This is a genomic window from Bradyrhizobium sp. SZCCHNS3016 (assembly GCF_032484535.1).
GTDB lineage: Bacteria > Pseudomonadota > Alphaproteobacteria > Rhizobiales > Xanthobacteraceae > Bradyrhizobium.
On sequence record NZ_JAUETE010000004.1, the window covers coordinates 168,666 to 399,351 of the forward strand.

General features: G+C 65.0%; 200 protein-coding genes, 3 tRNA genes and 3 pseudogenes (1 of these 206 running past the window's edge). 112 read left to right on the plus strand and 94 right to left on the minus strand.

Features of this window, described 5'->3' with window-relative positions; translation table 11 throughout:
* The 9 genes from QW881_RS10690 to QW881_RS10730 form a co-directional block, all read left to right on the plus strand.
* On the plus strand, positions 1–1,640 hold the 3' portion of the coding sequence (locus QW881_RS10690) for a putative bifunctional diguanylate cyclase/phosphodiesterase (RefSeq protein WP_315756828.1). The gene continues 139 nt to the left of window position 1, outside the view; 1,640 of the gene's 1,779 nt are visible here — the last part of the coding sequence; its start codon lies beyond the left edge, outside the window; the stop codon is at positions 1,638–1,640.
* A gap of 131 nt (positions 1,641–1,771) precedes the next feature.
* A complete protein-coding gene (locus QW881_RS10695) occupies positions 1,772–2,965 on the plus strand; it encodes a substrate-binding domain-containing protein (protein WP_315756827.1) in 1,194 nt (397 codons plus the stop codon).
* Positions 2,966–3,031: 66 nt separating this feature from the next.
* Positions 3,032–3,796, plus strand: a complete 765-nt coding sequence (locus tag QW881_RS10700) for an ABC transporter ATP-binding protein (protein WP_315756826.1) — start codon at positions 3,032–3,034, stop codon at positions 3,794–3,796.
* Positions 3,793–4,515 carry an ABC transporter ATP-binding protein gene (locus QW881_RS10705; protein ID WP_315756825.1) on the plus strand — a complete coding sequence of 241 codons (723 nt, stop codon included), beginning with the start codon at positions 3,793–3,795 and terminating at the stop codon, positions 4,513–4,515. Before QW881_RS10700 ends, QW881_RS10705 begins: the two co-directional genes overlap by 4 nt.
* Entirely contained in the window at positions 4,512–5,522 is a 1,011-nt protein-coding gene (locus QW881_RS10710) for a branched-chain amino acid ABC transporter permease (RefSeq protein WP_315756824.1), read from the plus strand. Before QW881_RS10705 ends, QW881_RS10710 begins: the two co-directional genes overlap by 4 nt.
* Positions 5,519–6,589 carry a branched-chain amino acid ABC transporter permease gene (locus tag QW881_RS10715; protein ID WP_315756823.1) on the plus strand — a complete coding sequence of 357 codons (1,071 nt, stop codon included), beginning with the start codon at positions 5,519–5,521 and terminating at the stop codon, positions 6,587–6,589. The genes QW881_RS10710 and QW881_RS10715 overlap by 4 nt, the downstream gene beginning before the upstream one ends.
* Before the next feature lie 203 nt (positions 6,590–6,792).
* Positions 6,793–9,894 carry an EAL domain-containing protein gene (locus QW881_RS10720; RefSeq protein ID WP_315756822.1) on the plus strand — a complete coding sequence of 1,034 codons (3,102 nt, stop codon included), beginning with the start codon at positions 6,793–6,795 and terminating at the stop codon, positions 9,892–9,894.
* Positions 9,895–10,040: 146 nt separating this feature from the next.
* The gene (locus QW881_RS10725; RefSeq protein WP_315756821.1) at positions 10,041–10,445 is read left to right on the plus strand and encodes a YccF domain-containing protein; all 405 of its coding nucleotides are present in this window, start codon (positions 10,041–10,043) and stop codon (positions 10,443–10,445) included.
* Between the two features lie 308 nt (positions 10,446–10,753).
* Positions 10,754–10,830, plus strand: a tRNA-Arg gene (locus QW881_RS10730).
* A gap of 609 nt (positions 10,831–11,439) precedes the next feature.
* On the opposite strand, the gene QW881_RS10735 is transcribed toward QW881_RS10730, so the two are convergent.
* The 5 genes from QW881_RS10735 to QW881_RS10755 form a co-directional block, all read right to left on the minus strand.
* Positions 11,440–12,471, minus strand: a complete 1,032-nt coding sequence (locus QW881_RS10735) for a hypothetical protein (RefSeq protein ID WP_315756820.1) — start codon at positions 12,469–12,471, stop codon at positions 11,440–11,442.
* 474 nt (positions 12,472–12,945) lie between these two features.
* Positions 12,946–13,386, minus strand: a complete 441-nt coding sequence (locus QW881_RS10740; protein WP_315756819.1) for a hypothetical protein — start codon at positions 13,384–13,386, stop codon at positions 12,946–12,948.
* A gap of 163 nt (positions 13,387–13,549) precedes the next feature.
* On the minus strand, positions 13,550–14,707 hold the full coding sequence (locus QW881_RS10745) for an MFS transporter (RefSeq protein ID WP_315756818.1): 1,158 nt from the start codon (positions 14,705–14,707) through the stop codon (positions 13,550–13,552).
* Between the two features lie 59 nt (positions 14,708–14,766).
* Positions 14,767–15,729 (minus strand): fumarylacetoacetate hydrolase family protein, encoded by a 963-nt coding sequence (locus tag QW881_RS10750; protein ID WP_316158636.1) that lies wholly within the window; start codon positions 15,727–15,729, stop codon positions 14,767–14,769.
* Positions 15,693–16,634, minus strand: coding sequence for a VOC family protein (locus QW881_RS10755; protein WP_315756816.1), 942 nt, complete (start codon positions 16,632–16,634; stop codon positions 15,693–15,695). The genes QW881_RS10750 and QW881_RS10755 overlap by 37 nt, the downstream gene beginning before the upstream one ends.
* 336 nt (positions 16,635–16,970) lie before the next feature.
* Between QW881_RS10755 and QW881_RS10760 the strand changes: the two genes are divergently transcribed.
* From QW881_RS10760 to QW881_RS10780, 4 genes are all read left to right on the plus strand, one after another.
* Positions 16,971–17,693 carry a GntR family transcriptional regulator gene (locus QW881_RS10760; RefSeq protein WP_315756815.1) on the plus strand — a complete coding sequence of 241 codons (723 nt, stop codon included), beginning with the start codon at positions 16,971–16,973 and terminating at the stop codon, positions 17,691–17,693.
* Between the two features lie 195 nt (positions 17,694–17,888).
* Positions 17,889–20,807 (plus strand): molybdopterin-dependent oxidoreductase, encoded by a 2,919-nt coding sequence (locus QW881_RS10770; RefSeq protein WP_410052044.1) that lies wholly within the window; start codon positions 17,889–17,891, stop codon positions 20,805–20,807.
* A 1-nt stretch (position 20,808) separates the two neighbouring features.
* Positions 20,809–21,657 carry a 4Fe-4S dicluster domain-containing protein gene (locus QW881_RS10775; RefSeq protein ID WP_315756812.1) on the plus strand — a complete coding sequence of 283 codons (849 nt, stop codon included), beginning with the start codon at positions 20,809–20,811 and terminating at the stop codon, positions 21,655–21,657.
* A 37-nt stretch (positions 21,658–21,694) separates the two neighbouring features.
* The gene (locus QW881_RS10780) at positions 21,695–22,627 is read left to right on the plus strand and encodes a 3-keto-5-aminohexanoate cleavage protein (protein ID WP_315756811.1); all 933 of its coding nucleotides are present in this window, start codon (positions 21,695–21,697) and stop codon (positions 22,625–22,627) included.
* Positions 22,628–23,126: 499 nt separating this feature from the next.
* Here QW881_RS10780 and QW881_RS10785 read toward each other — a convergent pair whose 3' ends face one another.
* From QW881_RS10785 to QW881_RS10890, 21 genes are all read right to left on the minus strand, one after another.
* Entirely contained in the window at positions 23,127–23,429 is a 303-nt protein-coding gene (locus QW881_RS10785) for a conjugal transfer protein TraD (RefSeq protein WP_315756810.1), read from the minus strand.
* A gap of 1 nt (position 23,430) precedes the next feature.
* Positions 23,431–24,639 (minus strand): IS66 family transposase zinc-finger binding domain-containing protein, encoded by a 1,209-nt coding sequence (locus tag QW881_RS32580; RefSeq protein WP_409998992.1) that lies wholly within the window; start codon positions 24,637–24,639, stop codon positions 23,431–23,433.
* Between the two features lie 58 nt (positions 24,640–24,697).
* The gene (gene tnpB, locus QW881_RS10800; protein WP_409998996.1) at positions 24,698–24,919 is read right to left on the minus strand and encodes an IS66 family insertion sequence element accessory protein TnpB; all 222 of its coding nucleotides are present in this window, start codon (positions 24,917–24,919) and stop codon (positions 24,698–24,700) included.
* A 208-nt stretch (positions 24,920–25,127) separates the two neighbouring features.
* Positions 25,128–25,907 (minus strand): GntR family transcriptional regulator, encoded by a 780-nt coding sequence (locus QW881_RS10805; protein ID WP_315756809.1) that lies wholly within the window; start codon positions 25,905–25,907, stop codon positions 25,128–25,130.
* Between the two features lie 12 nt (positions 25,908–25,919).
* The gene (locus QW881_RS10810) at positions 25,920–27,197 is read right to left on the minus strand and encodes an MFS transporter (protein ID WP_315756944.1); all 1,278 of its coding nucleotides are present in this window, start codon (positions 27,195–27,197) and stop codon (positions 25,920–25,922) included.
* Positions 27,198–27,479: 282 nt separating this feature from the next.
* Entirely contained in the window at positions 27,480–28,838 is a 1,359-nt protein-coding gene (locus QW881_RS10815) for a sigma-54 dependent transcriptional regulator (RefSeq protein WP_315756808.1), read from the minus strand.
* An 18-nt stretch (positions 28,839–28,856) separates the two neighbouring features.
* Entirely contained in the window at positions 28,857–30,698 is a 1,842-nt protein-coding gene (locus QW881_RS10820) for an ATP-binding protein (protein WP_315756807.1), read from the minus strand.
* 180 nt (positions 30,699–30,878) lie between these two features.
* Positions 30,879–31,592: a GntR family transcriptional regulator gene (locus tag QW881_RS10825; RefSeq protein ID WP_315735411.1), complete on the minus strand. Its 714-nt coding sequence runs from the start codon at positions 31,590–31,592 to the stop codon at positions 30,879–30,881.
* Positions 31,593–31,851: 259 nt separating this feature from the next.
* Positions 31,852–34,758: a helix-turn-helix transcriptional regulator gene (locus QW881_RS10830; RefSeq protein WP_315756806.1), complete on the minus strand. Its 2,907-nt coding sequence runs from the start codon at positions 34,756–34,758 to the stop codon at positions 31,852–31,854.
* Between the two features lie 819 nt (positions 34,759–35,577).
* A complete protein-coding gene (locus QW881_RS10835; protein ID WP_316158637.1) occupies positions 35,578–41,052 on the minus strand; it encodes a hypothetical protein in 5,475 nt (1,824 codons plus the stop codon).
* A 281-nt stretch (positions 41,053–41,333) separates the two neighbouring features.
* A complete protein-coding gene (locus QW881_RS10840; RefSeq protein ID WP_315756804.1) occupies positions 41,334–42,383 on the minus strand; it encodes an EscU/YscU/HrcU family type III secretion system export apparatus switch protein in 1,050 nt (349 codons plus the stop codon).
* The gene (gene sctT, locus QW881_RS10845) at positions 42,380–43,198 is read right to left on the minus strand and encodes a type III secretion system export apparatus subunit SctT (RefSeq protein ID WP_315756803.1); all 819 of its coding nucleotides are present in this window, start codon (positions 43,196–43,198) and stop codon (positions 42,380–42,382) included. The genes QW881_RS10840 and sctT overlap by 4 nt, the downstream gene beginning before the upstream one ends.
* Positions 43,199–43,249: 51 nt before the next feature.
* The gene (locus tag QW881_RS10850) at positions 43,250–43,519 is read right to left on the minus strand and encodes an EscS/YscS/HrcS family type III secretion system export apparatus protein (RefSeq protein ID WP_315756802.1); all 270 of its coding nucleotides are present in this window, start codon (positions 43,517–43,519) and stop codon (positions 43,250–43,252) included.
* A gap of 24 nt (positions 43,520–43,543) precedes the next feature.
* Positions 43,544–44,191, minus strand: coding sequence for a type III secretion system export apparatus subunit SctR (sctR, locus tag QW881_RS10855; protein WP_315756801.1), 648 nt, complete (start codon positions 44,189–44,191; stop codon positions 43,544–43,546).
* A gap of 9 nt (positions 44,192–44,200) precedes the next feature.
* Positions 44,201–45,268 (minus strand): type III secretion system cytoplasmic ring protein SctQ, encoded by a 1,068-nt coding sequence (gene sctQ, locus QW881_RS10860; RefSeq protein WP_315756800.1) that lies wholly within the window; start codon positions 45,266–45,268, stop codon positions 44,201–44,203.
* A complete protein-coding gene (locus QW881_RS10865) occupies positions 45,265–45,717 on the minus strand; it encodes a hypothetical protein (RefSeq protein ID WP_315756799.1) in 453 nt (150 codons plus the stop codon). The genes sctQ and QW881_RS10865 overlap by 4 nt, the downstream gene beginning before the upstream one ends.
* A gap of 32 nt (positions 45,718–45,749) precedes the next feature.
* Positions 45,750–47,093, minus strand: a complete 1,344-nt coding sequence (locus QW881_RS10870; protein ID WP_409998995.1) for a FliI/YscN family ATPase — start codon at positions 47,091–47,093, stop codon at positions 45,750–45,752.
* Complete coding sequence (sctL, locus tag QW881_RS10875; protein ID WP_315756797.1) at positions 47,093–47,710, minus strand: type III secretion system stator protein SctL; 618 nt, start codon at positions 47,708–47,710, stop codon at positions 47,093–47,095. The genes QW881_RS10870 and sctL overlap by 1 nt, the downstream gene beginning before the upstream one ends.
* Entirely contained in the window at positions 47,707–48,300 is a 594-nt protein-coding gene (locus QW881_RS10880; RefSeq protein WP_315756943.1) for a SctK family type III secretion system sorting platform protein, read from the minus strand. The genes sctL and QW881_RS10880 overlap by 4 nt, the downstream gene beginning before the upstream one ends.
* A 132-nt stretch (positions 48,301–48,432) precedes the next feature.
* Complete coding sequence (gene sctJ / locus QW881_RS10885) at positions 48,433–49,290, minus strand: type III secretion system inner membrane ring lipoprotein SctJ (protein WP_315756796.1); 858 nt, start codon at positions 49,288–49,290, stop codon at positions 48,433–48,435.
* 2 nt (positions 49,291–49,292) lie between these two features.
* Entirely contained in the window at positions 49,293–49,730 is a 438-nt protein-coding gene (locus QW881_RS10890) for a hypothetical protein (protein ID WP_315756795.1), read from the minus strand.
* Positions 49,731–50,081: 351 nt separating this feature from the next.
* Here QW881_RS10890 and QW881_RS10895 point away from each other — a divergent pair, with 351 nt between their 5' ends.
* From QW881_RS10895 to QW881_RS10930, 8 genes are all read left to right on the plus strand, one after another.
* Complete coding sequence (locus QW881_RS10895; RefSeq protein WP_315756794.1) at positions 50,082–50,669, plus strand: nodulation protein NolW; 588 nt, start codon at positions 50,082–50,084, stop codon at positions 50,667–50,669.
* A 61-nt stretch (positions 50,670–50,730) separates the two neighbouring features.
* Positions 50,731–50,943 carry a hypothetical protein gene (locus tag QW881_RS10900; protein ID WP_315715064.1) on the plus strand — a complete coding sequence of 71 codons (213 nt, stop codon included), beginning with the start codon at positions 50,731–50,733 and terminating at the stop codon, positions 50,941–50,943.
* Between the two features lie 326 nt (positions 50,944–51,269).
* A complete protein-coding gene (locus QW881_RS10905; protein ID WP_316158640.1) occupies positions 51,270–51,722 on the plus strand; it encodes a hypothetical protein in 453 nt (150 codons plus the stop codon).
* 514 nt (positions 51,723–52,236) lie between these two features.
* Complete coding sequence (locus tag QW881_RS10910; RefSeq protein ID WP_315756792.1) at positions 52,237–53,226, plus strand: FHA domain-containing protein; 990 nt, start codon at positions 52,237–52,239, stop codon at positions 53,224–53,226.
* Between the two features lie 69 nt (positions 53,227–53,295).
* Positions 53,296–55,296, plus strand: a complete 2,001-nt coding sequence (locus QW881_RS10915; RefSeq protein ID WP_315756791.1) for a flagellar biosynthesis protein FlhA — start codon at positions 53,296–53,298, stop codon at positions 55,294–55,296.
* 76 nt (positions 55,297–55,372) lie between these two features.
* On the plus strand, positions 55,373–56,059 hold the full coding sequence (locus tag QW881_RS10920) for a tetratricopeptide repeat protein (RefSeq protein WP_315756790.1): 687 nt from the start codon (positions 55,373–55,375) through the stop codon (positions 56,057–56,059).
* A 107-nt stretch (positions 56,060–56,166) separates the two neighbouring features.
* On the plus strand, positions 56,167–57,408 hold the full coding sequence (locus QW881_RS10925; RefSeq protein ID WP_315756789.1) for a type II and III secretion system protein family protein: 1,242 nt from the start codon (positions 56,167–56,169) through the stop codon (positions 57,406–57,408).
* A 23-nt stretch (positions 57,409–57,431) separates the two neighbouring features.
* Positions 57,432–58,052, plus strand: a complete 621-nt coding sequence (locus tag QW881_RS10930) for a CpaD family pilus assembly lipoprotein (RefSeq protein WP_315756788.1) — start codon at positions 57,432–57,434, stop codon at positions 58,050–58,052.
* 288 nt (positions 58,053–58,340) lie between these two features.
* Here the strand turns inward: QW881_RS10930 and QW881_RS10935 are convergent.
* Positions 58,341–59,206: pseudogene (locus tag QW881_RS10935) on the minus strand (tyrosine-type recombinase/integrase); the annotation flags it as partial.
* Between the two features lie 25 nt (positions 59,207–59,231).
* On the opposite strand from QW881_RS10935, the gene QW881_RS10940 reads away from it, so the two are divergent.
* Positions 59,232–59,384 carry a hypothetical protein gene (locus QW881_RS10940; RefSeq protein ID WP_315756952.1) on the plus strand — a complete coding sequence of 51 codons (153 nt, stop codon included), beginning with the start codon at positions 59,232–59,234 and terminating at the stop codon, positions 59,382–59,384.
* A 13-nt stretch (positions 59,385–59,397) separates the two neighbouring features.
* On the opposite strand, the gene QW881_RS10945 is transcribed toward QW881_RS10940, so the two are convergent.
* The 4 genes from QW881_RS10945 to QW881_RS10960 form a co-directional block, all read right to left on the minus strand.
* Positions 59,398–60,594: an acyl-CoA dehydrogenase family protein gene (locus QW881_RS10945; protein WP_315756787.1), complete on the minus strand. Its 1,197-nt coding sequence runs from the start codon at positions 60,592–60,594 to the stop codon at positions 59,398–59,400.
* Between the two features lie 105 nt (positions 60,595–60,699).
* Positions 60,700–61,713: a formamidase gene (locus tag QW881_RS10950; RefSeq protein WP_315756786.1), complete on the minus strand. Its 1,014-nt coding sequence runs from the start codon at positions 61,711–61,713 to the stop codon at positions 60,700–60,702.
* 133 nt (positions 61,714–61,846) lie between these two features.
* Positions 61,847–62,410 (minus strand): TetR/AcrR family transcriptional regulator, encoded by a 564-nt coding sequence (locus tag QW881_RS10955; RefSeq protein ID WP_315756785.1) that lies wholly within the window; start codon positions 62,408–62,410, stop codon positions 61,847–61,849.
* A gap of 13 nt (positions 62,411–62,423) precedes the next feature.
* The gene (locus QW881_RS10960; protein ID WP_315756784.1) at positions 62,424–62,885 is read right to left on the minus strand and encodes a nuclear transport factor 2 family protein; all 462 of its coding nucleotides are present in this window, start codon (positions 62,883–62,885) and stop codon (positions 62,424–62,426) included.
* A 275-nt stretch (positions 62,886–63,160) separates the two neighbouring features.
* Between QW881_RS10960 and QW881_RS10965 the strand changes: the two genes are divergently transcribed.
* Together QW881_RS10965 and QW881_RS10970 are read left to right on the plus strand one after the other, a co-directional pair.
* On the plus strand, positions 63,161–64,750 hold the full coding sequence (locus QW881_RS10965; protein WP_315756783.1) for an ATP-binding protein: 1,590 nt from the start codon (positions 63,161–63,163) through the stop codon (positions 64,748–64,750).
* 90 nt (positions 64,751–64,840) lie between these two features.
* Positions 64,841–65,401: a hypothetical protein gene (locus QW881_RS10970; protein WP_315756782.1), complete on the plus strand. Its 561-nt coding sequence runs from the start codon at positions 64,841–64,843 to the stop codon at positions 65,399–65,401.
* Positions 65,402–65,428: 27 nt separating this feature from the next.
* Here QW881_RS10970 and QW881_RS10975 read toward each other — a convergent pair whose 3' ends face one another.
* Positions 65,429–66,790 (minus strand): UDP-N-acetylglucosamine-peptide N-acetylglucosaminyltransferase, encoded by a 1,362-nt coding sequence (locus QW881_RS10975; RefSeq protein ID WP_315756781.1) that lies wholly within the window; start codon positions 66,788–66,790, stop codon positions 65,429–65,431.
* A gap of 153 nt (positions 66,791–66,943) precedes the next feature.
* A complete protein-coding gene (locus tag QW881_RS10980; protein ID WP_315756780.1) occupies positions 66,944–67,213 on the minus strand; it encodes a hypothetical protein in 270 nt (89 codons plus the stop codon).
* Between the two features lie 331 nt (positions 67,214–67,544).
* Between QW881_RS10980 and QW881_RS10985 the strand changes: the two genes are divergently transcribed.
* A complete protein-coding gene (locus tag QW881_RS10985) occupies positions 67,545–68,366 on the plus strand; it encodes a porin family protein (protein ID WP_315756779.1) in 822 nt (273 codons plus the stop codon).
* Positions 68,367–68,447: 81 nt separating this feature from the next.
* Here QW881_RS10985 and QW881_RS10990 read toward each other — a convergent pair whose 3' ends face one another.
* The 9 genes from QW881_RS10990 to QW881_RS11030 all read right to left on the minus strand — a co-directional run bounded on the left by QW881_RS10990 (position 68,448) and on the right by QW881_RS11030 (position 78,977).
* Positions 68,448–69,572, minus strand: coding sequence for an ABC transporter permease (locus tag QW881_RS10990; protein WP_315756778.1), 1,125 nt, complete (start codon positions 69,570–69,572; stop codon positions 68,448–68,450).
* Positions 69,573–69,575: 3 nt separating this feature from the next.
* Positions 69,576–72,335 (minus strand): ribosome-associated ATPase/putative transporter RbbA, encoded by a 2,760-nt coding sequence (rbbA, locus tag QW881_RS10995; protein WP_316158642.1) that lies wholly within the window; start codon positions 72,333–72,335, stop codon positions 69,576–69,578.
* Complete coding sequence (locus tag QW881_RS11000; protein ID WP_316158643.1) at positions 72,332–73,432, minus strand: HlyD family secretion protein; 1,101 nt, start codon at positions 73,430–73,432, stop codon at positions 72,332–72,334. The genes rbbA and QW881_RS11000 overlap by 4 nt, the downstream gene beginning before the upstream one ends.
* 156 nt (positions 73,433–73,588) lie before the next feature.
* Positions 73,589–75,532 carry a tetratricopeptide repeat protein gene (locus QW881_RS11005; RefSeq protein ID WP_316158644.1) on the minus strand — a complete coding sequence of 648 codons (1,944 nt, stop codon included), beginning with the start codon at positions 75,530–75,532 and terminating at the stop codon, positions 73,589–73,591.
* A gap of 69 nt (positions 75,533–75,601) precedes the next feature.
* Positions 75,602–76,345, minus strand: coding sequence for a di-trans,poly-cis-decaprenylcistransferase (locus QW881_RS11010; RefSeq protein ID WP_316158646.1), 744 nt, complete (start codon positions 76,343–76,345; stop codon positions 75,602–75,604).
* Between the two features lie 36 nt (positions 76,346–76,381).
* Positions 76,382–76,762 (minus strand): transcriptional regulator, encoded by a 381-nt coding sequence (locus tag QW881_RS11015; protein ID WP_315756774.1) that lies wholly within the window; start codon positions 76,760–76,762, stop codon positions 76,382–76,384.
* On the minus strand, positions 76,749–77,366 hold the full coding sequence (locus QW881_RS11020; RefSeq protein WP_315735485.1) for a hypothetical protein: 618 nt from the start codon (positions 77,364–77,366) through the stop codon (positions 76,749–76,751). The genes QW881_RS11015 and QW881_RS11020 overlap by 14 nt, the downstream gene beginning before the upstream one ends.
* 141 nt (positions 77,367–77,507) lie before the next feature.
* A complete protein-coding gene (locus QW881_RS11025; protein WP_315756773.1) occupies positions 77,508–77,801 on the minus strand; it encodes a DUF3551 domain-containing protein in 294 nt (97 codons plus the stop codon).
* A gap of 201 nt (positions 77,802–78,002) precedes the next feature.
* Positions 78,003–78,977, minus strand: coding sequence for a tripartite tricarboxylate transporter substrate binding protein (locus QW881_RS11030; RefSeq protein ID WP_315756772.1), 975 nt, complete (start codon positions 78,975–78,977; stop codon positions 78,003–78,005).
* 111 nt (positions 78,978–79,088) lie between these two features.
* Here QW881_RS11030 and QW881_RS11035 point away from each other — a divergent pair, with 111 nt between their 5' ends.
* Positions 79,089–79,499 (plus strand): VOC family protein, encoded by a 411-nt coding sequence (locus QW881_RS11035; protein ID WP_315756771.1) that lies wholly within the window; start codon positions 79,089–79,091, stop codon positions 79,497–79,499.
* Positions 79,500–79,517: 18 nt separating this feature from the next.
* On the opposite strand, the gene QW881_RS11040 is transcribed toward QW881_RS11035, so the two are convergent.
* The gene (locus QW881_RS11040) at positions 79,518–80,846 is read right to left on the minus strand and encodes a DUF2330 domain-containing protein (protein WP_315756770.1); all 1,329 of its coding nucleotides are present in this window, start codon (positions 80,844–80,846) and stop codon (positions 79,518–79,520) included.
* Positions 80,843–81,667, minus strand: coding sequence for an RnfABCDGE type electron transport complex subunit D (locus QW881_RS11045; RefSeq protein ID WP_315756769.1), 825 nt, complete (start codon positions 81,665–81,667; stop codon positions 80,843–80,845). Before QW881_RS11045 ends, QW881_RS11040 begins: the two co-directional genes overlap by 4 nt.
* A 155-nt stretch (positions 81,668–81,822) precedes the next feature.
* On the opposite strand from QW881_RS11045, the gene QW881_RS11050 reads away from it, so the two are divergent.
* Positions 81,823–83,397, plus strand: a complete 1,575-nt coding sequence (locus QW881_RS11050; protein WP_315756768.1) for an AMP-binding protein — start codon at positions 81,823–81,825, stop codon at positions 83,395–83,397.
* A 22-nt stretch (positions 83,398–83,419) separates the two neighbouring features.
* On the opposite strand, the gene QW881_RS11055 is transcribed toward QW881_RS11050, so the two are convergent.
* The 3 genes from QW881_RS11055 to QW881_RS11065 form a co-directional block, all read right to left on the minus strand.
* Complete coding sequence (locus QW881_RS11055) at positions 83,420–84,529, minus strand: HD-GYP domain-containing protein (RefSeq protein ID WP_316158647.1); 1,110 nt, start codon at positions 84,527–84,529, stop codon at positions 83,420–83,422.
* A gap of 218 nt (positions 84,530–84,747) precedes the next feature.
* Positions 84,748–87,030, minus strand: a complete 2,283-nt coding sequence (locus QW881_RS11060; RefSeq protein ID WP_315758092.1) for a xanthine dehydrogenase family protein molybdopterin-binding subunit — start codon at positions 87,028–87,030, stop codon at positions 84,748–84,750.
* Positions 87,027–87,515, minus strand: a complete 489-nt coding sequence (locus QW881_RS11065; RefSeq protein WP_315758093.1) for a (2Fe-2S)-binding protein — start codon at positions 87,513–87,515, stop codon at positions 87,027–87,029. The genes QW881_RS11060 and QW881_RS11065 overlap by 4 nt, the downstream gene beginning before the upstream one ends.
* A gap of 299 nt (positions 87,516–87,814) precedes the next feature.
* On the opposite strand from QW881_RS11065, the gene QW881_RS11070 reads away from it, so the two are divergent.
* Positions 87,815–88,129 (plus strand): hypothetical protein, encoded by a 315-nt coding sequence (locus QW881_RS11070; protein WP_409997690.1) that lies wholly within the window; start codon positions 87,815–87,817, stop codon positions 88,127–88,129.
* Positions 88,130–88,161: 32 nt separating this feature from the next.
* Positions 88,162–88,833, plus strand: coding sequence for a dienelactone hydrolase family protein (locus QW881_RS11075; RefSeq protein WP_315758095.1), 672 nt, complete (start codon positions 88,162–88,164; stop codon positions 88,831–88,833).
* Between the two features lie 107 nt (positions 88,834–88,940).
* On the opposite strand, the gene QW881_RS11080 is transcribed toward QW881_RS11075, so the two are convergent.
* The 3 genes from QW881_RS11080 to QW881_RS11090 form a co-directional block, all read right to left on the minus strand.
* A complete protein-coding gene (locus tag QW881_RS11080; protein WP_315735510.1) occupies positions 88,941–89,657 on the minus strand; it encodes a polysaccharide biosynthesis/export family protein in 717 nt (238 codons plus the stop codon).
* A 182-nt stretch (positions 89,658–89,839) separates the two neighbouring features.
* Entirely contained in the window at positions 89,840–90,496 is a 657-nt protein-coding gene (msrA, locus tag QW881_RS11085; protein WP_315758096.1) for a peptide-methionine (S)-S-oxide reductase MsrA, read from the minus strand.
* A gap of 191 nt (positions 90,497–90,687) precedes the next feature.
* Positions 90,688–91,005 carry a hypothetical protein gene (locus QW881_RS11090; protein WP_315715027.1) on the minus strand — a complete coding sequence of 106 codons (318 nt, stop codon included), beginning with the start codon at positions 91,003–91,005 and terminating at the stop codon, positions 90,688–90,690.
* A 358-nt stretch (positions 91,006–91,363) separates the two neighbouring features.
* Here QW881_RS11090 and rpsT point away from each other — a divergent pair, with 358 nt between their 5' ends.
* Positions 91,364–91,630: a 30S ribosomal protein S20 gene (gene rpsT, locus QW881_RS11095; protein WP_315715026.1), complete on the plus strand. Its 267-nt coding sequence runs from the start codon at positions 91,364–91,366 to the stop codon at positions 91,628–91,630.
* Positions 91,631–92,169: 539 nt separating this feature from the next.
* Here rpsT and QW881_RS11100 read toward each other — a convergent pair.
* Positions 92,170–92,490: a hypothetical protein gene (locus QW881_RS11100; RefSeq protein WP_315758097.1), complete on the minus strand. Its 321-nt coding sequence runs from the start codon at positions 92,488–92,490 to the stop codon at positions 92,170–92,172.
* A 489-nt stretch (positions 92,491–92,979) separates the two neighbouring features.
* Between QW881_RS11100 and dnaA the strand changes: the two genes are divergently transcribed.
* From dnaA to QW881_RS11140, 8 genes and pseudogenes are all read left to right on the plus strand, one after another.
* Positions 92,980–94,419 carry a chromosomal replication initiator protein DnaA gene (gene dnaA / locus QW881_RS11105; protein WP_315735520.1) on the plus strand — a complete coding sequence of 480 codons (1,440 nt, stop codon included), beginning with the start codon at positions 92,980–92,982 and terminating at the stop codon, positions 94,417–94,419.
* Between the two features lie 324 nt (positions 94,420–94,743).
* The gene (gene dnaN / locus QW881_RS11110; RefSeq protein WP_315735522.1) at positions 94,744–95,862 is read left to right on the plus strand and encodes a DNA polymerase III subunit beta; all 1,119 of its coding nucleotides are present in this window, start codon (positions 94,744–94,746) and stop codon (positions 95,860–95,862) included.
* 69 nt (positions 95,863–95,931) lie between these two features.
* Positions 95,932–96,218 (plus strand): annotated as a pseudogene (locus QW881_RS11115) (GIY-YIG nuclease family protein).
* A gap of 62 nt (positions 96,219–96,280) precedes the next feature.
* Complete coding sequence (gene recF / locus QW881_RS11120) at positions 96,281–97,417, plus strand: DNA replication/repair protein RecF (protein WP_315758098.1); 1,137 nt, start codon at positions 96,281–96,283, stop codon at positions 97,415–97,417.
* 541 nt (positions 97,418–97,958) lie between these two features.
* Positions 97,959–100,394 carry a DNA topoisomerase (ATP-hydrolyzing) subunit B gene (gene gyrB / locus QW881_RS11125; RefSeq protein WP_315758099.1) on the plus strand — a complete coding sequence of 812 codons (2,436 nt, stop codon included), beginning with the start codon at positions 97,959–97,961 and terminating at the stop codon, positions 100,392–100,394.
* 173 nt (positions 100,395–100,567) lie between these two features.
* A complete protein-coding gene (gene murA, locus QW881_RS11130; protein WP_315715017.1) occupies positions 100,568–101,863 on the plus strand; it encodes a UDP-N-acetylglucosamine 1-carboxyvinyltransferase in 1,296 nt (431 codons plus the stop codon).
* A 179-nt stretch (positions 101,864–102,042) separates the two neighbouring features.
* Positions 102,043–102,522, plus strand: coding sequence for a DUF2867 domain-containing protein (locus QW881_RS11135; protein ID WP_315758100.1), 480 nt, complete (start codon positions 102,043–102,045; stop codon positions 102,520–102,522).
* An 803-nt stretch (positions 102,523–103,325) separates the two neighbouring features.
* Complete coding sequence (locus QW881_RS11140) at positions 103,326–104,711, plus strand: MATE family efflux transporter (protein ID WP_315758101.1); 1,386 nt, start codon at positions 103,326–103,328, stop codon at positions 104,709–104,711.
* Positions 104,712–104,716: 5 nt separating this feature from the next.
* Here the strand turns inward: QW881_RS11140 and QW881_RS11145 are convergent, their stop codons facing one another.
* Positions 104,717–105,859: an FUSC family protein gene (locus QW881_RS11145; protein WP_315758102.1), complete on the minus strand. Its 1,143-nt coding sequence runs from the start codon at positions 105,857–105,859 to the stop codon at positions 104,717–104,719.
* A gap of 121 nt (positions 105,860–105,980) precedes the next feature.
* On the opposite strand from QW881_RS11145, the gene QW881_RS11150 reads away from it, so the two are divergent.
* A complete protein-coding gene (locus QW881_RS11150) occupies positions 105,981–107,351 on the plus strand; it encodes an MmgE/PrpD family protein (RefSeq protein ID WP_315758103.1) in 1,371 nt (456 codons plus the stop codon).
* 8 nt (positions 107,352–107,359) lie between these two features.
* On the opposite strand, the gene QW881_RS11155 is transcribed toward QW881_RS11150, so the two are convergent.
* Both QW881_RS11155 and QW881_RS11160 read right to left on the minus strand, forming a co-directional pair.
* Positions 107,360–108,757, minus strand: coding sequence for a serine hydrolase (locus QW881_RS11155; RefSeq protein WP_315758104.1), 1,398 nt, complete (start codon positions 108,755–108,757; stop codon positions 107,360–107,362).
* Positions 108,758–108,898: 141 nt separating this feature from the next.
* Positions 108,899–109,975, minus strand: coding sequence for a helix-turn-helix domain-containing protein (locus QW881_RS11160; protein ID WP_315758105.1), 1,077 nt, complete (start codon positions 109,973–109,975; stop codon positions 108,899–108,901).
* Positions 109,976–110,115: 140 nt separating this feature from the next.
* On the opposite strand from QW881_RS11160, the gene QW881_RS11165 reads away from it, so the two are divergent.
* The 3 genes from QW881_RS11165 to QW881_RS11175 all read left to right on the plus strand — a co-directional run bounded on the left by QW881_RS11165 (position 110,116) and on the right by QW881_RS11175 (position 113,681).
* Entirely contained in the window at positions 110,116–111,033 is a 918-nt protein-coding gene (locus QW881_RS11165) for a pirin family protein (RefSeq protein ID WP_315758106.1), read from the plus strand.
* Between the two features lie 42 nt (positions 111,034–111,075).
* Positions 111,076–111,990 (plus strand): phosphoribosylaminoimidazolesuccinocarboxamide synthase, encoded by a 915-nt coding sequence (locus QW881_RS11170; protein ID WP_315758107.1) that lies wholly within the window; start codon positions 111,076–111,078, stop codon positions 111,988–111,990.
* Positions 111,991–113,018: 1,028 nt separating this feature from the next.
* Complete coding sequence (locus tag QW881_RS11175; protein ID WP_315758108.1) at positions 113,019–113,681, plus strand: alpha/beta hydrolase; 663 nt, start codon at positions 113,019–113,021, stop codon at positions 113,679–113,681.
* 31 nt (positions 113,682–113,712) lie between these two features.
* On the opposite strand, the gene QW881_RS11180 is transcribed toward QW881_RS11175, so the two are convergent.
* Both QW881_RS11180 and QW881_RS11185 read right to left on the minus strand, forming a co-directional pair.
* Complete coding sequence (locus QW881_RS11180; protein WP_315758109.1) at positions 113,713–114,390, minus strand: nitroreductase; 678 nt, start codon at positions 114,388–114,390, stop codon at positions 113,713–113,715.
* 207 nt (positions 114,391–114,597) lie between these two features.
* Complete coding sequence (locus QW881_RS11185; RefSeq protein WP_315758110.1) at positions 114,598–115,263, minus strand: HAD hydrolase-like protein; 666 nt, start codon at positions 115,261–115,263, stop codon at positions 114,598–114,600.
* Positions 115,264–115,340: 77 nt separating this feature from the next.
* Between QW881_RS11185 and QW881_RS11190 the strand changes: the two are divergent.
* A pseudogene (locus QW881_RS11190) lies at positions 115,341–115,669 on the plus strand (uroporphyrinogen decarboxylase); the annotation flags it as partial.
* Positions 115,670–115,694: 25 nt separating this feature from the next.
* Here QW881_RS11190 and QW881_RS11195 read toward each other — a convergent pair.
* Positions 115,695–116,324: a glutathione S-transferase gene (locus QW881_RS11195; protein WP_315758111.1), complete on the minus strand. Its 630-nt coding sequence runs from the start codon at positions 116,322–116,324 to the stop codon at positions 115,695–115,697.
* A gap of 47 nt (positions 116,325–116,371) precedes the next feature.
* Positions 116,372–117,061: a phytanoyl-CoA dioxygenase family protein gene (locus tag QW881_RS11200; RefSeq protein WP_315758112.1), complete on the minus strand. Its 690-nt coding sequence runs from the start codon at positions 117,059–117,061 to the stop codon at positions 116,372–116,374.
* 319 nt (positions 117,062–117,380) lie between these two features.
* Between QW881_RS11200 and QW881_RS11205 the strand changes: the two genes are divergently transcribed.
* Positions 117,381–117,983 carry a hypothetical protein gene (locus QW881_RS11205; RefSeq protein ID WP_315758113.1) on the plus strand — a complete coding sequence of 201 codons (603 nt, stop codon included), beginning with the start codon at positions 117,381–117,383 and terminating at the stop codon, positions 117,981–117,983.
* 2 nt (positions 117,984–117,985) lie between these two features.
* Here the strand turns inward: QW881_RS11205 and QW881_RS11210 are convergent, their stop codons facing one another.
* Positions 117,986–119,479, minus strand: coding sequence for an NAD-dependent succinate-semialdehyde dehydrogenase (locus QW881_RS11210; RefSeq protein WP_315758114.1), 1,494 nt, complete (start codon positions 119,477–119,479; stop codon positions 117,986–117,988).
* Positions 119,480–119,632: 153 nt separating this feature from the next.
* Positions 119,633–119,953: a hypothetical protein gene (locus tag QW881_RS11215; RefSeq protein ID WP_315758115.1), complete on the minus strand. Its 321-nt coding sequence runs from the start codon at positions 119,951–119,953 to the stop codon at positions 119,633–119,635.
* A 343-nt stretch (positions 119,954–120,296) separates the two neighbouring features.
* Between QW881_RS11215 and QW881_RS11220 the strand changes: the two genes are divergently transcribed.
* Positions 120,297–121,490 carry a serine hydrolase domain-containing protein gene (locus QW881_RS11220; protein WP_315758116.1) on the plus strand — a complete coding sequence of 398 codons (1,194 nt, stop codon included), beginning with the start codon at positions 120,297–120,299 and terminating at the stop codon, positions 121,488–121,490.
* Between the two features lie 186 nt (positions 121,491–121,676).
* On the opposite strand, the gene QW881_RS11225 is transcribed toward QW881_RS11220, so the two are convergent.
* Complete coding sequence (locus QW881_RS11225; protein ID WP_315735562.1) at positions 121,677–122,678, minus strand: adenosine kinase; 1,002 nt, start codon at positions 122,676–122,678, stop codon at positions 121,677–121,679.
* A 70-nt stretch (positions 122,679–122,748) separates the two neighbouring features.
* On the opposite strand from QW881_RS11225, the gene murJ reads away from it, so the two are divergent.
* The 16 genes from murJ (at position 122,749) to QW881_RS11305 (ending at position 138,216) form a co-directional block, all read left to right on the plus strand.
* Positions 122,749–124,308 carry a murein biosynthesis integral membrane protein MurJ gene (gene murJ / locus QW881_RS11230; RefSeq protein WP_315758117.1) on the plus strand — a complete coding sequence of 520 codons (1,560 nt, stop codon included), beginning with the start codon at positions 122,749–122,751 and terminating at the stop codon, positions 124,306–124,308.
* Positions 124,309–124,357: 49 nt separating this feature from the next.
* Positions 124,358–125,410, plus strand: a complete 1,053-nt coding sequence (gene trpS, locus QW881_RS11235; RefSeq protein WP_015663202.1) for a tryptophan--tRNA ligase — start codon at positions 124,358–124,360, stop codon at positions 125,408–125,410.
* 127 nt (positions 125,411–125,537) lie between these two features.
* Positions 125,538–126,032, plus strand: coding sequence for a universal stress protein (locus QW881_RS11240; RefSeq protein ID WP_315716941.1), 495 nt, complete (start codon positions 125,538–125,540; stop codon positions 126,030–126,032).
* Between the two features lie 108 nt (positions 126,033–126,140).
* A complete protein-coding gene (locus tag QW881_RS11245) occupies positions 126,141–126,710 on the plus strand; it encodes a NifU family protein (RefSeq protein ID WP_315716940.1) in 570 nt (189 codons plus the stop codon).
* Between the two features lie 438 nt (positions 126,711–127,148).
* A complete protein-coding gene (gene tsaB / locus QW881_RS11250) occupies positions 127,149–127,850 on the plus strand; it encodes a tRNA (adenosine(37)-N6)-threonylcarbamoyltransferase complex dimerization subunit type 1 TsaB (RefSeq protein ID WP_315758118.1) in 702 nt (233 codons plus the stop codon).
* The gene (gene rimI, locus QW881_RS11255) at positions 127,847–128,329 is read left to right on the plus strand and encodes a ribosomal protein S18-alanine N-acetyltransferase (RefSeq protein ID WP_315758119.1); all 483 of its coding nucleotides are present in this window, start codon (positions 127,847–127,849) and stop codon (positions 128,327–128,329) included. Before tsaB ends, rimI begins: the two co-directional genes overlap by 4 nt.
* A 43-nt stretch (positions 128,330–128,372) precedes the next feature.
* On the plus strand, positions 128,373–128,825 hold the full coding sequence (locus tag QW881_RS11260) for a Fur family transcriptional regulator (RefSeq protein WP_315716937.1): 453 nt from the start codon (positions 128,373–128,375) through the stop codon (positions 128,823–128,825).
* Positions 128,818–129,537: an HAD family hydrolase gene (locus QW881_RS11265; RefSeq protein WP_315758120.1), complete on the plus strand. Its 720-nt coding sequence runs from the start codon at positions 128,818–128,820 to the stop codon at positions 129,535–129,537. Before QW881_RS11260 ends, QW881_RS11265 begins: the two co-directional genes overlap by 8 nt.
* A gap of 55 nt (positions 129,538–129,592) precedes the next feature.
* Positions 129,593–130,990 carry a tRNA (N6-isopentenyl adenosine(37)-C2)-methylthiotransferase MiaB gene (gene miaB / locus QW881_RS11270; protein WP_315758121.1) on the plus strand — a complete coding sequence of 466 codons (1,398 nt, stop codon included), beginning with the start codon at positions 129,593–129,595 and terminating at the stop codon, positions 130,988–130,990.
* A 64-nt stretch (positions 130,991–131,054) separates the two neighbouring features.
* A complete protein-coding gene (locus QW881_RS11275; protein ID WP_315735578.1) occupies positions 131,055–132,032 on the plus strand; it encodes a PhoH family protein in 978 nt (325 codons plus the stop codon).
* Positions 132,033–132,094: 62 nt separating this feature from the next.
* Complete coding sequence (gene ybeY / locus QW881_RS11280; RefSeq protein WP_315758122.1) at positions 132,095–132,604, plus strand: rRNA maturation RNase YbeY; 510 nt, start codon at positions 132,095–132,097, stop codon at positions 132,602–132,604.
* A gap of 2 nt (positions 132,605–132,606) precedes the next feature.
* Positions 132,607–133,776, plus strand: a complete 1,170-nt coding sequence (locus tag QW881_RS11285) for a hemolysin family protein (RefSeq protein WP_315735582.1) — start codon at positions 132,607–132,609, stop codon at positions 133,774–133,776.
* Positions 133,773–135,383, plus strand: a complete 1,611-nt coding sequence (lnt, locus tag QW881_RS11290; RefSeq protein WP_315758123.1) for an apolipoprotein N-acyltransferase — start codon at positions 133,773–133,775, stop codon at positions 135,381–135,383. The genes QW881_RS11285 and lnt overlap by 4 nt, the downstream gene beginning before the upstream one ends.
* A 231-nt stretch (positions 135,384–135,614) precedes the next feature.
* Positions 135,615–136,031, plus strand: a complete 417-nt coding sequence (locus QW881_RS11295) for a helix-turn-helix domain-containing protein (RefSeq protein ID WP_006615449.1) — start codon at positions 135,615–135,617, stop codon at positions 136,029–136,031.
* 323 nt (positions 136,032–136,354) lie between these two features.
* Positions 136,355–137,485 (plus strand): M20 family metallopeptidase, encoded by a 1,131-nt coding sequence (locus QW881_RS11300; RefSeq protein WP_315758124.1) that lies wholly within the window; start codon positions 136,355–136,357, stop codon positions 137,483–137,485.
* Positions 137,482–138,216, plus strand: a complete 735-nt coding sequence (locus tag QW881_RS11305) for a tRNA (guanine(46)-N(7))-methyltransferase TrmB (protein WP_315758125.1) — start codon at positions 137,482–137,484, stop codon at positions 138,214–138,216. Before QW881_RS11300 ends, QW881_RS11305 begins: the two co-directional genes overlap by 4 nt.
* A 21-nt stretch (positions 138,217–138,237) precedes the next feature.
* Here QW881_RS11305 and QW881_RS11310 read toward each other — a convergent pair whose 3' ends face one another.
* Complete coding sequence (locus QW881_RS11310) at positions 138,238–139,314, minus strand: DUF2336 domain-containing protein (RefSeq protein WP_315758126.1); 1,077 nt, start codon at positions 139,312–139,314, stop codon at positions 138,238–138,240.
* A 423-nt stretch (positions 139,315–139,737) separates the two neighbouring features.
* Between QW881_RS11310 and rimP the strand changes: the two genes are divergently transcribed.
* The 11 genes from rimP to QW881_RS11365 all read left to right on the plus strand — a co-directional run bounded on the left by rimP (position 139,738) and on the right by QW881_RS11365 (position 152,712).
* A complete protein-coding gene (rimP, locus tag QW881_RS11315) occupies positions 139,738–140,499 on the plus strand; it encodes a ribosome maturation factor RimP (RefSeq protein WP_315758127.1) in 762 nt (253 codons plus the stop codon).
* A gap of 14 nt (positions 140,500–140,513) precedes the next feature.
* Positions 140,514–142,136 (plus strand): transcription termination factor NusA, encoded by a 1,623-nt coding sequence (gene nusA / locus QW881_RS11320; RefSeq protein ID WP_315758128.1) that lies wholly within the window; start codon positions 140,514–140,516, stop codon positions 142,134–142,136.
* Positions 142,137–142,216: 80 nt separating this feature from the next.
* A complete protein-coding gene (locus tag QW881_RS11325) occupies positions 142,217–142,930 on the plus strand; it encodes an RNA-binding protein (protein ID WP_315735596.1) in 714 nt (237 codons plus the stop codon).
* 94 nt (positions 142,931–143,024) lie between these two features.
* Complete coding sequence (gene infB, locus QW881_RS11330) at positions 143,025–145,784, plus strand: translation initiation factor IF-2 (RefSeq protein ID WP_315735598.1); 2,760 nt, start codon at positions 143,025–143,027, stop codon at positions 145,782–145,784.
* 162 nt (positions 145,785–145,946) lie between these two features.
* Positions 145,947–146,363 carry a 30S ribosome-binding factor RbfA gene (gene rbfA, locus QW881_RS11335; RefSeq protein WP_315735600.1) on the plus strand — a complete coding sequence of 139 codons (417 nt, stop codon included), beginning with the start codon at positions 145,947–145,949 and terminating at the stop codon, positions 146,361–146,363.
* The gene (gene truB / locus QW881_RS11340; protein WP_315758129.1) at positions 146,363–147,469 is read left to right on the plus strand and encodes a tRNA pseudouridine(55) synthase TruB; all 1,107 of its coding nucleotides are present in this window, start codon (positions 146,363–146,365) and stop codon (positions 147,467–147,469) included. The genes rbfA and truB overlap by 1 nt, the downstream gene beginning before the upstream one ends.
* Positions 147,470–147,471: 2 nt before the next feature.
* Positions 147,472–147,741 (plus strand): 30S ribosomal protein S15, encoded by a 270-nt coding sequence (rpsO, locus tag QW881_RS11345; protein ID WP_009025947.1) that lies wholly within the window; start codon positions 147,472–147,474, stop codon positions 147,739–147,741.
* Positions 147,742–148,103: 362 nt separating this feature from the next.
* The gene (gene pnp, locus QW881_RS11350) at positions 148,104–150,260 is read left to right on the plus strand and encodes a polyribonucleotide nucleotidyltransferase (RefSeq protein ID WP_315758130.1); all 2,157 of its coding nucleotides are present in this window, start codon (positions 148,104–148,106) and stop codon (positions 150,258–150,260) included.
* A gap of 141 nt (positions 150,261–150,401) precedes the next feature.
* Positions 150,402–150,872 (plus strand): GNAT family N-acetyltransferase, encoded by a 471-nt coding sequence (locus QW881_RS11355; RefSeq protein ID WP_315758131.1) that lies wholly within the window; start codon positions 150,402–150,404, stop codon positions 150,870–150,872.
* Between the two features lie 114 nt (positions 150,873–150,986).
* Positions 150,987–151,823 (plus strand): hypothetical protein, encoded by an 837-nt coding sequence (locus tag QW881_RS11360; RefSeq protein ID WP_315758132.1) that lies wholly within the window; start codon positions 150,987–150,989, stop codon positions 151,821–151,823.
* 256 nt (positions 151,824–152,079) lie between these two features.
* Positions 152,080–152,712 (plus strand): hypothetical protein, encoded by a 633-nt coding sequence (locus tag QW881_RS11365; protein ID WP_315758133.1) that lies wholly within the window; start codon positions 152,080–152,082, stop codon positions 152,710–152,712.
* Positions 152,713–152,730: 18 nt separating this feature from the next.
* Here the strand turns inward: QW881_RS11365 and QW881_RS11370 are convergent, their stop codons facing one another.
* From QW881_RS11370 to fabA, 4 genes are all read right to left on the minus strand, one after another.
* A complete protein-coding gene (locus QW881_RS11370; RefSeq protein WP_315758134.1) occupies positions 152,731–154,716 on the minus strand; it encodes an autotransporter domain-containing protein in 1,986 nt (661 codons plus the stop codon).
* Positions 154,717–154,941: 225 nt separating this feature from the next.
* Complete coding sequence (fabI, locus tag QW881_RS11375) at positions 154,942–155,742, minus strand: enoyl-ACP reductase FabI (protein WP_315735608.1); 801 nt, start codon at positions 155,740–155,742, stop codon at positions 154,942–154,944.
* 147 nt (positions 155,743–155,889) lie between these two features.
* A complete protein-coding gene (gene fabB / locus QW881_RS11380; RefSeq protein ID WP_315716915.1) occupies positions 155,890–157,113 on the minus strand; it encodes a beta-ketoacyl-ACP synthase I in 1,224 nt (407 codons plus the stop codon).
* A gap of 76 nt (positions 157,114–157,189) precedes the next feature.
* A complete protein-coding gene (gene fabA / locus QW881_RS11385) occupies positions 157,190–157,711 on the minus strand; it encodes a 3-hydroxyacyl-[acyl-carrier-protein] dehydratase FabA (RefSeq protein WP_315735612.1) in 522 nt (173 codons plus the stop codon).
* Positions 157,712–158,166: 455 nt separating this feature from the next.
* On the opposite strand from fabA, the gene irrA reads away from it, so the two are divergent.
* Complete coding sequence (gene irrA, locus QW881_RS11390; protein WP_315758200.1) at positions 158,167–158,637, plus strand: iron response transcriptional regulator IrrA; 471 nt, start codon at positions 158,167–158,169, stop codon at positions 158,635–158,637.
* Positions 158,638–158,766: 129 nt separating this feature from the next.
* On the opposite strand, the gene QW881_RS11395 is transcribed toward irrA, so the two are convergent.
* Positions 158,767–159,252: an SH3 domain-containing protein gene (locus QW881_RS11395; protein WP_409997689.1), complete on the minus strand. Its 486-nt coding sequence runs from the start codon at positions 159,250–159,252 to the stop codon at positions 158,767–158,769.
* A gap of 413 nt (positions 159,253–159,665) precedes the next feature.
* Between QW881_RS11395 and QW881_RS11400 the strand changes: the two genes are divergently transcribed.
* Positions 159,666–160,667 (plus strand): D-glycerate dehydrogenase, encoded by a 1,002-nt coding sequence (locus QW881_RS11400; RefSeq protein ID WP_315735614.1) that lies wholly within the window; start codon positions 159,666–159,668, stop codon positions 160,665–160,667.
* A gap of 104 nt (positions 160,668–160,771) precedes the next feature.
* On the opposite strand, the gene QW881_RS11405 is transcribed toward QW881_RS11400, so the two are convergent.
* The gene (locus QW881_RS11405) at positions 160,772–161,716 is read right to left on the minus strand and encodes a LysR family transcriptional regulator (RefSeq protein ID WP_315758135.1); all 945 of its coding nucleotides are present in this window, start codon (positions 161,714–161,716) and stop codon (positions 160,772–160,774) included.
* Between the two features lie 122 nt (positions 161,717–161,838).
* Between QW881_RS11405 and QW881_RS11410 the strand changes: the two genes are divergently transcribed.
* Positions 161,839–162,843 carry an aldo/keto reductase gene (locus QW881_RS11410; RefSeq protein WP_315758136.1) on the plus strand — a complete coding sequence of 335 codons (1,005 nt, stop codon included), beginning with the start codon at positions 161,839–161,841 and terminating at the stop codon, positions 162,841–162,843.
* 222 nt (positions 162,844–163,065) lie between these two features.
* Here the strand turns inward: QW881_RS11410 and QW881_RS11415 are convergent, their stop codons facing one another.
* Positions 163,066–163,869 carry a molybdopterin-synthase adenylyltransferase MoeB gene (locus QW881_RS11415; RefSeq protein ID WP_315758137.1) on the minus strand — a complete coding sequence of 268 codons (804 nt, stop codon included), beginning with the start codon at positions 163,867–163,869 and terminating at the stop codon, positions 163,066–163,068.
* A gap of 140 nt (positions 163,870–164,009) precedes the next feature.
* Between QW881_RS11415 and QW881_RS11420 the strand changes: the two genes are divergently transcribed.
* Positions 164,010–165,368: a peptidoglycan-binding protein gene (locus QW881_RS11420; RefSeq protein WP_315758138.1), complete on the plus strand. Its 1,359-nt coding sequence runs from the start codon at positions 164,010–164,012 to the stop codon at positions 165,366–165,368.
* 449 nt (positions 165,369–165,817) lie between these two features.
* Positions 165,818–166,621, plus strand: coding sequence for a ParA family protein (locus QW881_RS11425; RefSeq protein ID WP_315758139.1), 804 nt, complete (start codon positions 165,818–165,820; stop codon positions 166,619–166,621).
* A gap of 68 nt (positions 166,622–166,689) precedes the next feature.
* Here the strand turns inward: QW881_RS11425 and QW881_RS11430 are convergent, their stop codons facing one another.
* Positions 166,690–167,175, minus strand: coding sequence for a cyclic nucleotide-binding domain-containing protein (locus QW881_RS11430; RefSeq protein WP_315758140.1), 486 nt, complete (start codon positions 167,173–167,175; stop codon positions 166,690–166,692).
* A 71-nt stretch (positions 167,176–167,246) separates the two neighbouring features.
* Positions 167,247–168,128 (minus strand): bifunctional DNA-formamidopyrimidine glycosylase/DNA-(apurinic or apyrimidinic site) lyase, encoded by an 882-nt coding sequence (gene mutM, locus QW881_RS11435; RefSeq protein WP_315758141.1) that lies wholly within the window; start codon positions 168,126–168,128, stop codon positions 167,247–167,249.
* Positions 168,129–168,233: 105 nt separating this feature from the next.
* Here mutM and ubiE point away from each other — a divergent pair, with 105 nt between their 5' ends.
* From ubiE to QW881_RS11495, 12 genes are all read left to right on the plus strand, one after another.
* Positions 168,234–168,995 (plus strand): bifunctional demethylmenaquinone methyltransferase/2-methoxy-6-polyprenyl-1,4-benzoquinol methylase UbiE, encoded by a 762-nt coding sequence (gene ubiE / locus QW881_RS11440; RefSeq protein ID WP_315758142.1) that lies wholly within the window; start codon positions 168,234–168,236, stop codon positions 168,993–168,995.
* The gene (gene ubiB, locus QW881_RS11445) at positions 168,992–170,566 is read left to right on the plus strand and encodes a 2-polyprenylphenol 6-hydroxylase (RefSeq protein ID WP_315758143.1); all 1,575 of its coding nucleotides are present in this window, start codon (positions 168,992–168,994) and stop codon (positions 170,564–170,566) included. The genes ubiE and ubiB overlap by 4 nt, the downstream gene beginning before the upstream one ends.
* A 212-nt stretch (positions 170,567–170,778) precedes the next feature.
* Positions 170,779–172,206: a bifunctional phosphopantothenoylcysteine decarboxylase/phosphopantothenate--cysteine ligase CoaBC gene (coaBC, locus tag QW881_RS11450; protein WP_315758144.1), complete on the plus strand. Its 1,428-nt coding sequence runs from the start codon at positions 170,779–170,781 to the stop codon at positions 172,204–172,206.
* Complete coding sequence (dut, locus tag QW881_RS11455) at positions 172,203–172,661, plus strand: dUTP diphosphatase (protein WP_315758145.1); 459 nt, start codon at positions 172,203–172,205, stop codon at positions 172,659–172,661. Before coaBC ends, dut begins: the two co-directional genes overlap by 4 nt.
* Before the next feature lie 189 nt (positions 172,662–172,850).
* Positions 172,851–175,358, plus strand: a complete 2,508-nt coding sequence (locus QW881_RS11460; RefSeq protein ID WP_315758146.1) for a sensor histidine kinase — start codon at positions 172,851–172,853, stop codon at positions 175,356–175,358.
* Entirely contained in the window at positions 175,355–176,884 is a 1,530-nt protein-coding gene (tsaE, locus tag QW881_RS11465) for a tRNA (adenosine(37)-N6)-threonylcarbamoyltransferase complex ATPase subunit type 1 TsaE (RefSeq protein WP_315758147.1), read from the plus strand. Before QW881_RS11460 ends, tsaE begins: the two co-directional genes overlap by 4 nt.
* A 343-nt stretch (positions 176,885–177,227) precedes the next feature.
* Positions 177,228–177,533 carry a PilZ domain-containing protein gene (locus QW881_RS11470; RefSeq protein WP_008963143.1) on the plus strand — a complete coding sequence of 102 codons (306 nt, stop codon included), beginning with the start codon at positions 177,228–177,230 and terminating at the stop codon, positions 177,531–177,533.
* Positions 177,534–177,689: 156 nt separating this feature from the next.
* The gene (locus QW881_RS11475) at positions 177,690–178,412 is read left to right on the plus strand and encodes a nucleotidyltransferase family protein (protein WP_315758148.1); all 723 of its coding nucleotides are present in this window, start codon (positions 177,690–177,692) and stop codon (positions 178,410–178,412) included.
* Between the two features lie 1,085 nt (positions 178,413–179,497).
* Complete coding sequence (gene addB / locus QW881_RS11480; protein ID WP_315758149.1) at positions 179,498–182,644, plus strand: double-strand break repair protein AddB; 3,147 nt, start codon at positions 179,498–179,500, stop codon at positions 182,642–182,644.
* Entirely contained in the window at positions 182,638–186,111 is a 3,474-nt protein-coding gene (addA, locus tag QW881_RS11485) for a double-strand break repair helicase AddA (RefSeq protein ID WP_315758150.1), read from the plus strand. Before addB ends, addA begins: the two co-directional genes overlap by 7 nt.
* A gap of 98 nt (positions 186,112–186,209) precedes the next feature.
* On the plus strand, positions 186,210–186,530 hold the full coding sequence (gene trxA / locus QW881_RS11490; RefSeq protein ID WP_015663255.1) for a thioredoxin: 321 nt from the start codon (positions 186,210–186,212) through the stop codon (positions 186,528–186,530).
* A 142-nt stretch (positions 186,531–186,672) separates the two neighbouring features.
* Positions 186,673–187,686, plus strand: a complete 1,014-nt coding sequence (locus QW881_RS11495) for an ATP-dependent DNA ligase (RefSeq protein ID WP_315758202.1) — start codon at positions 186,673–186,675, stop codon at positions 187,684–187,686.
* 2 nt (positions 187,687–187,688) lie between these two features.
* Here QW881_RS11495 and QW881_RS11500 read toward each other — a convergent pair whose 3' ends face one another.
* The 12 genes from QW881_RS11500 to aroA all read right to left on the minus strand — a co-directional run bounded on the left by QW881_RS11500 (position 187,689) and on the right by aroA (position 199,688).
* Positions 187,689–188,429, minus strand: a complete 741-nt coding sequence (locus QW881_RS11500; protein ID WP_315758151.1) for a metallophosphoesterase family protein — start codon at positions 188,427–188,429, stop codon at positions 187,689–187,691.
* 12 nt (positions 188,430–188,441) lie between these two features.
* Positions 188,442–189,782, minus strand: a complete 1,341-nt coding sequence (locus QW881_RS11505; RefSeq protein ID WP_315758152.1) for a folylpolyglutamate synthase/dihydrofolate synthase family protein — start codon at positions 189,780–189,782, stop codon at positions 188,442–188,444.
* A complete protein-coding gene (gene accD / locus QW881_RS11510) occupies positions 189,779–190,717 on the minus strand; it encodes an acetyl-CoA carboxylase, carboxyltransferase subunit beta (RefSeq protein WP_315741229.1) in 939 nt (312 codons plus the stop codon). The genes QW881_RS11505 and accD overlap by 4 nt, the downstream gene beginning before the upstream one ends.
* A gap of 94 nt (positions 190,718–190,811) precedes the next feature.
* The gene (trpA, locus tag QW881_RS11515; protein ID WP_315758153.1) at positions 190,812–191,648 is read right to left on the minus strand and encodes a tryptophan synthase subunit alpha; all 837 of its coding nucleotides are present in this window, start codon (positions 191,646–191,648) and stop codon (positions 190,812–190,814) included.
* A complete protein-coding gene (gene trpB, locus QW881_RS11520) occupies positions 191,645–192,868 on the minus strand; it encodes a tryptophan synthase subunit beta (RefSeq protein WP_315758154.1) in 1,224 nt (407 codons plus the stop codon). The genes trpA and trpB overlap by 4 nt, the downstream gene beginning before the upstream one ends.
* Positions 192,865–193,524 carry a phosphoribosylanthranilate isomerase gene (locus QW881_RS11525; protein WP_315758155.1) on the minus strand — a complete coding sequence of 220 codons (660 nt, stop codon included), beginning with the start codon at positions 193,522–193,524 and terminating at the stop codon, positions 192,865–192,867. Before QW881_RS11525 ends, trpB begins: the two co-directional genes overlap by 4 nt.
* A gap of 77 nt (positions 193,525–193,601) precedes the next feature.
* Positions 193,602–193,994 carry a lipopolysaccharide assembly protein LapA domain-containing protein gene (locus QW881_RS11530; RefSeq protein WP_315741233.1) on the minus strand — a complete coding sequence of 131 codons (393 nt, stop codon included), beginning with the start codon at positions 193,992–193,994 and terminating at the stop codon, positions 193,602–193,604.
* Positions 193,995–194,071: 77 nt separating this feature from the next.
* The gene (locus QW881_RS11535) at positions 194,072–194,389 is read right to left on the minus strand and encodes an integration host factor subunit beta (RefSeq protein ID WP_315716888.1); all 318 of its coding nucleotides are present in this window, start codon (positions 194,387–194,389) and stop codon (positions 194,072–194,074) included.
* A gap of 169 nt (positions 194,390–194,558) precedes the next feature.
* A complete protein-coding gene (gene sppA, locus QW881_RS11540; RefSeq protein ID WP_316158656.1) occupies positions 194,559–195,539 on the minus strand; it encodes a signal peptide peptidase SppA in 981 nt (326 codons plus the stop codon).
* 218 nt (positions 195,540–195,757) lie between these two features.
* Entirely contained in the window at positions 195,758–197,467 is a 1,710-nt protein-coding gene (gene rpsA, locus QW881_RS11545) for a 30S ribosomal protein S1 (RefSeq protein ID WP_315758157.1), read from the minus strand.
* 248 nt (positions 197,468–197,715) lie between these two features.
* Positions 197,716–198,354, minus strand: a complete 639-nt coding sequence (cmk, locus tag QW881_RS11550) for a (d)CMP kinase (protein WP_315758158.1) — start codon at positions 198,352–198,354, stop codon at positions 197,716–197,718.
* Entirely contained in the window at positions 198,351–199,688 is a 1,338-nt protein-coding gene (gene aroA / locus QW881_RS11555) for a 3-phosphoshikimate 1-carboxyvinyltransferase (RefSeq protein WP_315758159.1), read from the minus strand. The genes cmk and aroA overlap by 4 nt, the downstream gene beginning before the upstream one ends.
* A 151-nt stretch (positions 199,689–199,839) precedes the next feature.
* Here aroA and QW881_RS11560 point away from each other — a divergent pair, with 151 nt between their 5' ends.
* The 3 genes from QW881_RS11560 to QW881_RS32585 all read left to right on the plus strand — a co-directional run bounded on the left by QW881_RS11560 (position 199,840) and on the right by QW881_RS32585 (position 200,928).
* Positions 199,840–200,244, plus strand: coding sequence for a TIGR02300 family protein (locus QW881_RS11560; RefSeq protein WP_315741238.1), 405 nt, complete (start codon positions 199,840–199,842; stop codon positions 200,242–200,244).
* A gap of 81 nt (positions 200,245–200,325) precedes the next feature.
* Positions 200,326–200,401 (plus strand) — tRNA-Ala (locus QW881_RS11565).
* Positions 200,362–200,928, plus strand: coding sequence for a GIY-YIG nuclease family protein (locus QW881_RS32585; protein ID WP_409999026.1), 567 nt, complete (start codon positions 200,362–200,364; stop codon positions 200,926–200,928). Before QW881_RS11565 ends, QW881_RS32585 begins: the two co-directional genes overlap by 40 nt.
* Here the strand turns inward: QW881_RS32585 and QW881_RS11570 are convergent.
* Complete coding sequence (locus tag QW881_RS11570; RefSeq protein WP_315758160.1) at positions 200,906–201,367, minus strand: MarR family transcriptional regulator; 462 nt, start codon at positions 201,365–201,367, stop codon at positions 200,906–200,908. The genes QW881_RS32585 and QW881_RS11570 overlap by 23 nt on opposite strands.
* Positions 201,368–201,537: 170 nt before the next feature.
* Here QW881_RS11570 and QW881_RS11575 point away from each other — a divergent pair, with 170 nt between their 5' ends.
* The 10 genes from QW881_RS11575 to QW881_RS32590 all read left to right on the plus strand — a co-directional run bounded on the left by QW881_RS11575 (position 201,538) and on the right by QW881_RS32590 (position 210,542).
* Positions 201,538–201,963, plus strand: coding sequence for an organic hydroperoxide resistance protein (locus QW881_RS11575; RefSeq protein WP_315741241.1), 426 nt, complete (start codon positions 201,538–201,540; stop codon positions 201,961–201,963).
* A gap of 151 nt (positions 201,964–202,114) precedes the next feature.
* Positions 202,115–203,317, plus strand: a complete 1,203-nt coding sequence (locus QW881_RS11580) for a CaiB/BaiF CoA-transferase family protein (protein WP_316158657.1) — start codon at positions 202,115–202,117, stop codon at positions 203,315–203,317.
* Positions 203,318–203,527: 210 nt separating this feature from the next.
* A complete protein-coding gene (ugpB, locus tag QW881_RS11585) occupies positions 203,528–204,847 on the plus strand; it encodes a sn-glycerol-3-phosphate ABC transporter substrate-binding protein UgpB (RefSeq protein ID WP_315758162.1) in 1,320 nt (439 codons plus the stop codon).
* 49 nt (positions 204,848–204,896) lie between these two features.
* A complete protein-coding gene (ugpA, locus tag QW881_RS11590; protein WP_315741244.1) occupies positions 204,897–205,778 on the plus strand; it encodes a sn-glycerol-3-phosphate ABC transporter permease UgpA in 882 nt (293 codons plus the stop codon).
* Positions 205,778–206,626, plus strand: coding sequence for a sn-glycerol-3-phosphate ABC transporter permease UgpE (gene ugpE / locus QW881_RS11595; protein WP_315758163.1), 849 nt, complete (start codon positions 205,778–205,780; stop codon positions 206,624–206,626). Before ugpA ends, ugpE begins: the two co-directional genes overlap by 1 nt.
* Before the next feature lie 110 nt (positions 206,627–206,736).
* Entirely contained in the window at positions 206,737–207,816 is a 1,080-nt protein-coding gene (locus tag QW881_RS11600; RefSeq protein ID WP_315758164.1) for a sn-glycerol-3-phosphate import ATP-binding protein UgpC, read from the plus strand.
* Between the two features lie 134 nt (positions 207,817–207,950).
* Positions 207,951–208,376, plus strand: a complete 426-nt coding sequence (locus QW881_RS11605) for an Hsp20 family protein (RefSeq protein WP_006613108.1) — start codon at positions 207,951–207,953, stop codon at positions 208,374–208,376.
* A 58-nt stretch (positions 208,377–208,434) separates the two neighbouring features.
* The gene (locus QW881_RS11610; protein WP_009026315.1) at positions 208,435–208,698 is read left to right on the plus strand and encodes a DUF1150 family protein; all 264 of its coding nucleotides are present in this window, start codon (positions 208,435–208,437) and stop codon (positions 208,696–208,698) included.
* A 173-nt stretch (positions 208,699–208,871) separates the two neighbouring features.
* Positions 208,872–209,357, plus strand: coding sequence for a GNAT family N-acetyltransferase (locus QW881_RS11615; RefSeq protein WP_409999024.1), 486 nt, complete (start codon positions 208,872–208,874; stop codon positions 209,355–209,357).
* A gap of 186 nt (positions 209,358–209,543) precedes the next feature.
* On the plus strand, positions 209,544–210,542 hold the full coding sequence (locus QW881_RS32590) for a sulfotransferase domain-containing protein (protein WP_315813588.1): 999 nt from the start codon (positions 209,544–209,546) through the stop codon (positions 210,540–210,542).
* Here QW881_RS32590 and ptsN read toward each other — a convergent pair.
* The 7 genes from ptsN to QW881_RS11655 form a co-directional block, all read right to left on the minus strand.
* Positions 210,503–210,964 carry a PTS IIA-like nitrogen regulatory protein PtsN gene (gene ptsN / locus QW881_RS11625; RefSeq protein WP_315716874.1) on the minus strand — a complete coding sequence of 154 codons (462 nt, stop codon included), beginning with the start codon at positions 210,962–210,964 and terminating at the stop codon, positions 210,503–210,505. The genes QW881_RS32590 and ptsN overlap by 40 nt on opposite strands.
* Before the next feature lie 328 nt (positions 210,965–211,292).
* Complete coding sequence (gene hpf / locus QW881_RS11630) at positions 211,293–211,895, minus strand: ribosome hibernation-promoting factor, HPF/YfiA family (RefSeq protein ID WP_315741249.1); 603 nt, start codon at positions 211,893–211,895, stop codon at positions 211,293–211,295.
* Positions 211,896–211,967: 72 nt separating this feature from the next.
* Positions 211,968–213,605, minus strand: a complete 1,638-nt coding sequence (rpoN, locus tag QW881_RS11635) for an RNA polymerase factor sigma-54 (protein ID WP_315758168.1) — start codon at positions 213,603–213,605, stop codon at positions 211,968–211,970.
* 212 nt (positions 213,606–213,817) lie between these two features.
* Positions 213,818–214,831: an LPS export ABC transporter ATP-binding protein gene (gene lptB, locus QW881_RS11640; protein ID WP_315758169.1), complete on the minus strand. Its 1,014-nt coding sequence runs from the start codon at positions 214,829–214,831 to the stop codon at positions 213,818–213,820.
* A 352-nt stretch (positions 214,832–215,183) separates the two neighbouring features.
* Positions 215,184–215,870 (minus strand): LptA/OstA family protein, encoded by a 687-nt coding sequence (locus tag QW881_RS11645; RefSeq protein WP_316158662.1) that lies wholly within the window; start codon positions 215,868–215,870, stop codon positions 215,184–215,186.
* A 4-nt stretch (positions 215,871–215,874) separates the two neighbouring features.
* Positions 215,875–216,576 carry an LPS export ABC transporter periplasmic protein LptC gene (gene lptC / locus QW881_RS11650; protein WP_315716868.1) on the minus strand — a complete coding sequence of 234 codons (702 nt, stop codon included), beginning with the start codon at positions 216,574–216,576 and terminating at the stop codon, positions 215,875–215,877.
* A 161-nt stretch (positions 216,577–216,737) separates the two neighbouring features.
* Positions 216,738–217,352, minus strand: a complete 615-nt coding sequence (locus QW881_RS11655) for a ribonuclease D (RefSeq protein WP_315758171.1) — start codon at positions 217,350–217,352, stop codon at positions 216,738–216,740.
* 466 nt (positions 217,353–217,818) lie between these two features.
* On the opposite strand from QW881_RS11655, the gene QW881_RS11660 reads away from it, so the two are divergent.
* The 6 genes from QW881_RS11660 to QW881_RS11685 all read left to right on the plus strand — a co-directional run bounded on the left by QW881_RS11660 (position 217,819) and on the right by QW881_RS11685 (position 223,599).
* Positions 217,819–218,790 carry a TRAP transporter substrate-binding protein gene (locus tag QW881_RS11660; protein ID WP_315758172.1) on the plus strand — a complete coding sequence of 324 codons (972 nt, stop codon included), beginning with the start codon at positions 217,819–217,821 and terminating at the stop codon, positions 218,788–218,790.
* Positions 218,791–218,865: 75 nt separating this feature from the next.
* Positions 218,866–219,411: a TRAP transporter small permease gene (locus QW881_RS11665; RefSeq protein WP_315758173.1), complete on the plus strand. Its 546-nt coding sequence runs from the start codon at positions 218,866–218,868 to the stop codon at positions 219,409–219,411.
* Entirely contained in the window at positions 219,402–220,694 is a 1,293-nt protein-coding gene (locus tag QW881_RS11670; protein ID WP_315758174.1) for a TRAP transporter large permease, read from the plus strand. The genes QW881_RS11665 and QW881_RS11670 overlap by 10 nt, the downstream gene beginning before the upstream one ends.
* An 89-nt stretch (positions 220,695–220,783) precedes the next feature.
* Entirely contained in the window at positions 220,784–221,104 is a 321-nt protein-coding gene (locus tag QW881_RS11675; RefSeq protein WP_316158664.1) for a hypothetical protein, read from the plus strand.
* 37 nt (positions 221,105–221,141) lie between these two features.
* Entirely contained in the window at positions 221,142–221,528 is a 387-nt protein-coding gene (locus QW881_RS11680; RefSeq protein ID WP_316158665.1) for a hypothetical protein, read from the plus strand.
* Between the two features lie 532 nt (positions 221,529–222,060).
* Entirely contained in the window at positions 222,061–223,599 is a 1,539-nt protein-coding gene (locus QW881_RS11685) for an RNA-directed DNA polymerase (protein ID WP_316158666.1), read from the plus strand.
* A gap of 968 nt (positions 223,600–224,567) precedes the next feature.
* Here QW881_RS11685 and QW881_RS11690 read toward each other — a convergent pair.
* A tRNA-Leu gene (locus tag QW881_RS11690) sits at positions 224,568–224,654 on the minus strand.
* A 222-nt stretch (positions 224,655–224,876) separates the two neighbouring features.
* Between QW881_RS11690 and QW881_RS11695 the strand changes: the two genes are divergently transcribed.
* The gene (locus QW881_RS11695; RefSeq protein ID WP_316158667.1) at positions 224,877–225,845 is read left to right on the plus strand and encodes a complex I NDUFA9 subunit family protein; all 969 of its coding nucleotides are present in this window, start codon (positions 224,877–224,879) and stop codon (positions 225,843–225,845) included.
* A 109-nt stretch (positions 225,846–225,954) separates the two neighbouring features.
* Here QW881_RS11695 and QW881_RS11700 read toward each other — a convergent pair whose 3' ends face one another.
* Positions 225,955–226,761 carry an undecaprenyl-diphosphate phosphatase gene (locus QW881_RS11700; protein ID WP_315758182.1) on the minus strand — a complete coding sequence of 269 codons (807 nt, stop codon included), beginning with the start codon at positions 226,759–226,761 and terminating at the stop codon, positions 225,955–225,957.
* A gap of 357 nt (positions 226,762–227,118) precedes the next feature.
* On the opposite strand from QW881_RS11700, the gene QW881_RS11705 reads away from it, so the two are divergent.
* Both QW881_RS11705 and queG read left to right on the plus strand, forming a co-directional pair.
* On the plus strand, positions 227,119–227,811 hold the full coding sequence (locus QW881_RS11705; RefSeq protein WP_315758183.1) for a glutathione S-transferase family protein: 693 nt from the start codon (positions 227,119–227,121) through the stop codon (positions 227,809–227,811).
* On the plus strand, positions 227,760–228,944 hold the full coding sequence (queG, locus tag QW881_RS11710; protein WP_316158676.1) for a tRNA epoxyqueuosine(34) reductase QueG: 1,185 nt from the start codon (positions 227,760–227,762) through the stop codon (positions 228,942–228,944). The genes QW881_RS11705 and queG overlap by 52 nt, the downstream gene beginning before the upstream one ends.
* Before the next feature lie 11 nt (positions 228,945–228,955).
* Here the strand turns inward: queG and QW881_RS11715 are convergent, their stop codons facing one another.
* Entirely contained in the window at positions 228,956–229,741 is a 786-nt protein-coding gene (locus QW881_RS11715; RefSeq protein ID WP_315758184.1) for an alpha/beta hydrolase, read from the minus strand.
* A 327-nt stretch (positions 229,742–230,068) separates the two neighbouring features.
* On the opposite strand from QW881_RS11715, the gene infC reads away from it, so the two are divergent.
* Positions 230,069–230,608 carry a translation initiation factor IF-3 gene (gene infC / locus QW881_RS11720; protein WP_315740503.1) on the plus strand — a complete coding sequence of 180 codons (540 nt, stop codon included), beginning with the start codon at positions 230,069–230,071 and terminating at the stop codon, positions 230,606–230,608.
* Positions 230,609–230,686: the final 78 nt, after the last annotated feature.

The window sequence follows — 230,686 nt, forward strand, 5'->3', positions numbered from 1 at the left end:
TTCTGCTGGTCAACGATACGGCCGCCGTTCAGCTCGGCGCCGCCGCCAACAGCATCGACGGCCTCTCGGCGCCGCATCTCCATAACCGGCGCACCGCCTGCCGCGAGATCCTCGGCCGGGGGCGAACGGTGATCGGCGAGGAAAAAGTGGCAGGCGAGCGCGGCGCGCAGACCCTGCTGACTGCGCATCGGCCGGTCCGCATCGGTGACCAGGTAGTCCTCATCTCCAGCTCGGCCGACATCAGCGAGCAGAAGGAGTTCGAGGACCAGCTATTTCGCGCAGCCTATTACGACGAGCTGACCGGCCTGCCGATGCGCCGCGTGGTCGAGCATCGCGCCGACCATCTGGTCCGGCGCGGCCGGGTCGACGGACGCTTCGCGCTCGCCTTCCTCGACCTCGATAATTTCAAGTACATCAACGACTATTACGGCCACGCCACCGGTGATGCGCTGCTGGTCGAGCTCGCCAAGCGCATCAGCCGCGACCTGCGCGAATCGGACCTGCTGTCGCGTATCAGCGGCGACGAGTTCCTGCTGCTGCTGCATCCGATCGAGCGCGCCGAGGAGGTCGCCGAATTCCTCCAGGACATGGTGAACCGCCTGAACGCGCCCTTCTTCATCGACGGCGCCGAGGTATTCGCCTCGGCGTCCGTTGGCGTCAGCCTGTTTCCCGAGCACGGCGCGAGCTACGACGTGCTGCGCCAGAACGCCGATCTCGCGATGTATCGCGTCAAGAACGGCGGCAAGGGCGCACTGGCCTTCTTCTCGAGCGCAATGGAGCACGAGGCGCTGGCGCGCATGAAGGTCGAGCAGTCGCTGCGGCTCGCGATCCTCGAAAAGCGCTTCTGCTGCGCGTTTCAGGCCAAGGTCGACATCCGCACCGAGGAGATCAAGGGCATCGAGGCGCTGGTGCGCCTGCGCGACAATGAAGGCGTGATCCAGGCTCCCGGCTCCTTCATCAATCTCGCCGTCGAGCTCGGCCTGATCGACGAGCTCGCCCATCTCGTGCTGGCCGAGATCGTCAAGTCGATCGATCTGATCAACGACGCGTTTGGACCCGAGGCGACGATCAGCATCAACGTCGCGGCAAAACAGGCGTCGAATCCGGAATTCATGCAGCCCTTCGCCCAGGCAATTGCAGCAACCGGCTTTCCCAAGCGGTTCATGATCGAGGTCACCGAGGATGCGTTCGTGACTCGCAGCCATTTCCAGGACGAGATCGTGCCGCTGCTGCGCGGGATCGGCGTCGGCATCTCGATCGACGATTTCGGCATCGGCTATTCGTCGCTGTCGGCGCTCGCCGACATCACGGCGGACGAGATCAAGATCGACCGTTCCTTCATCACCGACATTCATAAGCGGCCGCGCAGCCAGGGCATCCTGCGTGCGATCGAATCCCTGAGCGAGGCTCTGGGCATGACGGTGATCGCCGAGGGCATCGAGTCGTTCGAGGAGCTCGCCTATCTGCAGGCCGCGACCAAGATCCGCTATGCGCAGGGCTACTACTTCTCGCGTCCGATCTTCCTCGAGGAGCTGAAGCCGGCGGCCCCGCTTGCAAGCGAAGCGCGCATCAGTCTCGCCAGTCGCCCTGTGCAGGAAAATCGCCAGGCCTATGCGCGCAGCAGCCGCTATCGGCGCTGAGTTTTAGGAGGAAAAGCCCTCGGCCCGAGGAATGAGCCGTCACGGGGTGCCGCCGAAAGCGCCTTGACCCAGGCCGAGCCTGCACACTATCAGTTGCAGACAACAGCCGCCGGTAGCTGGGAGGAAGGCTCGTGAAGACGTCATATATACTCAAAGCCATTGTTTCATCACTGACTGCGGCCCTGCTGGCCACCGCCGCCCAGGCCGACGACCTGAAAATCGCTCTCATCTATGGCAAGACCGGCCCGCTCGAGGCCTATGCCAAGCAGACCGAGGCCGGTCTTCGCCTCGGCTTCGAATATGCCACCAAGGGCACCAACATGATCGACGGTCGCAAGATCGTCATCATCACCAAGGACGACCAGGGCAAGCCCGACCTGTCGAAGGCCGCGCTGTCCGAAGCCTATCAGGACGACGGCGCCGACATCGCGATCGGGACGACCTCCTCGGCAGCGGCGCTCGCCGACCTGCCGGTCGCCGAGGAGAACAAGAAGATCCTGATCGTCGAGCCGGCGGTCGCCGACCAGATCACCGGCGAGAAGTGGAACCGCTACATCTTCCGCACCGGCCGCAACTCCTCGCAGGACGCAATCTCCAACGCGGTCGCAATCGGCAAGCCGGGCGTCACCGTCGCCACCTTGGCGCAGGACTATGCCTTCGGACGCGACGGCGTCGCCGCCTTCAAGGAGGCGCTGGCCAAGACCGGCGCGACGCTGGGCGCCGAGGAATATGTGCCGACCAACACCACCGACTTCACCGCCGTCGGCCAGCGCCTGTTCGATGCGCTCAAGGACAAGCCGGGCAAGAAGATCATCTGGGTGATCTGGGCCGGCGCCGGCGATCCGCTCACCAAGCTGCAGGACATGGATCCCAAGCGCTACGGCATCGAGCTGTCGACCGGCGGCAACATCCTGCCGGCGCTTGCCGCCTACAAGCGGCTGCCCGGCATGGAGGGCGCCACCTACTATTATTATGACATTCCCAAGAACCCCGTGAACGACTGGCTGGTGGTCGAGCACCAGAAGCGCTTCAACGCCCCGCCGGACTTCTTCACCGCGGGCGGCTTCTCCGCGGCGATGGCGGTCGTCGCCGCCGTAACCAAGGCCAAGTCGACCGACACCGAGAAGCTGATCGCGGCGATGGAGGGCATGGAGTTCGATACGCCGAAGGGCAAGATGATCTTCCGGAAAGAGGATCACCAGGCGCTGCAAAGCATGTATCACTTCCGCGTCAAGGTCGATCCGAACCTTGCCTGGGCCGTCAACGAGCCGGTGCGCGAGATCAAGATCGACGAGATGACCGTCCCGATCCGCAACAAGCGCTAGACGCTGACATCCGTGCCCGGCCCTCGCGCCGGGCACGTTGGCGTTGGTATTGAGACAGCTGGCGACATGGCCCTTACCCTCGAAACCCGCGACCTCACCATCCGTTTCGGCGGCCATGTTGCGGTCAACAGCGTCAGCTGCAGCTTCCGGCCGGGCGAGCTGACCGCGATCGTCGGGCCCAATGGCGCCGGCAAGACGACCTATTTCAACCTGATCTCCGGGCAGCTGCGTGCGTCCTCCGGCTCCATCCTGTTCGATGGCAAAGACATCACCACTCTCTCAGCGCCGCTGCGCACCCGCGCCGGCTTGGGACGTGCGTTCCAGCTCACCAACCTGTTCCCCAATCTCAGCGTCGAGGAGAACGTGCGGCTCGCCGTGCAGGCGCAGAGCGGCGTGCACTATGACCTGCTCCGCCCCTGGATGGCGCGGCGCGACCTGATTGCGCGCGCGGACGCGATCCTCGACCAGGTCGCGCTCGGCGGCCGCCGCAACGTCACCGCGACGACGCTGTCGCATGGCGACCAGCGCAAGCTCGAGGTCGCGCTGATGATGGCGCTGGAGCCGAAGGTTTTCATGTTCGACGAGCCGACCGCCGGCATGAGCATCGACGAGGTGCCGGTCGTGCTCGACCTGATCGGCAGGCTCAAGCAGGACAAGAGCAGGATCATCCTGCTGGTCGAGCACAAGATGGACGTCGTGCGCTCGCTCGCCGACCGCATCATCGTGCTGCACAACGGCCAGCTGGTCGCCGACGGCGAGCCGGCGGAGGTCATCGCCTCGCCCATCGTGCAGGAAGCCTATCTCGGCGTCGCGCCGCGGAGCGCGGCATGAGCACGCTACTGAAGCTTGCGGGCGTCGAGACCTATATCGGGCGCTATCACATCCTGCAGGGCGTCGACTTCGAGGTGCCCGAGGGCCAGACCACGATGCTGCTTGGCCGCAACGGCGCCGGCAAGACCACGACCTTGCGCACCATCATGGGGCTGTGGCAGGCGAAGACCGGCACCATCACGCTCGCGGGCGAAGCGATCGAAAGGCTCGCGACGCCCGACATCGCACAGCGCGGCGTCGGCTACGTGCCCGAGAGCATGGCGGTGTTCTCCGACCTGACGGTCAAGGAGAACCTGGTGCTGGCGGCGCGCAACGGTCCGCTCGACGATGCCCAGCTGGCCTGGATCTTCGGCTTCTTTCCAGCCCTGAAGAAGTTCTGGTTGTCCCGCGCCGGCAGCCTGTCCGGCGGCCAGAAGCAGATGCTGTCGATCGCGCGCGCGATCGTCGAGCCGCGCAAGCTGCTGCTGATCGACGAGCCGACCAAGGGCCTGGCGCCGGCGATCGTGGTGTCGCTGATCGAATGCCTCAAGGAGATCAAGCGCCGTGGCGCCACGATCCTGCTGGTCGAGCAGAATTTTCACGCCGCGCGCGAGCTCGGCGACCAGGTGCTGGTGATGGACAACGGCACCATCGTCCATCGCGGCGAGATGGCCGCGCTCGCGGCCGACGTGCCGCTGCAGGAGCGCCTGCTCGGCCTCAGCCTGGAGGCGCATCAATGAGCGAGATCGCGGCAACCGATGCGCTGCCCAGGCCGAAGCGCGACATCGCGCCGCTGCTGCTGCCGGTCGTGCTGGCGCTCCTGATGATCCCGCTGGTCGGGTCGGCGAGCTCCTGGGTCACCCTGACGGTCGCGAGCCTCGCGATGGGCATGATGATCTTCATCATGGCCTCGGGCCTGACGCTCGTATTCGGCCTGATGGACGTGCTCAATTTCGGCCACGGTGCCTTTATCGCCGTCGGCGCCTACGTTGCGACCCTGGTGCTGCTGCCGCTGGCGGGCTGGGCCCAGTCCGAATCGCTGCTGACCAATCTCGCGGTGCTCGTTCCGGCTGCGCTGCTGTCGATGGGCGTCACCGGCGCACTCGGCCTCGTCGTCGAGCGCGTGCTGGTGCTGCCGGTCTACGGCCAGCACCTCAAGCAGATCCTGATGACCACCGGCGGGCTCATCGTCGCCGAGCAGACGCTGTATGCGCTGTTCGGTCCGCAGATCATTCCGCTGCCGCTACCCAACGCATTCCGTGGATCCTTCATCATCGGCGACGTCGCGATCTCGAAATACCGGCTACTCGCCATGCTGGTCGGCTTCGCGATCTTCGTCGCCATCGAGCTGGTGCTGAACCGCACCAAAATCGGCCTCCTGATCCGCGCCGGGGTCGAGAACCGTGAGATGGTCGAGGCGCTCGGCTATCGCATTCGCCGCCTGTTCCTCGGCGTGTTCATGACCGGCTCGGCGCTCGCCGGCCTCGGCGGCGTGATGTGGGGTCTCTATCGCGAGCAGGTGCACGCCTCGCTCGGCGACGAGCTCACCGTGCTCGTCTTCATCGTCGTGATCATCGGCGGGCTCGGTTCGATCACCGGCTGCTTCATCGGCGCGATCCTGGTTGCGATGGTCGCCAACTATGGCGGCTTCCTGGTGCCCAAGCTCGCCCTCGTCTCCAACATCCTGCTGATGGTCGCCGTGCTGATGTGGCGGCCGCGCGGTCTCTATGCGGTGACCAGCCGATGATGATCCTGTCCGGCGACCCACCGCGCAGCCGCGCACTGTCCATTCTGCTCGTCGTCATCATCGTGGCGCTGTTGGCGACGCCCTTCATCTTCCCCGGCGCCAAGGCGCTCAACGTCGCCGCCAAGATCTGCATCTTCGCCGCGCTGGTCGCGTCCTACGATCTGTTGCTCGGCTATACCGGCTCGGTGTCGTTCGCACATACGATGTTTTACGGCATCGGCTCCTATGCGATCGCGATCGCGCTCTATGGCCTCGGCCCCAATTGGACCTCGGTCGCAATTGCCGTCGCCGCCGGGCTGCCGCTCGCGTTGCTGCTGGCGCTCGCGATCGGCCTGTTCTCGCTGCGGGTGGAGGCGATTTTCTTTGCGATGATCACGCTCGCGGTCGCCTCCGCCTTCCTGGTGCTGGCGTCGCAATTGTCGTGGCTGACGGGCGGCGAGGACGGCCGCAGCTTCCAGCTGCCGGAGCTGCTGCGCCCGGGCACGGTGTTCATCGGCAAGGAGTGGTTCGGGTTCCCGATCAACGGCCGCATCCTGACCTACTACCTGGTGCTGTCAGCCTGCGCGCTGATGATCCTGGCGCTGCTGCGCGTCGTCAACTCGCCGTTCGGCCGCGTGCTGCAGGCGATCCGCGAGAACCGCTTCCGCGCCGAGGCGCTCGGCTATCGCACCGTCTTCCATCTCACCTATGCCAACTGCATCGCGGCCATGATCGCGGCCTGCGCCGGCATGCTGAACGCGCTCTGGCTGCGCTATGCCGGCCCCGACACGTCGCTCAGCTTCTCGATCATGCTCGACATCCTCCTGATGGTCGTGATCGGCGGCATGGGCACGATCTACGGCGCCATCATTGGGGCTGCGATCTTCATCCTGGCGCAGAATTATCTGCAGGCCCTGATGGGGATCGCTTCGACCGCGGCGGCGGACGCCGGACTGCCGCTTCTGCCCGGCCTGCTGCACCCCGACCGCTGGCTGCTGTGGCTCGGCCTCCTGTTCATCGCCAGCGTCTATTTCTTTCCGACCGGCGTTGTCGGGCGCCTTCGCAACAAGCCGAGCGCGGCGCGCTGAGCTGCAAGTACCCTTAAAATTCCGCGCTGCGGCGCCGCCGCAGCTTCGGCCGCACGGTATTCGCATGCGGAAATTATCGTTTGCCGCGAAGTTTCGACGCGCGCTTAAGCGACGGCTAACCGCATTTCCTAACCAGTCCGGCACCAGTGCTTTGTTATCAAGCTTGCTTGCAACAAGTCATTTCCTCCCGGGTCGATCAAGGCATGCAGGGCGCAGCAGACACGTCAGGGACCGGCGGTAGCGAGCCGGAACGGATTGGCACGTCCCTCTGGCGCGGTCCGGTGCCATGGCTGATCGCGTGCGGCGCGCTTCTGATCGCAGCGATCGTCATCGGGACGATCGTCATGGCCAGCGGCTTTCGGACACGTGCGATCGCCAACAACGAGCGCGAGCTCGAAAATACCGTGCTGCTGTTGAGCCGGCATTTCGCGCAGCAGTTCGAAGATGCCGAGACCGCGGTGTCGCATGCGATCCGCCGCATGCAGCTCGCGTCGATTGGTTCGCCGGAGGCATTCCGGACCGAGATGGCAAAACCCGAGATCAGCGAGATGCTGCGCTCTCAGGTCAGTGGCCTGTCCTATATGGGAGACCTCACGATCATCGACGTCGACGGCAATTTCGTGAACTGGTCGTCCAACGACCCGCTGCCGGCCATCAACGTCGCGGACCGCTCCTACTTCAAGGACCTGCAATCGGCATCGCGGCCGGACAGCTTCGTGATCCTGCCGGTCATGAGCCGCGTCACCGGCGGCTGGGCGACCATCGTCGCGCATCGCCTGAACGGCCCGAACGGGGAATTCCTCGGCCTCCTGACCCGCCGGGTGGATCCGCACACCTACGAGACGTTCCTGGAATCGATGGCTCTCGGGAAGGGCTCGTCGATCATGCTGGTCCATTCCGACGGCGCCGTGCTGGCGCGCTACCCGCACGCCGAATCCCTGATGGGCGCCAGGATCGGGAACGACGAGCTGCTGAAGGGGGTCGCCGAGAGTGACCTGCGCACGACCCTGCTCACGAGCTCCGTCGACAACCTGGAGAAGATCGCGTCGGCCTCCAGGATCGGGCGCTTCCCGCTCGTCATCTCGGCCAATAGGCTAGTCGACGATGCGCTCGCGGACTGGCGATCGCAGATGGTGCTGCTCGTGGGTGCGGCGATGCTTGCGATCGCGGTCATCGCCCTGACGTTCAGCCTGATGATCCGGCAGATCGTGCGACAGGGGCGTGCGGCAACGCGTCAACTGGAGACCGAGAAGCAACGGGTCGAGACTGCGCTGGACAACATGACGCAGGGGCTGATCTCGTTCGACGCGAACGCATGCGTCGTGATGTTCAATCAGCGCTTCATCGACCTGCTCGGTTTGTCCAGAGACGTGATCAGGCCCGGCGCCCACCTCAGCGAGGTCATCGCGCACTGCAAGGCGCGCGGATCCTTCAACGGCGACGTGACCGACTTCTGCGCCGACATCATCGACAGAGCCGCGGCAGGCGGCACGTCGCAGATGATCGCGGAGGGCGGCGCCGGACGCTTCTTCAACATCATCGACAAGCCGCTCGCGTCGGGCGGATGGGTCACGACGGTCGAGGACATCAGCGAGCATCGCAGGATCGAGCAGGAGCGCGACCGCAACTACGCATTCCTGCGCGAGATCATCGACCACATCCCGTCACACATCATGGTCAAGGACGTCCGCGACCGCCGCTACGTGCTGGTCAACCAGTCGACCGAGCAGCGCTTCGGCGTGCCGCGCGACGAGATCGTCGGCAAAACGGCGTTCGACCTGCTGCCGCGACCGGTCGCGGAAAAGGTGACGGCGGACGACGACCGGGCTCTGGAGCAGTCGGACGGGCTGTTTCTCGCCGAACATCCCTGGCAGAGTCCGGGGCTGGGCTTGCGCTACATCACATCGCGGCGCATCGCCGTCGCGGATGATGCGCAGCGGCCGCGCTATCTGATCAACGTGATCGAGGACACCACGGAGCGGCGGCTGGCCGACGAGAAGATCGCCCATCTCGCACATTTCGATGCGTTGACCGAGCTGCCGAACCGCGTGCTGTTCCAGGAGCGCATCGACGAGGAACTGGAACGCGTGCGCCACGGCACCTTCTTCGCGCTGCTCTACATCGATGTCGACGAGTTCAAGGGCATCAACGATTCGCTCGGCCATCATGTCGGCGACGAACTGTTGAAGACGATCGCGCGCCGCATCGAAAGCTGTCTCGCGCCGGAGGATATGGTGGCCCGGCTCGGCGGCGATGAATTCGCGGTGCTGCTGACCACCGTTGCGGACCGGGACGAGGTCATCGTGGCCGTGAAGGAGATCCTCGACGCGATCCGCGAGCCCTATAAATGCCTGGGCCACCAATTGTCGACCGACGCCAGCATCGGCATCGCGCTGGCGCCCCAGGACGGCGTCGAGCGCGACCAGCTGACCAAGAATGCCGACCTCGCAATGTATGCCGCCAAGGCCGGCGGCCGCCGCACTTTCCGTTTCTTCGAGCCGGCGATGGATGAAAACGCGCGCGCGCGGCTGCAGTTGCAGCAGGACCTGCGCCGGGCGATCACGGAAGGCCAGTTCGAGCTGCACTACCAGCCGCTGCTCGGCTTCAGCGAGAACGTCATGACCGGCTGCGAGGCGCTGTTGCGCTGGCGTCATCCGGAGCGAGGGATGGTGCCGCCGCTCGACTTCATTCCGCTCGCCGAGGACACCGGGCTCATCAACGAGATCGGCGACTGGGTGTTACGCACCGCCTGCGCCGAGGCCGCGCATTGGCCCGCCGACATCCGCATCGCCGTGAACGTCTCGCCCGTGCAGCTCAAATCGCCGACCCTGGCGCTGCGGATCGCAGGCGCGCTGTCGGCGGCCGGCCTTGCGCCCGAACGGCTCGAGGTCGAGATCACTGAGGCGGTGCTGATCAGCGACGACGACGCCGCGCTCGGCATCCTGCACCAGTTGCACGACATGGGCGTGCGCATCGCGCTCGACGATTTCGGCACCGGCTATTCGTCGCTGAGCTATCTGAAGCGGTTCCCGTTCGACAAGATCAAGATCGACCGCTGCTTCGTCAGCGACATCGGCGCCGGCAGCTCGTCGGCGATCGTCCAGGCGGTGGTGAGCATCGCCGCCGCCAGCAACATGACGACCACGGCCGAAGGCGTCGAGACCGGGGCGCAGCAGACGGCGCTGCGCCAACTCGGCTGCACCGAGATGCAGGGCTATCTGTTCAGCGCACCGAAGCCGGCGGCCGAGCTGCGCAAGCTGTTTGCCCTGGAGGCGGCGGCAGGGGGCCTGCAGGTCGCCGGCTGAGCCGGCTCCGCCGGCACTGTCCACGCCCGGCCGTCCCGGCCGAGGCTGCGGCGCGAGGCCACGCAGATTTCGACGACCGGCCCGCTACCGGCCTTGGCGCGGCGTTCCTATATCCGGAGCTGCAACAACGGAGTTGGCAGGTCGTCATGCAGCCGGTTTCCATGCTTCTGAACATCCTCTGGATCCTGTGCGGCGGCGCCTACATGGCGTTCGGCTGGCTGGTCGCCGCGGTCGTGATGGCAATCACGATCGTCGGCCTGCCCTGGTCCCGCGCCGCCTTCAACATCGCCGCCTATACGCTGCTGCCGTTCGGCTCGCGCGCGGTCCGCCGCGACGAGCTCACCGGCATGGAGGACGTCGGAACCGGCGTTCTCGGTCTGCTCGGCAACATCATCTGGTTCGTGCTGGCCGGCTGGTGGCTGGCACTCGGCCACCTCCTGACCGCAATCGTGCTCGCGGTGAGCATCATCGGCCTGCCCTTCGCCTGGGCTCATCTGAAGCTCGCCGGGCTCGCCTTGTGGCCGATCGGCAAGACCATCGTGCCGGCGTAAGGCGGTCGGCGGGAGCGGGCCGGCCGCGCACCCCCGCCGAACTGCCCGCGTACCTCGCGGCGCGAGCGGCCGTCCGCCCGGTCCGGGAGCATCCAAGGCCGTTGCCGTCGCCGGGGCAATCGGCTAAACGATTTGCCGTACGCACCCGTAGCTCAGCTGGATAGAGCGTTGCCCTCCGAAGGCAGATGTCAGGCTGTTTTCCGGGAGCGTGAGACTGAAAAGAGACTTTGATCTCAGTGACTTAAGAAATCCGCGCGGATCGCTTCACAGCCGCGAAGTTTCCGCGTAAGCACTGCGTAAGCAGGCAGGCACCCGTAGCTCAGCTGGATAGAGCGTCGCCCTCCGAAGGCGAAGGCCACACGTTCGAATCGTGTCGGGTGCGCCACCCCTTAAGAGTTCTTTCGTACGCCGCAGAAAGCCGACGGCGATTTCACCACCAGCGATGGGTGCTGGTAACGGTGTGCGCCCATCTTCGGACATGATCTGCTTGAATGGCGAACCTGGTCCTCGAACGGCCATGGATCAACATCGGACATCAGTCTGCGGGTGCGGAAGTTCTGGTTAGGCTCGATAATCGGACAGACCTACGAAGCGCCTCCCGCGCCCTGGCGGCCGCATGTTCGCCAAGGCAAGCGCTTGCTGGCACCGACCGTTCGGCGACGGCTAGGCCCTGAATTCCCGTGTAGAGGCGCTCCTTGTTCATCATGATGAACATGCGGGGCGAGCCCCTCGTTCTCCTTCCTAACAAGTCACCCGGTGCACCGCCGTCCCCAACGACATTGCGCAGGTTGGGGTCGCGTGAATTCCGAGCTCCCCTTTGATCCGTGTGCGTTTCACTTCATTGCGCTGCTCGATGCTGCCCGCAGCATCGAGCAGAACTTTGGACACCTGAAAGAGCGAGATCCCCCGAGCATGGCCGAAAATGGATCTGGACAAGCCTTGACCCGATACGGGAGTTCGTGCTCGTCGGCGATCTCAGTCATGGAGGGTTCAGTTAGAACTTGACCGTGATGCCTGAGTACAGGGACGATTCCGTGCAGCTACGGTTTGTTGCCGGCGCGGTGCAGGCAGGGGCCACATTGTGATCGAGGCCATATTTGTTCTGCCAAAAACGATATGCGACCCAAACGTCGGCGAAGTGAGAATACTTCGCTCCCCAGATCGCCTTGCTCGCGTCGAACGTCAGGCGAATCGGCTCGCTATTGAGCTCGACAGCGGTCGGCGGCTGAATCGCCAGAGGCACCTGTGCCGTCGTGGTACCCGTGCCTCTCGCTCCATACCAACCAGCCCGACCGCTAATGGCGAAGTACTGCAGGTTCTCCGGAAGAAAGCCGAGATCCATGTAGTAATTCACTTCGACTGCCCAGGTCGGCCGGAATTCCAGATTTCCATCCGGAATCCCGGGGGCCACCGGCGCTACGAACGCTGAGGTTAGAAACGCATTGTGGTTCCACTCTTTGTAGACCAGTGGAGCGATGTCGATGAAGCCCTTGTAGGGCAGGTCGAATGCGAACTGCAGACCGGCCACGAGGGCTCTCTTGCTGGGTGCCAGGAATTCGTTCTTTGTCTGGCCTTCAGCTCCGACCTCAAACGATATGTTGCGGAGAGGACCGACGGTAAACGCCTTCGTGTTGAAGATCTGGTTAAAGCCGAAGGTGCTTCGGATGAGGCCAAAAAATTCCGTCGCCCCGGCACACCCTGACGGCTGAAAAACAGGACATGGAGAAGCCGGATCAGCACGGTCCGACTTGGTCAGCACGAGGTTGGCCAGATTTGTTCCGTATGCCCAAACGTCGAAGTGAGTGAATGCATAGGTTTGCTTCGCGGTCTTGTTCGCAAGCCCAGGCTCGGCCGCCGTGAATTCGTACGCGTACGTCAAACGATTGTCGTTCACGAAGAAGAACGGCATCTCTGCGGCTGGCGCCACTGCTGGCGCTTTAACCGGCAGGTCGGCCGCAAGCGCTATAGTCGCTGCGAACATTTCTGAAAGCGACAGCAGCGCTGTGGCAAATGATTTCACAGACATTGAGTTTCCCCCTTCACGATGATTGAGCCGTCGAAATCGAGCGGCGCACGGCAGACACATTGGAGATCGAATTTGGCACGGTGCCGTGCACCCCCGCGTCGACCGCTCACGTAGTTCGCTCCTCTCTCGATCAAGCGCCGAGTGAGACGGCTGGATTTGAGCGCGATGAGTTCACGCCGGAGAGAGCTTTGGATGTGGTTCGGTTGACCCATTTTGGGTTTGGATCAGGGAAATCTCGCCGGAAGTGTCAAAAAAGCGACACTGGCAATCGGCGACCTCGAGAAAGCTGGCGCGACAATGACGTTGTCGTATGAAACGCAGCAGAAAGATGCGCCAACACGACCAGCGCGCTGCGTTGGTCGCGGCGCGGCTATGCGTACGATTGGGAAATCTTACAGAGTTTGGGCCTCGCCCGCCTCTCCCGGCGGATCTCACACGACAAACCCTGGTCTCTTGCTCCGCCAGGGGAATGCATCATATGATTGCATGCCCGAGCATCTGACACCAAACGCGAACGTCTTTGACGAACACGCCCTTTGGCGTTGTGATTACGTAGTCCAGCTCCACCAGCCGCATGACCTTCCGGCGCACGCTTTCCTTTGGAATGCCCAAGAGCGCGGCGACCTCGACCATCCCGATAGGAATTATCTGGACTGTGCAATTCGATATTCTGATTCCGAGATATCCGATCGCAAAGAAGATGAGCAATTCCTCGGGCCTCAGTCCCTTCCGCTTGCGGGGCGACGAAAACAGGCGCAGCAGTCGAGCAATCCTCTCTCGATTCTGCAGTATCTGGCCGTATTCATCGTTGGCGTCGGGTGGCGGAAGCAGCGGCCCGGCCGGATTGACGCCTCGCGATACGGCCTGGTGCTTCTCTCTGCTCATGACATTGGACGAACGCGTATTCCGAGCCATGCAGCGCATTCGTTCGATACCCGACCGTGTGGAACAGCGACGTTTGTCGTCTCCAGCGGCTCCAGGCGCTAACGAGCTGGAGACCGCGCGTTCACTCGCATCGCCTCTTCGCGCTGCGGGTCTGGCCATCCGCTGCTCCACGAGGAAATCGTATTCCTAAGCCTCAACTTGCGGGGCTCGGCTGCCCGACCGTTCGCAAGGCATGCGCCGATTGGCGGGATGATGCGTAAAGACCAAGAGCGAGCAGATCGAGCACCAGTGCCGCTATTCCGAGCGCTGGATAGCCCACGGTTTGCACAAGGACGCCTCCGAGCAGCGGCGCAATTGCCGACCCCGACATGATCATAGCCGGCGTCGCGGCGACCGCGCGCCCCGTTGGCTCGATCCGTGCCAAGTGACCGAAGATAAAGGTGTGGGTGAACAACATCGCGAAGGGAAATGCCACCGCGGCGGCATATGGCAGGAAACCTGTCGAGCAAGAGATGGTGATGGCGATGAGGCCTTGCGCCAGCGCGCCACCGATACCAACCGCAATCGGCGAGATCTTCTTTTCCAAGAACGCTGCGAGCAGGGTTGGCGTAATCGCGATCAAGCCCATGACGACGAGGACGCCCTGGATCTGTTCGGGCGCCAGGCCCCGGTCAGCCCCCATCCGCTCGAGAAACGAAAAGATCATCGCTTGCACGAGCGCCATCAACATGATGCCGGTGATGGCGAACCACACCGGCTTGGTGAACCCGGCGCTATCTTCGACCACGTCCTCGTTGGCCGAGACGGAGGGAAACAGCAGGGCTGCCGACACGCAGGCGACCCCCATGACCGCTGCGAAGATCTTGAAGATGGTCGGCGAACCGAATTTGGCGATTAGCGTTGGCGCACCTCCCAGAAAGAGCACGGCGAAAATTCCGAGCATCACACCGCCCATGGCAAAGATGCGGTGTGGGTTGCTGGTGCGGCCCATGGTACCGTGGGTGAATGAGAGCGCCAGACCGGTGGCGAACCCCGCAACAAAATGGCCGGCCGCCAGCGGAGCAAAATCGTTGGATCCGATCATGGCGTAGAACGAAAGCGCGCTGATGCCGAAGCCAAGTGCGGGCATCCAGCGGCCGGGCAGGCGATGAAAGAACGGCGACAGCGCCACGCTGGAAGTCACCACGCCGGCCAGGAACAAGGTCGCAAGCCCGCCCGCTTGCGCCGGCTCAAAAGCAAACCCCGAGATTAGGATGCCGACCCAGATCGGCAGCGCCGGCTGATCGATCATCCCCGCCATGTGTCCCGTCACCAGGGAAATCTTGGCGCCCCTCGAATTGACCTTTGACATGTTATCCCCCCTGTTTTGTTTCTGATTTTATTGATGCCTGTGCCGCGTCTCCGTCTAGCTCAACCCCCTGGCTCGGCTCTAGCCGCGGGGTCACCATCTGGCACCACGCGATTTTCGATGTTGCCCAACCCGTCGATCTCGACGCGCACAACGTCGCCTGGGTTGAGGAAACTCGGCGGTTTCAGCGCAATACCCACCCCAGAGCAGGTGCCGGTCGCAAGAATGTCTCCCGGCTCCAGCGTCATCACAGTGGTGAGATGCTCGATCTGCTGAAAGATGTTGTAGATCATTCCGCCGGTCAGCGTGTCCTGGCGCAGTTCGCCGTTGACGAACAGCCGCATCCGCAAGGCGTGGGGATCTGGCACATCGTCAGCTGTCGTCAGCCACGGCCCGATCGGCCCATGCGTGTCGAAGGACTTGCCAAGGGTCCAGGTCGGCGAGCGTTGCTGCCAGTCCCGAACGGTAACGTCGTTAGTGACGAGATAGCCGGCGATCACCGACCGTGCATCGGCCGCCTTGACGTGACGGCAACGCTTGCCGATCACAACACCAAGTTCGGCCTCGTAGTCGAGTCGCTCCGACACGTTCGGTCGAACGACGTTGTCGTAGGGGCCGACGATGCAGGACACTTGCTTGTTGAACCACACTTGCGTTTGTGGAATCGGAATGCCGGCCTTACGGGCCTCCTCAGCATGGTCATGATAGTTCATGCCGATGGCTAGATATTTTGACGGATTGGGGATCGGCGCGAGCAGCCTTACCGAGCCGAGCGGGAGTACTGCGCCCGCGACCGGCTGCACCTCCGCAATCTTGTCCATCGCAGGTGCGCCAAGCCGCAGGATCTCCACGAGCAACTTCGGCAATTCTGGCGCCGCGGCCGAGAGGTCGACAACCGTGTCGCCCAGGATCTTGCCGAGCCTCGCTCGTCCATCGTACTCGAAATTCGCAATCTTCACTACTGCACCCGTCTTGTTGGCTTCGCGTTTCAGGACATAAAGTCGGGGCCCATCGGCGGAGCCCACACCGACAACTGCCGGTTCGGATCGGACGGATCAAAGCGGCTGTGGGACGACTTGTAGTCGTCGTTGATGATGTCGCCGTCCGCGTAGTGTTCGACCTTGGCGCCGAAGGGGTCGCGCCAATAGTCGAACAGGTTGGATCCGTCGACGTGCCGGCCTATGCCCCAGCTGTGTCGATACTTTCCCGCCCGACGCATGTGGTCGTGGCCGAGCATCAGATCGTCCCAGTCGAGCACCTCGAAAGAGATGTGGTCGAAGCCAGGCTTTGGCAGCTGCACCATGGCCACGGTGTGATGGTTGGTAAATTGCTGACCGAGGCCGCAGCGCATGAATGCGGCCATTCGGTTGGACTCATCTCCAATGTAGTAGGTGTCAGCCACCTTCATGCCGAGCAGGCGCGAATAGAAGTCGATTGACGCGCCAAGATCAGCGACGTGAAGCGCGACGTGCCCGAGTCGCATTACATGCGCAGGACCGGCCGCTGGCCGTACGGTCTCATTGAGACGCAGGTGCTGGCCGCCAAGGTTCAGCGCCTGAACCCTGCGGGTCGCTACGGGCGCAACCTCTTCGATGCCATGCACCACCTCGACGCGGAAGCCGGACGGATCGATAAGAACGACGCGCTTGCCGCCGCCAGGCTCGTTGATGAGCTCGATCGGAGCCCCGGTTTCAGCGGACAATCTACCGAGATCGGCGGCTGAGTTTGCAGCAAGCGCGAAGCCGATGCTGCGCGCCTCGGGGCCGCGCTCGGCGATATAGATGTGATGGCCCGGTCCGTAACCACGCATATAGAGCGCGTCGTCGGTGCGCGATGAAGGTAAGAGGCCGTAGTCGCTAAAGAAGGCCGCGGCAGCCTCGAGATCAGGGACTTGGTAACGTGCGTAAAGAATACCCTGCACGGAAATCACGCTGTTTCTCCCTCGGTGGATGGCACCAGCTTCGACATTTAATCGATAAAAACGACCTTGTCACTACAACGGCGATAAAAAAGTTCCATCAGGAGAGCCGTGGTTGGTGCGGCGCAGCGAGAATGGACCACCCTTGCTGGGCTATATCATTCCGAAGTAAGGGCTATTTGTTGTTTCTCCGCATTCCCTAGGCGTGTTACCGAGAATTCCTCGGCGCCCGGCCTATTTGACCGTTCAAGCCAATAGGGCTAGTAAATCGATAAAATCTGGATTGTGCCACACAACGAGAGAAGACACCCCATGGGACGGCCATCGTCACGCCAGTTGGACGGAAGCGTGCAAGCAACTCTGACCACATCGGTGTTCGAGCGACTGCGCTCCGACATCCTTGAGGGCACGATATCGCCGGGTGAAAAATTGCGAATTGAAGCTCTGCGCGAGCGTTACAAGGTGGGCGCCAGCCCGTTGCGTGAGGCGCTGAACCGCCTCATGGCGCTGCACCTCGTCGAGCAGGTCGAACAGCGCGGCTTCCGTGTTACGGTTATTACTCCGGACCAGCTGACAGAACTCGCGCGCACACGCTGCTGGATTACCGAGATTGCCGTCCGCGAAGCGATCGCCCATGGCGACACCGGCTGGGAGGAGGAAATTGTCCTTGCTCACCACCGGCTTCGCCGCTGCCATGAGGAGGTCAGCGGCCCCACGAAGGAATGGAAGACGCTGCACCGGCGCTTTCACTTCGCGCTGATTGCTGCCTGCCCCTCGCATTGGATTCGCGACTTACACGAAACCCTGTTCGATCTGTCCGACCGGGCGCGACACCTCTCCGTGCGCCCGAGCGACATTCCGCGCGACGTCGCGGCGGAACATCTGGCAATTATGGACGCCGTGGTCTCGCGTGACACGATAAGGGCGGTCGAGCTGCTCAATGCCCATTTTACGCGAACCGCCGAAATCGCGATCGCCGTCATGTCGACCGAGAGCCACAAGACCGAGATGACCAATCTGATCGATCTCGGTGCGGCGAAAGCGCGGTCCAGCGGTGGTGGCAGAAGCTAAGAACAGGGTTGCCACCCCAACAATATCGATATAGATGATAATTTAAGAACTAAATCGATAAAGTTCGGGCGCGCGACGAAGAGAACGATCGCGTGGCGACGGAGGCACGCCGATGAGTCACTCCTGCCAAACGCCAGGCGCCGCTGGAGGCAGCCTGTGAAACCCTTGATCCTACGCGCAATCCTGTTCGGTCTCGTGCCGCTGCTGCGCAGGGCGGCAAAGAAGCCCGCCTTCGCCCGGGAAATGGCGCGCCACTCCTGCGTAGTCCAGGTCAAGCTGATGGATGACTCCATCGGCCGCTATTACACATTCTCTACGGGCCGGCTGAGCTCGCGCGCGGGCATTCACGCGGCCCCGGACGTCGTCATCGCCTTCAAGGATATCGAGACCGCGCTCGCCTTTCTCAAGCCCGAGCCGGACATGGCGGAGGTCGTTCACTGCGCCAAGAACTTCAAGGTGGTGATGACCGGACCGAGCGAACTGCAGGTGTGGTTCACCCAGCTCGTCAACCTCATGAATGCGCAGAGCCTGCAGTTCGGCACGCCACAAAGGGACGGCACTGTGCGGATGACGACGCTGACCAATGGCGGTCCGCTGTTTGTCTATGTCCGCGGCGGCCGCATCGTCCGCACCACTCCGATCGATTTCGACAATGGCGATCCGCCGAGCTGGACGATCAAGGCGCGCGGCAGAAGCTTCACTCCGCTGCGGCGCGCCACGGTGGCGCCGCATGCGCTGAGCATGAAGTCAATCGTCTACTCGGACAAGCGCCTGCTCTACCCGATGAAGCGTGTCGATTTCGACCCCGACGGCGCGCGCAATCCTCAGAACCGCGGCACCTCCGGTTACGAGCGCATCAGTTGGGACGAGGCCCTTGAGATCGTCGCAAAAGAGATTGTCAGACAGAAGCGCGTCCACGGTCCGGGCTCGATCGTGATCCCGATGTCGTCGCACCACCAATGGGGCAATGTCGGCTACTACCTCAGCGCGCTGATGCGCTTCGGCAACATGATCGGCTTCACGCGAATGGCCGCCAACCCGGACAGTTGGGAGGGCTGGTATTGGGGCGCTCAGCACCACTACGGCAATTCGATGCGCGTCGGTGTCGCTGGCAATTACGGTACAGTTGAGGACTGCCTCAAGGAAGCCGAACTGATTGTCTTCTGGTCCAGCGACCCGGAGAGCACCAACTGCGCCTATATGGGTTTCGAGGGCACCCAGCGCCGCCTGTGGGCGAAAAAGCTCGGCATCGAGTTCGTCCATATCGATCCGCATTTCAATGCCACTGCCCAGCTGCTCGGCGGTAAGTGGTTTCCGATTCGCCCGGCTACCGACGCGGCGCTCGCGCTCGCCATCATGTACGTCTGGATCAAGGAAGATCTCTACGACAAGGACTACGTCGCACGCTGCACCACTGGCTTCGACGAATGGCGCGACTACCTGCTAGGCACGAGCGACGGCGTCGCTAAGACGCCCGAATGGCAGGAGTCCGAGACAGGGATTCCAGCGAAGGATGTCCGCGCGCTGGCGCGCAAGTGGGCGTGCAAGAAGACCTATCTATCGCCCGGCACCTCGGGCAGCGGCTTCGGTGGTGCCTGCCGCGGCGCCACCGGCGCGCAATGGGCGCGTGCGATGATCATGATGATGGCGATGCGGGGCTGGGGCAAGCCGGGCATCAACATGGGAAACCTCGGAGCCGGCACGCCGGTTGATCTCAGCTTCTATTTCCCGGGCTACGCCGACGGCGGCATTTCCGGCGAGCTTCAGTGGAACGCCAACGCTGTCAACAACTACCAACGCATGCCGCACGTGCTGACTATGAACCCGGTCCGTCAGCTGGTGCCGCGCCAGCAATTTCCTGACGCGATCATCGAGGGCCATGCGTCTGGTTATCTGTGGGACGGCTCCGCGAACGAGAGCCAGTTCGCGGAATTCACCTACCCGATGCCCGGCTACTCGCGCATGCATATGATCTATCGTTACGGAGGATCCTACTTCAGCACCATGTCCAATTCGGGCCGGATGGCTGAGGCGTATCGTCACGACAGCGTCGAGTTCGTGGTCAATCAGTCGATCTTCGATGAAGGTGAGGTCCAGTTCGCCGACATCATTCTGCCGGCTTGCACCTCGTTCGAGCGCTTCGACATCGGCGAATGGGGTTCCGCGGGTGGCTATCTGCCGCACGGCTTCAACGCCCTCAATCATCGGGTCATCGCGCTCCAGCACAAATGCATCGAGCCGCGAGGCGAATCGAAATCGGACTACCGTATCTTCACAGAGATACTTAACCGCCTCGGTCTCGGCTCCATGTTCACGGAAGGTTGCAGCGAGCTCGATTGGTGCAAGCGCGTCTTCAAGTCCTCGGATGTGGCGCGGCACATCTCTTGGAGAGACTTCGTCAAGAAGGGCTACTTCGTCGTTCCGCCAGAGAAAGAGGCGTTGCGCGAGCCGGTCAACATGCGCTGGTTCGCAGAAGGCCGTTACAAGGACATTCCCGAGGCGATGCCGTTGCCCTCTCAGTGGGCGGAAGAATTTGGCAAAGGTCTGCCGACGCCGAGCGGCAAGATCGAGTTCGTTCCGGAGATTCTCAAGCGCACTGATCCGAACAATCCGGAGCGGCCAATTGTCAACAAGTACATCCCGGCCTGGGAAGGTCCACGCACTGCCGAGCGCATCGCGAGATTCCCGCTGCAGATGATCGCGACCCACTCGCGTTACAGTTTTCACACCAACGTGGACGGTAAGGGAAGTTTCACCAACGACCTCGCAGACCATCGCGCCGAGATTGATGGACAGTACTATTGGCTTCTTCGCATGAGTCCTGAGGATGCCGCCGAGCGCAACATCGCGCATCGCGACCTCGTCAAGGTCTTCAACGACCGTGGCGCCGTGATCTGCGCCGCTGATGTCGCGCCGATGATGGCGACAGGCGTGGTGAAATCCTTCGAGTCGAGCGCCGAATACCGGCCGCGCGTCATCAACGGCGAGACCATCGATTTCGGCGGCTGCATGAACGTGCTGACGCCAAGCCGTTCGCAAATGCGGGGCACCAGCAGCATGGCGCCGAATTCCTGCCTGGTCGAGGTCGAAAGATGGACCGGAGGTTACGCCTGACATGAGCAAGTGGCATCTCATCATCGACGTCGCCCTGTGCGAAAACTGCGGCAACTGTCAGCTCGCCGCCAAGGACGAGTATGTCGGCAACGACTTTCCCGGCTACAGCGCCCCGCACCCCGCGCGCGGCCTGGGCGTAGTGCGCGTTGAACGCACCGTGCGCGGATCGGGCGCCCAGGTCGACGCCGCCTACCTGCCACGAATGTGCAACCACTGCGCCGACGCTCCCTGCATCAAGGCCGCGCCCGACGCGATCCGGCGACGCGACGACGGGATCGTCGTGATCGATCCGGTGAAGGCGAAGGGCCGTCGCGACATCGTCGCCGCCTGCCCCTACGGAGCGGTGATCTGGAACGCCGAGCTGCAGTTGCCGCAGAACTGGATCTTCGACGCCCATCTGCTCGATCAGGGCTGGAAGGAGCCGCGCTGTCAGCAGGCCTGTCCGACCGGCGCGATCACCGCACTTAAGATCGACGACGCCGAGATCGCGGCCCGCACGCGGACCGAGCAACTCGATGTACTCCAGCCTGAGCTCGGGGCCGGTCCGCGCGTGCACTATCGCAACCTGTACCGCGTGACCAAGCACTTCATCACCGGCAGCGTGTTCGCAAAGACCGGCGACCTCGCCGACTGTGTCGAGGGCGCAACCGTCACGCTGGAGAGGGGCGGCACGGCGGTCGAAACGACGACCACCGACGCGTTCGGCGATTTCAAGTTCGATCGGCTGGAACCCGGCTCTGGCCCCTACCGCGTGTGGATCGAGCACACTGAATCCGGATCGGCGGCGGTTGACGCCGTACTAGCCGACAGCTCGGTCGCACTGGGCGCCATCGTGCTCACGGCAGGCTGATCCCGACATCGATCAAACTCCAGGAAAGGACCCCAGCATGGCGCGCAACAGCGTGATCATTACATGTGCGATCACGGGATCGCTGCATACCCCCTCGATGTCGCCGTACCTGCCGATCACGCCCGACGAGATCGTCAAGGAATCGGTCGCGGCGGCGGAGGCCGGCGCCTCGATCATCCACCTGCACGCGCGCGATTCGAAGGACGGCCGGCCGACCGCCGATCCCGACGTGTTCATGCAGTTCCTGCCCCGCATCAAGCAGCAGACCGGCGCAGTGCTCAACATTACGACCGGCGGCGGCCCGGGAATGAGCCTCGACGAGCGGCTCGCCGCGGCGGAGCGGGCAAGCCCGGAGATGACCTCACTCAACATGGGCTCGATCAACAACGGGCTGTTCGCCGGCGCGCGGCGCATCGAGAACTATCGCTTCGACTGGGAGAAGCCTTTCCTGGAAGGAGGCAAGCGCTCGTATTTCGAGAACTCATTCCACAACATTGAGACCATCATGAAGCGGCTCGGCCAGGGGCATGGCGCGCGGTTCGAGTTCGAATGCTACGACATCGGCCATATTTACAATCTGGCATACATGCTCGACCAGAAGCTTTATGACGGACCGCTGTTCCTGCAGTTCATTCTCGGGATCCTGGGCGGGGTCGGCGCCGAGATCGACAACCTGCTCCTGATGTTGCGGACCGCGCAGCGGCTGTTTGGCGCCGACCTCGAATGGTCGGTGCTGGCAGCGGGCCGCCACCAGATGCCGATGTGCGTGCACAACGCGCTGATGGGCGGCAACGTTCGGGTCGGGCTCGAGGACAGCCTCAATATCGGCCGCGGCGAGCTCGCCAAATCCAATGCAGACCAGGTCGCGAAGATCCGGCGGCTGCTCGAAGAACTGGGCTACGACATTGCGACGCCGGACGAGGCACGCCGACGCCTCGCCCTAAAGGGGGCGCACCAAGTTCGATTTTGACGGAATAGTCTATCCGAGCAGGCATTCCATGACGAGCCATTTCGCGAACTGCCTCTGTCTAAGTTGCCCACGCTCGGCTCTATCCGCTGTGAGCAATGGGGGGCGCCGGCACTCGAATTGGATGAGCCATTCCCCCCTTCAAGAAATTCGCAAGCAGGCGGCAATAAGCGGCGCTAACAACACGTTGGACAACCCGAAACACGTTGGACAACCCGAGCAGCACCATCACTAGTTCAACCGCCGATCCTTCCTGCGGGCCAATCTCATGGGCCTTCGAGCCTCGATGGAGGGAGCTGATTCCAACCATTGGAAAACTTCTGTCGGACGGGTTTGGCTTCGAAAACCCGCGCTCCTTTCAAGCAGGATCCAGCTTGGCATCTCTCTTAAATTGCGCACCGGCGTCGTCGTTAAATCTACAGACGAAATGTGCAAGCCTCGGGGTTCTCAAGCAACCAATCCTTGCAACCTCGGCCTCCCGAGCCCGTCGCGTGCCCCGGCGTCACTGCGCACAAATGGCTAACATGCATCGTCGCGCACCAACAAAGCGCCGGACCCATGCGATCGGTCTGACTGTGGGTCCCCGAATCCTGCCTCGAACGCTTGCTTCCCCCTTTGCCGACCATAGCGCCCGCGCCTGTTCGCCTTGATCGCTCTTGAGCTTGCCGGCCAGCCAGAGCAACGCGCCAAGGATGATGGCGCGGTCGTCTCCAATTAGATCCACGAGACCGGCTTTCACGACGAGGCCGCCCAGCTCGATCAGATGTCGCGTTCGCTTGCGGCGCTCGACCTGCCATTTGCGCATGTCATGCCGCGCCCTTGCGGCCTGATGCCGATTGCGCGCCGCTCGGTTGTGCAGGAGAGCTGTCCGTATTGCGGTCAGTTGCTGGCGCAGTTCGCCGCGCCCGGTTTTGAAAGAACGCGGCCCCGCGCTTGGCCCATGCTTCCCTCTTTCCGGCCTCTTTCGTCTCGGCCAGCACAATCAGCGCGCCGGCCAATTCTCCAGCGCTGAGCATGTCAGCGCCGGTGGCGATTACCAATTCGCCGAGCTGGCGCACTTTGCGGGTTTTCAGTCCGCGCGCCTTGTCTTCGAGTACTTTCAGTTTCGCGTCAAAGTCCCGTGGCTTGCACATCATATCCTCCCAAGCTGTCGATGAAGCGATGATAGCTGAGCAGCATGCACAATGCTGTAAGGCTGCCGGGACAGCCTGAGACGGGATAGTCCCGCCCGAGAATTTTTCGAGGGAGGGCGCGCTTATACGTCGTTCCGACGTGCGCTTTGCTGTGCCAGTGATCTGATCGCGATGGCGATCTATCATCTTCACGTCAAGGTCATCGGCCGGAAGGCCGGGAGCAGCGCGGTGCAGCCCGTATTTGGCGAACAGGATGTGCGCCAACAGGCGCGGTCCCGCGCGTCCGCGCGAGATCGGATGGAACGGCGCCGGCGGCTGCGTGATCGCCTCGCAGGCGCGGCAGGAGAACTTCTCCCGGACATGCTGGATCACCTTCCACTGCCGTGGCACGAGCTCCAGCGTCTCGGTCACGTCCTCGCCGATCTTGCGCAACTTGTCTCCGCCGCAGCACTGGCAATTGGCCGGTGCAGGATGCACGATGCGCTCGCGCGGCAAGTGGTCGGGCAGCGGCCGCCGTGCCGGGCGACGCCGCTCGAACGGACGTACATCGACCTTCTCGGCCTTGGCCCGCTCGGCTGCCATCTGCGCAGCCGCCTCGGCCTCGGCTGCATCCTCTTCGAGATCGGCGAGTTCGAGCTCGAGCTGCTCGAGCACCGACGCCCGCTCCGACGATGGCCCATACTGCTCGTGCTTGAGCTTGGCGATCGTGAACTTCATCTGCTCGATCAGCAGCGCCCGGGCACGGATCTCGGCTTCGAGATTGCGCGCCTTGGCTTCCGCCGCGAGCTGAGCTGCCGTCGCCTCGGTGAGCGCCGCCTGGCCGGCCAGAACCAGCGCCTTCAGCGTCGCGACATCATCGGGGAGCGAATCGGCTGTGATCATCACAGGAGACGGAATCACAGCTCCGTCCTGCGTGCATCACCCCCGTCACGTTCAGTCCTCAACCAACAGCTTCCGGCCGCCACGTCCGCTGCGGATGCCGCCAGTCGACGCCTTCGAGCAGGTCGCCGAGCTGTGCCGGCGTGATCGTCACCGCTCCGTCCACCGGCTGTGGCCAGATGAATCGGCCGCGCTCCAGCCGCTTGGCGAACAGGCACATGCCTTGGCCGTCGTGCCACAGCACCTTGATCAGGCTGCCGCTGCGGCCGCGGAACACGAACAGATGCTCCGACGCAAGGCGGCCGTCGCCGGGGGCTTACCTTGCTCGAGGAAAACGGCGGCCGCTGCTCGCCGACCGTGAACGGTTCGAGCGCAACTATCAGGAGTGGCTCCTTGCGGTCGGCCAAACGACCCACCAGCGCGATCGATGGCAACGATCGACCGTCGAACTTCGCGGGCGCCGTGAGTGCGAGACCGCCAGGTGGGATGGTTCAGCCTGCAGCGGCAGCAATGGCCCAGCGCGATCTGGCCTCCCGTATCAATTCTGGCAGATTTGCAATCGTTCGGTGCATGTGGGCTTCCAGGCGTGCGCACGCGCGCGCGGCGTTCTGGCTGCGGACGCCGTCCGCGATATCAAGACAGTCACGGAGCTCGGAGTCCGGATCGGCGTCTTGGGAGATGACGAGGCATCGAATATACCGGCTGCGGTCGTTGAAGTTTTTTATCATTCGCAGCATCTCCTCGTTCCTCGATATCTGCGCGATCTGCTCGAACACACCCTCGATGGCGGCAGCATAATGCTTGGCGCAATTCCTTGCCGAATTCGCGGGCGGAAGCGCCGCCATTCTCATCGCGCTTCGGCCAAAGCGTACGGCCGACGATGGCTCCAAAGCCTTCCTGAGATTGTACGCGAGCACCAGCCGAGCAAACTCATAGAGGTCCTGCAGCTCCGCTGCATCCGGAACCCTCGAGAAGAAGCCTCGCTTCGGAACGATATCAATCAGCCCCTCGCCATGAAGACGCTCGAGAGCTTGTCTCACCGGTGTCGCGCTCGCCCTGACATAGTCAGCAAGCTCGTCGATGCGCAGGTGCTCGCCTGGCAAAATGATCTTCGACTCCGACGTCAACTCGTAATGTGTGACCAATTCCTTGATTCGGGCGTAGGCAACATCGACTCGATTGAATTCGCTGTCCATATCGATACCTGCTGCGCGAGGATTGCTGATCCGGCGGGCTTGAGCCGAAGGCTGCGCGGCGCGTCGCGCGCTCATGCGACGCGTCGCTCATCGCGCTTTCTGCTCACGATCGATCGCCGAGTGCCGCCGGGTGTCGCGCATGGCGAGATAGACGACAAGAGAGGTCGCAATGCAGCCGGTGAGGTAGAAATAGAACCAGCTTTCGTGACCGATCGACTTGAACCAAAGCGCGATCGACTCTGCCGTGCCGCCGAAGATCGAAACGGTCAATGCATATGGCAGCGCTACGCCCGTTGCTCGAATTGCAGTTGGGAACAGTTCGGCCTTGACCACCGCATTGATCGAGGTATAGCCGGATACGATCAACCACGCCGCCGCGATCAGGAGGAACGCGGTGAACGGATCGTGGACTCTCTGCAGCGTGTTCAGAAGCGGAATCGTGAACAGAGTTCCGCCCAGTCCGAACCCGATCAACAGCCATTTGCGTCCGATGCGATCGGAAAGGGCGCCATAGAGCGGCTGCAGCACCATTGCGAAGATCAGGCTACAGGCCGTGACCATGGTCGTTTGATCATCGGTCAGCTTGACGGAGAGCTTCAGGTATTTCTGCATGTAGGTGGTATAGGTGTAGAAGGCCGCAGTCCCCCCCATTGTTAGTCCAACAACAAGCAAGACTTCACGTCGGAACTGACCCAGCGCGCGCAGCGAACTCCCCTGTCTTGCCGACTTCGCGCGGGTGAATACATCCGTTTCGTGCAGGTTGCGGCGCATAACGGCGGCCACGACGGCCAGCAGTGCGCCGATGACGAACGGAATACGCCAGCCCCATCCACGAAGCTGCTCCTCCGTCAGAAGCACCTTCTGCAGGACCAGCAGAACGACGATCGCGCAGAGCTGGCCGCCAATCAACGTCACATATTGGAAGCTTGAATAGAATCCGCGGTTCTTTTCGTCCGCGACCTCGCTCAGGTAAGTTGCGCTGGCGCCATATTCACCGCCTAGGCTGATTCCCTGAACGATCCGCGCGAAACCAAGCAGGACCGGGGCTGCAAAGCCGATTGACGCATAGGTGGGCGTCACGGCGATGATCAGCGAGCCGAAGCACATCATCAAGACCGACAAGGTCAAGGTATTGCGGCGGCCATGATGATCTGCAAAATGGCCGAATAGCCAGCCTCCGAGTGGGCGGACAAGAAAGCCGGCGGCAAACAGCAGCGCAGCATTCAACTGCTGCACGACCTCGTCGCCCTCAGGAAAGAACGATTTGGCGAAATACAACGCAAACGCGGCATAGGCGTAGAAGTCATACCATTCCACCAGATTTCCGATCGAGCCGACGAAGATCGCGCGCAAGCGGCTACCCATCCCAAGGCCGTCACGGCGTGCTTCATCGGCGGCCGCAACGAGGGTGGGGCTGATAGCTCGCTCAAACTTCATGGCGTCCTCCGAGTGCACGTTTTCTTAGGCTCTAAGGCCAATCGTGCTCATGTCTGAGCAACCCGCGTGCCAGCCGTCGGCGGCCGCCGATCGCGCCGCCAAACAAAGCCATTTCAGATGGTTGCATGCGCCTCGCGTGAAACGGGCTCGCCGCACTAAGCGGAATTCCGCCGATTCGCGTCGGAGCGTGAGCGGGAATCCGCCTCGTGCCTAGCAGGAGGTTCGGCTGGGTCGCAGCAAGCCGTACCTTGCCATTTTTTCGTTGAGCGTCCGCCGTGGCACGCCGAGACTTTCCATAGCCGCCACAACCGACCAGTTGTGCTCCAGCAAAGACGCCTCGATCAGCATGCGCTCATAAGCTGCGACACGCTCAGAGAGCGAGCGCCTTGCGCCCGCTCCCTGGGCTCGCCGCAGAATTTCCGCGACGCGGCGACCCGTTGCGGCCAAGCCGAGCGCGTAGCGTTCCGCCACGTTCTTCAGTTCTCGAACATTGCCAGGCCAGTCATGGGTCAGCAATGCATCGAAATCCTCGGCTCCGAGTGGCGTCAGGTCACGGCCGCTGCGCCGGGCAGCTTCCCCGGCAAAATGCTGGAATAGCAGCAGCACGTCGTTGCCCCGTTCGCGCAACGGCGGGAGACGGATCTCAGCCGCTGCCAGGCGGAAGTAGAGATCGGCCCGAAAGCGACCGCTGCGGCTGTCCGCGGCGAGATCGGCTTTGGCGGCCGCGATCACACGGACGTCGACCGGGATCAGCCGGTTCGATCCCACCCGCTCGACCACGCGCTCCTGCAGAACGCGTAGGATCTTGACCTGGAACGCGTGTGGCATGCTTTCAATTTCATCGAGCAGGAGAGTTCCGCCGCTGGCATGTTCGAACTTCCCGATGCGAGCCCCGCGTGCACCAGTGAACGCGCCCGCCTCGTGACCCAGCAGCTCGCTCTCGAACAGCTCGGCGGGTACAGCCGCGCAATTTACCGCAACGAATGGAGCTCGTGCCCGCGGACCGAGGTCATGCAGTGCGCGAGCGACGACCTCCTTTCCCGTGCCGCTCTCGCCGAAGAGAATCACATCCCGGTCGTGCTCGGCGAGCTCGCCAACGGACTTTCGCAGCCCCGCCATCGCGGGCGATGTCCCCAGGAGACGTCGCTCCAGCTCACCTTCGGCGCCGAGCCGGCTGGTGAGTTGCCTGAGTTGACGCTTCAATCCTGATTGTTCTGCCGCCCGCGCCAGCACGGCAGACATATGGTCTGGGTTGGCAGGCTTCTGCAAAAAATCGTAGACGCCCTCGCGCATGGCCGCAACCGCGAGTGCAACGTCGCCGTGAGCAGTGAGCAGGACGACCGGAATGTCGGGATCGATTCGCTGCACGTCGCGCATGAGTTCGATGCCGGATCGATGCGGCATCCGGAAGTCGGTCAGTACCACGTCAGGCAGCTCGGCCTGAAGCATCGACAGCGCCTCGTCAGCATTTCGGGCTGTGCGCGCTTCGAAGCCGCCCAGCTCCAGCCATTGTCTGATCGAGCTGCGAACGATCTCCTCGTCGTCAACGACAAGAATCGATTTGCTCATCCACACACCCCGATAAGTCTAGGCCGGCTCGGGCGGCGTCGGCAAGGTCACCCGAAACCGGCTTCCGATTTGCAGTTCACTCTCAACCGAAATCGTGCCTCCGAGCTCCCTCACGATCCCATAGCTGATTGAAAGGCCGAGGCCGAGCCCTTCGCCGATTTCCTTGGTGGTGAAAAACGGATCGAACAGCGATTTCATGTGATCCGCGGAGATTCCGCTCCCGGTGTCTGCGACCTCGATCGTAACCGTGCTCTCCGCACGCCGGATGCTAACGCTGAGAACTCGGCGCGGGCGGTCGCGCATCGACTGGACCGCGTTGGAGAGCAGGTTGACGAAGACCTGCTCGAGACGGATCGGATTCGCCTCAACGTGAGCCGGCTCCGCGGGCAAGTCCAAGACAACCTCGATACCTTCATTTCTGATCCGGTACTGCAGGAGCCGCATCGCATTGCCGAGTGTCACACCGACATCGACTCTGCTGGTTGCACCGGTCTCCTTGCGGGCGAACATGCGCAAGTGACCGATCAATGCCATCATTCGCTCGGCTATGGATGACATCAGGTCGAGGTTCAAGGCCGTTCGTTCGATCTCGTTGCGTTGCAACAAGACTCGGCTGCTAGCGATGTAAGTGGTGAGCGCCGCGAGTGGCTGGTTGATTTCATGCGCCACCCCTGCCAGGGCTTGTCCAAGACTGGCAAGCTTCGCACTCTGCACCAGGCTCTCGTGGGTTTGTCGCAATTCCTGCTCGGTGCGCGTTCGTTCCAGGACTTCACTTGTCAGTTGACGATTGGCTTCGCGCAGCTCCATCGTGCGCTTCGCAACACTTCGTTCCAGCAGCTCGTTAGCTTCGCCCTTGGCTTTCATCGATTGCCGCCATTGATGAGCGACAAGCCCAAGCAGCTGTACCGTGAGAACGGCAAAACCGGCCGTGACCGCGATGGTCACTGCATGCCGACGAGCCTCCCCGATGTCCGAAAAAATGAGCAGCTGCCATCCATGCGCCGGCAGAGGCCGCGCACGCAGCGCATATTCGTGGACGCCATCGTCGTCGCCCAGTTCGACCGATACCTCGCCCGATTCGGCCGACGAACCGAGGATCGGAGCATTCTCGATCGTGTCGCCGAACTGCCGGGACGCGTTCAGACGCGCGACCGCGGTCGAGGGTAGCCTTCGCAACGGATGATATTTCCACTGCGCGCGGCTGGCTAGGATGAGCACGCCTCCTTCATCTTCCATGGCCACCAGATCACCGGCCCTGACCCAATCGGCTTCCAGCGGCGTCAAATCGATCTTCACGACGGCGACCCCGATCGTAAGCTCGCCTTCGGTGATCCGTTGCGACAAGAAGTAACCAGGCAAGCCGGTCGTCACCCCAACGGCATAGAGCTGCCCTTCCCCGTCACGGATTGCGCTCTGGAAATAGGGGCGAAAGTCGTACGCATGCCCGACGAAGCTCTTTGCTCCATCATAATTGCTTGCTGCCAGCGTCACCCCGGCCGTGTCCAGCACGTAGAGCTCGGCCGATCCCGCGGCCTGATTTAGCGACTTAAGATAACGGTTGGCAGCTTCGACAACTGCCCCATCGCCCGGTGTCCGGAACAGCCGGCGCACCGGATCGGCGAGTGAAAGAACCGTGGGCAGATATCGGAAGCGGGCAACGGTTGCATCGAACGTACTGGCGATCAACGTAAGCCGATCGTCGGAGTCGCGGCTCATCTGCGCGAGGCCAGCGCTCAGGGCCAATCGGTAGGACAGCAGCGCGACTCCCACGATCGCCAGGACAGCAATTGCGGCGATAGCCGGCCAAGCCCTTGAGAGCCCACCCGGAAAGCCTAGTCGGCTTGAAAACCACGCCGACATCGCCACCCTCTCGCTCACGCCAGGGCTCAAATGATGGACCTGATTTTGGCTTCGGTCGCCCCGCGAATTCTCCCCGCGCATGCCGGATCCAGAGCTTCACTCGCAACCGGGGTCTTGGACCCTCTCACAGGTCGAAGGTCGATGTACCCATGGGCATTACAATCAAACGTCAAACGAGATCTATATGGCCGCGGCCATCGTCCAGCGTGACCTAGCGTCCCTGATGAGCTCGGGCAGATCGACGATCATCCGACACATGTGCGTTTCCAATTTGGCGCTTGCACCTTTCGGATCTTGATCGCGGAGCAATTCGATCAGCTCGAGACATTCTCGTACCTGCGCGCCGTGATCCGGGCTTTGCAAGATCGAGAGGCATCGGACATACCGGCTGCGATCATTGAAGTTCCGCATCATTCTCAGCATCTGCCCGTTTCGCGACAGTTGCGTGATCTGCTCGAAGACGCTCTCGATGGTCATCGCATGATGCTTGACGCACTTCGTTGCCGAGTGGCCCACTGCAACGGCTTCCACTTTCATCAAACCCCGGCCGAGACGCGCAACCGAGGACGGATCGAGTGGCCTCGTAATATTGTGCTCAAGAACCAGCCGGGCAAATTCATAGAGATCCTGCAGCTCGGACGCGTTCGGAACCTTGGAGAAGAAGCCTCGCTTCGCGATGCTGTCGATCAGCCCCTCGCCTTGTAGGCGCTCCAGCGCTTGGCGCACAGGCGTGGCGCTCGCATTGACGCGATCCGCCAGATCGTCAATATGCAGATGCTCTCCCGGAAGCACCCGGACCTTGCCGTCAGGTACCAGATCATAATGGATGACGAGGTCCTTGAGCTTAGTGTAAGCGGTGTCTACCTTGCTGATATCCCCGTCTGTATCACGCATGCCACGTCCCCTTGAACCACCCTAGGCGGACGCAACTTGCCGGCCGCAGACGTAGCTCCCGAGAGGCGTATAACTTGTTCCCGGAATGCTCCGACAGCGCCGACGAGCACGCACGAAGGGATTCGACGACGCCCGACGTCGACTCCTTGCCCTGCTACTCGTTGTCCGCCCATGACTTTCATTTTTTTATACACCGTAAGCTTACGCACTCATTGCAGCCGTCACCATCATAAAAACTATGCAATCGATGTGTACTGCTTCACTGGAGCATGCTGAGACGGTGTCTCATCGCGTAAGCGGTTGCTGCGGCGCGCGAGCTCACGCCGATCTTCATATATATGTTCGCAATGTGCCGATTGACGGTCGGCACACTGAGGCGTAGTTCCGCAGCAATGGCCTTGGAGCGGCTGCCGGCAGCGAGCTTGCTGAGGATCTCCATTTCTCGTGGTGAAAGATCATCAGGACCTCGCGCGTATAAGTTGCGCGACTCCGCCTCGACTCCCTCTATCCGTGCTCGATCAACGCGCTCCTGCCAGCTTCGCATGCCGAGTGCTACGAACTGCTCGCGTCCCCGCTGCAGCAGCGCACGCGATGACGGCTTGTCCCCTGAGGTTCCCGCAACGGTCGCCTCATCAAGATCGACGAGCGCTCGGAGGCAGACTTGGCCTGCCCGTTCAAGATCGCCGCGGGCCTTTGCGAAGTGTGTGCGTGCCGCAACCGTGTGATCCTGAAGGGCCGCGAGGCGTCCGAGGATGAATTCACGGCATTCACCGGCTGCACCGATCGTGCTCCCGTGTTTTGGAGCGCGGACCAACGCTTCGAACCGGCGCGCACGCTTGACGTCCTCACGTTGCCAAGCGGCACAGACTCCGAGCCCAAGGGCATCATCCGACAGCTGTCTGTCGGAATTCGTGTTCTCCAAGGATCGGAGCAGCGCCTCAATGCGAACGTTATATTCGTTTTCGCCAGGCAAGAATGCTTCAGTCAGAGCGGCGAAGCCAAGCGCGATTTGTCCAAGGCGCACCGGATGATCCTTGACGATCTGCAGCGCACGCGATGCGACTCGGCCAATCGCCGGCCAGTCGCCACCATACAAATAGGCACGCCATGCGACCGCGGAAAGCTCCAGGGCAAGATGCAAGCGGTGCCACGGTCCCAATCGGACAGCCAGCGCACGCGCGTCGCGCAGCGCCGCGTCTGAGCTTGCCAAATGACCCAGGCTCGCCTCGGCAATCGCGAGAGAGGTTAAAGCCTCGATCCGACCAGGAAGCGACCCGAAACACTTGGCATCCCGCAACAGGTCGTGCGCAGTTTCGACCCCCAGGGCGAGTTGCCCATGCCGATAGATCCAATCATGGGTCACGACCTCTCGAGCCCGGATGATGGCCGCCGGATTCTGCCATTCGGCGGCCCAACGTTGCACCTGCTCTGTCTGTTCGATGGATCGCGGAGCATACAGGTCGAGCGCCGAGGCACGATCCTCTTCGTCTCCAAGCTGACGAACGAGATCGAGCGCACGCGGATCCGGCGCGTGGTAGATCGCCTCAAATGTCCCGTCATTCCATCGGCACCGCCAGTCCTGTCGGAGCACCTCCAATCGGGCCCAGTGCAAATCTCGGCGATCATCGCAGGCTTCCAGTCCGCGCTCCACCAGAGGCTGCCACATCTCAGCGGGAGCGCCGGCGTCCCGCAGCCTGCGGACAATCGCCACCAGGAAACTCATGGTCCATGATGGCCGCCGCTCCCAGCATCGGCTGAACAGAAAGCGCGTCGTCGCATCGGCGGCTTCGACGTCGAGTGATGCAGCCTGCGCAAGCGCGAGATCACGGAGCATCTCGTCCGAGACAGCATCGCCTGCGAGATCGCAAGCGATCCGAAGGAATACAGCTTCGTGCTCGCTGATATAGTTCGCTCGCGCGCGCTCGGCTGCGTTCAGTGCGAAGACCTCGCCGATTTCAGCACCCGGGATGCGCTGCGAAGCGTGATACTGATGCGCAATCTCTCCAGGATCGGCATCGAGCTCAGCGAGACGCGTCGCCGCGCGTCGATGCAAAATCGCTCTCCGATCGGGGTTCAGCTCGTCGTACAAGGCGCGCCGCAACAACGCATGCGCAAAGACGTAGCCATCACCGCGAACGACGAGTACCCCAGCCCTCATCGCCTCGTCGATATGGTCCAGAATCGTCTCTTCGGAATCCGATATCAGAAGCTGCAATCGGCCGAGATCGAACCCTTCGGGAAATATCGCAGCGATCCGCAGCATTCCCAAGGTCGGCCCCGAGAGCCGCGCGAACCGTCGCGACAGCAACGGACGCAGTCCGGCCGGGATGCCGATACCGTTGTTCACGAGATCGGCGGGCCATCGGCCCTGGCGCCCAGCAAGCTTTCCCTCTTCGACAAGGTGGTTGAAGAGCTGGCGCACATAGAACGGATTGCCGCCAGTCTCACGGTGAATTGCCGTGGCAAGCGATGCAGGCAGCCGCTCGTCTGCCAATGACTCCAGCATGCGCATCGTGTCCGCCGGCTCGAGCGAGCGAACCGCGATCCGATGAAGCTCGCTCTCGCGCATCAGCGCATTGAGTTCCAGAGGCTCGCCGCCGGTCTCGTCGGGACGGAGAGTGATGACGGTCAGCAGCGGGAGAGATCGCGTCGAGCGTAAGCAATGCAGCAACATCGACCAGGATTCGCGATCGGCCCAGTGCAGGTCCTCGAGCACGAGCAGTAGTGGAGACTCGACTGCAACCGCATGAAGCAGATGAACCGCGGATTCGAACAGTCGAAACCGCTCGTCCGGTCCGGAGAGTCCTTTGAGAGTAGGAAGATCCGCAGCGGCCGCGAACGCCGGCACTACGCGAGACAGCGGCCGAATCATGTCATTGCGAGCATGGTTGAGGAGTGTCGGCTGCTCGCGAGCCCATTGGGAGAACGTGTCGGCAAACAATCCATATGGCAGAGGTTCGGCCATCTCGTAGGCGGCCCCCCTCGCCACACAGAAGCCGCGCTGCTTCGCAGTTTGGGCCAGTGCCTCGACCAGACGGCTCTTGCCAATTCCAGCCTCTCCTACCAGGACCGCACCAACAGCGCGTCCATTCTTGTCCGGGAGAAGCCCGCGAAGCCGGTTCGACTCCTGGTCCCTTCCTATAAGCGGAACACCGCTATCCCTCATGCGCTAACCAATAGCCAACCTACACGATACTCTTTCATGGCTGCGGCAAGACGCACTGCCGCCTGTGCGATTCAACCGCCCACGAAACTTAAGATTGCGTTGAGAAAATATCAGCTCGGCACGATAATACCAAGGGGCAAATCAATGTTGCGCTGCGCATATTGGGCTCATCTCGCGAAGACTGTCGGGCAATGGCGACCAGCGAGAGTCGAAGGACCGAGATCGATGACGATCTCCATGTCAACTTCAGCCAATGATTGCCTGCTCCGAAGGTCCACAACCATTACGATTTTCAACAAATCGACTCAACTGAGGTTCGAACCATCATTGAGTCGCTTTCTTGACGATGCCTGCTTCGCGTCTCGCGCTTGTGGCGAGATTTAGCGCCCTCGCCTGCAGATGCGATCATGGATGTTGTTGTCAAAGTGAAGTTCCGAAAGGTTGCCGGGAGGATACGACTGCCACGCTTGGTGAGAGTCGGCTAAAGCAATCTTACGCGGGCGTCGCTCCGCTGCGCGGCACACGTTGACGTACTGCGGTCGCCGACAAGGTGTGGTCGATCGAAACCTGCCATCCGCCCGGGGGCTGGGCGCTCCGGGCGGACTGCGCATCTCTCCCATTACAGAACCATATACGCGAATCGCCGCGCTTCGAGCGCGCCAGACGAATTGCTCGTGCGTCTGCACCGACGTCGGGGTCGCCGGCTTGAGGTCACTTAGGCCGAGGGTGCTCGACGTATGTCAATGTTGCCGAGGGCGCGTTGTCGCCACGACGTCCCGCCACTCGGCGCGCCTGCAGAGAGGAGACGCATGGGATTCGTCACCTCTGTAACCAACTTAGTCCTTCCAGCCCTTTATCCTTGACGAAGGTCACAACGACATCACTGACGTGCCCGAAAGCGGGCCAAGCGCGATTGAGCCCCTTCAGCGAGAACGAAACAGACGTTACTACTTGATAGTTCGCCGGAGCCCTGCGGCGCAGCATCGCGTAGATCGATAAGCCGGATCCAACCGCGACGCCGACCGCGCCTGGGACAGCCCCGATATTACCGTGAATATCGTAGACGAGCTCAGCAACATTGCCAGCAATCAAACCGGCACTTCCGGTTATCTGCATGCGGCGAGACAGTCGAGTCGTGTCCCAGGAAGATGCTGGAGGGATATGTACGATTTCGGGAGCCGTCTCTCTGCTCTTGGTTCCGCTGGCCGCCCCATTAAGGGATTTCAACTGCTGCGCAGAACGGCCGGTTCGCCAGGCAATTCCTGTCCAAGATAGGCCTCGCGAGTTGTCAAACGCCCCGGGAATCCTCAACCCCGCGCCGGTCCAAACTGCATGCGAATCGGGATTGCTTGTATACGTGCTTGGAATCCGATCCCGGTGCGCCTTGATGATCGCCCGCGCGGAGGAGCCATTTCTCGCTGCAAAGGCATCCAGGTCCTCGCCTGATTTGATCCGAGCGGTGATCTGTCTCCCCTTAGACGTGAATCGCCCGGGAATTGCCAATTTCTCGCGACGCCCGACATCCTCGAGCACCTTCCTGACGGATTTATTTTCCTTTCTGGCGATCTGGCGGAAAGTGAGCTGCTCATCGTTGCTCTTGATGGAGATCGACTTATCTGGATTAATTAGTCTAAGCGGATGCGAGGGATCTCTCGCATTGGCGCGTCCGATCACCTCGTCCGGTACGTTATTCCTGTCCGCGATTTCGCTCAGACTGGTGTCGGTTGACCGGACAGTATCGGTAGCGCCACGCGATCTAAGCGCGCCATAGCCACTGAAATAACTCCGCGCTCCCAAGACGATTTGCGCGGAGCCGATGACAGCTGCTCCACCATATTGGAAGCTCAGCAGGTGGCCGCTCGTCACACTGACGATGTCGTTTGCCATGCCGTTGGCGATGAAGCTCACACCTGTTGCGGTTCGCAAATACGGGGCTGCTTTTTCGGGTATTCTCAACTTGGCAGCCAATTTCGGCTTGAGCTGAACGATGTTCAGCGGTCCACGAACTGTGGCGTTCCAGGCCGCCAGCATGCCTAGAGATCCGAACCGCGCGGCTGCTGCAAGGGCAACCGCATCGGAGGCCACTCCTGCAGCAACGGGCAGAGCCTGTCGGAGGCCTGACCTGCGCGGTGCCACTTGTCGATCGCCCACTCCCGTGTAGGGCTGATCCGTGACCACGACACGAAAATCCTTTTTCGGCAGATCGTAGCGTCGGCTGTATGTCTTGGCTGATTGCGGCGGACTTCCGCCCCAGTCAACAAAGCGGTCTGTTGCTCCGATCACTCCTCGCCGTTTGATGTTTGCGTCGTTCATGGCGAACGGTCGGCTTGGCTTGTTTCCTCGTGTCTCCACAACGTAGATATACCTGTCGGCGCTACTGCCGTATTTGGAGGGTTGGAGAGCGACCCGGTCCTGAAATCGTTCGAATGCCTTCGGGCTGAGCACAAGAGTCAAGCCGCTCGAGGCCGGCGGGGGCGAGGCCGGAGAGGCCGCACCACCGCCGCTCGCGGGCGGCTTGCCGCCGCCACCACCCGCGGGCTGGGCTGCCGTCGAGGCGGCTAGGGCCCAATTTGCAGCCGAGTCTTCGCTGACAGGTCTTTCGTGCAACGCCAAAGCGGTCTGCCGGAACGATGCGAGTGCCGCTGGATCGCCTGCGAAAACCGCTTTGTGGAAGTCGGTCTCCCCCATCCGGTCGCGAATGGCTTCCGCGATCTTTGCCTCTGTCCGATACGGCGATATGCCGCGGCGCGGTACGACCTGCGAGGCCAGGAACTCGGTCACGCCCTCGTTCAGATTCGAATGTGGCCGGCTTGAATCAATGACCAACGTGCTTGCGAGCTTCTTGAACGATTCCGAGGTCAATGCATGCACCGCCTCGTGCGCGACCACGTCGGGGCTCAATCTATCGGTCCGCACATAGACGCGATGCCCCTGATCCGATGTGATGCTGAAGGCATCGACGGACGCCGGATCATGCTGGCCGCCGGCTTTTTGATATGCACGGGCGAAATGGGCAGGATCCATGGCCTGCAGCCGGACGCCATTCGGCGATGTCCCGCTCGTCCGACCTTGATAGGCGTCAAACACCTTCCTTCCCGCGTCGAACGCAGCGGGCTGTCCGGCAAGGCCCGCTTCGGCCACAGTGCGGGATCCGCTCTGCAGGTAGTGATGAGAAGCCACACCGGAAACTGTATTGAGTCCGATTGACAGATAGTCTTGTGCGGTCGGCGCCTTGCCGGAAAGGAGGCTGGGGCCCGCAGTCAGCATGGTGTTCGCGCCCAGCTGGGAGGCTGTCTGATAGAGCGGGTTCGACACGAGTCCATTCGGCCGTGCCGCGCTTGCGGTCCGCACGGCCACCTTGCCGTCCACGAACTTCGTCAGACCTCCAGTCACGCCAGCCACCGCGAGATTCTTGAAGTATCCGGAGAACGCCTCCTTCATCTGCGCCTGGGCTTCGTCCTGCGTGAGCCGCCCCTCGGAGAGCTGGTACTGGGACTCGACATAAGTCCCCGCGACGTTACCAAGGCCCATTACACCCTGATTGGCGACCATCACCGTTGATCCGGTTGCCAGCTTCGAGACGACCGAGCTTGCAGCCTGGTCGAGGCCGCGCGTAAGGAAGGCCTCCGTGGCTCCGCCCGTCAGCGCTCCCCCTGCTGCGCCCAGGGATTGCACGCCCGATACGGTCGCATCAATGCCCGCCTGCTTCACTTCATCCCAGCTGCCGCCACCTTTGAAGAAGTTGTTGGTCAGCGCCGCATCGAGTGAGATGTGAGAATTGCTGTGAATGTCGCCGCCGCCGAACACAGTTGCTGCATTCTGGGCCGTGTCGATGGCTTCGGCCGTTCCCGTTCCCACCAATGTGCCCGCCGCGAGGGCGGCCAATACCGGCGCGCCGGCTCCAGCCGTGGCCATGGTAACCGCGGTCGCAGCCGCGGCGATCGCGACGTCGCGCACGACTTCCTGTGCACTCGACCAATTGGCGTCGGTCTTGCGCTCGTTCTCGAACATCCGGTCATTCTGGGTGGCCAGATTACCCATGATGTTCAGATACTCGCCGTTGACCTCCTGGGCAGTCATCGCTCCCTGATTTTTCTGCAGGGCCGTGAGCGCCTCTTTCTTGTCCTGCAGATCCGACTCGAGCTCAGACCGGTTGGCACCGAACAGCCCCCCGACCCAATCGCCGCCCTTCTGCAGAAGGCTGCGGTTGCCGAGCGCTTTGTCTTCCCTGTCGATGGCATCCTGCAGCTCATGTAGCCCTTGACCGATATCCACTCGCGCGTTCGCGTCTTTGAGGCTCGCAAGCTGCTCAGCGACCGCGCCATCGCTCAAGGCACCCGGATGCTGCGCAAAGAATGTATTGTACGCATGCGAGAGCGCGCTCTGGTCAGCGGCCGTTTGCGGATCAAGTAGATTTTGCGGCACCGTCAGCCGAAACTGGGAATCCAGCAGCTGATATTGAGCCAGCTTCTGTTGAAGTTGTGCATATTGAAGCGATTGCTGAGCCGTCGTCAGGCCGCTGCCTGCTTTAGTGAAACCCACAGCCTGTACATTGCCAGCTTGTACCGAATCAGTGTTGGCGGACTGCCGCGCGGTTGCGACCGCCGCCTCGCTCTGTGTGACACGATAATCCTGAACCAGCCTGTTGGTCGTTGCAGCCAGCTCTTTCGTGATCAGGCCGGCCGATGCCGCATCAGTTCTTGCCTGCGCTATCTGCTGCAACACCGGCGAGTTTGAGGGCAAGGGAACATGGCTATAGGTCTGCTCCAGATTAGCCAATGTCATATTGCGCTGGTCGGCGTAGGCAAGCCCGGTTGCCGACTTGAAGCCCGCCGTCGCAATGTCGGACATTGTCGAGAGCTCGCGCAACTGATGCTGCGCTTGGTTCAGCTTGAGCTCCGTGGCGGCCGTCGGATTCTTGATATAGGCGGCCTGCGCATCCGAGACGGCCTGGTGGCCCTTGATCAGGGCGAGGTCGGTCCCGACTTTGTTCTGATAGGCGCTTGCCTGATCGTAGTCGATCTTCGCCGTGGTAGCGGTCTGCCGGGCTTGCGGGGACAATTTGGCAAGATCGGAGTCCTGCGCTGCCTCAAGATCGGTCTGCGCTGCCGCCGCAAATGCCACTCGGTGCTGAGCTGCGGCCCAGCCTGCATTCTGGTAGTCAGCGTTCCCGTTCGCGAGCTTGAGATCGAACGATGCCTGCTGCGGATCGCTGCCGCGCGTTGCACGTACGGTGTACCCCAATGGATGCAGAGCGTCGTTCACCCGATCCTGGGCATCCTTCGCAACCGTCCCGTATTTCTCGGAATTCGAAGCATAATACTGGAGCTGGGCCTTGCCCTGCGCGACCATGCCGACATCGGCGTTGAGCTTGCTCCGCGCGACGGTGAAGTCGTCATAGGCGCGCAGCTGCGATGGCGTCAAATTCGCCTGGGTCGGATTGTCGTTCTGGTCGATCGTGACACCGGCTTTCTTCAGCGCTCTGGAAGCGCTCTCGAGCTCTTTCTTGTCCGCCGCGGCCTGCTGCCCGTAGACGACGCTTTTCCCTGCCGCAAGGTCGGCGCTCGCGGCATCAAGCTTGCGCTGGTCCGTCGCCAGCTTGTGTTGCTGCGCATCCTGCTGCTGATTCAGCAACGACAGACGGTGCAATGTTCCGGCGCTGATCCCCCGGTCCATCTCGGTGTCCAGACGGCCGAGCTGCGATTTGGTCTGTTCGAGAGCAGCCGTATCGGCGGTGACCTTGGCCTTTCCCGCGGAAACCTGGGCCGAGGCCGCGTCGACGAGCGGGACAACTTTCCGCGCGACCGGATCTTTCACGGTGACCGGCGGCGGTGCCGGCTTGTAGTTCGCTGCGGCGGCGTCGATGCGTTGTGCGGCACTCAGATTGCTCTTGGCCGAACTCAACACCGCGTGGTCGGCGGTGACTTGCTGCTGAGCGGCCGCAACCTGCTTCTTCAGATCGCTGATATGGGCTTGATGCGCAGCCACCGCGGCGCCCGCGCCGCGACCGTACCCGATCGGAGCCTTCGTTCCCTGTGCATCATTCAGTTCGGTCTGCAGTTTATGCAGCTTTCCAGCATCGCCGTCGAGAGTGGTCTGCGCTTTTGTCTGAACAGATTTTGCCTGCGAAACGGCGTCCGGGACCGGCGCCGCCGGCGCCGGGGCGGGAACTCCCGGACATGTTGCCGCCGCTTTCGGCGGAGCAGGCGGGCCAAGCAACACAGGCGTCGGCTGCAGAACCGGACCTATGAAAGGCCGAGGGGGCTGAAAGAGCGCCGAATTGCGATCGAGCATGCCCGACGACGATGCCGCGGACTTCGGCCGCGGAGGTGGCGGGGGAGGAGGCGGGGGTGGGGGTGGCGGCGGAGGAGGAGGACTGGCGACAACCGAGCCACCTGCGTCATCTATCCGCATTCGTGCGTCTCCCCGTTAGCGGCGGCGGCTCTGCTCTGGCAGACGCAGTTCGTCAGCCATGCAGCCCGCTCGGCGATCATGTCCGAACGACAGTTTAGGACATCAGCCGGCGGCCGATCCGAAATATATTGTGAAAATACTGTGGGGCAGCACGGCTACACTCAGGACATGCCGCACGCGCGCAAGGCCGACACCACCGGCTGGAAAAACTCCTCGGTGATGTAATGGTCCTGAGCGATACGGCGATCGAGTTCCTCTGCGAGGTCTGGATTGCGGAAACGAGGAATGCCAAGCTCAGCCGCAGCTTCGGTGAGATTGTGCGCACGGACGGAACGTCCTTTGCACACGAGCCTTGGGACCTGCGTCTCGCCCGGAACATAACGCAGCCCGACCATCACATCGTCGCCCTCGATGACCACTGTTGCGCTTTCGATTCCTCCCCGCCCTCCACCGCGCGCCAGCGATTGCCGCTGACGGCGTTGCGCAGAGCGCACCTCCGGCAGGCCTTCCTGGTCTCTCCGCTCGCGCTTCGCCTCGCTTCGTGTCATCCGCATCTCGCGCATGAACAGTCCGCGCTGCACCAGAACGTCGATAAGGCCGCCCACCATCAGCATGACTATTGCCGCGACGAGGAGCGGTGCCATGACCGCCCCGGTCACTGGCACAAGGCACGAAAGACCGCATCCTGGCGTGTGAACCAGGGAGTTGAGCGACATCTCGAGGACGAAAACCGAGATCGTGACGAGGAGGGTCGTCTTGACCACACTCTTCACCAGCTCGATCAGGCTCTTGAGCGCGAAAATTCGCTTCAAACCCTTTGCGGGATGCAAGCGCTCTGCGCGGGGCTTGATAGGGTCAAGGCTGAAGACGATCCCCTTGGTGACGGCGACGTTGACGACGAGGGACATTAGGACGACGATGGCCGCCCCCCTTGCAAGGTATGGCACGGCGGCTTCGTACATCATCGTTCCGATCGTGCCCGCAGCTTCCCGAAACGGCTGCCCGCCCGCATCGCCCACGAGCATCATGGCTCCCCGTAGCCGCGCGAAAAGCTCCGGCAAGATCAGCCAGAGATAGAGCAGCATGGACGACAGGCATGCACCGGCGACCATATCGGTGCTGCGAAAGACCTGTCCCTTTTCGCGCGCCTTACGTAACTTCCGCTCGCTCGGAGGCAGCGTCCGCTCCTCAGTGCCGCCATCCTCACTCATCGCAGGAACTGCCCTAGTTGGTCCAAGATTCCGGTCAACTCTCCAAGCTGAGTACCGAAGTGATCGAGCAGAAAGGCCGCATAGAGCGGCAGAACCAGGAAATAGACCAAGTTGCGCGCCGCCATCGAAAGATCGAACACATTCAACTGCGGTGCGAAACGGGCAATCACCATCAGCGCGAACATCGCAACGAACATGGCCGCCAGCACTGGAAATGCCAGGATCAATGCCAACTGCAGCACGCGGACGAGCATTTCCAGCGCCAATAGGCCGCTCTCCGCGCGCAGCAACGGCGCGAGCTCAATGACCGGCCAGAGCCTGTAGCTGCCATAAAGGGCTTCGACGACGCTATGAAAGCCGTCGGCTGCGACGAACAGAACCACCGCAGCGAGCATAAAAAGCGTACCAGACGCGGTGGACTCGGTCATGGCGTTGGGATCCTGAAGCTGGGCATCGGGCGCCTGACGTTCGTAGTCGAGCAGGTCGCCCGCGACCTCGGCGGCCCAGAACGGGATCCCAAGCAGCAGACCAAGGAGCCCTCCGATGATCGCTTCCTTGAACCCGACCGCGACCAATCGCAATGTTTGCGTGCCGATCGGAGGAAGCACCTCAACAAGTCCGGTCATGACCGGTAGCGAGATCGCGACCACGAAGGCACCACGAATCAAGCCGGTCAGCCCGAGGCGAACAAACACGGGAAAGGTCATGACGAAGGCGCCGGGACGCGCGATGGCGAGCGCCAACGAAAGAAGATGACGGAAGACGAGATTGGCCCCCGCCTCGATGCTGTCCAACGGCATGAGGTCAAGCCCCATCGCCACTCCGCGTCGCCCATGTCCCTCCGAGCACGATGAAGGGAAGGCCCGTCAACGCGTCAGTGCAGGAAAATCCGCAAGGATCTGATCGGCATATTGGATCAGCGGTGCCGCCAACACTGCGCCGAACACCGCCAGCGTGGTCACGACGGCAATCAGTTTGATCGTCTGCGGCAGCACCTGATCCTGAATCTGGGTTGCGGCCTGCAGAATTGAGACGAAGAGGCCAACAACCATCGCCACACCCAGGGGAGGCATGGCAAATATGAGAACGACCGTCAGACCCCTGACCAGATGATCGACGATTGTCGCTTGGCCCATTGCTTCCCCTCCCCATCTCGCAGGCTATCCGTAACTCAACACCAGGCCATGCATCAGCTTGGACCAGCCCTCGACCATCACGAACAAGAACAACTTGAATGGGACGGAGATCGTCGATGGCGGCACCATCGACATGCCAAGGGACATCAAAACCGCGGACACCACGAGATCAATCGCGATGAAGGGCAGATAGAGCAGGAAGCCGATCTCGAAGGCGCGCTTGAGCTCCGAGCTCATGAAGGAGGGAACGAGAATAACGAGATCTTCGCTCGACAGCTTGGCCCTGCTGCTATCGGGCCATAAGCTGCCGGTGGCAGCGACGAAAAACTCTCGCTCCGCGACCGTCGTGAACCGGCTCAGATGTTCGCGAATTGGCTGGCCTGCCCGCTCAGCAGCATCTTTCCAGTCGGTAAAGGTTTGAAACTCGCTGGGACGATCATTGACGCGCTCATACACAGTCTGCACTAGCGGCGCGCTGACATAGGCCGTCAGGACCAGCGCAATGGCATAGAGCACGAGGTTTGGAGGCGTCTGCTGCACTCCCAGCGCGTTCCGGATCAGGAACAGGACCACGGCGATCTTGACGAACGATGTCATCGTCACGACGACAAAGATGACAAGGCCAAGTCCGGCGATGACCGCGAGAACAGCGAACAAATTGAACTGGGTCACGGCTTCAGCTCATTCGTGATTGAACAATCTGTTGATCCGCACGCCGATTGCCTCGCCGATCCTGACGATCTCGCCCTGCCCGATCCGCCGATTCCCCGCGTGAATCTCAATTGCATGTCGCGGATCCCGACCGAGATTGAAGACATAGCCGGGCGCGATCATGCGCAACTCGCCGAGAGGTATCTCGAGCTGGCCGATCTCAAATAGGAGCTTGATCTGGAGGTCGTCCAGGCTCACATCGTCTGCGCCCGTATCGACGCTTTCATGTGCCGTCATGTCTACAGCCGTCCAATGATGATGAAGATCGCCTCTGATCTGGTGCAACGTGTCCACCACTGTCGCGTCGCTTCCCTCGAAGCGGCATGAGGTGAGACGACGCTCGCCGAAGACGGCGGCGGCGCGTCCATCCGGCATCGCGTGTTCGATGATCACGACGTCTCCCGGCCGTAAGCTCGCAAGCAAGCGGGCGCTGACGCGCGTAGCACCAAGCCGGAAGGCCGCGCAGATCGGAAGTCCAGCGGCAGCAGCCGGACCCAATGCTTGAACTTGATTTGCCAAACGGGATTCGTATGGCTCTGGCAAATACAGGCAAGCACTGAACGATCGTTCGCCAAACCTGCCGCGACACAGGATTCCGATCGAGTCCGGAACGCTGCCATCGAAGGAAGCATGCGTGAGGATGACGGGGAGGCCGAGCGTCTCCTCGATTGCATGAAGTATGGCGGCGCAGGCGAACTCGATCAGAAGCAGCAGATCGGGCTCGGCGAGCGTAGTTCGAGGCGGACCATCAATCGCCTGCAGCGTTGCATCGATCACCTCGACAGGCAGACTTACGGCGCATGGATCACCGCCGATCGTAAAATGCAGACGACACGCCGGCCGGCTCGAAACGCCCGAGGAGGCGCCCGAGAAGGAAATCCGCAGCGGCAGACCCGCCAACTCGCAGGTGAGTTCAGCCAGTCGCCGACACCAACGACGGGCACGTAGAACATCAGCAATGGATAGCACGTCCGGATGAAATTCGGTGATCTCACCGTCAGGCGCTCCGCGCCTGCGAGCGGGGAATGGCGCGTTCATGCTTGCCGCCCCGCCGCCCTGCCGTCCGAATTAGCCATCTCCTCTAGCAACGTCTCACGGCCCTCGAGACGGCGACGTGATTGCTGCGATAACTCATCCCACTTGCGACGCCTCCGATGAGCCTTCACGAATTCGAGGCGTAGACCCTGAACTTCGTTACGCGCATGGTCGAGCGTACGGATGCTCGCGAGGCGCTGCTCGGCAAGCGCCATTGCCAGCGACTCGAGGCGCCTGAGTTGCGCGTCAAGTTGGGTGATCTCCCGCGCGGAAATTGGACGCCCTACCATCTGCTGGTAGATCTGACGTTCGCGTGCGCCACGCGCCGCTGCTTGCAACGCAACCGCATGGTTGATCTGCGTCAGTTCTGCAGCCGCTTCGACCTGTGCCTCCACGCCGCGCTGAAGCGCGGAATTCGCCCGCCGCTCCCTCTCTCCGAGAACGATCCGCATCCTGCATATGCGCGTGAGCAGTGGATCGTACCTCATGACGCGAGCTGCTCGAGTTGATGGATCGTGCGATCCCACGGAACGACCTCGCCGAGGCCCTGCCGCAGAAAGAACTTGATAGCATCCTGCTTGGCGATCGCCTCATCGGCGATCGGATCGGATCCGGCCTTGTACTCCCCAACCTGCAGCAGGAACTCAAGCTCTGCATAGCGAGCTATGAGTTCACGCACCCTCCTGGCTGCAGAGCGATGACGGCTCGTCACGACCTGATCCATGACGCGGCTGAGGCTGGACACGATGTCAATCGCAGGGAAATGCGCCGACTGTGCGAGCTTAGGTGACAGCGCGATGTGCCCGTCCAGAATGCTGCGCGTCTCCTCCGCGATCGGATCCGCGGTACCATCCCCCTCAACCAGCACGGTGTAAAATGCAGTGATTGAGCCGGCGACTCCGGGACCGGACCGCTCGAGCAACTCGGGCAATGCCGCAAACACCGACGGCGGAAAGCCCCGGCGCGTCGGCGGCTCGCCCGCGGCCAGTCCGATCTCACGCAATGCCCTCGCAAAGCGAGTGACACTGTCCTGCACCAGAAGCACGCGTGCGTTGCAATCCCGGAAGTACTCCGCGATCGTCACGGCGACATAGGCAGCCGTGACGCGCTCCGTCGGCGGCCGGTCGGAGGTTGCGACAATCACGACTGATCGCGCCCGAGCCGCTCCGGCCAGGCAGCGCTCGACCATTTCTCGAACTTCGCGCCCACGCTCGCCAATCAGTGCGACAACGCAGACGTCGACGTCCGCGTTCTGGACGATCTGGGCGACAAGCGACGATTTGCCCGCGCCGGGTTCGCCATAGATGCCGATCCGCTGCCCCTCGCCGCAGCTGAGCAGACCATCGATCGCCCGGATGCCAAGTGACAAAGGGCCGTCAACGAGCCGCCGTGCCAAGGGCGCCGGCGCAGCTCCGCGGACTCGTCGAATCTGGTCGAACTCGGGCCATCCTCGTTCCTGAACGTCGAGAGGGCGCCCGAGCCCGTCGACGACGCGGCCGAGCAGCGCTGGCCCAACCATGATGCCGAGGGCCTGCCTTGTCGAGACGACTTCCGTTCTTGTTGAGAGACCCGCCACGTCTCCGAGAGGCGTCAGCAACGCGACACCGCCTTCGATGCCCACGATCTCGGCCCGCAGATCAGCCGAGGCATGGGCAGAACGGAGCAAACAGATATCGCCAACACGCGCATCGGGAACGATCGCCCTGATGAGGGTCCCCGACACCTGAATCACGCGCCCGCGGATCGGGCGCAGTTGCGAACGGCCTGCAGCTTCACGCAACTGCGGAAGGATTTGCGCGAGTCGGTGCGTGGCAGAGCCTGCCGGCATCATGGCTCCACCCCCTCGAAACCGGCACGCAGCGCCAAGGCGAGCTGCTCCAGTTGAGCGTCAACGGAAACATCGATCTGCCCGAACTCGCTCCAAAGCATACAGCGCCCCGGCGCAAACTGCGGGTCCGACGCGACGGTGAGCTGGTCGGCACCATCCTCCAGCAGCGTGGCCACTCGTCCACGGATGGACTCCATCTCCTGCGGCGCAGTCATCAGCACGAGGGCCGTACCGGAACGCATCTCTTCGAGGGCTCTGGTGATGGCGCGCGCGGCGAGATCGTCCGGCTCAAAATTTCCGAGGATCTCCCTGATGATCTCGACGACGAGCGTGAGAAGTTCGTCTTGCAGATCGGCGACGAAATCATCAACCGTGACCTTCGTTTCCGCAATCAGGCGGGCCGCCTCCTCAACTCCCGCGAGACGACCATCCTCGAAGCCTCTCATGCGCTGCTCTTCGAACGCGAGCCGGGCCTGCGCGGCGATCTGCTCGCATTGCCGCCGGGCGTCGGCAAGAGAGGCAGCCGCGGAAAACCAGGTCTCCGCCTCTTCGGCTCGAACCACGGGTCCGAGCGGATGGAACGTGCCGGCAGGCTTGTCACTCTCGGGGGCTTTCACGGCACCATCCCATCGGCTAGAACGCGATCGACAATCTCCGGACCAAGCTGTTGGTGTCGCCGCGAGACCGAGGAGCCCAGCGGCGAGTTAATCGGAAATCGAAGAAGGATGCGGCTGCGCAAGGTGGCGGGAAGTCGCCAGATTGCGGCATTGAGACATTGCATCCCATCACCTCGGATGACGTCCGCAAGCGCAGATGGATTCGGGGGGCGATCGGGTTTGGGCGACAGATCGATATTGGCGAGCGCGACCTTGTGGAGTCGGGAATCGAATTCTCCGAGATGCTCCCGGAGCGTAGTCTTGAGGACCGTGGAACGAATTGCGTTGGCATGCCAAACACCGCCGGCCAGCTCACCGACGCGGCATAGCTGCTCGCAGTCGAGAAGCGCAATGCGACTGCGCGTGTCAGCGACGTCGGCTGCCGTACAGCAATCAAGCTCATAATGCACAACGATCCGCTCTGAGATATCTCGGTGGAGTCGGTCGCAGGCGAGTATCCGTGCGGCAAGCCCGGGCGAAACGCCCGGTACGCATGCGAGAAATCGTTCAACGTGGATGTAGCGTGCCGGTAATCGACAAAACGTGTCCATATCGATCACCGGCCGATGCCCCACCGGCGCGCCGGGTTCGCAGCTACCGCCGACCTTCGGAGCACGCAAACCAAGGGATGCTCCAGGTTGCACAAGCCTACTCATATGCCGGCCAAGCCCACTTCAATCGCACTAGGATACGACACGCAGCGGATCACGCGCCGGCCTTCGCGCCTCTCGACGCGGCGCGTTGCGTTGCGCATATCCCACGCGTGCCCGGCGCCAGAGCTGGAAGATTCCGATCGATCCCAGCAGCCCCACCCCTACCGCGGCTGACACCTGCAGAATGAGCGGACCGTCACGCAGGGCAGATCCGTCGTGAGATAGAACGGATGCCGTCGTCTCGATCGACGTGGAAGGGCTGACTTCGACGGGATCCGAACTGCCACGCACGAAAACCACGGCCACCCTGTCGTACGTCAGTCCTTCGACACTGTTGGCAATGAGGGTCTTGATCTGCGGTAGGAGCACGGCGATTTCGGCGCGCGCGTCATGCTTGATGAACACCGATGCCGCCGACGACGAAACCTGATCGTGACGCAACGGGTCTATCTTAGGCAGCACCACGTGGACTCGGGCAGAGATGACTCCGTCGATCTCCATCATCGTCCTTGCCAACTCTTGATTGAGCGCGTGAATCAACCTGACTCGCTCCTCTGTGGGTGACGACACCAGACCATTGCTTGAGAATATGCTGCCCATGTCTTCGAACTTCGCATGCGGCAACCCGGACGCATTCAGCAGCGTCACAGCGTCGGCAAATCGCTCCTGCTCGACCCTGACAGTATTGCTACCGTCCTTTGCCTGGAGTCGGTCGGCGGCGATGCCGTGGTGCAGCAGAAGGGCCATCATCAGATTAGCCTCCTTCTCGCTCAAGCGGCTATAGAGCTCACCCTTGCAACCGCTCAGCATGAACGCCAAGCCCAGCACCAGCGCCAAATTCAATCCGCGCCCTCGAGCGGCCAGCCATTGTTTGCCGCAACCGGCCATTCTCATTGTCCCTTCAAGAACGTGTTGAAGATTCGGGTCGACTCGGTCGAGATCTTCGACATCAGCGTCGCCTCAATGGCAAACGAGAATGCGTGCTCCAGCATCTGCAGGGCCTGACGGCCCGCGTCTGGCTTGTCCGCTCCCAGGGCCGTTCCGCCAATGTTGGAAGATGCTGGACCGGATGCTGCCGGCTCCGGCATGAGATTGAGCTCGGGCGCGGCATTGCGCTGGACCCGCTCGTACGAACTCTCCATCCACTCCATCACCTTGCCGCCGAGTTGGTCGACGGCGTGCTCAGGCTCCATAGGCAGTTTAGTGACCGATCTATGCAGAGCGTCCTGAAACGACTGCTGGGCGGCCGCTCCGGGCTCAACGGCTCCGAAACTGACACCAACTGTTCCGGAAGCTGTGACGCCACCCAACGGCGCAACCGTCGTCATGTCACCGCTCCATGCCGTCTCAGGACTCCTCGTGCTCTCGCCATTGCTCACTCCAAACAAATAATGACTCACAAGGACAGCCGGACCATGGCCTGCACAACAGATCAGACAGAGCTTTGCACGGAGCCCAGCGGGGCAGAGCATAATATTTTCCTAATATATTCTCCGACGCACCCGCGACCGCTGTGATTGAATGAGACGAGCTGATAGCAACAAGTACATGTGAGTCTGCTCGTGGGTACGCGCGATCAACTACACGATTGCCACGATTGTTCCGCGACAAGGTCGCACGAAGGCCACGTTTTCCCATGCGACCATTTGGCATCTCTGGTTCTGGCCCCATTGCGCAGCGTGGCTGCGATCGCGACCGTCTGCCTGACGCTCTCGGCGGCTGCAATCCACACCACGTGCGCAGACGCGGGTGAACCCGCTTGGCCGACCGAGTCCTACAGGTACACCATCGTCGACCAAGACCTTGGCAACGTTCTTCAGGAATTCGGACGGAATACCGGCCTGCGGTTAGAGGTGAGCCCGGAAGTACGGGGACGTGTGCGCGGGCCTCTGCCTGAACTCAAGGCCAGAGACTTCATCGAGCATCTGTCCCGGAACTACGGACTCGACTGGTATTTCGACGGCTTCCGGATTTATGTCACTAGCAACAAGGAAGCTTCGAGCAGGCTCGTTCAACTCGGTGCCGTGCCGCTCCAGCGTCTCGAAGCCGCACTTCGCGATCTCGCGCTCTCCGACGCGCGATTCTCACTCAGATCCATCAAGCAGGCCGACATGGCCCTGGTCTCGGGTCCCCCGCAATACATCCAAACGGTGGAGCGTACGCTCGCAGCACTGAAGCCTCGAGCTGACCAGCCATCGTCCGTCACCGTCTATCGCGGGGAGCACGTCCAAGTGGTCAAGCTCAACGCCCCAGGCGACGTGCCATGACGCAAATCAACGGGTTCGCAAGTCCTGCCAGATCGACCGGACGGATCAAAGGAGTGTCAGAATGGCCGTAGAAGCATCGAGCATGACGACCGCGACGGCAAGCGCCCCGAGCAGCAGCGAGGCAGTCTCGGCTGAGGATCAAGCAAAGTTCGAGGAGGCGTTTCTCAGCGCAATGCCGCAGGCGGCCGCGTTCATGCTTATGACTGTTGCTCAGGACGGCATTCAGGAGATGGCATCCGTCGGCGACGAGAATAGTGCAACCCCGGATCCGTGACGGAGCATGCCGACCGACACCTCGTTATGCCCTTTGCTCAGAACAAGACAGATAAGACATCGGATCGCAAACAAGGAGAGAGTTGCATGTCTAGGGTCAGCTCCCACGCATCATCCTCACGTGAAGCTCACACCGGTCACATGATGGGTCCGCACGGACACGCGTCGTCCTGGCCCGGCTTTGCAGGATTTCAGCCCACGCCCGGCGGGTCGTCAGCTCATCCGGCTCATCGCTGTGATGCGGGGGATTGGTGGCAGTCGTCGATGCCGCCCGCTTCGCAGCAGCAAGATCCGCGGACGTCTTCCATAGCATCGGACGTTCTTGGATTGGTCGCGGACGCAAAGACACCTGCAGACAAGGCGGCTCTGATCTCGGCGGCCGTCAGCATCCTGAGGGGCGGACCGGGCCAGTGCGACGCGCGGAACAACGGCCGCGTTGCCAAGATCCTTGGTGACCTGACCCATCAGATCACGAATTCCACTGGGCCCAGCGATCCCGCCAAAGGTCAGCTGCTCGACGGGATCGCGAAGATCCTGAAGCAACTCGTGTCCGGCCCATCCCATCAACCCGGCGCGAACAGCTCGATACTCAAGACGCTGAATCAGCTCGTCAGCCAAGTCTCAGAGGCAAAGGGCCTTGACCAAGCGACGAAGAACAACATCCTCGACAAGCTTTCCTCGATCATTCTGCAACTGGCGGATTCAAGCCCGGGATCGCCATGCGACCGCGCCGCGGGACACCTCTCGGCCGACAGCCATATCACTGACAGAGCTGAGTAAAGCAACGAGGCCTCATTCTCGCAACGCGACGAGGGCGATGAGCCCAGGACGTTGAAGGAAGCCGCGTGAGGCGCACCTCGCAAGGTGCGCCTCGGGACGGGATCCAAGCCGCCGCTTCAGCCGAGAGGTGATCAGCGCGGACGACGCGAACGATCACTTCCCGGCTGGAGGGCATTCCCCGACAGCCCAATCCTCAACGCAACACAAACATAGAGAGATAAAGCGATGTCCCATTCAACAGGCTCCGTTTCTTCGACGACGTCATCGAACTCGAGCATCGATAGCGCGATCGCGAAGATGAAGAGTGCCTTCGACGAAGCGATCAAGACGAATGCCGAGATCACGACCAAGAAGACGCACTGGGGATCGATCGAGACGGTCGCGCAGCAGCGCCCGAACGTCGGCTGATCCAGCGATCGCCCTCGGACAGCTACCAACCGCTTACGGCACGGGGCGTTCGTACCGAACGCTCCGCTGCCAACATGGCTGCTAGGTCCTGATGGAGAGGCAGAGAATGCCGGCATCACCGTCCCCATTCGAACTCACGATCCGATCGGGCCTTCATGCCGGCGTCCGGCAAGAACTCGACGCCGGGACCTATCTGGTGGGTCACTCGATGGACGCCGATGTCGTTCTCATGGATGACTGTCTGGCTCCTTTGCACGCGCGGTTCGCGCTAGAGGCGGACTGTTGCGAAATCGAAGGCACCGCGGATAATGTTCTGCTGAACGGCACCCTGCTCGGTGCCGGAGAAGCACGGATCAGTCGTTATCCGGCCGATGTTGTTCTGAATGGAATTCAGCTCCGCTGCACCCGCAAGCGCAGAACGACCCGCTATACCTTCTTGAGGTATGGACTCGGCACCGCCGCGATCCTGGTCTGTCTAGCCCTGCTTCTGCAGGGATTTCCCGCTGGTGCGGACAAGGTGCCCGGCGATGGCGGCTATGCCACAGCTGAGCGGCTGAGATCCCCCCGCTGCGACTCCGACTGTTCGACGAAATATCCGAGCAGGCACGCGCCCAATTCGCCCGCCCCCACCCTTACCCCCGCACTACTGCCCGGCCAAGACAGAACGGGACGGGCCGGCGCGGAGCCCGGCGCGCCGGTGGCGGATTTGAAGGGCGCGGCGGACGCGCTGCGCCAGCAATTGCTGACTGCAGGCCTCACAACCGTCGAGATTGTCAGCGACTCAAACGCCATCGCGGCGAGAGGAAACATTGAACCCGCGGCGTTAGGCAAGTGGCGCGACATTGAGCGATGGTTCGACGGCACGTTCGGCATTGCCATCGTGTTGACGAGCCAGGTTGAGGCGAAATCTGTAAAGCGTGGCGCCCCTTTGACCGTTCAGGCGATTTGGGCCGGAAATGGGCCGTATGTCATTGATGGACGCGGTCAGAAACTGTTCGCAGGCGCCATTATCAGCGAAGGGTGGATCGTCGAGCGAATCGAACAAGACCGGGTCGTATTGCGTCGCGGCGCAGACCTGCTCGCCGTGAGCTTGTAAGACCATGCCGCTCTGCGTTTCGATCAATGTGACGAAGGTTTCGATCCCGCTTGGATGGAACCGCAGACTATGACGGCCATTGTCGAGAGCTTGACCCGCTGGTCGAACGACAAGCGCGAGCTTCTCGTCGTCATCCTGATCGTCACCACGATCATGGCGATGATCCTGCCGATTCCGACTGTGCTCGTCGACGTCATGGTGTCCGTCAACATCGGCGCGTCGATTCTGCTGCTGATGGTGGCGTTCTACTTGAACGCTGCGGTCGAGTTCTCCGCACTTCCGGCAATCATTCTCATATCCACGGTGTTCCGGCTCTCGATTTCCATCACCATTACGCGCCTAGTGCTCAGCCAGGCCGATGCCGGATCCATCGTTCAGACCTTTGGCGAGTTCGTCGTTTCCAGCAACGTCGTGGTTGGGCTCGTGGTGTTCCTGATCATCACGATCGTCCAGTTCGTCGTTATCACCAAAGGATCTGAACGGGTCGCCGAAGTTGCTGCCCGATTCACGCTCGATGCGCTGCCGGGTAAGCAGATGAGCATCGATGCCGACCTTCGCAACGGCGACATCAACCAGGCCGAGGCCCGGCGCCGCCGACGCCGGCTGGAGCGCGAGAGCCAGCTCTACGGCGCGATGGACGGCGCCATGAAGTTCGTCAAAGGTGATGCGATCGCCGGTCTCATCATCATCGCTGTCAACCTCGTTGGCGGCATCGTTGTCGGCACCGTGCAGCATAGGCTGCGTATCAGCGAAGCGATCCAGCTCTACTCGTTGTTGACGATCGGCGACGGCCTGGTCTCCCAAGTCCCGGCGCTGTTTGTGTCGATGGCGGCGGGAACGGTCGTGACCCGGGTTGCGACAGAAGCGCCGAGCAATCTTGGTTCCGAGATCATGGAGCAGATCACGTCGCAGCCGCAATCCCTGCAACTGGCCGGTCTCATGATGCTCGGGCTGGCGTTCGTACCGGGTTTTCCGGCGCCGATTTTCCTTTTTATGGCCGCCGTGTTCGGCGGCTCCGGCGTTGCGATGCTCTTGGCTCGGCGGCGCGCACAACGAACCTCCGGCACGGCGCAACCGTCCGACCCGTCAGAGCCCGCGAGAAGTTCGCGGATCGCTATCCCGGCGGCCAAGTCTGCACCGATCATGATCCTCGCGGAAGCCGCCTTGTGCGATGAACTGCGGAGAGCCGGTATTCATGATCGGATCAGGCGGACACGACAGGACGTGGCGGACTGGCTCGGATGCGCCTGTCCAGGGGCGGCAGTCGACGAAAGCAGCGCCCTGGCGCCCGGTCATTTCAGGATCGAGCTGCATGGCGTGCCTCTTCTGCTCTCGTCCGGTGAACTGGATCAGCCGGCAACCCGAACGGCGGGGGGACCGGCCATCTCCGCAGTCGATGCCGAGCTGCGACGCGTTCTTGTCCGCTATGCACCGGAGTTCCTCGGCATACAGGAAACCAAACGCCTGCTCAACCAGTTGGAGGCTGACTACGCCGACTTGGTGCGCGAGGCCTTGCGTGTGGTCCCTACACAGCGCATCACCGATGTCCTTCGCCGGCTGCTCGACGAGCGGGTCTCCATCCGCAATCTGCGGCTGATTCTTGAGACGCTGGCCGAGTGGGGAATGCGGGAGCAGAGCAGCGTCATGCTGGTCGAGCACGTGCGGCTGGCGCTGCGCCGGCAGATCTGCTTCGAAAGCTCAGGCTTTGATCGGACCTTGCGCTGCTTCGTGCTTGATCGACGGACAGAGGAAGCGATCCGAACGGCGGTGCACGCCCTCGATGAAAACGCTCAGACGTCTCTCGATCCTGCCGTCAGCACGCGCCTGCTTGATGCGTTGACCCGGCAGCTTGCCGACGTCGATCATCTTGCTGCATCGCCGAGTATTGTACTGGCCTCCGCCGACCTGCGCCGGGTGGTCTGGACGCTGCTTGCGCCGTCCGGTCTCAATGTGGTCGTGCTCTCCTATCAGGAAATCTCAAAGGACTTTCGGGTCGAGCCGATCGCCGTCCTTGGATTGGATGAATCACGCGAGCAGGCTGAACCTTCCCCGATCCCGGCGATGCAATGAACCAGTCAACCCGCGACGACACCTGCGAGGTTTCGAGACCTGAACTATAAGACAGTGCAATATCCGTAGGAAGTACATGCGTAGCTCTGAAGGCCGGGAAACCGCGTTCAACAACCATCTGAAACCAAGTGCCGGTGTTTGCAGGCGAATGGCGCTGGCTGGCAGCATCGCCGGTCTGCTCTGCGCCTGTTCGTCGCTGAGCCCAGACATTGGCGGACCGGTGCCGACGCCCACGACCGCACGCGCCTCGGTCGAGGGTCGCAATCTCCCGGCCTCCACGGCAGCCGCTCCCGCCAACCAAGTCGCCGGGATGGAAGACAAGGACAATCGAATCAGAAAAGCGCGAAGCGAGCTCGCCAGACATCAAGCCGAGCCCGCCCTGGCAATCTTTACCAGCGTGCTCACCTCGGACCCCGAGAACATTCCGGCGCTCAACGGTCTCGGAGTGGCTCTCGACATGCTCGGCCGCCATGACGAAGCTCAGACAGCCTATCGTCAGGTGCTCGCAATCGCTCCCGCCGACATGATCGCAAGCAACAACCTGGGCCTGTCGCTTACCTTGACGGGCCGGTACGCCGACGCGATGACGGTTCTGCGGCCGATCGCGCTCGGTGAGAGCGCCTCGCCTCGTGCACGCCAGAACCTCGTGATCGCTATGGCGCTGAGCGGAGATCGCGATGGCGCCGCCAAGCTTGCGCGGGTCGACCTTCGGGAAGAGGACGTGAAGCTCAATCTCGAGATGCTCTCGGCGATGCGGCGCTGACGATGGGACCGTTTCGAATTTCGCCATCCGCCTGTCTGACCTCGATCGTGGTGATCCTTACGATGCTGGTTCATTGCGCGCCGGCATCATCCAACGCGCGGCAACAGGTGCGGATCTACGCGTCTCAGGGCGAGATGCTGACCTTGCCTCGTCCGGCTTCCAAGGTCTTCGTCGCCGAGCCGGCTGTTGCTGACGTCCAGGTCGCGGCCGCCAACCGCGTCTTCGTTTTCGGCAAAAAGCCCGGCCGTACGACGCTCTTCGCGCTCGACGATTCCGGCGCGACCGTCGCGACGTTCCGGATTGCGATTGCCTATGACGAGAGTGATCTACGGCAGCTGCTGCGAGCTCAATTCGCAGACCTCGACGTCAGGCTGTCGCGGACGCCGCGCGGCGCGGTGCTGAGCGGGCTGGTGCCCAACGCTGACATGGCCGAGAAGGTCCGCTCCACCTGCGCGCAGTTCCTCGGCGAGGACGAGGTGCTGATCAATCAGTTGAAGATCGGCGGGAGCACGCAGGTGAACCTGCGGGTCCGTATTGCCGAAGTCTCACGCAACGCGGTGAGGCAACTCGGCGTCAACTGGGAGGCAGCAGGCTCGGCCGGTGGCTTCAGCTTTGGGCTCTCGTCGGCGGCCTCAGGCAGGATCAATACGCCAGCGAACGGCAGCTACAGCGTGACTGCCATCGTGGATGCGCTCGCTCAGGAGGGACTGGTTTCAATCCTGGCAGAACCCACGCTCACCGCTGTTTCGGGTCAGAAGGCGAACTTCCTGGCAGGCGGCGAATTTCCGATCCCCGTCGCCCAAGGGCTGGACCGCATCTCGATCGACTTTCGTCGCTACGGCGTGGGACTGGAGTTCACACCGACGGTGCTCTCCGATCGTCTGGTCAACCTGCAGGTCAAGCCCGAGGTCAGCGAGCTCTCGAACGAAGGCGCCCTGATCATGAACGGCGCCCGCGTCCCGAGCCTTATTACCCGGCGGGCGGAGACCACAGTCGAGCTCGGCAGCGGGGAGAGCTTCGTAATCGCCGGACTGCTGCAGAACAAGTTCAACACCGGCCTGGACATGTTGCCGGGGCTGGGCGACCTGCCGGTACTGGGGGCTCTGTTCAGGTCGACACAGTTCCGGAAGAACGAATCCGAACTGATCATCATCGTCACGCCGACGATTGTTCGGCCGATCAGCGAGTCGGCGCGCATACCTGTCCCGACCGACTTCGTCGGGCCACCTTCCGAGCTGGAGCGCATCATATTCGGCCGTCTCGGAACGACCCGCCCCGGGGCAGGCCCGATTGAGGTGCCGGTGCCGGGCCGGAGATTGCGTGGCGATGCCGGCTTCCTGATCGAATGACGGTCCTCCAAGGAGCGATAAACATGGCACCGATCAGAAGCGGCCTCGCCATCGCCCTCGCGGTGCTGGCTGCAGGCTGCGCTGTGGACCGGACGGCACCGCCACCGCAGCTCGCAGGTGAGACCGTTCATTACGTCTACGATGTACCTGCAGGACGCTGTTCTGCGGCGAGTTCCGGCGTCGAACACTTCGTGGCCGCGACGGCGAATGGCCGCCCTGAAAGCGTCCGTGCCTGGATCGAAGGACCGCCGGGGCCATGCACGGCGGCGATCGAGCATTCCATCATCCGAGCCGGCGTGGATCGCTCCCGCGTCAGGCACGACGTTGCCTCGGCAATGCACCACGCGACGCGTGTACACATCGATCGCCTGCTCATCAGCTCCGTTCGCTGCCATCTGTCGGATAGCTTCAATCGCGGCATCTTCGCCGACAATGCTGCCGATCCGGCCCTCGGCTGCAGCACGGCTGCGGCCTTTGGCGGCATGGTTGCGGATCCGGAGGATCTTCAAGCCGGAAAGGGACGCAGCCGCGCGGAAGGGGAACCGGCCGCCCGCGCGATCGCGAATTTGCGCGGGGAGCAACCAACCCGTGCCGAACCAACCGGCGAGGACCACCCGCAGACCACGGCTCATCCCGCGCAATGATTGTTCAAGCCGGAGAGCTCAGCCGTCGCCATTCCGACCTGGAGAGACTTCAGCTCGCACGTTGCTTAAGGATAAAGCGGAGGAGATGGTGCCGTTGATCCGCAGATTTCTTGATCGCAAGCCCTCGGAGAACTCAAATATTTTCCTGCGAAAGAGGTCGGGGGCGAAGTATCCAGAGGAGGTACGCCTCCGACGTCCACTTGAAGACGCGGTCGGGTTCGAGACAGCGGATCTCGACGTCGCAGCGTCACGGCGCGCTGGCTCAGCTACCAAGTTGTACGTGTTGGACTACGCGGCTAAGTCACTCTCTCCCTCGGCCTCTTCGAGTTCACTGCACGAAGAAGCCCTCTGTAGGAAGCGGACGAGAGCGGCTTTTCGAGAACTTCGGTCCAAAGCATGCGCCGTTTGGTTAAACTCCGTTCCGTCAAGGACGCCTTGAATGTAGCCAGAGATTGTGTCTGCCGCCATGATGAGCGCCGTATCAAGCGTATGGATGTACTTGCTGGTCACCGAACCTTTGGCATGCCCCACGAGCGCAGCAATGGTTACCTCGGTAAAGCCGAGGTCGTTGGCGATACTCGCGAAGCTATGACGTAGAACGTGCGGGGTGATGTCCCATAGCGGGGAGTGTTCAAAGATGTGCTTCCATTGATTTGGAAAGCTGCTGCCGAACGCATTGTCATCGCCTTGCCCCGGGAACACGTATGTGCATGAAGTATCTTTGCGCTGGCGCTCGAGATATTCGACCTCGAGATATTCGACAACGGGTAGGCCGATGGGCCGGATAGATGCTCCTTCCTTGCTGTCCTCCAGCCGCAAGCAACTCGACTCGGTGTCAACTTCCGTCCATTTCAGATTGATCATCTCGCTGCGTCGACAGCCGGTCAGCGCAATTTGCCGAACGATGTCCAAGAACGTTACGTATTTCTCCCCGGCGGCTTCTCGTAGCATCCGACCCAACGTTCGGTGTTCCGCCTCCAAAGGCGTCTCTTTCGCACATTGTCTTTCGGTTTTCGAATTCCATGCGCCGGATTGATAGCGATAATACCCAATTCTACGGCGTAGGTGAGAATGCCTCCAAGAAGGCCAACAGTTCGAGTTGCTGTTCCGGCGCCGCCTCTTACGACGGCCCTTCCTCTCAGCTTCTCGGCCTCCGATCCGTGGACGTTCGGAAAACGGGTGGTCGACCCATTGCAGGTGATCGCTCGGTTCGCCTTCGACGAGATCGAAATCCAACTGTTGCGTGACGACCGAGGCCGCCGCGTGACCATGGGCGAGGCTGCGTGCGACAGGGATCCCGGCTGGCAGGCGCCCTTGCGTCTGCGGGCCTGACGCGCAGCGCGCCTCAGCCACGCACCACGCCGGCCCGCGCCTTCAGAAACTCGCGCGCGACGATCAGCTTCTGCACTTCGGTCGCGCCTTCGTAGATGCGCAGCGCGCGGATCTCGCGGTAGAGGCTCTCCACGATCTCGCCCTTGCGGACGCCGCGGCCGCCGAACATCTGCAAGGCGCGGTCGATGACGCGCTGGGCGGTCTCGGTGGCGGCGAGCTTGGCCATCGCCGCCTCGCGCGTGGTCGGCAGCTTCTGCACGTCGCGGCGCCAGGCCGCGCGGTAGGTCAGGAGCGCGGCGGCATCGGTCTCGGTCGCCATCTCGCCGAATGCGGCCTGCGTCATCTGCAGGTCGGCCAGCGCGCCGCCGAAGATCTGCCGGCTCGAGGCATGCGCCTGCGCCTCGTCGAGCGCGCGACGGCCGAAGCCGAGGGCCGCAGCCGCCACCGAGGCACGGAAGATGTCGAGCGTCTGCATTGCCAGCTTGAAACCGCCGCCGGGCGCACCGAGGCGCCGGCTGGCCGGGATGCGGCAATTCTGCAGGCGGAGCGTCGCCAGGGGATGCGGTGCGATCACCTCGATGCGCTCGGCGACGGAGAAACCGGGATCATCGGGAAACACGACGAAGGCGGAGATGCCCCGCGCGCCGGGCGCCTCGCCGGTGCGGGCGAACAGCGTGTAGACGTCGGCGATGCCGCCATTGGAGATCCAGGTTTTCTCGCCATCGAGCACGTAAGTATCGCCGTCCAGCCGCGCCGCGCAGGACATCGCGGCGACGTCGGAGCCCGCCTCCTTCTCGGACAGCGCGAAGGCCGCGAGCCACTCGCCGGAGCGCACCTTGGGCAGCACGCTGGCACGCAGCTCCCGCGAGCCGCCGAGCGCGATCGCGCCGGAGCCGAGGCCCTGCATGGCGAAAGCGAAATCGGCGAGGCCGTCGGCATAAGCGAGCGTTTCGCGCGACAGGCAGATCGCGCGCGAGTCGATCGCGGTGGCGTCCGCATCGGGTGCCACCACGGCGCTGTCGAGCAACCCCGACGAACCAAGCGCACGCACGATCTTGCGGCAGGCGGCGTCGACGTCACTGTGATCGACATCGTCGAGGCTGCCCGAGCCGACGAAGCGGTCGAGCGCCTCGCACAGCCGATGATGCCGCGGCTCGAAGAACGGCCAGTCGAGCCAATCGCGCGGGATCACCTTGGCCGATGCACTCATGATGGACCTGTCCGCCAGATTATTTTAAGTATAAAATAATTGGCGATCGATCGGCTTGTCAAGGTTCCGGCAGCGTCATCCGCGACCCGCCGCGTCCGGTGCGCTTCACTCCGCCGCCTTGCCAAGCCTGCCGAACGCACGCGTCGGCGCCGGAAAGCCGCAGGACGTGCCGTCGGTGACCTTGACCTGATCCTCCCACGGCAGCCGGTAGGTGCCGCCGACCATGTCGTGCATGAAGGTGTAGGGACAATCCATCGCGCCGCCTTTCACCGCGACATAGCCGCGGTGCCAGAGCTGATAGATGTTGTTCTCGACGCCCCAGTTGATGCGGGCCTCGCGCACGAGATCGGGGCGCACCTCGGCGGTGATGATCTCGTCGGGCCGCCCCGTCGTGCCGTGCGCGAGAATGCTGCCGTCGAAATCGACGATCATGCCCTCGCCCATGGAATCGAACGAGCCATCGGAGCCGCACATGCAGACATTGGCGGTGACCATCAGGTTCTGGAACGCGTTGGCCTGGTTGGTGAAGCGCCAGCTGTCGCGGATCGGCGCGGTGTAGCCGGCCGTGCGGATCATGATCTCGGCGCCCTTGTAGGCGCATTCCCGCGCCATCTCCGGGAACATGCCGTCATGGCAGATGATGAGTGCGATCTTGGCGCCACGCGGTCCCTCGATCACGGGGATGCCGAGATCGCCGGGCTCCCACGGCTCGACCGGAATCCACGGATGGAGCTTGCGGTAATACAGCTTGATGTCGCCGTGGTCGTCGATGATCAGGCCGGAATTGTAGGGGTTGCCGTCGGGGTTGTGCTCCATGATCGAGAAGCAGCCCCAGATCCTGTTGTCGATGCAGGCCTGCCTGAAGGCTGCGACCTCCGGCCCGTCGCGCCGGCACATGATCTCCGGATTGGTGTCCATCGACAGGCCGTGCAGCGAGTACTCGGGGAAGACGACGAGATCCATGGTGCCGAGATTGCGCCGGGCCTTGCCGACCATCCAGACGATCTTTTCGGTCTGCCGCGCGAGGTCCTCTTTGGTCGCGACCACGGGAAGCTGAAGCTGCACCAGCCCGATGACCACGCCGTTGTCGGATTTGTTGAGACCGCCTAACCCATTCATGCCGGACCTCCCTGGATGTCGCCGCTGCGCGAGACGTTGCCCAAGACAACCACGATTTCACGAGAGCCGCGCGCCGATATTTCAGCCCGCCATTTGCCGCTTGCGGAGGCAGACGCCGCCGGCGTTTCGGGAGTCAGATGACAGATGATCGTTGCAGGCGCGCTTGGAACCGCGTCAGCGCGCGGCCGAAAACGGCCGCATCACCGGTCGCGCGCGCCAGCACCAGTGCGCCCTGGATGCCGAGCACCACCTCCTCGGCGCTATCGGCGGCCTGCGCCGCCGGCCAGCCGCCGCGGACCAGCGCCTCGCGCAAGGCCTCGATCCAGCGCGTGAAGTAGCTGGCGATGGCAGCCGCGAAACGATCCCGCGTCTCGTCGAGCGCAAACGCCCCGACGAGGCAGACGCGGCGGCCGGAGCGGAAGTAGCCGTCCACGCCGCGCCACATCCGCGCGATCGACTGCTCCGGCGGATCATCGCGCAGCGGCGCATAGATCTCGCGCTCGAACCAGGCGTCGACATGCGCCAGCACCGCGCGCCCCATCTCGTCCTTCCCGCCTGGAAAGAAGTGATAGAGGCTGCCTTTGCCCAGTCCCGTCGTCTCGGTGATCCGGCTGAGCGAGGTGCCCTCGAAGCCGAACTCGCGGAACACCTCGGCGATCAGCGGGATGACGTCAGCGCGCTCGTTGAGCGTCCGCATGGCTCTGCCTGCTTCAAAGTCCCAATTCGGTCAGGCCGGGATGATCGTCCGGCCGGCGCCCGAGAGGCCAGTGGAATTTGCGATCGTCCGCCTTGATCGGCAGGTCATTGATGCAGGCGTAGCGGCGCTGCATCAGCCCCTGCGCATCGAACTCCCAGTTCTCGTTGCCATAGGAGCGAAACCAGTTGCCGCTGTCGTCGTGCCACTCATAGGCGAAGCGCACCGCGATCCGGTCGTCGCTGTGGGCCCAGATCTCCTTGATCAGGCGGTAGTCGAGCTCCTTGGCCCATTTGCGGGTGAGGAAGGCGACGATCTCGGCACGGCCGGTGATGAACTCGGCGCGATTCCGCCACCGGCTGTCGGGCGTGTAGACCAGCGACACGCGCTCGGGGTCGCGGCTGTTCCAGCCATCCTCGGCCATGCGCACCTTCTGGGTCGCGGTCTGCAGCGTAAACGGCGGGGCGAGAGTGCTCACGGGACATCTCCTTGTGTACCATCTCGCATACTATGTACTGATTGGTACAGATCGTCAAGCCGCTTATGTCGAGCGGAGCTCCCGGCACAAGCTCGGCCGCATGCAATCCGGTGGACGTGCGAAGGCCTATGCCGGCGGTGCCCCTCTACCGAATGCGCGCGCCGCGACAGTCAGAACCCTTGTGTGCTCAGCGGAAATTCGATGTTCTGCTAAGGGAACCGACCGCGCCGCGGGGGCGACACGGTCCGCCGGCTACACTTTTGAGGATATCGGACATGTCGATGCTCACGCCGCATGGCGAGTGCCTGCTGTGGACACCTGAGCTGATCTGGGTGAACACGGTGTCCGACATCCTCATCTCCTTCGCCTTCTTCACCATCGCGTTCGTGCTCGCCTTCATCGTCTATCGCCGCCGCGACTTTCAGTTCAGCTACATCTTCTGGGCCTTCGCGCTGTGGGTGTCCGTGTGCGGGATGACCCGCCTCATCGAGGTGCTCACGATCTGGGTTCCGGCCTACAGCCTGGAGGCGGCCACCAAGGGCTTCCTGGCCTTCATGTCGGTCGGCATCGCCTCGGCGCTGCTGCTGATGCTGCCGCGGGTGCTGACGATGCCGTCCCGCGCCGAGCTGCGGAACGCCTATGCGCAGCTCGAGGAGGAGACGCGGCAGCGGCGCACCGCCGAAGCCATGGTCAAGCGCTTCCAGGAGATCGAGGCCACCGAGGCGCAGGTGCGGCAGGCACAGAAGATGGAAGCGATCGGTCAGCTCACCGGCGGCGTCGCCCACGACTTCAACAACATCCTGACCGTGATCACCGGCACCATCGAGATCCTGGCCGACGCGGTGAAGGACCGTCCGCAGCTGGTGCAGATCACCAGCCTGATCAACTCGGCGGCGGCGCGCGGCGCCGATCTGACGAAGCACCTCCTGGCCTTCGCCCGGCGCCAGCCGCTGCAGCCGCGCAGCGTCGACATCAACGGCATGGTGGTCGACACCGCCCGCCTGCTGCGCCGGACGCTCGGCGAGCAGATCGAGATCGAATCCATGCTGGCCCACGATTCGGCGCCGGCCATGATCGACCCCAGCCAGCTGTCGACCGCGATCCTGAACCTCGCGCTCAACGCGCGCGATGCCATGCCGGACGGCGGCAAGCTGACCCTGGAAACCAAGAACGTCCTGCTCGACGCCGCCTATGCGCGCATGAACCCGGAGGTGATCCCCGGCAATTACGTGATGATCGCGGTCAGCGACACCGGGGAAGGTATTCCCGCCAACCTGCTCGACAAGGTGTTCGAGCCGTTCTTCACCACCAAGGACGTCGGCAAGGGCGTCGGCCTCGGGCTGAGCATGGTCTACGGCTTCGTCAAGCAGTCCAACGGACACATCAAGATCTACAGCGAGCCGGGGCACGGCACCTCGGTCAAGCTGTACCTGCCGCAAGCCAATACCGATGCGGACGCGGCACTATCGACCATCAGCGCCGAGGGCATGGAGCGCGGCGACGAGACGATCCTGATCGTCGAGGACGATTCGCTGGTGCGCGAATATGTCATCGCCCAGATCAAGCGGCTCGGTTACACCACGCTCGCGGCCAGCAAGGCCGACGAGGCGCTCGCCCTGATCGATAGTCCGGTCCGCATCGACCTTTTGTTCACCGACATCATCATGCCCGGCGGCATGAACGGCCGCCAGCTCGCGATCGAGGCGCTGAAGCGGCGTCCCAGCCTCAAGGTGCTGTACACGTCCGGCTATACGGAGAACGCGATCGTCCACCACGGCCGCCTCGATGCCGGCCTGCTGCTGCTCACCAAGCCGTATCAGAGCGCCGATCTCGCACGCATGCTGCGGACCGCACTGAACTCTTGACCGCGCGATGCGCGACGCATGATCCGGCTTGCAGGCACGCGCGTTTCCGGGCCGGTGATGCGCACCTTCTTGCGGAGCTGAGGGACTTGAATGGCTGAGATGTTTTCACGCGGGCTGGCCGCCGTGCAGGCCTATGCGTCGGCCGATGACCCGCAGTCCGACATCGCCGCCAAGGTCGCGCTGGTCATCGTCTCCAACCAGCCGTTCTATCCGCTCTATCTCCATGCCATCGTGGGCACGGCGGCGTGGCCGGCCTGGCTGACGCTGCTCACGGCGCCATTGTTCGCCAGCGCGCCTATGCTCGCGCGGCGCAATCCGTTCGCCGGCCGCGCCCTGATGGTCCTGACCGGCACGGTCAACACCGTGTTCTCCGTCAAGCTGTTCGGCGCGCAGAGCGGCGTCGAGCTGTTCTTGCTGCCTTGCGCCCTGCTCGGCGCGGTGCTGTTCCGGCCAGCGGAGCGCCTGATGTCGTTGCCTTTGTTGGGACTGCCATTCGTGTCCTATCTGCTGATCGATCCCCGCCTTGGCGAGCCGCTGATGAAGGTCGCCGACTCCAATTTCGCGTCGCTCGTCGCGATCAATGCGACTAGCGTCGGCGCGCTGACGGCCCTGATCGGGATCCTCGCTGCCGCACGCATGGCGGCGCAGTAAGGCGCAGCAAGCCCGCCTGGTCCCTGCTCAAGACTTCGACGCCCAGATCGGCCCCGGCGCGCCGCCGCTGCGGCGGCGGTGCCACATCTGGTCGTAGAGATCCTGCAGCGACCGGGCATAGGCGGCAGCGTCGAACAGCGGCGCGGCCAGCCGGTTGCGCCAGAGCCTGGCCTTGGCCGCCTGCAGCAGATCCGGCTCGGCGGCGAGCGTCAGCGCCACCGCCAGATAGTCGGCCTCGTCCGATGCAATGAGCTCGGGACATCCGACCGCATGTAACAGGCTGCCGGCGACCCGCGAGGCAAACGTGTCCCCGGCGCAGCTCACAATCGGCACGCCAGCCCACAACGCGTCGCTCGCCGTGGTGTGGGCGCCATAGGGCGCGGTGTCGAGCACGAGATCGGCGAGCTGGAGCCGGCGCAGATGCTCGCCTTGCGTCGTTTCCGGCGCGAACACCAGGCGACCGGGCGCCACGCCGCGCCGCAGCGCCTCGCCGCGCAGATTGCCCTCGGCCCGATCGGACGCCAGCAGCCACAGCACGCTGTCCGGCGTCGCGTCGAGCAGGCGGCACCACAGGTCGAACACCGCGGGCGTGAACTTGTAGGCCTGGTTGAAGCAGCAGAACACGATGCCGGCGTCCGGCAGGCCGACCTCCGCACGGGTCGGCGCCGGGCCCAGCGCCGCCCGGCCGTGCGGCTGGTACGAATGCGGCATGTAGGCAAAACTCTCCGAATAATCGGCCGCAAACGCCAGCGGCGTCATGAACGGATCGGTGATGATGTAGTCGCAGATGTCGCCGCCCAGCGTCCCGGGATAACCGAGGAAGTTCACCTGGACCGGCGCCGGATGCAGCATCAGGATTCCGGTCCGGGCACCGCGCGTATAGCCCTTGAGGTCGACCAGAATATCGATCTGCGCGGCATGCACCGCGGCTGCGGCGGCGCTGTCGCTCAGCGCGGTCACGTCATGGAAGCCGTCGAAGACAGCGTGCAGCCGGCCCCGCATGGCGCCGCGATCGTCGGCGCCGAATGAGAAGGCGTGCAGCTCGCAGCGATCGCGGTCATGCGCCTCGAGCGCTTCGATCAGCAGATGCGCCGTGGCGTGGTCGTGGAAGTCGTTTGAAAGGTATCCGACACGAAGCTTGTCGCGGAATGTCAGATCGAAGCGAAAATCCAGCCGCGCCCGCTCGGCGCTGCTGGCAGCGATCCGGTCGCGGGTCCACAACTCGGAGCAAAGGCGATGCTCGCCGGCGCTCATGCCGGGCACCGAGAGCAGCAGGAATGGCGGAATCTGCCCCGATCGCGCCTGCGCCAGCGACAGCCGGGCATCGGTCGACGACCGGGCGAAATCGTCCCAGGCACACATGCCGCGGTCGCGCCCGAGCGATCTCATTCAGGTCCATCCTTGGCGGAGGCTGAAATCAGACCCAGCAAGTCCTGCGCCAGACCCCGGCCTGCAGATGAAATGGAGACGCGCTGTGACAACTCCCTCGCTGTAGCTCGGGCGCCGATCGCGCCGCGGGAATGACGCGCTGTGTCCGAAGAACTACGCGGCCGCCATCTGCCGGTGCGACGGCCGGTAGGAGGCCCCGTGATGGCTCATATTGTAGTTGATGTTCGCCGGCGGTTGCGACGGCGCCTGGCGAGCGACGAAATAATCCTCGAGCTCGGCGACCGCACGGCTTTCCCATTCGGCCGCCTGCGCCAGCAGCGAGTCACGCTGATGTGGGCGAAATGCCGCAGTCTGGCGGTACAAGGAGGCGATGGTCCGATAGCGCCGCACGTTCTCAAGAACCGCTTCCCCATTCATCATCATGATGCTCTCCCCTCTCCGTCCCCCAGGACGCGCCGAAGGTGCACGCGCCCGATTTGCGAAATCGTTAGCGGGCAGGACCGCGTGCTCGGATGGTTGGCGAATCCTTGACTAACGCGGTGCGGCCGATTGTCTGCTTCGTCGAAACAGCTCGGTATCAGTTGACCGCCTCGTCGGATTTACAATGACTTAAGGTTAAGACCACACGCGCGGAAAGTGACGTCGTCACAGACACTTACTGTCACGAGTGTTGTAGTTGGACTACAGCCTAGTCGGCCGAATTGTGAGAAAAGCTTGTCTCAATGTTGCTGAAATTCATTGAGGATTGTGACCGATGAAAACCCTTGCCTCAGCCGTCTCTTTGCTCCTCGCCAGCTCGCTCGGCGCATTCGCCGCGGATCTGCCGGCCCGCTACACCAAGGCTCCTCCCCCGGCCGTGATCTACAATTGGACCGGCTTCTACTTCGGCGGCAGCGTCGGCTACGGCTGGGGCCGGTCGAACTTGAACACGACGCTGGACCAGACCAGCAGCTGGGCGGTCGAAGGCGCCGCCTTCCAGAATCAGTTCGTCAACATCAGCAACAACCGGCTCAATCCAGCCGGCGTGCTCGGCGGTCTGCAGGCCGGCTACAACTGGCAGAGCGGCGCCGGCGTCTTCGGCATCGAGGCCGACATCAACGGATCGGACCTCAACAAACGGACGGTCTACACGGCGGCCAACCCGCCCACGACCCGCACCTTCAACGAGAGCATCCGGAACGACTGGTTCATGACCCTGCGCGGCCGCGCCGGCTACGCGGTCGATACAACGCTGTTCTACGTCACCGGCGGTCTCGCCGTCGGCAACGTCAAGGGCAGCTGGGATCTGACCTCGGCGAACGGCTACACCAAGACCGCCTCGGCCAACGAGACGCGGGTCGGCTGGACGGTCGGCGCCGGTGTCGAGCATGCGTTTGCGCCGAACTGGACGGTCAAGGCTGAATATCTCTACACCGACCTCGGCAGCATCAACTACACCTCGGCCTACGTCCCGGGCAGCACCTTCGCCCCGCCCGGCTCGAACTACGTCGAGCGCCTGTCCCAGGACTTCTCATTCCATACGGTCCGGGTCGGCGTGAACTACAAGTTTGGTGGCCCGATGGCCGCGCGCTACTGATCGCCGTCATCCATAGCGACGCCATTCAAGGAAAAGCCTCGGCCGCAGTGCCGAGGCTTTTTTGTTGGAGTCTAGGGTGGGTCAGGCCGCCGCGATCGCCGCCCGGAAGCGCCGTAAGGTCAGCGCCAGGACCACGGCGCCGATGGCGGCGACCGCAGCGAATTGCGGCCACACCACATCGATGCCGGCGCCGCGATAGAGGATCGACTGGGCGAACGACACGAAATGCGTCGACGGCGACGCCTTCATGATCGTGGCGAGCCACACCGGCTGGCTTTCCACTGGCGTCATCCCGCCCGACAACAGGTTCATCGGCACGGCGACGAGGATATAGAGCAGGCCCAGCTGGGGCATCGATCGCGCGATGGTGCCGAGAAACAACCCGACGGCGGTCGCGAAGAACAGATAGAGCACGGTGCCCACCATGAACAGCGGGATCGAGCCCATGATGGGCACGTGCAGATACCACCGCACGACGGCATAGAGCGCGATGGCGACGGCGACCGCGATCACCAGCGCGTTGGCCCAGATCTTCGACATCGCGATCTCGAATGGCGACAGCGGCATGACCAGCAAATGATCCATGGTGCCATGCTCGCGCTCGCGCACCAGCGCCGCGCCGGCCAGGATGATCGCAAGCATGGTGACGCTGTTGATGATGCCCATCACGCCTTCGAACCAGGCGGTCGTGACATTGGGATTGAACGCGATCCGCGTCACCAGATTGACCGGGGAGGGCGAGGATGTCTCGGAGCGGGCCACGAACCAGGCGACCTCGGTGTTGATGATCTGCAGCGCATAGCCGGATCCGATTCCCGCCTGGATCATCGCGGTCGCATCGACGTTCACCTGCACCGACGGCCTCCGCCCGGCCAGGACGTCGCGCTGGAAGTTCGGCGGGATGTCGAGCACGAACGTGAAGCGGCCGCTGTTCATGAGCCGCTCCACCTCGCCCTGGCTGATGTAGACAGGCGGCTGGAAGTAAGGCAGCTGGAATACGCTGGCGATCCGACGCGACAGCTCGGAGCTGTCCTCATCGACGACGGCGATCGAGGCGCGATGCAGCTCCTGCGAGCTGCTCTGCGCCTGGCTGATCACCGCCACCGTGAACGAATAGATCACGAGCCCGATCAGCACGACGTCGCCGAACAGGCTGCGCAGCTCCTTGGTTCCGAGCCAGAACACGTTGGAGAGCGAGCGCATCATGGCTCACGCCTCCTGCTTCGGCAGCATCGCCAGGCTGAACCCGGTCAGGACGGGAATGAAGATCAAAAGGATCAGGATGTCGGCGCCGACATCGGCAAAGCCCAGCCCCTTGGTGAAGGTGCCGACCGCGATCGGGCGGTAGTACGTCATCGGGAAGACCATGCCGATCAGCTTGGCCACACCGGACAGCGACGACACCGGGACCAGCATGCCCGAGAACTGGGTGGCGGGCAGCACGGTGAGGATGGCGGTCCCGAACAGCGCCGCGATCTGGGTGCGGCAGAAGGTCGAGATCAGCATGCCGAAGCCGGTGGTGGTGACGACATAGACGAACGTACCGACCATCAGCGGCAGAAGGGCACCCTTGAGGGGCACGCGGAACAGGACCGTCGCCATCACATACATCAGCACGAAGTTCACCAGCGCGACGGCGATGTAAGGCAGCTGCTTGCCGAGCAGGAATTCGAGCCGCGTCACCGGCGTGACATAGAGATTGGTGATCGACCCCAGCTCCTTTTCGCGCACGACCGCGAGCGCCATCAGGATGGCCGGAAACAGCGCGAGCAGCAGCGCGATCGTGCTTGGGGCCATCGCGTAGATGCTGTCGAAGGATTGGTTGTACTTGAACCTGATCTCGACATTGACCGACGAGGCCGGCAACGGCTGCGTCGTCTTGACGGCGGGATCGGAGAGATAGAGCTGATGCGTGCCCTCGAGATATCCGCGAATGGTTTCGGCGCGGAACGGCATCGCGCCGTCGATCCAGGCCGACACGAAGGCCGGCCGGCCGCGCTTGATATCGACACCGAAGTTCGGCGGGATTTCGATCGAGGCCTTGATGTCGCCGCTCTTCATCCGCCGTTCGAGCTCGGCATAGTCCGCGAGCGGTGGCCTTTCGACGAAATAGCGCGAGCCTCTGAGCTCCGACAGATAGGCACGGCTCTCCGGCGATTGATCGCGATCGAGCGCGGCGAAGGTCAGGTTGTTGACGTCCGTGGAGATGCCGAAGCCGATCACGATCATCAGGAACGCCGTTCCGAACAGCGCGAACATCAGCCGGATCGGGTCCCGGATCAGCTCGAGACCTTCGCGGATCGTATAGGCGAGCAGCCGCCGCAGACTGAAGGCGGCCTGCCCCCGGTCGTCCTGCGGCCGATCGACGGGACGCGGATCGGGCTTCGCCTGGGTCAGCGTGACCGGCGGATCGGCGACGCCGGCATCCTGCTCGAGGAAGGCGATGAACGCCTGCTCCAGCGTCTGCGCGCCCTTGGCCCGGATCAGCCCGTCCGGCGTATCGGTCGCCAGCACCCGCCCCTCATGCATCAGCGACAGCCGGTCGCACCGCGCCGCCTCGTTCATGAAATGCGTGGAGACGAAGATCGTCATCTCATCCTGACGCGAAAGTTCGATCAGCAGGCGCCAGAACTGATTGCGCGCGACCGGATCGACGCCCGACGTCGGCTCGTCCAGGATCAGCAGATCGGGTCCATGGACGATCGCCACCGCGAGCGACAGGCGCTGGCGGATGCCGAGCGGAAGATCGGCCGCGAGGCTGTCGATATGGTCGGTGAGGTCGCAGCGCTCGACCAGTTCGGCAATCCGCTTCCCGGCAGCGGCCAGCGGCAGATGGAACAGCCGCGCATGCAGCACCAGGTTCTGCCGCACCGTGAGCTCGCCATAGAGCGAGAAGGCCTGTGACATGTAGCCGACGCGGCTGCGCGATTCATGATTGCCGGCCTCCATGGAGCGGCCGAAGATCAGCGCCTCGCCTTCGGTGGGCGGCAGCAGCCCCGTCAGCATCTTCATCGTCGTGGTCTTGCCGCAGCCGTTCGAGCCGACGAAGCCGAAGATCTCGCCCTTGCGGATCTGGAAATTCACGCGGTCGACCGCGGTGAAATCGCCGAAGCGGCAGGTCAGGTCGCGCGCGACGATCACGGTCTCTTGGCTGCCGTCGAGCTCGGACTTCGCCGGCATCTCGGCCCGGTCGCGCGCCGCGCGGTCGGGCAGCAGCGCGACGAACGCGTCCTCGATCGACGCCGCCTTGGTCTGCGCCTTGAGCTCCGCCGGCGTGCCGGTCGCGAGGATGCGCCCGTCGTTCATCGCGATCAGCCAGTCGAAACGCTCGGCCTCCTCCATATAGGCGGTCGCGACGATGACGCTCATGTCCGCCGCGCTGCGCGCGCGCAAGCGGTCGATCAGGTCCCAGAATTGCCGGCGCGACAGCGGATCGACGCCGGTGGTTGGCTCGTCAAGGATGAGAAGATCGGGATCATGGATCAGCGAGCAGCACAGGCCGAGCTTCTGCTTCATGCCGCCGGACAGCTTTTTCGCCGGCCGGTCGGCGAAATCGGACAGCGCCGTCGCTTCCATCAGCTCGGCGATGCGCCACTCGCGCTCGGACCTCGACTGGCCGAACAGCCGGGCAAAGAACGCGATGTTCTCGCGCACGCTGAGATCGGGATAGAGATTCTTGCCGAGACCCTGCGGCATGTAGGCGATCCGTGGACACATCTGCGTGCGGGCGCGCCGGTCCGCCATGTCGGCCCCGAGCACGCGCGCCTGCCCGCCCTGGATCGCGCGCGCGCCGGCCAAGATCGACAGCAGCGACGACTTGCCGACGCCATCGGGACCGATGAGCCCGACAACGCGGCCGGTGGGAATATCGATCGAGACATCGTCGAGCGCGACGACGTCTCGATAGCGCTGCGAGACGTTCCTGACGATCGCGACCGGAGGCGCATCGCCGATCGTGTCCGCCGTCATGGCGACACTTGCAGACGCGCCGGCCATGCGACGTCCGGATTCCACCGGACATACGCCACGCCCGGCAACCCGCTCCTCACGGCATCGGCATGCGCGGCCAATCTGTCCTGATCGACGCGCACACGGATGCGAAACATCAGCTTGTCGCGCTCGCTCCGGGTCTCGACCGTCTTCGGCGTGAACTGCGCCTGGCTCGCCACGAACGACACTTTCGCCGGGATCGGACGATCCGGATAGGCGTCGAGCACGATGCGCGCCTCGGTGCCGATCTTGACCTTGCCGACCTCCTCGGTCGGCAGGAACACGTCCATGTAGACATAACCGATGTCGAGCATGGTGAAGATCTTGCCTCCGACGGCGAGGACTTCGCCGACATTGGCGAGACGATATTGAATGCGGCCGGGCTTCGGCGCGATCAGGGAGTTGTCGGCGATCTGGACGGTGTAGAGCGCGACGTCGTGACGAACCGCTTCGAGCCCGCGTTCGGCTTCGAAAATTCGCGCCTGCGCGCCGGCGAGGCCGGCGGTGGCATTGTCGAGCGCCTGCTGACGCTGATCGGCCAGCTCGCGTGTGGTCCAGCCGTTCTGCAGCAGGCTGCGCGTGCGCTCCATCTCCTGCTCGGCGAGCGTCTTGTGCGCCTGCAATTGCGCAAGATTGGCGCGGGCCTGATCGACGACGTGCTGCGCCTGCTCGGCCTGGGCCTGCGCCTTCGACAGCGACTGCTGCAGCTCCTTCGTGTCCATCCGCGCCACGATCTGCCCGGCCTCGACGCGATCACCGATGTCGGCGCGCAGCTCGGCGACGCGCCCGGCAAATTTGGTCGCGATGTCGATCTGGTCAGCCTCGATGCGACCGTTGCTGACGCTGATGCCGAGCGGCAGCGGCGGATGCAGCCGCTGCCACCAGACATAACCGCCACCGCCGGCGACTCCGCCGGCGAGCACGAGCAGCAGAAGCGGCCACAACGCCCACCTGCGCCGCGGCTGATGGGACACGGGAACAGGCACCGCCGACGCGGGAACGACAGCGCCGGGCTCAGCACGCACGTCCTGAACGGGCCGGATGTCGCTGACGAGCTCGGATTCCTGCTGATTCATTCCAAAAACGCCTTCGTCGCTGAAGCAGGCGTTCCGTTTGCCATACGCACGCAGAAATCCGTTGACGCAGCTCAATCGCCATCAGGCGGCAGGCGCCGGCGGCTCAGCCAGCCAATCACGTTTCAGTTATGGCGTTGGTTGATGCTCAAGCGTTCATCAGGGGCTGAACGTCGCGAGCTGTGCGGCGAGCGCCTCGCGAACACGCGGGACGACGTCGGCATAGTCACGTCGTGCGTCCTGGCGGAACAGCCGCATGCTCGGATACCACGGACTGTCGTCACGGCCGAGCAGCCAGCGATAGTCCGGCGTGAAGGGCAGCATGATCCAGGTCGGCTTGCCCAGCGCGCCGGCCAGATGCGCCACGCTGGTATCGACGGTGATGACGAGGTCGAGATTATCGATCAGCGCCGCGGTATCGACGAAGTCACCGATGTCGGCGGTGAGATCGAGAATGTCGTCGCGCGCGGCGAGCGCGGCCTTGTCGGACGACCGAGGCTCCTTCTGCAGACTGACGAACCGCGCGCCAATCTCGAACAGCGGCGCGAGCGTCGGCAACGGCATCGAACGGTTGTGATCGTTGAGATGCGCGGGGTTGCCCGACCAGACCAGGCCCACCCGCAAGCGGTCATGCGGACCGAGTCGCTGTTCCCAGATCGCCCGGCGCGCCTCGGGAGGGCGCGGCAGATAGCACGGCGCGGCAGGGATCGTATCGAGCCGAGTGTCAAACGCGAGCGGCAGGCTCGACAGCGGACAGTGATAGTCAATGGCAGGCAGCGCATCGATGCCGCGGGCAAGACACTGCGCCACGCCGTCCAGGCCGGACAGAAGCGGCTGCAGCGGCGCGTCGACCTCGAGCACGACGCGCGCGCCCTGCTCGGCCACCAGGGTGGCGTAGCGCGAAAACTGGATCGTGTCGCCGAGCCCCTCGTCGCTGTGGAGCAGGATCGTCTTGCCGGCGAGGGGCGCGTCCGCAAGCCACAGCGGCGCCTCGAAGCTGCGCTCGACGAAGCCGACGGCGCGACATTTTCGTCCCCATTCCCGCGCCGCCCAGCCACGGGCGAAGTCGCCGGTCAACAGCCGGAACAGCGCCGCGTTCCAATGCGCATCGGCCAGATCAGGCCGCAGCGCGACGGCGCGATCGAAGCTTTCGAACGCCTCTGCGAAGCGATGCAGCTCGGCCAGCGACGTGCCGCGATGATTGTGGAAATCCGCGGTCTGCGGCCGGAGCGCGATCGCCTTGTCGAACATGGCGACGGCGTCATCATGACGGCCGAGGTTCTGCAGGATGCATCCATAGCCATTGGCGAAGTCGGGATTGTCAGGCGCCAGCACCTGCGCGCGATGGCCGAGAGTCTCGGCTTCCTGGTAGCGGCGCAGCCGCCGCAGCGCGATGCCCTTCAGGTACAGCACGCCCGCCTGATCCGGCATCACCGCCAGCGACTGCCCGAAGCGCGAGATGGCCTGCTCGTAGTGGCCAGCATCGAAATGAAGCGCTCCGGCCTTGTTGGCCGCCTCGACATGATCTGGCTTGAGCTGTGCCACCTGATCGAAGGCCAGCGCCGCCTCGTCACGCCGGCCCTGGGCTTCGAGCACCTCGCCGAGACGAAACCACGTCGCGGCACGATCGGGCGCGAGCTGCAGCAGCCGATCGCAGGCCAGCGCCGCCTCGGCGTGCCGCTCCCTCAGTTGCAGCAGTTCGCCAAGCGCATCCCAGCTCTCCACCGCATCCGGCTGCAGCTGCAGCGCGCGATCATAGGCCTTGATCGCTTCATCGACGCGGCCGGAGTCCCGCAGCGCCTGCGCCAAGCCGACGAAGGACTCCGCTGCGGAAACGTCCTGCCGAACGGCGCGGGCAAACCACTCGATCGCATCATCGGCGCGCTTGAGCGCCAGGCAGACCTGTCCCATCGCACGCAGCGCATCGAGCGAGGCCGCGTCCAGCGTCAGCGCGCGGCGGCACGCATCCTCGGCCTGTGCGAGCTGGCCGGCGCGCAGCAGCCGCAGGGCGGCGGCGCACAGCGCATCAGGTGTATCGCTGTGGCCCATCGATCCGGATCTGACCGGAGGCTTGCCGGCAGGCCGGCGCTGCTTGTGCTTCATCAGGGGATCTCTGCGCTCGTGCTGCAAGCGGTAGATGATTCCCCGATGTGCGGAAAGATTGCGTCGGCGTCAGGAGACCGGTGCCGGCGCCAGCGGCACCGCCTCGAGGCCGCCGAAGCGACGCTCGCGGCCGCGGAACGAGGCGAGCGCCTGCGCCAGATCTGCGGCATCGAAATCGGGCCACATCCGCTGGGTGAAATGCAGCTCGGCATAGGCGCCTTCCCAGAGCAGGAAATCGGACAGGCGCTGCTCGCCCGAGGTGCGGATGATCAGGTCGACGTCGCGCAAGCCGGCTTCGCCCGTCACGAGGTCGGAGAACGCCGCACGCGTCAGGCCGTCGATCTCGCGGGCCTTCGCTGCGGCCTCGAGGATCGCGTCGCGCGCCGAGTAGTCGACGGCGATGCGCAGGTGCAGGGTGCTGCCATTGCGGGTTGCCGCTTCGGCCCGGCCGATGGCGTCGGCGATGCCGCCGGGCAGCCGGTCGCGGCGGCCGATCACGGTGAGGCGGACGCCGTTGCGCACCAGCGACTCCACCTCGCTGGCGAGATAGACCCGCAACAGCGCCATCAAGGCGGCGACCTCGGCCCGCGGGCGTCGCCAATTGTCGCTGGAGAACGCATACAGCGTCAGCGTCCCGATGCCCTGGTCGGGCGCGGCTTCGACGACGCGACGGATCGCCTCGACGCCCGCCTCGTGCCCGCGCAGCCGCGACAGGCCCTTGCGCGTCGCCCAGCGGCCGTTGCCGTCCATGATGATGCCGACATGCAGGCCATCCGACACAGCAGGCGATTTCGGTTGCAGACTACTTTGCATTGCAAAGCTCCAGGTCAAAAAAATGCGATGCGCGATTCAGACGCGGCCGGGGATCAGGCCGACCGACGATGGCGTATGCTCCTTGCCGGCAGCGGTCGCGGCGTCGCGGACGAGGCGCTCGAGCACGGCGAGATAATCGAGGAAGCGACGGCGTCCCGCCTTGGTCAGCCGACAAGTGGTGTGAGGGCGATTGCCCTCATAGCCCTTGGTGACCTCGACGAGGCCCGCCTCCTGCAGCACCTGCAGGTGCCGCGACAGATTGCCGTCGGTCAGTCCGCAGAGTTGCTTGAGGTCGGCAAAAGCGAGACCCTTGGGGTGCGCCATCAGCGAGGTGAGCAGGCCGAGCCGGGCCTTCTCGTGGATGACGCGATCGAGGCCGTCATAGGAGAACGGCGCGCTGCCGTCAGTCTTCGACATCGGACTCTCCGGTCGCAAAATACAGAATGCCCGCCATCAGCCCCTGTCCGATCGCGAACGGAAGCCCCATCGTCCATGGCGACAGCGCATGCGTGGCGCTACCCACCAGCAGCACCGCGAAGCCGGCCAGGAAATAGAACGCCCCGGCCAGCGCCACCGTGCGCGGCAGCGAGCGCACCGACGCAAACACGCCGAGCGACATCAGGATCTGCCACAGGCCCGGCAGCATCCACAGCGCCTCCGGCGCGAACTTCCACAAGAGCACCGCGAGCAGCACGCCAGCGATGCCGGCCGGCAGGAACTGCTCGACCGCCTGGTGGATCATCGCGTCGGCAAGGCCGGAATGATGCCGGCGCGACCGCGCCCGCATCTCGAACCAGATCATCGTCAGCGAGACACAGGCTGCCGCCGCCCATCCGAGCAGGAACGTCCACGCGTCCGCCGTCGGATCGCGCAGAAACAGCTGCTGAAGCAGTGCCGTGACCAGCGCAACGGCCGAGGTCGCGGCCATCGTCGCCGGCCCGTAGCCGCGAAATGCCGTGCCCGCCGCAAGCTGGCTGCGGATCGCAATGATGTCCGCCAGCGCCTTGTCGAGGTCGCGCATGTCTCACCTGAAGCCGGGACCGGCTCGTTCAACTTTGCAATACAAAGTATATACGAACGCAAAGTCGATGCAAGCCCGCGCGAACCCGGAGCGCGCCTGCGTCAGCCGATCGGCCGCGCGTGCCGAGTTCGGTCGAGGGTGTCAGTAATACGAATAGCGGTGCACGCGGCGCGGCGGCGGCATGTCGACATAGACCGAGGGGCCGCGGCGGGCAGGATCGAACGCGACGCGCGGATTGATGCCACAGCCTGCATTGCGCCCGGAGGCGCTCGCCCGGCACTGCTCGAAGGTGTGATAGGAGCAGTCGCCGGGGTAACCAACGCCTCGGCCCTGCACGCACCAGGGATAGTCGTAGCCGCCTGCGGAGGCCGGCGCGGCGCCGCCACCAAGTGCAATGCCGACGAGGCCGGCTGCCATCATCATCACCTTGCGCATGATCTGTTCCTCTTCTGGCCGGACGGTTGCACCACACCGGCATGGTCAAAAAACGACAAATCGGCGGAACGGATCACCAACCAAGGCAGTGACGTGTCGCATGCGCGGCACGCCGCCTTCAGCCCTCTACTCCCGTCTGGCGGGCCGGCGCCTCATCGAGAACATGTTGCGGCGGCCGACCAGCGATTGCGTCGCTTCGTCCTATTCGACCTTCAGGCCGGCGAACTCGACGACCTTCTTCCACTTCTCGGTCTCGGCGACGATCTGGGCGCCGAACTGCTCCGGCGACTGGATCAGCGGCTCGCCGCCGAGGTCGACCAGACGCGCCTTGATCTCTGGCTCGGCCAGGATGACGTTGACCTGCTTGTTGAGCTTCTCGATGATCTCCTTGGGCGTGTTCTTCGGCGCGCCGATGCCGAACAGCGCGCTCGCCTCGTAGCCGGGCACGGTCTCGGCGACGGCCTGGACGTCCGGCAATTGCGGCGAACGCTGCTGGGTGGTGACGCCGAGCGCCCGCAACGAGCCGGAGCGGATGTGCTGGATGATGGAGGGCATGTTGTCGAAGATGACCTGCACCTGGCCGCCGAGCATGTCGGTGATTGCGGGCGCCGCGCCGCGATAGGGCACGTGCTGCATCTTGGTGCCGGTCATCGCCATGAACATCTCGCCCGACAGATGCACCGAGGTGCCGTTGCCGGACGAGGCCATGTTCACCTTGCCGGGGTTCTCCTTCAGGTAAGCGATGAACTCGGCGACGTTCTTGGCCCCGATGTCCTTGTTGACGGTCATCACGTTGGGGACGCGGTTGAGCGAGGCCACCGGCGCGATATCGCGAACGAAATTGAACTTCAGGTTGGTGTAGAGGCTCGCATTGATGTAGTTGGCCGGATTGACCAGCAGCACGGTGTAGCCGTCGGCCGCCGCGTTCACGACGGCATCGGTGCCGATATTATTGCCGGCGCCCGGCTTGTTCTCGACGATGAACTGCTGACCGAGCGTCTCGGACAGCCGCTGGCCGATCAGCCGCGCCAGGATGTCGGTCGCGCCACCCGGAGGATAACCCACCACGAAGCGGACCGGACGGGTGGGATAGTCGGCCGCGGACGCTTTGCCAACGGCAGCGATGGACGGGACGGCGGAGGCGATCAGACCAAGCGCGGTACGACGTGAAATCATGCGTTTCCTCAGGCATCATCGTTGAGCGGCGGCTAACGAGCCGCCGGGATCGAATGTAACAGAGTGCCGCGATGGCGGCGAGATCGATATCCAATCAGGAGGGAAGAGCCCATGCCGATCAAGGTCGATGCGCTCGATCATCTGGTCATCAATGTCGCCGACGTCGACCGCACGACGGCGTGGTACCAACAGGTGCTGGGCATGACGGTCCAGGTGTTCGATCCCGGACAAGGCAAGGCGAGGCGCACGTCGTTGCTGTTCGGGAACCAGAAGATCAACGTGCGACCGAAGGACGCGGACAAGGTCGACTGGTTCACGGCCCACCATGTGGCGGCCGGCAGCGACGACCTCTGTTTCCTCACCACCAGCACCCCAGACGAGGTGGTGGCGCATCTCACGGCGCTCGGCATCGTCGTCGAGCAGGGTCCGGTCGCCAAGCAGGGCGCACGCGGCACCCTGCGCTCGGTATATTGCCGCGACCCCGACGGCAGCCTGATCGAGATCTCCTCGTATCAGGATTGAGCCGAGGTCGCGCCGAGGTCATTTCGTCACGGTCTCGCCGCTCTTGTCCATTTTCGCGACGATCTCGCTGCGCGACCACCCGGTCAGTTGCGCGAGATCCGTGGCCTGCTTGGCGAAACGTGCGGCGAGACTGTCCCGGTAGGTCTTCGCCGCGGCACAGGACGCTTCACCCCGCCAGGGGTGGTGCTGGACATAGCGGCCCTGGAAATTGCTGCGGTCCTTGGTCTCGGCGAAGACGATGTCCTCGGGGAAGGATGTCGCATCGTAGCGCACGTGCAGCCGGGTCACGAAGGCATTGGCTCCGGCCGCGCCCCGGCGGAGGCTGAAGGCGGTGTCATCGTCGCTGCCGATCCAGCGCGCGCCGAGCTCGACCAGCTCCTTGTTGCTCATCGGATCGGCGGCGCAGGGATCGCACCACGCCATGTCCCAGGCATATTCGACGAACACTGCCTGCATGTTCTCGCGCGCGACGGCCCGCTCAAACAGCGTCTTGTAGAACGGCCCGAACTCGTCCTTCACATAGAGCGGGACATCGATATCGGATGGGATCTTCACCGTGCGATAATTGGCCGCCTCGATGCGGCCACTCCTGGTGAGCGCATAGATGATCAGGTCCTGCGGTCCCCTGGCGTTGACCGTGCCGAGCCGCAGCGGCACCATGAACTTGGGACTCTGGTACCGCACCTGCAACGGCCGCAGGGTGCCGTTGCCGATGTTCTTCATCCGCTCGACATTGACCTTGGCCACGAAGAACCGCATGCCCTGCCTGATATAGCTGCCGAGCACCGCGTCCGCGCCCTGCGGAATGCGATAATTGTTGTCGGTCAGCCAGCGCGTCAGCCCGTCGCTCTCCTGCGCCGACAGGATCAGCACGTCGTATTCGGCGACGTCGTAGCTTGCCTCGACGGTGACGCCATAGTTCCGCCGGGCCATCTCGTGGACAGCGCCTGTCATCATCGGCGCCGCCGCCATCGCCCGCGCCGCAACGACGACCGGCGCACATGGATCGGCGTCATGATATTCGACCAGCCGCGGCGCGGTGTATTTGTCGAGATGGTCGATGGTCTTCGGCTCGACCACGCCGATCTGCTTGCGCTCGATGAAGGTCGGCACGGGAACGACGACCGCGAACTCCTTCACGTCGCCCTCGAAGTCGCTGGCCATCGTGATCGCCGTCTGCTCGGCGTCGCGGGCCAGCACGACCTTCGATGACTGGTTGAACAGCTTCGCGTCGGCCTGGGCGACATAGAAGCCGCAAAAGGCATTCGCGGGCGCCATCGCTGCGTTCGCCAGGATCGCGGTGGCCGCGACGCCGGTGCGGAAGAGCTTGCTGTAACGCAGGATCATGTCGAACCTCCTTCGGGAACGGACGAACGCCAGGAAAAGCGGGTCTCAGGGACGAGTCGGTCGAGCAGCAGCGTGAGCGGCGACAGCGCGATCAGCGACACGTAGAGCGCCGGCCGCATCTGCAGGACGAAGGTGAGGTAGTACGCCGCGACCGCAACGCTCAGCGCGAACAGCAGCCGGCCGACGCGCGAGTCCGGCGAGGTGCGCGGGTCGGAGATCATGAAGAAAGTGAAGATCAGCAGCGAGCCGCTCTGCAGCTGATGCACGGGGATCGCCAGGGGATCGCCGAGCCAGGCAGCGCGCAGCAGCAGGAGCGCGGCGTGACTTGCGAAGAAATACACCGCGATATCCACCCGGCGGGATGCACTGAGCACCAGGATCGCGAAGAGGCCGGCGAGGCTTGCGAACCAGATCTCCGTGCCCCATTGGCCGGGCGAGATCCACACGTCCTTGGAGGTGAACAGCAGCACCACGATGGCAAGCCCTGCCGGGTTGAAGACATGCTTGCCGTCGATGCGCAGCACGAATTTCGAGCCGATCGCGATCATTGCCGCCGCCGCATGCAGCCACAGCGCATCGGCGCGCAACAGCAGGCTGAGCGACAGGCCGGTGATCAATGGTGACTTGAGATCGAGCGGCGCGCCGGAGATGCGGCAGCAGGCCGCCTGCGTGAGCAGCGCCGCCGCGACCGCGATCACGCTCGCTGCGGGACGCGCGCCGAAATCGATCACGGCGAAATTGATCGCGAGCAGCGTCGCCAATGCCGCGATCTGGAAATAGCGGGCATCGGGCAGCCGCCATGGTCGTGGCTCGGCCTGCATGCAAACCTCCGGGCGTGTCTTGCCGCGCCATTGGTCGGCCGCAGACGGAGACGGGTTCAATCCCGATTTGATCGCGACGACGCGAGGTGGCAAAAGATGACGACAAGAACGAAGCGGCCGGAGACGGGCCGCACGCAATAACGACGGGAGCGAAGATGAACGGAACGACGATGGCAGCGGGCACCGTGACGCCGTTCGACGGCATGGACGTGCCCTGGCTGTTGAAGCTGCGCAGCGAGACCCGGCGCGATCATCCGTTCCTGATCTCCGCGCCGTTCGATGCACCGGCACGCCGCTGGACCTATGGCGAGTTTCACGAACGTGTCGGCGCCTTGGCGGCCGGTCTGGTCAAGCGCGGCGCCAAGCCTGGCGATGCCATGCTGATCCATCTCGACAATTGCATCGAGGCAATGCTTGCCTGGTTTGCCTGCGTCGAGCTGGGCGCGCTCGCCGTCACCACCAACACGCGCTCGGCGGCCGCCGAGATGAGTTATTTCGCCGGGCATTGCCGTGCGGTGGCGGCGATCACCCAGCCGGCCTATGCCGAGATGATCGCGGCGCACTGCCGCGATCTCAAGTGGATGGCCGTGATCTCGCACGATCCGGGTCAGGCGGAGGCGTCGGACGTCGGGCGAGGCGAGCGCTTCGAATCCCTGTTTGCCGACAGCGCCGACCGACCGCGCCGTCCGGCCGATCCGCTGGCGCCATGCAGCGTGCAATATACCTCGGGCACGACGTCTCGGCCGAAGGCGGTGCTGTGGACGCATGCCAACGCGCTATGGGGCGCCAAGGTCAACGCCGCTCATGAAGACCTGCATCAGGGCGACGTGCACCAGACCTATTTGCCGCTGTTCCACACCAACGCGCTGGCCTACTCGATGCTGGCAACGCTCTGGGTCGGCGCGACCTGCGTGATTCAGCCGCGCTTCTCGGCGAGCCGCTTCTGGAGCGTGGCGCTCGAGCATGGCTGCACCTGGACCTCGACCATCCCGTTCTGCATGAAGGCGCTGCTCGACCAGGAGGTGCCGAAGCATCACAAATTCCGGCTATGGGGCACGGCGGTGTCCGAGCCGCCCGCCTTCGCCAAGTTCGGCATCAAGATCATCGGCTGGTGGGGCATGACCGAGACCATCACCCACGGCATCGTCGGCGAGGTCGACCAGCCGAACGCGCCGATGTCGATCGGCCGCGCCGCGCCGGAATACACCATCCGCATCACCGACGATGACGGCCGGCCGACCGAGGTCGGCGCCACCGGCAATCTCGCCATCAAGGGCGTTCCCGGCCTGTCGCTGTTCGCTGAATATCTCTACAACGCCGAAGCGACGCGCACGAGCTTCGATGCCGACGGCTTCTTCCTGACCGGCGATCGCGTCACGCGCCTGCCCGACGGCTTCATCAAGTTCGGCGACCGCACCAAGGACATGCTCAAGGTCGGCGGCGAGAACGTCGCGGCGTCCGAGATCGAGCAGGTGATCATCACGGTACCCGGCGTGCGCGAGACCGCCGTCGTCGCCAAGAAGCATCCGATGCTGGACGAGGTGCCGGTTGCGTTCGTCATCCCGCAGGCCGGGGTCGCGCGCGAGGAGCTGCCCGAGAAGGTGCTGGCCGCCTGCCGCGCCGGCCTCGCCGACTTCAAGGTGCCGCGCGAGGTGAAGCTGGTCGACGAGATGCCACGCTCGACCCTGGAGAAAGTCGCAAAGGCCGAGCTGCGCAAGTTGCTGGATTGAACCGGGCTTACGACACGCGGTCCTAATGCGCGCCCATCGCGACCGGGCGAAACGCCTGCAGCAGCTGCTGGTCGAGCTTCGGGCCCATGTTTTCCATGATCTGAAACGCGCGCGCATGCGTGAAGGCCGGTCGATAGGCGCGGTGCTCGATCAGCGCGGCATAGATGTCGACGATCGTGGTGAGGCGCACGATGTCGCTGATCTGCTCGTTGTGCAGCGCGTCGGGATAGCCGGAACCGTCGAGGAACTCGTGGTGATGCAGGATCACGTCGAGCATCTCCGGCGGGAAGCCGCCCTGCCGCCACAGCGCCTCGTAGCCGCGGCGCGGATGCTGGCGCAGCAGCGCGATCTCCTCCGCCGTCAGCTTGCCCTGCTTGTCGAGGACGGCGACCGGAATGAACGCCTTGCCGACGTCGTGCAGCAGCGCCGCGCGGACCAGCCGGCGCTGGTCGTCGTCGCGCATGCCCAGATGAATCGAGAAGCCGACCGCGAGGCCGGTCACGAACAGGCAATGCCGATAGGTGTCGTTGTGATGGCAGCCGACCACGGTCATCCACTCGCGCAGCGAGGAGTGCTTGATCGCCTTCAGGATCTTGTTCTCGGCCGCGACGATGTCCTCCATCGTCAACTGGGCGCCGGCGGGCAGCTTCTCGAAGATCTTGACCATGACGGCCTGCGCCGCCTCGACGCCGCGATTGAGCAGCTTGCCGCGATCGGTCTCGTCATAGCCGTCGTCGGCGGGAAGCGCCGAGCGGATGCGCTGCAGCACGTCGGCGGGGCTGAACGGACGCGCGATGGTGTCGGTGGCGCCCAGCGCCCATGCCTGCATGGTGGCGTGGTGCAGCGCCTCGGCGAGCACGAACAGGCGGGGCACCTCGCTATAGGCGCGCGACGAGAGCTTCTTGCGCACCCGCTGCACGCTCTCCGGCGAGCGCAGGTTGATGTCGACGATGACGCCGGAGAAGCGGTTGCCGGGGTTCTCGGGGATCTCGGTGGTCGGCATCATGTCGACATCGCCGACCGAGCGCAGGATGCGCGCCAGCTCGCTGCTCTGGTCACCGCGATCCGACGCGAGCAGGAGATGGCGCCTGGTCGCGGTCTGGGTCACGGTCTGCTTGGCTGTCGCGCTCATACGTGCTCGCCCCCTGCGGTTTGCTGCCCATGCAAGTTACCGGCATACGGGTTCGTCGCGGCTTAAGCCGATCATTCAAGCTGTATCGTTTCAGGTGAGCGAGACGTTAAGGGAATCGTTCAAATCGTGCGGCGCGGGGATGTGACTGCAGCGCAAAAAGCAACCGCCGGAGACGGGCTCCGGCGGTTCCCAGATACAGCGATGGTCTCGCGGCGACGCTACGCCTTCATCGCCGCCTTGACCGCTGCGGCGGTGATCGGCAGCGAGCGCAGCCGCGCGCCGCAGGCGTTGTAGATGGCGTTGCCGAGCGCCGGCGCGACCACCGTCACCGCGGGCTCGCCGACGCCGGTCGCCTTCTCGCCATTGGCGATGACGGCGATCGCGACCTCCGGCACCTGACTCATCCTCAGCGGCTTGTAGCTGTCGAAGTTGGTCTGCTCGATGCCGCCATCCTTCAAGGTCGCCTTCTCGTACATCGCCAGCGACAGGCCCCACAGCGCCGCGCCCTCGACCTGGGCGCGGATGTTGTCGGGATGCACCTGCGTGCCGACGTCGGTTGCCACCGTGAGCTTCTTCACCGTGACCTCGCCCGATGGTGCGACCGCGACATGGGCGACGCACGCCGTCCAGCTCGCGGTCGCCCGCTCCTGCGACGACACGCAGGACACGCCCATGCCCTCGCCCTTCGGCAGCTTCCTGGCGCCATAGCCGGACAGGCCCATCGCGGCCAGCAGCGTGTTGCGCAGCCGCTGCGCGCCGCCGTCGTTCTTGCCCTTGCCGTCGAGCAGCGCGATGCGGAACTGCGCCGGGTCCTGCCCCGAGGCCACCGCGATCTCGTCGATCATGCTCTCGACCGCCCAGAACGTCCAACCCGGCGCCACCGAACGGAGTTGTCCCGATGGCGTCGCATTATGCGCGAGCTCGTTCTTGATCGCGCGCACGTGATGGTTGGGCACCGTGTAGAAGAAGTCGGCACCGTTGACCGTGAAGGAGTCGAGCGGCCCTTTCTTGTCGACCGAGGGCGACAGGAAGTCGGGGATGCCCCAGCGCGCCGTCGGCCACGCCGAGACGACGTCATGGCTCAGGGCGATGAGCTTACCATTGCTGTCGAGGCCCGCCTTGACCTTCTGGTAGGTGAGCGGCCGCGAGTAGTCCATCGTCATGTCGTTCTCGCGGGAGTAGATCACCTTGACCGGCTTGCCGACCGCCTTGGCCGCCTGCACCGCCGGCACCATCATGTCGGCATCGAGCCTGCGGCCGAAGCCGCCGCCGAGCCAGGCCTGGTGCATCACGACGTATTTCGGATCGATCCCGGCCGCAGCCGCCGCGATCGCGCCGGAACGGGTCGCGAACTGATTGCCGGTGTAGATGTGCAGGATGTCACCCTTGAACTCGGCGGTCGCGTTCATCGGCTCCAGCGGCGCATGGATGTTGATGCTGGTGGTGTACTCCGCCTCCAGCACCTTGGCCGCGCCCGACATCGCTGCAACTGGATCACCGTCCTTGACGAAGAACTGCCCGGCATCGTCCTGCGCCTGCAGCCGCATCGCCTCGGTGATGATGGTGTCGGTGCTGACATTGGCATACGGGCCCTTGTCGTAGCTGATCTTGAGCGCGTCCGCCGCCTTTCTGGCGTTAGCATAGGTGTTGGCGACCGCGACCACCCAGCCCGAGGTCGAGCCGGTCTTGTCGTCGAGCGTCACTGCCTTGATGAAGCCCGGCACCTTCTTGGCCTCGGAGTCGTCGACCGCCGTGACCGTCGCGCCGAAGCGCACCGGCGGCGTGACGACCTTGCCGTAGACCATGCCCGGCAGCATCGTATCGATGCCATATTTCGCCGTGCCGTTGGTCTTGGAGGGGATGTCGAGCTGTGGCACCGAGACGCCGATCATCGTGTACTGGTCGGGCGTCTTGAGCGTCAGCGCCTTCAACTCGTCGGCTGAGAAGCTCTTGGTGATCTTGCCGCTCTTGACGATCTCGGCATAGGTCATCTGCTTCTTCGATTTCGGATGCATGACAACGCTGTCGCGCACCACGAGCTCCTTTGCCGGCACGCCCATCGCGGTCGCGGCCGCTTCGGTGAGCGCGATGCGGCCGGCCGCGCCGGCGCGGCTCATGGCGTCGAAGTTCATCATCGTGCTCCAGCTGCCGCCGGTGATCTGGGCGCCGAGCACGGGATCGTTGTACTTCGGATCGTTGGAGGCGAGTTGGACCCGCATGTCCTTCCAGGCGGCGCCGAGCTCCTCGCAGACGATCTGCGCCATGGTAGACGCAATGTGCTGGCCCATGTCGGCCTTGCCGCAGGTCACGGTCACGATGCCATCCGGCGCAATCGCGTACCACACGCTGGGCTCGAAGTTCGCAGGTGCCGCTGCTGCGAGTGCGCTGTCGGCGAGGCCGGCATAGCCGAGCACGAGGCCGGAGGCGGCGGTACCGACCAGGAAGGAGCGGCGGCTGAGATCGGGGGCCATCGACGGCGCTGCTTTCACGTGCTGGTTCATGTCGCCCTCCGGTCGCTCGTGTTGGACGCGGTGCGCATCTCGGACGCGGCGCGCAGGATCGCCTTCTGGATCCGCGAATAGGTCATGCAGCGGCAGAGATTGCCGTCCATATGCGCGACGATCTCCTCCTTGGTCGGGCTCGTGGTCTTGGCGAGCAGCGAGGCCGCCTGCATGATCTGGCCGGACTGGCAGTAGCCGCATTGCGGCACCTGCTCGGCGATCCACGCCTTCTGCAACGGATGATCGCCCTTCTGCGACAGCCCCTCGATGGTGGTGACCTTCTTGTTCGCGACGTCGCCGACCATGGTCTGGCACGAGCGCACCGCCTCGCCGTTGACATGAACGGTGCAGGCTCCGCACAGCCCGGCGCCGCAGCCGAACTTGGTGCCGGTCATCTGCAACTGCTCGCGGATGACCCATAGCAGCGGCGTGTCATGCGCCGCGTCGACGGACATGGTCCGCCCGTTGATGGTGAGATTGGGCATTTGGTTTCTTCCCCGCCCGGCGTGCGACTTCGCTTAGGGCGAAGTTCGGTTTTATCGATTCACTGGGACCCACCGGATAGATGCCAGCCATCATAAGAATGATCGCGTTGCCACGACGACGCAACGGGATTTGAGCGCCGGCTTGCGAATTGAATTGGCATTTTACGTTGTGCAGCGCGAACGATGCTGGGCTGATGGCGCCGGGCACGCTAGGAAGAGGTGCAGCCAACGCCGACAGCGAAAGGAGATTTCAGCCCATGAGACCATCCGCACGTATGACGCTGTGCCTGGCTGCGGCCATGCTGCCGAGCCTGTCGGCCGTTCCCCCTGCCGCGGCAGGGCAGACGCTGGGCGTCGCCGACGCGCCTTTCACGGCGACGTCATCCAACGTCACGCCGCTTGCCTTCGGCATGGATGTCGGTGAGACATCGCGCGTGCTGGAGCAGCCGTTGATCTATCTGAACGGCACGCCCGGCAACGAGACCTTTCTGGCACTGCGTAATCTCGGCGGCAGCGGACTGGTCTCGCACCATCACCGCCTCTACCTGAAGTTCCGCAGGGGACGGCTGACCGGCTGGAAAGAGGACTACGGCACCAACTGGATGTGGCGCTGACACGCGCCTGACGACCGCAAAGAGGACAGAACGTGGGACAAGACATCAAGCTGACGGCATCTGATGGCTTCCAGTTCGGCGCCTACCGCGCCGATCCGACCGGAACTGCAAAGGGCGCGCTGGTCGTCATCCAGGAGATATTCGGTGTCAACCATCACATCCGCAACGTCTGCGACCGCCTCGCCGCCGAGGGTTACGTTGCGATCGCGCCGGCGATCTTCGACCGCGTCGAGCCCGGCTTCACCTCAGGCTATTCGCCCGACGAGATCGCGGTCGCGCGCAAGTTCGTCGCCAATCCGGATTGGGCGGCCTTTTTGCGCGACACCCAGGCCGCAATCGACGTCGTGAAGAATGTCGGGCCGGTCGGCATCATCGGCTTCTGCCTCGGCGGCAGCATCGCCTATGCGGCTGCGACCAAGCTGTCGGGCCTCCGCGCCGCTGTCGGCTATTATGGCGGCGCTGTCGCGCGGTTCGCCGACGACAAGCCGACGGTGCCGACTCAGCTGCATTTCGGTGAGAAGGACGCGGGCATTCCCTTGAGCGACGTCGAGACCATCAAGGCCAAGCGGCCGGACGTCGAGATCTTCATCTACCCCGGCGCCCAGCACGGCTTCGGTTGCGACGAGCGCGCCAGCTACGACCAGCCGAGCGCTGACCTCGCCTGGACGCGCAGCCTGGCGTTCTTTGCCCAGCATCTGCGCTGATCACCGCACCACCGTCATTGCGAGGAGCGAAGCGACGAAAGAAGAGGGGGGGGGCGCATCGTTCTGCGCCACGCGTCATCGCGAGCGTGCAGCGATTCCTATGGAGGTCAGAACCAGCGCTCGCCGACCTGGATGGTGTCGCCCGGCTTGAGCGAGGTGCCGAGCGGCACCTCGTAGCGCGCGGCGCCGGAAGCATCGGTGTGGGTCAGGGTGACGACGTCGCGCCGCGCCCGCGGCGAGAAGCCGCCGGCAATCGCGATCGCGCTCTCGACCGTCATGTTGGGAACGTAAGGATACTGGCCGGGCGCCTGCACCTCGCCGAGGATGAAGAACGGGCGATAGGCTTCGATCTCGACCGCCACCGAGGGCTCGCGGATGTAGCCGTTGCGCAGCTTGGCGGTGATCTCGGCGGCAAGGCCGGCGGTGGTGCGGCCGCGCGCCGGTACGCTGCCGATCAGCGGCATCGTGATCGATCCGGACGCATCAATCGCATAGGTGTTGGTCAGACCCTCCTGGCCGTAGACGACGACGCGCAGCTTGTCGCCGGCATCGAGATGATAGGCGGAGTCGCGGCGCGTCGGCGCATAGCCGGCGGGAACGACATAGGCGTCTGCGCGGGTGGCGGCAGCGAACGAGTTGCGCAACGTAGGGATCGCTCCACCCTGCCCGGTGGCGGCAACCGGGCCAGTGGAAGGCGTTCCATAGGCCATCGCGTCGAGATCGCTCTGCGGCTGGACGGCAGCGACGGGGGAGATCGTCTGCATGCAGCCCGACAACAGGATCGCGGACAGGACGGTAATGACCGGAACAAACAACGCGCGCACTCGAACAATCCTTGAATGAGGATGTGCGCTAGTCATGCGCGGTTAAGGTTAACAAACCGTTGGCGCGTGTAGTCCCCCCGTCGCAAACGGGCCGCGGTGAAAGCGGCCCGGAAAAAAATCCCCCTCCCACGGCGTGGGAGAGGGATCCGATGGTCACGGTGATCGGGCGCGCTCGGCCCGGCCTATGCGCTCACGCCGACACCGATCGGGCACGCGACGCCAGTGCCGCCGAGGCCGCAATATCCGGCCGGATTCTTGGCCAGGTACTGCTGGTGATAATCCTCGGCGAAATAGAACGGCCCCGCCGGGACGATCTCGGTCGTAATCGCTCCGAGCCCCTTGGCGCGCAGCGCCGACTCGTAGGCCGCCTTCGACGCCTCGGCCGCCTCGCGCTGCGCATCGCTGAACGTGTAGATCGCTGAGCGATATTGCGTGCCGACGTCGTTGCCCTGACGCATGCCCTGGGTCGGGTCGTGGCTCTCCCAGAACGTCTTCAAGAGGCGCTCGTAGGACATGATCTTGGGATCGAACACCACCAGCACGACCTCCGTGTGCGCCGTCTGCCCCGAGCACACCTCCTCGTAGGTCGGATTCGGCGTATGGCCTCCGGCATAGCCGACGGCGGTGACGTGGATGCCGTCACCGAGCTGCCAGAACTTGCGCTCCGCGCCCCAGAAGCAGCCGAGCCCGAACACGGCCTGCTCGAGGCTGTCCGGATAGGGCGGCAACAGGCGGCGACCGTTGACGAAATGCGTCGCGGCGGTCGGGATCGGCAGGGCGCGGCCGGGCAGCGCCTCGGCGGCAGACGGCATGGCAGGGGCTTTGCGCATGAAGAACATGGGATGTCTCCGCTCATGGCCAGCGCCCGCGGGACGGCCCACGGCGCGATGACCTCTTGTCAGGGGAATATATAGGGCTCTACGGGACGAGCAGTAGCGCCGTTACGCCGCACGCCGCGCCAGCGGTTCCCGCGTCACGCTCCGAGCGGAATCCAGTACTGTTGCCGGCGCGGCGAGACGAACCGCCGCGCTCAGTCGCGTCCATAGCCGATCAGCGGCTTGCGCGGCCGGAACAGCAGCATCAGCAGGATTCCGAGCAGGCCAAGCACCGCAAACACCGGCTGGTCCAAAAACACCTTGACGATCCACTCCCACAAGAACGGGGCCTTGGCCTCGATCCAGGCCTTGAAGGCGGCTTGGCTCGCCTGGTGGACGTCGTTCCAGAGCTGGCCGAACCGGGTGAACTGCAGGGTCTGGTCGGCCACCCAGCGCGCGCCGTCATAGACCAGGAAGATGAAGCTTCCGGCCAGCAGCAACAGCCCCACCAGACGGAAAAAACCGCGGATCATGCCTCACCTGCCCTCTCTCGCACGCCCTCTCGGACAGCAAGGCCATAGCGGGGGCCCCGCAGAAATTCAACCTCGTCAGGGGCTTAGAACCGGGTTTTGGCCGATTCCAGCCGCGGCGGGGCGCTCCGAGACCGTTGACGCTCGCCAGGGCTGCCCCTATAAGGTCGCCAATGGCGGTGGGCGCAATCCCGCCGCCGCTGTTCTTTGAGCAGCGCCGATCCGCCGAGCAACTGCTCCGGTCATGGCATTCTCAGAGAGGCGTCCGAACAACCCACCGCGTCGATGGGGCCGCGTCAAGCGGGCCGCGCGCGTACCCGCAAGAGCGGCGACTGCTCGCCGCCGAAGGATATTTGAGAGCATGGCCAACACGACTTCCGCGAAGAAAGCGACGCGCAAGATTGCCCGCCGCACCATCATCAACAAGTCGCGCCGCACCCAGATGCGCGGCGCGGTTCGCTCCGTCGAGGACGCGATCAAGAAGGGCGATCGCGACGCCGCGCTGAAGGCGATGGCCAATGCCGAGCCGCAGCTGATGCGCGCCGCGCAGCGCAACATCATTCACAAGAACAACGCGAGCCGCAAAGTGTCGCGTCTCACGCATCAGATCGCCAAGCTCGCGAAGTGACGCGATCGCGCGGCTGACGAACTATCAAGATGCAAACAGCCCGGCTCGCGCCGGGCTTTTCTTTTGTGCCATCTTCAATTGCGCGTTCCGCTGTCGCGCATCCCTCCATCGCTCGCCGCGCCTTCTCCATTTGATGGTCACATCTTGATGGTGATATCGCATCGCGAATACGATCTTCGCGCGTGGTGGAACCCGCGCGATGTCGTGCGCGCCTGACACAGGTTCCGTCGGAACTACGTGAAGTTCCGTATTTTTACGCAGTGACAATATTGTCTCATCTGAAACGGCTGCGAATCTGCGCGCCGCGCTTGCGCATCGCTGTCAAGAGCGCGCGATGCGCCGCTCACTTTGCGCACCGCGCATCGCGGGAGTTACCCGCTTCGAGCAATCGCGAAAAACATCGTTTCGAAAATGACTTAAGTGCATAGCGCGACCAAGTGATTGGAAAAGCGGGTGAGGCCGGTCGAAACATAAAAAAATTATGAAGAAATTTTGGGCAGACGATGTTGTTTGTCACATCCGAGATTCCTCGCGATGATTCAAAACGTTGCTTTCTTAACGCGCAACACCGCGTCGCAACCGCCGCGAAGACTCGTAACGCGTGCTCCGATCTTATGGATTGCGAGTCCCGACGCATCGTGTATTTCTTTAATCACTCGCGGCGCCCACGATCTTGAGACCAGCGCGGTTTTAGAAACGGGGCGGACGTGCAAATCGGCGGCGGTGTGCGCGTTGGCGACGCTTTCCAAAGCGATGGCCGGATCTGTACCCATAGCAATATGGGGAACGACTGAACTTTGTCGAAATTTCTCGGGCGCAGCATCATCGTTGCGCCGCTTTGAACAAGAGAGATACGACATCGGTCGACCCGGCTGAAGCTCGTGGCGGCTTCGCTCACCGAGTGGACAAGTTGGACGGGATGTACGGCGGTGCGGCTGAATCTTGGGGTTCAGGCGCGGCGGCATTGGGATGACAACTTGCCGTGAGCAATCACGGCAGGGCGGGGAGGTTGCATGTTTTACGGACACATTGCGGGCACACACCATAGGCTGGTTCCGGATAACGCACCCTTGGCGGTCAACACTGAAGTGATCGACATCTCCAGCCCGGCCATTGCCAGCACGGCAATCGGCCCTCCCGCGTCCATCGCGCATCTGAGTATGCGCTGACCTCGCGGAGAAGCTTCTTCCACCAGCATTGATGGCCCGACGGCGTCCGCGCCGAACGGCGAGCCATGTCTGGAGTTGAGCCTCCGCTCGAGGTCTCGCTGCGGCACACGTGTCCTTTCACGGGACGTCTGCCCGGCGATCACACGACACCACCACTCAATTCGAAAAGTTGCGACTGCCATGACAAATTCGGAACAGGATCGCTGGTCTCGCGTGAAGGGTCGGCTGCGCTCGACCGTCGGCGAGGACGTCTATACGAGCTGGTTTGCCCGCATGGACCTCGAGGCCGTTCAGAACGAAAGCGTCCATCTGTCGGTGCCGACGCGTTTCCTGAAAAGCTGGATCCAGGCGCATTACGCCGAGCGCGTGCTGTCGTGCTGGCAGGCCGAGATGCCGGAGGTGCACCGCATCGATCTGTCCGTTCGCACCGCAATGCGCTGCGCGACGCCGGTCAAGGAAGCCCCCGTCGCCGTCGAAGCCCGCCGGGCCGAGCGCAACGACAACCGGCCGGCGACGAGCGCCGACACGCGAACTGCGTCGGCTGCGGCTTCGCTCGCCACGAGCCATGACGCGCTCGGCGGCTCGCCGCTCGATCCGCGGCTGACCTTCGCGAGCTTCGTCGTCGGCCGCGCCAACACGCTGGCCCATGCCGCAGCGCGCCAGGTCGCCGACGGCCGCCGCGGCGATCCCGTGATGTTCAACCCACTCTACATTCATGCCGGCGTCGGGCTGGGCAAGACGCATCTGCTGCAGGCCGTCACCTGGGCCGGCAATGCCGGCGGCGAGCGCAAGGTGCTGTACCTGACCGCCGAGAAATTCATGTACGGCTTCGTCGCGGCGCTGAAATCGCAGACCGCGCTGGCCTTCAAGGAAGCGCTGCGCGGCATCGACGTGCTCGTGATCGACGACCTGCAGTTTCTGCAGGGCAAATCGACCCAGGCCGAGTTCTGCCACACGCTGAACGCGCTGATCGATGCGGGACGTCAGGTGGTGATCGCCGCCGACCGGCCGCCGTCCGACCTCGAAAGCCTCGATGATCGCGTCCGCTCGCGGCTTGCCGGCGGCCTCGTCGTGGAGATGGGCTCGCTCGGCGAGGATCTGCGCCTCGGCATTCTCAAGTCGCGCGTCGCCGCGGCCCGCGCGCATCATGCGAGCTTCGACGTGCCGGAGCCGGTGCTCGACTATCTCGCCCGCTCGATCACCCATAACGGCCGCGATCTCGAAGGCGCGATCAACCGCCTGCTGGCGCATTCCAAGCTCAACAACCAGCCGGTCACGCTCGACATGGCCGAGCGCGAGGTGCGCGACCTGGTGCGGCCGCAGGAACCGAAGCGCATCAAGATCGAAGACATCCAGCGCGTCGTGGCGCGGCAATACAACGTCAGCCGCTCCGACCTGTTGTCGTCGCGCCGCACCGCCAACGTGGTGCGTCCGCGCCAGGTCGCGATGTACCTTGCCAAGACGCTGACCCTGCGCTCGCTGCCCGAGATCGGCCGCCGCTTCGGCGGACGCGATCACACCACCGTGCTGCATGCGGTGCGCAAGATCGAAGCGCTGGTCGGCAAGGACATCGCGCTGAACGACGAGGTCGAGTCGCTCAAGCGCCAGTTGCAGGACTAGACGGCACGCACGGCCAGGGGAGCGGACAGAAGGTTCGCCCCCAGCCGGGCCGTTGTCCCCGGCCTTTCGACGCTGTCCTCGGACGTCATGCTCGGACGTCGTTCTCGGACCCGGCCTGCGGATCGCGGAAGCACCTGCCGAAACGTGGGAAATCGGCCCGCCATCCCTTGCGCTCGGGCCTCATCCGCGCCACTTTACGCCTCCCCCTCACGCTCCTGGACGCTGGCCAAGCGCCGTTCGGGCGCGAGGTGCCATCGGCCGCGGCGCTGCTCAGCCCGCCGGCATTCCAGGACAAGCTTAGTTGGAACGGGCGGGTATAGTGCAATGAAGGTGACCGTCGAACGCGCACAGCTCCTGAAGTCGCTGGGCCACGTCCATCGTGTGGTCGAGCGGCGCAACACCATCCCGATCCTGGGTAACGTGCTGGTCCGCGCCGAGAATGCCCGGCTGTCGCTGCGCGCGACCGATCTCGATCTCGAAGTGACGGAAACCCTGGCCGCCGAGACTGCCACCGCGGGCTCAACCACCGTTCCGGCGCACATGTTCTACGACATCGTCCGCAAGCTGCCGGACGGCTCGCAGATCGTGCTGGAGAGCGACGGCGAGCGCGCAGTGCTCGCGATCCGCGCCGGCCGCTCCAAGTTCACCTTGCAGACCCTGCCGGAGAGCGACTTCCCGGATCTCGCCGCAGGCGACATGACGCATGCGTTCGGGGTTCCCGCCAAGGACGTCAAGAGCCTGATCGACCGCACGCAGTTCGCGATCTCCACCGAGGAGACGCGCTATTACCTGAACGGCATCTATCTGCACGCCGGCGGCACCGCCAAGCAGCCGACCCTGCGCGCGGTTGCAACCGACGGCCACCGCCTCGCCCAGGTCGACCTGCCCCAGCCTGCCGGCGCCGCCGAGATGCCGGGCGTGATCGTGCCGCGCAAGACCGTGGGCGAGGTGCAGCGGCTGATCGAGGACAATGACAGCGAGATCAGGATCGAGCTGTCGCAGGGCAAGATCCGGTTCACGCTGGGACAGGTGGTGCTGACCTCGAAGCTGATCGACGGCACCTTCCCGGATTACGGCCGCGTCATTCCGCAGAACAACGACAAGGAGCTGGTCGTCGACAAGGCCGATTTCGCCGCCGCCGTCGACCGCGTCTCCACCATTTCCTCCGAGCGCGGCCGCGCCGTGAAGCTCGCGCTCTCCCCCGGCAAGCTGGTGCTCTCCGTCACCAACCCGGATTCCGGCAGCGCGACCGAAGAGCTCGAGGTCGAGTACGCCTCGGACGCGCTCGATATCGGCTTCAACTCGCGCTATCTGCTCGACATCGCCGCGCAGATCGAGGGCGAGGTCGCCGTGCTCCGCCTCGCCGATCCGGGCTCGCCGACCCTGATCCAGGACCGCGACAACCGCAACGCGCTGTATGTGCTGATGCCGATGCGGGTGTGAGGCGAGACTGCTGCGAGATCGAGTTTAACCCGTCATGGCCGGGCTTGACCCGGCCATCCATCCTTACAAATGGCCTACTGGGTTTACATTCTCGCGAGCAAGCCGGGCGGCACGCTGTATGTCGGCGTAACCAATGATCTCGTCCGGCGCGTCTATGAGCACCGCGAAGGTCTCGCCGAGAGCTTTACGCGCCGCTATGGCATCAAGCGCCTCGTCTACTTCGAGACGCATGAAACAATCGCGGCGGCGCTGCAGCGTGAGAAGAATATCGAGCACTGGTCGCGTGAATGGAAGATCGACCTGATCGTCGCGAGCAATCCTGACTGCGCGATCTATATGATGAAATAGTCCGCTGACGCGGACGATGGATTGCCGGGTCAAGCCCGGCAATGACGAATCAAGGTCCCAGCTCCTCCCGATGACCCCCTCCCGCATCAACCGCCTCGCGCTGACGCATTTCCGCAGCTATCGCGCTGCCAGCGTCAGCGTGCAGGCGGACATGGTCGCGCTGGTCGGGGCCAACGGCGCCGGCAAGACCAATTGCCTGGAGGCGATCTCGTTCTTCGCGCCGGGCCGCGGCCTGCGCCGTGCCACCCTGGAGGACGTCGCCGACAACCAGGGCGACGGGTCCTGGGCGGTCTCGGCGGAGGTCGAGGGCGCGCTGGGGCTGACGACCTTCGGCACCGGCATCGAGCCGCCGCGCAGTGATGCGAGCACCACGCGCCGCTGCCGCATCGACCGCGAGCCGGTCGGCTCGGCGGCCGCCTTCGGCGATCACATCCGCATGGTGTGGCTGACGCCGGCGATGGACGGCCTGTTCATGGGCGCGGCATCGGAGCGACGGCGCTTCTTCGACCGCCTGGTGCTGGCGATCGACAGCGCGCATTCGAGCCGGGTGTCGGCGCTGGAGCGCTCGTTGCGCTCGCGCAACCGGCTGCTCGAGGTCCGCAATTTCGACGACCATTGGTGTGACGCCATCGAGCGCGAGACTGCGGAGCTCGCGGTCGCCGTCGCTGCCAGCCGCGGCCAGACCGCGGTGAAGCTCGCTGCGATGCTGCGTCAGCGCGGTGCTGCCTCCGCGTTCCCGTCCGCCGAGATTGCGCTCGACGGCTGGATGGAGAATGCGCTGCTGACCGAACCCGCGCTCGCGGTGGAGGACCGCTATCGCGCTGTCCTGCGCGACAATCGCGCGCGCGATGCCGCCGCCGGCCGCACGCTCGACGGTCCGCATCTGACCGATCTCCATGTCGTCTATGCGCCGAAGAACATGCCGGCGCGCGACGCGTCGACCGGCGAGCAGAAGGCGCTGCTGATCGGTCTCATCCTTGCGCATGCGACGCTCGTGGCCGAGACCACCGGCATCGTGCCGATGCTGCTGCTCGACGAGATCGTCGCCCATCTCGATCCCGGCCGCCGCACCGCCTTGTTCGCCGAGCTGGGCACGCTCGGTGCCCAGGTATGGCTGACCGGCGCCGATCCCGCGGCGTTCGCCGAACTACGCGAGCTCGGCGAGATCTTCGACGTCGAGGCGGGGCGGATCAGCGCGCGGCGGTAACTCGCTCCGCCGCTGAACCTGTCAGTTCGCCGGTTGAAGGAGCTGTCGTTGGACGGCAGGCACCTGCCGGCGCCCAAGCGCTCGGCGACGAGCCCCACATCCCTGCCGAGACCCAGAGCGAAGCCCGTGCCCGGCAAGGTCGGCGACTGAAGATCGCCCGGCGGCCCGCCGTGAGCGACACGCTGGAGCTCGCCGCCGGAGATGCCTGGGCCTGATGGTTGGCCCTGGTGGCACCGCCCTGCCGCTACCGCTCTACTGAGGAGGCGCCTGCCGCGTCACGCGTGACTCGTTCCCTGAATCGCACACGAAAGCGCCCCGCCGCGCGCCTCAAAACCAGCCGCGAGAAGGGCCTGAATCCGGCTTTCGGAGGGGACGAAAACGACCTTCGCCAGGCCTTGAAAAACCGTTAAAAAGCGCTATCTCTTCAATGTCTTACGAAGTACCACTTTGCGCTAGGCGCGTGGCTTCTTTCGTGAGAGAAAGAGCGCTCTCGGCATGCGATCTGCGATGCCGATTCGACCACCCCTTCCGAAGGCCCCACATGACCGAACCCGCCCGGCAAACTATCGCCGACAACGAGCCTGCAACCGCGAACGAATACGGCGCAGAATCGATCCGGGTGTTGAAGGGCCTGGATGCCGTGCGCAAGCGCCCGGGCATGTATATCGGCGATACCGACGACGGCTCCGGCCTCCATCACATGGTCTACGAGGTCGTCGACAACGCGATCGACGAGGCGCTGGCCGGTCACGCCACTGCGGTCGAGGTGGTGCTCAATCCGGACAATTCGGTCACCGTGCGCGACGACGGCCGCGGCATTCCGGTCGACATCCACAAGGGCGAAGGCGTGTCCGCCGCCGAGGTCATCATGACCCAGCTACATGCCGGCGGAAAGTTCGATCAGAACTCCTACAAGGTGTCCGGCGGTCTGCATGGCGTCGGCGTCTCCGTGGTCAACGCGCTGTCGAGCAAGCTGCAGCTTCGGGTCTGGCGCGACGACAAGGAGCATCTCATCGAGTTCGCCCATGGCGACGCGATTGCGCCGCTGAAGGTGGTCGGCGAGGCCAAGGGCAAGCGCGGCACCGAGGTGACGTTCCTCGCCTCGACGGAGACGTTCAAGAACGTCGAATACGACTACGCCACGCTCGAGCATCGCCTGCGCGAGCTCGCCTTCCTCAATTCCGGCGTCAACATCGTGCTCTCCGACATGCGCCACGCGGTCGAGAAGCGCGAAGAGATGCGCTACGACGGCGGCGTCGAGGAGTTCGTCAAATATCTCGACCGCAACAAGAAAGCGATCGTCCCGGCACCGATCATGGTGCGCTCGGAGGTCAACGGCATCACCGTGGAAGCGGCGCTGTGGTGGAACGACAGCTATCATGAGAACGTGCTGTGCTTCACCAACAACATTCCGCAGCGTGACGGCGGCACGCATCTCGCCGGTTTCCGCGGCGCGCTGACGCGCCAGGTCAACGGCTACGCCGAGGCCAATGCGAAGAAGGAAAAGATCGCGCTGACCGGCGACGACTGTCGCGAGGGTCTCACCGCCGTTCTTTCCGTGAAGGTGCCGGATCCGAAATTCTCGTCGCAGACCAAGGACAAGCTGGTGTCCTCGGAGGTGCGGCCCGTGGTCGAGAACGTGTTGAACGAGGCGCTCGCCGCCTGGTTCGAGGAGCATCCGGGCGAGGCCAAGACGATCGTCGGCAAGGTGATCCAGGCCGCGGCGGCACGCGAAGCCGCGCGCAAGGCGCGCGAGCTGACCCGCAAGAGCCCGCTCAGCGTCTCCTCGCTGCCCGGCAAGCTCGCCGACTGCCAGGAGAAGGATCCGGCCAAGTCGGAGCTGTTCATCGTCGAGGGCGACTCGGCCGGCGGCAGCGCCAAGCAGGGCCGCAACCGCGAGTTCCAGGCGGTGCTGCCGCTGCGCGGCAAGATCCTCAATGTCGAGCGCGTGCGCCCGGACAAGATGCTGTCGAGCGAGCAGATCGGCACCCTGATCACCGCGCTCGGCACCGGCATCAGCGACGAGTTCTCGATCGACAAGCTGCGCTATCACAAGATCATCGTGATGACGGACGCCGACGTCGACGGCGCCCACATCCGCACGCTGCTGCTGACCTTCTTCTACCGGCAGATGCGCGAGATCATCGATCGCGGCCACCTCTACATCGCCCAGCCGCCGCTCTACAAAGTGACGCGCGGCAAGTCCGAGCAGTACCTGAAGGACGAGCGCGCGCTCGAGGACTACCTGATCGGCACCGGCCTCGACGATTGCGTGTTCAAGACGGCGGAAGGCGAGGAGCGCAAGGGCCGCGACCTCCTGGCGCTGGTCGAGGAAGCGCGTCTCGTCCGCAACATCCTACGCAACCTGCACACGCGCTACGACCGCAAGGTCGTCGAGCAGGCCGCGATCGCCGGCGTCCTGCGCCCCGACATCACCCGCGATATCCCGACGGCGGACGCCGCGGCCGCCTACATCGCAAAACGGCTCGACGTGCTGGCCGACGAGGTCGAGCGCGGCTGGATCGGCCACTTCGTCGAGGGCCAGGGCTTCACCTTCGAGCGCACCGTGCGGGGTGTCAAGGACGTCGCAGTCATCGACGACGCATTGCTCGCGTCCGTCGATGCCCGCAAGCTGGACGAATATGCGGCCCGCCTGCAGGAGGCCTATGCGAAGCCCGGCGCCTTGCGCCGTGGCGACGTCCAGACCGTGATCCATGGCCCGGTCGATTTGTTCGAGGCGGTCACCGATGCCGGCCGCAAGGGCATCAACATGCAGCGTTACAAAGGCCTCGGCGAGATGAACCCGCAACAGCTCTGGGAGACCACGCTCGACACCGACGCGCGCACCCTGCTGCAGGTGAAGGTCAAGGAGGTCGACGAGGCCGACGACATCTTCACCAAGTTGATGGGCGACGTGGTCGAGCCGCGCCGCGAGTTCATCCAGGACAACTCGCTTTCGGCGAACGTGGACGTGTAGTCGCGACGTCCAGCCCGAGGATACCTCGCACTGGCGCGATAGACGACTAGGCGTACCCTGAGTCTGCGGAGCAGTGGCCTGCCCGTCCCTTCCGTGTTAATTCCGTTGAAGATCGATGTTCCGCTTTCGCCGGTCCCCGAGCGAATCACCATCTCAGAACGGACTTTTCGCGCATGGCGCCCATTCAATACATCGTCGAGGGGGGTCACCGGCTCAAGGGCGCGATCGAGCCGTCCGGCAACAAGAACGCCGCGCTGCCTATCATCGCCGCCGCGCTGCTGACCGAGCATCCGGTCACGCTCGACAACGTGCCGCGCATTCGCGACACCGAGACGCTGGTCGAGCTGGTGCGCTCGGTCGGCGCCTCCGCCGAATGGCGCGGCCGGAACAGGCTCACGATCCATGCCAAGGAGATCCGCGCCGCGGACCTCGATCCGGACCTCTGCGCGCGCATCCGCGCGTCGATCCTGCTGGCAGGGCCCCTGCTCGCCCGCTGCGGCGAAGTGGCGCTGCCGCCGCCAGGCGGCGACGTCATCGGCCGCCGCCGGCTCGACACCCATTTCCTCGCCTTCGAGCAGCTCGGCGCCACCGTCACCGCGACCGACAAGATCGAGCTGCGCGCCTCCGGTCTCAAGGGCGCCGACGTCTTCCTCGACGAGCCCAGCGTCACCGCGACCGAGAACGCGCTGGTGGCGGCGGTGGCCGCCCACGGCACGACTTACTTGCGCAACGCCGCCTCCGAGCCGCACGTGCAGGACCTTGCGCATTTCCTGGTGGCGCTCGGGGCCAACATCGAGGGCATCGGCACCAACACGATGGTGATTCATGGCGCCAGCACGCTGGGCCAGGCGAGCTACTCGATCCAGCCCGATCACATCGAGGTCGGCTCGCTGATCGGCCTTGCCGCCGTAACGCGCTCTCCCTTACGCATCGTGCGCGCCGGCACCGAGCATCTACGCTCGATCCGCATGGGTTTCGAGCGGCTCGGCATCGTCTGCGAGGTTGCCGGCGACGATCTCATCGTGCCCTCGGAGCAGACGCTGCGGATCAAGGACGATTTCGGCGGCCACGTGCCGAAGCTGGAGGACCAGCCCTGGCCGGCCTTTCCCGCCGACCTGATGTCGATCGCACTCGTCACCGCCACGCAATGCGAGGGCGTGATCCTGATGTTCGAGAAGATGTTCGAGTCGCGGATGTTCTTCGTCGACAAGCTGATCTCGATGGGCGCGCGCATCGTGCTGTGCGACCCGCACCGCGCCATCGTCGCCGGCCCGAGCCGCCTGCGCGGCGCCCGCGTCGTCTCCCCCGACATCCGCGCCGGCATGGCCATGCTGCTGGCCGCGCTGTGCGCCGAGGGGACCTCGTATATCGACAATGCCGACCAGATCGAGCGCGGCTACGAGCGCATCGACGAGCGGCTGAATGCGCTGGGCGCCAAGATCACGCGCGTGCCGGAACGCGGGCGGTAGCGCTATTCACGCAGCATTTCTCCGACGTCGTTGCGAGCGAAGCACGAAGCGAAGCAATGACGAATGACCGGCCGTAGCGCTATGCCATTCGCGCGCTGGCTTCGCGAACATGAGCGTGCGATGATGCTCCGCATCGCGCACAGCGCGGTCACAACCGTGACATGTGAGGCTCACTGCACATGGCCATCAGCGAGATCACTCCCAACATCGACCGTACCAGATGGCTCGCGGGCGCGGAGTTCGCCGATGCCTTTCGCATCACGATTGACGAGCCGGACATCGATGCCCGCACGGCGGCCGAGCGCATGCTCGGCCACGCGCCTTGGTGGATGGCGGCGCTCCTGAAGCTTCGCAACCTGCTGGTCAGGCCCTTCGGTCTGAAGACCTCGGGCGCGGACCCAGACAACCCACGTCCTCTGATCGGGATGTTTCCGGTCGTCGACGAAACGCCGGCACGGCTCGTGCTCGGCTTCGACGACAAGCATCTGGACTTTCGCGTCCTGGTCGACGTCTCCTCTCATCGCGCCACGTCGCAGGTGACAGCGACCACTTTGGTGCAGACCCACAACGTTCTCGGCCGCGTCTATCTCACCGTCATCAAGCCGTTTCACCGCCTCGTCGTGAAAGCGATGCTCCGGCAGGTCGCGGCGCCCGCCTGATCTCGCGCAAGCGTTTCACTCACTTCCCGCCGCCATTGCGAGGACACAGCGAAGCAATCCGGAGCTCCGCGGAGGCAATCTGACTGGCCTCGCTGCGCTCGCAATGACGGTGAACACATCGAACTGCGGAGCTATCAGCCAAGCCGCGATTTCACTATTCACGCCTTTCCGAATTTTACGCTTGCTTTTATTCCGAAAGTCAGAAATACTGCGGCCATCCCGTCCTCATGAGAGGGGCGCTTCGCGATCGTCACGGACGTTGAGGGTGGGATGCGATGGATGCGGCGGCTCACAGCGCGCACTTGAGGTTTCCTCGAGGCTGGCGCGTGGACGAAGGAGCGGCCGTGTACGGCGAAATCGTATGGTCCTGGCCTCCCGACGCTGAGGTCAAGCCGGCGGGCGATCCGCGAGGTGACGGGGGCAAACAAGCTCGGTCCCCGGGGAGAGTACGTATAAGCCGTTCCAACCATGGCGCAGGGAAGGCCGGATGTGCGGCCCACCTGTGGTGACTGCCGCCTGCTTATCTTTTGCAGGCGGGCCATGGGTGTGGTCAAGCACCCGGCCTTCCCTGCCCCTCTTCCTGTTCGAGGGGAGCAAATCGAGCATCACCCGGGCGCGCCGTGCCGCGGGAACGTGTGTGGCCGTCCGATCCGATCTGGTTCGGCACGAGAGCAGTCCGCGATGGCCGACGTCGCGAACCCAAGCTCCAACGATGATGCTGCCGCGACGCTCGCATCTCGCACGGCCCATGACGACGACGGCGTGATGTGCACGACACTGCGGGGACTGCTATAGCCTCGATCATGACCTTCACAGCCGGAACCGACCACGCGCCGCCGCCGGCGGCGCCGACACCTTCTCTCGCGCTCGAACTCTGGGAGACGGTCCGCCTCGCCGCGCCGATGGCGCTGACGCAGCTGTCGCAGATCGCGATGATGTCGACCGACCTCGCCTTCATCGGCCGTCTCGGCGGCGATGCCGTTGCAGCGGCCGCGTTAGCGGGCACCGTCTACTTCGTCGGCTCGACCTTCGGCATGGGTCTGATGTCCGCGGTGGCGCCGCTCGCCGCGCAGGCATTCGGCGCGGCCGATGCCGGGCTGGTCCGGCGCGCGCTGCGCGTCGGGCTGTGGGCCGGGCTGTTCATCGCGTTGCCGATCATGCTGATCGCGCTGAACGGCGAGGTCATCCTGCTCGCACTCGGACAGGCGCCGGGCGTGGCGCATCTCGCGCAGGACTATCTGGCCGGCCTCGCCTGGGGCATTGCGCCGATGCTGTGGTTCCTGGCGCTGCGCAGCTTCATGGGCGCCGTCAACCGCCCCGAGCCGGTGCTTTGGATCACCTTGGCCGCGATCCCGCTCAACGCGCTGCTGGTCTATCCGCTGCTCTACGGCCACTGGGGTTTTCCGCAGCTCGGCCTGACCGGCGTCGGCCTCGCCACCTCGACCGTCAACCTGGGAACGTTTCTTGCCGGTCTGTGGTTCGCCGCGTTGCGCCCGCCGTTCCGCGACTATCATGTCCTGGCCCGGCTCGGGCGCATCGACTGGCGGCTGATGCGGCAGCTCCTGATCATCGGCGCTCCGATCTCTCTGTCGTTCCTGCTCGAATATGGCTTGTTCTCGGCGGCGGCGATCCTGATGGGACTGATCAGCACGGCCGCTCTCGCCGCGCATCAGATTGCGCTGCAGATCACGGCGATCCTGTTCATGGTGCCGTTCGGCATCAGCATGGCTGCGACCGTACGCGTCGGCCATGCGGCCGGCCGCAACGATGCGCACGGTGTGCGCCGCGCCGGCCTGATGGCGATGCTGCTCGGCCTCGTCCTTGCCATGCTGTTCACGCTCGGCATCATCCTTGCGCGGTTCGAGATCGTGCAGCTGTTTCTTGGCGCCGGCCTCGCCGATGCCGCGGCGACTGTGGCACTTGCTGCCACGCTGCTCCTGGTCGGCACGACCTTCTTCATCACCGATGCGCTGCAAACCATCGCGGTCGGCGCGCTGCGCGGCATCAAGGACACGCGCGTGCCGCTGCTGCTCGCCGTGCTCGGCTATTGGCTGATCGGCTTTCCCGCATCCTACGTGCTTGGCCTGCACACCAGGCTCGGCGCGATCGGAATCTGGATCGGGCTGTCGATCGGCACCGCCATCTATGCGGCCCTGCTGGTGCTGCGCTTCCTGCGGTTGTCGCGATGAGGAGATCAGGCCCCCGCTGTATCCGGCGTCTCGTCGCGCTCCGGTCGATGCGGCTTCCCGGTCGACGCTCCCGCCCATTCAGCAACGACGCGCTCGAGGTCGATCAGGTTCTGGCGCATCTGCTCCAGCGAGAAGCCGAGCGCGAAGAAGCGCTCGGCGGCGTCACCCGGCAGGCCCCGCGTGAGACCGTCGCTGCGGACGGCGGCGACCTCTTCCGCATAGGCCTTCACCGCGACGTGGATCGGCCAGATCGCCGGCGGACCGGAGCCGTTGCGGATGGCCGCGGCACAGCCGCGCAGATAGCTCGCGATGGCATCGCTGACGCGCGACACCGGTCCGGACAAGCGCGCCTGCAGCTCCGACGGCAGCGGCACCACGCTGGCACGGCCGATCATCACGACGTCGTGGCGCAGGCGCAGGATGGTGCGCAGCAGCGGACCCGTATCGGCGCCGGAGGAGAGCCACGCCGAGCGCTCCCGCTCGGCCTCGGCGCCGGTCGCGTTCAACTCGGTCAGGGCGGTGCCGATGCCGTCCTGAATCCGATGCAGCGCGTCGTTGTCGCGGCCGCGCGACAGGCCGGCCAGCAGCTCGGTGAAGGCAGCTGCAATCAGTTCGAGCAGACGCCCCGCCGCGGCACGCATCTGCACATGCGCGCGCGACGGCAACACGATGAACGATACGGCGAGGCCGGTCAGCGCGCCGACCGCGACCTCGAACACGCGGTCGATCGCGGAGCCGAGCGGATCGAGATGGCCCATCGTCGGCACCAGCAGCACGATGACCGCCGTCACGGTGGCGGCGTTGAGGCTGGGATTGATCGCGGCGACGAAAGCGAGCGGCGTCACCGCCAGGATCAGCATGCCGAGCAGTTGCAACTCGCCCGAATGCGGGATGAAGACCGTGATGGCGCCGCCATAGATGGCACCGCCGATGGTACCGAACATGTAGTCGCGCGTTGCCTTCAGCGAGCGCCCCACGCTGCCTTGCGTCACGATCAACGACGTCAGCACCGCCCACAGCGGCAGCTTCAATTGAAAAGCCGTGGCGATGGCGAAGGCAAGCGTCGCCGCCACCGTGCCGCGGACCGCCAGCGACATCGGCGCCTTGCGGGCGCGCAACCGGCCAAACAGCCGCTTCAAGGACGTCATCAGTCGCTCACCTCGAACAGCACCAGCGCGATCCCGGCATGGCAGCTCCCCACCCGGCCGAACCGGCTTGAAAGGCGGAATCGGCTTGCCTACGGTCATTGCAACAAAGCGAGGAAACACGATGGCCCAGGAAACCGCAACGCTCGCCGCCTATGTCGCTGACCTGAAATACGACGATATCCCGCCCGAGGTGCTCGACCGCGCCAAGGTGCTGACGCTCGACTTTCTCGGCAGCGCCATCCGCGCCCGGCGCGAGGCGGAATCGACGCCGTCGGTGGTGAAGATGCTGGCGGCGCTGAAGCTGGATGCGGCCGGCGAGGCGACCGTGTTCGGCGATTCCAGGACCTGGACTCCGGCCGTGGCGGCGCTGCTGAACGGCACGATGGGCCATTCGCTCGACTTCGACGATACCCATGCCGATTCCTCGCTGCATCCGAGCGCGCCCGTGGTGCCGGCCGCTTTCGCCGTTGGCGAAATGGTCGGCGCGTCCGGGCGCGAGGTGCTGACCGCGATCGTCGCCGGCTATGAAGTGTGCTGCCGGCTCGGCAACGCGCTCGATCCGACCTCGCATTATGCGCGCGGCTTCCACCCGACGGCGACCGCCGGCACCTATGGCGCGGCCGCCGCTGCCGGCAAGCTGTTCGGCCTGTCGGAGCAGCAGTTGATCTACGCCTTCGGCGTCTCCGGCAGCCAGGCCGCGGGCTCGCTGCAGTTTCTCGTCAACGGCGCCTGGAACAAGCGCTATCAGGTCGGCGCGTCGGCGATGAACGGCGTGATCGCGGCGACGCTCGCCAAGAACGACTTCGTCGGCGCGATCGAATCCGTCGAGGGCAAGCACGGCCTCCTCGTCGGCTATACTGACACGCCGCATCACGAGAAGGCCGTGGCGGGACTCGGCACCACCTATGAGACGATGAAGATCGGCGTGAAGCCGTATCCGAGCTGCCGCTATACCCATGCAGCGATCGACGCCATCATCGCGCTGCGCCGCGAGCACAATCTGACTCCGGACCAGGTCAAGCGCGTCGAGGTCGGCCTGCATCGCAACGGCATCACCTTGACCGGTGACGCCGCGACCAAGCGGCATCCGACCTCGATCGTCGGCGGCCAGTTCTCGATGTTCTTCACCGGCGCGCTGGCGCTCGACCAGGGCCGCTTCGGCTGGGACGACTACGTCAGGCTGGGTGACACCGCGATCAATGCGCTCGCCGACAAGTTCGACGTCGTGCAGGACGACAGGCTGGAGGTCGGCCGCAGCCATCCGTTCGGCGCGCGCGTCACCATCACCACGGAAGACGGCATGCACGAGCGGCTGCACGACGATCCCTCGGGCGAGCCGACCTCGTTCCCCTCCGCGCAAGCGATGAGCGACAAGTTTCTGACGCTCGCCCGGCCGGTGCTGAGCAACCGCGCGCAGAGCTTCGCCGATGCGATCCTGTCGCTGGAGCGATTCGATCGCGTCGCGCAGGCCACCGCGCTGGGGAGAGCGTAGCGCATGCGTCATTCCCCATGGGTCGCCGCGATCACGTCGCTCACGAGCTGCGCCACGCCGTCGGCCTCCGGCGGCCAGTTCACGGTGCGCCCGAAGCGCGCAATGACGAGACGCTCGGAGGGGATGACGATGACATATTGGCCAAGCGTGCCCTTGGCGAAGACCGCGTCGCGCGGCCAGCCGTGGGAGATGCGGTAGTTGGCGCCAAAGCTGTCGCCGCGATTGGTCCAGAAGCCGGCGCCGATGCCGACGAAGGCGTTCGGTGTGGGCGTGCCGACATAGTCGACCCAGCCCGCAGGCAGGATACGGCGGCCGGCGACGACGCCGTCGTCGAGATAGAGCTGGCCGAGCCGCGCCCAGTCGCGCGCCGACGCCAGCATCTGGCTCGATCCGTCCGGCGTGCCGGCGGCGTCGAATTCGAGCGTGACGCTGGTCATGCCGAGCGGATCGAGCAGCTCGCGATGCGCAAAGCGCAGCACGTCCGCGGCGCTGCCGCCGGCGGCATCGCGGATGAGATGGGAAAGGATGATGGTGTTGCCATCGTGATAGTTCCAGGCCGCGCCCGGCGTGGTTTCGAGCTGGATGGACTCGGCGAAGGCGGCGCGATCCGCTTCGACGAACTTCATCCGGTTGACCGGCTCGAGCGTCGACACCAACGAGGCCTGCAGCGAGCTGCCGAGCGCGAGCCCGGCGGTGTGGCGCAGCAGCTGATCGACGGTGATGGCATGGCGCGGATCGCTCTCGTTCTGCCAGGCCGCGACCGGGGCGGGCGCATGCAGCGCGAGCTTGCCCTGGCGGACGAGAATGCCGATCAAGGTCGCGGTCATCGACTTGGTCGCGGAGAAGCCGAGCAGCGGCGTATCGACCGCAAAGCCCGGCGCGTAGCGTTCGGCGGTGACCTTGCCGTCCTTCATCACCACGACGGCATGGGTGCGCCGGAACGGCGGCACCTCCGGCTCGGCAAAGGCGCGATCGAGCGCCGCAGTCAGCGCTGGTGTCGCCGGCGCCACGCCGTGCGGCGGAGCGGTGCCGGGCAGCAAGGCCGGCTGGGACAGCCGGATGGTCGGCCAGTCCGGGCTCTCGCCATGATCCATATGGCAGCCGAGCCCGTCGCGAAACACCGCATGGCTGCGGCCGAACCCGAGCAGCGTCACGGTGACGTCCTTGGCGGCGCGATCGACGCGGACATCCATCGCCCAGCTCAGCAGGCCGGCGCCGGGCATCGCGGCCCGCGTCTCGGAGAGCGTGCGGTCCGGGTCGAGACCGGAGACGAAGGTCTCCGAGCACAGCACGCTGGCAATGAAGCCGGTCGCGATTTTCGGCACGTCGCGGGCCCGGGCGCTGCCGACAGCCAGGGCGGTCAGCGCGGTGGTGGCAACGAAAGCGAGCAGCAGGCGGCGAGTCATGAGGAGCTCCGGCAGTTGGATCTGCCGGACCAGACCGCGGCTGCGGCCCAGGCGCTCGCCGATTTCGGAAATCATCCCAGCCGAGAATCGCCGGGATCTCGCCGATTTTGGAATTCCTCTGCAGTTTCAAGGCCGAACAGATCACGCCGCCGACAGCCTCATGCGCCGGTATTCGGTCGGCGTCACCCCGGTCACCGCCTTGAAGGCGCGGTTGAAGGGCCCAAGCGACTGGAACCCGGCGTCCATCGCGATGGTGATCACGGGCACCTCGGCCTGGGCGGGATCGGCCAGCGCGGCCTTGGCCTCCTCGATGCGGTGGGCGTTCAGGAAGGTATTGAAATTGCGGTAGCCGAGCTCGCCATTGATCAGCCGCCGCAGCCGGTATTCAGGAATGGAGAGCTTCGTCGCCAGCATGCCGATCGTGACGTTCTCCCGGCGGTAGATCCGCTCGTCCGCCATCAGCCGCATCAGTGCGTCGACCAGCTTGCGGTTGGCCGCCGTCTCCGCCCCTGGGACGACCACGGTGGCCGCTGCCACGTTCGGCGTCTCGACCTGCGGGATCTCCGGCGCGAAGACGTCGCCTGCCGCGACCTGGAGCAGCATCAGCGCGACGGCGCCGACCACGATCAAGAACATCGCCGCATTGATGACGTTGGCGAGCTCCGACGGGCCGCTGCCGGCGGACGCGATCTGCAGCAGCGCGTTGACGCCGCCATAGGCCATCGCCGCGATGACGACGAAGGCACGGATGCGCCGCCGCCCCTCGACGAGGTCCGCCGCCCAGGAGCGGATGGTCTGCGCCAAGGTCAGGCCAAGGAAGCCGAGAGCCAGCAAATTATTGGCGACGATCACGAGCCGTGCATGTCCGGCAGGCCCCAGCACGAGACAGCTCAGCAGGCTGAAGCCGAACACCGCGAGCCAGATCAGGCCGTGCAGCCAACGCAACATAAAGCCGTCGTCGAACAGCGCGCGGCAGAACAGCCAGAGCACGACGATATCGGCGGTCGCCAGCGCAATCAGCGGCGCGGAAGCGAGCGATGGCGCAGCCGTGCCGCCGATGTTGAAGGTCGCGGCATGCGCGGCCGAGCCCAGCGCCAGCGCGATCGCGAGCCGGCCGCGCCATTGCCTGCCGAGATCGCGTCCCAGCGAGACGGCGAGCACGGCCAGCAGCGCGATGGCGGCGGCGCGAAGCGCGAGATCGAGGCTTTCGAGCGGCATCGTCACAAGTCCATTGTCAGCGGCGGAACTCTAGGCCGCAGCTTCGCTCCGTTCAAATCAAGCAAACGCGGCGACCTCCTGCCCTGCCGTCGCCTCAGCAAAGCTGCTAAGCTCGCGCGACCGCATTGCAGGAGCGCCCCATGAGCTGGCAGCCATCAATCGATCCCGAGTTCGGCGATCCCACCTCGTGCGATGCGCTGGAGCACGTCATCGTGCCGCGCACCCGCGATCTCGGCGACGGTTTTGCCGTACGTCGCGCGCTGCCGCATGGCCAGCGGCAGATGGTCGGGCCGTTCATCTTCTTCGATCATTTCGGCCCGGTGCAGTTCATGTCCGGCAAGGGCATGGACGTGCGGCCGCATCCGCATATCGGCCTTGCCACCGTCACCTATCTGTTCGACGGCGCCATCATGCATCGCGACAGCGAGGGCAACGTCCGCGAGATCCAGCCCGGCGCGATGAACCTGATGACGGCGGGCCGCGGCATCGCCCATTCCGAGCGCACGCCCGACCTGCAGCGGCAGAACGGGCAGAAGATGCTGGGCCTGCAGAGCTGGATCGCGCTGCCGGTCGAATCCGAAGAGATCGCGCCGAGCTTCCAGCATTATGCGGCCGACGCGCTGCCGACGGTCAGCGACACCGGCTTCTCCGCGCGCATCATCGCCGGCCGCGCGTTCGGCGCGGCCTCGCCGGTGACGATGGTCTCGCCCTGGTTCTATGTCGAGGTCACCGCGCAGGCCGGCACGGTCGTGCCGCTCGATCCCGACCACGAGGAGCGCGCGATCTATATCGTCGACGGCGAGGTCGAGATCGCGCGCGAACGCCACGAAGGACCGCGGCTGCTGATCTTCCGCCCCGGCGACGCCATCAGCGTGCGCACGGTCAGGCCGACCCGGATGATGTTCCTCGGCGGCGACGCGCTGGAAGGACCGCGCCACGTGTGGTGGAATTTCGTCTCCTCCAGCAAGGAGCGGATCGAGCAGGCCAAGCAGGACTGGAAAACCGGCCGCTTCGCCGCCGTTCCCCAGGAGCACGAGTTCATTCCGCTGCCGGAATAGGCTATTGGGAGTACAGCACTCCCGTTTCGAAAGCCCCGCACGATGACCACGCTTCTCGCCAGCAATCTGCCGCTCCCGAAAATCGGCCGCGGCAAGGTCCGCGACATCTATGCCGTCGGTGACGACCGCGTGCTGCTGCTGACCACCGACCGCATCTCCGCCTTCGACGTGGTGATGAACGAGACCATCCCGATGAAGGGCGCGGTGCTGACGCAGATCTCGGCCTACTGGTTCAATGCGCTCGAAGGCGTCGTGCATCACCACATGATCTCGGCCGACACCGACGAGATCATCGTCGAGGTGCCGACGCTGCAGCCGCATCGCGACGAGATCCTCGGGCGGGCGATGCTGTGCAAGCGCACCACCGTGTTTCCGATCGAATGCGTGATCCGCGGCTATCTCTCCGGCTCGGCCTGGAAGGAATATGCCGCCAGCGGCACGCTCGCCGGCGAGCCGTTGCCTGCGGGCCTGCTCGAAAGCCAGAAGCTGGAGCCCGCGATCTTCAGCCCGGCGACCAAGGCCGAAACCGGCCATGACGAGAACATCACGATCGCGCGGATGCGCGAGGTGGTCGGCGACGAGACGGCCTACACGCTGGAGAGCATGACGCGCGCGGTCTATACGCTCGGCGAGGCGCTCGCCCGCGAACAGGGCATCATCATCGCCGACACAAAATTCGAGTTCGGCCGCGACAAGGACGGTCACATCATCCTGATCGACGAGGTGATGACGCCGGACTCGTCGCGCTTCTGGGCGGTCGATGCCTATCAGCCGGGCCGGCCGCAGCCGAGCTTCGACAAGCAGCCGCTGCGCGACTATCTCGACGCCGAGCGCAAGGCCGGCCGCTGGAACGGCGAGGCCCCGCCGCCGCCTTTGCCGCAGAGCGTGGTGGACGCCACCAGCCAGCGCTATCTCGAAGCGTTCCGGCGGGTGACGGGGAGTGAGCTGAAGATCTGAGGATCGCAGGCTCACGCGTCGACGTTCGCACTTGGGGTTGAGCTATCTCGTAGGAGCTCATAACTAACAGAGTGCTTCGGGGACCCCCACCCCCGACCCCTCCCCGCAAGGGGGAGGGGCCGATCCGCGGCCGCGTTCTTCGCTGACACGAAACTTCTCCGCTCTTCTGCGAGTGAATTTGGCGAGAGGCTCGCTCTCCTTCTCCCCTCCCCCTTGCGGGGAGGGGTCGGGGGTGGGGGACCACTCGACGAGACCATCATGATGCGCACAGACGCATCAACACATCCCGCGGCGCCATCGCGCCCGAGTTGATCGCATCAAGACCCTCGAAATTGCCGAGGGCGCAGAGAAGGCCGGGAGCTGGCTGCCCCCATGGCCCGCCTGCTCAAAAAAATGCAGGCGGCAGGTACCACAGGTTCAGCCGAGACATCCCGGCCCTCCCTGCGCGATGGGTTTAACGGCTGCTCCGCGCTCTCCCCGGGGACCGGCTTGTTTGCCCCCGTCGTCCGCGACGACGCACGAACGTCATCGCTGACTTGGCGCCAGCATCGGGACGCCAGGACCACGCGGCTTGACCGTCCGCGAGCTGTCATTCGTCCGCGCCAAAGCGCCTGACAGACCCACGGCCACCGCTCCCCGCCTCTACGTATCGTGACGACGCGTACGCCCCTCTGCATGAGGACGGGATGCGCGAATAAGAGCATGATTTCGGAAAAATAGCAAGTACAAATTCGGGGGCGAGCCAGCCCGTCGGACCGTTGAGGAGTTGTCTCAGCGGTCGAAAGCGAGACAGCGTCTTTGACTTCCACTTTACGGATGAAGATGTCACGCGGAACATGCCGCTCAGCCAAGCTCGGAGTTTCGCATCGTCGCCAGGAGTAGTCCCGGCCATCCGCGTCTTCGCGCCAGGTAGGTAGATGGGCGTGGATGCCCGGGTCAAGCCCGGGCATGACGACGGGAGAAACAGCTCCGAAAGACCGCGAGCACCGCCTGCGACGCTCGCAAGCGGACCATGCTACGGTGAGCGCATGACCCTACCTACGACCATCGCCATCGTCCTGCTGCCCGGCATGGACGGAACAGGAGAGCTGCTGAAGCCGCTTGCCGAGCGCCTCTCAGCGCACCGCTTCACGCAGACCATCGCCTACCCTCTCGATCGCTGCCTCCACTACGACGAGCTCACGGCTTTCGTGAGCAGACGATTACCGAAGGATCGTTTCGTGATCCTCGGCGAATCCTTTTCCGGCCCGATCGCGATCGAGATCGCGGCGACGCACCCGCGCGTTGCGGGACTCATTCTGGCGTCCAGCTTCGCACGCCATCCGCTGCCGACCTGGTTGTCCCGGTTCACGTCGCTGCTCGATCCGAGATGGCTCCCGTCAAAGCTCGTGGCCGCCGCGATCATGGGACCGGCGGCGATGACGTCGCTCGGGCTGCACCTGAGAGAGGTCTTGAGATCACTGCCGCCGGCAATTCTTCAAGCACGTGCCAAGGACGCCCTTCGAGTCGACAAGCGAGACAGGCTGGCCGAGACCACGTGTCCGGCGCTTTGTGTGCATGGCAGCTCGGATTGGCTCGTCGGCCGGAGGCAAATCGCTGAGATCCTTCGGCACGACCCGACTGTGAGCGATGCGAGCTGGACGCACCGCACATGCTGCTGGCAACCCATGCCGAGGCCGCGGCGGCGGTGATCGACGATTTCTGCCGGCGCTTGGAGTGCAACTAGTCCTCGAACCCGACGAACACCGTCGCCTCCTTCACCGACTTCCGTTCCGACACCACGGCATTGGCCGGGAAATCATGATCCGGCCAGCCGAGCGCGATGCTCTTCATGATGACCTGATCGTCGGCGATGCCGGCGTGCTCGCGGACCACGGGCGATTGCATGATGCCCTGGCTGTTGATGACGGCGCCGAGGCCGCGCGACCAGGCGGCGTTGACCAGCGCATTGGTGACGGCGCCGCAGTCGAACGGCGTGTCGTCGCTGCCGTCGAGCACGCGGTCATAGGTGACGATGATGCAGACCGGCGCATCGAACTGGCGGAAGCCGCGCAGCACCCAGTCCTGGCGCTTCTCCTTGTCGTCCCGCGCGATCCCCATCGCGGAGAACAATTGCTTGGCGACGCCGATCTGGCGCTCGCGGTGCGCACCATCGAACGGCTGACCGATGCGAAACTCGCGCGACTGCGGCACGCCGGCCACCATCCGCTCGGTGTTGCCGGCCCGGATGCGATCGAGCGGCTCGCCGGTGATGACGTAGAAATTCCACGGCTGGGTGTTCATCGACGACGGCGCGCGCATCGCCAGAGCAATGATTTCCTCGATCAGCGCCCGCGGCACCGGATCCGGCTTGTAGCCGCGGATGCTACGGCGGCCGAGGATGACGTCGTCGAACTGCATGTGCGTGGTAGTCCTATGATGACTGCTGTGCTGCCAGGAATACTCTCGGCTTTCCGGTTCCAGTGCAAGATTGACCAATCGGGCCGTCGAGGCCACTGCAAGTTCCGCAGACTCGACCCGGTCCCCAACTCATCCTCCTGCGTGTCGGGATTGCGGGTTCAAGGCCTGCGGCCTTGCCCCGGAATGACGGGAGGCTTGGCCGCAGAACTATCCCTTCAGTATCGCCAGAACCACGCGCGCGAGATCGGCCGGACATTCCACGAGGCGGTCGGCGCCGGCCGTCTCGAGCTCGTCGCGGCTGCCATAGCCCCAGAGCACACCCAGGCTGCGCATCCTGACAGCGTGGGCGCCAGCAATGTCATGGCGGCGGTCGCCGACCATGATCCCGTGGGACGGCGCGATATTCCGCTCAGTGAGAATATGCGCGAGCAGCTCCGGCTTGTGGTCCAGCAGGCCTGACGGCACCGAGCCGTGGATGGCGTCGAATAGCGACGCAAGATCGAGATGCTCGAGGATGCGGCGCGCGAACACCTCCCGTTTGGATGTCGCGAGATAGAGCCGCAAACCCGCACCATGCATCTCGTGCAGCGCGTCGCGAATGCCGGGAAAGAGTTCGCTGCCGAACAGTCCGCTCTCGCCGTAATGCCGGCGATAGGCGGCCACCGCTTCGTCGACCCGATCGTCGTCATAGGCCAGCAGCAGCGTCCGCAACATGTCCTGCAGCGGCGGCCCAATGACACTGCGGATATCGAGCGTCTCGTCCGGCGCATGCCCGAGCGCGCGCAACGCCGCCAGGGTGCTCGCGGCGATGCCGGGCTGGGAGTCGATGAGGGTGCCGTCGAGGTCGAGCAGGACAGAGTGAACCGAAGACATGTCCAATCATAGCGGCGGCCGCGAGAAGCGTAAACGACCGCTCCGCCCCGCGCTAACGCAGGCATCGGCTCCGCCGCATTCCGCTCAGCGTGACGCTGTCCGACAGCACGCACGGCGAGATGACCACCTTCGAGCTGATCACCTGCCGCGTGCGCGATGCCGACGGCGCGGAGGGCGTGGGCTACACCGATACGGCCGGCCGCCATGCGGCGCCGTCGCCGATATCCTCGGACGGGAGATTCCCGAACTGATCACGCGTCACGAGGCCGACGACACCGAGGCGATCTGGCAGCGGGTGTGGTGGGGCCTGCACTATGGCGGACGCGGCGGACCGACCGTGCTGGCGCTGTCGGCGCTCGACATCGCGCGGTGGGACCTCAAGGCCCGGCGCGCGAACCTGCCGCTGCGGTCTCGCGCGCCGCACGGCCGGCCTAAGCCTTTGCGCTCGGACGGCTCGACACCTCGCCGTACCATCGCTTGAGATGGCGGAGATGATCCGGCGGGTCGAGCTTGGCGCGGGCCGCGAAATCCACCGTCACCATGGCGCTGATGTCGGCAATGGTGAAGTCGGGCCCGCAGACGAAGGCGGTATCGGCCAGCCGCGCGTCGAGCCAGGCGAAGTAGTGCGCGACGCGCAGACGCCCCCGCTCGGCGAGCGCCGGGATCTGCTCGAGCGGCAGCGGGCCGGGCAGTGCGCGGCTCTCCAGCCCCGGCGCACTGTTTCGGAACGCTTCCTGAATGGCATAGATGCCGTCCCACTCGATCCGCCGGACCCAGCATTCGATCACGGCGCGCTCCTCCGCATTGCGTCCCATCAGAGCCGGCTCGGGATGCAGCTCCTCGACGTAGCGGCAGATCGCGATGATGTCGGTGATCGCAGCGCCGCTGTCGAGCTCCAAGACCGGAACCGTGCATTGCGGGTTCAGCGCGCGAAATTCCGGCCGAAACTGCTCCCCGGCGCGCAGGTCGAGCTGGACGGTGGGAATCGTGAGGCCCTTCTCCGCGAGGAAGATGCGCACGCGGCGCGGGCTTGGCGCGGTCGCGGAATCGTACAGCCTCATGAGCGTCCTCTCTGCGTGATTTGGCTGGAAGCAGCGGGATGGTGCCGCTACTCGGCGCCGAAGATCTCGTCCTGATCCATGCGCACCGCACGCAAGGCGCGGGTCCGGCGCCACTCGTCCTGCTGCACCCATGTGGCGTAGGTGATCAGCAGCGAGCGGCGGCGCGCGCCGCTGCGGTTGCGCGTCGCACCGTGCAGCATGTTGACGTCGAACAGCAGGACGTCGCCGGCCTCGCCCGCCGTGACGAACGCCGAGGACGCGGCCTGCGCATCGTCCGTGTCGGGGCGATGCGAGCCTGGCGCCACTTGCGTGGCGCCATTGTCGGGGCCGAAGGAATCGAGAAAGGCCAGCGCGGAGACGGAATCGGTGCGCCGGCGCTCGACGCTGTCGCGATGCAGCGGCTGCGCGCCGCCATCGGCACACGGCTCGCGCCCTTCGACCTGGCCGAGGAAGAACGGCGCCTTCAGGACATGATGCACGGCGGCAAGCATCACCGGCAGGCGGCAGACCTGTTGCACCGTCGCATCGAGATCGACCATGGCGTGCCGCCAGTCGCGGCCGCGCGGCACCGGCCATTGCTCCGAGGGCAGCGTGCCGGACTCGAACGCATCGCGCAGTGGCGCGATCCAGTCCGCCGGGATCGCACCGCGCAGCAGCAGATAGCCATCCTCCTCCAGCCGATGCGCATCGGCTTCAGAAAGCCGGCCGACGCCGGTGCGCGCGGGTGCCGCGGTCATGGTTGAGCTCGCAATCTCGAGGTCAGTGGCAACATTCGGTATCGTCGATGATCAGACGGCTCTCGGCAAGCGGCTGTCCTGGATGGGCACGGCGCGTGGCGGCGCGCGCTTGCGTTCATCCGGATACGGACGTGACATGACGGCGCGACGGCTGAGCCTGAAGGAGATCCCGCACTGAGGCGATAGGTCGCGCGCGGCGCATCGGCCCGGCAAGGCGCCCTTAATCACCCGTTAACCTCATGGACCTACGTCTTCTTGCAACAGACGGCAACGATCAGAAACATAGAGAAGAGAGCGTTCAGACTTTTCGGAAGAGCACATGGCGATCGTCCAAAGCACCAGCCAGATCTCTCCCGCGATGGAGCGGGTCTATCACCAGAGCAACCTGCTCGGCGAATGGAAAGGCAGCTGGACGGCCAGTGGCCAGGCGGTGAGCTTCAAGGTCGTCAACATTCGCGGCGCCGCGGCGACGGTGGAATACACCCACAATGGACGGACCGAGCGCGGCATCGGCCAGGTCAACGGCTCGACCATCGACTTCGGGTCCGTCACGCTCGGCACCAAGAACGGCAAGAACGCGGTGCTGCTGTTCTCGGCCGGCGGCGGCAAGGCCACGGCGATGCTGGAAAAGCAGGCGCCTCCCGCCGAACAGAGCAACCTGACCGGGAGCTGGGCCGGCTATTCCGGCGAGAACGGCATGAGCGCGAACTTTCGCGTGCTGTCCGTCAACGGCAAGGAGGCGCAGGTCAGCGTCACCGCCAACGGCGTGACGCGCCAGGGCACCGGCATCGTCTACAAGAACGTCATCATGTTCGGCCAGACGCAGATCTCGACCGACGACGGCAAGACCGGCAAGGTCATCTACCAGGTCGGCAACAAGTCCTACATGGTGCCGGTGGACAAGCTGCCCAAGACGGCCTGACCTTACACCCCCGCCATCATCACATATTTGATCTCGAGATATTCCTCGATGCCGTGGTGCGAGCCCTCGCGTCCGAGGCCGCTCTCCTTGACGCCGCCGAACGGCGCCACCTCTGTCGTGATCAGGCCGGTGTTGACGCCGACCATGCCGGACTCCAGCGCCTCCGCGACCCGCCAGACCCGGCCGAGATCGCGGGCGTAGAAGTACGACGCCAAACCAAATGGCGAGGCGTTGCACATCGCGATGACGTCGGCCTCGTCCTTGAACCGGATCACCGGCGCGAGCGGGCCGAACGTCTCCTCCTGCGCGACCAGGGCATCGGCCTTCACGTCCGAGAGCACGGTCGGCTCGAAGAAGGTGCGGCCGAGCGCATGGCGTTTGCCGCCAGTGACGATCCTGGCACCGCCCTTGACCGCATCGGCGATGTGGCGCTCGACCTTCTCGACCGCTTCCTCGTTGATCAGCGGGCCCTGCGTCACGCCGGCCTCGGTGCCGTCGCCGATCTTCATCGCCGCGACCTTGGCGGCGAGCCTCTCGACGAACTGGTCGTAGATGCCGTCCTGCGCATAGAGGCGGTTGGCGCAGACGCAGGTCTGGCCCATGTTGCGATATTTCGAGACGATGGCGCCTTCGACCGCCGCATCGACGTCGGCATCGTCGAACACCACGAACGGCGCGTTGCCGCCGAGCTCGAGACCGAGCTTCTTCACCGTTCCGGCCGACTGGCGATAGAGGATCTTGCCGACCTCCGTCGAGCCGGTGAAGCCTATGAAGCGCACCGACGGATGTTCGCACAGCACCTTGCCGATGTCGGGCGCATCGCCGGTGATGATGTTGAGCGCGCCCGCGGGAATCCCGGCGCGTTCGGCCAGCACGGCGAGCGCCAGCGCCGATAGCGGCGTCTCGTTGGCTGGCTTCAGCACCACGGTGCAGCCGGCGGCGAGCGCGGGCGACACCTTGCGGGTGATCATCGAGTTCGGGAAATTCCACGGCGTGATGGCGCCGCAGACGCCGATCGGCTGCTTCAGCGCCAGCAGGCGCGCATCCGGCTTCTGGGTCGGGATGGTCTCGCCATAGACGCGGCGCGCCTCCTCGGCGAAGAACTCGATATAGGCGGCGCCGATATCGACCTCACCGAGCGCCTCCGTCAGCGGCTTGCCCTGCTCGGAGGTGAGGATCAGCGCGAGGTCCTCGCGGTTGGCCGTGATCAGCTCGAACCATTTGCGCAAGGTATTGGAGCGCTGCTTGGCGGTCAGCCTGGCCCAAGCCGGGAACGCGCGCGCGGCAGCTTCGACGGCCCGCGTCGTCTCTTCAGCACCGAGCTGCGCCACCTTGGCGAGCTCGGCGCCGGTGGCTGGGTTGACGACGGGGAACACCGGCAAGCCGACCCAGGCACCATCGATGTAGCACTGCTCGCGCAGCAGCGACGGATCCTTCAGGCGGTCACGCAGGCTCGAAGCGGCAGTGGAGGCGCGGGCAGCGGCGGGCGGTGTCATCGGGTTCCTCCTCGAAAGCGAGCAATCTTTCCCCCGAATATAGCCACGCGCCAGCCGAGGCGCACGGCTCGTCCGCCTCCTCAACGGTACATTCGATCCGGCGATCCGTGCCTGTACGGCACCAAATGCTGAATGATGAGGAGTCGACCAGGATCAGGCCGCGCCGCTCAAATAAGTCTCGCGGCGGCCGATCATGCGCTCCGCCGCCGCCTTGGCGTCGGCCTTGGTCGAGGTCGCGCAGGTGCGGTATTCGAGATCGGGCAACGAGGCGGGATCGCGGCGCCCGAACCACGATTTGTGGCCGACGGGCAAGAGCGCCAGCGCCTGCGCCACATTGTCGACCGCGCCGAACGAATACAGCGCACCGGTCGCAGCGATGCGCACCTCGTAGATGCCGGGCGTGATCGGTGCCTCGATATTGTCACCGCGCCCCGGGCGGGGATACCGCTTCCACTCGCTCCACGTCGAAATCATATCGCCCCCAACGGCGGACATTGCCGCCAAAAACACGTCATCGGCTCGAAAAAGCCGGTCCTTCAACCCTTTAATGCAAAAATGGTTGCAACTCACAACAGTCGCAAGCCCATGGTGGGAACATGGCCCCCATGTGTCGGCCTCGCGGCTGGGTGGAACTAATCATGATTCTGGCGAAAAATTGAAGCGCTCTGGCCTTGCCGCGGCGCCGTTGTCCCCGCCTGCTTCGTCCGCGCCGCATCATCACGAGATCGCGACCGGCCGTTCGACCGACGGTCCTTGCTGGCCGGGCCGGCCCGAGGAACAATCGCCTACCGTCATCAAGAACGGAACGGAGGAGACCATGCAGAACAAGACCGACATCGACGGCGTGCTGCGGCAGAAGGCGGAGGCGGGAGAGATTCCCGGCGTCGTCGCCGTCGCCGCTGACAGCAACGGCATCATCTATGAAGGCGCCTTCGGCAAGCGCGACCTCGGCCGCGACGATCCGATGACCGCCGACAGCGTGTTCTGGATCGCCTCGATGACCAAGGCCATCACCTGCGCGGCCGGGATGCAGCTGGTCGAGCAGGGCCGGTTGTCGCTGGATGCCCCGATCGGCGCGGTGCTGCCCGACCTCGCCGCGCCCAAGGTGCTCGACGGTTTCGACGCCAATGGCGAGCCGATCCTGCGGCCGGCGAAGACCGCGATCACGCTGCGCCATCTGATGACCCACACCGCCGGCTTCTGCTACGACATGTGGAACGGCGACATGGCCACCTATGTGCAGAAGGCCGGCACGCCCGGCATCATCACCTGCAAGAACGACGCACTCAAATTGCCGCTCGCCTCCGATCCCGGCACGCGCTGGGAATACGGCATCAACATCGATTTCGTCGGCAAGGCGATCGAGGCGGTCAGCGGCTCGAGCCTCGACGCCTATCTGCGCGACCATCTGTTCGCGCCGCTCGGCATGGACGATACCGGCTTCAAGCTCGGTCCATCGCAGCGCGCCCGCCTGGTCGGCATGCATGCCCGCGGCGAGGACGGCAAGCTGGCGCCGATCCCGTTCGAGCTCGAGCAGGAGCCGGAATTCCACATGGGCGGCGGCGGGCTCTACGGCACCGCCGGCGACTACATCCGCTTCACCCGGATGATCCTCAACAACGGCCGCGGCAACGGCAACCAGGTGCTCAAGCCTGAGACGGTCGCGGCGATGCGCGACAACCATATCGGCGAGCTGGAGATGACGAAGATGGCCGCGGCGGTGCCCGGTGTGACCAACGACGTCGATCTCTATCCCGACATCGTCAAGAAATGGGGCTTGAGCTTCATGATCACGACGGCGCAGACGCCGGAAGGCCGCAGTGCCGGCAGCCTCGCCTGGGCCGGCCTCGCCAACACCTACTACTGGATCGATCCGGCGCGCGACGTCACCGGCGTGATCCTGATGCAGCTCCTGCCGTTCGCAGACCGGCTGTGCCTGGAGACGTTTGCAGGCTTCGAGCGCGGGGTCTATGCCGGACTCGATGCCGCGGGCGGACAGAAGGCGGCGTGAGCAGACTGCCAACTGACCGGAGTGAGCTCGTAATTAGCTAGTTGGCGTCATGCCCGGGCTTGGCCCGGGCATCCACTTCTTCGGTCCCGCAGCTCAATAAGACGTGGATGGCCGGGTCAAGCCCGGCCATGACAGTGGAGAGAGTTGTGTCTCCGGTGAAAAAGAACGCGTGACCACAGCTTCGACCTACACCTTCAGTCCGTTCTGGGCCGCCAATTCCTTCAGCGACACCTGCGGCCTTGCGCCGATATGCTGGATCACCTCGGCCGCGGCGAGGCCGCCGAGGCGGCCGGCCATCTCGTAGCCGGTCTTGCGCACCAGCCCGAACAGGAAGCCGGCGGCGAACAGATCGCCCGCGCCGGTGGTATCGACCAGGCTCTCGATCGGATGCGCCGGCACCGAGATCACGCCGTCGTTCGACACCACGACGCAGCCCTTTTCGCTGCGGGTGACAATGCCGAGCGTGGCGTCCTCACGCAGTTGCTTCAGGGCGCCGTCGAAATCCGAGGTCTGGTACAGCGAATGCAGCTCGGCCTCGTTGGCGAAGACGAGATCGACGGTGCCGCCGCGCATCAGGTCGAGAAACTCCTCGCGGTAGCGATCGACGCAGAACGAATCCGACAAGGTCAGCGCGACCTCGCGTCCGGCGTCATGCGCGATCGCCGCCGCCTTCACGAACGCATCCTTGGCGTCCTTCGGGTCCCACAGATAACCTTCGAGATAGATGAAGCGCGCCGCAGCAATCTGCGCGGGATCTATGTCCGCGGCGGTGAGATTTTGCGCGGCGCCCAGATAGGTGTTCATGGTGCGCTCGCCGTCGGGGGTCACCAGGATGTAGCAGCAGCCGGTCGCCGGGCCGTCGGCAGCGGGCGCGGTATCGAAGGTCACGCCGGCGGCGCGGATATCATGCCTGTACATCCGGCCGATCTGGTCGTCCTTGACCTTGCCCACGTAAGCGGCACGCGCGCCCAGGCTGGCGAGGCCAGCGATGGTGTTGGCCCCCGAACCGCCGGACATCTCGGTGGCCGGGCCCATATCGGCATAGATCGCGGCCGCGCGGGCCTCGTCGATCAGCGCCATGCTGCCCTTGGTCATGCCGTGCCGGGCGAGAAAGGCTTCATCGGCATGCACCAGCACGTCGAAGATCGCGTTGCCGATCCCGAGAACATCGTATTTCGCGTCAGTCATCCACTGGCCCCGTTTACGGCGTTTTGCAAACGCTGCGGCCTATCACAAGCAGCGCTGCTATAGAAGCCTGATGATCCGCTCATTCGTGACTGTGTTGTCAGGAACACTGGCCTCGCGCCTGCTCGGCTTCATCCGGGATGCGCTGATGGCCGCGCTGCTCGGCGCCGGTCCGGTCGCGGACGCATTTCTCGCGGCGTTTCAGCTCGTCAACGTCATCAGGCGATTGCTGACGGAGGGCGCGCTCAATGCAGCTTTGGTGCCGGCATGGCTGCGAATATACCAGCACGGTGGCACAATGCAGGCGGCAGCCTTTGCCGGGCGCGTGCTCGGCACGGTCAGCGCCGGCCTGCTCGCGGCAACGCTCGTGCTGGCGCTGCTGATGCCGTTCGCGATGACGGTGCTCGCACCAGGCTTCGCCGGTGAAGAGACGCTCACCCTGGCCGTCAATGATGCCAGGCTGATGCTGCCCTATCTCGCCTTCGCCGGTCCCGCGACCGTGCTGCTCGCACTCTCCAGTGCACGAGGCCGCTTCGCGCTGGCCGCGTTTGCGCCGCTGCTCTTCAACGCCGCGCTGATCGTCGTGACCATCGTGCTGCTGATGCAACATCCGGGTCCCGCGAACGCCGCGCTGCTGCTCGCCGCCACGATCGGCGTCGCCGGGCTGCTGCAGCTCGCCGTCCTCGCGCGGCGAGGCCGCGATGGCCCCCTCGCCTCGCCGGTGCGCGTCACCTTCCATGCGGAAATGCGCGGCTTCTTCGCCAAAGCGCTGCCCGGCATGGTCGCCAGCGCCGGCCCGCAACTGATCGCGGTCGGCGGCGCGATCATCGCCTCCGCCTCGCCTTCCGCGGTCTCGTGGCTGTATTTCGCCAACCGCCTCATCGAGCTACCACTCGGGCTCGTCGGCGTTGCCATGGGCACGGTGCTGGTGCCGGAGCTGACGCGCGCGCTGCACGAAGGCAACAAGCAGGCGCTGGCGGGGGTGCAATCGCGCGGCCTCGAGCTCACGATCGGGCTCGCGCTGCCTGCGACGCTCGGACTGATGATCCTGAACGAGCCGATCATTCGTTTGCTGTTCGAACATGGCGCGTTCAGCTCGGACGATGCCGCCGCGACGGCGCAGGTGCTGACATGGCTCGCGGCGGCATTGCCGGCGCAAGTACTGACCAAGGCGCTGCAGCCTGCCTTCTTCGCGCGCGAGGACACGCAGACGCCGCTGCGCGCGACGCTGATCGGATGCGGTGTCGCGATCGCGCTCGCGTTCCTGCTCGCACAATTGTTTGCGGCAAGTGGCATCGCGGCAGGGCTCGCGCTCGGTGCCTGGGCCAATGCGGCGGTCCTGATCCGGCGTGGCGCCACGAGCTTCGGCTTCGCGCTTCCTCCCGCCTCGCGGCGCCGGCTGCCGCGCATCGCCCTGGCCGCCGCGATCATGGGCACCGTCCTCTGGACCGTCGCCGGACGCTTCGCCGGCACGTGGAGCAGCAGCCATCTCGGCGCGGCCGTGCTGCTCGCCGCCCTGATCAGCGGCGCCATCATCCTCTACGGAGTGCTTCTATTGTCCCTGGGCGCCGTAGGCTGGCGCGAAACCGTCCGGGCGATCCGGCAAAAGCCCGCCGGCGACTTGCACCTTTGAGGCGCACGTGCCAAACGACCCCCCAAAATCATCATCCGGAACAGTGACCATGGCTTTCGTGGAACGGGTTTTCTCGGGCGTCCAGCCGACCGGCAACCTGCATCTCGGCAACTACCTCGGCGCGATCGTCAACTTCGTGAAGATGCAGGAGACGCACAACTGCATCTATTGCGTCGTCGACATGCACGCGATCACCATGCCGATCGATGTCTGGGGCGGCCCGGCCGAGCTCGCGCGCAACACCCGCGAGGTCACGGCCGCCTTCATCGCCGCCGGCATCGATCCGAAGAAGCACATCGTGTTCAACCAGAGCCAGGTCTCCGGGCATGCCGAGCTCGCCTGGATCTTCAACTGCGTCGCGCGCATCGGCTGGCTGAACCGCATGACGCAGTTCAAGGAGAAGGCCGGCAAGGATCGCGAGAACGCATCGGTCGGCCTTTACGACTATCCGGTGCTGATGGCCGCCGACATCCTGCTCTACCGCGCCACCCATGTTCCGGTCGGCGAGGACCAGAAGCAGCATCTCGAGCTCTCGCGCGACATCGCGCAGAAGTTCAACAATGACTACGGCGACTCGATCCGCAGCCACGGCTTCGGCGACGGCCTGTTCTTCCCGCTTCCGGAACCCTTCATCACCGGTCCCGCGACGCGCGTGATGTCGCTGCGCGATGGGACCAAGAAGATGTCGAAGTCCGATGCCTCGGACTATTCGCGCATCAACCTGACCGACGATGCCGATACGATCGCGCAGAAGGTCCGCAAGGCCAAGACCGATCCGGAGCCGCTGCCGACCGAGGAAAAGGGGCTGGACGCACGTCCCGAGGCCGACAACCTCGTCGGCATCTACGCCGCGCTATCGGACCGCAGCAAGGCCGACGTGCTCAGGGATTTCGGCGGCGGCCAGTTCTCCAGCTTCAAGAACGCGCTGGTCGAGCTGTGCGTCACCAAGCTGGGGCCAATCGCCGCCGAGATGAAGCGCCTGACCGCCGATCCCGGCTACGTCGAGTCCGTCCTGGTCGACGGCGCCGACCGCGCCCAGGCCATCGCCGCGGAGACCATGAAGACGGCCAAGGACATCGTCGGCTTCATCCGCAAGCCCTGAGCAGCACTGCTGCGGCTCGTGCGCCGCCTCTTGCCTTGCCACATCGACGTGTGGCCCCTCTCCCCAACGGAGGCGGGCTGTGGCAGCATCGCAGCCGGATCGACTTGCAGCAGCAGGCGGGAACGCGATGGCGGCGCAGCGGCAGAGCTACCAGACCGGCCATGCGCCGAAATGCCTGGTCGTGGTCGACGACAGCGAGGAGTGGGACCGCGCGGTCCGCTATGCCGGCCGCTGGGCGGTCCGTTCCGGCGGCCGCATCGTCATGCTGCACGTCATCGAGACGGAGGACCAGAACCAGCAATGGCTGGGGGTCGCCGATCTGATGCGGGCCGAGGCGCAGGAGCAGGCGCATGCCGAGCTCGACCAGGCCGCGGCGCTGCTGTCGGCGATCGGCGTGACCGCGCCGGAACGGGTGATCCGCGAGGGTGAGCCGACGGCGCAGATCCTGGAGACGATCGAGCACGACAGCGACATCGCGCTGCTGGTGCTCGCCGCCCATTCCGGCCCCGAGGGCCCCGGCCCGCTGGTCACCCATGTCACCAAGACCAGCGGCGCCTTCCCGATCCCGCTGGTGATCGTGCCGGGCGATCTCGGTGACGCCGATCTCGACGCTCTTTCATAGGCTTAGATCGGAAACGCCGGCCATGCCCCCTTGATCGTGCGCGCGTTCGCGCCATCTGCTATGAGGACACCACAGGCCGGCCTTGAACCGGCGCTGCCGGAGAAAACCATGTTCATCCAGACCGAAGCCACCCCCAATCCCGCCACCTTGAAGTTCATCCCGGGCCGCGTCGTGCTGCCCGCGGGCACGATGGAGTTCGGCAGCCGCGACGCCGCCGCGCGCTCCCCGCTGGCCGAGCGCCTGTTCGCCGTTGACGGCGTCAGCGGCGTGTTCTACGGCGCCGATTTCATCACCGTCACCAAGAGCGACGGTGAGTGGCAGCACCTCAAGCCGGCGATCCTCGGCGCGATCATGGAGCACTACATGTCGGGAGCGCCGCTGCTCGCCGATGGCAGCGCCGCCAATGACGAATCCGCCGACGAGGACGACGAGTTCTACGACGAGGCCGACACCGAGACGGTCGGCATGATCAAGGACCTGATCGAGAGCCGCGTGCGTCCGGCGGTGGCCAATGACGGCGGCGACATCACCTTCCGCGGCTTCAAGGACGGCATCGTCTATCTCAACATGAAGGGTGCCTGCTCGGGCTGCCCGTCATCGACCGCGACCCTGCAGCACGGCATCCAGAACCTGCTGAAGCACTTCGTGCCCGAGGTGGTCGAAGTCCGGCCGATGTAGGAAGGCAATGGCGAATGGGGTTGGCGAATAGATCCGCGCGCTAATCAGCATTTGCCTCTGCTCACGCTGCGCCGCCGACGGTGGCGGCCACGGCCGCCGCCCGCCGAATGCTCCACGATACCTCGCTGGTTACCGCGCCCTGCGCGCCATGCCGTCGGTGCCGATCCTGAGCACGGGCTTGCGAGCGATTGATCGCCTCGACCTGGACCGTCGGGCATGGCCTTTGCGACCGGATGGCGCGGCGGCCTGAACGTCGAACGGGACGATCATTCCAATAGCCCGGAAAGATTTGCCTAAATGAGCGCCAATTCAGTAGTTTGCGTTCTCGGTCGTGCGTCTTGATGCGTTTTTCCCGATCAGGATGTAAGAAAGCGGCGGCCGACTTTATCAAAGCCCCAAAAAGGTATTCGGCGCTCCCTTCAATGCGAATCTGACCGGATGTTGATCCTCGCCATCGATACTGCCCTCGACCATTGCGCGGCTGCCGTTCTGGACACTGATTCGGCCGCGATGCGCGCCGAGGAAACGCTGCCGATGAAGCGCGGCCACGCCGAGGCGCTGATGCCGCTGATCGCACGCGTGATGCGCCAGTCGGGCGTCGGCTTCCACGAGCTCGACCGCATCGCGGTAACGACGGGTCCTGGTAGTTTCACCGGGCTGCGCGTCGGCCTCTCCGCCGCGCGCGGCATTGCATTGGCGGCGCACAAGCCGGTCGTCGGCGTCACCACGCTCTCGGCCTACGCCGCACCCATCGTCAGCGAAGACCGCACCAACCCGGTGATCTCGGCGATCGATGCCCGGCACGACCATGTCTACTACCAAGTCGTGAGCGGCAGCGGCGAAGAGCTGGTCGCGCCTCAGGTCGCTGCGGTCGACGACGTCTTGGCGGTCGCGCGGCTCGGCGCCCCGCACCTCGTCGGCAACGCCGCAGCGCTGCTGGCCGAACGGTGGCCTCCGGAAGCCGCCGCGCCAGTTGCGGTCGACTCGCAGGACGGACCCGACATCGGCTGGGTCGCCTGGCTCGGCGCGGCCGCGGACCCGGCGCACGCGCCGGCGCGGCCGTTCTATCTGCGCGCGCCCGACGTCAAGCCGCCTGCCGGCGCGGCGCGCGCGCCGGCGCAGACGGCCGTCTCGTCATGAACATGTTCTTCCGCTGGCTCGGCAGCCCCAAACCGTTGATCGAAGCGGCCGCGCCGCGCGACGCCGCGAGGCTCGCCCAGATCCACGCCGCCTCGTTTCACCGCGGCTGGGGCGAAGGCGAGTTCGAGGCCATGCTGGCCGAGCGCAACACCCTGATCCATCGGCTGCGGCTCGGGCGGAAACTCGTCGGCCTCATCGTCTCGCGAATCGGCGCGGACGAAGCGGAAATATTGTCGGTTGCACTTGACCCAAATCAGCGCGGCCGCGGATTTTCTCGTGATCTGCTGCTGCAGCATCTCGGGCACCTCGCGGGGCGCGGGGTCCGGACGGTCTTTCTCGAAGTGGAGGAAAACAACCAGCCGGCCCGCCGACTCTATGAACGCGCCGGATTTGCGACCGTGGGCCGTCGGGAACGCTATTACCTTCAGCCCGGCGGGGAACAGTTGAATGCGCTTCTGATGCGCCGGGACTTGTCGTAACCTGCGCTTGGTGGCAGAAAGCGCATCCTTGAGGCGAGACACGATGACCTCCTTGAAAACCACGCCAGCGCTCAATTCCACCGGAATCGAGGCCCGCTGTGCCGCCACCGGCATGCGCATGACCGAGCAGCGCCGCGTCATTGCCCGCGTGCTCGCGGAAGCCTGCGACCATCCCGACGTCGAGGAGTTGTACCGGCGCTGCGTCGCCGTCGACGACAAGATCTCGATCTCCACGGTCTATCGCACCGTGAAGCTGTTCGAGGATGCCGGCATCATCGAGCGCCACGATTTCCGCGAGGGCCGCGCCCGCTACGAGCAGATGCGCGACAGCCATCATGATCATCTGATCAATCTGCGCGACGGCAAGGTGATCGAGTTCACCTCCGAGGAAATCGAGAAGCTGCAGGCCGAGATCGCCCGCAAGCTCGGCTACAAGCTGGTCGACCACCGGCTGGAGCTGTATTGCGTGCCCCTCGACGAAGAGACGAATGGCTGACGCAGCGCCGGCTTCCAGCTTCGATCTCGTCATTTTCGATTGCGATGGCGTGCTGGTCGACAGCGAGGTGATCTCCTGTCAGACCCACGCCGACGTGCTCAGCCTGTGCGGCTATCCGATCACGACCGAGCAGGTGTTCGCGCGGTTCCTGGGCCGCTCCCTGAAACAGGCGAAACTCGAGGTCGAGGCCGAGCTCGGCCACAGCCTGCCCGACGATTTCAACCCGAAACTGCAGGACCGCCTGTTCCGCGCCTTCGAGCAGGACCTCGCGGCGATCGACGGGATCACGGAGGCGCTCGACACCATCGACGTGCCGGTCTGCGTCGCCTCCTCCGGATCGCACCAACGCATGCGCGTCAGCCTTGGCGCCACCCGGCTCTACGATCGCCTCGCCCCGCACATCTTCTCGTCCTCCCAGGTCGAGAACGGCAAGCCCGCGCCCGATCTGTTCCTGTTCGCCGCAGCGCAGATGAGGGCGCGTCCCACGGCCTGCGTGGTGGTCGAGGACAGTCTGGCCGGTATCCGGGGCGGTGTCGCCGCCGGCATGACGGTGCTCGGGTTCCATGGCGGCAGCCACTGCCGGCCTGGGCACGCCGGCAATCTGCGCGCGGCCGGCGCAACCCTGGTTTTCGACGACATGCGGCAGCTGCCGGCGATTCTGGGCCGGCTGTCCGAGAAAAAGCCCGCGGTCGCTGGATTTTCGGCCCCCTAGCCTATATTTGAGCGCGGCGCCGCATTGGCGCGCCTCCGACTGCATGCAAGGGTTCATGACGCCGCCGCGCAAGCTGCACATCAAGTCCTATGGCTGCCAGATGAATGTCTACGATGCCCAGCGCATGGTGGACACGCTGGGCTCCGAGGGCTTCGTCGAGACCGCCGAGGCCGGCGACGCCGATCTCGTGATCCTCAACACCTGCCACATCCGCGAGAAGGCCTCCGAGAAGGTCTATTCGGAGCTCGGGCGGCTGCGGGTCGCGAAGGAGGACGCCGCAAGGGCCGGCCGGACGATGCAGATCGCCGTGGCTGGCTGCGTGGCTCAAGCGGAAGGCGAGGAGATCATCGCCCGCGCCCCCACCGTCGACGTCGTGGTCGGCCCACAGAGCTACCACCATCTGCCGCAGCTCCTGGCCCAGGCCCGCCGCGGCGAGCGCGCAATCGAGACCGAATTCCCGGCCCAGGACAAGTTCGGCTTCCTGGCGAAGCCCAGCCGCGAGGCGATCCGCGCCCGCGGCGTCTCGGCCTTCGTCACCGTGCAGGAGGGCTGCGACAAGTTCTGCACCTTCTGCGTGGTGCCGTATACACGCGGCAGCGAGATGTCGCGCGCAGTGGCGCGCATTGTCGACGACGTGACGCAGCTCGCCGAGAACGGCGTTCGCGAGATCACCCTGATCGGCCAGAACGTCAACGCCTATCACGGCGAAGGCCCTGAGGGTCGGCCCTGGACGCTGGGGCGGCTGCTCTACAGGATCGCCGAGATTCCGGGCGTGGCGCGGCTTCGCTACTCGACCAGCCATCCCAACGACGTCGACGACAGCCTGATCGCGGCGCATCGCGATCTCGGAGCGGTGATGCCGTTCGTGCATCTTCCGGTTCAGTCGGGATCCGACCGAATCCTGAATGCCATGAACCGCAAACACACTGCGTCCGATTACCGCGATGTCGTCGACCGTTTTCGCGCCGCCCGTCACGACATTGCATTCTCTTCGGATTTCATCGTCGGGTTCCCGGGCGAGACCGAGGAAGATTTTCGCGCCACCCTCGCGCTCATCGATCAAATCGGATACGCTGCAGCCTATTCATTCAAGTATTCGCCGCGTCCGGGAACCCCGGCAGCGGACATCCAGGAGATGGTGTCAGCGACCGAGATGGACGAGCGATTGGAGCGCCTCCAGAGCTTGATCGACAGCCAGCAAGCAGCCTTCAACAAGGCCGCGATCGGCCAGGTCGTCGACGTGCTGTTCGAGCGCGCGGCGCGCAAGCCCGGACAGCTGGTCGGACGGACCGCGTATCTGCAGCCGGCCCACGTCATGGCCTCTGACGACATCATCGGTCAGGTTCTGCCGGTGCGGATCGACAGCCTCGAACGCTACAGCCTGCTCGGCGAGCTTGTCACGGCCGCGCCGGCAGCGATCTCCCCCACGCCCCTTGTATCCATCGGAGGCTGAGCACTTGCCCAAGAGCGCATCGGATTCGTCTTCCCTCGCTCCCAGCCGCAAGTTCGACCGCGACATGTCCATGCCTCCCGAGACCCAGGTCGTCATCGATTTCGACGACAACCGCGCCGCTTCCGCCCTGGTCGGCCCCTACGGCCAGAATCTGGCCCTGGTCGAGCGAAGGCTCGGCGTCGTCGTCGATTCCCGCGGCAACCACATCACCATCGGCGGCAGCCGCGACGGCTGCGATGCCGCGCGGCGCGTGCTCGAATCGCTCTATGCGCAGGCCGTCAAGGGCCAGGATCTGGCGCAGGGCGATGTCGAGGGCGCGATCCGCGCCGTGGTGGCGCAAGGCTCGCTGTTCGAGTTCGACGCCAAGAACGCCAAGAACGCGTTCGAGAGCATCAACCTGCGCAAGCGCCCGGTGCGCGCCCGCACCGCCGCGCAGGATTCCTACATCCGCGCGCTGAAGCGCCACGAGCTCGTGTTCGGCATCGGCCCGGCCGGCACCGGCAAGACCTGGCTTGCGGTCGCGCATGCGGCGCAGCTGTTCGAGCGTAAGGAAGTCGACCGCATCATCCTCTCGCGCCCGGCGGTCGAAGCTGGCGAGCGGCTCGGCTTCCTGCCTGGTGACCTCCGCGAGAAGGTCGATCCCTATCTGCGTCCGATCTACGACGCGCTGTACGATCTGATGGATGCGCGCATCGTCGAACGCGCGCTGCAGGCCGGCGAGATCGAGATCGCGCCACTCGCCTTCATGCGCGGGCGCACCTTGACCAATGCCGCGATCATTCTCGATGAGGCGCAGAACACGACGTCGATGCAGATGAAGATGTTCCTCACGCGTCTGGGCGAGAACAGCCGCATGATCATCACCGGCGATCCGTCCCAGATCGATCTGCCCAACGGCCAGACGTCGGGCCTTGCCGAGGCCGCGCGGCTGCTCGACGGAGTCGAAGGGATCGCACAGGTCAGGTTCACCGGCGAGGACGTCATTCGCCACGAATTGGTGGCGCGTATCGTCGCCGCCTATGAGAGTCCAAAGGCGCGCTGACCCCCGGAGCAAGCTCGCCGATCGGCGCATGATCCGAGCGCCATCCGCACAGAACGACCAGGATGCCACAAAGTCCCATTCCAACCACCGAGGTGATCCTCGCAGCCGACTGCTGGCAGGACCAGCCCGACGCCGAGGAGGTCATACATCGCGCCATCGTCGCCGCCGCTGAGACGGTCGACGCGGACGTCGGAGACGCCGAGATCGCGGTGATGCTGACGGACGATGACGGCATCCGCACCCTGAACAGCAATTGGCGCGGCATCGACAAGCCGACCAACGTGCTGTCGTTTCCGGCGCTGCAGCCGACCGGGCCGCGCGGCGAGGACGACGCACCGCGCATGCTCGGCGACATCGCCATCGCCTACGAGACGATGCGGCGCGAGGCCGACGAGGAGCAGAAGCCGTTCGCGCACCATTTGAGCCATCTGACCGTACACGGATTCCTGCATCTCATCGGCTACGATCACGAGACCGATGACGAGGCCGAGGAGATGGAAGCGCTCGAGCGCGAGATCCTCGCCCATCTCGGCATCCCCGATCCCTATGCCGACCGGGAGCGGACGAATTGATCATGGCCGACTCCGAACCCATTCACGACAATCCGCGCAACACGCGCAATCTTCCGGCCGTGGTGCCGGCATCCGAGCTCGGCCGCTCGCCGAGCGAGAATTGGCTCCTGCGCGCGCTGCGCAATCTGTTCGGATGGAAGGGCGGCGGATCGGTGCGCGACGATCTGCAGGTCGTGCTCGACGCCTCGACACCCGACGACATCGGCTTCTCCGCGGTCGAGCGCACGCTCCTGCGCAACATCCTCGATCTGCACGAGCGGCGGATCGCCGACGTCATGGTGCATCGCGCCGACATCGTCGCGGTCAGGCGCGACATCACGCTCGGCGAGCTGATGAGCCTGTTCGAGAGTGCCTCGCATTCACGGCTCGTGGTCTACAACGACACGCTCGACGATCCCGAGGGCATGGTGCACATCCGCGACCTGCTCGCCTTCACCACTGCGCAGGCACGCGTCTCGGACGAGGTGAAGGCGCGGCGCAAGAAGCCGCTGCCGGCCGGTCTCGACCTGAAGGCCGTCGACCTGTCGATGCCGCTGTTCGAGGCCAACATCATCCGCAAGCTGCTCTATGTGCCGCCGTCGATGCGCGCGATCGACCTGCTGGCGCAGATGCAGGCCTCGCGCATCCATCTGGCGCTGGTCGTCGACGAATATGGCGGCACCGACGGGCTGGTCTCGATCGAGGACATCGTCGAGCAGATCGTCGGCGAGATCGACGACGAGCACGACAGCGACGAGCCGCCGGCGATCGTGCGGCAGGCCGACAACGCCTTCATCGCGGACGCCCGCGCCAGCCTCGACGACGTGCGCCGGGTGATCGGCGAGGAGTTCGTGACCGGAGAGGCGGGCGAAGGGGTGGAGACGCTCGGCGGATATCTCGTCAATCATGTCGGCCGGCTGCCGGTGCGCGGCGAGCTGATCTCCGGCCCCGGCAATTTCGAGGTCGAGGTGCTCGATGCCGATCCGCGCCGGGTCAAGCGGCTGCGCATCGCGCCGCGCAAGGAGCGTCCCACACCCCGCCCGCCGCGCGAGAGCCGGCGCCGCGAAATGGCGCCGGAAGCGACCCCGCCGGACACGGACGTCCCGGCCGAGCCGCCGCCGGCAGAGGCCGGCCCGGCGCCGGGCCATGACGATAGCAGCCCGCCACGCGGCGACGGAGCCAGCTCACAGTGATCCGCCCATCGACGATTCGCGGCCTCGCCATCGGCGTTGTCCTGGCCTGGGGCTGGAAGCGTGCGGCGATCGCGCTCGCCGCCGGCGCGCTCTCCTCGCTTGCGATGGCTCCGTTCAACGCCTGGCCGGTGCTTGCGATCACCTTCCCGGTGCTGGTCTGGCTGATCGATGGTGCGGCGGCGGGACGGCGGCGCGGCATCCCGGCTGCCGCCTTCACCGGCTTCTGCTTCGGCATGGGTTATTTCGTGCCCGGCCTGTACTGGATCGGCAACGCGTTCCTGGTCGATGCCGACACCTTCGCCTGGCTGATGCCGTTCGCCGTGCTGGGCCTGCCGGCCTATCTCGCGCTGTTTCCGGCACTGGGCTTCGCATTGGCGCGGTTGATCTGGACGCGTGGTGCAACCCGTATCCTGGCGCTCGCCGTCTGCCTGACCGCGAGCGAATGGCTCCGCGGCCACGCGCTGACCGGCTTCCCCTGGAACACGTTCGGCTATGCCCTGTCGCAGCCGCTCGCGCTGGCGCAGGCGACGTCGCTGATCGGGATCTGGGGCATGACGTTCCTGGCGATCGCGATCTTTGCCAGCCCTGCGGTGCTGATCGACGGCAAGACCTGGCGCGAGCGCTGGCGGGCGCCGGCCGCGGCGGCCGCCTTGCTGGTGGTGATGGGCGTGTTCGGCGTCATCCGGATCGGCCTGCATCCGACCGCCTTCGTCGCCGATCTCAAGCTGCGGATCATGCAGCCGAACCTGCAGCAGGACGTCAAATTCAACTATGGCGCCAAGGCCGACGTCATGCGCCGCTATCTGGCGCTGTCGGATCGCGCCTCCGGTCCGACAGCCACCGGTGTCCGCGACACCAATGTCCTGATCTGGCCGGAATCGGCGTTCCCGTTCTTCCTGACCCGCGAGGCGGACGCGATGGGCCAGATCGCCGACCTGCTGTCGCCGGGCGCGGTGCTGATCACCGGTTCGGTCCGCGCCCCCGACGTGCCTCGGAACGTTCCCATCACCCGGGCCTACAATTCGATCTACGTGATCGACCACGACGGCACCGTGCTGTCGGTCTACGACAAGCTCCATCTGGTCCCGTTCGGCGAGTTCCTGCCGTTCCAGACTCTGCTGGAGCGGATCGGGCTCGAGCAGCTGACGCGGGTGCAGGGCGGTTTCATCCCGGGCACGGCGCGACGCAACCTGGACGTGCCACACGCTCCGCGTGTTCTTCCTTTGATCTGCTACGAGGCGATCTTTCCGAGTGACAGCGTGCCGAGCGAAGAACGCCCGGGCTGGATCGTCAACTTGACCAACGACGGCTGGTTCGGCATTTCGACCGGTCCTCATCAGCATCTGCAGCAGGCGCAGTGGCGCGCGATCGAGCAAGGACTTCCATTAGTTCGATCTGCGAACACCGGCATCTCTGCAGTGATCGATCCCGTCGGCCGTATCGTTAAGCAATTGCCACTCGGTGCAGAGGGCGTGCTGGATTCCGCGCTGCCTGTTGCGTTGCAGCCGACAGTCTATGCAAAGCTCGGCGACATTCCGGTTGCGATTCTGTTAGTGATCGCCCTGAGCACCGTCGTTCGCAGACGTGTTGCTCAAAAGCTTCCCTGACGACAACAAGATCTCGATTCTTTCCGGGTCCGTAAGATTTTTTTTGACAAGCAAAACCCCAAGTGTTGACAGATAGCTGCTGCAATTCGCATTCTCGCGCGGCAGCATGAGCCGTCCAGATCGTTGCTCGGCCGTCTTCGTTAGTACGCATGCGAACAGAAATTGACGGTGTGAGCGCCTGAGGCATACTGCGACCGCCTCGTTCCGAGGCCCATTCTAAGGAGTTGAGAGATGTCGACGAAAGCGCCCAACCCTGTTGACAAGCATGTCGGCAGCCGGGTGCGGATGCGCCGTATCATGTTGGGCATGAGCCAGGAAAAACTTGGTGAGGCTCTCGGACTCACGTTCCAGCAGATACAGAAGTACGAAAAAGGCACCAATCGAGTCGGCGCCAGCCGGATTCAGCAGATCTCGGAGGTTCTGCAGGTCCCGGTCTCCTTCCTGTTCGAAGGGGTCCCGAGTGGCGGGACCAACGGTGAAGCTTTCGGCGAAGGCGCTTCGCCCGCCTATGTGTCTGATTTCCTGGCAACCTCAGAAGGATTGGCGTTGACCCGCGCATTCACGCGGATCCACGATTCAAAGCTTCGTCGCAGCATCGTCGACCTGGTCGAGCAGATCGCTGATCGCGAAGCTCCGGAAGAGGGCTAGCTGATGCGCCGGCGCTGACATTCCTATCGCGATTTTCTCTCATATGAATGTCAGCGCCTCGGGGGGCCATTAGCAGAACGCGTTTTGCGAGCGTCGCGCTGGGCATGCAACGCTTCGCAGGGCGAATGGGCCGATAGACAACTTCGATTGCGACCAATAGAGCGCGATGGCTCCCCTTCGGGAAACGCTATCGCGCTCTAAATCATTTTGTGCGCATGTGGCCTGGAACTCTGGCGTCCCAGCCGCCAACCCGCCCTGCGACGCGCCAACGCGTCCACCGCCTGCTACCACTTCGTAACCATCGAGAACGATTTACAAAGCTCATGACCACCAGCAGCAGCCCGTTCGATAGTCGCACAATTCTCGAAGGCATCCGCCAATGGGTCGAGATCGAGACCCCGACCGAGGCGCCTGATCAGGTCAACAAGCTGGCTTCCCTTGTCGCGGATGGCTATCGCGGGCTCGATGCCACGATCGAACGGATCGCCGGACGCGACGGCTGCGGCGACCATCTCATCGCGCGTTCGTCATGGGGACAGGCCGAGCCCGGAATTCTGGTCCTCAGCCATCTCGATACGGTGCACCCGATCGGGTTCATCGCGCGGCTGCCGTTTTCGGTCGACGGTGACGTCGCGTACGGTCCGGGGATCTACGACATGAAGGGCGGCGCGTATCTCGCCTTTCACGCCTTTCGTCAGCTCTGCGCAGGCGGTGAAAAATCGCCGCTCGGCATTACTCATTTGTTCGTCTCGGATGAAGAGATCGGCAGCCCGACCTCGCGCGCGCTGATCGAGGAGGAAGGCCGCAAGGCCAAATACGTCCTCGTCACCGAGCCGGCGCGTGACGGCGGCAAGATCGTGACCGGACGCAAGGGCGTGGCGCGGTTCGACGTGGCCATCCGCGGCGTGCCCGCGCATGCCGGCGCGCGTCCACAGGATGGACGCAGTGCGATCCGCGAACTCGCCAACGTCATCCATGCGCTCGAAGCGCTCAACGACCCCGCGCGCGGCATTACCGTGAATGTCGGCGTGGTGCGCGGCGGCACACGTCCCAACGTCATCGCAGAGGAAGCCCATGCGGAGGTAGATGCGCGGCTACCGACGCCAGCCGATGCAGAGGAAATCCTGCCCAAGATCCTGGGGCTGACCTCGCGCAGCGATGGCGTCACGGTTGAAGTCAGGGGCGAGGTGAACCGGCCGCCTTACGTCAAGGGCAACGCCGGCGCGGCCTTGTTCGAGCATGCGAAATCACTGGCCGAAGAGATCGGATTCGAGCTCGTCGACACCCACACGGGCGGCGGTTCCGACGGCAATTTCACCGCACCGTTCACGGCGACGCTCGATGGGCTCGGCGTCGACGGCAAGGGCGCGCATACGCATTATGAGCAGATGTACATCTCCTCGATCGAGCCGCGGACAAGGCTGCTCTACCGTCTCTATCAAACCCTGCGATGAGCACCGCGATCAACATGCCTGTCGACGACGACCACGCCAGCACCGAGGCCTTGCATGGTCAGGGCTCGTTCTTCGGCCGGCGCAAGGGCCACAAGCTGCGGGCGCATCAGGCCGGCCTGGTCGACAACCTGCTGCCGCACCTCGCGCTCGATCTCGCCGCGCCCGCGGAAGCCGTGCTGCCCACGCTGTACCATCCGCCGGTCGACGCGCTGCGGCTGGAGATCGGGTTTGGCGGCGGCGAGCATCTTGCCGCCGAAGCAAAGGCGTTTCCGACCACCGGCTTCATCGGCTGCGAGCCCTATGTCAACGGCATGGCCAAGATCCTGTCGGTCATCGAGGCCGACAACATCGGCAATATCAGGCTGCTGGCGGGCGACGCCGCCGAGCTGCTGGCCTGGCTGCCGCCGCAGTCGCTGCAGCGGATCGACCTGATCCATCCCGATCCCTGGCCGAAGCGGCGGCACTGGAAGCGGCGTTTCGTGCAGGATGCAACGGTCGCCGCGATGGCGCGCGTCCTGAAGCCCGGCGGCGAGTTCCGCTTCGTCAGCGACATCGCCGACTATTGCGCCTGGACGCTGTGGCATCTGCTGCGTTCGCCCGACTTCGCCTGGACGGCCGAGCGCGCCGACGACTGGCGCCTGCCCTGGCCGGGCTACACCATGACGCGCTACGGACGGAAGGCGACGCGCGAAGGCCGCGTCGCCAACTATCTGATCTTCCGCCGGCGCTGACCGCTATGCCGGCGACGTCGTTCAATGTCGTGTCTTCCAGAACGCGACGATACGCTCGGCGGTCGATGGCAGCAGGCGCGCGTAGTTGACCCTGATCGCATCGATGTCGCGCTGCGCCGGCACGCGTTTCGGTCCGAGGCGCAGCAGGATCAGTGCATGCACGGTGCGCCAGTCGAGCCCGATCGTGCGCCCCAGGATCAGAAGCGGATCGTGACGATCGCCCGACACCAGCCGGTCGAGCGTCGCGATCTTAAGTCCGGTCATTGCGGCGAGAGCCGCGATGACCTCTTCGTATTTGTGCTCGGATGCGAAGCGGAACAGCGCCGACTGGTCCAAGCCGCTGGCTTCATACAGCGACAGGATGGTCCGCTGCGCGGGCACGAAATTGCGCGTGCTGTTCGTTGCGTGCGCCGCATCGGCGAGCTCGGCGAGAGCCTGCTTGATCCTCGCCTGCTTGTCGGGCGGCACGACATCGAACAACCGCCGCCTGACGACATCGAGCGAGCCGGCCAGCAGTTGTTTCAGATGATCGTCGGAAAGATCGTCGCGCCGACCGACCGTGAGGGTCAGCACGCCGTCGGAACTTGCGCGGTGGATCAGCGCGACATAGCCGCGCGGGGAAAACGCTGCGCCATCATTGGCAGCGGTCCGCCGCACCACGTCGCGATCACCACGGCGCACCAGCACGTCCGTCATATCAGCCGACAGGCGCGGCCGCTCCGCCATCGCGAGCAGATGACCCTGGCTCTTGTCGTGCGCAATGTCGATGAGCGCGGGATCGTCGAGCACGAGCGAGCGGCGCAACAGCGGACCCGCCACCGCAACCTCGTCGTCGCGCGCCAGCCGGCTGACGACGGCAGGGGGCGCCCTGAGGAGCCGCGACAACCGCTCCGCCAGATCGATCCGCGTCGGCAGATCCGCGAACGGGACCAGATCGATCAGGAGACCGTCGAACAGATTGATGTGCTCGGGACGCAGCTTCGTCGCATCCTCGAAGAACAGGTCGGCGATGCGGCGCGTGGCCTCGAGGCCGCGTTCAGCATTGCCCTGCCTGACGATCCCGCCGAGGCCGGGGATCAGCGCGGTAGCGGGGGTCATGACGTCTACTCGATACGCAACACGACACGTTTCCGCGCGCTCCGCTCCTTGCGGCACGACGACGGGGCGAAAAGCGCGAACTCAGCTCATTTTTAAGCGATCTTGGTGAATGAAGGGTTAGACCCTGCGGCATTGAGCCGTTCCCGGTCGGGTGAAACGATCCGATCCGCGGTCCCGGCGCGGAGCAAATTCGCAGTTCCAGGCGCCGTTTGAGCCGACACGACCCTTGCCGTCAGGCGGCAAAGCCGCTATATGAGCGCCATCAAACATCATCTCATATACGATCGCGTAGTGAGGGTGGGCCCTTCCGGACCCGCTCTTTTTTGTTACCTGGATCGCTCCGCCGCGGGCGGGATCGGTCCGGTGAGCGCGATCGAACAGGCCCCACGGCCCAACCAAGCAAGACACGCGATCGACGCCTCGATGACGGAACCTACGTTCGCAACCGCTGACACCGACCTCCTGACCGAGCCCCGCCTCGTCGTCGAGCCGGGCGTCGCGGCGCGCGTGGCGGCGGTGGCCGACCCGGTGCTGCAGGGAATGGGGTACCGCCTGGTGCGAATCCGCATTTCGGGCGAAGGTGGTTGCACGGTCCAGGTGATGGCCGAGCGTCCCGACGGCACGATGCAGATCGAGGATTGCGAGGCGGTGTCGCGGGCACTGTCGCCGGTGCTGGACATCGCCGACCCGATCGACCGTGCCTACCGGCTCGAGATCTCCTCGCCGGGGATCGACCGGCCGCTGGTGCGGCGCTCCGATTTCGAGCGTCACATCGGTCATCTCGTCAAGATCGAGATGGCGGTGGCGCATCAGAACCGCAAGCGCTTCCGCGGCATCATCGCCGGCGTCGAAGGCGACGGCGTGCGCATCACCCGCGATGACGTGGCCAAGGACCAGGAGCCGGATGTCGTGCTGCCGATGGCCGACATCGGCGACGCCAAGATGGTGCTGACCGACGAGCTGATCGCCGAGTCCATGCGCCGCGGCAAGGCGGCCGAGCGCGAGAAGAAGCGCGACCTCGGGCTGGCGCCACCGTTGGCGCCGCACGCCAAGCCGGCGGCCCAGGCCAAGCCAAAACCGAAATCGAAGGACAAGCAGCCGGTCAAGAAGCCGCTGCCGACCAACACCAAGAAACATCGCCTCGCCGCCGACCGCGCGCGCAGAGGCGAGATCGATCCTGATTAGAGGAGACTTGAGCCATGGCCGTCAGCGCCAACCGGTTGGAACTGCTGCAGATCGCCGACGCCGTCGCGCGCGAGAAGTCGATCGACCGCGGCATCGTGATCGCTGCCATGGAAGACGCGATCGCCAAGGCCGCCCGCGCCCGCTACGGCAGCGAGACCGACGTTCACGCCGAGATCGATCCGAAGAAGGGTGAGCTGCGGCTGTCGCGCCACATGCTGGTGGTCGAGAAGGTCGAGAACCCCTCCAACCAGATCTCGCTGGATGATGCCCGCCGCGCCAATCCGGGCGCGCAGATCGGCGACACCATCGCCGACACCCTGCCGCCGCTGGAATATGGCCGCATCGCCGCACAGTCGGCCAAGCAGGTCATCGTGCAGAAGGTGCGCGAGGCCGAGCGCGACCGGCAGTACCAGGAGTTCAAGGACCGCATCGGCGACATCGTCAACGGCGTCGTCAAGCGCGTCGAATATGGCAGCGTGATCCTCGACCTCGGCCGCGGCGAGGCCATCATCCGCCGCGACGAGATGCTGCCGCGCGAGGTGTTCCGCAACGGCGACCGCGTCCGCGCCTATGTGTTCGACGTCCGCCGCGAGACCCGCGGCCCGCAGATCTTCCTGTCGCGCACCCATCCGCAGTTCATGGCCAAGCTGTTCGCGCAGGAAGTGCCGGAAATCTATGACGGCATCGTCGAGATCAAGGCGGTGGCCCGCGACCCCGGCTCGCGCGCCAAGATCGGCGTCGTGTCGCGCGATTCCTCGGTCGATCCGGTCGGCGCCTGCGTCGGCATGCGCGGCTCGCGCGTGCAGGCCGTGGTGAACGAGCTGCAAGGCGAGAAGATCGACATCATCCCGTGGTCGCCCGACATCGCGACCTTCGTGGTCAACGCGCTGGCGCCGGCTGAAGTCGCCAAGGTCGTCATCGACGAGGACCGCGAGCGCATCGAGGTCGTGGTGCCCGACACCAACAACCAGCTCTCGCTCGCCATCGGCCGCCGCGGCCAGAACGTCCGCCTCGCCTCGCAGCTGACCGGCTGGGACATCGACATCCTGACCGAGCAGGAGGAATCGGAGCGCCGTCAGGCCGACTTCGAGAATTCCACGCGCGTATTCATGGAATCGCTGAACGTCGACGAGGTCGTCGGCCAGCTGCTGGCGTCCGAAGGCTTCACCTCGGTCGAGGAGCTCGCTTTGGTCGACCTCAAGGATCTCGCCGGCATCGAGGGCTTCGACGAGGAGACCGCGACCGAGCTGCAGACCCGCGCCCGCGAATTCCTCGAGCAGCAGGAAGCGGAGCTCGAGGCCAGGCGCAAGGAACTCGGCGTCGAGGACGCGGTGAAGGACGTGCCCGGCGTGACCACCAAGATGCTGGTCAAGTTCGGCGAGAACGACATCAAGACGGTCGAGGACCTCGCGGGCTGCGCGACCGACGATCTGGTCGGCTGGACCGAGCGCAAGGAGGGCGGCGAAGCCACCAAATTCGCCGGCATTCTCGACGGTCTCGATGTCTCCCGCGACGACGCCGAAGACATGGTGATGCAGGCCCGCGTCAAGGCCGGCTGGATCAGTGAGGCTGACCTCGCCAAGGCCGAAGCCGAACCCGAGCATGAGGACGAAGCAACCGAAGGACAGCCCGCCTGACCCGTTTGGCTCGCCCCATGGACGGCACGATGACCCCCACCCTGACCCAGCTCGCTTGAGATGAGGAGCCGCATCACCGCATGCTCGCTTTGGCCGACCCCGAGCTCGACAATGGACCGCGGACCGAGAAGTCCGCGACCATGCGCATGTGCGCGGTCAGCCGCGACGTGCGGCCGATCGGCGAGCTGATCCGCTTCGTCGTCGGCCCGTCGGGCGAGGTCGTGCCCGACATCAAGCGCAAGCTGCCCGGTCGGGGATTGTGGATCACCGCCTCGCGCCAGGCGGTTGCGGAGGCGGTGCGGCGTCACCATTTCAGCCGAGGCTTCAAGACCAACGTCCGCGTCCCGCCGACCCTTGCCGAAGACCTGGAAGCCTTGCTGGCCCGCAGCGCGATCGAAGCGCTGGGGATTGCCGCCAAGGCCGGCCAGGTCGTCTCCGGTTTCTCCAAGGTGGAAGCGGCGCTGTCGCAGCGGCAATCGCGGTCGACATTGGCTGCCCTCGTCCATGCCGCGGATGGCGCAGCCGACGGGATCCGCAAGCTCGACGCGCTGGTGCGGCCGAACGACGGGGACCAGGGCCAAGCCCCGACAATTCCGATCATCTGCTGTCTCACTTCGGCAGAATTGGATTTGGCACTTGGGCGCTCAAATGTGATACATGCTGCCGTGCTCGCAGGCCCGGCGAGCAGGACATTCCTGTCGCGCAGCCAGACACTGGTCCGATACCGGTCGGCCGACGCTGACAAGATTGCCGGAACCGCGGCCACGAAATCTGCTTCGACTTCGAAGACATAGCACTTTGAAGCCATAGCTACGAAGACATCGCGACGATTGCACGAATGAGACGGTGCGGTAGCCCGCACGCTGGTAACGAGATTAGGACGACTGAATGGCCGACAACAACACTCCGGGCGACAAGAAACTGAGTGTCCCGAGCAAGACCTTGACGCTGAAGCCGCGCGTCGAGACCGGCACGGTACGCCAGAGCTTCCCACATGGCCGGAGCAAGCAGGTGGTGGTCGAGAAGCGCGGCAAGCGCCGCGTCGGCGATGGGGGGCCCGATGCTCCGCATGCGCCGGAGCCGACCGTCGCCAAGGCGCCGCCGCCCCCGCCATCGCCGCGCTCATCCGGACCGCGCCCATCCGGCTCGTCGCAGCGCGGCGGGTCCGGGGTCGTGTTGCGCACCCTGACGGAGGACGAGCGGTCGGCCCGCGCCAGCGCGTTGGCCGACGCCCGCGTGCGCGACATCGAGGAACGCCGCCAGGCCGAAGAGGAAGCGCGCCGCCGTGCCGAGCGCGAAGCCGCCGAACGCGCCGAGCGCGAGGCTGCCGAGGCGCGCCGCAAGGCCGAGGAAGAGCGGCACCGCCACGAAGAGGAAGCCAAACGCAAGGCCGAGCTCGAGGCCAAGAAGCGGTTCGGCGAAGGCGAGGCGCCCCGTCCGGCGACATCCGCGCCGCAGCCCGCCGCGACCGCACCGGCCCGCTCGACGCCCGCCCCCGGCAGGCCCGTCGGCGCACCGGGCAGCCGGCCGCAGCAGATTGGTGGTCCGAGCTCGCGGCCCGGCGGCGCTCAGCCGGCGGGCGCACGCCCGGCCGGCGCCCGTCCTGCCGCCGGCGGTCCGCTCGGCCGCGCGCCGGCGGCGGTTGCCGCCGGTCCGGACGAGGATGAGGGTCCGCGCCAGATCCGCAGGGGTCCCGGCGGAGCCGCACGTCCCGCGCCGCCGCCGAAGACCACGCACAAGCCGGGTCCGCAGAAGCAGCGCGGCCGCCTGACGGTGGTCACGGCACTGACGGCCGACGATGTGCGCGAGCGCTCGATCGCCTCGTTCCGCCGCCGCACGCAGCGCCTGAAGGGCCATGCCGCCAACGAGCAGAAGGAGAAGCTCGTCCGCGAGGTGACGATTCCGGAAGCCATCACCATCCAGGAGCTGGCGAACCGCATGTCGGAGCGCGCGGTCGACGTGATCCGTCTGCTGATGCGCCAGGGCGCGATGCACAAGATCACCGACGTGATCGATGCCGACACCGCGCAGCTGATCGCCGAGGAGCTCGGCCACAGCGTCAAGCGCGTCGCGGCGTCCGACGTCGAAGAGGGTTTGTTCGACGTCGTCGACGATTCGACCGACACCGAGCCGCGCTCGCCGGTCGTGACCGTGATGGGCCACGTCGACCACGGCAAGACCTCGCTGCTCGACGCGCTGCGTCACGCCAACGTGGTCTCGGGCGAAGCCGGCGGCATCACCCAGCACATCGGCGCCTATCAGGTGACCGCGCCGGATTCCGGCAAGAAGATCACCTTCATCGACACGCCCGGCCACGCCGCGTTCACCGCGATGCGCGCCCGCGGCGCCAAGGTCACCGACATCGTGGTGCTGGTGGTCGCGGCCGATGACGGCGTGATGCCGCAGACGATCGAGGCCATCAACCACGCCAAGGCGGCGAAGGTGCCGATGATCGTCGCGATCAACAAGATCGACAAGCCCGACGCCCGTCCCGAGCGCGTCCGCACCGAGCTGCTCCAGCACGAGGTGCAGGTCGAATCGCTCGGCGGCGAGGTCGTCGACGTCGAGGTGTCCGCCAAGAACAAGACCAACCTCGATCGTCTGCTCGAGATGATCGCGCTGCAGGCCGACATTCTCGACCTCAAGACCAATTCGGATCGCCCGGCCGAAGGCACCGTGATCGAAGCCAAGCTCGATCGTGGCCGCGGCCCGGTCGCCACCGTGCTGGTCCAGCGCGGCACGTTGCGGGTCGGCGACATCATCGTCGCCGGCGCCGAGATGGGCCGCGTCCGCGCGCTGATCTCGGATCAGGGCGAGACATTGCAGGAGGCAGGCCCGTCGGTGCCGGTCGAGGTGCTCGGCTTCAACGGTCCGCCGGAAGCCGGCGATCGTCTCGCCGTCGTCGAGAACGAAGCCCGTGCCCGCCAGGTCACCAGCTACCGCGCGCACCAGAAGCGCGAGAACGCGGCAGCCTCGATCTCCGGCATGCGCGGTTCGCTCGAACAGATGATGTCGCAATTGAAGACTGCGGGCCGCAAGGAATTCCCGCTGGTCATCAAGGCCGACGTGCAGGGCTCGCTGGAAGCCATTCTCGGCTCGCTGGAGAAGCTCGGCACCGAGGAGGTCGCCGCCCGCATCCTGCATGCCGGCGTCGGCGGCATCAGCGAGTCCGACGTGACGCTGGCCGAAGGCTTCAACGCCGCGATCATCGGCTTCTCGGTACGAGCCAACAAGGAAGCGGCCGCGCTCGCCAAGCGCAACGGCATCGAGATCCGTTACTACAACATCATCTACGACCTCGTGGATGACGTGAAGAAGGCGATGAGCGGTCTCCTGGCCCCCACGCTTCGGGAAACCATGCTCGGCAATGCGCAGATCCTGGAGGTGTTCAACATCTCCAAGGTCGGCAAGGTCGCCGGCTGCCGCGTCACCGACGGCACCGTGGAGCGCGGCGCCAATGTCCGCCTGATCCGCGACAACGTCGTGGTTCACGAGGGCAAGCTGTCGACCCTGAAGCGCTTCAAGGACGAAGTGAAGGAAGTGCAGGCCGGCCAGGAATGCGGCATGGCCTTCGAGAGCTACGGCGACATGCGTGTCGGCGACGTCATCGAGTGTTATCGCGTGGAGACCATCCAGCGCTCGCTGTAAGTCCGAATCCTACAGAGCGCGCTGCAATTCGAGTGAGCAGCGATTCCGTGCGCATGCGGAATCGCTGCGTCCCTTGAACTTAACGAAGCGTCGTTGAACTCAATCAGAATGATCCTCTCGCCCGTGCTCACGCCGGGCGACGATCCATTGGATTTTTGAAAAATGCCTCGCCATCACCAGAGGGGAAGCGCCGCTTCCGGCGGCTCGCAGCGTCAGTTGCGCGTGGCCGAGACCGTGCGTCACGCTGTCGCCGACATTCTCAGCCACGGTGACGTGCACGACCCGGACCTGGAGGGACACATCATTACGGTGCCCGAAGTCCGCATGTCGCCCGACCTGAAGCTCGCCACGATCTACATCATGCCGCTCGGCGGACAGGATACGGACGTCGTGCTCGCTGCGCTGGAGCGCAACAAGAAGTTCCTGCGCGGCGACATCGCGCGGCGCGTTAACCTGAAATTTGCACCTGACATCCGCTTCCGCGTCGACGAGCGATTCGACGAAGCGGAACGGATCGAGAAATTACTGCGAACACCCGCGGTGCAGAGAGACCTCAATTCGGATTCGGAAGAGAGCTGATGACCATTCCCCCCGAAACCGGCACTGTCGACGCGCCGAGCGCCGAACCGACCGCCGCCAAGACGATCCATTCTGCCGACGGACGCCCGCCGCGCGACAACAACGATCCGCGCAACAAGCAGCGCCAAGGAAACGGTCAGGGCAACCAGCCACGCCGCGATCGCCGCGACGTCCATGGCTGGGTCGTGCTCGACAAGCCGATCGGCATGACCTCGACCCAGGCCGTGGCGGTGGTGAAGCGCCTGTTCCAGGCCAAGCGCGCCGGCCATGCCGGCACGCTCGATCCGCTCGCCTCCGGCGGCCTGCCGATCGCGCTCGGCGAAGCCACCAAGACCGTCCCGTTCGTGATGGACGGCCGCAAGCGCTACCGCTTCACCGTGACCTGGGGCGAGGAGCGCGATACCGACGACACCGAAGGACGGGTCGTCGAGACCAGCCACAGCCGGCCGGATGCGGCGGCGATCCGGGCGCTGCTGCCGCAATTTACCGGCCGGATCGAGCAGACGCCGCCGCGCTATTCCGCGATCAAGGTCCAGGGCGAGCGCGCCTATGATCTCGCCCGCGACGGCGAGGTCGTCGAGCTCCAGCCGCGCCCGGTCGAGATCCATGAACTGACCCTCGTCGACCAGCCCGACCCGGACCATTCGGTGTTCGAGGCGGAATGCGGCAAGGGAACCTATGTCCGGGCGCTGGCCCGCGACATGGGCCGCCTCCTCGGCTGTTACGGCCATATCAGCGCGCTCCGGCGGACCCTGGTGGGTCCGTTTACCGAGAACGACATGATTCCGCTGGAACAGTTGGAGGCTTTGTGCAATAGAGCCGCGTCCGGTGAGGGAAGCCTCGCCGACGCACTCTTGCCCGTTGAGACCGCGCTGGACGACATCCCGGCACTGGCCGTCACTCGGGCTGATGCGGCAAGGCTCCACAGGGGCCAGGCCGTCTTGTTGCGCGGACGGGATGCGCCCAATAGTAGCGGCACAGTCTATGTCACGGTCGCAGGCCGCCTTCTGGCGCTTGCCGAAATTGGCAATGGCGAACTCATCCCCAAGCGCGTGTTCAACCTGACCGGACTGACTGCCAGCTCCGGTCGCAACGAAAGAGACTGACGATGTCGGTGACCGCAGAGCGCAAGGCGGAAATCATCAAGGCGAATGCCACCAAGGCCGGTGATACCGGTTCTCCCGAGGTGCAGGTTGCGATCCTCTCGGAACGCATCAACAACCTGACCAGCCACTTCAAGACCCATGGCAAGGACAACCACTCCCGCCGCGGCCTCCTGAAGCTGGTCTCGACCCGCCGTTCGCTGCTGGACTATCTGAAGAAGAACGACGAGGCGCGCTACAAGGCGCTGCTCGAGAAGCACAACATTCGCCGTTGAGCTTCGACTGGGAATGAGCGCGCGCGGTGTTGCGCGCGTTGATGGCATGATGCCGAGGACGCCGCTTCGATCGCGGCGTTCGCGAATCCGGGATCATGCGGTCTGGCTGGATCTGGAAAGAGGCAGATGCGCTCTTCGACTGATCCTGCCCGGACCGTGCAGTACGCCTCAGCAGCAATCCGGCCGCTGGGCGTGACGGGCAAGGTGCCCGTTACTTACGAGAAGGATGGACGCCATCCGAAATAAGAAAACCATGGCAGGATCGCAGGGCGCTGATCGCAATCCAGCGCCCTGCAATCTTGCGCATGGTTTTTTTGTTTCTGCGGGGTCCGCCTTCGATCATCTCATGAAAGAAGATACCCATGTTTACCAAGCATTCCGTCGAGATCGACTGGGGCGGGCGTCCGCTCAAGCTTGAAACCGGCAAGATCGCCCGCCAGGCCGACGGCGCCGTCGTCGCCACTTATGGCGAGACCGTCGTGCTCGCCACCGTCGTCGCCGCCAAGGCGCCGCGCGAAGGCGTCGACTTCCTGCCGCTGACGGTCGACTACCAGGAAAAGACCTACGCGGCCGGCCGCATTCCCGGCGGCTATTTCAAGCGCGAGGGCCGTCCGACCGAGAAGGAGACGCTGGTCTCCCGCCTGATCGACCGCCCGATCCGCCCGCTGTTCGTCGACGCCTGGCGCAACGAGACCCAGGTCATCGTGACCGTGCTGTCGCACGACATGGAGAACGATCCGGACATCGTGGCGCTGGTCGGCGCGTCGGCCGCGCTGACCTTGTCGGGCGTGCCGTTCAAGGGCCCGATCGGCGCCGCCCGCGTCGGCTTCGCCAATGACGAATACATCCTCAATCCCACCCTCGACGAGATGGCCGACACCCAGCTCGACCTGGTCGTCGCCGGCACCTCCGACGCGGTGCTGATGGTGGAATCGGAGGCCAAGGAGCTCAACGAGGACATCATGCTCGGCGCGGTGATGTTCGGTCACCGTCACTTCCAGCCGGTGATCAATGCGATCATCGAGCTCGCCGAGAAGGCCGCCAAGGAGCCGCGCGACGTCGCGATCATCGACAACGGCGCGATCGAGAAGGAGATGCTTGGGATCGCCGAGCAGGACCTGCGCAAGGCCTATGCGATTCCCGTGAAGCAGGAGCGCTACGCTGCCGTCGGCGCGGTCAAGGAAAAGGTGATGGCGCACTTCTTCCCGGAAGGGCAGGAGCCGAAATACGACAAGCTCCGCCTCTCCGGCGTGTTCAAGGAGCTGGAAGCCAAGATCGTTCGCTGGAACATCCTGGACACCGGCAAGCGCATCGACGGCCGCGACGCCAAGACCGTGCGCAACATCGTCTGCGAAGTCGGCGTGCTGCCGCGCGCTCACGGCTCGGCGCTGTTCACCCGCGGTGAGACCCAGGCGCTGGTCGTGACCACGCTCGGCACCGGCGAGGACGAGCAGTACATCGACGCGCTGTCGGGAACGTACAAAGAGACGTTCCTGCTGCACTACAACTTCCCTCCCTACTCCGTCGGTGAGACCGGCCGTCTCGGCGGCACCAAGCGTCGCGAGATCGGCCACGGCAAGCTCGCCTGGCGCGCCATCCACCCGGTCCTGCCGCCGCACCACGAGTTCCCCTACACCACGCGCGTGGTGTCGGAGGTGACGGAGTCGAATGGCTCGTCGTCGATGGCCACCGTCTGCGGCTCGTCGCTGGCGCTGATGGATGCCGGTGTGCCGCTGAAGCGGCCGACCGCGGGCATCGCGATGGGCCTGATCCTCGAAGGCAGCCGCTATGCGGTTCTCTCCGACATCCTCGGCGACGAGGACCATCTCGGCGACATGGACTTCAAGGTCGCGGGCACCGAGAGCGGCATCACCTCGCTGCAGATGGATATCAAGATCGAGGGCATCACCGAGGAGATCATGCGGGTTGCGCTGGGCCAGGCCCGCGACGGCCGCATCCACATCCTGGGCGAGATGTCCAAGGCGCTGACCGCCGCGCGCGCCGAGCTCGGCGAATACGCGCCGCGCATCGAGACCTTCAAGATCCCGACCGACAAGATCCGCGAAGTGATCGGCACCGGCGGCAAGGTGATCCGCGAGATCGTCGAGAAGACCGGCGCCAAGGTCAATATCGAGGACGACGGCACCGTCAAGGTCGCCTCCAACGACGGCGAGGCGATGAAGGCCGCCATCAAGTGGATCAAGTCGATCGCCTCCGATCCGGAGGTCGGCCAGGTCTATGACGGCACCGTCGTCAAGGTGATGGAGTTCGGTGCCTTCGTGAACTTCTTCGGCACCCGCGACGGCCTCGTGCACATCTCGCAGCTCGCCGACAAGCGCGTGCAGAAGACCTCCGACGTCGTCAAGGAAGGCGACAAGGTCAAGGTCAAGCTGCTCGGCTTCGACGACCGCGGCAAGACCAGGCTGTCGATGAAGGCCGTCGACCAGACCACCGGCGAGGATCTCGAGGCCAAGCAGAAGGACGCGCCCGCCGAGGCGCGCGAGGCCGCCGGCGAGTAAAGCCGGCGCACCCTTCGAATGAAATACAAAGGGCGGCTTTCGGGCCGCCCTTTTTTGTTGTCCTATTGGTCGCGCACCCTCACGCGTCCCAGGTCACGGCTGCGGATGCAGAGGCCGTCACCCCGCTTCAGGTCACCACACATGCTCCATCCTATCATCCGCCCTGCCCACCCGGACGAATACGACGCCGTCGCCAGCCTCTGGATGGAGAGCTGGTGCTCGACCGGATTGGAGACCCCGAGCGAGAGGCTGCTCGCGCTCCTCAGGGAGCGCGTGCCGCGTGAAATTGCCGGCGGCTGGAGCCTGTATGTCGCCGACGACGGCGGCCGCCTCGCCGCGATGCTCGCGATCAACGTCCCCACGCTCTATCTCGACCAGCTGATGATCGCCCCGTCCCATCAGGGCCGCTCGCTCGGCCGCCGGCTGCTCACCTTCACCCGCGAGCTGCTGCCGGACGAAGTGTGGCTGCGCTGCGCAAAGGGCAATGACAAGGCTTGGCGCTGGTATGAGCGCGAGGGCTTCGTGCTGGAAAAGGAGGAAGCTGACCCGCTGCACGGCCGGATCATGAAATATTATCGATGGAAGCGTGACGGTCAGGCGGCGGGCTCCTGATCGCAGGGCGTGCAAGCGCAAATCTTACGCGTGGCGACCGGAAACCATTGCGTGCGCCTTCGCAGGCGAACTAAGTTCGAGTTCGCGACGACCTCGCATTCTCGAACCGTACCCATGTCCGTGCCGCTCCTGTCGATCCGCCGCCTTGCGCTCGTCGTTCTCGCCGCTGCCTTCGCAACCGGGGCTTGGGCCCAGGCTCCGTCAAAAACGGCGCCCAAGGCCGCGCCCGCGGCCAAGAAGCCCTCCGGAAAGACAAAGGCGATGGCGAAACCAGGCGCCATCGAAAGCGGTCCGTGCCGTCTTGGCGTCATTTCCGCACTCGGCGACCAGCTCGCCGTCAGCAAGTTCGGTCTCACCGTGTTTGAAACCGAAGAGGACGAAGTCACCTTGCCGGGATGGGGACTGGACGACCTCGCCATGGCGCGCGTGCGCGCGGCTACCGGCGGCGATCCGACCGTGCGCAGGATCGGCTATCCGAAAGGCGCGTTCGAGGTCTACTACCACCCGACATCGCGCTTCCTGCCCGATCCGAAGGAGAGCCTGACCGCGATCGTGCGCAGCGTCACGACGAATGCGGGCTGCGCGCGCTATCTCGTCGTCACCAGGTTCGAGACGACCATTCCCAACACCACGCTGAGGCTCAGAGGCATCGGCGCCTACAATCAGGGGGTCGGATCGATCCTCAGGCACTCGCATCTGTTTGCGAACGTCAACATCGCGCTCATCGACGGCCAGTCCTACGAGAAGATCAGCTCGTTCTCGGCCGACACCGGCGCCAGGCTTGCCGAGACCATGAGGCTCACCGAAGACCCTCTCAACAAGCTCGACAATGCCGACTTGCCCGAGCCTCTCGCGGCTGCGGCCTCCAGCACCGTCCTGCGCGAGCGGCTGCGCACCCTGGTCGCAGCGAAGCTCGATCGCGACCTGCCGAGCTATCTGAAGATCGAATGATGCGGGCGCAGACTTCGGACGACTCGAACGAGCTCCCTTGACTTGATCCTTTTCCTCCCTGCGACGAGCTCTCCCAGTGACCATCTCTCGCCGATTTGCTGCGCTCATCATTGCCATGCTCTGGTCCTCCACCAATGCCCTGGCGCAATCGGCCCCGGCACCGCTGAATGCTAAGCCCGCGAAGCCAGCAGGCAGCAATGCCAAGGCCGCCAAGCCGGCGATGGCCGTCCGCGAGGGCGGACCGTGCGACATCGGGGTGATCGCCGCGCTCGGCGATGTCTTCACGGTGCAGAAGAACGGCATGACCCGCCTGGGCAACGAGTACGCCGAAGTGCCGGTGCCCTGGGGCTTCGACGACATCGTCTACGCGCGTGTGAAGGCAGCCGCGGGTGATGCCGGGATCCGCCGCATCGGCGTCCCCAAGGGAGCATTCGATCCGTTCTATCAGTCACTCCCAATCAAGGCTGAGAACGGGAAGCTCACGCCCATCGTCAGGAAGGTGGCCGGCACGGCAGGGTGCGCTCGCTACCTCGTGATCACCCGCCGAACCGACAGCGAACCCTCGACCAACGACGAGGTTACCGGCGTCGGTGTCATCAACAGGGGCGAGGGATTTGGCCGGATCAGCCACGTCTTCATCATGATCGATATCCAGCTCTACGACGGGGCGACATTCGAGACGCGCGAGCCTGCCATGAGCTCGAAGTCGCTGCTCTCACGGCTGACCTCCGGCGTCGGCCCGCCGTCTCACGCCGGAGACGTCGACAACTCCGCATTCCCCGCCTCGCCGCCGGAGGCTGCGAACAACAATGTGCTGCGTGACATGGCGCGTTCGATGCTCAAGTTCCGGCTCGACCAGCGCTTGCCGGCCTATTTCGGGCGCGAATAGAACGACGAGCTCGGCGCGTCACAGCCTGATCTTCAGCACCGCGTGGCCCGACTGCTGGACGAGACCCGACGATGTCGCGTTGATGCCGTAGCGGATGCTGACGTCAAGCCGGTCGTTGCCGGCGGCCACAAGACCAAGGCCCGCCGAATAGATCCATGGCGACAGGCCGAGGCCATGGGTGACAAAGCTCTCGCCGCCGCCCGAGAACGCCGCGCTGATCTGCAGCGGCTGATTCAGCGCGTTGTAGCCGACGCCGATATCGCTGGTCAGACGAATCTGCCTGATGGGCGCGTAGACAGCTTTCAGCTGCGCCGTCGTCACGAGCTCCTGATAGATCTGAGGATCGACGTTGAGGCTGAAACCGCCGGCACCGTTCTCGCCGTAGGAATTGCTGCGAACCGTGCCGTAGTCCAGGCGCAGCGCTGGAACGAGGGCGAAGCCATCTTGCAGCGGAATGCGCGTCTTGATGCCTGCGCCGGCATGGCCGCTATAGGAACGATAGCTGCCGCCGGCGGATGCGCCCATGAAGCTCAGCGACCGGTTTTCGCCGTTGTCGCTCAATCCGCCATCGAGCTGATAGTCGAAGGTGACATCACGGGTGATCGCGTAGGCCCCATAGAGCCCGAGCTGATAGGAAGCGAGAGCGAGACGGTTCGGCACGGCGTCGTCGCTGCCGGCGATCGTATGATGAGAATAACCAAGAACGCCGCCGATGATGGCACGGGACGAGACTGCGACGTCGGCGCCGAACGCCAGACCGCCGCCGGAGGCGCCATAGCCCGGAACGCCATCGTGTCCCGTCTGCTGCGCGGTGCCGCCGAGAGGCTGCATCCAGACATTGCGACCAGCGGCCCAGCCGACGCTGCTGACATCATCGAGCCTGTTGGTCATCGTCTGCCGGAACACCTGCTGGCTGACATGGGTCGCCTGCGAGGCCGCTCCGGTCAGCACCGGCAACGTCTGCTTCACGGCGGCGCTGAGAGATGGACCGCTGAGATTATCAAGCGCGGCAAAGCCCGAGACCATCGATCCAGTCCAGCCGGCCGACGTCATCGACAGCCGGTACAACACGTCAGCCGCTTCCAGGCCGACGCGGCCGCCTGCAGACCGCAGCGTTTCCGCGTAAGGCTGGATCAGCGACATCGTCGCCAGTCCTCCAGTCAAATTCCCGGTAAGGTCGTAGGTCGACACCAGCATCTGCGCGCCCGCGGCGTTGCCGCTCGCCGTGCCATAGAGGCTGGTCAGGGTGCCGCGCGAGAGGGTGTTGAACAGCACGCTGCCCTCGGGAGTCACCGAGCCGAGCAGCGTGAAGCCCGCCGCGGCGCTGCCGGGCGGTGCGACGCCCGCACCCCAGAAATAGCCGTTCTGATAGCTCGTGATGACGAAACGGCCCGGCGCCTGCGTGCCGAACAATGTCGGACTGACGATCCGCCAGGGCGTGCCGGCGGTCCACGCCCATTGCGGCACGGAATTGGCCGGCACCGGCGCCGACGGCGGCGGCGTGAAGGTCGCGGGATCATAGGGCAGCATGTAGGCCCAATGCGTCACCAGCAGGCTGTCGCCGGTGATCATCTGCATTTCCATGCTGGTCACGCCGTTGACGTTGCGCATATAGCCGAGTCCGACCGTCACGGCGCCGCCGCCGGTCGGCGTGAACAGCATGGTGATCTGGCCGCTGGTGGTGACGAAGCCCTGGATGGTCGAGGTGTCCGTCAGCAGCGCCAGGCCGATCCTGAGCTGCGCGACGCTGGTGCCGGTGAAGGCGCCGTTGGTCGCGGCGCCCAAGGTCCACAACGTCTGGTCACCGATCGGGATCGGGTTGGAGAAGCCCGTCTTCGGCGACATGTAGGCGAGCAGTTGCGCCGTCGGCACATACCAGTTCGTGTTGGAGATCGTGGAGTCCCAGACGCTCGATTGCGCCTGCGCCGGCCCGGCGTACCCCGCCGCAAGCACAATGCCGGTCATCGCGCAGAGAGCGATGACACGGGCCTTCGAACGCAGCATCAATCGCCCCCACGACTTGTCTTGCTGCCGGCGCGAGCGGCTGGCTGACGGCCGCGGCCGATGCACCGGTCATGGTGCATCGCAGCGTCGTCGCAACAACCAACAAGTGTTGCGCCAATGCTTCCTGATTAGCCGTTCAGGAACATTGTCTTCAACTGGGAAAATTTGGGTTGATCGAGGGGACGGAGTCTCGCGTTCCCCTGATACCGCCGATGCGCGCGGAGATCAGTCCGCCTTGAGATCCTCGGGGCGCGGCATCGAGATCACGTTGTAGCCGGAATCGACGTAGTGGATCTCGCCGGTGACGCCACCGGACAGCTCCGACAGCAGATAGAGCGCCGAGCCGCCAAGCTCCTCCAGCGTCACGCCGCGACCGAGCGGCGAGTGCTTCTGCTGGAACGCGAACATGAAGCGGGCATCGCCGATGCCCGAGCCCGCCAGCGTGCGCACCGGGCCGGCCGAGATCGCATTGACACGGATGCTGCGGCGGCCGTAGTCGGCGGCGAGATAGCGCACCGAGGCTTCCAACGCGGCCTTGGCGACACCCATCACGTTGTAGTTCGGCATCACGCGGTTGGAGCCGTCGAAGGTCAAGGTGATCATGCTGCCGCCGCTCTCCGGCATCAGCTCGGCGGCGCGCTTGGCGATCTCGGTGAAGGAGAAGCAGGAGATCAGCATCGTGCGCGCAAAATTCTCGCGCGAGGTGTCGGCATAGCGGCCCTTGAGCTCGTTCTTGTCGGAGAAGGCGACCGCGTGGACGACGAAGTCGAGCCCGCCCCAGGCCTCGCGCAGCGCCGTGAATACGCTATCGACGCTGGCAATGTCCTCGACGTCGCAGGACAGCACGTGCTTGACGCCGAGCTCGTCGGCGAGCGGACGGACGCGCTTGCCGAGCGCGTCGCCCTGATAGGTGAAGGCCATCTCGGCACCATGCGCCGCCAGCGTCTTGGCGATGCCCCAGGCGATCGAATGGTCGTTGGCGATGCCCATGACCAGGCCGCGCTTGCCTGCCATCAGACCCTGCATGATGTCTCTCCTTCGTCATGCCGGGATCGGCCCAGCCAGGATGATCGTTCCGCCTTCGAGACGCCAATGGCCGGACATCGGTGCGAAGAATGAGCTTCGCGCTGCTGCCCGGCCATGATGCCGACGAAACCAGTGCTGTTGGAAATCTTAAGCGTCGAGCTGCTTGAACACCAGCGTCGCGTTGGTGCCGCCGAAGCCGAACGAGTTCGACAGCACGGTGCCGAGCTTGGCGTTGTCGATGCGCTTGCGGACGATCGGCATGTCGGCGAAGGCCGGGTCGAGCTCGGTGATGTTGGCGCTCTCGCAGATGAAGCCGTTCTTCATCATCAGCAGCGAATAGATCGCCTCCTGGACGCCGGTGGCGCCGAGCGAGTGGCCGGTCAGCGCCTTGGTCGCCGAGATCGGCGGACACTTCTCGCCGCGGCCGAACACTTTCCGGATCGCCTCGATCTCCGGCGGATCGCCGGCGGGCGTCGAGGTCGCATGCGGATTGATGTAGTCGATCTTGGTCTTCACGGTCGACAGCGCGAGCTGCATGCAGCGCTCGGCACCCTCGCCGGAAGGCGCAACCATGTCGTAGCCGTCGGAGGTCGCGCCGTAGCCCACGATCTCGCCGTAGATCTTGGCGCCGCGCGCCTTGGCATGCTCGAGCTCTTCCAGCACGAGGACGCCGGCGCCGCCTGCGATCACGAAGCCGTCGCGCGTCACGTCATAGGGCCGCGACGCGGTGGCGGGCGTGTCGTTGTGCTTCGACGACATCGCGCCCATCGCGTCGAACAGCACCGACAGCGTCCAGTCGAGCTCCTCGCAGCCGCCGGCGAACATCACGTCCTGCTTGCCGTACTGGATCATCTCGTAGGAATTGCCGATGCAATGATTGGAGGTCGCACAAGCCGAGGAGATCGAGTAGTTGACGCCCTTGATCTTGAACCAGGTCGCCAGCGTCGCCGAGGCCGTCGACGACATCGCCTTCGGCACGGCGAACGGACCGACGCGCTTCGGGCCCTTGGTGCGGGTGATGTCGGCCGCTTCCACCAGCGTGCGCGTCGATGGCCCGCCTGAGCCCATGATGATGCCGGTGCGGACGTTGGAGACGTCGGTCGGCTCCAGCCCGGAATCGAGGATCGCCTGCTCCATGGCGACATGATTCCACGCCGCCCCCTCGCCGAGGAAGCGCATGGCGCGGCGGTCGACCACGTCGGCGGGATTCAGCGTCGGCGCACCTTGCACCTGCGAACGAAATCCAAGCTCGGCATATTTCTCAGCACGGGAGATGCCGGACTTCGCCTCGTACAGGCTGGCGAGCACCTCCTGGGTGTTGTTGCCGATCGATGAGACGATGCCCATGCCCGTGATGACAACCCGCCTCATGATGTCCGCCTCACTTTGCTCGTGTGTTCTGTTGCAGCCGTGCCTGCTGCACTGTCTGTGGTCGCAGCCCGCTGGTTCAAGTCGGCGCGGCGTCCTGCTTGAACAGGCCGACCTTCAGGTCCTTGGCGCGATAGATAATCTCGCCATCCATCGAAAGCCACCCGTCGGCAATACCGAGCACCAGCTTTGAGCGCATCACGCGCTTGATGTCGACATTGTACACAACCTTACGCGCGGTCGGCAGAACCTGGCCGGAGAACTTGAGGTCGCCGAGGCCCAGCGCACGGCCGCGCCCGGCGCCGCCGGTCCAGCCGAGGTAGAAGCCCACCATCTGCCACATCGCATCGAGGCCGAGACAGCCCGGCATCACCGGATCATTCTTGAAATGGCAGCCGAAGAACCAGAGATCCGGCTTCACGTCGAGCTCGGCGCGGACGACACCCTTGCCGAACTCGCCGCCGGTCTCGGAGATCTCGACGATCCGATCGAACATCAGCATCGGCGGCAGCGGCAGTTGCGCATTGCCGGGGCCGAACAGCTCCCCGCGGCCGCAGGCCAGCAGGTCCTCGTATTCATATGCGCTGCGCCGATCCAGCATGCTTGGTGGCCTTTCTCAACGATCCCCGGTGGAATTTGTGCCGCGCGACATGGACCGATCCCGCGCGCCGCCCCCCTCCGCGCCGCGCTGGCCGGTCATCGCGTCGGCACGAAGGCTGGGCCATCGCACCTGGCGAACATGACCGTTGTCAGCGGCGGGCCTAACGACGCCTGGATTCGCGCACATGGCCATCACGGCCGCCGGCGCTCACCATGGCAGGGCAAATCGGGTCCGGGCGCTCTCTAACATAGAGGATTGCGGCGTCAATGCGCGTATCCAGGTAAATCGACGCAGCACCGGGGCCCGCGCCCGAACCGGGCGGTAAATGCAGTTTAGGGGCGTTCTAGATACGTTAGTTGCGATAAGCTTGCATCTGAATGGGTTTCTTCCTATATCGGTTATAGATGAGAGCGAATTGTGCGGTGCTTGAAGTGGATGTCAGCAACAACGCCTCGATGAGTGGTCATGACCGCGGCAGCCCGGATCTCGGGAACGGCCGGCAGCCGGCGCTCAACGGCTGCCCATGGCACGACGTCAACGAGATGCTGCAGGCGGCCGGGCTGCGCCCGACCCGCCAGCGCATGGCCCTTGGCTGGCTGTTGTTCGGCAAGGGTGCGCGGCATCTGACGGCGGAAATGCTCTACGAGGAAGCGACGCTGGCCAAGGTTCCGGTCTCGCTCGCCACGGTCTATAATACGTTGAACCAGCTAACCGATGCCGGCCTGTTGCGTCAGGTCAGCGTCGACGGCACCAAGACCTATTTCGATACCAACGTCACGGCCCACCATCACTTCTATCTCGAGAACAACCACGAGCTGGTCGATATCCCTGACCAGCATCTGGCGTTGTCGAAGCTGCCGGAGGCGCCCGAAGGTTACGAGATCGCCCGGATCGACATGGTAGTCCGGCTGCGCAAGAAGCGCTGAGCCTCCGGAACATCTTCATCGAGGCATCATGCCCGCTTCATCGAGGCATCATGCCCGCGCCCGCTGCGGGCATTTTTGTGTCGGGAGCGCGTCAGGATAGAGGTCAGCGCATTGCGCTGACCTGGGCCTTCAATTGACCTGTTCGTCGGCGTAGACGCCCCACAGCCGCTGCTGCTGGATCCAGCCTTCGAAACCATTGCCGAGCACGCGGCACCAGCCATTGCCGCATTTCTTCACCTGCGCGACGACGCCGGCCTGCAGCCGCGCCGTGACCGCGCTCGCCGCGTCGGCGCTCTCATAGATCGGGGCGAGATCGTCCTTGTTCTTCATCGTGACCACCGCCGTGCGGCGCCCCGACAGCAACGAGTGATAGACCCACCCCTCCGAGCCCTCGGAATCGCGCACGCGGCGCCAGTTCTCATATTCCGCGGTGATCTCGACCGGCAGGCCCGAGCGCGTATAGACCCAGGCCACGTCGTTGTCCTTGGTCGGACCGGCGCGAACGTTCACATGATCCGACTTCAGGCTGACATAGCGCGGCACCGGCAGGCCGCTGGTGGTGAGAACGGAGTCCTTCGCCGCAACGCCCCCTCTGCCGACGGCAACGTCGAACAGACAGACCAGCAGCACCACGACTGCACCGAAACGCCACAACGTCAAATTACTCAACTCACTCTCCCTCGAAAGGACCGACGCGCGCTCCGATCAAAGCGGATTGCGTTGCGATCCTTCGCCCGATCCCCATCGAACTGCCCGGCTGCCCCCCTTCGTGCACAGAGAGGGCTTGCCGAAAGCGCCAGTCCCGACCCGCCGTTGGCTTCTTGTCTTGGCCCGGCCTTCTGCTAGACAGGACCGAACACAAGCGGCCAGGAAGCGCCTGAGAATCGCTCGCGAAGCCCTGTCAGGAACGGATCGGCCCACCTGCGAGATCCGACACGACCAGTCCAGGGAAGCGCCGCTCTCAGGCGACGACGGTAGTTTCGGCGAACCCGGTTAATGAGGTCTGAAAGATCTCATGAGAGCAGCACATGTCAGGTAGGAAAAAGCCCCTCGTCGTGGTGACACGCAAGCTGCCGGACTCGGTCGAGACCCGCATGCGCGAGCTGTTCGACGCGCGGCTCAATCTCGATGACGAGCCGTTGAGCCAGGAACAGCTCGCCGACGCCGTGCGCACCGCCGAGGTGCTGGTTCCGACCGTCACCGACCACATCAGCGCCGACATTCTCAATCAGCCCGACTGCAAGCTGCGCATGATCGCCAACTTCGGCAATGGCGTCGACAATATCGACGTTGCGGCGGCAGTGGCGCGCGGCATCACCGTCACCAACACGCCGAAGGTCCTCACCGAGGACACCGCCGACATGACCATGGCGCTGATCCTGGCGGTGCCGCGGCGGCTGATCGAGGGCGCCTCGATCCTTACCGAGGGCAAGAACTGGGCGGGCTGGTCGCCGACCTGGATGCTCGGCCATCGCATCGGCGGCAAGCGTCTCGGCATCATCGGCATGGGCCGCATCGGCCAGGCGGTGGCGCGGCGCGCCCGCGCCTTCGGCCTGCAGATCCACTATCACAACCGCCGCCCGGTCGCCCCTGTCATCGCCGACGAGCTCGGCGCCACCTATTGGGAGAGCCTCGACCAGATGCTGGCGCGGATGGACATCATCTCGGTGAACTGTCCGCACACGCCAGCAACGTTCCATCTGCTGTCGGCGCGCCGGCTGAAGCTGATCCGCAAGGACGCCTACATCGTCAACACCGCGCGCGGCGAGGTGATCGACGAGGAGACGCTGACGCGGCAGATCGAGGCCGGCGACATCGCCGGCGCCGGTCTCGACGTGTTCGAGCACGAGCCCGCGGTCAATCCGCGCCTGGTCCGCCTCGCCAAGGCCGGCAAGGTGACGCTGCTGCCGCACATGGGCTCGGCCACCATCGAGGGCCGCGTCGAGATGGGCGAGAAGGTCATCATCAACATCAAGACCTTCCTCGACAACCACCGCCCGCCGGACCGCGTGCTGCCGAGCATGCTGTAGGCCGGTCACTCGACCCCACAATCAGTGTCGTCGCTGCGAACGCTGGGACCCGTACCGCGTAATGTCCGCGAGGGACGTCGCTGGTCGTCATCGTCTCATTCACGTTATGGGTCTCGGCTCAAGGCCGGGACGGCAGCTGGGTGCGGGGCGCCCGCGCGCTTCCGCCACTCCCCGACGAACGCGACGAACGCCGCCAGCGCCGGCGGCGGTTGCCGGCGGCTCGGGTAATACAGATACGGCCCAGGGAACGGCGGGCACCAGTCGTCCAGCACGCTGACGAGGCGGCCTGCCGCTAGCGCATCGCGCACATGTCCTTCGAATGTCGCCCAATAGCCAACACCGTCGCAGGCGGCACGGAAGGCCAGACCGAGCTGGACCGCGATCAGCCGAGCCGGCGGCGCGATCCTGATCACCTGCCCGTCCTTCTCGAACTCCCAATCCAGCATCGCACCGGACGAGAACCGCGTGCGAATGCAGCCATGCTGCAGCAGGTCGCGCGGATGCGCGGGACGGCCATGCTGCGCCACATATTGCGGTGAGGCGACGATGGCGTAGCGCTGCGTTTCGCCGAGCGGCACGGCGATCATGTCCTGCGCCAGGTGCTCGCCATAGCGCACGCCGGCATCGAACCCGGCCTGCACGATGTCGACGAAGCCGCTGTCGGCGACGATCTCGAGCTCGATCAACGGATAGGCCTGAAGGAACGGCGCGACCATCGGCGCCAGCACCAGATCGACCGCGGGCGGCGGCGCATTGATGCGCAGGCGCCCCGCCGCGACCTGCTGCTGTCCGCGCACCTGATGGATCGCCACCTCGATCTCGGACAGCGCAGGCTCGAGCCGTGCCAGCAGCGCCTCGCCGGCCTGCGTCAGGCCGACGCTTCGCGTGGTCCGGTTGAGCAGCCGGACGCCGAGCCGCTGCTCCAGCTCCTTGAGCCGCTGGCTGAGGCTGGACGCCGCGAGTCCCTGCTCGCGCGCGGCCCGGCGGAAATTGCCGCTGCGAGCCACGGCAGCGAAGGCCTGAAGATCACGGAGGTCCGGCTCGCTCATTGTTCGATATGTTGAACAGTCCATTCGAAATTGTCCAGCTTATCGAACCGAGGAAATGCGCCGATATCCGCGTTGTCCGGGCGGGCCAGCAGGCCGCCTGCGCCAGCAAGAGGAGATTGATCATGCAAACCCGCCAACTCGGCTCGACCGGCCCCGACGTTTCGGTCATCGGACTAGGCTGCATGGGCATGTCGGACTTCTACGGCCCCACCGACCGGTCCGAGAGCATCGCCACCATCCACGCCGCGCTCGACGCCGGCATCACGCTACTCGACACCGGCGACTTCTACGGGATGGGCCACAACGAGATGCTGATCCGCGAGGCGCTGGCGTCCGCAGGTCCGCGCAACGTCCGGATCTCGGTGAAATTCGGCGCGCTGCGCGGCCCCGACAGGAGCTGGCTCGGCTATGACAGCCGGCCCGAAGCCATCAGGACATTCCTGTCCTATTCGCTGCAGCGGCTCGGCGTCGACGCCATCGACATCTACCGCCCGGCGCGGCTCGATCCCAAGGTGCCGATCGAGGAGACGATCGGCGCGATGGCCGAGCTGAAACAGGCCGGCTACATCAGGCATATCGGGTTGTCGGAGGTCGGTTCAGAGACGATTCGCCGGGCGCACAAGGTGCACCCGATCTCGGATCTGCAAATCGAATATTCGCTGATCTCGCGCGGCATCGAGAGCGACATCCTGCAAACCTGCCGCGAACGCGGCATCGGCATCACCGCCTATGGCGTGCTGTCGCGCGGGCTGATCAGCGGGCACTGGTCGAAGGACCGCGCCAACGCTGCCGACTTCCGCGGCCACACGCCGCGTTTCCAGGGCGACAATCTCGACCGCAATCTCGCGCTCGTGGACACGCTGCGCAGCGTCGCCGACGACGTCGGCGCCACGCCGGCGCAGGTCGCGATCGCCTGGGTCGCGGCGCAAGGCAACGACATCGTGCCGCTCGTCGGCGCCCGCCGCCGCGATCGTCTCGACGAAGCACTCGGCGCGCTCTGCGTGAAGCTCACCGAGGTGCAGCTCGCCGCGCTCGACAAGGCGTTCCCGCCTGGCATCGCCGCCGGCGAGCGCTATCCGGACGCACAGCTGGTGCACATGGATAGCGAGCGCGGGCGGCGGGGGTGAGAGTCACGAGGCGCGAGCCGGTCACCTCGCCACCGGTGTCGTCCTGGCGAAAGCCGGGATCCATACCGCGTGATGTCTGAAATAGGCAGGCAGCGCGTTCTGCGCGCCTCACTGCGTTCACGGAGTATGGGTCCCGGATCGGCGCCTACCGACGCTTTGCGTCGGCAGGCTTGTCCGGGACGACAGCAGAGTCTGCCGCGCGCTTCCCGCTCAGCCCGCACATCACTTCCGATGCGCACCCAAATCCGCAATCACCGGCCCATCCCCATTCAGCGGATTCGTCGGATCGCGGCCATAGCGCAGGGTCTCGAAGCGCATCGTCCGCGCGTCCAGCATCAGCAGCCGGCCGACCAGGCCCTCGCCGAAGCCGACGATCTCGCGGATCGCCTCCAGCGCCATCATCGACCCCAGCATGCCGGCGAGCGCCCCCATCACGCCAGCCTCGGCGCAGGCCGGGACGGTGCCGGGGGGCGGCGGCTCCGGGAACAGGCAGCGATAGGTCGGATTAAACTGGCCCTTCTCATCCCGCTCATGCGCCCGGATCGTCGTCAGCGACGCATCGAAGGTGCCGAGCGCGCCGGTGATCAGCGGCTTCTCGGCCAGGAAGCAGGCATCGGAGACGAGATAGCGGGTGTCGAAATTGTCGGAGCCGTCGAGCACGAGATCATAAGCGCCGATCAGATCGAGCGCGTTGTCAGGATTGAGCCAGGTCCGATGCGCCATGACGCTCACATGCGGATTGAGCGCGTTGATGCGCTCGGCGGCGCTCTCGACCTTGGGTCTGCCGATGTCGGGTGTCGCATGGATGACCTGGCGCTGCAAATTCGACAGCGACACCACGTCGTCGTCGACCACGCCGATCGTGCCGGCGCCGGCCGCGGCGAGATACATCAGCGCCGGTGCGCCGAGGCCGCCTGCGCCGACCACGAGCACCGACGCCCGCTTCAGCGCCGCCTGGCCGGGACCGCCGACGTCGCGCAGCACGATGTGACGGGCATAGCGCTCCAGTTCTTCATCGCTCAGCATCGTTGCACCGTCCTTCCGCTGCCGCACCGCTGTCAGCCCAAGGCGAAGACGGCGGATCTCCGCACTGAACCCTCGCCGGATTGTGACCGACCAAGCAGATGTGCTTATTTATGTCAGCGGCAAGAGCATCGGGATTTGTCATGATACGGCTGGCCACGGCAACCTTCATCTGCGCCATCGCCGCGTGCGCATCGGCGCAGGCACAGACGCCGCAGGGCGCGTTGCCGGGCGCCAAGCCCAAGTCCGTCGCGACCCAGCCGGTGCGCCCGGGCGTGCAGGCTCCCGCCGACACCGCCAATGCGATGAGCCAGGCCGAGCGGCTCGCGCTGCAATCCGATCTCGCCTGGGTCGGCCAGTACAATGGCGCGATCACCGGCGACGTCAGCGAGCGCATGGTCAACGCGATCAAGGAGTACCAGAAGCTTGCCGGCGGCAAGCCGACTGGCGTGTTGAACCCGCAGGAGCGCGCCGTGCTCGCCGACACCGCGCGCCGCAAGCAGGAGGGCGTCGGCTGGAAGCTCGTGACCGAGCCGGTCAGCGGCGCACGGCTCGGCATTCCCACCAAGCTGGTGCCGCAACAGACCAGCGACGGCACCGGCTCGAAATGGACCTCGCCCACCGGCACCGTGCAGGTGGCGCTGTCACGCCGCAAGGAGGCCAACCCGACCACCGCGGCGCTCGCCGACCGCGAGAAGAAGGAGCCCGGCCGCACCGTCGACTACAGCGTGGTGAAGCCCGACTTCTTCGTGCTCTCGGGCCTGCAGAACCTGAAGAAGTTCTACATCCGCGGCACCTTTCGGGGCGACGAGGTGCGTATCCTGACCATCCTCTACGATCAGGCCACCGAGAACACGGTCGAGCCGGTCGTGATCGCGATGTCGAGCGCGTTCACCGCGTTTCCGTCGACATTGGCCGCGCAGCCCGCGCCACGGCGCCGCGTCGACTACGGCACCGGCATCATCGTGAGCCAGGACGGCGCCATCATCGCCGATCGCGAGGTGACCGATGCCTGCGTGGCGATCACCATTCCCGGTTTCGGCCATGCCGAGCGCGTGGCCGAGGACAAGGAGCGCGGCCTGGCGCTGCTGCGCATCTACGGCGCGCACGACCTCAAGCCGCTGGCGCTGTCGGGCGGCCGTGCGAAGTCGTCGGTCGACATCGTCGGCATCGCCGATCCGCAGAGCCAGGGCGGCGGTGCCGCGATCAGCACCGTCAAGGCCCAGCTCGCCGCCAACGGCGCGGGCGACGCCTCGCTGGCGCCGGCGCCGGGCCTCGGATTCTCCGGCGCGGCGGCGCTCGACGGCGACGGCAAGTTCGCCGGCGTCACCCTGCTCAAGCCAGGAATCATGGCCGGCACGGCGCTCATCCCGTCCACACAGGTCGTGATGGTCAGCGCCGATGCGACGCGCGCCTTTCTCACGGCGCAGGGCGTCAAGCCGGACGGAACCTCGCTCGACGCCAAGGCGGCGACGGTGCGCGTGATCTGCGTGCGGAAGTAGAGCCTGCGCCAAACCGGTTCGGCGTCGCGATCATGGCGCTGCGCACTGCGGCGCGGCAGCGTTTACGCAATGTTAAGCATGTCGTTTTAGAAAAAATTAAGGGCCCAACGGCGGCCGGCGGGGATCGGACGTGCAGCATCGCGACTGCATGGGATGATGCTCGGCGATGCCGAGCTTGCCCGCGGCTCGCTGCCACTCAACTTCCTAGCACCTTGCTATCAACTCGGAACGGCTCCCGCCGTAGTCAACCGGTCTGTGCAGGCACAGGCCGAGCGTGAGATGGTTCGAACAGTTTTGTCGGCGTGCTGATTCGGACCACCGCGATCGCTCATCATGAGTTGGATCGGGCCGGGACTGTCCTGAGCGAGAATAGCTCTGCACCGCGATCGCGATGCGCTCAGCTTTGGCGTTCTCATAAGTTCCGTCAACATCCGAAGGACTGTCTCCCGATGTACACGATCGTTTTGGCCACGCAGAAGGGCGGCAGCGGCAAGAGCACGCTGGCGATTGGTCTGGCCGTGGCGGCCCAGCAGGCCGGCCACAAGGTGCGCGTGATCGAAACCGACCGTCAGGGCACGCTCACGAAATGGCAGGCGCGCCGCGCCGCGGGCGAGCCGATCGTCGAAGCCGTCTACGATGCGAAGATGATCGAGCCGCGGCTCGAAGCGCTGGAGCGCGATGGCGTCACCGTGTGCATGATCGACACCGGGGCCGGCATCACGGCGTCCACGACCGCCGCGATCCGCCACTGCGACCTGTGCCTCATTCCGGCGCGTCCGAGCGTCGCCGACATCGAGGCGACGGCACCGACGCTCAGCGTCGTCAAAGCCTGGCGCAAGCCGTTCGCCTTCGTGCTCAACCAGGCCCCGATCCGCGGCGGCCACCGCGTCACCGACGCGACGACCGCGCTCGACGCCGACGCTCCACGCGACATCGCCGAGGTGCTGGCGCAACCCTTCATCATGATGCGCAACGACCACCAGGACGCGCTCGCCGCCGGTCTCGGCGTCAGCGAGTTCGACGCGGCCGGCAAGTCGGCGCAGGAGATTCGCAGCCTGTGGCGCTGGACCGCGGGCAAGCTCGCCGGCGACCACGTCATGCACGACGCGGGCGAGCTGAAGGACGCGAGCGAGCACGCCGAGGTCGAATTCCCGATCATGCTGACGCCGCCCGCCGAGGAAACGAAGCTGCCGGTGACGCGGGCCTACCCGACCTGGGCCGACAGCGGCATCAACTGGAAGGCTGGGTTGTAGTTGGAATTTGCTCTGAGCTTTCACGGCGCGGGCGGTGCGCTCCCTCTCCCCGCAAGGCTGGGAGAGGTTCAGAAACCCGACGACCGCGCGCCCGTCTCCAGCGCCTTGATCCGCGCATCGGCGCGACGCAGGCGGCGGCACAGCTCGCGATTGATGTTTTGCATCACGATCACATAGGCCTGGATGTCGGCCTTGTAGAACGCGTAGAGTTTCTGTGCCGTCAGCTCATACAAGATGGTCGGCGTCTCCGCGACCACCGTGGCCGACCTGTTCTGCATTTCGAGCAAGGTCATCTCGCCGAAGAAATCGCCGGGCGCGAGAGACGACATGCGGATCGCAATGCCCGTCTCCAGGCGCTCGCTCACCTCCAGCGTGCCGCTGTGCACGACGAACATCGAACGACCCGCCTCGCCTTCGGCGACGACCACGGCGCCGCTCTCGAACTCACGCGCGACCAGCATCGAGACCAGCAGATCGAGGCTCGCATCGGGCAGACCGCCGAAGAACGGCGTCGCGAGCAGGAATGCTTTCAGATCGGGTGAGCTGACAGCCATGGCGGCAGTATACGCCTGCCCCCGATTGCGACAAGCAGACCCGAAGCGCAGCAGCACGCCGTGCCGTCACATCACTTCTGGCACTTCGGACACCAGAAGGTCGAGCGTCCGTTCTGCACGAAACGCTTCACCACGCCCTCGCAGCCATCCGTCCGGCACGGCTCGCCCTCGCGGTCATAGACCTGGAACGAATGCTGGAAATAGCCGAGCTCGCCTGATGTCTGGCGGTGATCGCGCAGCGACGAGCCACCGGCGCGGATCGCCTCGTTGAGCACGGTGTGGATCGCTTCCACCAGACGCCTGGCGTGATCCGTGGGCTCGCCCTTCTTCGTGGCGAGCGTTGCCGCGAGCCGCCGCGGCGACAGGTGCGCGCGGAACAGCGCCTCGCAGACATAGATGTTGCCGAGCCCGGCGACGACGCGCTGGTCGAGCAGCGCCGCCTTCAGGCTGGTCTTCTTGTTGGCGCAGGCGCGCGCCAGCATTGCCGCATCGAATTCGTTGCCGAGCGGCTCGGGCCCCAGACCCTTGAGATGCGGCTCGGACTCGAGCGCGCCGCGGGCGATGATCTTCATGAAGCCGAAGCGGCGCGGATCGTTGAATACGATGTCGGCACCTGACGACATGTGAAACACGACATGGTCGTGCACGCTGTCCTTGCCGCGCGGAGTGTGAAACTCGCCGGGCGTCTCCTCGTGCTCCGGCTTGACCACCCGGAACGAGCCGGACATGCCCAGATGCATCAGCAGCACGTCCCCGGAGCCGAGATCGGCCAGCAGATATTTGGCACGCCGGCCGAGACCCCTGACGGTCTGGCCCTGCAGGCGCTTCGCAAAATCGGGCTGGAACGGAAACCGCAGGTCGCCACGCCGGGCCTCGGCTTTGACGATGACCGCGCCTTCCATGACCGGCTGCAGCCCGCGCCGGACGGTCTCGACTTCGGGCAGCTCAGGCATTCCTGTTCATTTCACCTTTTGCATCCGCGACCATTCACCTTGTCCGGCTGACGTGATAGCGCCTTGGCCGCATCGGCGCTATGGTGCTGTATCGGAGTAAGGGTGATGGATCAGCCGGACCAAACCACTCATTTCGGCTTCAGGGATGTGCCTCTGGGCGAGAAGCAGACGCTGGTGAACGACGTGTTTCACAGCGTGGCCTCGCGCTATGACCTGATGAACGACCTGATGTCGGGCGGACTGCACCGCGTCTGGAAGGACATCATGATCAACACGCTCAACCCGCCGAAGAGCGATGCGCCGTTCGCGCTGCTCGATGTCGCCGGCGGCACCGGCGACATCTCCTTCCGCGCCGCCCGGAAGGCCGGCGCCGGCTTCCATGCGACGGTCTGCGACATCAATGGCGACATGCTCGAGGTCGGCCGGCAGCGCGCGCTGAAGCAGGCTCTCGAGGACAAGGTCTCGTTCGTCGAGGGCAATGCCGAGAAGCTCGCCTTCCCCGACCGCTCCTTCGACGCCTATACGATCGCGTTCGGCATCCGCAACGTGCCGCAGATCGAGTTGGCGCTCGCAGAAGCCCATCGCGTGCTCAAGCATGGCGGCCGCTTCCTGTGCCTGGAGTTCTCGACCGTCGAGGTCCCCGGGCTCGACAAGCTCTACGACCTGTTCTCCTTCAACGTGATCCCGCAGCTCGGCCGCGCCGTCACCGGCGATGCCGAGTCCTACCGCTACCTCGTCGAATCGATCCGCCAGTTTCCGCGCCCCAGCGCCTTCGCCGAGATGATCTCGGCCGCCGGCTTCTCCCGCGTGTCCTGGCAGACTCTCTCCGGCGGCATCGTCGCGCTTCATTCCGGCTGGCGTTTGTGATCTCCGCACTCACCCACATTACGCGGCTCGCCCGGGCCGCCTTCGTGTTCGCGCGCGAGGGCGTGTTCGGCGCTGTCGATCCGAGCCTGGCGCCGCCGCCGGGCCAGCTCGCGCTCAAGCTGGCGCGGCTGGTCGAGCGCCCCGGCGCCAAGTCCGGACCAAGATTGTCGCGCGCGCTGGAGCGGATGGGCCCGGCCTATCTCAAGCTCGGCCAGTTCCTGGCGACGCGGCCCGACGTCGTCGGCGTCATCATGGCGCGCGATCTCGAATCGCTGCAGGACCGGCTGCCGCCATTCCCGCAGGCCGAGGCCGAGGCGGTCATCGCCACCGCCCTCGAACGTCCGATCAGCCAGCTGTTCACGCATCTCGGCCCGCCGGTCGCCGCCGCCTCGATCGCGCAGGTGCATCGCGGCGAGGTCGAACACGACGGCATTCGTCGTCCGGTCGCGGTGAAGGTGCTTCGGCCCAACGTCGCCGCGCGCTTCCGCCGCGACCTCTCCGATTTCTTCTTCGTCGCCGAAAAGGCCGAGGCGCATTCGTCGGAAGCGCGGCGGCTGCGGCTGGTCGAGGTCATCAACACGATGTCGCGCTCGGTCGCGATGGAGATGGACCTTCGCCTGGAGGCCGCCGCGCTCTCGGAGATGGCGGAAAACATCAAGGACGATCCGGACTTCCGCGTGCCCGCGGTCGACTGGGATCGCACCGCCAACACCGTGCTGACGATGGAGTGGATCGACGGCATCGCGCTGAACGATCACGCCCGGCTCGCGGAGGCGAATGTCGATCTGCCCGACGTCGGCCGCAAGGTGATCCAGAGCTTTCTGCGCCACGCCCTGCGCGACGGCTTCTTCCATGCCGACATGCATCCGGGCAACCTGTTCCTGGACCAGCAGGGCCGGTTGGTCGCGGTCGATTTCGGCATCATGGGCCGGCTCGGCATGAAGGAGCGGCGCTTCCTGGCCGAAATCCTGCTCGGCTTCATCACCCGCGACTATCGCCGCGTCGCCGAGGTGCATTTCGAGGCCGGCTACGTGCCGCCGCATCATTCGGTGGAGAATTTCGCACAGGCCATCCGCGCCATCGGCGAGCCGATCCACAACCGCACGGCCGAAGAAATCTCGATGGCCAAGCTGCTGACCCTGCTGCTCGAGGTCACCGGCCTGTTCGACATGCGCACCCGACCCGAGCTGATCCTGCTGCAGAAGACCATGGTGGTGGTCGAGGGCGTCGCGCGCGGCTTCGATCCCAAGCTCGACATCTGGAAGGTCGCCGACCCCGTGGTGCGCGAATGGATCGAGCGTAATCTCGGCCCGCTCGGCCGCATCGAAGGCGCCGTGTCCGGCGTCGGCGACCTGGTCCGGCTCAGCGCGACCCTGCCCGTGCTCGCCGCCCGCGCCGCCGCCGTGCTGGAGCACATGGAGACCATGACCCGCGACGGCCTGCGCCTGTCGCCGGAAACCATCGCCGCCATGGGCCGCACCGAAGGCAAGAAGAGCCGCTGGCGCGCCATCGCGCTGTGGGTCATCGCGCTGACCTTCATCGGCATTCTGTTCGCGGTGCTCAGGTTGTGACGAAGATGTAGGGTGGGCAAAGGCGCAGCCGTACCGTTTCCGCGTGCGAGATCGCAGTGGCGCCGTGCCCACCGTCCTACCGATGCATGCGCATCGACGGTGGGCACGCTGCCGCCCGCGGCGGCCGCGGCGGCCGCTTTGCCCACCATGATTGCACTGCTGTCATTTTCTGCTAGCATTGCACTCACAACGACAATGCTGGGGAGGCGGTCATGGCGAGCCTGACCATCCGCAAGCTGGACGACTCTCTCAAGACTTATCTGCGACTGCGCTCGGCGCAGAACGGGCGCTCCGTCGAAGAGGAGGTCCGGGTCATCCTGCGCGCGCTGATCGAGCCGGTCGATCCGTCCGAGCCGCCGATGGCGCCGCCAGCTCCAGCCAACCCTTCTGCCCCGCTCGTCCCCCAGCCCGGCCAGGCGCGCGAGGCCCGCGTCACCCTGATCATCGGCGGCGGCATCGCCGCCTACAAATCGCTCGACCTGATCCGGCGGCTGAAGGAGCGCCACATCCACGTCCGCTGCGTGCTGACCAAGGCGGCGACGCAATTCGTGACCGAGCTCGCCGCATCGGCGCTGTCGGGAGATCGTGTCTTCACCGATCTGTTCGACGCGCGCAGCGAGTTCGACGTCGGCCACATCCGGCTCGCGCGCGACTGCGATCTCATCGTGGTGGCACCGGCGACCGCCGACCTGATGTCGAAGATGGCGCACGGCGCCGCCGACGACCTCGCCAGCGCCATCCTGCTCGCGGCGAGCCGGCCGATCCTGCTGGCGCCGGCGATGAACCCGATGATGTGGAGCAACCCGGCGACGCGCCGCAACGCGGCGACCCTGCAGCGCGATGGTGTCCAGATGATCGGGCCGAACGCCGGCGAGATGGCGGAGAAGGGCGAGGCCGGTGTCGGCCGCATGGCCGAGCCGACCGAGATTGCGGACGCCGTCGTCGCCATGCTCAAGCCGCCGACGCCGCGCCCGCTCGCCGGCCGCCGCGTGCTGATTACCGCAGGCCCGACCCACGAGCCGATCGACCCGGTGCGCTACATCGCCAACCGCTCCTCCGGCAAGCAGGGCTTTGCGATCGCCGCCGCCGCGCAGGCCGCCGGCGCCGACGTGCGGCTGATCGCAGGACCGGTGGAGCTTGCCGACCCCAAGGGCGTCAGCGTCACCCACGTCGAATCGGCGCGGCAGATGCTCGACGCCGTCGAGGCCGAGCTGCCCGCCGACGTCGCGATCTTCGCCGCGGCGGTGGCCGACTGGCGCGTCGCCAATGAAGGCGGCCAGAAGCTGAAGAAGACCGACAAGGCGATCCCGCCGCTGACGCTGGTCGAGAATCCCGACATCCTCGCCACGATCTCGAAGCTGAAGGAGAAGCGGCCTGGTCTCGTCATCGGCTTCGCCGCCGAGACCGAGCACCTGATCGACAACGCGAAGGCAAAGTTCGCGCGCAAGGGCTGCGACTGGATCGTCGCCAACGACGTCTCGCCCGCGACCGGCGTGATGGGCGGCGACCGCAACACCGTACATCTCTTGACGAAGGACGCCGATGGCGTCCATGTCGCGTCCTGGCCGATCATGACCAAGGACGAGGTCGCGACTGCGCTCGTCGCCGAGATCGCCAGAACCATGGGACCCATTGCGTGACACAGACGATCGCGATCGACGTGCAGATCCTGCCGCATGGCGAGGGCCTGCCGCTGCCGGCCTATCAGACCGCACATGCCGCGGGGCTCGATCTGCTCGCCGCCGTTCCGCCCGATGCGCCGCTCGTCCTTGCGTCAGGTAGCCATGCGATGGTGCCGACGGGATTGTCGATCGCGCTGCCCGACGGCTACGAGGCCCAGGTGCGGCCGCGTTCGGGGCTCGCTGCGCGGCACGGCGTCACGGTGCTGAACTCACCGGGCACAGTGGACGCGGACTACCGCGGCGAGATCTGCGTGCTGCTGATCAACCACGGCAAGGAACCGTTTACGATTCGCCGCGGCGAGCGCATCGCACAGATGGTGATCGCCTCCGTGGTGCGCGCCGAGCTCAGCCTCGCGACAACCTTGCCGACCACCGCGCGCGGCAGCGGCGGCTTCGGCTCGACGGGCCGTTGAACTACGGGCTTGCCACTGTTCCGACTCGAAAGAGTCGATCGGCGGACGCATTTTCCTCAGGCGCAACCATCGTTCACGGTCTGGACTCTTACCGCTGGAGTCCCGAAGCGGTTATGGTTGATTGATTCGTGAGACGGCGCGGGCGACGCGATCGGCGCCGCCCGGAACTTCGTGCGGTTTGGGGCAAATATGTCGGGCGTGATCGTGGTGATGCGTCAGACGCTGCTGTCGTGCACGTCACTCGCGCGCAAGGGCCTGATGGGTCTCGCTGCGACTGCGCTTGCGCCGGCGACACCGGGCTTCGCAGGCGGTGGCGTGCCGCCGGATGCGATCACGACGCTGTTCGAGCTGAGCCGTCCTGATGTCGCCGAGGTGACGGCGATGCTGGCGCTGCTCGGCTTCTCCGTGGTCGCCGCAGTCGCGCTGGTGCGCACGCGCTTCGCGGCTGCACGGAAGGAAGCGCGGCTGCGCGCCGACATCGCCGAGCTGCAATTGCAGGCCGATCGCTACCGCGCGCTGCTGTTCGCCGAGCCGCAGATCCTGATCGCCTGGCCGGCCGGCGGCCACCGCCCGCAGATCTCCGGCGACACCTCGATGCTGGTCCCGCAGGATCAGCCGCAGCGCATTCTCGCTTTCGGAACCTGGCTGCCGCCGGAGCCCGCGCTGCAGCTCGACCGCGCCGTCGACGCGCTGCGCGAGGCGGGCGAGGGCTTCATGCTCAATCTCACCACCTCGCACGGCCATGCGATCGAGGCGATGGGCCGCGCCATCGGCGGCCAGGCCATCGTGCGCATCCGCGAATTGTCCGGTCTGCGCCGCGAGCTCGCCGAGACGCAGCTCCGCTTCAAGGCGCTCGGCGAGGAGACGGAGTCGCTGCGCGCGCTGGCATCGGCGCTGCCGTGGCCGATCTGGGCACGGCAGGCCAATGGCGCCCTCGCTTACGTCAACGCCGCCTATGCCCGTGCCGCCGATGCCCGCGACGTGCCGGATGCGATCGGCCGCAACATCGAGCTGCTCGACTCCGCCGACCGTACCGACCTGCAGCGCGCGCTCGGCGCCAACGGCCGTTTCGAGGGCCGGCTGCCGATCGTGACCGGCGGCGAGCGCCGCATGTATGACGTGCGCGCCTTCATGCTGGGCCACGGCAGCGCCGGCGTCGCCATCGACGCCAGCGAGGCGGCGGCGCTGGATGCGGCCGTGGTGCGGATGCGGGAAGCACACCGGCGCACGCTCGATCAGTTGTCCTCGGGCGTAGCCGTGTTCGACGGCCAGCGCCGGCTCGCCTTCTACAACGACTCCTATCGCCGGCTGTGGGGTCTCGATCCCGCCTTCCTGGACAGCCAGCCGGACGACTCGTCGGTGCTCGACCGTCTGCGCGCCGCACGCAAGCTGCCCGAGCAGGCCGACTTCCGGGCCTGGAAGGCCAAGCTTCACGAGGCCTATCGCGCCGTCGAGGCCGCCAAGGACACCTGGTTCCTGCCCGACGGCCGCGCTTTATCGGTCGTCACCACGCCGAACCCGGAAGGCGGCGTCACCTATCTGTTCGACGACGTCACCGAGAGCTTCGCGCTTGCGCGCCGCTTCGACGGCCTGATCAGGGTCCAGCGCGAGACGCTCGACAGCCTCGCCGAGGGCGTCGCGGTGTTCGGCTCGAACGGCCGGGTCGAGCTGTTCAATCCGGCCTTCGCCAAGATGTGGCGGCTGTCGCCGGATCAGCTGCGCGAGCATCCGCATATCGACACCGTGGAATCCTGGTGCCATCAGCTCTATGACGACGCGGTCGCCTGGCGCACCATCCGCGAGGCCATCACCTCGATCGAGAACCGCCTGGACATCGCGCTGAAGCTCGAGCGCAAGGACGGCAGCGTGCTCGACTGCATGAGCCGGCCGCTGCCAGACGGCGCGACCATGCTCACCTTCCAGGACATCACCGACACCGAGAATGTCGAACGGGCCCTGCGCGAGAGCAACGAGGCGCTCGAAGCCGCCGGCCAGATGAAGATCGACTTCGTCCACCACGTGTCCTACGAGCTGCGCGCGCCGCTGACGACGATCATCGGCTTCGCGCATTTCCTGTCCGATCCCTCGACCGGGCCGCTGACGCCGAAGCAGGCCGAGTATCTCGACTACGTCACCAAATCCACCAACGCGCTGCTGGCGCTGACCAACAACATTCTCGACCTCGCCACCATCGATGCCGGCGCCATGAAGCTCGAGCTCGGGCCGGTCGATGCCGCCAAGGCGATCGAGGCCGCGGCCGAAGGCGTGCAGGACCGGCTTGCCACGGATCGCATCCGATTGACGATCGCGGTGGACCCCGATGTCGGCTCCTTCGTCGGCGACGAGCGCCGCGTCGTCCAGGTCCTCTACAATCTGCTCGCCAATGCCGTCGGCTTCTCGCCGCCGGATTCGAGCGTCGCCGTCAGCGCCCGCCGCACCGATCACAGCGTCATCTTCGCGGTCACCGATTCCGGCCCCGGCATTCCGCCCGAGGTGAAGGACAAGGTGTTCGAATGGTTCGAGAGCCATTCGCAAGGCTCGCGCCACCGCGGCGCCGGGCTCGGCCTGTCGCTGGTGCGCTCCTTCGTCGAGCTGCATGGCGGCAGGGTGCGGATGGATTCGGTGGTCGGCAAGGGCACCACGGTCACCTGTGACTTCCCGACCGACCACGTCGCGCAACGCAACGCCGCGGAATGACGGACCAGCTGACATTCACCACCACGCTGGCGGACGAGACCGCCACCGCCGCCTTGATGGCCGATCTCGCGCTGCTGATCGGCCCGGGTGCACTGATCACGCTCACCGGCGATCTCGGCGCCGGCAAGACGGCGGCGGCGCGGGCGATGATCCGGTACCTCGCCGGCGACGACGAGCTGGAGGTGCCGAGTCCGACCTTCACTCTGGCGCAGAGCTACGACCTGCCGAGCTTCCCGCTGGTCCATGCCGATCTCTATCGCATCAGCGACGCATCGGAGCTCGAGGAGATCGGCCTGTCGCCGCTGCCGGAGGCGACCGTCGTGCTGATCGAATGGCCGGAGCGCGCCGGCGGCGCCCTGCCGCAGGACCGCATCGACATCGCACTCCGTCACGACCCGGCGCAGGGCGACACCGCCCGCAGCGCCGAGATCACCGGCAGCGGCAAGGCGGCCGCGGTGGTTGCACGGCTGAAAGCCTTGCGCGAATTCCTCGCCGAGGCCGGGCACGCCAAATCGCGCCGCGAGCACATGGCCGGCGACGCCTCGACCCGCTCGTATGCGCGGCTCCACAAGGGCGAGCGCGTCTACATCCTGATGAACTCGCCGAAGCGGCCCGACGGCCCGGCGATCTACAACGGCAAGCCCTATAGCGGCGCCGTGCATCTCGCCGAGGACGTGCGCCCGTTCGTCGCGATCGCCGCCGCCTTGCGCGGACGCGGCATCTCGGCGCCGAAGATCAACGACGCCGATCTCGGCCACGGCTTTCTCATCACCGAGGATCTCGGACGCGAGGGCGTGATCGAGGGCGACCCGCCACGGCCGGTCGTGGAGCGCTACGAGGCCGCAGTCGATGTTCTCGCGTCGCTGCATGGGCAGGACGTGCCCGCCGTGCTGCCGCTGGCGCCGCAGGTGACCTACAAGGTCCCGACCTTCGACGTCGAAGCCATGCTGATCGAGATCGGCCTGATGCTCGAATGGTACCTGCCCGACCGTGGCGTGGAGCTGTCGCAGGTGCTGCGCGCCGAATTCCTGGAAATATGGCGCGAGTTGCTGGAGGCGCCGCTCGCATCTAAGCCGACCTGGGTGATCCGCGACTATCATTCGCCGAACCTGCTGTGGCTGCCGTCGCGCGAAGGCATCGCGCGCGTGGGCGTGATCGACTTCCAGGACGCGGTGATGGGCCCGCCGGCTTACGACGTGGTCTCCCTGGCGCAGGACGCCCGGATCGACGTGTCGGCGGAGATCGAGCGGGCGCTCCGAGAGCGCTACATCGCCGCGCGCCAAGCTGCGTCGACGGACTTCGACGCCGACGAATTCGGCACGCACTACGCGATCATGTCGGCCCAGCGCAACACCCGCCTGCTCGGCACCTTCGCCCGCCTCAACCGCCGTGACGGCAAGCCGCACTACCTCAAGCACCAGCCTCGCATCTGGGACTATCTCCACCGCGCGCTGGCGCACGCTGCGCTGGAGCCGCTACGCGACTGGTACGCGGCGAATGTGCCGCCACCAGCGGGCCTATCTTGAGGCAGCGTCTCGCAGCACCGACGGTGCGCTCCCCTCCCCCTTGCGGGGAGGGGTCGGGGGTGGGGGTCTCCGGGCGAGGCTCAAAGTGACGAGCGCAGACCTCTAGCCATCAGCGGCAATCATGATCGCCGGCGGCTGTCAGCTGCCGGTCCGAGTACCCCAACAACATTCCGCATCCGTGGACCCCCAACCCCTCCCCGCAAGGGGGAGGGGAGCGGACCGCCGTTGTGGGAGGAGGACGCGCCAAAACCCCCCACCCGCGTCGCTTTACCGGTTCTTAGCCATCCCCCCTTACCTTGCGCCCGCGGCGCCGGTTGCGCGCCGCGCGTGAATGGAGGTTGCGATGGCAGAGCGGATGAAGGGCGAACGCGTCGTCTTCGAGCGCGGCATCCCGGCTTTCATGATGGGCATCGACGGCACCTGGCGGCGCAACTGCACCATCGAGGACGTCTCGGAGACCGGGGCGAAGCTGACGGTCGAGGGCTCGGTCGAAGGCCTGCACCTGAAGGAGTTCTTCCTGCTGTTGTCGTCGACCGGCTTGGCCTACCGGCGCTGCGAGTTGGCCTGGGTCAATGGCGACCAGATCGGCGTCACCTTCCTGAAGCAGGGCAAGAAGAAGACCAACAAGCGCGCCACGGCGGAGGCCTGACGGCGTACCGGGAGACACCTGCGGCATCTTGCATCGGGACGACGGCGCCGCCGTCGCACATTCGTCATCGCGCCGGGCTATCGCAACCGACCGAGACGATAGATGTTTTTGCGTGGTATGATTCGTGCGTACCACCTTTGATCGAGATTGCCTGAGATGCCCGTCAAGCCGCACAAAGCCATGGTCCTCGCCGCCGGTCTCGGATTGCGCATGCGCCCACTGACGGAGACGATGCCCAAACCGCTGGTGCGCGTCGCCGGCCGCCCGCTGCTCGACCATGTGCTCGACCGCCTCGCCGAAGCCGGGGTCACCGAAGCCGTCGTCAATGTCCACTATCTCGCCGACCAGATCATCGAGCACACGGCCGCGCGCAGCACGCCCCGCGTGATCATCTCCGACGAGCGCGACCAGGTGCTCGGCACTGGCGGCGGCGTCGTCAAGGCACTGCCGCTGCTCGGCCACGCGCCGTTCTTCCACGTCAACTCCGACACGATGTGGATCGAGGGCGTGCGCCAGAACCTGTCCCGGCTCGCCGACGCGTTCGATCCCGAACGCATGGACATCATGCTGCTGATGGCGCCGACCGCGACCTCGATCGGCTACGCGGGTCAAGGCGACTACGCGATGCTCGCCGACGGTACCTTGCGCAAGCGCCGGGAGCATCAGGTGGTGCCGTTCGTCTATGCGGGAGCGGCCATCATCTCGCCCGCGATCTTCGATGGCGCGCCGTCGGGCGAGTTCTCGCTGACGAAGATGTTCGACAAGGCGAACGAGCAGGACCGCCTGTTCGGCCTCCGCCTCGAAGGCGTGTGGATGCATGTCGGCACGCCCGCCGCGGTGACGGAAGCGGAAGAGGCTCTGATGGAGAGTGCGGCGTAGCGGACTGCCCGACGGGCGAATCAAGTCGGCGCATTGCGCGATTTGCTCCGCCTCCTCGGCGCCGACCCTGCGCTGGCATCGCTCAAATCATCTGCGTCGAGAAACTATTTTCGTCCGCACATTCAATCCGATCCCGCTCGTCGCATCCGGCGCGCACAAAATTCTTCTTTCGCTTTTACAGAATTCATGTTCTCTCATGCGCATCCCGCCTCGTTGCGAGGGGCGTATCGCGGTCGTCACGGACGTTGAGCGCGGGATGCGATGGCCTGTCAGGATTGCAGCGTGCTTTCGGGTGCGCGGACGAACGGTTCGGGCAGGACGGCGAAATCGTAAGGTCCCGGCATCCCGATGCTGATGCCAAGCTCGCGCCGCTGCTGACGCCGCGCGCGGGCGACGGTGGCTACAAGCCGGCACACCGAGGAGAGGACGTATAAGCCGTCAACCCATCGCGCAGGGAGGGCCGGGTCGTTCCGGCTGAACCTGTGGTTCCTGCCCCGTGCACTGTTTCCCGCACGGGGGCCACGGGCCTCAGCCGAGGCCCGGCCTTCCCTGCGCCCTTGCTTCGATGAGGGCGGACGACTTGCATCACTCGGGCGCGACGGCGTCGCGGGAATGAGGACGCATGAGGCGCGGTCGGTGGCCTGCCTAAGATGGCGAATCGGGCGAAACTGCTTCCTCATATTCAGTGTCGTCCCGGCCAAGCCCTGGCATCGCGCAGCGAGGCCAGGGCGCAGAGCCGGGACCCATATCCACAGGGGGGCGTGTTGCGTAGGCTAGCCATGACCATCGCGCCACAAACATCAGCCTGGGGCTATGGGTCCCGGGTCGGCGCCTCCGACAGCGCTGACGCGCTGTCAGAGGCTTGCCCGGGACGACAGCGAATATGCGGAGGTCGCGTGATCACCTCACTTCATCCGAGTGGCGAACGTCATCCCGGACCGCCGCTTCACGCCGCGAACTGCCCCACCCGCAAGTTCTAGGCAGCCGAGCGCAGCCGCACCTGTCAACACCCATCCACACCCCCGATATGACCTGCGGCCGATCGCTCCCTATATAGACGCCTCGAGCAACCCGAATCGCAGGCCATGCGCGTCTTCACCGTTCCCATCTCGGCGCCGTTCCTGCGCAGCGTGATCGCAGCGCTGGTCGACGGCCGGCTGGTCGACGGCTTCGAGGCACGCAGCGATCCCGCCCGGCTCGCGACCGCGACGCTGTATCTGCCGACGCGGCGCTCCCTTCGGGTGGCGCGCGAGATGTTCCTCGACGAGTTGAAGACCGATGCCGCGGTGCTGCCGCGCCTCGTCGCGCTCGGCGACATCGACGAGGATGAACTCGCCTTCGCCGAGGATCGCGACGCGTTCCTCGGGCCGGCGCCGCTGGAGATTCCGGAACGGCTCGACGACCTGCAGCGGCGGCTCACCTTGGCGCGGCTGGTCGCGGCCTGGGCCAAGACGCCGGTGTCGGCGCCGCTGGTGATCGGCGGGCCCGCCTCGACGCTTGCGCTGGCCGGCGACCTGGCGCGGCTGATCGACGACATGGTGACGCGCGGCGTGTCGTGGGATGCGCTCGATGCGCTGGTGCCGGATCAGCTCGACAAATACTGGCAGTATTCGCTGGAGTTCCTGCGCATCGCGCGGACCGCGTGGCCTGCCTATCTGCAGGAGATCGAGCGCATCGAGCCGGCGGCGCGGCGCGATCTGCTGATCGCGGCCGAGGCGGCGCGGCTGTCGGCGCATCCCGATGGTCCCGTCATTGCCGCAGGCTCCACCGGCTCGATGCCGGCCACGGCAAAATTCCTGCTCGCCGTCGCCAAGCTGCCGCATGGCGCGGTGGTGCTGCCTGGGCTCGACACCGATCTCGACGAAGCCGCGTGGAATTCGATCGGCGGTGCCAAGGACCGCGCCGGCCGCGTGTTGACGCCGCCCGCGGTCAATCACCCGCAATATGCGATGCACCTACTGCTCAAGCGCTTCGGCCTGGAGCGGCGCGACGTGGTCCGTCTCGCCCCAACCGGCCGCGGCGGCCGCGAGGTGCTGATCTCCGAAGCGATGCGGCCGTCGGAAGCGACGGCGATGTGGCACGAGCGGCTGCGCCAGTTCGACATCGCCGCCAACATCGCCGAAGCAATGGACAATCTCGCTGTCGTCGCGGCCCCCAATCCGGAGATGGAGGCGCTGGCGATTGCGATCGCGATGCGCGAGGCGCGGCATCTCGGCAAGTCGGCCGCACTGGTGACGCCGGACCGCGCGCTGGCGCGCCGCGTGATGGCGGCGCTGACGCGCTGGCATCTGACCTTCGACGATTCCGGCGGTGATGCGCTGCTGGAGACGCCGGCCGGAATCTTCGCCCGCCTCGCCGCCGAAGCCGCCGCGCGCGGACTGGAGCCGCCGACCTTGCTGGCGCTGCTCAAGCATCCGCTGTGCCGGCTCGGCCGCGCCGCGAATGGCTGGAAGAGTGCCATCGAGACGCTGGAGCTCGCCATGCTCCGCGGCACGCGGCCACAAGCCGGAAGCAGCGGGCTTGCGCGCGACTTCGCGCGCTTCCGCGACGAGCACACCAAGCTGCACCAGGGCGAAGCATCATCGCTGCACAAGGCCGAGCCGCGGGCGCGTCTCAGTCCCGAGCAGCTCGACCGCGCCGGCGCGCTGATCGCGCAATTGCAGACGGCCCTGGCGCCGCTCGAAAACCTCGCCTCGCCGCGTCCGCAGGATTTCGCCGAGCTGGCGGCGCGGCATCGCGAGGTGCTGATCGCGCTGTCGACCGACGATGTCGGTCTCAGCACCGCCTTCACCGATCGCGACGGCGCGGCGCTGTCGCGCTGCTTCGATGATCTCCTCGCCTCGGGCGAGCGCTGCGGCCTGATGGCGCCGCTGTCGGACTATCCGGATCTGTTCCATACCGCCTTCTCCGATCGCGCGGTGCGCCGTCCCGAGCGCCACGGTGCGCAATTGCAGATCTATGGTCCGCTCGAGGCGCGGTTGATGCAGGCCGATCGCATGATCATCGGCGGCTTGATCGAGGGCGTGTGGCCACCGGCGCCGCGCATCGATCCCTGGCTCAGCCGGCCGATGCGGCATCAGCTCGGGCTCGATCTGCCCGAGCGCCGCATCGGCCTGTCGGCGCACGACTTCGCCCAACTGCTCGGCGCGCCCGAGGTGATCCTGACCCATGCCGCCAAGTCCGGCGGCGCGCCGGCCGTGGCCTCGCGCTTCCTGCACCGGCTCCAGGCCGTCGCCGGCGAGGCACAATGGAAAGCCGCCGAAGCGCGCGGCGACACTTACGTCCGCTACGCCGAGGTGCTCGACCAACCCGCTGCAGTGAAGCCGATCGAGCAGCCGGCGCCGAAGCCACCGCTGGCAGCGCGTCCGCTGCGCATGTCGGTCACCGCGATCGAGGACTGGCTGCGCGATCCCTACACCATCTTCGCCCGCTACATCCTGCGGCTCGATCCGCTCGATCCCGTCGACATGCCGCTGTCGGCGGCTGATCGCGGCTCGGCGATTCACGAGGCGATCGGCGAGTTCACGCAAACCTATGCCGAGGCGCTGCCGCTGCATCCGGCACATGCGCTGCGCGTGATCGGCGAGAAGCATTTCGCGCCGCTGATGGAGCGCCCCGAGGCGCGGGCGCTGTGGTGGCCGCGCTTCCAGCGCATCGCCGGCTGGTTTGCCGCGTGGGAAACTGCGCGGCGCGCGCAGATCGGCGCGATCACCGCGGAGATCCGCGGCGAGATCGGCATTCCCTTGGATCAGGGCCGCACCTTCATGCTGTCGGCGCGCGCCGACCGCATCGAGCGCCGTGCCGAGGGCACCTACGCCATTCTCGACTACAAGACCGGCCAGCCGCCGACGGCCAAGCAGGTGCGCATGGGCCTGTCGCCGCAGCTGACGCTTGAGGCGGCAATCCTGCGCGAGGGCGGCTTCGAGGGCATCCCGGCCGGCAGCATGATCAGTCAGCTCGTTTATGTCAGGCTGTCCGGCAACAATCCGCCAGGCGAAGAGCGCATCCTCGAGCTGAAGATCAACAAGAGCGACACGCCGCAGCACCCGGACCAGGCCGCGCAGGAGGCGCGCGCCAAGCTCGAAGCGCTGATCCGCAGCTTCGAGGATGTCAATCAAGGCTACACCTCGCTGAACCTGTCGATGTGGGCGAACCGCTACGGCAGCTATGACGACCTCGCCCGCATCAAGGAATGGTCGGCGGCCGGCGGACTGGGAGTCGAAGAATGGTGAAGGCGCCCCGCCCCATTCCGCAGGCCGTGCGCGACGCGCAGACGCGCGCGTCGAATCCGGCGGCATCGGCCTTCGTGTCGGCCAATGCCGGTTCGGGCAAGACGCATGTGCTGGTGCAGCGCGTGATCCGACTGCTGCTCGACGGCGTGCCGCCGGAGAAGATCCTCTGCATCACCTTCACCAAGGCCGCCGCCGCCAACATGGCCGAGCGCGTGTTCTCGACGCTCGGCCATTGGGTGACGCTCGACGACGACGCGCTCGACAGCGCGATCCAATCCACCGGCATCCCAAACCCCGACAAGAAGCTGCGGGCGTCGGCGCGAAAGCTGTTCGCCAGCGCGCTGGAGACGCCGGGCGGGCTGAAGGTGCAGACCATCCACGCGCTGTGCACCCGGCTGCTGCAGCAGTTCCCGTTCGAGGCCAACGTGCCGGCGCGGTTCTCGGTGCTCGACGAGCGCGACCAGACCGAGATGATGGAGCGCGCCAACCTGAAGGTGCTGCTCGACGCAGCCCGCGCGCCCGACAGCGCGGTCGGCCGCGCGCTGCAGGTGGCGATGGCCAATGCGGCGGACTCGACCTTCAAGGAGGTCGTGCGCGACGCCTGTCTCAGCCGCGATCACTTCATGGCCTGGACCGATGGCGCCGGCCGCGTCGAGGTTGCCGCGCAACAGCTCGGCGAGGTGCTCGGCATCAGCGCCGACGAGACGCTGGAGGCGATCGAGCGCGACATTGTCGACGGCCCCAATCTGCCACTGAGGGATTGGACCGACATCGCCGGCCGGCTCGACGGCGGCGCCAAGACCGATCAGAAGCAGGCCGAGCAGTTGCGCGCGGCGCTGGCGTTCTCGGGCGCCGATCAGGTCGATGAATATCTCCGCGTATTCCTGACCGAGGACAAGGAGCCGCGGAAGTCCCTGCTCACCAAGAAGTTCGCCGACGCCAATCCCGGCATCGCCGGCCTATTCGAATCGGAAGCGCGCCGGCTCGACCGCCTGATCGAGAAGCGCCGCGCCGCCGTGGTGCGCGACCGCACCGAGGCGCTGTTGCAGATCGCCACCGCCGCGGCTGCGAACTATCGCCGCGAGAAGGAGGAGCGCGGTCTCCTCGATTATGACGACCTGATCGACAAGACGCTGGCGATGCTGAACCGCGTCTCGGCGGGCTGGGTGCACTACAAGCTCGACCGCGGCGTCGATCACGTGCTGATCGACGAGGCGCAGGACACGAGCCCACGGCAATGGGACATCGTCGCCCACATCATCGAAGAGTTCACCGCCGGCGCCGGCGCGCGCGACGGACTCACGCGCACGATCTTCGCGGTGGGCGACGAGAAGCAGTCGATCTTCTCGTTCCAGGGCGCCGACCCGCACGAGTTCGACGCACGCAGGCGCCAGTTGCAGAAGCGCTTCACCGATGCCGGGCTGCTGTTCGATCCGGTGTCCTTCACCTATTCGTTCCGCTCCGGGCCGACAGTGCTGCACGCGGTCGACCACGTGTTCCGCGAGCGCGACGTCTACAGCAGCATTCACTCGCCTGACATCGGCCATCCCATCCACAACGCGCTGACCGATGCCGGACCGAGCATGGTCGAGCTGTGGAGCCTGTGCGAGCGCGACGACCGCAAGGAGATCGAGGGCTGGCGTGCGCCGTTCGACGGCGTCTCCGTCACCAGCCCCGAGGTCAAGCTTTCCAGGCGCATCCAGGCCGAGATCAAGCGGCTGATTTCGACGGGCACGATGACCGGCCATGACGGCGCGCGACGGCGGCTGAGCTATGGCGACATGCTGATCCTGGTGCGCCGTCGTGGCAATGCGTTCGACGCTGTCATCCAGGCGCTCAAGCACGCGGGCATCCCCGTGGCGGGCGCCGACCGGCTGAAGCTGACCGAGCACATCGCGATCATCGACCTGATGAACCTCGCCGACGCGCTGCTGCTGCCGCAGGACGATCTGGCGCTGGCGACCGCGCTGAAGAGCCCGTTGTTCGGGCTCGACGACGACGATCTGTTCAAGCTCGCCTGGCAGCGCCGCGGGTCGTTGCGCGAGGCGCTCGCCGCACATGCGGCTGACGACGAGCGGCTGCAGGCGGTGCTGCGCCGGCTGCAGCAATGCGAGCGCCGTGCCGCCGAGGACACGCCGTTCGCCTTCTACGCCTGGCTGCTCGGCGGCGATGGCGGCCGGCGACGCATCCTGGCGCGGCTGGGTCACGAGGCCAATGACGCCCTCGACGAATTCCTCGAGCTCGCGCTGTCCTACGAGCGCAAGGCGCCGGCCTCGCTGCAGGGCTTCGTCGCCTGGCTGCGCGCCGCCGACACCGAGGTGAAGCGCGACATGGAGATCTCGCGCGACGAGATCAGGGTGATGACCGTGCACGGCGCCAAGGGCCTCGAGGCGTCCGTCGTCTTCCTGGTCGACACCACCTCGTCGCCGGCGGATTCGCAGCGGCTGCGACTGATCCACGTGCCGCATGGCGAGCAGGAGATCGTGGTCTGGGCCGGGCGCAAGGCCGACGATCCGCAAGCCGTCGCGGCGGCACGCGTGGCGATGCTCAAGGAGACCGAGGACGAGTATCGCCGGCTGCTCTATGTCGCGATGACCCGCGCCGCGGATCGGCTGATCATCGGCGGCTGCATGCCGGGCAACATGAACAACGTCCGCGGCGGCAGCTGGTACGATCTGATGGCGCGCGGATTGGACGCCGCCGGCCTGCAGGTCGAGTTGATCGAAACCGAAGACGGACCGGTCAAGCGGTATGCGCGGGCCGAGGACATCGCGGAAACCGCTGCTGACGAAACGCGGCGCATGGTGGGGACGGCGGTCGAGCTGCCGGCTTGGCTACGCACGGCGGCGGTGGAGGCGCCCGGCGAGGTCGCCGTGCTCAGGCCGTCCGATCCATCCGCCGACGAGCGGCCGGTGCGCACGGGCGAATCGCTGGCGGCGCGCAGTCTTGCGATGCAGCGCGGCACGCTGGTGCATCGCCTGCTGCAGTCGCTGCCCGACGTACTGCCGGAGCGGCGCCGCGACGCCGCGCTGCGATATCTGGTTCGCAATGCCGCCGACTGGCCGGACGACGAGCGCGCGGGTCTCGCGGAACGCGTGCTCGCCGTGATCGAAGACCCGCGCTTTGCCGCGGTGTTCGCGGCCGGGAGCCGGGCGGAAGTCTCGATCGTGGGCCGCCTCGCACTGGCCGGCCAGCCGCCGGCGCTGGTCTCCGGCCAGATCGACCGACTGGTGGTGAGCGAGGCCGAGGTGCTGATCGTCGACTTCAAGACCAACCAGCAGCCGCCCGCGGAGCTGGCCGATGTGCCCCCAGCCTATGTCCGGCAGCTCGCGCTGTACCGCGCCGTGCTCGGCCAATTGTACCCCGGACGCGTCGTCCGTGCCGTGCTGCTCTGGACCGAAGCCGCTGAATTCATGGAGCTTCCGGCCTCCGCGCTGGACGCCATGCTGCCATCCCAGCACGTCTGAGTGAGCCCGCTTGACCCGGCATCACGCCATTCCTAATTTGACGCCCACGCAGAAGCGGCGCGTCCGCGCCGCTTCCTCCAACCGAACGAGGTAATCCCATGGCCGTTGGCAAGGTTTCCGACGCCGATTTCGAAAGCGAAGTGCTCAAGGCCGACGGCCCGGTCGTGGTCGACTTCTGGGCCGAGTGGTGCGGCCCGTGCCGCATGATCGCGCCCGCCCTCGACGAGATATCGAGCGCGATGGGCGACAAGGTCAAGATCGTGAAGCTGAACGTCGACGAGAGCCCGAAGACGGCCTCGAAGTACGGCGTGATGTCGATCCCCACCCTGATGGTGTTCAAGGGCGGCGAGATGGCCTCGCGCCAGGTCGGGGCCGCGCCGAAGGCGAAGCTGCAGCAGTGGATCTCGTCGGCGGTGTGACGCGTCGAGAACCATGATTTTTGTCGAACGGCCGGCGGAATCGCCGGCCGTTCGCGTTGAGGGGTGTGATTCAGCGTTTTCGGATGTCGCCATGCCCGCCCGCGCCCATCGCTCGCCCTCCCGCAAATCCGGCCTGCTGGCCATGGAGGCGCGCTCGGTGGACGCAATCCCGCGCGGCGAGGACTGGCAATACGAGCCGAAATGGGACGGCTTCCGTTGCCTGCTGACGCGCGACGGCGCAACGGTGACGATGCAGTCAAAGGCCGGCGAGGACCTGACGCGCTACTTCCCGGAGATCGTCGCCGCTGCGCGCGAGCTGAAGGCGACCAGCTTCACACTCGACGGCGAGCTGGTGGTGCCGCAAGCGAAGACGTTCTCGTTCGACGCGCTGCTGCAGCGGATTCATCCCGCCGCTAGCCGGGTGAAGAAGCTCTCAACCGAAACGCCGGCGCTGTTCCTCGCCTTCGACCTGCTGGCGACCGCGAAGGACAAAGAGCTGATGACGCAGACGCTGCACGAGCGGCGGCCGGCGCTGGAGGCGTTCGCGAAGGCGAACTTCGCCGGACATCCGAGTTTCCGGCTGTCGCCGGCGACGAGGCGCTTCGCGACCGCGCAAAGCTGGCTGGCGCAGTCCGGCGGCGGCTCGGATGGCGTGATCGCCAAGCGCGTCGACCTGCCCTACCAGGCCGGCAGCCGCGAGGGCATGCAGAAGATCAAGCGCTACCGCTCAGCCGACTGCGTGATCGGCGGCTTCCGTTACGCCACCAACAAGGGCGCCAACGGGCGCAAGCTGGTCGGCTCGCTGCTGCTCGGGCTCTACGACGATGACGGCCTGCTGCACCACGTCGGCTTCACCTCCGCGCTCAAGAAGCAGGAGAAGCCCGCGCTGACCGACAAGCTCGAGCCGCTGATCTCGCCGCCCGGCTTCACCGGCAATGCGCCGGGCGGGCCGAGCCGGTGGTCGACCGAGCGCTCGGCGGAATGGTGTCCGCTGAAGCCGAAGCTGGTGATCGAGGTCTGCTACGACCATTTCTCCGGCGAGCGCTTTCGTCACGGCACCTCGATCCTGCGCTGGCGCCCCGACAAGTCGCCGCGGCAATGCACCTTCGAGCAGCTCAGGCAGAAGGTTGCTGATCCCCTAAAGCTGCTCGCGTGAGGTCAGCGGATCCAGCCGGTCGCGAGCGCAGCGGCAAACTCGCCGTCACCATTGGCGAGCGCGAGCGCGGCCATGGCCTGGTGATCATAGGGCACGTGGCGGAAGGTCACGCTCCAGCCGGCCGACCGCTGCTCCAGGATCGCGTAGCGCGCATCGGGCGTGCCTGCTTCGACGACATGCGGATACGGCACGTCGTAGGAATAGCCGGGACTGCCGACGCTGCCGGGATTGACGATCAGCCGACCGTCGCGCAGGCGCACCGCGCGGGCCGTGTGCGTATGGCCGCACAGGATCAGCGGCTGCGAGATATCAGCGGCAAGTCTCTCGATCGCATCGAGCGGCGCGCAAGTGATCGCACCGTCCTGAGCGACGCTCTCGAGCCAGTAGACGTTATCGTCGTCGGGCGTCGCGTGACAAAGGAAGGCCTGGTCCCGATAGACGGCCGTCGCCGGGATCGCGCGCAGCCAGTCGAGATGATCAGCTTCGAGCTGGGCGTAGGCGGGTCGCTCCCAAGCTCCCATCCTCTCCGGCGGCCGATCGATCAGCCAGCGATCATGATTGCCGCGCACATGCATCGCGTCGAGCGGCATCAACAAGTCCATTGTCATGCGCGCGTCGAGCGGGCCGCTCGCCATATCACCGAGATTGACGATGCCATCGACGCCTTGCGCCCGGATGTCGGCCAGCACGGCTTCGAGCGCGAGATGGTTGCCGTGGACGTCTGCGATCGCGGCAAAGCGCATGCGCTATTCCCCTCAGGTCGGCGGCGTGCCGTTGAGGTCGAGCACGTGCCCTGCGAGATAGAGCGACCCCGTGATCAGGATACGCGGCGGGACCTCATAGGCAAGCCGCGCGATGCTGGCGAGCGCGGACGCGACGCCATCGGCAATCTCGACGCGCATGCCGAGCGTGCGCGCGGCGGCGGCCAGATCAGCCGGCGCCATCGCCTTGCTCTCATTGGGTATCGGCACGACGATGATGTGCCGCGTCAGGCCCGCGAAATTGGCGAGGAACGCCGCCGCATCCTTGTTGCCCATCATCCCGACGATCACGACGAGCTGCCGCGACACGCGTTCCTCGAGGTCGCCGATCGCCGCCGCAACGACGCGGCCGCCGTCCGCGTTGTGGCCGCCATCGAGCCAGATCTCCGCGCCCTGCGGGGCGATGGCGGTGAGCGCACCGCTCGACAGCCGCTGCATGCGCGCCGGCCATTCAGCGCCGACGATGCCGTCCTCGAACGCCTTGGTGGTGAGCTTGAACTGATCGACCGCGCGCAAGGTTGCGATCGCGAGGCCCGCATTGTCGAACTGATGCCGGCCGAACAGTTTTGGCGCCGGAAGATCAAGAAGACCACGGTCGTCCTGATAGACGAGCCGGTTGCGCTCGACACTGACGTGCCAGCTCTCGCCGGCGGCAAACAACGGCGCGCGCTGGCGCCTGGCCTCACGCTCGATCACGGCCATGGCATCGGGCTCCTGCGCGGCCGAGATCACCGGACAGCCGCGCTTGATGATGGCGGCCTTCTCGGCCGCGATCAGCGCGCGGGTGTCGCCGAGAAATTCCATGTGGTCCATGCCGATCGGGGTCAGCACCGACGCTGCGACCTGCTCGAGCACATTGGTGGAATCCAGCCGGCCGCCGAGGCCGACCTCGAGCAGCACGACATCGGCCGGATGCTTCGCGAACAGCACGAACGCCGCGACGGTCTTGACCTCGAAGAAGGTGATCGGCGCGCCGGCATTGACCCGCTCGCATTCCAGCAGCGCGGAGATCAGCTCCTCGTCGTCGACGAGGACGCCGCCGCCGACCTTGCCGAGCCGATAGCTCTCGTTGATGCGCACCAGCCAGGGCGAGGTGAAGACGTGGACGCGCAGGCCCGCCGCTTCGAGCATGGCACGGAGATAGGCGACAGTGGAGCCCTTGCCGTTGGTGCCGGCGACGTGGATCACCGGCGGCAGCTTGCGCTCGGGATGACCGAGCTGGCCGAGCAGCCGGTGCATGCGTTCGAGCCCGAGCGAAATCTTGCTCGGATGCAGCCCGGACAGCCGCGCGATCAGCTCGTCGAGCGAGGGCGGTGACTTGGCGAGATCGTTCACGCGGTCGGCGCGACCGCCGGCGCATCGGCGGCCTCGACGGCCTTCGCCGGCGGCGGCAGCTGCGGCGCCGGCTTGGCGTGTTCGACAGCCGGCGCCTTGGTCAGCAGGCGGCACAGACGCGCCAGGGTCGGGCGCAGGTCATGACGATGCACGACCATGTCGACCATGCCGTGGTCCAGGAGGTATTCAGCGCGCTGGAAGCCCTCGGGCAGCTTCTCGCGGATGGTCTGCTCGATGACGCGGGCGCCGGCGAACCCGATCAGCGCGCCGGGCTCGGCGATGTGGACGTCGCCGAGCATCGCGTAGGACGCGGTGACGCCGCCGGTGGTCGGATTGGTCTGCACGACGATGTAGGGCAGCTTGGCCTCGCGCAGCATCTGCACGGCGACCGTCGTGCGCGGCATCTGCATCAAGGACAGGATGCCTTCCTGCATGCGCGCGCCACCCGAGGCCGCGAACACGATGAACGGCGACTTCTTCTCGACCGCGAGTTCGAGCCCGCGCACGATCGCTTCACCCGCGGCCATGCCGAGCGAGCCGCCCATGAAATCGAAATCCTGCACGGCGATGACAACGCCCATGCCTTCGAGCTTGCCGAAGCCGACCTTGACCGCATCGTTCATGCCGGTCCGCGCCCGGGCATCCTTGATGCGGTCGGCATAGCGGCGCTCGTCACGGAATTTCAGCGGATCGGGCGTCACCTCGGGCAGGGCGACGTCGAACCAGGTCTCGTTGTCGAACATCGACTTCAGCCGCGCCACCGCGCCCATGCGCATGTGGTAGTTGGAGCCGGGAATGACGAACTGGTTGGCCTCGACGTCCTTGTAGAACACGAGCTGTCCGGAATCCGGGCACTTGATCCAGAGGTTCTCCGGCGTCTCGCGGCGCAGGATGTTGCGGATCTTCGGCCGGACCACGTTGGTAAGCCAGTTCATGTGTCGCTCCGTGTTGCGGTCGCCCGGATATATGGCGGGACGGCGGGGTCACGGCAAGACGGCCGCGACGCCCGGTCGAATAGTGGTTGACGGCCTATTCCGCGGCCTGTTGCGCCCCGTGCACGCCCCTTGCCAGCGCAGCGGCCAGATCGGCGACGGCGCTCACGGTCTTGGCGGTCGCGCGTCCCTCGGCATCTAGGCTGGCGCGGAGCGCGTCGACCAGGGCGGTGCCGACCACAGCGCCGTCGGCATTGGCGGCGATGGCGCGGGCGGTCTCCGGTGTCCGGATGCCGAAGCCGACGCAGACAGGCAGCGCCGTATGCCGCTTGATCCGGGCCACGGCGGCTCCAACAGCGGACGAATCCGCCGCCGCCGCGCCGGTAATGCCGGTGATCGAGACGTAGTAGACGAAGCCGGAGGTGTTCGCGAGCACGGCCGGCAGCCGCTTGTCATCGGTCGTCGGCGTCGCCAGCCGGATGAAATTCAGCCCGGCCTTCAGGGCGGGAATGCACAGCTCGCTGTCTTCCTCCGGCGGCAGGTCGACGATGATCAGGCCGTCCACGCCGGCGCTCTTCGCATCATCGAGGAACTTGTCGACGCCGTAGATGTAGATCGGGTTGTAGTAGCCCATCAGCACGATCGGCGTATCAGCATCGCTCTCGCGGAAGCTGCGCACCAGTCGCAGCGTCTTCCTCAGGGTCATCCCCGCCTTGAGCGCGCGCAGACCCGCCGCCTGGATCGACGGACCATCGGCCATCGGATCGGTGAACGGCATGCCGATCTCGATGATATCGGCGCCCGCCTGCGGCAGCGCCTTGACGATGGCGAGCGATGTCTCGGGATCGGGATCACCACCCATGACGAAGGTGACGAACGCCGAGCGGCCTTCCTGCTTCAACTGCGCGAAGCGCGCATCCATCCGTCTGGTCACGATGCCTTCGCCCTTCCTCGCAGGATATCGCCGACCTGCGGCACGTCCTTGTCGCCGCGGCCGGACATGTTGACCACCATCAAGTGGTCTTTCGGCCTCTTCGGTGCGAGCTCCATGACCTTGGCGATCGCGTGCGCCGGCTCCAGCGCGGGAATGATGCCCTCAAGCCGCGACAGCAACTGGAACGCCGCAAGCGCCTCCTCGTCGGTCGCCGACAAATAGTTCACGCGGCCGACGTCGTGCAGCCAGGAATGCTCTGGGCCGATGCCGGGGTAGTCGAGACCGGCCGAGATCGAATGCGCCTCCTCGATCTGCCCGTCCTCGTCCATCAGCAGATAGGTGCGGTTGCCGTGCAGCACACCGGGGCGGCCGCCGGCGATCGAGGCGGCGTGCAGATGCGTCAGGCCGTGGCCCGCCGCTTCGACGCCATAGATCTCGACCGAGGGATCATCGAGGAACGGATGGAACAGGCCCATCGCATTGGAGCCGCCGCCGATGCAGGCAATCAGCGAGTCCGGCAGCCGGCCCTCGGCCTCCTGCATCTGCGTGCGCGTCTCGTTGCCGATCACCGACTGGAAATCGCGCACCATCATCGGATAGGGGTGCGGGCCGGCGACGGTACCGATGCAATAAAACGTGTCGTGGACGTTGGTGACCCAGTCACGCAGCGCCTCGTTCATCGCGTCCTTCAGGGTCTTCGCACCGGACTGCACCGGCACCACTTTGGCGCCGAGCATCTCCATGCGGATCACGTTGGGCTGCTGCCGCTCGACGTCGACCGCGCCCATGTAGACGACGCAATCGAGACCGAAGCGCGCGCACAGCGTCGCCGTCGCCACGCCGTGCTGGCCGGCGCCGGTCTCGGCGATGATGCGCTTCTTGCCCATGCGGCGCGCGACCATGATCTGGCCGAGCACGTTGTTGACCTTGTGCGAGCCGGTGTGATTGAGCTCCTCGCGCTTGAAGTAGATCTTGGCGCCGCCGAGATGCTCGGTCAGGCGCTCTGCGTAGTACAGCGGCGAGGGCCGGCCCACGTAGTTCTTCAGATAGCCGTTCATCTCGGCATGAAACGCGGGATCGGCCTTGGCCTCCGCATAGGCCTTTTCCAGATCGAGGATCAGCGGCATCAGGGTTTCGGCGACGAAGCGGCCGCCGAAGATGCCGAAGTGACCGCGGTCGTCCGGACCGCTGCGGTAGGAATTGGGAATGGCTGTCGTCATTGAACGCTCAACTCTTCAGCGGCCCGCGCCGCGCGAATGAAATCCCGGATCATGTCGCAATCCTTCACACCCGGCGCCCGCTCGACGCCCGATGACACGTCGACGCCGCCCGCGCGGGTGATCCGCACAGCCTCGGCGACGTTGTCGACGCTCAGGCCGCCAGAGACCATGAACGGGCGATCGAGCTTCAGGCCCTGTAGCAGACGCCAATCGAAGGTGGCACCGAGGCCGCCGGGGCGGGTCGCATCCTTGGGCGCCCGCGCATCGAACAGGATGCGATCGCACACATCGGCATAGCCCGCCAGCGGCGCGAGATCGGCGGCGGTCGCGACCGGGATGGCCTTCATGACGGGCAGGCCGAAGCGCTGCTTGAGGTCACGGATGCGCGCGACGCTTTCACGTCCGTGCAGCTGCAGGAGATCGGGGTGCAGGGTCTCGACGATGTTCTCGACAGTCGCGTCGTCGGCATCGACGGTCAGCGCCACCTTGAACGCGCGGCCCCTGACGTCACGACCCAGCTCACGCGCGGCCGTCAGACCGACATGGCGTGGGGACGGCGGAAAGAACACGAAGCCCACCATGTCGGCGCCCGCGTCGAGCGCCGCAGCGAGGGTGTCGGGCGTGGTCAGGCCGCAGATTTTGACGATCAGGGACATCGATGAACAACGCACGTCCGGGCGGAAAGGATCACCAGAAGCCCGCGGCTTCGAAGGCCGCCGAGCTTTGGCGCCTTCTACAACGCGGCGCCCTGCTTGTCTCGCCCATAAGGGGCGAAAAGGCGCGCCGGCGCCGCCGGAACCAGGGATTGTGCCGGCCCCTGATTTGCACGCGCCGCGGCGCTGAGCTGCGCCACCTGCGCGCGGGCCGCTTCGGCATCGGCCTGATGGCGGCGCGCGGCCCGGCGCCAGCGGCGCTGGCCGATCCAGGTGGCACAGCCACCCGCGATCACGCCCAGGATCGCGACGGCGATGATCAAGGCGAACAGCGGGACCGACGCCGCAAGCGCCGGATCAGTCGCGTTGAAGGGATCAAACGATACGGTAACGAAATGCCGATTGGCGACCGCGAAGATGACGAACAGTACCAGCAGCGGAAGGACGACCACGACAGTGAAGAATTTTCGCATGCGCTCGCTCGTGTCAGTCAGGCCGGATTCACCTCGAAATCAGCCGCAGACGATTAGCACGGCCGGCGCGAGATGCTTCAATCGTCGGCGTCGTCAGCCGCGGCGCCGGCGGGATTGTCCCGGTTAAGCCGCTCGCGCATTTCCTTGCCCGTCTTGAAGAACGGGACGCTTTTCTGGTCCACCGGGACGTGAGCTCCGGTCCGTGGGTTGCGCCCGGCGCGGGCCGGCCGATGCTTGACCGAGAAGGCGCCGAAGCCGCGCAGCTCGACGCGGTCACCGCGGGCGAGCGCCGCGACGATCTCATCGAGGATCGCATTGACGATGTTCTCGACATCCCGCTGGTAGAGATGCGGGTTGTGCTCGGCGATACGCTGAACAAGCTCGGATTTGATCATCGAGAAAATGTACCCGGGGAGACAGGTCCCATTTCCGTGAAAATATGCTGGACTGTCAAGACGCTAAATCATTCATCGCGGCCGTGAATCGCGTTGCGAGGCCCGGTACGGGGCCTCGCCATGGCACACGCGAAACGGGAAGATCGCCCTGGGGATGGTCTTGGCGGGTTCAATTGCCCGGCGCGGGCGTCCAGAGCGCGAGCATGCCGTCGAGACCAATCCGATCCACCGCCTGGACCACGCCGGTGCGCTCGATCTGGCGGGCGATCCCGGAGAGGCCGACGGCATCGAGCGCGATCGAGGTCGCCGTTCGCAGGAAGGTCAGATCGCCGAACCGCGGCGTGAGCTTGTAGTCGCGCACCGGAAGGTCCTTCTTGACGTTCTTGTTGGCGACGAGCCAAGCGACCGCGGTCTTCTCGTCGCCGAGCTCGTCGATCAGCTTCAGCTCGATCGCCTGCCTGCCGGTGAAGACGCGGCCGTCGGCCACCTTCTCCAACTGCTCATCGTTCATGGCACGGCGGTCCTTCACCAGTCCGCGGAACCAGGCGTACGAATCCTTGACCAGGGCGTCGAGCGCCGCGCGCGCTTCCGGGCTGGTCGGCTCGTAGCCGTTGGGGGCGGCCTTCAGCGGCGAGGATTTGACCTCCTCGATCTTCACGCCGACCGTCTTCAACAGCTCGCCGACATTCGGATACTGGAACAGCACGCCGATCGAGCCGACCAGCGAGCTCTGCTGCGCGACGATGTGATCGGCAGCGATCGCGCCGATATAGCCGCCGGAAGCCGCCAGGCCTTCCACGACGACGACCAGCGGCTTCTTCGCCTTCAGCCGCACCAGCGAGTCGTAGAGCTGCTCGGAGCCGGCGGTGGTGCCGCCCGGCGAATTGATGTGAACGATGACGGCTTCCGCCGAGGAGTTCTCCAGCCGCTCCAGCGCCGCGACGCGCTCATGGTCGCTGCGGATCAGTCCCTCGATATTGACGCGGGCGATCGAGCCAGAGGTCGAGAGCGCGGTGCGGCCGCGCGGTGACATCGCCAGACCGATGGCGGAAAGAGCCGCAATCGCAATCAGCACCGCGACGACGCGCCAGAACGTCAGCTTGCGGCGCAGCCTGCGGCGATCGACGATCACATCCGAATCAAGCGACATGGACAGCTCCTGGAAGTCTCGGCGCGTTTTGCATCCGCAGCCTGAATATCTCGTTATCCGATTACATCAATCGCGGCGCAATTTGAAGAAAGGAAGGCTTGCGGCGAAGCGGCCGGATGGCCGATCCGCCCGGAACAGAGCGCGTATCTCTGCTTCGCTGGAACAAAAAAAGCCCCGGCTTTCGCCGGGGCTTTGATCTGATCACGCGAACCGAAGGCTTACTTCGAGTCGCGGTTCTTGAGCGCGGTGCCCAGGATGTCGCCCAGCGTGGCGCCCGAATCGGACGAGCCGTACTGCGCGATGGCTTCCTTCTCTTCCGCGACTTCCAACGCCTTGATCGACACCTGCACCTTGCGGGCCTTCTTGTCGAACTGGATCACGCGGGCATCGACCTTCTCACCGACGGCGAACCGCTCGGTGCGCTGGTCGTTGCGATCGCGCGCCAGCTCGGAGCGCTTGATGAAGGTGGTGAAGTCGGTACCGGTGATCTTGACGTCGATGCCGCCGTCCTTGACGTCGAGCACTTCGCAGGTGACGACCGCACCCTTCTTGACATCGCCCGGCTCGGCGAAGGGATCGCCTTCGAGCTGCTTGATGCCGAGCGAGATGCGCTCCTTCTCCACGTCGACGTCGAGCACCACGGCCTTGACCATGTCGCCCTTCTTGTAGTTGTCGATGACCTGCTCGCCGGGTTGCTTCCAGTCGAGATCCGACAGATGGACCATGCCGTCGACGTCGCCTTCGAGACCCAGGAACAGACCGAACTCGGTCTTGTTCTTGACCTCGCCCTCGACGGTCGAGCCCGTCGGATGCTTCTCGACGAAGACCTCCCACGGATTGCGCATCGTCTGCTTGAGACCGAGCGAGATGCGGCGCTTGACGCTGTCCACCTCGAGCACCTGCACTTCGACCTCCTGCGAGGTCGACACGATCTTGCCGGGGTGCATGTTCTTCTTGGTCCACGACATCTCGGAGACGTGGATCAGGCCTTCGATACCCGGCTCGAGCTCGACGAACGCACCGTAGTCGGTGATGTTGGTGACGCGGCCGTGGAAGCGGGCCTGCAGCGGATACTTCGCCTCGATGCCCTGCCACGGATCGTCGAGCAGCTGCTTCATGCCCAGCGAGATGCGGTGCGTCTCGTGGTTGATCTTGATGATCTTGACCTTCACCGTCTGACCGATGCTGAGCACCTCGGTCGGATGGTTGACGCGGCGCCACGCGATGTCGGTGACGTGCAGCAGGCCGTCGATGCCGCCGAGGTCAACGAACGCACCGTAATCGGTGATGTTCTTGACGACGCCGTCGATGACCTGACCCTCTTCGAGGTTCTGCACCAGCTCCTGGCGCTGCTCGGCGCGGGTCTCTTCCAGCACGGTGCGGCGCGACACGACGATGTTGCCGCGGCGGCGGTCCATCTTGAGGATCTGGAACGGCTGCGAGTTGTTCATCAGCGGCGCGACATCGCGGATCGGACGGATGTCGACCTGCGAGCGCGGCAGGAAGGCCACGGCGCCGTCCAGGTCGACGGTGAAGCCGCCCTTGACCTGGTTGAAGATGACGCCGTTGACCTTTTCGTTGTTCTGGAACGCCTTCTCGAGCTTGCCCCAGCTCTCTTCGCGGCGGGCCTTGTCGCGCGACAGCACCGCTTCGCCGAGCGCGTTCTCGATGCGGTCGAGGAACACCTCGACCTCGTCGCCGACCTTCAATTCACTGTCACGGCCGGGCCCGGCGAATTCGCGCAGCGCCACGCGGCCTTCGGTCTTCAGGCCGACGTCGATGACGGCCATGTCCTTCTCGATCGCAACAACCTTGCCCTTGACGACGGAGCTTTCCTGCAGGTTGCCCTTGGTGAAGGACTCGTCCAGCATCGCGGCGAAATCATCGCGGCTGGGATTGTAGGAAGAAGCAGAGGTACTCGAAGCCATTTGTTCTCCAGATGCGGACATTCTCGCCAGCTTGGGTTGATCGGCGCATCGAATGGACAGTGCCTGGAGGTCCACAAATCCCCAGACGTCCGCGCGATGCGCGATAAGCGCAAACGACGCGGGCCGGCAGTGCCTGCACATGCGATACGTATGAAGTGCGTCCGGATGATCGGACTCGATTGAACCGCAATCGAGCTATCGACGGTCAAGGGCGGGAGCGGGCATTCCTCCAATGACGCCGGCGGAAATCAAACCCGCTGACGGCCCGCTCGAACGGCCTCGACGATATCGATGGCGGCCCGGACGCCGCCTTCTATATCCAAATGGGAGTTGTCAAGCAAGACAGCATCCGGGGCTTGTTTCAAAGGCGCAACGGCCCGGTTCTGGTCACGCTCGTCGCGCGCCAGGATGTCGGCCAGAATGGCCGCCTCGTCGGCCGGTTCCCCACGCGAAAGCGCCTCGAGGGTGCGACGATGCGCCCGGATGCGGGGATCGGCGACGACGTAGATCTTCACCTCGGCGTCCGGGCAGATCACGGTTCCGATGTCGCGGCCGTCGAGCACGGCGCCGGGCGGCTGGCTCGCGAACTGACGCTGGAAAGCCACCAGCGCCTCGCGCACTTTCGGCAACGCCGAGACCACGGAGGCCGCGGACCCGACCTCGTGCGACCTGAGCGCCGGGTTGTCGAAGGTCGAGGGATCCAGGGTCATGGCGACGTCCGCCGCCCGGGTCTCATCCTTGAGGTCGGTGCCGGCGGTCAGTAGCGCATGCGCGACGGCCCGGTAAATCACGCCCGTATCCAGGTGCCTGAGGCCGTAATGCGCCGCGAGACGCTTGGCCATGGTGCCCTTGCCCGAGGCAGCCGGGCCGTCGATGGCGATGATCATGCGAAATCCGCGCCCGCCTTGCACATCAGCGGAATGAAATCGGGGAAGCTGGTGGCGATGAAGGCGGTGTCGTCGACGGTGACCGGCTTGTCGGAGGCCAGCCCCATGACCAGCGCGGACATCGCGATGCGGTGGTCCATGTGGGTCGCAACCAGCCCGCCGCCCGGCACATGGCCCCTGCCCTGGACGATCAGATCGTCGCCGGTGATCTCGACCTTGACGCCGTTGACACGCAGCATGGCCGCGGTGGCCTCCAGCCGGTCGGATTCCTTGACGCGCAGCTCGTGCAGACCGCGCATGACCGTGGTTCCCTCGGCGTAGGCGGCGGCGACCGCCAGCACGAGATATTCGTCGATCATCGACGGCGCCCGCTCCGGCGGCACCACGACGCCGCGCAGCTTGGAGGCGCGCACGCGCAGGCGCGCCATCGGCTCGCCGGCATCGCCGCGGACGTCGTCCTCCTCGATCGAGGCCCCCATCTCGCGCAAGGTCGTGAACAGGCCGGTCCGCAGCGGATTGGTCATCACGTCCGACAGCACCAGATCCGAGCCGTCGACGATCAGCGCAGCGACCAGCGGGAACGCAGCCGACGACGGATCAGCCGGCACGATTACCGGCGCGCCTGTTAGCTCCGGCTGGCCAGTCAGCGCGATGCGGCGGCCGTGGGTGCCTTCCGGCGTGGTCACGATCTCGGCACCGAAATGCTTCAGCATCAGCTCGGTATGGTCGCGGCTCGCCTCCTGCTCGATCACCGTGGTGACGCCGGGCGCGGCGAGGCCGGCCAGCAGCACGGCCGACTTGATCTGGGCCGAGGCGACGGGGGTGCGGTATTCGATCGGGACCGGGTTGCTGGCCCCCTGCAGGGTCAACGGCAGCTTGCCGCCCTCGGCGATGGCGGTGACCTTGGCGCCCATCAGCACCAGCGGGTCGAGGATGCGCCGCATCGGGCGGCTGCGCAGCGAGGCATCACCGTCGAAAACGGCCGAGATCGGGCAGCCGGCGACGGCGCCCATCACCAGCCGGCAGCCGGTGCCGGAGTTGCCGAAATCGAGCGGCGCGCTCGGCTGGGCGAAGCCGCCGACCCCCACGCCACGGACGGTCCACGCGAAGTCGCCGGTGCGTCTAACCTTCGCACCCAGGGCCCGCATCGATTGGGCGGTGTTGAGGACGTCTTCGCCCTCGAGCAGGCCGGAAATTCGGGTCTCGCCGACCGACAACGCCCCCAAGATCAGCGCCCGGTGCGAGATCGACTTGTCGCCGGGCACGCGAATCGTGCCCGAGAGGGGCCCGGAGGCCCGTGATTCCAGGGGAGTCGGGGCGATTGACGTGCTCACGGCAGGATCCTCGTGTTTCGGACGCGGCAGGTATCACAGCCCCCGCCCTCCGTCACGAGCGGTGATTTTCCCGTTGACAGCGCTATTGACAGCGGCGCGGCAACTAGCCAAGTGAGACACCGCTTTTCAGACATTGCCAGGACGCCTGCACGTGGCCAAATCCGAGCTCGGAACCAAACGCATTTGCCCGACCACGGGCAAAAAGTTCTATGACCTCAACAAGAACCCGGTGATTTCGCCCTACACCGGCGAGGTCGTGCCGATCGCGCCCGTGGCTCCGACCCGCGCGATGCGCGGCGAGGCTGCGCGTGCCGCTGCGGCGGCCGACGTGGTCGAGCCCGCCGAGGCCGAGGAGTTGGTGTCGCTCGAGGAGGCCGATGCCGAGGAGAACACCGGCAAGGTCAAGGCCGTCGTGCCTGAGACCGAGGACGACATCGAGATCGACGAGACCCTCGACGACGACGAGGATGATGATTCCACCTTCATCGCCGACGAGGAAGAAGGCGACGAGGACGTGACCGACATCATCGGCGATGTCGGCGGCGACGAAGAATAATCGTCGAAGACACTTGAGATCAGCCGCGAACTGTGGTTCACGGTGCTCCCCGGCGGTCACCCAGACCGCCGGTTCGGTTCAGGGGCCATAGCTCAGCTGGGAGAGCGCTTGCATGGCATGCAAGAGGTCGGCGGTTCGATCCCGCCTGGCTCCACCACGCTTCGCCCTTCGGGCTACGCGTGGCGCAGCCACGACGGAGCCCGAAGGGCGAAGCGTGGTGCCCGGCGAAGCCCCTTGGCGAAGCCGGGCTTTGAGAGGCCCCTCATCTTATCCAGCTGGTGTTTTCTCGAGTCACGCCTGCCTACGGTTTACGACTTGATTTCGTACGCAGGCAGCCGGGATGACAAACTCCCTTCCCGATTGCAGAATGCTGCCCGCAGTCCTTCGCGGCGAGTGCCTTCGCATGTGATACGTCTACATCATCCGCAGCCTCGCTTCCCCGAGCAGGAATATGTCGGCGCGACAGCGGACATCAGACAGCGCCTGAAGGATCACAACGCTGGCGGCTCAGTTCACACATCCAAGTTTATGCCGTGGATGCTGGTCTGGTATTGCGCCTTTCCGGACAAGCATCGCGCGTTGGCGTTCGAGACCTACCTGAAATCGCATTCTGGGCGGGCATTCTCAAAGAAGCGCCTGCCCGGTCCAGTCTGGCCGCTCCTCACCCCTCCACAACCGCATTGAGATGCTCCCGCAGGCGCACCAGCTTGCCGTGCAGGTCGGCCAGCTCAGCGATCGAGCAGCCCGTCGCATCCAGGATCGCGGGCGGCACGATCGACCTTGCCTTGTCGCGTAGTCCCGCGCCCTGGGCGGTGAGGGTGACGATCACCTGACGCTCGTCCTCGGCCGATCGTGTCCGCCTGATGAAATGCAGCGCCTCCATCCGCTTCAGCAGCGGCGTCAGCGTGCCGGAATCCAGGAATAGCCGCTCGCCGATCTCCTTCACCGACAGGCCGTCGCGCTCCCACAGCACCAGCATCACCAGATATTGCGGATAGGTGAGGCCGAGACGGTCGAGCAAAGGCTTGTAGACCCGGTTGAAGGCATGGGCGGTCGAATAGACGGCGAAGCAGAGCTGGTTGCCGAGCTGGAGCGGCAGGTCTGCCGCGGACTTCTTTCGCATCGAGGTCACCACAGGTCGATCCTATCGGCATCTTGAGCCCGCACGCCTCGGGTCGACAACGGGCCCGGCGCCCCGATCACGAATTTTCTACCGAACAATTATATTGTACACAATCTAATTGTGTGCAATATGGTCCCACTGAATTCGTCCATCCAACCGGGAGACACCCCATGTCCGTGAACGTGCTCTACAAGACCAGCGCCAAGGCGACCGGCGGCCGCGACGGCGAAGCCGCGACCCTCGACGGCTCGCTCAAGGTCAAGCTCTCCACCCCGAAGGAGCTCGGCGGCGGCGGCGGCGCCGGCAACAATCCGGAGCAGTTGTTCGCGGCCGGCTATGCGGCCTGCTTCATCGGCGCGATGAAGTTTGTCGGCTCGCAGGGCGGCCCGAAGGTTCCCGCCGACACGTCGGTGACCTCGACCGTCGGCATCGGCCCGCGTTCAGAAGGCGGCTTCGGCATCACCGTCGAGCTCGCGGTGTCGCTGCCCGGCCTCGCCAAGGCCGACGCCGAGGCTCTGGTCGCCAAGGCGCACGAGGTGTGCCCCTATTCCAACGCCACGCGCGGAAATGTCGACGTCAAGCTGACCGTCGTCTGAGGCTGAATTCCGCCCTGCGGCAGCGTTTTCCCGCGCCCGCCGCAGGGCAGGCCTCGCGTTTTCGCGACGGCGCCATTCGGCGAGCCGCGTTTGCACCAGCGCCGCAGCAATGCTTAATGGCCGCGAGCTGAAACCAACCTCGCGACATCCGATGACACCCCAATTTGCTCCCGGCGCCATGGCCGGACTGCGCGTGATCGATCTGACGCGCGTGCTCGGCGGGCCCTACTGCACACAGATCCTGGCCGATCACGGCGCCGACGTGATCAAGGTCGAACCGCCGGCCGGCGACGAGGTCCGCGACTGGGGCCCTCCCTTCCACGACGAGGACGCCGCCTATTTCGTCGGGATCAACCGCAACAAGCGTTCGATCGGCCTCGATCTCGCTTCCGAGGGTGGCCGCGTCGTGCTGATGCGGATGCTCGAGACCGCCGACGTGCTGATCGAGAACTTCAAGCCCGGCACCTTGGAGAAGTGGGGCATCGGCAGCGACACGCTGCGCGGGAAATTCCCGAAGCTGGTGCACTGCCGCATCTGCGGCTTCGGCGCCGACGGTCCGCGCGGCGGCAATCCCGGCTATGACGCGATCATCCAGGCGATGACCGGCATGATCGCCGCGACCGGCTCCTCGCAGAGCGGACCGATGCGGATCGGCGTGCCGCTGGTCGACATCACCACCGGACTCTATGCCGCGATCGGCATCCTGATGGCGCTGTCGGAGCGGCAGCGCTCTGGGCTCGGCCAGTTCCTCGAGGTCACGCTGTATGAGACCGGCCTCGCGATCATGCATCCGCATACCGCAAACTACTTCATGCACGGCAAGCCGCCGTCGCTGACCGGCAACGAGCATCCGAACCTCGTTCCCTACGCGATCTTCCCGACCAAGACGGACGATATCTTCATCGGCGTCGGCAATGACGGCACCTTCCGCAAGCTCGCCAAGGAAATCGGCCGGCCGGAGCTCGGCACCGATCCGCGCTTCGCCCGCAACAAGGATCGCGTCGCCAATCGCGAGGCGCTGCGCGGCGAACTCGCCGCCGTCTTCAGCCAATTCGAGGCGGAGCCGCTGTGCGACCGGCTGCTCGCGGCCGGCCTGCCGGCGGGACCCGTGCAGAAGATCGACCAGGCGCTGACCAATCCGCACACGATCTACCGCGGCGATGTCATCGAAAAGGACTGGTACAAGGGCGTCGCGTCGCCGATCCGGCTCGAACGCACCAAGCCGACCCTGCGCTCCACCCCGCCGAAGTTCAGCCAGCATGCGCAGGAGGTGCTCAGCGAGTTCGGCTACTCGGAGCACGAGATCCAGGCCCTGCTGTCCCAGGGCACGGTGTGCGCCGAGCGCAAGCGCTGAAGCGCCATCAGCCTGTCGTCTCCCCACGCTAGCGTCGCCTGGGGCATCGCCCCGGCGCCGCGCCGTCTCGCGCAAGTCGCGGCATTCCGCCGCGAAGCCGCGACGAACGCGCTTTCCGCTGACGATCCAACCGGTTATACATTCACAAAACTGTCATCTCGCGCTGCTACGGCCGCGACGCCGATGACGTTCCATGGGAGGTATTTTTTAATGTCACTTCGACAATTCTGGACCGCCGCCGCCGCGGCAGCCACGCTGGTCCTTGGCGCCGCCGCACCTGCACATGCGGTGACGGAGATTCAGTGGTGGCACGCGATGACCGGCGCCAACAACGACGTCATCGTCAAGCTCGCCAACGATTTCAACACCTCGCAGACCGACTACAAGGTCGTTCCGACCTACAAGGGCAACTACGCCGATACGATGAATGCCGGCATTGCCGCCTTCCGCGCCGGCAATGCGCCGCATATCATGCAGGTGTTCGAGGTCGGCACCGCCACGATGATGGCCGCCACCGGCGCCGTGAAGCCGGTCTACAAGCTGATGCAGGACGCCAGCGAGAAGTTCGATCCCAAGAGCTACCTGCCGGCCATCACCGGCTACTATTCGACCTCGAAGGGCGAGATGCTGTCGTTCCCCTTCAACTCGTCCTCCACGGTCATGTGGGTCAATCTCGACGAGCTGAAGAAGGTCAACGCCGAGATCCCGAAGACCTGGCCCGAGCTGTTCGAGACCGCCAAGAAGCTGAAGGCGGCCGGCCATCCGACCTGCGGCTTCTCCGGCTCGTGGGTCACCTGGGTCAATCTCGAGCAGCTCTCCGCCTGGCACAACGTGCCGCTCGCCAGCAAGGCGAACGGTCTCGACGGCTTCGACACCGTGCTGGAGTTCAACGGTCCGCTGCAGGTGAAGCATCTCGAAAACCTGGTCGAGCTGCAGAAGGACAAGACCTACGACTATGCCGGCCGCACCAACACCGGCGAGGGCCGCTTCACCTCGGGCGAATGCCCGATCTACCTGACCTCGTCGGCGTTCTTCGGCAACGTCAAGGCGCAGGCCAAGTTCGCCTTCACCGCTGCGCCGATGCCCTATTATCCCGACGCCAAGGGCGCACCGCAGAACTCGATCATCGGCGGCGCCTCGCTCTGGGTGATGGGCGGCAAGAGCGCGGACGAATACAAGGGCGTGGCGAAGTTCCTGACCTTCCTCTCGGACACCGATCGTCAGGTCTATATCCACAAGGCCTCGGGCTATCTGCCGATCACCAAGGCGGCCTACGCGAAGGCCAAGGCCGAGGGCTTCTACAAGGATCAGCCCTACCTGGAGACGCCGCTGCTCGAATTGACCAACAAGGAGCCGACGGAGAATTCCCGCGGCCTGCGTCTTGGCAACATGGTGCAACTGCGTGACGTCTGGTCGGAGGAGATCGAGCAGGCTCTGGCCGGCAAGAAGACCGCCAAGCAGGCGCTGGACGCCGCGGTCGAGCGCGGCAACCAAATGCTGCGCCAGTTCGAAAAGACGGCCGTGAAGTGAGGCCAAGAGCCGGCAGGCCACCCGGGGCCTGCCGGCTCGCCGACCGACCATGCAGAAGAACGCCATCTTCCAATCAAAACTGCTGCCGTTCGTGCTGGTCGCTCCCCAGCTCGCGATCGTGCTGATTTTCTTCTATTGGCCCGCGATCCAGGCCGTTATCCAGTCGTTCCTGCTGCAGGACGCGTTCGGCCTGTCCACGAGCTTCGTCTGGTTCGAGAACTACGCCGACCTGCTCAGTCAGCCGGACTATTTTCAAGCCATTCTCCGCACATTCGGCTTCTCCTTCGCCATCGCGCTCTCGTCGCTCTCGGTCGCGCTGCTGCTCGCGGTCATGGCGGACAAGCCGCTGCGCGGCGTCACGCTGTACCGGACGCTGCTGATCTGGCCCTATGCCGTCGCGCCGCCGGTGGTGGGCGTGCTCTGGATCTTCATGCTGCATCCGTCGCTCGGCGTGATCTCGCGCTATCTGCGCGCGATGGGCATCGACTGGAATCCGCTGCTCGACGGCGACCAGGCGGCGCTGCAGATCATCCTCGCGGCCGCCTGGAAGCAGATCTCCTACAACTTCCTGTTTTTCCTCGCCGGGCTGCAGAGCATCCCCCGCAGCGTGCTCGAGGCCGCCGCGATCGACGGCGCGCGGCCGATGCGGCGGTTCTGGACCGTGACCTTCCCGCTGCTGTCGCCGACCATCTTTTTCCTGCTGGTCATCAACATCGTCTACGCCTTCTTCGAGACGTTCGGCATCATCGACACGATGACCCGTGGCGGCCCGGGCAAGTCCACCGAGACGCTGGTCTACAAGGTCTACACGGACGGCCTGCTCGGCGGCAATCTCGGCTCGTCGGCCGCACAGTCCGTCGTTCTGATGGTCATCGTCATCGTGCTGACGGCGATCCAGTTCCGCTTCGTCGAGCGCAAGGTGACCTACTGATGGTCGAGCAAGAAGGCATTCGACGCTACGTCGCGCACGCCATCCTGTGGATCGGAATCGCGATCGTGGCGTTCCCGGTGTATCTCGCGTTCGTCGCCTCGACGCAGGACAATGCGGTCATCGCCAACGGGCAGATGTCGCTGCTGCCGGGCGGGCACTTCCTGTCGACCTACTATCAGACCATCTTCGTCGGCACGAGCGGCTCGACCCGCGAGCCGGTGGCGACCATGCTGCTGAACTCGCTGGTCATGGCGCTGCTGATCGCCGTCGGCAAGATCGCGATCTCGATCATCTCGGCCTATGCGGTCGTCTACTTCCGCTTCCCGTTCCGCATGCCGATCTTCTGGCTCATCTTCATCACCCTCATGCTGCCGGTCGAGGTGCGCATCTATCCGACCTACAAGATCGTCGCCGACCTGCACATGCTCGACAGCTATGCGGGGCTGGCGCTGCCCCTGATCGCCTCGGCCACCGCCACGCTGCTGTTCCGCCAGTTCTTCATGACCGTGCCGGACGAGCTGCTGGAGGCGTCCCGCATCGACGGCGCCGGGCCGCTCCGCTTCTTCTGGGACACCCTGCTGCCGCTGTCGCGCACCAACATGGCGGCGCTGTTCGTGATCCTGTTCATCCTCGGCTGGAATCAATATCTCTGGCCGCTGCTGATCACCACGCGCGACGACATGCAGACCATCCAGATCGGCATCCGCAAGATGATCACGACGACCGACGCGCTGACGGAGTGGCCGGTCGTCATGGCGACCGCCGTGCTCGCGATGCTGCCGCCGGTGTTCGTCGTCGTCGTCATGCAGCGCCTGTTCGTCAAGGGGCTGGTGGAGACGGAAAAGTGACGAGGGGGCGAATAGCGAATGGCGAGTGGCGAACAGGGATGTTCGCGCAACGGCTCGCTTCGTCCCCTTCCCTGTTCGCCACTCCCCATTCGCTATTCGCTAGGTAACCCATGGCCAACGTCACACTCCGCAACGTCCGCAAGGTCTATCCCGGCGGCTTCGAAGCCATCAAAGGCGTCGATGTCGATGTCGGCGATGGTCAGTTCTGCGTGCTGGTCGGGCCGTCGGGCTGCGGCAAATCCACCCTGCTGCGGATGGTCGCGGGGCTCGAGACGATCACGTCGGGCGAGATCGACATCGGCGGCCGCATCGTCAATGCCATCGAGCCTGCCGATCGCGACATCGCGATGGTGTTCCAGAACTATGCGCTCTATCCGCACATGACCGTCTATAACAACATGGCCTACGGCCTGCGCAATCGCGGCATGGCGGAGAAGGAGATCAGGACGCGCGTCGAGGACGCCGCGCGCATTCTCGAGCTCGGCTCCATGCTCGAGCGGAAGCCGCGGCAGCTGTCCGGGGGCCAGCGTCAGCGCGTGGCGATGGGCCGCGCCATCGTGCGCCAACCCAAGGTGTTCCTGTTCGACGAGCCGCTGTCCAACCTCGACGCCAAGCTGCGCATCGCGATGCGGGTCGAGATCCGCAAATTGCAGCGCCGGCTCAACACCACCGCGATCTACGTCACCCACGACCAGCTCGAGGCCATGACGCTCGCCGACATCCTGGTGGTGATGAACGGCGGCAAGGTCGAGCAGATCGGCAATCCGCTCGACATCTATCAGAAGCCCGCGACCACCTTCGTCGCGTCCTTCATCGGCGCACCGCCGATGAACCTGATGCCGACCGATGGCGTGCGCGCCCAGTTGCATGGCGCCGACGCGGTTCCCGCAGAGGCGGGCCAGCTCGGCATCCGGCCTGAGGATTTCCAGCTCGGCGACACCGTTCCGGCGGGCGGGGTCGGGCTCGACCTCCGCGTCGAGGCGATCGAGCATGTCGGCGCCGAGACCTATGTCTATGGCGCGCGCCAGGATATGGGCAGCGATGACCGGCTCACCGCGACCGCCAACGACATCATCGTGCGGCTGCCGGGCACCGCCGCGCCGGAGATCGGCGCGCGGATTCGCGCCGTGGCGCCGCGGGCCAAGCTGCATCTGTTCTCGGCCGACGGCCGGCAGCGGCTGTCCGTTTAAACCCTTCCACAGGCTGGCCGTTCCGGCGCATTCGGGGTGCTTGAACGCACCCCGGATCGTGCCCATATTGCTGCTCAAGGGGTGCCGTCAGGGCCCTGATACATCAAAGTCGCTTCGAGAGGACTTTGTAAACCATGTCTCGTGTTCCTTCGCTCTCCAGTCCGTTCCTGCTGGGCTTCGACGAGATCGAGCGCGTGCTCGACCGCGTCGTCAAAGGTGCCGACGGTTATCCGCCCTACAATATCGAGCGGTTCGAGCGCACCAATGGCCAGCCCGAGCGTCTGCGGATCACGCTGGCGGTGGCGGGTTTTACCCGCGACCAACTCGATGTCACCATTGAGGAAAACCAGCTCGTCATCCGCGGCCGGCAGCAGGACGACAAGACCAGGCAATACATTCATCGCGGCATCGCCGCGCGCCACTTCCAGCGCACCTTCGTGCTGGCGGAGGGAATGCATGTGCTCGGTGCGGACCTGAAGAACGGGTTGTTGTCGGTCGATCTGGCCAGGCCCGAGCCTGAGCGGATCGTTAAGACAATCGCTATCAATGAACACGAATAATGGTTTGATGGAACGAGTAGCGGACTCGACCGCTTGAGTCTCAGAAGGAGTCGAGACCATGACTGAAGGTAATGTCGCGTCGGAATCCCCCGTCTCCCTGGAGTCACTGGCGACCCTGGGCGAGGGCCACATCGCTTATGTGAAGCAGATCCGCTCCGAAGATGTACCGGGACTGTTTCCGCAGGCGCCGCACATCGCGCCGGGACTGAAGCTGTTCGCCTTGCATGCCGCCGACGGCACGCCGATCATGCTTACCGACAGCCGCGAAGCAGCGATTGCGAATGCGTGGAGCCACGAACTCCAGGCCGTGAGCGTCCACTGACGCAAAGGCCGAGCCGCAGCGCTTGCAGCGACCGCTTCTCGTGAGACGAGATGCTCGTGAGGAGCATGCGGTTCACGGACCGACACGAGGGCGGTCCCCGGAAACGGGGACGGCCCTTTTTTCTGCTGGGCTGCTTGGAGCGATCGCCGCGCATGACGTTGCTGACAACACCCATGAGCGCGGCCGGTTTGCGCGCAGATCCTGCGCTCGCGGGCGCACTGCTCGCGCTCAACAACGCGCATGCCTCCGAGCTGTCGTGGCTCACGCCCGAAACGCTCATGCAGCTGCTCGATCAGGCATGGCGGGCTTGGCGGATTGGCGGGGCCGATGCGCTGATGATCGCGCTGGACCACGCCGCCGTCTACGATAATCCCAATCACCGCTGGTTTCGCGCGCGCTACGATCGGTTCATCTATGTCGACCGCATCGTGGTGGCGCCGGCCGCTCGCGGCCGGGGCCTGGCGCGGCAGCTCTATGAGGAGCTGATTCGGGAGGCGACCGCGGCGGACCACGACCGCATCGTCTGCGAGGTCAATCTGGATCCGCCCAATCCGCAGTCGGACGCGTTCCATGCTGCGCTCGGCTTCGCGCCGCTGGCGGCGGCCAGCATCCATGGCGGCGCCAAGACGGTGCGCTACATGGCGAGATCATTGCGATAGCCGGGCAAGGACGAAGCGGCTGCCGAAGTGCTTTTGAGAAATTTGTTTCCGTCGATGTCCGGAACGGTCGATTTGACAACCAGATACAATCCGACCCGGTTTAAGGCGAAGGTGTCCAATCCTTAAGTTGTCCCTGTTGCGGCACGCGCTAGTCCGCTGTGTGACGAGCATGTGTAGGGATGGCAAATGCATGGATCACGGCTTGATGCAGGCGTCTTTCGAGAACTTGCACTCGGGACCCTACCCAACCGGCACGTCTTTCTTGACAGTCCTCCGCCGGGGCCGAGCCCTTACTACGTCATCTGCAACAGCGTGCCGAAAGCGGGGACGTACCTGCTGGTCGAACTCGTCAGAGCGCTGGGCGGTCATGTCGATGTCGGCTATCACACCTACACGTCATCGATCAGCAAGCTGAATCCCGACGGTTCGCTCGACTACGGACGCGCGCTTCCGGCCCCGCTCTGGGCGTCGGCCCTGCGCTCCGGCTACTCCTGCGCCTCGCACACCGAGTATTGTCCCTATCTCGAGCAATATCTCCTGGGCAGACCGGAACACAAGATGCTGTTCATCGTCCGCGACCCCCGCGACATCGTCGTGAGCTGGGTCGACTTCGTCTACCACTCGGCGGCCTACCCGAAGATGCGGAAGTGGAACGCCTATCTGCGGTCGGCCGGATCGGCCGCTCACCCCGATGACGCCTCCCGAATCACATCGACCCTCCTCTCTTTGCCCCGATCGGGCATCAAGAAGTTCATGAGCTGGCTGGACTCGCCAGCCTGCCTGACCGTGAAGTTCGAAGAGCTCTATTCAGAGCTCGCGATCGACGATGTGGCGCGGTCGTCGTTTCCTGTCCTTAACCGCATCTGCGACTACCTGGGACTTCCGCGCAAGACGGCCGCGGAGCTCGATGTGCTCGGCCGCGGCCTGACGTCGTCGGGACGCGGCCGGAAGGTCGGCATCTACAAGGAGCGAATGATGCCGCATCATTTCGACCTGCTCCGCAGCGAGGCATTCCAGGAGCTCGTCGTCGAGTTCGGCTACGAGCCGACGCCATTGCACACGCCCGCGCGGACGAACGGGTTCGGGGCCGCGCGGAGGCTCGTCAGCAGGCTTTCTCGGTCGTTGCAGGGCGGCGCGATACGACGTCAGGCCGCGGAAGCGGGCGGCAGCGCCAGCACCGAATAGATCGCCTGGGCGTCGCGCGAGGCACGGAGCTTCTTGGCGACATCCTGGTCGCGGAGCAGGCGGGCGATCCGCGCCAGGGCCTTCAGATGGTCGGCACCGGCGCCTTCCGGCGCCAGCAGCAGGAACACGAGATCGACCGGCTGGCCGTCCATGGCTTCGAAATCGATCGGCCGCTCCAGCCGGGCGAACAGGCCGAACAGCTTCTCCAGCTTCGGCAGCTTGCCGTGGGGAATCGCGACGCCGTAGCCGACGGCCGTGGTTCCGAGCTTCTCCCGCTGCAGCAGGACTTCGAACACGTTGCGCTCGTTCTGCCCGGTCAGCGCAGCCGCGCGCGCTGCCAGCTCCTGCAGGGCCTGCTTCTTACTGATGACCTTCAAAGCCGGCACGATCGCCTCGGGTGCGACCAGATCGGTAATCGGCATAGGGCGTTCCGAGGTGATTGAACCGTCAGGGTGCGAAATAGGTCGGGACAGACCGGCGTCAAGAAGCTGAGGCGGCAGGCGGGCTTAACCCGTGTCCGATGGGTGGGGCTTCTACCCCAACGCAACGGCCGTGCCAACACCCGCAAGCGTGTTCCCGCAGCCTATCCTTAAAGATCGCCGGAGCGTGGCGGCCTGAAGGCGCCAGCGCCCCAACCGCTTGATCGCATCTATTCATTGCCGTGGCGTGACGTCGCAACCGGTCGGCCAACCGCCTGATCGGGAACCAGTTTTCGCGCCGCCGGAAGATCCCTGGAACGCATCCGCGGGACTACGGCTTCACCGCCGGCGGATCGACCCAGCCGATATTGCCGTCGGCGCGGCGGTAGATGATGTTCACGCGGCCGCTGGAGCCGTGCTGAAACACCATGCAGGGTGCCCCCGAAAGATCGAGCTCCATCACGGCTTCGGACACCGACAGGCGCTTCAACGCCGTGGTGTTCTCGGCGATGATCACCGGGCTGTAGCCGGTGATCTCCTCGTCGCCCTCGGCCGGCGCCTCGATCACGTAGCTCGGCGCATCCAGCACCGCGCCGTCGAGATTGGCGAGCGCCGCATTGGCGGCATGGGATTTGCGCCCCGAGCGGTCCTTCAGCCGGCTCTTGTAGCGGCGCAGGCGCTTCTCGATCATCAGGAGCGCCTGGTCGGCGCTGGCATAGGCGTCCGGCGCGTTCGATTCGGCCTCGAGCGTGATGCCCGAATCGAGGTGCAGCGCGCAATCGGTCTTGAACCCGAAACCGTCCTTGGAGAGCGTGACATGGCCGGAATAGTTGCCGTCGAAGTATTTTCGCAAGACCTCGTCGGTGCGCTCGCTGACGCGCCCACGCAGCGCTTCGCTGACGCTGATGCTCTTTCCGGAAATCCGCAGGGTCATGTGCCGCCTCGATTCATGTGAACCAAGTATGACACTAAGCCTATTTGGTGAAGGCGCAATCTTGCGCAGCGGTCAAACTGACGCGGTATCCCGGGTGCGGTCGGTGCTGGCAGGGGCCGAGAGGGCATGCGCCAGCATGCTCTGCTTGTCGCGGCGGCGCTGCACCGAGGACGGGATCCGCATCGCCTCCCGGTATTTCGCGACCGTGCGGCGGGCGATGTCGATGCCCGCGGCGCGCAGCTTCTCGACGATCGTATCATCGGAGAGAATTGCGGAGGGATCTTCCGCATCGATCAGTTGCTTGATGTGGTGACGTACGGCCTCTGCCGAATGCGCCTCGCCGCCATCGGCCGATGCGATCGAGGCGGTGAAGAAATATTTCAGCTCGAACGTGCCGCGATTGGTCGCCATGTATTTGTTGGCGGTAACGCGCGACACGGTCGATTCGTGCATCTGGATCGCATCCGCAACGGCCTTCAAGTTGAGCGGACGCAGATGCGCGACACCATGGGTGAAGAAGCCGTCCTGCTGGCGCACGATCTCGGTCGCCACTTTCAGGATCGTGCGGGCGCGCTGATCGAGCGCGCGCACCAGCCACGTCGCGTTCTGCAGGCAGTCGGTGAAGTAGGACTTGTCGCCGTCCTTGCGGATCGTCTTCGACAGCTCGGAGTAATAGACCTGGTTTACCAGGACGCGCGGCAGCGTGTCGCTGTTGAGCTCGACCAGCCAGCCGCCGTCGGGACCGGGACGGACGTAGACGTCGGGCACCATGGTCTGCGTGCGCGTGGTGCCGAACTTCAGCCCCGGCTTCGGATCGAGCCTGCGGATCTCGCCGATCATGTCGATGAGGTCCTCGTCGTCGACGGCGCACAGCTTGCGAAGGGCAACGAAGTCGCGCTTCGCCAGCAGATCGAGATGCTCGACCAGCGCCTGCATCGCCGGATCGTAGCGGTCGAGCTCGCGCAGCTGGATCGCGAGACATTCGCTCAAGTTGCGCGCGCAGATGCCAGGCGGATCGAAGGTCTGCAGCACGCCGAGCACGGCATCGACGTCGGCCTGCTCGGCGCCGAGGCGGTCGGCGGCCTGGCCGAGGTCGGCCGGCAGATAGCCGGCCTCGTCGACGAGATCGATCAGGTACTGGCCGATCATGCGGTCCGCCGGCGCGGTGAACGCCACCGCCGCCTGCTCGGCGAGATGATCCGACAGCGTGGTCTCGGCCGCGACAAAGGCTTCGAGATTGTAGTCCTCGTCACCGGAGGCGCCGCCGCCCCATTCGGTGTAAGTGGTCGGCGCTGCGTCCTGCGCGGTGCGCGCGGCGGCCTCAGCCGGCTCCTCGGAGAACACGTTGTCGAGCCCGGTGTCGAGCGTCTGTTCAATCTCCGTACGGGTGCCGAGATCGCGGCTCATCCAGTCTTCCTGGGCGCCCTCGAAGCTCTCGCCGCCGCCGCTCGCGCCCTCGCCGAAATCGTCGCCGTTGGCTTCGCTGCCTTCCGAGAACTCGGCGCGCTCGGACATCTGCTGCTCGCCGGCGACCGGCGCTTCCGGACCGTCGCTCGCGCGCTCCAGCAGCGGATTGCGCTCCAGCTCCTCTTCGACGAACGTGGAGAGGTCGAGATTGGACAGTTGCAGCAGCTTGATCGCCTGCATCAGCTGCGGCGTCATCACCAGCGACTGCGACTGGCGGAATTCTAATCTCTGCGTCAACGCCATGGGAGCAAGAACATTCCCTTACTGGTCCAATTCTTGCTTATCCTAATCCGCGCGCGATGTACACGGCTTGACGAATAAGAAAAACGGAGTATGGCGCGCGGAGAAGACGAGGTTACCGGTCCTCGCGAACCTGCTGGAAACAGCGTTGATCGTAGCGTTTCCGCCTGATGTCGCGCAGACGACAAAAGCCGACAAACACCGCGTCCGTAATCCTACAGCCGGAATTCCTCACCGAGATACAGCCGGCGCACATCGGGATCAGCGACGATCTCCTCAGGGCTGCCTTCGGTAAGAATCTGCCCGGCATAGACGATGTAGGCGCGGTCGGTGAGGCCGAGCGTCTCGCGGACGTTGTGGTCGGTGATGAGCACGCCGATGCCGCGGTTGGTGAGATGGCGCACCAGCTGCTGGATGTCGCCGACCGCGATCGGATCGATGCCGGCGAACGGCTCGTCGAGCAGCATGTAGTTCGGGCGCGTCGCCAGCGCGCGCGCGATCTCGACGCGGCGACGCTCGCCGCCGGACAGTGCGATCGACGGCGACTTGCGCAGCCGCGTGATGGTGAATTCTTCCAGCAGCGCGTCGAGCTCGCGCTCGCGCTTCTTGCGGGAGGGCTCGACCACTTCGAGCACGGCGCGGATGTTCTGCTCGACGGTGAGGCCGCGAAAGATCGAGGCCTCCTGCGGCAGGTAGCCGATGCCGAGCCGCGCGCGCTGATACATCGGCAGCCGCGTCACGTCATGCCCATCGAGCTCGATGGCGCCGCGATCGGCCTTGATCAGGCCGGTGATCATGTAGAAGACGGTGGTCTTGCCGGCGCCGTTCGGCCCGAGCAGGCCGACGGCCTCGCCGCGGCGGACATAGATCGACACTCCCCGCACGACCTGGCGGCTGCCAAAGCTCTTCTCGATCGAATGCACGGCGAGGAAGCCCGGCCGGCGCAGCAGTTGCGGACCGCCCCCCGCGCCATTGTTGCGCGGCTTGGCTGGCATCGGCTGCGAGGCCGGCCGCTTGCGCTGGATCTGCTCGGTGTTCTGCGGCGAGCGCGGATTGATGCGTGGCACCGCTTCGTCGCGCACGGAGTCGGCGAGCGCGGCGAGCGGATCATCGCTGTAGGAATTGCCGAACGGATCGTCCATGGCCGTGATGTCGTCGCGCCGGCGCGAGGAGCCTCGCTGGCCGCGCTTGGCGGGACGCCCACGAAACATGCCGAGTAGATCCACCATCCCCGCTTCGCTTACGCCCTTCGAGGCTGCCCGTCATCGACCGCAGCGCTGGCTCGCCCGCTCACCGCGAGCGAACGCATCTCACCTCTCGCGGATCACAGGGAGCGCGAGGCCGGCCAAAGCGCGGCAGGCCGCGCTTCGGAGTTTGTCGTCTGACGGCGAAGTCGCGGTCGCCACGCAGGCGACCGATCGCAAGATCGCAATCGTGTCCGGCATCATTCTTTCGCAGCCACGCAACGGGTTCCACGGCCTCCCGTTGCATCGGTCCTGCGACAGAACCGCCCGCTCGCTAGATAGAGGCAGCAGCGGCGCGGTTCAACTGGGCCGCCGGCGTTTTGCTAAATAATTGAAGTCACTTCGATTTGCCTGGACCGAGCTGCAGCGGCCCGGCGCCGCCCGGAGCCGAGGCCGTCGACGGACCGCAGCCGCCGCCCGCGCCCGCGCCCGCCTGCGGCAGCAGCACCTGGACGCCGCGCCCGCTGTCGGATTCGACGCGCGACACGCCGGTGGTCATGTCGACCGTCAGCCGGTCGCCGCGCATCACGTTCTTGCACTGGGTCAGCACCACGCCGCCCTGCATCGAGATCATGTTGGTCTTGGTGTCGTAGACCGCGGTCTCGCCGGTCACGACCTGGTCCTTCTGGGTCACCTTGACGTCGCCGCGCGCCTCGAGACGGCGGATCGCCGAGCTGCCGTCCGGCCCAGGCGTCGCCGCCGGCGTTGCCTTGGTCGCCTTTGCGCCGCCCGGCTGGGCGCCGCCGTCGTAGAACACCACCAGCGACTTCGAGGTCATGGTGGTATCGCCCTGCACGACCTTGACGTTGCCGGTGAAGGTCGCCTCCTTCTTCTTGTCGCGCATCTCGAGCGCAGCGGCCTCGATCTGGATCGGCTGGTCGCGGTTCTGCGAGAACCCCTGCAGCGCGTTGGGCACGCCGGTGGTCGCGCTCTGCGCCTGCGATGAGTCGGCAAGCGCGAGCAACGCCAGCGCGGCGAAGCCGGCGCCGCGAATCGCTACGGGAATGAAATGGCACGTGGTCATGAGGTCACTTCACGTTGCGGGCCGGACGGCCGGGATCGGCGCTCGCCGTCGTGGCCGGAGCGGCATTCATGTTGTCGAGGTTCATCATCACATTGCCCTCGAAGCGGATGACCTCGCCATTGTCGGTGATGCGCAGGCGGTCGGCGGAGAGCGTACCGTTGGTGAGCTTGACGTCGACGCGCTCGTCCGAGCTCACGGTGCCCTTGGCCATGTCGACCGAGGCCCGGCTCAGCCGCGCCTCGTAGCCCGTCGACGTCGTCAGCAGGATGTCCTTCGTCAGCTCGAGCTGCTGCTGCTTGGTGTCGAACACGCCGGTATTCGCCTTCAACGTCACCGTCGACTGATCCTCCATCAGCACCTTGGCGCGGAGGATGTTGAGCTCGACGTGATCGGGATCGGTGAGGTCCTGCACCGCGCTCCGGGCGACGAGATCATACGGCCGCTGGTCCGGCGTGAAGCCGGTGAGATGCGGCGTCTCCATCGTGATCTTGCGGCCGGAGATGACGAGGTTGCCGGTGAGATTGGGGGTGTTGATCTCCATGTGGAACGGATTGAACAGCGCGATGCCGATCACGACCGCCATCGCCAGTCCCACCGCCGCCGGCACCGCGACCCGCAGCACGCGCACGAAGCGGCTGTGGCGCGCCGCGACCGCGAAGCGCGCCTGCAGGGTGGGATCATAGGCGGGGTTGTGGACCGAGTTCACCAGGGCTCCGACGGACACGGGGAGGCGCGCGAAACAGCGCCCATCCTACCATGGACGCCCTCACCATTGCAGCCTGGAACTGGCGCGAAATCGCGACGCGGGGCGGCTCGCGATCATTACGAGACATTAATGATCGTGAACGCGCCCGCGATTCGCCGGCTTCAGGAATGCGCGAAGATGTCCTCGGCCTCGAATCCGCCCAGATCGAGCGTCGCGCGGTGGGGCAGGAACGCGAAACAGGCCTGCGCCAGCGCCAGCCGCCCTTCGCGCGCCAGCATCACGTCGAGCTTTTCGCGCAGCGCATGCAGATGCAGCACGTCGGAGGCAGCATACGCGAGCTGCGGCTCGCTGAGCTGCTCGGCGCCCCAGTCGCTCGACTGCTGCTGCTTGGAGAGATCGACGTTGAGCAGCTCGCGCACGAGGTCCTTGAGACCATGGCGGTCGGTATAGGTGCGCGCCAGCCGCGAGGCGATCTTGGTGCAATAGACCGGCTGCGGCATCACCCCGAACGCGTGAAACAGCGCCGCGACGTCGAAGCGCGCGAAGTGGAAGATTTTGGTGATGTCCGGGTTGCCGAGCAGCGCCTTCAGGTTCGGCGCATCGGTGTGACCCTTGGGGATCTGCACCACGTCGGCCGAGCCGTCGCCGGGCGACAGCTGCACCACGCACAGCCGGTCGCGGTGCGGATTGAGCCCCATCGTCTCGGTGTCGATCGCGACCGACGAGGTATAGCGGGAAAGATCAGGCAGGTCGCCGCGGTGCAGGCGTACGGTCATGGCTCTCAAAACCTCGTCGAATCGAAATCGGACGCGACGGGCCGGAGCAACGCCGCGGGAAGCGCTCGGGAACCGGCTGTAGCCCGGCGCTGGTAACCAACCGGCAAACGCGCCGGGCCGGTCCGGAGATCAGCCGTGGGAATGCCAGCCCCGCCGCCCGGGCGCAAGGGCCGGACAGGGCCAGGTGATCGCATCTGAGGTGGCGCCGGCAATGTCTCCACGGCCGTTCGAGGCGGCGCCTTCGTCATTGAGGCGGTCGACCCGCTGGTTGCATCGCGCCAGATCGCACCCAATCGATCGATGCAACTCTTGCATTGATCGATGCCGCCTTTGGCTTGGACAGAAAATGCCACTGGCCGTACGCGTGATATTGTCGCATGACTTCGCATCTGGAGTGCAGCGACCCAAGGCGGCCTGCAGCATCTGCCCAACAACAACGACATAATCAATTGAGGAGGAAGCCAAGATGAAGGCACTTACAGGTATCATTGCGGCCGCCGTGCTGGCGGTCTCGTCCCCTTTGGCGACCGCGCGCGATTTCCGCTCCGCCGACGTGCACCCCGCCGATTATCCGACCGTCGAAGCCGTCAAGTTCATGGGCAAGCAGCTCGCTGCCGCGAGCGGCGGCAAGCTCGGCGTCAAGGTGTTTCCGAACGGCGCCCTCGGCTCCGAGAAGGACACGATCGAGCAGCTCAAGATCGGCGCGCTCGACATGATGCGGATCAACTCCTCGCCGCTCAACAATTTCGTGCCGGAGACCGTCGCGCTGTGCCTGCCCTTCGTGTTCCGCGACACGCAGCACATGCGCACCGTCCTGGACGGCCCAATCGGCGACGAGATCCTGGCCGCCATGGAGCCCGCCGGCCTGATCGGTCTCGCCTACTATGACAGCGGCGCGCGCTCGATCTACACGGTCAAGGCGCCGGTGAAGTCGCTCGCCGACATCAAGGGCCTGAAGATCCGCGTCCAGCAGTCCGACCTCTGGGTCGGCATGATCCAGAGCCTCGGCGCCAACCCGACCCCGATGCCCTATGGCGAGGTCTACACCGCGCTCAAGACCGGCCTCGTCGACGCCGCCGAGAACAACTGGCCGTCCTACGAATCCTCGCGCCACTTCGAGGCCGCCAAGTTCTACAACGTCACCGAGCACTCGCTGGCGCCCGAAGTCCTCGTGATGTCCAAGAAGGTCTGGGACACGCTGAGCAAGGAGGATCAGGCGATGATCCGCAAGGCGGCCAAGGAGTCCGTGCCGGTCATGCGCAAGCTCTGGGACGAGCGCGAGCAGACCTCCCGCAAGGCCGTCGAGGCCGCCGGCGTGCAGGTCGTGACGATCGCCAACAAGCAGGAATTCGTCGACGCGATGAAGCCGGTGTACCAGAAGTTCGCCGGCGACGAGAAGCTCTCGAGCCTCGTCAAGCGCATCCAGGACACCAAGTAAGAACCACACAAAAATAGGGACCGGGTCCGGCGTCGCCGTGCGGCGGCACCGGACTCAGGCCAGGGAGGGCCGGGAATGACAGATCCTCATGTTGGAGACCACGAGCAGCAGGAGGGACGTCCGTCGACCGGCCTGCTCTCGCGGATCAACGCCGTCATCGCGCGCGTCGGCATGTATCTGTCCGTCGCCGGACTGCTCGTCATCGTCACCATCGTCTTCTACCAGGTGTTCGGACGCTACGTTCTCAACTCCAGCCCGACCTGGACCGAGAATCTGGCGCTGGTCCTGATCCTCTATGTCACGCTGATCGGCGCCGCCGTCGGCGTTCGCGACGCCGGCCATATTGGCATGGACAGCCTCCTCGTGATGCTGCCGGACAGCACGCGCGAGAAGATCGAGCTGGTGATCCACGTGCTGGTCGCCTTGTTCGGCATCGCGATGGCCTACAACGGCTGGATCCTCGGCGCCTCCGTGGGCACCGTGAAGATCGCCAATCTCGGCCTGCCCGAAGTCGTCCGCTACGTGCCGCTGATCGCTTCGGGAATCCTGATCGTCATGTTTTCCATCGAGCACATCATGGCTCTCTTGCGCGGTGAAGAGGTCGTCCCCTCATGGAACTGATTATTCTCGGCGTCACCTTCTTCGGCTTCCTGGTCCTCGGCGTTCCCGTTGCGTTTGCGATCGGCCTCTCGGCGATCTGCACCATCCTCTATGAAGGCCTGCCGGTTGCCGTCATCTTCCAGCAGATGATGTCGGGGATGAACATCTTCTCGTTCCTCGCCATCCCGTTCTTCGTCTTCAGCGGCGAGCTGATGCTGCATGGCGGCGTCGCCGACAAGATCGTGCAGCTCGCCAAGAATCTCGTCGGTCACATCCGCGGCGGGCTCGGCATGTCGAACGTCGTCGCCTGCACCTTGTTCGGCGGCGTCTCCGGCTCTCCCGTGGCCGACGTGTCGGCGATGGGCGCGGTGATGATCCCGATGATGAAGAAGGAAGGGTTCGACACCGACTACGCCGTCAACGTCACCACCCACGCCTCGCTGGTCGGCGCGTTGATGCCGACCAGCCACAACATGATCATCTATGCGCTCGCAGCCGGCGGCAAGGTGTCGATCGGCGCGCTGATCGCCGCCGGTCTTCTTCCGGCGCTCGTGCTGATGGTCTGCATGCTGGTGGCCGCCTACGCGGTCGCCGTGAAGCGCGGCTATCCCGCAGGCAAGTTTCCGGGCTGGGCCGAGGTGTTGCGCTCGTTCGCGGCGGCGCTGCCCGGCCTGCTGATCGTCGGCATCATCCTGGCGGGCATCCTGTCCGGCGTTTTCACCGCTACCGAATCCGCGGCGGTCGCGGTCACCTACACGATCCTGCTGACGTTCTTCATCTACCGCACCATGAGCCTGCAGAACTTCCTGCGGGCCGCCGCCAAGGCGGTCAAGACGACCGGCGTGGTGCTGCTCCTGATCGGCGTCTCCACCATGTTCCAGTACCTGATGGGATTGTACGAAGTCGCCGATTTCGCCGGCGATCTCATGAGCAAGGTCTCGACGCAGCCCTGGATGATCTTCCTGCTGATCAACGTCATCCTGTTCCTGCTCGGCACGTTCATGGACATGGCGGCGACCATCCTGATCTGCACCCCGATCTTCCTGCCGATCGCGATGAAGGCCGGCATGGATCCGGTGCAGTTCGGCATGCTGATGCTGATCAACTGCGCGCTGGGCCTCAACACCCCGCCGGTCGGCACCACGCAGTTTGTCGGCTGCGCCATCGGCGGCATCTCGGTCGGCGCCGTCATGCGCACCATCCTGCCGTTCTACGCCGCGCTGATCGCAGCGCTGATGTTCGTCACCTACGTGCCGGCGTTCTCGCTGTGGCTGCCGCGGTTGTTGATGGGGTACAAGGGATAGCCGCCCGCGGTTCGCCGGCCCCGGCCGGCGAACCGCGCCTGCGATGGTTTGCGTCGTGGCCGACGATCGCTGAGTCTGCATCCGCTCCCGTGCCGCATCCGGCGACGTGGGGCCCTGTCTCCTGCATCCTCCTTATTCGAACGGCACCGCCCCTGGCGTCGAACCTGCGCGGAGCAAGAGACACGAATGGAAGCGGGCTATTCGTCGCGATCGCTGGATGGTCGGAGACGCTTCCCGATGGCATCGGCAACCGCGCATTGTTCGAAGCCTGCCTCGGAGGTGCCTTTCCGATTATCGCCTCCGATGATCGTTTCATCGCACTGCATGTCTGGCAGATCGCTGGCGAGCCCAGCGACATGCACGCGACCTGGATCGATCTGGACGGCGTGCGCCAGCGTGACGTCACGTGAGCGATTCACCGCGCACGAGCGATCGGAGGAGAGGCCCATGAAGCAGTTGCTGAGCGAGGTCGACCGCGAGCTGATGCAGGACGACCTGCTGATTCGCGTCACCTCCGGCCTGTGCGGCGGCGTCGTGACGCTGGTCGGTCTCCTGCTGCTGTATGGCTTCACGACACGCGGCGTCGACCGGCTGCCCGGCGGCTGGCCCCTGGCGGTGGCGTTCGTCGTGCTCGCACTGGTCTTCGGGATCCCGCTCATCCTGCGCAGCGTGCTGTCGACCCGGACGCCCCTGGGGCGCTTCCTCGCCTGCCACGCCACGCCCGGCGCGTTGCGCCGGCCGGACGACTTCACGCTGTGGATCATGCTGCCAGCCCTCGCGCTGACGGTGATGCTGCGCAGGGTAGGTGTCAGCGGCGAGGCGGAAGCTGAGTAGCTGCGCTGGTGGGCATGGCGCGGACAGGGCGATGGGGGCTCATGGCCTGGGAACCATGATTCATGGTCCGAGGCATCGTTTCGGCCAAGCCTGCGGACGCGCATCGCGTCGGTCGGAGCGGATCCGGGACCCATAACCACAGAATACCGTGAGGTACACGGAACGTGCTGCCTGCCCATTCAGATATCACGCGGTATGGTCCCCGCGTTCGCTGGGAACAAACTGGCGGTGGGGCTGGAATCACGGAAGAACTTCGTTGCAGCGATCAAGTCGTTCAGTGTGCCCCGAACGACGTGAGCGTCTAGACATTTTTGCGGACTATAACCGCAACCCTTACTTCGCATTGCGGAAAATTCGAGCCAGCCAAGCTCAGGCGGACCGACCAGTGACTTACAGCGTCAACATCTCTATTGACGATATACGCTCTTTAAAGTTGCATACAGCACATGCTGTCGCGCTTCCAAATGACCGAAGTCGACCGTGATTTGCCACGAGCACTGCGCGACTGCACACCAATTCCAGCGAGACCCGGATGCCTACCCTTGAGGCAGATATTATTGTCTGGTCAATAGACCACATCCTAACTCATGGCGACACGGACATCTTTCCTTATCCGCTAGAGTTTAGATTTCTAGCCGACAGAAAATCCGACGTAGCTGCAGAGCTTTCAAAACAAGAGGTAGGCAATTATCGCCCAATGAGCGCTCTTGAGTCGCTCGTACCCAAAAGCCGATACAACTTCCGAGTCGCACATCAACTATTCCCAATCGACTGCATTCTACTTACAGCCTCCGTTGTAAAGATCGGCAACGAACTGGAAGCAAGTCGCCTTCCGTCGGATCAGGGTCCGTTTTCGTATCGATACAAACAAAGCGAGTCTTTCGACATTTTCACTAAAGATTGCCGCTACGGCGACTGGCTAAGAAGCCAGTATGTTCGTCTTTTGTTTTCTGCAAATAGCTATTCTCATGTGATCGAAGCTGATATCTCCGAATTCTATCAAAGAATCTATCACCATAGGCTCGAGAATACACTACTCGTCGCCACAACAAACAAGCCGATAGCACTATTCCTCAAGCAGTTCATTTCTGACGTCCGAGCCCGACAATCATTTGGCATACCCGTTGGAGGGAATGCTAGTCGGATACTAGCCGAGGCCCTCTTAAACGACACCGACAGCGCCCTGAACGCAGAGGGCTACAATTTCACACGATATGTTGACGATTTCCGTATTTTTGTACGTAGCGATCAAGACCCGTATGCCGCACTAGCATTTTTGTCCGAACATCTCATGACTAACGAGGGCCTCTTCTTGGCTAGTGCTAAGACAAGGGTCCACACCGTCGGCGAATATTTTGAGAAGCTCAACGTATTCAGCGGGGAAGACACTGCTCAGGCCGATGAATCGGCCGCCCAACGCCTCCTGCAGCAGATTTACGAGTCGGAAGATTCCACAGAGGCGGTTGAAGCTCTAAAGTCAGAAGATTTAATTGGAGACCTAAAAGCCGAACTGGAACATGAATTTTGGGATGTAGGTCGCATTCGGATCCTACTACGCTGCATGAAGCATACGAAACTAGTAGAAGCAGCAGATTTCATCAAAGGACATCTGAGGGAGCTACTGCCCTTTGTAAAAGACGTAGTGCTTCTCATCGAAGAATTAGCGAAAGGCGAAGAATCCCTCTTCAAAGATCTTGCGCCCGAGCTCGTGAAACTAGTCTTGGAGCCAGCAGCGCGACGTCTCAGTGTCACCAGGGCATGGTTACTTGAGCTTTTTATACGAGGCATCGTACCTATCACTTATGAACAAGCCAAACCTCTGTTTGACCTCAATGGAACACTCGACAATCGGCAGCTGTTAGTTTTAAGGGGCCAGCTCGGCGACGTGAACTTCTTTCGGCAGAGGAAAACCAAGATGGACGAGATGAATGCTTGGGTTCAGCCGGCATTCATATATGCCGCACATTGTTTGCCTGCTGACGAATACAAGGCTTGGCTTGGAACTTTAAAGGGGCGGCTTTCCTTCCCAATGTCGGACCTCTACTGTAAATGGGCAGAAAAACGGCGCTGAGAGCGCACGACTCTATTCGGATGGCCAAAGGGTTCTGCTCCGCATACCGTCCATCCCCAAACTGCCCGTCGTGCCAGTCTGTCGCAGCATTCGGGCTTGCACCGTCGGGCAAATCAGCTGCACATTTCCGCGCGTCCCTGCTGCCGCATGAGGGGCGTTTCGCGACCGTCACGGATCGTTGGCAGTGGGATGCGATGGGCGTGTGTCGACGCAGCGTGAATTAGTTCGCGCGGACGAACGGCGAGGCACGCACGGTCAAGTCGCGCGGTCCTGATATCCCGATGCTGATATCAACTCATGTCGAGGCTTTCGCTTCGCGTGGGGATGGTGGCCAGACAGCCCGGCGCACCAGGGAGAACGCGAAGCAGCCGTCAAAACCACTCGCGCAGGGAAGGCCGGATGATCCGGCGCGTACCTGTGGTTCCTGCCGCCAGCATTTTCTTCCGCTGGCGGGCCATGGGTGCAGTCGGCGCCCGGCCTTCCCTGCACCCTCATGATTTCGAGGGCGAGACGATCGGCATGGCTCGGGCGCGGGATGCGTCGCGAGGCTGATAGGTCTTGCCCTAAACGAGAAAGACCACGGCGGTCATGGTGATCACTCGACACGAAGGCGGTGCCCACCTTCCCCTGGAGGGGGAGGGTCGCCTCACGGAGAGCGAAGCAAAACGTGAGGCGGGGTGGGGTGATCTCTCCTCTGGCGCTGGCGTGCGTGGAGAGATCACCCCACCCCGCTCGCCCGCCTCGCGTGCGATCGACCCTCCCCCTCCAGGGGAGGGTGGAGGCTCGCAGCCGGCAGCAGCGGCTACATCACGGGCGTTGAGAGGAGGATTATCGGCTGGCTTGGGGACGAGCGTGTCGCTAATGTCCCGAAGACATCAGCTAAATCGGTGCCACCCAATCAGATCGCGAGACGCATCAGCGCCGTCGTCTGTCACAGAGTTCTGTGCGGGGGAGGTCACCACCAAAAATGGTGCCCAGGAAAGGACTCGAACCTTCACGGCCGTTAAGCCACTGGCACCTGAAGCCAGCGCGTCTACCAATTCCGCCACCTGGGCATGGGGGCGCTGTGTACGGATCGAACGGGCGCTTGTCAAACTGCTGAACGCCCAAGATGACAATTTTTCTGAAGCCATGCGCAAAAACACGGCTCCCTTTTCCGCAATGCGGGCGATGGGCTATACAGCGGCCCAGGATGGCGGGCCGCGGGGTGCGAATCGCCGCTGACAGCTATCTCGTCCGGGGCGGACCGACCGCCCGGCAATCCCAGGACTCATTCCATGGCATCGAATCTGGACACATTGGTTACCGTCTTCGGCGGCTCCGGCTTCGTCGGGCGCAACGTGGTCCGGGCGCTGGCCAAGCGCGACTACCGCATCCGCGTCGCGGTGCGCCGGCCGGAGCTCGCCGGCCACCTGCAGCCGCTCGGCCGGGTCGGCCAGATCCACGCCGTACAGGCCAATCTGCGCTATCCCGACTCGGTCGCATCAGCGCTGCGCGACAGCCACGTCGCGATCAACCTCGTCGGCGTCCTGACCGAGAGCGGCGCGCAGACCTTCGAGGCCGTGCAGGCCGAGGGCGCCGCCACCGTCGCCAAGGCGGCGGCCGCTGCTGGCGCCCGCATGGTGCACGTCTCGGCGATCGGCGCCGACGCGGAGTCGGCATCGAGCTATGCCCGCGCCAAGGCGGCCGGCGAGGCCGCCGTGCTGGCCGCGGTGCCGGACGCCGTGATCATGCGCCCCTCGGTCGTGTTCGGCCCCGAGGACCAGTTCACCAACCGCTTTGCGGGGCTCGCGCGGATCTCGCCGTTCCTGCCGCTGATCGGCGGCGGCGAGACGAAGATGCAGCCGGTCTATGTCGGCGACGTCGCCACCGCGGTGGCCGATGCGGTCGACGGCAAGGCGCAGCCGGGCGCGACCTACGAGCTCGGCGGGCCGGAGGTGCTGAGCTTCCGGGAAATCCTGAAAATCATCCTCGACATCACCGACCGCGACCGCGCGCTGCTGCCGCTGCCGTTCGGGCTCGCCAAACTGCAGGCCGCAATCCTGCAGTTCGCGCCGGGGCCGCTGAAGCTGACGCCCGACCAGGTCGAGCTCTTGCGCTACGACAACGTGGTGTCGGAGGCGGCAAAGGCGGCCGGGCTGACCTTGCAGGGCCTCGGCATCACGCCGGACTCGCTCGAGGCGGTCGCCCCGCAATATCTCTGGCGCTTCCGTCCGTCCGGGCAGTTCCAGCGCAAGAACGCGTGAGGGTATCTGTAGGGTGGGCAAAGCGAAGCGTGCCCACCACCTTGCTTTGGCATACTCGGTGAGAACGGTGGGCACGGCGCTGCGCGCCTTTGCCCACCCTACGCGATAACTACTTCCCCAGCGCCAGCGCGATCAGGCCCAGCGTGCCGACGATCACGCGCCACCAGGCAAACAGCACGAAGCCGTGGCGGGTGACGTAACCGAGGAAGGCCTTCACCACGATCATCGCGGTGATGAAGGAGACGACGAAGCCGATCGCGATGAGGCCGAGGTGATCGGACGTCATCTCGGCGCGGCTCTTGTAGAAGTCGTAGACGAAGGCGCCGACCATGGTCGGGATCGCCAGGAAGAAGGAGAACTCCGCGGCCGAGCGCTTGTCGCCGCCGAGCAGCATCGCCGCCACGATGGTGGCGCCGGAGCGCGACACGCCCGGGATCATGGCGAGGCACTGCGCGACGCCGATCCACAGATACATCATCAGCGGATAACGCGTCGCGTCGTGCTCCCGCGGCTTGAGATCGATCTGATCGACCCACAGCAGGATGGCGCCGCCGACGATCAGCGAGAAGCACACGACCCAGGGATCGAACAGGAGCGCCTTGATGTACTTGCCGGCGATGAGGCCGATGATGACCGCGGGCAGGAAGGCGATCAGCACGCCGATGATGAAGCGGCGGTCGTCAGGGTTCGTCAGCGCGCCGATCGCGACGCGGTACAGCTTGAAGAAGTACAGCGCGACGATGGCGAGGATGGCGCCGAGCTGGATCAGGATCGCAAAGCTCTTCCAGAATCCCTCGTCGCCGAGCCCGAAAAAGCGCTCCGCCAGCAGCAGATGGCCGGTCGAGGATACGGGAAGAAACTCGGTGACGCCCTCGACGATGCCGAGAAGCACCGCCCGCAGCGTATCTGACATCATTGATCGGATCCTGGATTGCCGGCAAAACGCCGCCCTTCTCGCCTATTCGGCCTCCGCCCGCAATTGCAAAAAGCGCTCGAACCGGCCACATCCGATGAATGAACCGGCGTGTGATCGGCCATGCGAATCAGAACGAGGCGATGGCGGACAGTGGATCGGGCGCGCTGATCGCTGTTCCCGAACGCGTCGTTTCCCGCATGACCGCCCGTCGCCCTACTGCTTACACTTTCGCCGACCATGCGCTAATGGTCCGATTCGCGAGCGCACCCGCGCGCCGGTATCGGGACGAGGCGTCGGTGCGAACCGATGGTTGATTGTTCGTTAAGCGCCGTAGCCGCGGAATCGTCGAAAGGCTCCATGTATACGCTCTACCACCATCCCTTCTGCCCGCATTCACGCTTCGTCCGGCTGGTGCTCGGCGAATACGGGCTCGATCTGCGCCTGGTGGAGGAACGCGCCTGGGAGCGCCGCGAGGCGTTTCTCGTGCTCAATCCCGCGGCCACCACGCCGGTGCTGTCGGTCGAAGGCCTGCCGCCGGTGCCCGGTGTCGGCGTGATCGCCGAATTCATCGACGAGACCTGCGGGCCCGAGATGGGTGATCGCCGGCTGATGCCGGCGTCGGCGGCCGAGCGCGTCGAGGTGCGCCGGCTGATGGACTGGTTCAACACCAAGTTCTTCGAGGAGGCCTCGAACCTGCTGGTCACCGAGCGCATCTACAAGCGCTTCATGAGCGAGGAGGATGGCGGCGGGCCGCCGTCGACCGACGTGATTCGCGCCGCCAAGACCAATGTGCGCTATCATCTCGCCTATATCGGCTGGCTGGCGCAGCGGCGCAATTTCCTGGCCGGCGACCGCCTGACCTATGCCGACCTCGCCGCCGCCGCGCATCTGTCGGCGATCGACTATCTGGGCGACGTGCCATGGATCGAGGACGACGCAGCGAAGGCGTGGTACGCGCGGGTGAAGTCGCGGCCGTCGTTCCGGCCGCTGCTCTCCGACTGGCTGGCGGGCGTGCCGGCGTCGCGGACCTATGTGGACCTGGACTTCTGAGCGCCGATAGGCCCACGCCGGAGACGTTGAAGGCGGCGCTGGCCGCCGAGGCGCAACGGCTGGGCTTCGATGCCATCGGCATCACCGCCCCGGTCGTGAGCGCCGAGCGGGCCGCCGCGTTCGAACGCTTCCTCGCCGCCGGCCAGCACGGCGACATGGACTGGCTGGCGCGCGAGCCGTCCCGCCGCACCGATCCCACCGCGCTGTGGCGCGAGGTCCGCAGCATCATCATGCTCGGCGTCAATTACGGCCCCGACGAGGACCCGCGCGCGGTCCTGTCCCAGCGCAGCAATGCTGCGATTTCGGTCTATGCCCGCGGCGACGACTATCACGACGTCATCAAGAAGAACCTCAAGACGCTCGTCCGCTGGCTGGTCGCGCAGGTCGGTTGTGATGTGAAGGTGTTCGTCGACACCGCGGCCGTCATGGAGAAGCCGCTGGCCGAAGCGGCAGGGCTCGGCTGGCAGGGCAAGCACACCAACCTGGTGTCGCGCGGTTTCGGCTCCTGGCTGTTCCTCGGCGCCATCTACACCACGCTGGACCTGCCCGCCGATGCGCCGGAGCGCGATCATTGCGGCTCGTGCCGGGCCTGCCTCGACAGCTGCCCGACCGCGGCGTTCCCGGCCCCCTACAGTCTCGATGCGCGGCGCTGCATCTCGTATCTCACCATCGAGAACAAGGGGCCGATCCCGCGCGAGTTCCGCAAGGCGCTGGGCAACCGTATCTACGGCTGCGACGACTGCCTCGCCGCCTGTCCATGGAACAAGTTCGCGCAAGTGGGGCGCGAGGCGAAGCTGAAAGCCCGCGAATCGCTGCGGTCCCCCGATCTCGCCGAGCTGGCTGCGCTCGACGACGCCGCGTTTCGCGCACTGTTCACGAAATCGCCGATCAAGCGCGTCGGCCGCGACCGCTTCCTGCGCAACGTGCTGATCGCGATCGGCAACTCCGGCGATTCGGCGCTGACGCCGGCCGCCGAACGGCTTGCCGCCGATCCGCATCCGCTGGTGCGCGGTGCCGCCGCCTGGGCGCTCGCGCGGCTGCTCGACGAGGCCGCCTTCGCGCGACGTGCGGAGGCGGCGCTGACGTCAGAGACCGACGAAAGCGTCCGCGCGGAATGGCAAGCCCGATGCTGAAGCGGGCCGCCTCAGCCCATCTCGCCGACGGCGGCCAGCATGCGCGCGATGTCCTGCGGACGCGACAGCCGGTGGTCGCCGTCCTGGATCATGGTCAGCACCACGTCTTCGGCCGGCAGGCGGTGGGTCAGTGCGAACGCGTGCTGCCAGGGGACGTCCGGGTCCTGCGCGCCCTGCAGGATGCGCACCGGGCAGCCGACCTTGATGGCACCGCCGAGCAGGAGATGATTGCGCCCGTCCTCGATCAGCGCCCTGGTGATGGGATAGGGCTCGCCATACTCCGACGGACGCATCCAGACGCCCTTGGACTCGATCTCGGTCCGGACCGCCGGCGGGAAGCCCTTCCACATCAGCTCCTCGGTGAAATCGGGCGCCGGGGCGATCAGGACCAGGCCGGCCAGCGTCGCCTCCGCCGGGTCCTTGAGCAGCTCGCGCGCCAGCAGCAGCGCCATCCAGCCGCCCATCGAGGAACCGATCACGACCTGCGGTCCGTGGCAGATTTGCCGGAACACCGCGACGCTCTCCTCGAGCCAGCGGCCGATGGTGCCGTCGACGAAGCGGCCGCCGGATTCACCGTGACCGGAATAGTCGAAACGGACGCAGGCGCGGCCGCGCTCGGCGGCCCAGGCGTCGAGCGCCAGCGCCTTGGTGCCTTTCATGTCGGAATTGAAGCCACCGAGCCAGAACAGCCCGGGCGGGCGGCCTGGCCGCGCCCGCACCGCGATCCGGCGCGACGATTCGCCCGCGCCGACGGTGACGAAGACGGGCGTATCGGCATTTTCTGCAGCAGGGTTCATGGATCGTTACTCGATTTCGGGGGCTGTGTGGGCGAACCAGCCGGTCGCGTCAATCCGCTCGACCGGGCGCTGCCGCTTGCGAAAGGGCCCCGCGCACTCTATGTCCGCCAGCGGAGCCACGAGGCCTCGAAAGTGCGGTTTTGATCGCCATTCTTGGCCATGTGGTCTCTTTGGGGGAATGCACGGCCGCGCCGAAGTCCTGCGCGTGCGACGCAAGAGCCATGACGGCCGGATGTTAATTCGACGCACGGGACGCCAGCTGTCTTGCCCGCGAGGGCATCTTCCTTCAAAATAGTCGCCTTCTTCCACAACCTTGGAGAACTACCCATTCGCCGCCCCAATCGAGCCCCGCCCGCTGCCGTCAAAGACGGGCCGCGCACAAATGATGAGATTCGCAATGCGCAGATCCAGCTGATCGATTCAGAAGGTACCAACCGCGGCACTGTCGAGACCGTGGTTGCGATCAAGATGGCCGCTGATGCCGGCATGGATCTGGTCGAGATTTCGCCGAACAACAATCCTCCCGTCTGTAAGATCATGGACTACGGGAAGTACAAGTATTCGGCGCAGAAGAAGGCCGCCGAGGCCCGCAAGAAGCAGAAGGTCGTCGAGATCAAGGAGATCAAGCTCCGCCCGATGATCGATGATCACGACTACGACGTGAAGATGCGGGCGATGCAGCGCTTCTTCGAAGAGGGCGACAAGGTCAAGATCACACTGCGCTATCGCGGCCGCGAAATGGCGCACCAGGAGATCGGCACCAAGCTGCTCGACAAGGTCAAGTCCGACGTCGCGGCTTTCGCCAAGGTCGAGCAGGACGCGCGGTTCGAGGGACGCCAGGTGGTCATGGTTCTGGCCCCGCGCTAGTCGCCAGCCACCGACGCACCAAACCGAGCCCGCCACACGTCTGGCGGGCTTTTCTCTTGAGGCCCCGCCAGAACCGCT

What these genes read in the sequence shown, in the direction of transcription:
- QW881_RS10970 (WP_315756782.1), top strand. Translation starts at nt 64,841, where the DNA reads ATGGCTGAGATGTTTTCACGCGGGCTGGCCGCCGTGCAGGCCTATGCG.
- QW881_RS11665 (WP_315758173.1), top strand. Translation starts at nt 218,866, where the DNA reads ATGACAGATCCTCATGTTGGAGACCACGAGCAGCAGGAGGGACGTCCG.
- QW881_RS11470 (WP_008963143.1), top strand. Translation starts at nt 177,228, where the DNA reads ATGGCAGAGCGGATGAAGGGCGAACGCGTCGTCTTCGAGCGCGGCATC.
- QW881_RS11610 (WP_009026315.1), top strand. Translation starts at nt 208,435, where the DNA reads ATGACTGAAGGTAATGTCGCGTCGGAATCCCCCGTCTCCCTGGAGTCA.
- murJ (WP_315758117.1), top strand. Translation starts at nt 122,749, where the DNA reads ATGATCCGCTCATTCGTGACTGTGTTGTCAGGAACACTGGCCTCGCGC.
- QW881_RS10915 (WP_315756791.1), top strand. Translation starts at nt 53,296, where the DNA reads ATGACGGCCATTGTCGAGAGCTTGACCCGCTGGTCGAACGACAAGCGC.
- QW881_RS11150 (WP_315758103.1), top strand. Translation starts at nt 105,981, where the DNA reads ATGGCCCAGGAAACCGCAACGCTCGCCGCCTATGTCGCTGACCTGAAA.
- ybeY (WP_315758122.1), top strand. Translation starts at nt 132,095, where the DNA reads ATGCCACAAAGTCCCATTCCAACCACCGAGGTGATCCTCGCAGCCGAC.
- QW881_RS10705 (WP_315756825.1), top strand. Translation starts at nt 3,793, where the DNA reads ATGAGCACGCTACTGAAGCTTGCGGGCGTCGAGACCTATATCGGGCGC.
- QW881_RS10805 (WP_315756809.1), bottom strand. Translation starts at nt 25,907, where the DNA reads ATGAGCGCGCGACGCGCCGCGCAGCCTTCGGCTCAAGCCCGCCGGATC.
- msrA (WP_315758096.1), bottom strand. Translation starts at nt 90,496, where the DNA reads ATGTTCTTCATGCGCAAAGCCCCTGCCATGCCGTCTGCCGCCGAGGCG.
- QW881_RS11415 (WP_315758137.1), bottom strand. Translation starts at nt 163,869, where the DNA reads ATGCTGAGCGATGAAGAACTGGAGCGCTATGCCCGTCACATCGTGCTG.
- rpoN (WP_315758168.1), bottom strand. Translation starts at nt 213,605, where the DNA reads ATGGCGTTGACGCAGAGATTAGAATTCCGCCAGTCGCAGTCGCTGGTG.
- QW881_RS11210 (WP_315758114.1), bottom strand. Translation starts at nt 119,479, where the DNA reads ATGACACCGCCCGCCGCTGCCCGCGCCTCCACTGCCGCTTCGAGCCTG.
- addA (WP_315758150.1), top strand. Translation starts at nt 182,638, where the DNA reads ATGGTGAAGGCGCCCCGCCCCATTCCGCAGGCCGTGCGCGACGCGCAG.
- QW881_RS11310 (WP_315758126.1), bottom strand. Translation starts at nt 139,314, where the DNA reads ATGACCCCCGCTACCGCGCTGATCCCCGGCCTCGGCGGGATCGTCAGG.
- QW881_RS11175 (WP_315758108.1), top strand. Translation starts at nt 113,019, where the DNA reads ATGACCCTACCTACGACCATCGCCATCGTCCTGCTGCCCGGCATGGAC.
- QW881_RS32590 (WP_315813588.1), top strand. Translation starts at nt 209,544, where the DNA reads ATGCATGGATCACGGCTTGATGCAGGCGTCTTTCGAGAACTTGCACTC.
- lptB (WP_315758169.1), bottom strand. Translation starts at nt 214,831, where the DNA reads ATGGTGGATCTACTCGGCATGTTTCGTGGGCGTCCCGCCAAGCGCGGC.
- QW881_RS11680 (WP_316158665.1), top strand. Translation starts at nt 221,142, where the DNA reads ATGAAGCAGTTGCTGAGCGAGGTCGACCGCGAGCTGATGCAGGACGAC.
- QW881_RS10880 (WP_315756943.1), bottom strand. Translation starts at nt 48,300, where the DNA reads ATGGACACGTTTTGTCGATTACCGGCACGCTACATCCACGTTGAACGA.
- infB (WP_315735598.1), top strand. Translation starts at nt 143,025, where the DNA reads ATGGCCGACAACAACACTCCGGGCGACAAGAAACTGAGTGTCCCGAGC.
- QW881_RS11695 (WP_316158667.1), top strand. Translation starts at nt 224,877, where the DNA reads ATGGCATCGAATCTGGACACATTGGTTACCGTCTTCGGCGGCTCCGGC.
- mutM (WP_315758141.1), bottom strand. Translation starts at nt 168,128, where the DNA reads ATGCCTGAGCTGCCCGAAGTCGAGACCGTCCGGCGCGGGCTGCAGCCG.
- QW881_RS11500 (WP_315758151.1), bottom strand. Translation starts at nt 188,429, where the DNA reads ATGCGCTTTGCCGCGATCGCAGACGTCCACGGCAACCATCTCGCGCTC.
- miaB (WP_315758121.1), top strand. Translation starts at nt 129,593, where the DNA reads ATGACGCCGCCGCGCAAGCTGCACATCAAGTCCTATGGCTGCCAGATG.
- fabB (WP_315716915.1), bottom strand. Translation starts at nt 157,113, where the DNA reads ATGAGGCGGGTTGTCATCACGGGCATGGGCATCGTCTCATCGATCGGC.
- QW881_RS10745 (WP_315756818.1), bottom strand. Translation starts at nt 14,707, where the DNA reads ATGTCAAAGGTCAATTCGAGGGGCGCCAAGATTTCCCTGGTGACGGGA.
- QW881_RS11265 (WP_315758120.1), top strand. Translation starts at nt 128,818, where the DNA reads ATGGCTGACGCAGCGCCGGCTTCCAGCTTCGATCTCGTCATTTTCGAT.
- QW881_RS11185 (WP_315758110.1), bottom strand. Translation starts at nt 115,263, where the DNA reads ATGTCTTCGGTTCACTCTGTCCTGCTCGACCTCGACGGCACCCTCATC.
- QW881_RS10870 (WP_409998995.1), bottom strand. Translation starts at nt 47,093, where the DNA reads ATGCCGGCAGGCTCTGCCACGCACCGACTCGCGCAAATCCTTCCGCAG.
- QW881_RS10810 (WP_315756944.1), bottom strand. Translation starts at nt 27,197, where the DNA reads ATGGGTAGCCGCTTGCGCGCGATCTTCGTCGGCTCGATCGGAAATCTG.
- QW881_RS11090 (WP_315715027.1), bottom strand. Translation starts at nt 91,005, where the DNA reads ATGATCCGCGGTTTTTTCCGTCTGGTGGGGCTGTTGCTGCTGGCCGGA.
- QW881_RS11045 (WP_315756769.1), bottom strand. Translation starts at nt 81,667, where the DNA reads ATGCAGGCCGAGCCACGACCATGGCGGCTGCCCGATGCCCGCTATTTC.
- cmk (WP_315758158.1), bottom strand. Translation starts at nt 198,354, where the DNA reads ATGATCATCGCCATCGACGGCCCGGCTGCCTCGGGCAAGGGCACCATG.
- nusA (WP_315758128.1), top strand. Translation starts at nt 140,514, where the DNA reads ATGGCCGTCAGCGCCAACCGGTTGGAACTGCTGCAGATCGCCGACGCC.
- QW881_RS11165 (WP_315758106.1), top strand. Translation starts at nt 110,116, where the DNA reads ATGAGCTGGCAGCCATCAATCGATCCCGAGTTCGGCGATCCCACCTCG.
- QW881_RS32580 (WP_409998992.1), bottom strand. Translation starts at nt 24,639, where the DNA reads ATGATCACAGCCGATTCGCTCCCCGATGATGTCGCGACGCTGAAGGCG.
- dnaN (WP_315735522.1), top strand. Translation starts at nt 94,744, where the DNA reads ATGAAGGTGACCGTCGAACGCGCACAGCTCCTGAAGTCGCTGGGCCAC.
- QW881_RS10815 (WP_315756808.1), bottom strand. Translation starts at nt 28,838, where the DNA reads ATGAGCAAATCGATTCTTGTCGTTGACGACGAGGAGATCGTTCGCAGC.
- QW881_RS11180 (WP_315758109.1), bottom strand. Translation starts at nt 114,390, where the DNA reads ATGCAGTTCGACGACGTCATCCTCGGCCGCCGTAGCATCCGCGGCTAC.
- QW881_RS11645 (WP_316158662.1), bottom strand. Translation starts at nt 215,870, where the DNA reads ATGACCACGTGCCATTTCATTCCCGTAGCGATTCGCGGCGCCGGCTTC.
- QW881_RS11700 (WP_315758182.1), bottom strand. Translation starts at nt 226,761, where the DNA reads ATGATGTCAGATACGCTGCGGGCGGTGCTTCTCGGCATCGTCGAGGGC.
- QW881_RS10830 (WP_315756806.1), bottom strand. Translation starts at nt 34,758, where the DNA reads ATGAGGGATAGCGGTGTTCCGCTTATAGGAAGGGACCAGGAGTCGAAC.
- tsaB (WP_315758118.1), top strand. Translation starts at nt 127,149, where the DNA reads ATGTTGATCCTCGCCATCGATACTGCCCTCGACCATTGCGCGGCTGCC.
- QW881_RS11195 (WP_315758111.1), bottom strand. Translation starts at nt 116,324, where the DNA reads ATGAGGCTGTACGATTCCGCGACCGCGCCAAGCCCGCGCCGCGTGCGC.
- QW881_RS11305 (WP_315758125.1), top strand. Translation starts at nt 137,482, where the DNA reads ATGAGCACCGCGATCAACATGCCTGTCGACGACGACCACGCCAGCACC.
- QW881_RS11430 (WP_315758140.1), bottom strand. Translation starts at nt 167,175, where the DNA reads ATGGCTGTCAGCTCACCCGATCTGAAAGCATTCCTGCTCGCGACGCCG.
- QW881_RS10780 (WP_315756811.1), top strand. Translation starts at nt 21,695, where the DNA reads ATGGCGCGCAACAGCGTGATCATTACATGTGCGATCACGGGATCGCTG.
- QW881_RS11300 (WP_315758124.1), top strand. Translation starts at nt 136,355, where the DNA reads ATGACCACCAGCAGCAGCCCGTTCGATAGTCGCACAATTCTCGAAGGC.
- fabI (WP_315735608.1), bottom strand. Translation starts at nt 155,742, where the DNA reads ATGCAGGGTCTGATGGCAGGCAAGCGCGGCCTGGTCATGGGCATCGCC.
- QW881_RS11140 (WP_315758101.1), top strand. Translation starts at nt 103,326, where the DNA reads ATGACCTTCACAGCCGGAACCGACCACGCGCCGCCGCCGGCGGCGCCG.
- QW881_RS11655 (WP_315758171.1), bottom strand. Translation starts at nt 217,352, where the DNA reads ATGACCGTACGCCTGCACCGCGGCGACCTGCCTGATCTTTCCCGCTAT.
- rimP (WP_315758127.1), top strand. Translation starts at nt 139,738, where the DNA reads ATGACGGAACCTACGTTCGCAACCGCTGACACCGACCTCCTGACCGAG.
- QW881_RS11325 (WP_315735596.1), top strand. Translation starts at nt 142,217, where the DNA reads ATGCTCGCTTTGGCCGACCCCGAGCTCGACAATGGACCGCGGACCGAG.
- QW881_RS11475 (WP_315758148.1), top strand. Translation starts at nt 177,690, where the DNA reads ATGCCCGTCAAGCCGCACAAAGCCATGGTCCTCGCCGCCGGTCTCGGA.
- QW881_RS11225 (WP_315735562.1), bottom strand. Translation starts at nt 122,678, where the DNA reads ATGACTGACGCGAAATACGATGTTCTCGGGATCGGCAACGCGATCTTC.
- QW881_RS11070 (WP_409997690.1), top strand. Translation starts at nt 87,815, where the DNA reads ATGCTGCCGAGCCTGTCGGCCGTTCCCCCTGCCGCGGCAGGGCAGACG.
- irrA (WP_315758200.1), top strand. Translation starts at nt 158,167, where the DNA reads ATGAGTGGTCATGACCGCGGCAGCCCGGATCTCGGGAACGGCCGGCAG.
- QW881_RS11670 (WP_315758174.1), top strand. Translation starts at nt 219,402, where the DNA reads ATGGAACTGATTATTCTCGGCGTCACCTTCTTCGGCTTCCTGGTCCTC.
- QW881_RS10775 (WP_315756812.1), top strand. Translation starts at nt 20,809, where the DNA reads ATGAGCAAGTGGCATCTCATCATCGACGTCGCCCTGTGCGAAAACTGC.
- coaBC (WP_315758144.1), top strand. Translation starts at nt 170,779, where the DNA reads ATGGCGAGCCTGACCATCCGCAAGCTGGACGACTCTCTCAAGACTTAT.
- tsaE (WP_315758147.1), top strand. Translation starts at nt 175,355, where the DNA reads ATGACGGACCAGCTGACATTCACCACCACGCTGGCGGACGAGACCGCC.
- QW881_RS10890 (WP_315756795.1), bottom strand. Translation starts at nt 49,730, where the DNA reads ATGACGACGGTTGCGCCGTTGGGTGGCGTCACAGCTTCCGGAACAGTT.
- QW881_RS11535 (WP_315716888.1), bottom strand. Translation starts at nt 194,389, where the DNA reads ATGATCAAATCCGAGCTTGTTCAGCGTATCGCCGAGCACAACCCGCAT.
- QW881_RS11220 (WP_315758116.1), top strand. Translation starts at nt 120,297, where the DNA reads ATGCAGAACAAGACCGACATCGACGGCGTGCTGCGGCAGAAGGCGGAG.
- sppA (WP_316158656.1), bottom strand. Translation starts at nt 195,539, where the DNA reads ATGTCGCTTGATTCGGATGTGATCGTCGATCGCCGCAGGCTGCGCCGC.
- QW881_RS10850 (WP_315756802.1), bottom strand. Translation starts at nt 43,519, where the DNA reads ATGGGCCAAGCGACAATCGTCGATCATCTGGTCAGGGGTCTGACGGTC.
- QW881_RS11460 (WP_315758146.1), top strand. Translation starts at nt 172,851, where the DNA reads ATGTCGGGCGTGATCGTGGTGATGCGTCAGACGCTGCTGTCGTGCACG.
- QW881_RS11370 (WP_315758134.1), bottom strand. Translation starts at nt 154,716, where the DNA reads ATGCTGCGTTCGAAGGCCCGTGTCATCGCTCTCTGCGCGATGACCGGC.
- murA (WP_315715017.1), top strand. Translation starts at nt 100,568, where the DNA reads ATGGCGCCCATTCAATACATCGTCGAGGGGGGTCACCGGCTCAAGGGC.
- QW881_RS10740 (WP_315756819.1), bottom strand. Translation starts at nt 13,386, where the DNA reads ATGGCTCGGAATACGCGTTCGTCCAATGTCATGAGCAGAGAGAAGCAC.
- QW881_RS11055 (WP_316158647.1), bottom strand. Translation starts at nt 84,529, where the DNA reads ATGAGCGCGACAGCCAAGCAGACCGTGACCCAGACCGCGACCAGGCGC.
- QW881_RS10785 (WP_315756810.1), bottom strand. Translation starts at nt 23,429, where the DNA reads ATGCGCAAATGGCAGGTCGAGCGCCGCAAGCGAACGCGACATCTGATC.
- QW881_RS10965 (WP_315756783.1), top strand. Translation starts at nt 63,161, where the DNA reads ATGTCGATGCTCACGCCGCATGGCGAGTGCCTGCTGTGGACACCTGAG.
- QW881_RS11660 (WP_315758172.1), top strand. Translation starts at nt 217,819, where the DNA reads ATGAAGGCACTTACAGGTATCATTGCGGCCGCCGTGCTGGCGGTCTCG.
- QW881_RS11685 (WP_316158666.1), top strand. Translation starts at nt 222,061, where the DNA reads ATGCCTACCCTTGAGGCAGATATTATTGTCTGGTCAATAGACCACATC.
- QW881_RS11605 (WP_006613108.1), top strand. Translation starts at nt 207,951, where the DNA reads ATGTCTCGTGTTCCTTCGCTCTCCAGTCCGTTCCTGCTGGGCTTCGAC.
- QW881_RS10910 (WP_315756792.1), top strand. Translation starts at nt 52,237, where the DNA reads ATGCCGGCATCACCGTCCCCATTCGAACTCACGATCCGATCGGGCCTT.
- QW881_RS11215 (WP_315758115.1), bottom strand. Translation starts at nt 119,953, where the DNA reads ATGATTTCGACGTGGAGCGAGTGGAAGCGGTATCCCCGCCCGGGGCGC.
- QW881_RS11260 (WP_315716937.1), top strand. Translation starts at nt 128,373, where the DNA reads ATGACCTCCTTGAAAACCACGCCAGCGCTCAATTCCACCGGAATCGAG.
- QW881_RS11160 (WP_315758105.1), bottom strand. Translation starts at nt 109,975, where the DNA reads ATGCCGCTCGAAAGCCTCGATCTCGCGCTTCGCGCCGCCGCCATCGCG.
- QW881_RS10990 (WP_315756778.1), bottom strand. Translation starts at nt 69,572, where the DNA reads ATGATGCGCTCGCTCTCCAACGTGTTCTGGCTCGGAACCAAGGAGCTG.
- QW881_RS11355 (WP_315758131.1), top strand. Translation starts at nt 150,402, where the DNA reads ATGCTCCATCCTATCATCCGCCCTGCCCACCCGGACGAATACGACGCC.
- fabA (WP_315735612.1), bottom strand. Translation starts at nt 157,711, where the DNA reads ATGCTGGATCGGCGCAGCGCATATGAATACGAGGACCTGCTGGCCTGC.
- QW881_RS11135 (WP_315758100.1), top strand. Translation starts at nt 102,043, where the DNA reads ATGGCCATCAGCGAGATCACTCCCAACATCGACCGTACCAGATGGCTC.
- QW881_RS10865 (WP_315756799.1), bottom strand. Translation starts at nt 45,717, where the DNA reads ATGCGGATCGTTCTCGGAGAGAGGGAGCGGCGGGCGAATTCCGCGCTT.
- QW881_RS10725 (WP_315756821.1), top strand. Translation starts at nt 10,041, where the DNA reads ATGCAGCCGGTTTCCATGCTTCTGAACATCCTCTGGATCCTGTGCGGC.
- QW881_RS11000 (WP_316158643.1), bottom strand. Translation starts at nt 73,432, where the DNA reads ATGAATCAGCAGGAATCCGAGCTCGTCAGCGACATCCGGCCCGTTCAG.
- QW881_RS10920 (WP_315756790.1), top strand. Translation starts at nt 55,373, where the DNA reads ATGCGTAGCTCTGAAGGCCGGGAAACCGCGTTCAACAACCATCTGAAA.
- ugpA (WP_315741244.1), top strand. Translation starts at nt 204,897, where the DNA reads ATGCAGAAGAACGCCATCTTCCAATCAAAACTGCTGCCGTTCGTGCTG.
- QW881_RS10945 (WP_315756787.1), bottom strand. Translation starts at nt 60,594, where the DNA reads ATGAGTGCATCGGCCAAGGTGATCCCGCGCGATTGGCTCGACTGGCCG.
- QW881_RS11425 (WP_315758139.1), top strand. Translation starts at nt 165,818, where the DNA reads ATGTACACGATCGTTTTGGCCACGCAGAAGGGCGGCAGCGGCAAGAGC.
- addB (WP_315758149.1), top strand. Translation starts at nt 179,498, where the DNA reads ATGCGCGTCTTCACCGTTCCCATCTCGGCGCCGTTCCTGCGCAGCGTG.
- QW881_RS11245 (WP_315716940.1), top strand. Translation starts at nt 126,141, where the DNA reads ATGTTCATCCAGACCGAAGCCACCCCCAATCCCGCCACCTTGAAGTTC.
- trpB (WP_315758154.1), bottom strand. Translation starts at nt 192,868, where the DNA reads ATGACGACAGCCATTCCCAATTCCTACCGCAGCGGTCCGGACGACCGC.
- QW881_RS10700 (WP_315756826.1), top strand. Translation starts at nt 3,032, where the DNA reads ATGGCCCTTACCCTCGAAACCCGCGACCTCACCATCCGTTTCGGCGGC.
- QW881_RS11100 (WP_315758097.1), bottom strand. Translation starts at nt 92,490, where the DNA reads ATGTCGTATCTCTCTTGTTCAAAGCGGCGCAACGATGATGCTGCGCCC.
- QW881_RS11065 (WP_315758093.1), bottom strand. Translation starts at nt 87,515, where the DNA reads ATGCCCAATCTCACCATCAACGGGCGGACCATGTCCGTCGACGCGGCG.
- trxA (WP_015663255.1), top strand. Translation starts at nt 186,210, where the DNA reads ATGGCCGTTGGCAAGGTTTCCGACGCCGATTTCGAAAGCGAAGTGCTC.
- QW881_RS11715 (WP_315758184.1), bottom strand. Translation starts at nt 229,741, where the DNA reads ATGAACCCTGCTGCAGAAAATGCCGATACGCCCGTCTTCGTCACCGTC.
- QW881_RS11600 (WP_315758164.1), top strand. Translation starts at nt 206,737, where the DNA reads ATGGCCAACGTCACACTCCGCAACGTCCGCAAGGTCTATCCCGGCGGC.
- QW881_RS11035 (WP_315756771.1), top strand. Translation starts at nt 79,089, where the DNA reads ATGCCGATCAAGGTCGATGCGCTCGATCATCTGGTCATCAATGTCGCC.
- QW881_RS10985 (WP_315756779.1), top strand. Translation starts at nt 67,545, where the DNA reads ATGAAAACCCTTGCCTCAGCCGTCTCTTTGCTCCTCGCCAGCTCGCTC.
- QW881_RS11405 (WP_315758135.1), bottom strand. Translation starts at nt 161,716, where the DNA reads ATGAGCGAGCCGGACCTCCGTGATCTTCAGGCCTTCGCTGCCGTGGCT.
- QW881_RS11495 (WP_315758202.1), top strand. Translation starts at nt 186,673, where the DNA reads ATGGAGGCGCGCTCGGTGGACGCAATCCCGCGCGGCGAGGACTGGCAA.
- QW881_RS10825 (WP_315735411.1), bottom strand. Translation starts at nt 31,592, where the DNA reads ATGCGTGATACAGACGGGGATATCAGCAAGGTAGACACCGCTTACACT.
- rpsO (WP_009025947.1), top strand. Translation starts at nt 147,472, where the DNA reads ATGTCGGTGACCGCAGAGCGCAAGGCGGAAATCATCAAGGCGAATGCC.
- QW881_RS11530 (WP_315741233.1), bottom strand. Translation starts at nt 193,994, where the DNA reads ATGCGAAAATTCTTCACTGTCGTGGTCGTCCTTCCGCTGCTGGTACTG.
- QW881_RS11275 (WP_315735578.1), top strand. Translation starts at nt 131,055, where the DNA reads ATGTCCATGCCTCCCGAGACCCAGGTCGTCATCGATTTCGACGACAAC.
- QW881_RS10835 (WP_316158637.1), bottom strand. Translation starts at nt 41,052, where the DNA reads ATGCTCGATCGCAATTCGGCGCTCTTTCAGCCCCCTCGGCCTTTCATA.
- QW881_RS11030 (WP_315756772.1), bottom strand. Translation starts at nt 78,977, where the DNA reads ATGATTTCACGTCGTACCGCGCTTGGTCTGATCGCCTCCGCCGTCCCG.
- QW881_RS11040 (WP_315756770.1), bottom strand. Translation starts at nt 80,846, where the DNA reads ATGATCCTGCGTTACAGCAAGCTCTTCCGCACCGGCGTCGCGGCCACC.
- QW881_RS11285 (WP_315735582.1), top strand. Translation starts at nt 132,607, where the DNA reads ATGGCCGACTCCGAACCCATTCACGACAATCCGCGCAACACGCGCAAT.
- hpf (WP_315741249.1), bottom strand. Translation starts at nt 211,895, where the DNA reads ATGACCCTGCGGATTTCCGGAAAGAGCATCAGCGTCAGCGAAGCGCTG.
- QW881_RS11400 (WP_315735614.1), top strand. Translation starts at nt 159,666, where the DNA reads ATGTCAGGTAGGAAAAAGCCCCTCGTCGTGGTGACACGCAAGCTGCCG.
- rpsT (WP_315715026.1), top strand. Translation starts at nt 91,364, where the DNA reads ATGGCCAACACGACTTCCGCGAAGAAAGCGACGCGCAAGATTGCCCGC.
- QW881_RS10820 (WP_315756807.1), bottom strand. Translation starts at nt 30,698, where the DNA reads ATGTCGGCGTGGTTTTCAAGCCGACTAGGCTTTCCGGGTGGGCTCTCA.
- rbfA (WP_315735600.1), top strand. Translation starts at nt 145,947, where the DNA reads ATGCCTCGCCATCACCAGAGGGGAAGCGCCGCTTCCGGCGGCTCGCAG.
- QW881_RS11020 (WP_315735485.1), bottom strand. Translation starts at nt 77,366, where the DNA reads ATGCGCGACCTCGACAAGGCGCTGGCGGACATCATTGCGATCCGCAGC.
- QW881_RS10840 (WP_315756804.1), bottom strand. Translation starts at nt 42,383, where the DNA reads ATGAGTGAGGATGGCGGCACTGAGGAGCGGACGCTGCCTCCGAGCGAG.
- QW881_RS10975 (WP_315756781.1), bottom strand. Translation starts at nt 66,790, where the DNA reads ATGAGATCGCTCGGGCGCGACCGCGGCATGTGTGCCTGGGACGATTTC.
- rimI (WP_315758119.1), top strand. Translation starts at nt 127,847, where the DNA reads ATGAACATGTTCTTCCGCTGGCTCGGCAGCCCCAAACCGTTGATCGAA.
- QW881_RS11200 (WP_315758112.1), bottom strand. Translation starts at nt 117,061, where the DNA reads ATGACCGCGGCACCCGCGCGCACCGGCGTCGGCCGGCTTTCTGAAGCC.
- QW881_RS11015 (WP_315756774.1), bottom strand. Translation starts at nt 76,762, where the DNA reads ATGTCGAAGACTGACGGCAGCGCGCCGTTCTCCTATGACGGCCTCGAT.
- pnp (WP_315758130.1), top strand. Translation starts at nt 148,104, where the DNA reads ATGTTTACCAAGCATTCCGTCGAGATCGACTGGGGCGGGCGTCCGCTC.
- QW881_RS11025 (WP_315756773.1), bottom strand. Translation starts at nt 77,801, where the DNA reads ATGCGCAAGGTGATGATGATGGCAGCCGGCCTCGTCGGCATTGCACTT.
- sctJ (WP_315756796.1), bottom strand. Translation starts at nt 49,290, where the DNA reads ATGGCCGGTTGCGGCAAACAATGGCTGGCCGCTCGAGGGCGCGGATTG.
- QW881_RS10980 (WP_315756780.1), bottom strand. Translation starts at nt 67,213, where the DNA reads ATGATGATGAATGGGGAAGCGGTTCTTGAGAACGTGCGGCGCTATCGG.
- QW881_RS11005 (WP_316158644.1), bottom strand. Translation starts at nt 75,532, where the DNA reads ATGAAGCACAAGCAGCGCCGGCCTGCCGGCAAGCCTCCGGTCAGATCC.
- dnaA (WP_315735520.1), top strand. Translation starts at nt 92,980, where the DNA reads ATGACAAATTCGGAACAGGATCGCTGGTCTCGCGTGAAGGGTCGGCTG.
- QW881_RS10735 (WP_315756820.1), bottom strand. Translation starts at nt 12,471, where the DNA reads ATGTCTGTGAAATCATTTGCCACAGCGCTGCTGTCGCTTTCAGAAATG.
- QW881_RS11525 (WP_315758155.1), bottom strand. Translation starts at nt 193,524, where the DNA reads ATGTCCCTGATCGTCAAAATCTGCGGCCTGACCACGCCCGACACCCTC.
- QW881_RS11170 (WP_315758107.1), top strand. Translation starts at nt 111,076, where the DNA reads ATGACCACGCTTCTCGCCAGCAATCTGCCGCTCCCGAAAATCGGCCGC.
- gyrB (WP_315758099.1), top strand. Translation starts at nt 97,959, where the DNA reads ATGACCGAACCCGCCCGGCAAACTATCGCCGACAACGAGCCTGCAACC.
- ugpE (WP_315758163.1), top strand. Translation starts at nt 205,778, where the DNA reads ATGGTCGAGCAAGAAGGCATTCGACGCTACGTCGCGCACGCCATCCTG.
- QW881_RS11240 (WP_315716941.1), top strand. Translation starts at nt 125,538, where the DNA reads ATGGCGGCGCAGCGGCAGAGCTACCAGACCGGCCATGCGCCGAAATGC.
- rpsA (WP_315758157.1), bottom strand. Translation starts at nt 197,467, where the DNA reads ATGGCTTCGAGTACCTCTGCTTCTTCCTACAATCCCAGCCGCGATGAT.
- truB (WP_315758129.1), top strand. Translation starts at nt 146,363, where the DNA reads ATGACCATTCCCCCCGAAACCGGCACTGTCGACGCGCCGAGCGCCGAA.
- QW881_RS11420 (WP_315758138.1), top strand. Translation starts at nt 164,010, where the DNA reads ATGATACGGCTGGCCACGGCAACCTTCATCTGCGCCATCGCCGCGTGC.
- sctT (WP_315756803.1), bottom strand. Translation starts at nt 43,198, where the DNA reads ATGGGGCTTGACCTCATGCCGTTGGACAGCATCGAGGCGGGGGCCAAT.
- QW881_RS11580 (WP_316158657.1), top strand. Translation starts at nt 202,115, where the DNA reads ATGACACCCCAATTTGCTCCCGGCGCCATGGCCGGACTGCGCGTGATC.
- QW881_RS11570 (WP_315758160.1), bottom strand. Translation starts at nt 201,367, where the DNA reads ATGCGAAAGAAGTCCGCGGCAGACCTGCCGCTCCAGCTCGGCAACCAG.
- QW881_RS10710 (WP_315756824.1), top strand. Translation starts at nt 4,512, where the DNA reads ATGAGCGAGATCGCGGCAACCGATGCGCTGCCCAGGCCGAAGCGCGAC.
- trpS (WP_015663202.1), top strand. Translation starts at nt 124,358, where the DNA reads ATGGCTTTCGTGGAACGGGTTTTCTCGGGCGTCCAGCCGACCGGCAAC.
- QW881_RS11705 (WP_315758183.1), top strand. Translation starts at nt 227,119, where the DNA reads ATGTATACGCTCTACCACCATCCCTTCTGCCCGCATTCACGCTTCGTC.
- sctQ (WP_315756800.1), bottom strand. Translation starts at nt 45,268, where the DNA reads ATGAACGCGCCATTCCCCGCTCGCAGGCGCGGAGCGCCTGACGGTGAG.
- QW881_RS11205 (WP_315758113.1), top strand. Translation starts at nt 117,381, where the DNA reads ATGGCGATCGTCCAAAGCACCAGCCAGATCTCTCCCGCGATGGAGCGG.
- recF (WP_315758098.1), top strand. Translation starts at nt 96,281, where the DNA reads ATGACCCCCTCCCGCATCAACCGCCTCGCGCTGACGCATTTCCGCAGC.
- QW881_RS32585 (WP_409999026.1), top strand. Translation starts at nt 200,362, where the DNA reads ATGCAAGAGGTCGGCGGTTCGATCCCGCCTGGCTCCACCACGCTTCGC.
- QW881_RS10955 (WP_315756785.1), bottom strand. Translation starts at nt 62,410, where the DNA reads ATGCGGACGCTCAACGAGCGCGCTGACGTCATCCCGCTGATCGCCGAG.
- QW881_RS11010 (WP_316158646.1), bottom strand. Translation starts at nt 76,345, where the DNA reads ATGCAAAGTAGTCTGCAACCGAAATCGCCTGCTGTGTCGGATGGCCTG.
- QW881_RS11360 (WP_315758132.1), top strand. Translation starts at nt 150,987, where the DNA reads ATGTCCGTGCCGCTCCTGTCGATCCGCCGCCTTGCGCTCGTCGTTCTC.
- QW881_RS10900 (WP_315715064.1), top strand. Translation starts at nt 50,731, where the DNA reads ATGGCCGTAGAAGCATCGAGCATGACGACCGCGACGGCAAGCGCCCCG.
- ptsN (WP_315716874.1), bottom strand. Translation starts at nt 210,964, where the DNA reads ATGCCGATTACCGATCTGGTCGCACCCGAGGCGATCGTGCCGGCTTTG.
- accD (WP_315741229.1), bottom strand. Translation starts at nt 190,717, where the DNA reads ATGAACTGGCTTACCAACGTGGTCCGGCCGAAGATCCGCAACATCCTG.
- QW881_RS10930 (WP_315756788.1), top strand. Translation starts at nt 57,432, where the DNA reads ATGGCACCGATCAGAAGCGGCCTCGCCATCGCCCTCGCGGTGCTGGCT.
- QW881_RS10720 (WP_315756822.1), top strand. Translation starts at nt 6,793, where the DNA reads ATGCAGGGCGCAGCAGACACGTCAGGGACCGGCGGTAGCGAGCCGGAA.
- QW881_RS11155 (WP_315758104.1), bottom strand. Translation starts at nt 108,757, where the DNA reads ATGACTCGCCGCCTGCTGCTCGCTTTCGTTGCCACCACCGCGCTGACC.
- rbbA (WP_316158642.1), bottom strand. Translation starts at nt 72,335, where the DNA reads ATGACGGCGGACACGATCGGCGATGCGCCTCCGGTCGCGATCGTCAGG.
- QW881_RS11295 (WP_006615449.1), top strand. Translation starts at nt 135,615, where the DNA reads ATGTCGACGAAAGCGCCCAACCCTGTTGACAAGCATGTCGGCAGCCGG.
- QW881_RS10715 (WP_315756823.1), top strand. Translation starts at nt 5,519, where the DNA reads ATGATGATCCTGTCCGGCGACCCACCGCGCAGCCGCGCACTGTCCATT.
- ugpB (WP_315758162.1), top strand. Translation starts at nt 203,528, where the DNA reads ATGTCACTTCGACAATTCTGGACCGCCGCCGCCGCGGCAGCCACGCTG.
- QW881_RS11060 (WP_315758092.1), bottom strand. Translation starts at nt 87,030, where the DNA reads ATGAACCAGCACGTGAAAGCAGCGCCGTCGATGGCCCCCGATCTCAGC.
- QW881_RS11145 (WP_315758102.1), bottom strand. Translation starts at nt 105,859, where the DNA reads ATGACGTCCTTGAAGCGGCTGTTTGGCCGGTTGCGCGCCCGCAAGGCG.
- QW881_RS11410 (WP_315758136.1), top strand. Translation starts at nt 161,839, where the DNA reads ATGCAAACCCGCCAACTCGGCTCGACCGGCCCCGACGTTTCGGTCATC.
- QW881_RS11050 (WP_315756768.1), top strand. Translation starts at nt 81,823, where the DNA reads ATGAACGGAACGACGATGGCAGCGGGCACCGTGACGCCGTTCGACGGC.
- QW881_RS10950 (WP_315756786.1), bottom strand. Translation starts at nt 61,713, where the DNA reads ATGAATGGGTTAGGCGGTCTCAACAAATCCGACAACGGCGTGGTCATC.
- QW881_RS11615 (WP_409999024.1), top strand. Translation starts at nt 208,872, where the DNA reads ATGAGCGCGGCCGGTTTGCGCGCAGATCCTGCGCTCGCGGGCGCACTG.
- QW881_RS11575 (WP_315741241.1), top strand. Translation starts at nt 201,538, where the DNA reads ATGTCCGTGAACGTGCTCTACAAGACCAGCGCCAAGGCGACCGGCGGC.
- ubiE (WP_315758142.1), top strand. Translation starts at nt 168,234, where the DNA reads ATGGATCAGCCGGACCAAACCACTCATTTCGGCTTCAGGGATGTGCCT.